A 222,287-nucleotide genomic window follows, 5' to 3' on the forward strand; every position below is an offset into this window, starting at 1 on the left:
GCGCCTCTAGCCCCTTGACCATCACCGATCGGATCATCTTGATCGCCGATGCGTCGCCGATCTTCGGCCCCGCAACCGCGACGCTAGTGAAGCCGAGCGCGGCAAGCGCATCGAGCGCAGCCGCCACATCGGGGCCCGATACGAGCAGCGGCACTGTCAGCCCCGCAGGCTCGACGGGCGCCATCACCGCGACATCGACATAGCGCGCGCGCTCGCCGATCGCGGCGGCAGCGGCGCGCTTGGTGTCGGGTGCCACCGAGTTCATGTCGAGCCACAGCGCACCGGGTTCGATCGCTGGCGCGGCCGTTCGGGCCGCCACGAGCGCATGATCGGCGGTGACGAGCGACAGGATCATGCGCGCACCGCGCAAGGCATCAGCGGGCGTATCGCATGCCGTCACGCCGGCTCGCGCGCAGTCGGCGCGCTTGCCCTCGCGCAACGACGCATCGTCGAACTTCAGGTCATAGCAGCGCCCGCCGGGCCGGGCGAATGCCATCGCCGCCTCGCCGAACCCGATAAAGGTCGCGCCACTCTCCATGCCGTGTCCGTAACGCGCACGTCTGCACCACGGCCAATCGGAATGCGCCCCGGCTATTCGATTTCCTGAACTGCCGTATCGGCGGCCGCTTCCTCGATCAGCGCGATCAAGCGCTGCTGCGCGGCGCTCGGCCGCCACGCCGCGCGGGTCGTCAGGCCGATGGTGCGCACACTGTCGGCCAGCGGCGCACCCACCGTGCAGAGCATTCCGGCGTCGATTTCGAGCGCGACCTGATCGGGCGACAACAGGCTCAACAGGTCGGTATCGCGGAGCAGTCCGCGGATCACCATCACCGATCCGCATTCGATCGGCGCCGGCGGCAGCGTGCGGCCGGCGAACAGACGGTGCCATTGCTGGCGCAGCGGCGTGGCGCGCGATCCGACGATCCACGGATAGGCGGCGAGCTGATCGAGCGTGGGATGCGCCACGCCGACAAGCGGATGCCCGGCGCGCGCGATCACCGCGAGGCGATCGGCGAACAGCGCGCGCTGCTCGAGCCCCGGCGGCGCGGTGTCGCGCAACGCCCCCACCAGCAGATCGAGCACCCCGTCGCGCAACGGATCGACGAGCTCGCGCCACGAGCCTTCGACGACATCGACGACGACGCCGGGCGCGGCACGCGTGAACGCCGCCAGCGCGCGCGGCAGCACCAGCGCGCGCGACAGCGGCATCGCGCCGATCGCGATGCGGCCCGAGCCGGCAGGATCGCCCGAGAGCGCGGCGATGCCTGCTGCGATCTCGCGCTCGGCGAGTCGCACGCCGCGCGCCACGCGCCGGCCATGCTCGGTCAGCATCGTGCCGCGCCCGCGCCGCTCGACCAGCGGCAGGCCCAGCAGCTGCTCGAGGTCACGCACCGCGCGATGCAACGCAGGCTGCGACAGCCCGGCGGCATCGGCGGCGGGCGCGAAGCCGCCGGCATCGGCGACACGGCGGAACGCCTCGAGCTGCGTCGCGGTCATCAGCCGTTCGGGCCGGGCAAAGCCGCGCATGCCGGCACCGCGCACCTTCGCCGCGGCCGCCAGAAACCCGAATGCGGTCTCGGCACGCTCGGCCATCGCGCGGCCGGCATCGGTCGGCACCAGGCCATCTGGACGGCGATCGAACAGCGGCGCGCCGAGCTGGCGCTCGAGCTTGGCAAGTCCTTGGGTGAGCGCAGGCTGCGACAGGCCGATCCGCGCAGCGGCAGCGCTCAGCGTGCCCTCGTCGACGAGTGCGGACAGGGCGCGCAGATGCCTGAGGTTGAGATCGAACGCAGCCAGCTTCACGCCGCGCAATTAGCGAAAACCTATCGCGCTGGCGAGATAGCCGCCGCGATCAGGCGGCCTGGCGCAACTCCAGCCGTTCCCATATCTCGCACAGCGCCTGCGTCAGCGCCTGCATCATCGCGGCATCGTGCGAAGGGCCGGGCGTGAAGCGCAGCCGCTCGGTGCCGCGCGGCACGGTGGGATAATTGATCGGCTGCACATAGACGCCATATTCGGCAAGCAGGATGTCGCTGATCCGCTTGGCCTTTACCGGATCGCCCACCATCAGCGGCACGATGTGCGTGGTCGAGGCCATTACCGGCAGCCCGGCCTCGGCGAACATCGCCTTCAATTGCGCCGCGGCGGCCTGCTGCCCGTTTCGCTCGTCGCGCGATGCCTTGAGGTGCCGCACGCTCGCCAGCGCGCCGGCTACCAGCACGGGCGACAGCGAGGTCGTGAAGATGAACCCCGGCGCGTAGCTGCGGATCACGTCGACGATCGTCTGGTCGGCGGCGATATAGCCGCCCATCACGCCGAACGCCTTGCCGAGCGTCCCCTCGATGATCGTCAGCCGGTGCGCCACGTCGTCGCGCTCGGAGATGCCGCCGCCACGCGTGCCGTACATGCCGACGGCGTGCACCTCGTCGAGATAGGTCAACGCATTGTAGCGATCGGCAAGGTCGCAGATCGCGGCGATCGGCGCGACGTCGCCGTCCATCGAATAGACGCTCTCGAACGCGATCAGCTTGGGGACCGATGCATCCTCGGCGGCGAGCAGTTCCTCCAGATGCGCAAGATCGTTGTGACGGAAGACGCGCTTCTCGCAGCCCGAATTGCGGATGCCCGCGATCATCGAGGCGTGATTGAGCTCGTCGGAGAAGATCACGCAGCCGGGCAGCAGCTTCGCCAGCGTCGACAGCGTCGCCTCGTTCGAGACATAGCCCGAGGTGAACAGCAAGGCCGCCTGCTTGCCGTGCAGATCGGCCAGCTCGGCCTCGAGATCGACATGATAATGCGTGTTGCCGCCGATGTTGCGCGTCCCGCCCGATCCGGCGCCCACATCGTGCAGCGCCTCCTCCATCGCGGCGATGACCGCGGGATGCTGGCCCATCGCCAGATAATCGTTCGAGCACCACACGGTGATCGGCTTGGGGCCGTTATGGCCGGCAAAACAGCGCGCATTGGGATAGGCGCCGCGGTTGCGCAGGATGTCGATGAATACGCGGTATCGACCCTCGGCATGCAGCCGGTCGATCGCCTTGGCGAACACGCGGCCGTAATCGACCGCGGCACCTGGCTGGCCCTGTCCAATCATGCGCGCCACATAGCGCGCTCTGCTGCGGCTTTCCACCCCGAAGCCCGAACGGCTCGCGCCAGGATGACGCTACGGCAAGGCCGATTCATCATCAGACTGCTTTGGATCAAGTCACGTCGTCGATCGATGTGATAGACAGAATCATCGCGCGGCGGACCATCAGGCATCCGCGCGAAAGCGAGACCGTGACGAGCTCCCGCTTGCCGTAGGAGCCGAGAAATGAACAAGCGACCCATCGATACCGATTATTGCGCGCTGCGCGAACGGCAGGAGCGGGCGATCGCCGAGCGTTGCTCCGATCCCACGGCCCGGTCGGCGCATATGCGCCTAGCCGCCGAATATCGTTCGCGAATCGACGCAGCAACGCCAATGCCATCGCCCGCCTTGCAGCAGGCTTGAACGACTAAAGTGTCTCGATCGCCGTAAGGCCGTGCCGCGCGAGCGCGCCGGCCAAGCGCGGATCGGCCGCGCCGGTGAAGACTGCCCTTCCCTCTACCGGGCGATCGGGCCACTCAGTCCGGGCAGTCAGCACCGCCACGCGACGCGCGATCCCGTCGCCGCCATCGACGAAGCGCAGCGCGCGCGGCGCGGCGGCTGCGAGCCGGTGCGTCACCAGCGGGAAGTGCGTGCAGGCATTGACGATGACGTCGATATGCTCGCCGCCCGGCTGGTCGAGCAGTCCGGCCAGCACGGCGGCGAACGCCGCGTCATCGCCCGGCGACCCGGCAAGCTCGGCCTCGGCGAGTGCCACGAGTGCCGCCGACCCATGCCGGATGACCGTGCAGTCGGCAGCGAATCGTTCGGCAAGATCGGTCACATAGGGCTGGCGTACCGTCGCCTCGGTGCCGAGCACGCCGATCGTGCGCGTTTCGCTGAGCAATGCCGCGGGGCGGATCGCCGGCACGGTGCCGACGATCGGCACGTCGAGCGCGGCGCGCACCGCCGCCAGTGCGATCGTCGAGGCAGTGTTGCACGCGATCACGATCAGCCGCGGGCGATAGCGTTCGGCAAGCCGGCCGAGCAGCGCCGGCACGCGCGCAGCGATCTCGCCCTCGCTGCGCGTGCCATAAGGAAAGCCCGCCGAATCGGCGACGTACACCAGCGGCGCTCGCGGCAGCAGCGCACGCGTGGGCGCCAGCACCGACAGACCGCCGACACCCGAATCGAAGAACAGGAGCGGCCGCACGTCATCCATTGCCGCCGCGCCTAAGCCATCGCGCCTTCGCTGCCAAATTGACGCAGATTGTTGCGCGTCGCGAACCATTTCCCTAGCGTCCGGTCGAAAGGGGACCGCGTGCAGACTGAAGTGCTTTGGATCGCGCCGACCCTGGCGCTGCTGCTCGGCTACGTCCTCGGAAGCATCCCCTTCGGGCTGCTGCTGACGCGCGCGGCCGGCGCTGGCGATCTGCGCGCGATCGGATCGGGCAATATTGGCGCCACCAACGTGTTGCGCACCGGCCGCAAGGGGCTTGCAGCGGCGACGCTGCTGCTCGACATGGCAAAGGGTGCGGCGGCTGTGTGGATCGTCGAGGCGATCTGGCCCGGCATGGCGCCGCTTGCCGCGGCTGCCGCGTTTCTCGGCCATTGCTACCCCATCTGGCTGCGCTTTCGCGGCGGCAAGGGCGTGGCGACGCTGCTCGGCGTGCTCATCGCGCTGGCATGGCCGGTGGCGCTGGTGTTCGCGGGCGTCTGGCTCGGCGCGATCGCGCTCACGCGCATCTCCTCGGTCGGCGGCATGCTCGCGGCGGTCAGCGCGCCGCTCACCGCCGCAGCGACGGGGCGGTTCGATCTGGTACTACTGCTGCTCGCGCTGGCGCTCATCGTGCTGTGGAAGCATCGCACCAATCTGACGCGCCTGCTCGACGGCACCGAACCGCGCGTGGGCGGGGGTTCGCGCAGCGAATGACGGGCGCGACGGCGCTCGATGCCGAGGGCCTGGCGCATCTGCGGCTGATCCGCTCGCCGCGCATCGGCCCCGTGAGCTTCCGCCAGCTCGTCGAGCGCTTCGGCAGCGCGACCGCCGCGATCGAGGCATTGCCGATGCTCGCCGCGCGCGGCGGCGGCAAGCCCGCGCTCGCCGATCCGCACCGCATCGTCACCGAGATCGACGCTGTGGTGCGCGCCGGCGCGCGATACGTGATGCTGGGGCGCGAGGGCTATCCGGCGCTGCTCGCGATGACCGAAAGTGCGCCGCCCGTGCTCATCGTGCGCGGCGATCTGGCGCTGCTCGATCGCACCGCCATCGCGATCGTCGGTGCGCGCAACGCCTCGGCAGCGGCGTGCCGCTTCGCGCGGATGCTGGCGCACGCGCTCGGCGAGGCTGGCGTCAGCGTCGTGTCGGGGCTGGCACGCGGCATCGACACGGCGGCGCATCAGGGATCGATCGAGCGCGGCACCGTCGGCGTGATCGCCAGCGGCATCGACATCGCCTTCCCGCCCGAGAACGCCGCCTTGCAGGAGCGCGTCGCCAGCGAAGGCCTGCTGCTCGCCGAACAGCCGCCGGGGACCGAGCCGCTCGCGCGCTTCTTCCCCTCGCGCAACCGCATCATCGCGGGCGCGACGCTGGGCACGGTGGTGGTGGAAGCCGCGCCGCGATCAGGGTCGCTCATCACGGCGAGGCTCGCGGGCGAGGCGGGGCGCGAGGTGATGGCAGTGCCCGGCAGCCCGGTCGATCCGCGGGCACAGGGCTGCAACCTGCTGATCCGCGAGGGCGCAACGCTGGTGCAGTCGGCCGACGACATCCTGGAAGCGGTCCGCCCGATCGATCCGCGCGCGCTCAGATCACCCGCCGTGCCGTTCGGTAGTGCCCCCCCCGGCGATGCCGATGCCGGGGAACGCGCGGCGCTGCACCGTCTGCTCGGGCCGGTGCCCGTCGCGGTTGACGAGCTGATCCGACAGTCGGGCGCGACGCCCGCCGCCGTCCAGCTCGTGTTGCTCGAGCTCGAACTGGCGGGCCGGCTCGAACGCCACGCCGGCGGGCGCGTCAGCCTTGCCGACTGAGCGCCCGCCGGCGCTGGATCAGCTTTTCACCTTCGACTGATCGTACGCGCCGAGCCCCGGCTTGTAGCTCTTCTCGTCGATGAACTGGCGGATCCCTTCCTTGCGGCCTTCGGTCTTGTCGTGGAAATTGGCGGCTTCCTGCATGCGCACCAGATAGTCCTCGGCCTCGTCATAGGTCATCGTGCCGACACGGCGCACGGCGTCCTTGGCGAACTTCAGGGCAACGGCGTTCTTCTTGAGCAGGTTCTCGGCCACTTCGCGCGTACGCGCTTCGAGCTGGTCGAGCGGCACGCTCTCGTTCACCAGCCGCATTGCGGACGCCTGCTTGCCGTCGATCAGGTCGCCGGTCAGCGTCAGCCACATCGCATCGCGCATCGGCAGCAGGTCGACCACCACCTTAGTCACGCCGCCGCCCGGCAGGATGCCCCAGTTGATCTCCGACAGGCCGTATTTCGCCTCGTCGGCGCTGATCGCCAGGTCGCAGGCGAACAGCGGGCCGAAGCCGCCGCCGAAGCACCAGCCATTGACCATCGCGATCGTCGGCTTCTGGAACCAGCGCAGCCGGCGGAACCAGCCATAGCTCTCGCGCTGCGACTTGCGCACGCCGCGCAGGCCCTGCGCCTCGGTCTCACGGAAATATTCCTTGAGGTCCATGCCCGCCGACCAGGCGGTGCCCTCGCCCGAGAGCACCAGCACGCCCACATCGTCGCGATGTTCGAGCTCGTCGAGCACTTCCATCATCCGCCGGTTGAGCGACGGGCTCATGGCGTTGCGCTTCTCGGGCCGGTTGAACTTCACCCACGCGATGCGATTTTCGACGTGGAACGCGACGGTATCCTGTTCTTCCAAGACGGTCTCCATTGATTGGTGCCGGGGGCGACGGTTCCGCCGCCCCCGAGCGGGTCAGAAAGCGAAACTTGCCGAAAGCCCCCATTCGCGCGGGCGGCCATAGGCAGCTTCGGCGAGGCCGAACGCGCCGCTGGCATTGCCCGATATCTTGTAGAGCGCATCGGTGAGGTTGGTGACGAAGGCCGCGAGCGTGATGGCGTTGCCCGGCAGCGTGTAGGCCAGCCGTGCATTGGCCAGCACATAGCCCGGCTCTGTAACGATCGGCGTGTTGGCAACGTCGTTGAAGATCTCGCTGTACATGCTCACATCGCCGCGCAGAACGATCTCGCTGCCATTGTCGAAATCGTGGCGGAACTCGACGCCCGAGGTGACGGTCCATTCGGGCGCCTTGACGAAGCCCGAATTGAGCGTGATCGGCAGGATCTGCGTCGGCCCCAGCCCCTCGCCGACTTCGGTGTAGCGCGCGTCGATATAGCCGACGCCGGCATTGAACGCGAACCAGCTTGCCGGCCGTGCGACGATCTCAAGCTCGATACCGTTGATCTCGCCCGCCGCCGCATTGGCGACGAAGTTGACCGGCGTTTCGTTCACCGTGAGCTGGATGTCCTTGTAGATCGAATGGAAGGCCGCGACGTTGAGCGTCAGCGCGCGGTCGAGCCATTGCGACTTCAGGCCGATCTCGTAGCTGTCGAGCGTTTCGGGCTCGTAGCGTGTGACTTCGGCGGCGCTCACCAGCGGCCGGCCGTTGAAGCCGCCCTGCTTGAAGCCCTGCGAATAACTCGCATAGAGCAGCACGTCGCGCGCGGCCTTGTAGTTGATGCCGAAGCGCGGCGTGAACTTCTCGAACGTCGCCTCGCGCGTCACGTCGATGAAGGTGAAATTGTCGCGCTGGCGGATGTTGAGCGAACGATAATTCTTGGTCTCGCGGCTGTAGCGCCCGCCCACCTCCACCGTCAGCTGGTCGGTCAGGTCATAGCCCACCTGCGCATAGCCGGCGAGGCTGGTGTTCTTGGTGAAGTTGTTGGGGAACACCGCCGGCGAGAAGGGCGGCGGCAGCGGCGGATCGAGTCCGATAGCCAAGTCGGCGCGCGCGATATCCTCGGCCTCCTCGCGGAAATAGAAGGCGCCGATCACATAGCTCAGCCGGTCATTGAGCCCACGCCCGGCGAGCTGCAGTTCCTGGCTGAACTGCCATTGCCGGTCGTCATTCTGCGTCTCGCGGAAGGTGAAGGGCGTATTGTCGCCGTCGCGCGTGAAGAACGCCTCCATGTCGCGATAGGCGGTGATCGACTTCAGCGTCGCGCCGCCGATCTCCCACGCGATCGTGCCTTGCACACCCCACAGGTCGAGGTCGTTGCGATTGGGTCCGCCCGCCCAGCTTTCGAACGGACTGTCGGTAATGAACGAGGGGTTGAGCGTCGGCTGGCCGTTGGGGGCGATGATGCCGCGAGTCGGCGCCACGAACTGGTTGTAGTTGCGCAGGAACGGGATACCGGTGATCCCCGGCGCGTTGCCCACCGCCAGCAGGTCGCTCGGCGCCGAATTCTCGCGGGCGCGGGTATAGTCGCCGCCGATGTCGATCGTCAGCGTGTCGGTCGGCTGCACGCGCAGCTTGATGCGCAGCATGTCGGCATTGCGGTTGCCCATCGTGCCGCCGTCGAACAGCCGGCGCACATAGCCGTCGCGGTTGAGCGTCGCGCCCGAGATGCGGATCGCGGCCTTGTCGCCGATCGGCAGATTGATCGCGCCGCGCACGTCGAGCCGGTCGTAACTGCCGGTGAAGATTTCGGCCTTGCCCGAGAATTCGCCAAGCTCGGGCTGCGCGGTGGTGATGAGCACCGCGCCGCCCACCGTGTTCTTGCCGAACAGCGTGCCCTGCGGCCCGCGCAGCACCTGCACGCTGTCGATGTCGATCGCGTCCATCACGCCGCCGATCGAGCGGGCATAATAGACGTCGTCGACATAGAAGCCGACGCCTGGATCGGAGAAGATCGCGAAGTCGTTCGATCCCACGCCGCGGATGAATACCGTGGCGTTATAGTTGCCGCCCGATAGCTGCGCGGCGCCGTCGAAGCGGATATTGGGCGCGTAGCGCGCGATCTCGTCGAGCGTGGCGACCGCGCGATCGTCGAGCGCGTCGCCGCCGAGCGCGGTGACCGCGACGGGCACGTCCTGTAACCGCTCGGCGGTGCGGCGCGCGGTGACCACGATGTCGTTGTCGGCCACGCCGGTCTGCGTGTCGGCAGCGGCGGGCGTATCGTCGGGCACCGGATCGAGCGTCTCCTGTGCCTGCGCGTGCAGCGGCGTTGCCGCCAGCGCGATGAATGCTACGCCGAGCGACAACCGCCGGGCGCTGATCTTCCTTTCGTTGTTGCGCATCCCCAGTCCTCCGATCGGACGGGTCTGTGATGCCCGTCTCGCCCGATCAGAGTGTATCCCAAGGCAACAATTTGCAAGCGCTTTTTCGCGGGTTCAGCCCCGCGCGGCGCGCCGGCGCTGGAGCTTGGCTAGGAGCGATTGCAGCACCTCCTGCTCGTGCGCGTCGAGCCGCGACGCCAGCCGCGTTTCCGATTCGGTCAGCCGCTCACGAACCGCCGCGATCGCCGCGACGCCTTCGTCAGTCAGGTGCAGTGCGTTGGTGCGCAGATCGCGCCCGGCGCGGCGCTCGACCAGCCCGGCCTGTTCGAGGCCGTTGACGAGCTTCATCGCGCTCGACCGGTTGACCGACAAGGCGCGTCCCAGCGCCGTCTGGTCGCACCCCGGATTGGCGTCGATCAGCAGCAGCGCGGTGAAGCGCACCGGCGTCAGGCCGAACGGAGCGAGCACGTCACGGGCGTTGGAATCGAAATCCAGATGCACCATCTGGATCTGGTAGCCGAGCAGCCGTTCGAGCTCGGCAGGGCGTTTCACGCGCATGGGCCGCCTTGTCTTGTTTGTATGCACTGGATACAGTGTGCCGGTATCCGAGCGGACACGAAACCCGCGCCGACGAGCGCCGGTCCGCCTCCCCGCCCTATCGATTAGGAGAGATTTGCATGGATCGCCAGTTCCACCTGACCATCAACGGCAAGCAGGTCGCGGGCGCGTCGAGCTTCGACGTCGTCAATCCCGCCACCGGCGAAGCATTCGCGCAGTGCCCCAAGGCCGACGAGGCGATGGTCGATCAGGCCGTCGCCGCCGCCAAGGCCGCGTTCCCGGCATGGGCGGCGCTTCCCGTCGAGGAGCGCGCCGCACTGGTCGAGAAGCTGGCCGACGCGCTGCACGCGCGCATCGGCGAATTCGCCAGCCTGCTGACCAGCGAGCAGGGCAAGCCGCTCGATCAGGCGCAGTATGAGATTATGGGCAGCGTGTTCACGCTGCGCGCCTTCGCGCAGATGCGCATCGAGCCGAAGACGCTGCGCGACGAGGGCGGCAACAAGGTGATCGAGCACCGCACGCCGCTGGGCGTGGTGGCGGCGATCACGCCGTGGAACTTCCCCGTCATCCTGGTGATGAACAAGCTCGGGCCGGCGCTGGTGACGGGCAACACGATGGTCATCAAGCCCGCGCCCACGACGCCGCTCACCACCTGCCTGTTCGGCGAGCTGTGCGCCGAGATCCTGCCCGCGGGCGTCGTCAACGTCATCTGCGACCAGAATGATCTGGGCGCCAAGCTTACCGGCCACCCCGATGTCGCCAAGGTGGCGTTCACCGGTTCGACCGCGACGGGCAAGAAGGTGATGGCATCGGCGGCCGAAGGCGTGAAGCGCGTGACGCTCGAGCTTGGCGGCAACGACGCCGCGATCGTGCTCGACGATGTCGATCCGCGCAAGGTGGCGCAGAAGGTCTATGGCGGCGCGATGGCCAATGCCGGCCAGATCTGCGTCGCGATCAAGCGCGCCTATGTGCCCGAGGCGATGTATGACGAGTTCTGCGACGAGCTGGCGACGCTCGCCAAGGCTGCGGTCGTCGACGACGGATCGAAGCAGGGCACCACGATCGGCCCGATCCAGAACAAAATGCAGTATGACAAGGTCAAGGCGCTGATCGAGGATGCCAAGACGCGCGGCACCGTGCTGGCGGGCGGCGACGCGATCGACCGGCCGGGCTATTTCATCCCGCCGACGATCGTGCGCGATCTCGACGATGACGCGCCCTTGGTGCGCGAGGAGCAGTTCGGCCCGGTGCTGCCGGTGCTCAAGTACAGCGATATCGACGACGTGATCGCCCGCGCCAACGACAGCGACATGGGCCTGGGCGGCACCGTGTGGGGCAAGGATCTCGCGCGCGCCACCGAAGTCGCGATGAAGATCGACACCGGCACGGTCTGGGTGAACCAGTATCTCGCGATCGACGCCAACATCCCGTTCCGCGGATCGAAGCAGTCGGGCCTCGGCGGCGAACTGGGCGAGGCCGGCCTGCACGAATATACGCAGCCGCACATCATCAACGCGGTCGCGCTCGAAGACGCCTGACGAGCACGGCGGGGTGGGAGCGAGCGTGCTCCCGCCCCGCCCCACCGGCATTCCCACTGCGATGGTCGACATAGGCAAACATTCGCGGCAATAGCGCGCGGATGGCACCCCGCTTCGCCTTCACCATCCACGCGACCGACGGCAAGGCGCGCGCCGGCACCATCGCGATGCGTCGCGGCGAGATCCGCACGCCCGCCTTTATGCCCGTCGGCACCGCCGCCACCGTCAAGGCGATGAAGCCCGCCGACGTTCGTGCGTCGGGCGCCGACATCCTGCTCGGCAACACCTACCACCTGATGCTGCGCCCCGGCGCCGAGCGCGTGGCGCGGCTGGGCGGGCTGCACAGCTTCATGGGCTGGGAACGCCCGATCCTGACCGATTCGGGGGGCTATCAGGTGATGAGCCTCGCCGAACTGACCAAGCGCAGCGAGGAAGGTGTCGCCTTCCGCAGCCATCTCGACGGATCGCGCCACCTCATCAGCCCCGAACGCTCGATGGAAATCCAGCGGCTGCTCGGCAGTGACATCGTGATGGCTTTCGACGAGCTCGTGCCCACCACCGCCACGCGCGAGGTGCAGGCCGCCGCGATGGAGCGATCGATGCGCTGGGCGCAGCGCAGCCGCGCGGGCTTCGATGCCGGCGGCGATCATGCCGAAGGCGCCGCTTTGTTCGGCATCCAGCAGGGCGCGCTCGACGAGGGGTTGCGACACGCCTCGGCCGATGCGCTGAAGGCGATCGGCTTCGATGGCTATGCCGTGGGCGGCCTTGCCGTGGGCGAGGGGCAGGAAGCGATGTTCGGCGTGCTCGACTATGCACCCGGCCAGCTCGATGCGGCCAAGCCACGCTATCTGATGGGTGTCGGCAAGCCCGACGACATCGTCGGCGCGGTCGAGCGCGGGATCGACATGTTCGACTGCGTGCTGCCGACGCGCAGCGGGCGGACGGGTCAGGCCTTCACGCGCCACGGCCCGATCAACATCCGCAACGCGCGCTTCGCCGAGGACCAGGCGCCCATCGAGGCCGATTGTGCATGCACCGCCTGCCGCGGCTTCAGCCGCGCCTATCTGCATCATCTGGTACGCGCCGGCGAGATACTGGGTGCGATGCTGATGACCGAGCACAACCTGTTCTTCTACCAGCGGCTGATGGCCGATCTGCGCGCTGCGATCGGCGAGGGGCGGCTCAAGACCTTCGCCGACAGCTTCCGCGCGCTTTATGCTGAACGCGACGCGAGCTGAGGCGTTCGAACCGATAATCATGGGAGTGGATGGCGTGGCCGAAGCCAGCAACAAGAACGAGATTCTCGCCGCAGCTGAAGAAGCGAAGGACCGCCGCTCGGCGACCGACGCCAATCCGCCGCTGCCCGCCGAGGCCGACGACAAGCGCTGGCCGATGGCGACGATCGGCTTGGGCATCGGCTCAGCCGCGCTGGCGGCGGCGCTGCTCTATGCGCGGAGTAACCGCACGAAGAAATAAGCGGCGCCGCACCCGCGAACGGGCTTGGCGCACGCCCGCGCGCCACCTATCGTCGTGGCCATGCGGAAGTTCCTGATCGGCCTCGCCGTCCTCATCGTGTTCGGCGGCATCTTCTATCTCTGGCTCGCGCGGCCCGACGAGGCGCGGCTGCCCGTCGAGGCGGTGATGGGCAAGTCGCCCGAGATCCTGCCGCCGCGCCGCCAGGTGATCCCGACGGTGCGCATCGCCGAGCCGGTGGGCTGGAACGGCGGCACGCCTGTTGCGGCACCGGGGCTGCGCGTCAACGCCTTCGCCAGCGGCCTCGATCATCCGCGGTGGATGTATCGCCTGTCGAACGGCGACGTGCTGGTGGCCGAGACCAATTCGCCGCCGCGCGAGGGCGGCGGCATCACCGGTTGGGTGATGAAGCTGCTGATGGGCCGTGCGGGCGCCGGCGTCCCCTCGGCCAACCGCATCACGCTGCTGCGCGACGCCAACCGCGACGGCGTGGCCGAAGCGCGCAGCGTGCTGCTCGACGGGCTCAACTCGCCCTTCGGCATGGCGGTGGTGGGCGACTGGCTCTATGTCGGCAACACCGATGCGCTGGTGCGCTACCCGTTCCGCACCGGCCAGACGCGGATCACCGCCGCGCCCGAGAAGATCGTCGATCTGCCCGGCGGCGAGAACCACTGGACGCGCAACATCGTCGCCAGCCCCGATGGCAGCCGCATCTTCGTGGCGGTGGGCTCGGCATCGAACATCGCCGAGAAGGGCCTCGAGATCGAGACCAACCGCGCCGCGATCCTCGAGGTCGATCCCGCGACCAAGCAGTTCCGCGTGTTCGCCGCGGGCTTGCGCAATCCGGTGGGCATGGACTGGAACCCCATCAGCGGCGCCCTGTGGACGGTGGTGAACGAGCGCGACATGCTCGGCTCGGACCTGCCGCCCGATTATCTGGCGCAGGTCGAGTTCGGCGGCTTCTATGGCTGGCCATACAGCTATTGGGGCGGTTACACCGATGCGCGCGTCGAGCCGCAGCGCCCCGATTTGCTCGAATATTCGCGCGGCCCCGATTATGCGCTGGGACCGCACACCGCCTCGCTCGGCCTCAATTTCTCCGACGACATCCGCCTGGGCGGGCGCTTCAACGTCGGCGCGTTCATCGGCCAGCACGGATCGTGGAACCGCGTGCCGCCTTCGGGCTACAAGGTGGTGTTCGTGCCCTTCGGCCCCAACGGCTATCCGCTGCCCGACAGCAAGCCGATCGACGTGCTGACGGGGTTCCTCGACGAGGACGGCGATGCACGCGGGCGCCCGGTTGGCGTCATCGGCGATGCGGGCGGCGCGATGCTCGTGGCCGACGATGTGAGCAACGTGATCTGGCGCGTCAGCCCGGCGGCTGCTCAGTAGCTGAAGCTGCTCGCGGCCTGCACGTAGCGGTCTTCGGGGCTGTAGGCGGTATCGGCGGGGCGGATCGCGTCGGCGGCCGATGCCGATGCAAGCTCGGCCCCGGCATCGGGCGGCATGTAGCCGGCGACGGTATAGGATGGCGCGGCATCGCCGGTCGCAAAGCCGCCGAGCGCAAAGCCGGCGGGTACGCCGAGCATCAGCGCCGGCAGCACGATGAGCATGGTGGTACGCAGCACGCGAAACATGGCGTGTCTCCCCTGTTCGACGCGACTCAATCGCGCGACGAACCGACAGGTTCCGCCGATGGATCGACGAGCAGCGCGCGCAGCCGCGCAAGATCGGCATGCCGCGTCTCCACATCGGAGCGCGGCGCCGCCGTGCGGAAATCGTGCAGCAGCTGGAGCGCGCGCAGCAACGCGTCGAGCGGCGGGCCGCTGGCGGTGATGCCTGCCATATGCGCGCGATCGAGCGTGGCGGCGGGTCCGGCGATGAAGCGATCGACGAGTAGCGCATGATGCTGGCGCGCCGTTTCGGCGAAGCGATCGATCACGCCGAGCAATCCGCCGAGCGCCGCCTGGAACCACGGCGCCGCCGCATGATCGTCGGCCAGCAGCAGCAATTCGTCGAGCAGGCTGCGATGGCGCATGCAGTCGCGCAGCCGAGCCTGATCTTCGGGCAGCATGTAGAGCATCTTGTCGACCAGCAGCTGCGCGTAATGCGGGTCCGAAGCGCGCGTCAGCCCCAGCAGCAGGTCGAGCTCGTTGATGCCTGCGAAATCGCCCGCATTGGCGCCGCGATACTCCTGCCGCCCGACGCGATAGGGTTTGTAATAGGGGCGCACGCTGAAGAAGAAGCGCTCGACGTCGAGCGCCGCGAACAGCCGCGCATTGATGGCGATCGCCTGGTCGAGCGCATGCGCGGCCGCTTCGAACTGTACGTCGGCGACGGGATTGCTCACGCCGAGCGGCACGATGCGGAACAGCGCATCGGCGGCGCGTTGCAGGCACAGGATGCCGCGCGCATTCTCGTCGATGAACAGAAATTCGTCGGCAAGAAAGGTGAAGCTCTTGCGCACGCCGGCCACCGCGCGGTTGCGATGCGCGAGATGCGCCGTGGCGAAGCGCGGGGCCATGCCGATCGACGCGCCCAGATGCAGCGACAGGCTCGAGGCCTCGGCAAAGGGCGAGCGATCCTCGCGCGCAGGATTGGTAAGCTCGTGGCGTCGGAGCGCCGCCATGTAGAGTCCGACATTGCCGAGCACGTCGAACGCGCTGTCGAAGCCCTCGCCGGTATTGCCCTCACGCCACAGGGCCACGATGTGGCCATGCCCCTCGTCCCGGATCGCCGCTTTCAGCGCATCGCCGATCCCCTGGGTGTTGGCGCGGTCGTCCTGCTCGAAATACAGGTTCTCGAGCGCCTCGTTCATCTGCGGAAAGGCGGTGCGAATCCATCGGTCAAAGGCTAGGGTCGCTTGGCTCATGGGGCGCATATGCTCGATACAAGGCGGGAAGAGGCGATGGACGATAGGATCAAGTCACGCTTTTTAATACCCGAGGGCACCTATCTGCTCAGCCATTCGGTCGGCTGCCAGCCGGTTGGCGCGCGCGCCGCGCTGGATGAGGCACTGTTCGCGCCCTGGGCCAATCGCGGCGGCGATGCATGGCCCGGCTGGCTCGCGACAATCGAGGGCTTCCGCTGCGAAGTCGCCGCGCTGATCGGCGCCGATCCGTCGGGCGTGTGCCCGCAGACCAACGTGTCGAGCGCCGTCGCCAAGATCATTCACGCGCTGCCGCAGCGCGAAGGGCGCCGCGTCCTGCTGCTGGGGCATGAGGATTTCCCCTCGATCGGCTTCGTGCTTGCCGAGGCGGCGCGCTATGGCTGGGAAACGCGGTTCCTGCCCGCCGACGCGGATCCTGCCGACCTTGCGACTTGGGAGACCGCGCTGGGCGACGACGTGCAGGCAGCGCTCGTCACCCATGCCTTTTCGAACCGCAGCGCGCTGCTGCCGGTACGGGACATCGCGCGCGCTGTCCGCGCGGCGGGCGCGACGAGCATCGTCGATTGCGTGCAGACGCTGGGCGTGCTGCCCGTCGACGTCGCCGATTGGGGCGCCGACTATGTCGTGGGGTCGAGCGTCAAGTTTCTGTGCGGCGGGCCGGGTGCGGCGTTCCTGTGGGGCAGTGCCGATGCGATCGCGGCGGCGCGCCCCGTCGACACCGGCTGGTTCAGCCACGAAAATCCCTTCGAGTTCGATATCCACCATTTCCGCATGGCCGGCGATGCGCTGCGCTTCTGGGGCGGCACGCCCTCGGTCGCGCCGTTCGCGCTTGCCGCGCATGCGATCGCGATGCTGCGCGAGATCGGCGTCGATGCCATCGCCGAGCATAACCAGGCGCTGATCGACCGGCTGCACGATCGCTGGGGCAGTGGGCATATCCGCTCGGCGACCGAGCGCGGGGCGCGCGGCAATGCGGTGCTGCTCGCCGTCCACGATCCCGCCGCCGCACTCGCGACGCTGCGCGCGCGGGCGATCTATGCCGATGCGCGACAGGGCGCGATCCGCGTTGCGCCACATCTCTACAACGATGATGCCGATATCGACGAGCTGTGCGAGGCGCTGGCGGCGCATCACCCGCGTTCGGCGCATGTCGCCGCCGCCGTCTGACGCGCCGGGCGTTGCATCGCTGCAACAGGATGCCGCAAGGTTATGGCCTGGCCAACACATGCTATGGCCGAATGTGTCATGACTGTTACTTAATGCCCCCAGCCGCGCGGGGACGCGGTCTCCAGGGGGTATTCGCACATGGCTCGACGGTCTCGCTTCGTCACGATTCTACGCACCGGCTGCGCCTTTGCGGGCGTTGCGCTTGCGTTGCCGGCGGCGGGGCAGGACATTGCGCAGGACACCCCGCCCGCAGTGACGCCCAGCGGCGCGGCGCTCCCGGTCTCGCCTGCCGACCAGTCGGCCGGCGAGGAAAGCGGCGAGATCGTCGTCACCGGATCGCTGCTGCGCCGCGACCCCAATGACAGTGCGTTGCCGCTCCAGATCATCACCACGCAGGAATTGCAGCGCAACGCGATCAGCAATCCCGAGCAGCTGATCGGCTTCCTGACCACCAACGGCACGGGATCGGACAACCTAGCCTCGAACGGCGACGTGGTCTCGGGCGCGCAGCGCGGCAACAACGGCGCGTCGTTCGCCAATCTGCGCGGCCAGGGCGCAGGATCGACGCTGATCCTGCTCAACGGCCGCCGCGTCGCCGCGCACGGGCTTTCGGGCGCCGCGGTCGACGTCAACCAGATCCCCTTCGCCGCGCTCGAACGTGTCGAGGTGCTCAAGGACGGCGCGTCGGCGATCTACGGCACCGATGCGATCGGCGGCGTCATCAACTTCATCACGCGCAAGGACTTCGTCGGCATCGGCGCCAACGGCTTCGTCGACATCACCGAGCGCGGCGATGCGCCAATCTACCGCGTGTCGGCGATGGCAGGCTATGGCGACCTGTCGAGCCAGGGCTTCAACATCATGGCCACCGTCAGCCGTGCGTGGAACGGCCAGCTCAACGGCGACCAGCGCGATTTCGTCAACACCTTCCAGCCCGAGCGCGGCCTGTCACCCGATACGCGCGGCACGCCCGTCGGCACGATCTTCCCGCTCAACGCCACGCCGCGGTTCCCGAACGGCACGCTGCTGGGCGGCACCACGGGTGCAGCGCTGGCGCCGTTCCTGCCGGGCAGCACCACGGTGCGCGCGGCAGGCGGCGTCAACATCCTCGATCTGCCCGGCGGCGAAGGCTGTGGATCGGTGCCGGGCCAGGGCCCCTACGCCGACGATCTTTGGGCTGCACCTTCGGCACGCTTCGCCTGCGCCTGGGATACCGGCCGCGCGGCGGTGCTCCAGCAGCCGCTCGATACCGTCACCTATCTGGCGCGCGGCGTCGCACGGCTCGGCGCGCACGAACTGTCGCTCGAGGTGACGGGATCGGACGCGACGGCCACCAAGAAATTCTCGAACGTCCAGCTCATCCCCAACACCACCACGCAGAACTACGCCTTCCCGCTCAACACCGTGAGCGCGCCCGTCTATAACGAGGTGTTCAACCGGCTGGTCGCGGTGTTCCCCACGCTTCAGGATCGTTACGGTCTGCCGATCGCCTATCGCTGGCGCTGCATCGAATGCGGCCAGCGCGAGATCACCACCGACACCGAGACGCTGCGCATCTCGGGCGGCGCCGAGGGGCCGATCACTGACGATTGGCGCTATGTCGCGGGCGCGACCTATTCGGAAAGCCAGTCGCAATCGGTGCTAGGCGGCGGCTATTATTATCGCGACGCGCTGGTCAACGCGCTCAACACCGGCGTCATCAACCCCTTCCTGCTGCCCGGCCAGACGCAGAGCCAGGCAGCGCTCGACCTGCTCGAGAGCACTTCGGCGCGCGGCGTCGTGCTCTATGGCGGCAAATACACGCTGACGCAGATCGATGGCGCGGTCTCGGGCGATCTGTTCCGGCTGCCCGGCGGCGCGGTGCAGCTTGCCGTCGGCCTCGACTATCGGCGCGAGACCTACAGCTTCAACGGCGACCAGCGCGAGGCCGCCGCACGGCCGATCATCATCGCCGCGCCGTTCGACGACGGCAACGCGCTCGATGGCGTCGATCGCGAGATCAAGGCCGCCTATGCCGAAGTGCTGATCCCCATCCTGCCCAGCCTCGAAATCTCGGGCGCGGTGCGCATCGACGACTATACGGGCTTCGGCAACACGACGAATCCCAAGATTTCGGCCAAGTTCCGCCCCATCGACGCGCTGATGTTCCGCGCATCCTATTCGACGGGCTTCCGCGTGCCGACCTTCAACCAGATCTTCAACGGCCGTGCCGAGCAGGTCTATGGCGGCGCCGACCTTGCCGATCCGCTCACCTGCCCCGGCGGCGTGCCCAACACCACCGATCCCAACTGCGTGTCGGTGCGGCCCGACATCATCACCGGCGGCAACCCCAATCTCGATCCCGAGACTGCCGATCTGCTATCGGCGGGCGTCGTGTTCCAGCCCAATGCGATATTCTCGGCGGCGGTCGACTGGTGGCGCATCCAGCGCGACAATACGATCCAGATCTTCCCGACGCGCGACCTCATCAACAATTTCGACCAGTTCCAGGACCGCTTCCTGCGTGGCCCCGCCAACGAGCTGACCGCGATCGACGCGACCTGGGCGAATGCCGGCACCACGGTGACGCAGGGCCTCGAAGTGGCGCTGCGCGGCGGCTTCGAGCTCGACAATGGCAGCCAGATCACCGCCGGGCTGGACGGCACGTGGCTGCTCGAGAAGAAGGAGAAGCTGACCGACGCCGGCGAGTTCATCGACCAGCTCGGCGTGTTCACCTTTGCCGGCGACCTCAACCTGCGCTGGAAGCACAATGCCTTCGTCGCCTATACGAGCGACGACTATGGCGTCACCTTCACGCAGATCTTCCGCAAGGGCTATACCAACCAGGTGCTGCCCGGCGTCGCCAACGGCACGGTAAGCCCGCCCGGCGTGGTCGAGACGACCGACGACTACATCATCTACAATCTGTCGGCCTATGTGAACGTCGCGCCCTATTTCCGGCTGACCGCGGGCGTGAAGAACCTGTTCGACACCGATCCGCCCTTCGCCATCAGCTATGACAGCAACACCGGCGGCGGCAGTTCGTGGGAGCCGCGCGTCGCCGATCCGCGCGGCCGCGCCTTCACGTTCCAGGTCGATTATCTGTTCGATTAAGGGGGCCGGGCGGGGTCGCGCAGCGCGCGGCCCCGTGCGTGCCGGAAACGCTCAGATCAGCCCGGCATGGGCCAGCGCCGCATCGACCGCGGCACGCGACGCCTCGCCCGGCGGCGTCATCGGCAGGCGCAGATCGGGCGCGAAATCGGGGCGCAGCTTCGCCAGCGCATATTTGACCGGGCCGGGCGATGCATCGCTGAACAATGCCAGATGCAATGCGAACAGCCGGTCGTGCAGCGCGAGCGCCTGCGTGTAGTCGCCTCTGGCGCACGCGTGCTGGAACGCGGCGCACAATGCCGGCGCGACATTGGCGGTGACCGACACGCACCCCGCCCCGCCCATCGCCATGAAGGCGAGCGCGGTATCGTCATTGCCCGACAACTGACAGAAACCGGCGCCGCATGCCGCACGCTGCATGGACACGCGCGCGAGTACGCCGGTCGCGTCCTTCACGCCCACGACGATCTTGGGAAACGCCGCGACCAGCCGCGCCATCGTCTCGACATGGATGTCGGTGACGGTGCGCGCCGGCACGTTGTAGAGGATGATCGGCAGTTCACCCTCGCGCGCCAGCAGCTCGAAATGCGCGTACACGCCGTCCTGATTGGGGCGGTTGTAATAAGGCGGCACCAGCAGCGCCGCCGCCGCGCCGGCGGCCTTCGCCGCGCGCATATGCTCGGCCGCCACCATCGTGTCGTTCGATCCGCAGCCCGCGATCACCGGCACGCGGCCGGCGGCCTGTTCGACGCAGACGCCCAGCACGTGGTTGTGTTCGGCGATTGACATCGTCGCCGCCTCGCCCGTGGTGCCGCACGGCACCAGCCCGCTCGATCCCTGCTCGATCTGCCAGTCGATCAGCGCGCGGTACGCGGCCTCGTCGAAGCGCCCGTCGCGGAACGGCGTCGCGAGCGCCGGTATCGAACCCGAGAACATGGAAAGAAATCTGCCCGTCAAGAGGATTTTCGGCGCTGACAGATAGGTCGGGGTCGCATAGTCTGTCCAGCATGCCGGGTATGTTTTCCAAGCTCGCTCTGGTGGTCGCCGGTGTATCGGGCGTCGCCGCTTCCGCTCACATGCTGGCGCCGAGTGCGTTTTCAGCGCAGACATCGCCGCAGCAGACCCGGCCGAGCTGGCCGCCGCCGGGGCTCGATCGCGTGCAGCCCAATGCGCAGGGCGAGGTCGTGCAGCAATTGCCCTCCTATGCCAGCGATCCGCTGGTCCGCGATATCGAGAGGTGGAAGCGTCTTCAGCAATCGGACAGTCTGCCCTTCGCCACCTATGCCGATTTCCTGCTCGCGCATCCGGGCTGGCCGGGCGAGGCATCGCGCCGCGCCACTGCCGAGACGGTGCTCGACAGCGGCGCAAGCAACCCCGCGCTCGTCCTGCGTTTCTTCGATCGCTTTCCGCCGCGCACGTCGGCGGGGCGCGTCCGCCATGCCGAGGCGCTCGCCGCCGCCGGCCGCGTCGCCGAAGCGCGAGAGGCAGCGCGCAAGGCGTGGCGTGCCGGGAGCCTGCGCACCGCCGACGAAGCGAAGCTGATGACGGGCTTCGCCGGCGCGATCCAGCCTGCCGATCACGATGCGCGGATGGATGCGCTGCTCTGGGCAGGCGCCACCAGCGCCGCACAACGGCAGCTCGGCTTCGTCTCGCCGGGCAAGCGCGCACTCTATGCCGCACGCCTTGCCTTCCGCACGCGCGCGCCCGACGCCGCGACGCTGGGCGCGGCGGTAAGCGAGGCCGATCGCAACGACGCAGGCTATATCGCCGACCGCGCGACGTGGCTGCGCGCGAGCAACCAGAGCCCCGCCGCCCGCGCCTATCTGGCGCAGCCGCGCCGGCTCACTGCGCTGCCCGGCGATGTCGAAGCGTGGTACGAGGTGTTGCTCACCCACGCGCGCGCCGCCGCCGCCGATCGGCAATATGCGCTGGCATACGACATCGCGCGTCAGGTCGACGACGCCTATCCGCAGGGCACCGACGTCTCGCAGCAGAGCTATGGCGAGCGCGACGACTATACCTCGCTCGTCTGGCTGGCGGGGCAGAGCGCGATGCGCGACCTTGGCCGCCCGCGCGACGCTACGGCCATGTATGCGCGCTATGCCGGCGGATCGCAGACGCCGCAGACGCAATCGAAGGGTTTCTACTGGGCCGGCCGCGCCGCCGAGGCAGCGGGTGATCGCACCGCCGCCAACGGCTATTACGAGCAGGCCGCGCGCTTCGCCGATTTCTATTACGGCCAGCTTGCCGCCGAGCGGCTGGGGCGCGGCATCCGCCCGCTGCCCGCCGCAACCACGCAGGTTGATCCGGCCGCGCGCGCATCGTTCCAGAATCGCGAGGTGGTTCGTGCCGCGCGGCTGCTGGGGCAGATGGGGCGCGCCGCCGATCAGGGACTGTTCGTCCGCCAGATCGCCGCCGACGCCAAGAGCGAGCAGGACCATGTGCTCGCCGCCGATTTCGCGCGTACGATCAACCGCCCCGACCTCAACGTGATGATCGGGCGCAGCGCCTCGCTCAACGGCCATTTCACGCAGGCGGCGCATGGCTATCCTTCAGTCTCGGTGCCGGGCAACCGCTCCGAGGCATGGACGATGATCCATGCGATCGCGCGGCAGGAGAGCCAGTTCGATCGTGCCGCCGTCAGCCACGCCGGCGCGCGCGGGCTGATGCAGCTGATGCCGGGCACCGCGCGCGAGCAGTCGGGCAAGCTCGGCCTCGGCTACAATCTCGCCGGGCTGACGAGCGATACCGGCTACAACATCCAGCTGGGATCGAGCTATTTCGACCGGATGCTGAGCTATTATGGCGGCAGCTATCCGCTCGCGGTCGCCGCGTACAATGCCGGGCCGGGCAACGTGAACAAGTGGCTGCGCGCCAATGGCGATCCGCGCCAGGGCGTCGACGTGCTCAACTGGGTCGAAGACATTCCGATCTTCGAAACGCGCAACTATGTGCAGCGCGTGCTCGAGAATGCTGTGGTCTATGATCTGCTCAACCCGTCGCGCAGCCGATCGAAAGGACCGAACAACCTCTCCTGGTATCTGGGCAAGCGCCAGCCGGGATGAGCACTGCCCCCGAACGCGCGAACTATATCTCGCCCGCAGGCTATGCCGCCCTCAAGGCCGAATATGACGCGCTGCTGGGCAGCGAGCGGCCCAAGCTGGTCGACGTGATCGCCTGGGCGGCGGGCAATGGCGACCGGTCGGAGAATGGCGACTATATTTATGGCCGCAAAAGGCTGCGCGAGATCGACCGGCGGCTGGGGTTCCTCGCGCGGCGGATGAAAGCGGCGCGCGTCATCGATCCCGCGCGCCAGCCCGACCGCGACCGCGTGTGGTTCGGCGCCACCGTCACCATCGCCGATGAGGACGACGCCACGCGCACCGTCACGCTGGTGGGCGACGACGAGACCGATGCCGCCGCCGGCCGCATCGGCTGGAACGCGCCGATCGCGCGCGCGCTGCGCGGCGCGGCGGTGGGCGATCTGCGCACCGTCCACCTGCCGGCGGGTCCGCGCGAATATGAAGTGGTCGCCATCGCCTATCCGCAGGCGTGATCCGCATGGCTGGAGCGCGAGTGCCTCAGCCCAGCGCCTCGACCTGTTCGGCGAGATCGAGCCAGCGCAGTTCGGCCTCGTCCTTCTCGGCACGCGCGCGGGCAATCGCCGCCATCAGCCGGTCGAACGTGGCCGGATCGCGCGCGTAGAGGTCGGGATCGGCAAGCGCCGCCTCGTCTCGCGCGATCGCGGCATCGAGTTCCTCGATCCGCCGGGGCAGCAGATCATAATCGCGCTGGTCCTTGTAGCTGAGCTTGGCCGCGCGTGGCGGTGGTGGCGCAGCGACGGCCGCGGCAGGCCGCGCCGCCTTCTTCGCCGTAACCCGCGGCCGGCGCTGCGCTTCCCACTCGGCATAGCCGCCCACCACCACATCGACGCTGCCCGATCCGTCGAGCCCCAGCGTCACGGTGACCGTCCGGTCGAGGAAATCGCGGTCGTGGCTGACGATCAGCACCGTGCCTTCGTAATCGGCGATCACCTCCTGCAACAGGTCGAGCGTCTCGAGATCGAGGTCGTTGGTCGGCTCGTCGAGCACCATCAGGTTCGACGGTCGCGCGAACTCGCGCGCCAGCAGCAGCCGCGATCGCTCGCCGCCTGAAAGCGTGCCCACCTTGGCGTCGATCATCTCGGGCGCGAACAGGAATTCCTTGAGATAGCCGTGCACATGCTTGCGCGCGCCCAGCACGTCGATCCACTCGCCGCCATCGGCGAGCACGTCGCGCACGCTCCTGTCGGGCGCCATGCGGCTGCGCTGCTGATCGATGACGACGGGTTCGAGCGCCTTGGCGAGCTTCACCTCGCCGGCATCGGGCGCGATCTGGCCGGTCAGCAGCTTGATGAGCGTCGACTTGCCCGCGCCATTGGGGCCGACGATGCCGATGCGATCGCGCCGCGTCACGCGTAGCGTGAGGTCGCCCAGGATGGTGCGCTCGCCATAGCTTTTGGAGACGCGCTTGGCGTCGATCACGACGCGCGTCTTGCTGTCGTCGGCGGCGGTGGCGAGGTTGGCGGCGCCCTGCATGCCCTGCATCGCCGCGCGTTCGGCGCGCATCTCGTACAGCTTGGTGAGCCGCCCCTGGTTGCGCTTGCGCCGCCCGGTAACGCCGCGCTGGAGCCAGTGCTCCTCGAGCTTGAGCCGCGCATCGAGCTTCTCGGCGGCGCGCTGCTCTTCGGCTGCGACCTGCTCGGTCCATGCCTCGAACCCGCCGAATCCCACTTCGGCGCGGCGGATGCCGCCGCGGTCGAGCCACAGCGTCTGCCGCGTCAGCCGCGTCAGGAACGTCCGGTCATGGCTGATGACGACGAAGGCGCCGCGATAGCGCGCCAGCCATTCCTCGATCCATTCGATCGCGTGGATATCGAGATGGTTGGTCGGCTCGTCGAGCAGCAGCACGTCGGGCGATTGCGCCAGCGCGCGCGCGATGCCCGCGCGTCGCCGCTCGCCGCCGCTCGCGGTCGCGGCCTCGCGCGTCAGGTCGATGCCGAGCTGATCGGCGATCGCCTCGGCCTCGTGGCGCTGCGGCGCGTCGTCGCCCGACAGCACATAGTCGAACAGCGTCTTGCAGCCTTCCATGCGCGGCTCCTGCTCGAGCAGCACCACGCGCGTGCCCGGCACGATCGTGCGGCGACCCTCGTCGGCGTCGATCTCGCCCGCCAGCAATTTCAGCAGCGTCGTCTTGCCCGCACCGTTGCGGCCGATCAGCGCCAGCCGGTCGCGCTCGCCGATATGGATGGTGAGGTCGCGGAACAGCCAGCCGGCCCCCTGGACCAGCCCCAGATTTTCGAACGACAGAACGGGTGCAGCCATGCCGCGCGGTTAGCCGCGCGCGCGCCGGCGGGCAACGCCCCCGGGGTCCAAAACAGGCTGAAGCCTCACAAAGCGGATTGTCGGCTATCGTCCAGAAGTGGACGTTAGCGAGCGACGGGCCGGTAAGTGATACGCACGCCGCCTACTAACTCGTTGCGGTCAAACACGCGAGCCTGCCCGTCGTAAGCGACGAGTAACTCGTTAGGCCCGGTCCACTTCATATCTACCCAAGGGCCGCCCCAAGGCCCGCGCGTGCCGCCATTGTAGCCATCCGCAACGAACGCATTGCCGATCCCCTGCCAGAACCACGGGTCAACAGATAATTGCGTCGTGAAGTCCGTCGTCGAGCCACATTCGCGCATGAACATACTGGCTTGATGCTCGCCAGTGGGCGAGCGAAGCGTTTTGATGGTCTCGCTGGTGCATAGCGCGCCGGAACAGCCTCCAACGCACAGAAGGAAAGGCGCTGCTATTACGAGCGTCCGCATCTAGCGATGCATACGGAATCGTGATCCCACGTCAACGTGCGCCTCCTTGCCTAAACCCGACGTTCGGCTCGTGAGCTGGAGCGGTAATTTACGGGTTCGTGACCTGGTTCAGGCGGCGAGTTCGAGCCGGTCGCGTCCCAGATGCTTGGCGCGGTACAGCGCCGCATCGACCGCGCGCATCATCGGCTCGCGCGCCACGCCGGGTTCGATCCGCGCCAGCCCGGCGCTCACCGTCGCCTGGATGATACCGGCGTTGGCCGGCGTCAGGTTGTTGGCGAAGGCGCGGCGCAGCCGCTCGCATACCTCGTCGGCATGCGCCGTGCCGGCGCCCGGAAGCAGCAGGCCGAATTCCTCGCCGCCCAGCCGCGCCACCAGATCGGTCGCGCGCGTCACCTCGCGGGCGATGCGCGCAAACGCTTCGAGCACGCGATCGCCCGCGTCGTGGCCGAAGCGATCGTTGATCGCCTTGAAATGGTCGATGTCGAAGATCGCCAGCGCGCCGGCCTCGGCGCCGTTGCGCGCCGCCGCCGCGCACAGCCGGTCGAGCGCGTCGTTGAAGGCGCGCCGGTTGGCAAGGCCGGTCAGCGGATCGGTCATCGCCGCGCGCTTCAGTTCGGCCTCGGCAGCCTTGCGCGCCGAGATGTCGATGATCGCACAGACCAGCTCGCCCTGCGATCCCTTGGTCGCGCGGATGCGCGATTCGAGCCAGATGCCGCCATCGATGCGCGGCAGCCCGCGATATTCGATGATGTGCGTCTCGCCCGGGCGCTCGAGCGCGTCGATGCAGGCGCGCCGCACCGCGCGCTTGTGATCGGGATGGATGAGTTCGATCGATTGCGTGCCGACCAGTTCGGCAGGGGTGTAACTGCCGCCGAACTTCTCGACCGATGGCGACAGATAGGTGATGGTGCCCGCCGGATCGATGCTCATGATGACGTCGGTGGCATTGTCGGCAAGCAGCCTGTAGCGCGCCTCGCTCACCGCCAGCCGGTCGAGCACCTCACCGCGCCTGCGCAGATCGGCGGCAGCGGGCAGTACCGCCAGCACCACCGTCGCCAGATAGAATTGCAGGAACTGCACCTTGAACGCCGGCGAGGCATCGACCAGCGCGATCGGTCCCTCGCCGCGCAGCGTCAGCGTCATCGCCATGCCGGCAAGCAGCACGATCGATACTGCGGCACCGATGCGGCCCGCGCGGAACGTGGCCATCATCACCGGCAAGACGGGAAGGAACAGCAAGGGCAGCGCGTGTTGCGAGAAGCAGCCGAACGCCGTGATCCCCACGACCGTCACGATGAATGCCGCCTCGATCCGCTCGCCGCGTGTCGAATGGTGCAACCAGTCGCGCACGTCGCCGCGCAGGGCGAGCATCACGACGGGCGCGAAGATGATGATGCCCAGCGCATGGCCCGCGATCCAATTCACCAGATTGGGGCCGTAATCGGTGCCGGTGACGGCCGAGGCCACCGCGGCGCCGGCCACGCCGGTAATGGTGCATACGCCCAGCCCGCCCAGCAGCAGCACCGCTACCTGATCGATCGAAGCAAGCGTGCTCTCGTCGGGGCGTCGCTCGCGTTGCAGGATCCAGGCGAGCATCGCCGCCTCGGCGACGTTGAGCGCCGCCAGCGGCAACGCGGCCGCTGGCCCGAGCCCCAGCATCGCCGTCACGGCGGCGCTGGCGATGCCCGCGGCGAGCAGCACGCCCGGCCAGTGGCGGCGCGGCATGTCGACCAGGAAAGGCGCGAGCACCGCCGTGGCGATCCACATGCACGCAACGCCGCCGCCATAGCGCGTGAACAGCACAGGGCCGATCGTCGCCGCGACATATCCGATGCCCGTTATCCAGAGGCGGCGCGACGGCAGAATGGAGCGCGGGAACGACGGCATCGCCGCGTCATAGCGCGGGCGCGGTTAACGAAATTCACCACGTCCGCGCGCGAAACGTCGCAAAATCAGCCGCGCGCGATGGTCCAGGCGTCGCGTTCGCGACGGCGCTCGCGAACCTGTTCGATCGGACCGGTGCACACGCCGCGCTCGAGGTCGACGTCGATCATCGCGTCGCGCTCGAACGTCGCGTTCCCGGTGATGACGATGCCGCCGTCGCGCGCCGCGCCGCGCACGAAGCCGCCGCGATTGCGCACCAGCACGTGGCTGCCTGTTGCAATACGGCCCGTCAGCGCGGCGGCGTGTATCGACGCGCCCATCGCGCTGCCGCAACTGTCGGTCAGCCCAACGCCGCGCTCATAGGTGCGCACGTACAGCCCCCGCGCATCGGCAGTGACGAAGCTGACGTTGCAGCGGCGCGGCACCAGCGCGGGTGCGGCCTCGCACCAGTCGCCCAGGGCCACGAGCTCGCCCTCGTCGATGGCGTCGACGAACGTCACCAGATGCGGGTTGGGCATCGCCACCGCGGTGAAGCGCCGCGCGCTCGGCAGACCGGGAACAATGGCGTCGATGATCTCGCCGGCGGGCAGCGCAAGCCCGACATCGCCGATCGCCGTCGATACCGCGCGCGTGAAGGTCGATACCGAAACGACGCTGGGCGCGATTGGATCGGCCAACGCCACTTCGGCCATGCTGGTGGGCAGCGAAGCGGTCGCCGCGCGCAGCCCCGTCGCCTCGAAGCCCAGTCGCGCCACGCAGCGCAGACCGTTGAGGCACGTCTCGGCCTCGCTGCCATCGGGATTGAGCATCCGCTGGCCGAACGCCGCGCCATTGCGCCCCGGCACCAGCAGCAGCAGCCCGTCGCCCCCCACCGGCCCCGCCCGGTCGGCCAGCGCGCGCGCCGCCATCGCCCACTGCGCGTCGGACAGCACGATCGCACGCGCGTCGATCAGCGGGAAGTCGTTGCCCGATCCCTGGCACTTGATGAAGGAGAAGCGCATCGCCGTCACCTAGGTCGCGCGGCGTCCGGCGACAATGCCCGCGATTGAAGCGCGCGGTCCGCGCGGCTAGGGTCGCGGGCGCTGCCACGGGGCAGTGCGTTGGCGGAGCGGCATGGACGGTATCCTATTCCTGCTCTTGCTGCTGCTCGGCGGCCTGCTCGCCAATATGCGCCGCCGCGTCGCCATGCTCGAACGCGAGCAGGCCGAGTTGCGCGGCGAGATCGCGCGCATGACTGGGCCATCGCCTCAGCCGCGAGCGATGCCGGCTACGACCGTCGCCGATCGCTCCGTCCGCACGCCCACCGTCACGCCGCCGCCCGTCGAGCAACCCGCTGCGCCGCCGGAACCATTGCCGACGACCGAATCCGAACTCACACGCTTCGATTTCGAAACGCTGGTGGGCGGGCGCCTGCCCATCTGGATCGGCGGCGCCGCGCTGGTGCTGGCGGGCTTCTTCCTGGTTCGCGTCGCGATCGACAGCGGGCTGATCGGCCCGGCGGTGCGTGCGACGCTTGCCGGCCTGTTCGCGCTGCTGCTCATCGCCGCGAGCGAGGTCGCACGGCGCCTGCCCGCCACGCGCGACGATCCGCGCGTCGGCCAGGTGCTCGCCGGCGCGGGCATCGCCAGCGCCTATGGCACCTTGTATCTGGTGGCGGCGATCTATCGCCTGGTCGCTCCGCTCCCCGCTTTCGTGATGATGCTGGCGATCACCGGCGCCGCGCTTGGCCTCGCCATCCGGCAGGGCCCGCCTACCGCGGTGATGGCGCTCTTGGGCGGCTTCGCAGCGCCCCTCGTGGCCGGCTATGATGCCGCCGGCCTCGGTGCGCTCCTCACCTATCTCGGCCTGTTCATCGCCGCGCTATTTGGGCTTGCGCGCAATCGCGGCTGGACGTGGCTGACGGTGGCGGCGGCGCTCGCGGGCTTCGGCTGGGTCAATTTCCTCGCGGTGGTCGAGGGTGGCGATGCCGTGTCGTCGACCGGCCTGTTCGTAGTCGCGCTCGCCATCGCGACTACGCTCGCGCTGCCTGCCACCGGCGCGCGCTGGCCGTGGCTGCGCGTCGCGCCGCTCGTTGCGGGGCTGGTGCAGCTCTTCGTGTTCGCGCCCGTACTTGCCTATGATGCGCTGGCATGGGGCTTCCACCTCGTGCTCGTCGGCGCCGCATTGCTGCTCGGCTGGCGCGACCGGACGCTGCTCCCCGCCGCGGTGGTTGCGGCCGCGCTCACCGTGGCGATGATCGCGCTGACCGGCGCGCAGCCGCAGCCGGGCATGACGCTGATAATTGCCGCCGTCGCCACGCTGATCCTCGCCGTGCCGGGCCTGCTGCTGTCGCGTAGCGCACGGCCCTGGGCGCTGATCGCCACGATCGGCCTCGCCGGCCCCGTGCTCGCCGCGCACGGCGCCTCACCGTCGCTGCTGCCGCTGGCGCTCTGGTCGCTGGTCGAGGCAGTCGCAGCCCTGCTGCTCGGATGGCTGAGCTGGCGCCATCGCGATCGTGCCGCCGGCGTCGATGCCGGGCTGCTCGGCGGTGCGCTCGGGGCCGTCGCGTGCGGCGTCACCGCGCTCGCCGGCTGGTTCGGCGTCGGCGCGCTCGGCAGCGCGCTCGCGCTCGCGATGCTCGGCCTCCACGCCTGGGCACGCCGCACCGGCGCGCCCGCACTGCTCCCGGCGCTTGCTGCCCCGTTCGCCGCCGCCGCGATCGCCGCGACGCTGCCGGCGCTGGCGCTCATTGGCGTCGCGATCGAGTCCTTGTTCGGCGATCGACTTTCCTTTGCCGGTCTGCCGCCGGCGGGCGACGTGCTGCGCTACATCACACCGCCCGCGGGCATGGCGCTGGCCATTGCGATCCTGTCCCCCGTCGCCTTCGGCCGTTTCCGCCGCATCGTCGTGCCGCTGGCGGTGATTGGCGTGGCGGCCACGCTCTACGTCCTCGCAAAGCAGCCGCTGGCGATCGACACGCCCGAGCGATTCCTCGACTGGGGTTTCATCGAGCGCGCGCTCATCACGCAGGCATTGCTGCTCGGAGCGTGGCTCCTCGCCCGCGCCGGCCGCGCGCGCCGCAGCGCCGACACGCTGCTCGTCATCGGTCTCGCGCGCATCGCATGGTTCGATCTGCTGCTGCTCAATCCCGTCGCGGTCGAACAGGCGGTCGGCAGTCTGCCGCTGCTCAACGCCGCGGTGCTGCACCCCGCCCTGGCCGCGCTGGTCTGCTGGCGCTGGCCCAATCCGGGGCGCCGCGTGCGCATCGCCGCGATGGTGCTGACGCTTGCGGCGGCGCTCGCGCTCGTGCGTCAGGTCGCGCACGGCACGCTGCTCACCGGCCCCGTAGGCGTCGCCGAGAATTGGGGCTATTCGGCCGCGATGCTGATCCTGTCGGCGCTCTGGCTGTGGCGCGGCATCGTCGGCGGCGCGCGCGAGCTGCGTTATGCGGGTCTTGGCCTCGCACTTATCGTCTCGCTCAAGGTGTTCACCATCGATGTAGCGTTCGAGGGATTGTTGCGCGTCGTGTCGTTCCTCGGCATCGGCGTCGCGCTCATCGCGATCAGCTGGGTCTATACGCGCTTCGTCACCCCCGCGAGCCGCCGGGCAGCCGATAGTGATCCGCCACCCGATCGAGCGCCAGCATGAGCACCACGCGCCCCGCGCGCGCCGGCCAGCCGAGCGCCTTTTCGGCCACCGGCATGCCCTCGCCCGCGCACACCACGCGCCACAATATGTCGGCCAGCCCCGGCCCCGCCGCGGCGATCGCGGCATCGAAGCGGCGCTTGGCCGATAGCTGCGCCAGTGTTGGGTCGAGCGCCTCGGGCGCCGCGCGTCGCCCACGTGCAGCGGGTGCTGCGTCCCACGCCATCGTCACGCGCGAGCCCAGGCTCGCCGTCTCGTAATCGGCGCGCAGCCGCTCGCCCGCCTCGAACCGCCGCGCATCGACCAGCCCGCGCGCGCGCAGCCAGCTGAGCGGCGATTCGGCGCGATTGACGCGCACCGATCGGCGCCCGCGCTCCGGCGGCCGCTCGCTCGCGCGCCCATCCTCGAAAGCCACGTCGGCCAGATCGCGCATCGCCGTTCCTCCATTCGATTCGCATGCCCGCTTGCCATTTAGGTGCTGATGTAGGAAAGTGATTTATCCTATCTGGTTTTTGGGGTCGGAATGATAACCGCCATTCGTGAAGTGCGCCGCGCACGCAATCTGACGCTCGAAGACGTCGCGCGGCGCTGCGATCCGCCCACCACCGCGCAGACGATCGGCCGGCTCGAAACGGGCATGCGCACCGTCTCGGTCGGCTGGCTCAATCGCATCGCCGCTGCCCTCGGCGTCGATGCGGCCGATCTGGTGCGCCTGCCCGAACGGCCCGACATCGCCGTTGCCGCGCTGCTAGACGGCAATGGCGCCACTGCCCCGCAACGCGCCGCCAGCGTGGTGCCGCCGCGCGCCGAGCCCGATATGGTCGCGGTGCTCGTGCGCGCCGCCGTTGCTGACTATCGCGCCGGCGATCAGCTATGGTGCCGCCGCCTCGCGCCCGACGCCTTTGCGAGCGCGCTCAATCGCGACGTGCTCGTGCCGGGCCGTGCCGGCCGCTACGGCTTCGGCCGGCTGGTGCAGCACGATGGCCTCGCGCTGCTCCCGCTCGATCGCGGCGCGCGCGCTGAGCCGCTTGGCGATCCGGCGTGGATCGCCGTCGCCACCCAGTTGGTCCGCGCGCTCTGACCCTTAGCCGGTTGCCAATCTGTTCCGCGCGGCCGATAAGCCGCCGATGCTGCGCTTTCCTGCTCTCCACGCCAGCCATGCCGGCGTCTGGATCGCCGATGACGAAGGTGTGCGCGGCCTGTCGCGCGGCGAGGCGATCCGCATCGCCGCCGACACGCCCGTCATCCTGCTCAACGCGCCGCTCGGCGGGCAGCGGCTCGGCTATGCCGATCTGTCGGGTCTCGATCTGCTCGAGCTGTTCGCCTTCCTGTTCCCTGCGCGCTTCGCGGTGCCGACGCCTGCCGGCCTCGCGCGCGCGCTCGGCATCGCGCCGCCTGCCGACGAGGCCGCCGTCGCGCCGTTCCTGCGTGACGCGACGCTGGCACTGCTCGCCACGCTCGACGGCGACTGGCCCGAGCGCGAAGGCGCATGGACGGCGGCACAGTCGCTCGCCCGCGCGCGCTGGCCCTGGGCGCCGTTGATCGCGCACCGCATCGCCAAGCCGAGGACCGCCGAACGCTGGCTGTTCGCGCGCCTGCCCGAATGGGAGGAAGCCGCGCCGCGCCCCGCGCCGCGCACGGTGACGATCGACGAGGATGCCGTGCTCACCCGCCTGCACGGCCTGACGGGCGCCGGCGCCGAGACGCGGCCCGGCCAGCGCAGCTTCGCCACTGCCGCCGCGCAGGCCTTCGCCCCGCGCGCGGTGCGCGATGCGCCCAATCTTGTGCTCGCCGAAGCGGGCACCGGCATCGGCAAGACCCTGGGCTATCTCGCCCCCGCCTCGCTCTGGGCCGAGCGCGCGGGCGGCGCCGTCTGGGTGTCGACCTTCACCAAGGCGCTGCAACGCCAGCTGGGGCATGAAGGCGCGCGGCTCATCGCCGACCCCGCCGAACGCCGCCGCCGCATCGTCACGCGCAAGGGCCGCGAGAATTATCTCTGCCTGCTCAATCTCGAGGATGCGTTGCAGGGCGGTTTCGCCGGCCGCGCCGCAATCCTCGCGCATCTGGTCGCGCGCTGGGCCGCCTACAGCGCCGATGGCGACATGGTGGGCGGCGACCTGCCCGGCTGGCTGCCGCAACTGTTCCGCCGCAACGGCTCGACCGCGCTCACCGATCGGCGCGGCGAGTGCGTCTATGCGGGTTGCCCGCATTATCGCAAATGCTTCATCGAACGCGCCGCGCGCGCCAGCGTCGAGGCCGATCTGGTGATCGCCAACCACGCACTGGTGATGGTCAACGCAGCGCGCGGGCGCGAGGCTGCCAGCCGCCCCACGCGCTATGTGTTCGACGAGGGGCATCACCTGTTCGAGGCCGCCGATTCGATGTTCGGCGTCGCGCTCTCGGGCAGCGAGACGATCGAACTGCGTCGCTGGGTGACCGGCCCCGAGGGCACTGCGCGCGGTCGCCGTCGCGGGCTTGCCGCGCGCCTCTCCGACGTTGCCAGCTATGACGAGGCCGGCGGCCGCGCGATCAACGACGCGGTCGAGGCCGCGCGCGCACTCGCGTCCGACGGCTGGATCGGCCGCATCGCCGAGGGGCAGCCCTTCGGCGCGATCGAGCGGCTGCTCGCCGCCGTGCGCGGCCTCGTCTATGCGCGCGCCACCGACGGCGCCGAAGATGCCGGCTACGGCCTCGAAACCGAACTCGCCGAGCCCGATGCCGCGCTGGTCGAAGCCGCCGCCGACGCTGCGCACGCGCTCGACGCGCTGCTGCGCCCGCTGGTCGCGCTCGGTCGCCGGCTCGAGGCGGTGCTTGCCGACGCGCCCGACTGGATGGACGCGCCGGCGCGCGCGCGCATCGAAGGCGCGATCGCCTCGCTCGGGTGGCGCGCCGATACCGTCGCGGCATGGAGCGCGCTCGCGCAGCGCATCGGCGGCCCCGCCGACCCCGATTTTGTCGACTGGCTTGCGGTCGATCGCGTCGAGGGCCGCGAATGGGACATCGGCGTGCATCGCCGCTGGCTCGATCCGATGCGCCCCTTCGCCGAAGCGGTGCTCAAGCCCGCGCACGGCGTGCTCGTTACCTCGGCCACGCTGCGCGCCGGCGGCGACTGGGACATGGCCGATGCGCGCGCCGGCGCACCGCATCTCGTGCGCCCGCCGACGCGCTTCGAGGCGCCCAGTCCCTTCGACTATGCGGCGCGCGCGCGCGTGTTGCTCGTCACCGATGTCAAGCGCGGCGACCTGCCCGGGCTCGCCAACGCCTATGCCCGGCTTATCGCGGCGGCGGGCGGCGGTACGCTGGGGCTGTTCACCGCGATCCGCCGGCTTCGCTTCGTCCATGCGCGCATTGCCGACCGGCTAGCGCGCGAGGGGCTGCCGCTGCTCGCCCAGCATGTCGACCCCATCGACACCGGCACGCTGGTCGACATCTTCCGCGACGATCCGCGCGCTTCGCTCATCGGCACCGACGCGCTGCGCGACGGCGTTGACGTACCCGGCCGCTCGCTTCGGCTGGTGGTGATGGAAGGCGTGCCCTGGCCCAAGCCCGGCGTGCTGCACGCCGCGCGCCGTCTCGCCGAAGGCGGACGCGAGCATGACGACCGCATCGTGCGTGCGCGGCTGGCACAGGCCTTCGGCCGCCTCATCCGCCGCGCCGACGACGCCGGCGCCTTCGTGCTGCTCTCCTCCGCCTGCCCCAGCCGTCTGCTTACGGCCTTTCCGCCGGGCACGCCGATCGACAAGGTGACGCTCGACGATGCCGTCGAGATGGCGCGCGGGCTGGCCAAGGGCCCCGGCATCGGGCAAGAGGCGACCGAACGCGCCTGACGGAGAGAACATGCCGACGCTGACGCTGCTGCGCCACGCCAAGTCGAGCTGGAACGATCCGGTATCGCGCGACTTCGACCGGCCATTGAACGCGCGCGGTCGCAAGGCCGCGGTCACGATGGGCCGCGAATTGCGCCGTGAGGGGCTGGCCTTCGATCACGTCATCGCCTCCCCCGCTACTCGCGTAACCGAGACGATCGACGGCTTCGCCCAAGGGTTCGGCGAGACGATGGCGCCTGCATGGGATCGCCGCATCTATCTGGCTTCCGCCGCAACGCTCATCGACGTGCTGCACGGCCTGCCGGCCGATGCCGCAAGCGCGCTGATGGTCGGCCACAATCCGGGGCTCGAGGATTTGGTGCTGCTGCTCGTGCCCGACACCGCCGGCGATGCGCTGCGCGCCGAGGTCGAGATCAAATATCCGACGGCGGCGGTCGCGACGCTCGAATGGGAGGGCGGCTGGGCCGATCTGCGCGAGGGCGGCGCGCGGCTGACGCGCTTCGTGCGTCCCCGCGATCTCGACGCGTCGCTCGGCCCCGACGGCGATTGAGCCGCCGCAGGCCGCCTTAGAAATCGATCGCGATACCCTTCAGCTCCCAGTCGCCATAGCGCACGGGGTTTTGCCCCAATGGATCGTCCTTCGATTCAGGCACGGGTTCGGGGGCCGGCACCGGCGGGCTTTTCGAAAGATATTCCGGGGGTTTCACATGCTCGGGACGCTTGCCCATCGCTCGCTCCGTCGAAATTGAAAATCGGCGTGGTTGCGCCCACATCGGTGCCCGAAGGAGCGAGTGCAAGTGAACCAGGTGAAGACGACGATGCTGCTGGCGGCGCTGACCGCGCTGTTCATGGGACTGGGTTTCATGATCGGCGGGCGCGCGGGCGCGATGCTCGCGCTGATCGTCGCGGCGGGCATGAACCTGTTCACCTTCTGGAACGCCGACAAGATCGTGCTCAGGATGCACGGCGCGCGTCAGGTGGATGACGCCTCGGCGCCCGAATTCGTCAGCATGGTGCGCGAACTGGCGCAGCGCGCGCAGCTGCCGATGCCCAAGGTCTACATCATCGATTCGCCGCACCCCAACGCCTTCGCCACCGGCCGCAATCCTGAGAACGCCGCAGTCGCAGCCACCACCGGCCTGATGCAGATCCTCGATCGCGAGGAAATCCGCGGCGTGATGGCGCACGAACTGGCGCATGTGAAGAACCGCGACACGCTCATCATGACGATGGTGGCGACGATCGCGGGTGCCATCTCGATGCTCGCCAATTTCGGACTGTTCTTCCGCTCGGGTGACGATCGCGGATCGATGTTCGCCACCATCGCGGCGGTGATCGTCGCGCCGTTCGCGGCGATGATCGTGCAGATGGCGATCAGCCGCACGCGCGAATATGGCGCCGATCGCGGTGGCGCCGAGATTTCGGGCAACCCGCAGGCGCTCGCCTCGGCACTCGCCAAGCTCGCGCAGGGTGCCGCGCGCACGCCCAATCCCGTGAGCGAGCGCAATCCTGCTGCCGCCCAGCTCTATATCGTGCCGACCGGCGTCGGCGAGCTGTTCTCGACGCACCCCGACACCGGCAAGCGCATCGCCGCATTGCAGGCGATCGCGGACGAGATCGGCAGCTCGCCGCCCGCTCCCGGCCGCTTCGAGGTGCCCGGCGCCCGCCGCGGGGCATCGGTGCCGCCCACCTCGCGCCGCCGTTCGAGCGCGCTCGACCCGCACGGCCGCTGACGCGTTGGCCCGTCCCGTCCTCACCAGCGAACCCGTCGGCGTGCCCGCGCGCCGCGCGGCGCTGCGCCTGCTCGATGGCGTGCTGCGCCGCGGCCTCGCGATCGAAGCGCAGCTCGATCGCGCCACGCAGGGCCTTGCCCCCAGCGATCGCGGGCTTGCCCATGCCATCGCCGCCGAGACGCTGCGCTGGCTCCCCGATCTCGACCTGCTGATCGATTCGGCAACGCGCAACCGCATCGCCGATGATGCCAAGGCGCGCATGGCGCTGCGCATCGCGCTGGTGCAGGCGCTGCGCCTCGGCACGCCGCAGCACGCCGCAATCGCCACCGTGCTGCCGCTGGTAGAAGGCGGCCCGCGCAAGCTGGTCCATGGCGTATTCGGCGCGCTGATGCGCGGGCAGGCGGCGTTGCCCGACATGCCCGGCCTGCCCGATCTGGTCGCCGCGCGCTGGGCGCACCAGCACGGCGACGCGATGGTCGAGGCCGCACGCGCGGCGATCGCGCAGCCGCCGCCGATCGACCTCAGCCTCGCCCGCGCCGATGTCGAGGCACCCGAAGGCATCACGCTCGCCGAGCGCCACGTCCGTTTGCCCGCCGGCGCCAGCGTGCCCGCGCTCGATGGCTTCGCCGAGGGCGGCTGGTGGGTGCAGGATATCGCCGCCTCGCTGCCCGCACGCCTGCTCGGCCCCGGTGCGGGCCATGTACTCGATCTGTGCGCCGCGCCGGGCGGCAAGACGCTGCAGCTCGCCGCCGCCGGCTGGGACGTGAGCGCAGTTGATTCGTCGCCCGCGCGCCTCGCGATGCTGGCGCAGAATCTCGAACGCACCGGCCTGACGGCGCGGACGATCACCGCCGATCTCCTGCAATGGTCGCCCGACGCGCCGGCTGACGCGGTGCTGCTCGATGCCCCGTGCAGCGCCACGGGCATCTTCCGCCGCCATCCCGACGTGCTGCACCGCGTCCGCCCGGCCATCGTCGCCGAGACCGCGGCGACGCAGGCTGCGATGCTCGCACGCGCTGCCGACTGGGTGCGACCCGGCGGCCGGCTCGTCTACGCCGTCTGCTCGCTCGAACGCGCCGAGGGCGAGGAACAGCTCGCCCGCTTCCTCGCCGCGCGCAGCGACTATGCGATCGTACCGGTCGAAGCAGACGAACTGCCCGACGGCATTACCCCCGCGCCCGATGGTACGGTGCGCACGCTCCCCGGCATGCTCGAGGATGCCGGCGGGCTCGACGGCTTCTTCATCGCGCGCATGCGGCGTCTCGGCTGAGATTTGGCGCCGCTAAGCGGTTGCCCCGCCTAGCCCGGCTGCTACAGGAACCGAATCATGCAGCAGCCCGTCCGCATCGCCCCTTCGATCCTCTCGGCCGATTTCGCGCGGCTGGGCGAGGAAGTCCGCGCGATCGACGCCGCTGGCGCCGACTGGGTGCATGTCGACGTGATGGACGGCCATTTCGTGCCCAACATCACCATCGGCCCCGCGGTGGTAAAGGCGCTGCGCCCGCACACCGCGCTGCCTTTCGACGTGCATCTGATGATATCGCCCGTCGACGCATATCTCGACGCATTCGCCGAGGCCGGCGCCGATACCATCACCGTCCATCCCGAAGCCGGGCCGCACCTGCATCGCACCATCCAGCGCATCAAGGCGTTGGGCAAGCGCGCGGGCGTGTCGCTCAATCCCGCGACGCCCGCCAAGATGCTCGATTACGTGCTCGAGGAGATCGACCTCGTGCTGGTGATGAGCGTCAATCCCGGTTTCGGCGGGCAGAGCTTCATCACCAGCCAGCTGCGCAAGATCGCCGCGATCCGCAACCAGATCGACAAGCTGGGCAAGCCCATCGACCTCGAGGTCGATGGCGGCGTCGACCAGGGCAACTGCGCCGAGGTGATTGCCGCCGGTGCCGATGCGCTCGTCGCGGGCACCGCCACCTTCCGCGGCGGCGCTGCGGCCTATGCCGCCAACATCGCTGCGCTGAGGGGCGGGTGAACGATCTGCCGTCGATCGATGCCGGCGCCGACGGAATCGAACAGGGCAAGCGGCTGATTCGCCAGGGCGGCGGCGAAGGCCTGTCGCTGTCCGATCGCATCGCCGAGCGTCTCCAGCGCCTCGCCTGGCGCACGCCGCTGCATCATCTGCGGCTGCGCGGCCGCCATCCGCTCAAGCTCATCACCGTCGCCGACGATCCGTTCTTCGGCGATGTCGAGCGCGGGCAGGCGCTACTCGAAGGCATGTTCAGCGTGCGCGGCGAGACGCGCAATCTGCACGACCTGGCACTCGCGCGCGCCAGCTTCTCGCGTGCATTCGGCGAGCATCTGCACAGCTTCGCCTGGTTGCGCGACCTGTCGAGCGTCACCACGCGCGCGCATGGCGCGCCGATCGCCGAGGCGCTGATGCGCCAGTGGATCGAGGCGCATGGCGCGCAGGTGAGTGACCCCGCATGGCGCGCCGATCTGTGGGGCCGCCGCATCCTGTTCTGGGTGGCGCACGCGCCGCTCATCCTGTCGTCGACCGATCTCGTCTATCGCTCGAACGTGCTGCACGCGCTGGCGCGCGGCGCGCGGCATCTCGAGGCGACGGCCGACAAGACGCCGCTCGGCACCGCGCGCATCGCTGCCTGGTGCGGCGTGGTGGCGGCAGGGCTGATGATCCCCGGCGGCGATCCGCGCGTCGCGATCGGCGAGGCGGGGCTGGCGCGTGCGTTACAGCAATCGGTGTTCGGCGATGGCGGCATCGTCGGCCGCGCGCCCGACGGACTGCTCGACGCGATCATGCTGCTCACCATGCTGCGCTCGACCTATTCGGCGCGGCGCAAGGACGCGCCCGAGATCGTCGGCGCGACGCTGACGCGCATGGTGGCGGCGCTGCTCGGCGTCTGTCATGGTGATCGCACGCTGTCGAGCTGGCAGGGCGGTGCGCCGATCCATCCCGATGCGCTCGCCGACATCATCGCCGCCACCGGCGTGCGCACGCGCCCGCTCAGGCAGTCGCGCGAATGGGGCTATCAGCGGCTGAGTGCCGGCAGCACCATCGCCATCCTCGACGCCGCGCCGCCGCCGCTCGCGCGCATCGTCGATACCGGCTGTGCGTCGACGCTCGCCTTCGAGCTGTCCGACGGCGCCAATCGTATCGTCGTCAATTGCGGCGGCGCGCGGCGCCTGATCGCCAGCGTGCCCGACATGCTCGCCGAAGGGCTGCGCACCACCGCCGCGCATTCGACGCTGACGCTGGGCGACAGCAATTCGACCGCGATCCTGCCCGACGGAACACTCGGCAAGGGCGTGACCGAGGTCGAGCTCAACCGCACCGAAACCGACGAGAGCAGCCGCATCGAAGCGAGCCATGACGGCTATGTGCGCCGCCTCGGGCTCAGCCATCGCCGCCAGCTCGTGCTTGCCGCCGGCGGGCGCGATCTGCGCGGCGAGGATGCGCTGCTCCCCGCCGGCCGCGCGCGCAAACGCGGCGGCAGCGGCTTCACCATCCGCTTTCACTTGTCACCCGATGTCGAGGTCGCCGCCACCAGCGACGGTCAGGCCGCGATCCTGCGTCTGCCCGGCGGCGCCTTGTGGCAGTTCCGCGCCCGCGGCGCCGCGCTCGCGATCGAGGACAGCGTGTGGGTCAACGCGCATGGCCGGCCCGTGAGCACCGAGCAGCTCGTGCTGACCGGCGAGGCGCCGGCGGGTGGCGCCACCGTCAGCTGGCTGTTCCACAAGGCCCGCTAACGCGCCGGCGTGGCACGGGGCCTTGCACCCCCGCCGCGCCCGGCCTAACCGCGCGACCATGACCAGCATCCCCATTCGCCGCGCGCTGCTTTCGGTTTCGGACAAGACGGGCATCGTCGAACTCGCCGAGGCGCTCGCACGCCACGGCGCCGAGCTCGTGTCGACGGGCGGCACCGCCCGCGCGCTGCGCGACGCCGGCCTTACGGTCCGCGACGTGTCCGAGTTGACGGGCTTCCCCGAGATGATGGACGGCCGCGTCAAGACGCTGCATCCGATGGTGCATGGCGGCCTGCTCGCGGTGCGCGACGATGCCGCGCATGTCGCCGCGATGGCCGAGCACGGCATCGGCGCGATCGATCTGGTCGTCGTCAACCTCTACCCCTTCGGCGCCACGGTGGCGAAGGGCGCCGGCCGTGACGAGGTGATCGAGAATATCGACATCGGCGGCCCGTCGATGGTGCGCTCGGCAGCGAAGAACCACGCGCATGTCGCCATCCTCACCGATCCCGCCGATTACGCCGCGGTGGGCGAAGCGGGGCAGACCAATCTCGAACAGCGCCGCCGCTTCGCCGCCAAGGCCTTCGCCGCGACTGCTGAATATGATGCCACCATCGCCGGCTGGTTCGCGCATGCCGATCAGGGCGAGGCGTTCCCCGAGCGGCTGAGCGTGCCGCTGCGCCGAGCGCAGACGCTGCGCTACGGCGAGAACCCGCATCAGTCGGCCGCGCTCTACGTCCCCGCCTTCGCGCCACAGGGATCGCTGGCCGATCACCGGCAGGTGCAGGGCAAGGAATTGTCGTACAACAACCTCGCCGACGCCGATGCCGCGCTGGAGCTGGTGAGCGAGTTCCGCGACGCCGACCCGACGGTGGTCATCGTCAAGCACGCCAACCCCTGCGGCGTCGCCACCGCTGCGACGCTGTCCGAAGCCTATGCCGCTGCCTTTGCATGCGACAGCGTGTCGGCGTTCGGCGGCATCATCGCCGTCAATCGCACGCTCGACGGCGCGACGGCGCAGGCGATCGCGGGCATCTTCACCGAGGTCGTCGCCGCCCCCGATGCCGATGACGATGCGCTCGCGGTGTTCGCCGCGAAGAAGAATCTCCGCCTCATCCTTACCGGCGCGCTGCCCGATCCGCGCCGCGCCGGGCTGATGCTGCGTACCGTCGCGGGCGGCGCGCTGGTCCAGTCGCGCGACGGCGGCAGCCTCGCCGATCGCGACCTCAAGGTGGTGACCAAGCGCCAGCCCAGCGAACAGGAACTCGCCGACTGCCGCTTCGCCTGGACCGTCGCCAAGCATGTGAAGTCGAACGCGATCGTCTATGCCAAGGGCGGCGCTACCGCCGGCATCGGCGCGGGGCAGATGAACCGGCTCGAAAGCGCACGCATCGCCGCGTGGAAGGCGCGCGACGCCGCCGAAAAGGCCGGCTGGAGCGAAGCGCGCACCATCGGCTCGGCAGTGGCATCGGATGCGTTCTTCCCCTTTGCCGACGGGCTGATGGCCGCGGTCGAGGCCGGCGCCACCGCCGTCATCCAGCCGGGCGGATCGATCCGCGACGACGAGGTGATCGCCGCCGCCGACGAAGCCGGCCTCGCGATGATCTTCACCGGCATGCGCCACTTCCGCCACTGAGCGAAAATACCTCCCCGTGCCGGGGAGGTGCTGACCGGCCTACCCCGCGCGCGGCTTTTCCCTGGGGAAGTCCGCCGCCACCTCGTCGAGCGCCGGCGCCTTGCGGAACAGCGCGCGATCCTCGTCCTTGAACGCCCAGCGCCACAGCACGAAGCAATAGACGAGCAGCATCACCGGAATACCGATCATCAGCTCGGCCCATTCGAGCTCGCGCGGCAGTTGCACGAAGGCCCAGCCAACGACGCTTGTCGCCAGCACTGCCCAGATGAACGGCCAGCGCCAGGCCGAGACGCGCGCGCCCAGCAGCCGCGCGAGCAGCCGCGCCTTCAGGATCGAACCCAGCCCCAGCGATGCCGCCAGCGCCACCGCAGGCATTGCTGCCTGCCATGCCGGCGGCCAGCCGATGTCGCGCGCCACGAAGATCAGCACGAAGCTCAGCGCCACCTGCACGCCGAGCAGCGCGATCGAGAGCATCAGGTTGCGGTGCCGCGCGACATAGACGAGCCCCGCCTCGCTCACCGCGCCGTTCGCGGCCAGAACCTCGGCCAGCAGCAGGAAGCACAAGGCGCCCGCACCCGCCACGAATTGCGGCCCCACCACGCCCATCACGCCTTCAGCGGGAATGCCGCCGATCAGCGCGAGCGCGGCCTGCGCCGCCATGATCCAGAATCCCACCTGTCGGATCTGCGCCGCCACCGCGGGCCGGTCGCCCTCGGCGAGCCGCTTGGTGATGACCGGCCCCAGGATCGGGTCGAAGCTCGTCTTCAGTTTCTGCGGCAGCGAGGCGACCTGCTGCGCCATGTAATAGATGCCCACCACCGCCGGCGCGAAGAACAGCCCCAGGATGAAGCGATCGACATTGCGGCTGCCCCATTCGAGCGCGTCGGCACCCGCGAGCGGCGCATTGCGCCGTGCGAGCGCGAACATCGGCGCCAGATGCGGCCGCCATCCGCGCGGCAGGCCGTAGCTCTTGAGGAACGGCACCATCGAGGCGACGAGCGCCGCGAGCATCGACAGCACATAGGCGAGGATGAGCCCGTCGCGCGACGAGATGTACGAAAGCGCCCAGGCGGCGATGCTGATCGTCCAGGGTTCGATGATCGCGCGCGCCGTCACCGTCGCCTTCACATTATGCCGATAGGCAAGCGCCGCCAGCGACACGTCGGACCAGGCGATCGCGAAGACGATGAACGGCAGCAGCCGCTCGAAGCCGATGACCTGGCTATTGGGATACATGACCTGCGGGAACGCGATCAGCACCGCCGATCCGATCAGCGCGGCGATCAGCGCGACGACCAGCGCATCCCAAACCACATGCGCGTGCGGACGATCGGTGGTCGAAAGCGCTTCGGCCAGCCCGCGCTTGAGGCCCAGCGTGGCGAGCAGCGCCGCCAGCTCGACCACCAGCACCGCGATGGCGAAGCGGCCGACGATCTCGGGACCATAGACGCGGCCCGCGATGAACAGGAACGGCAGGCGCGCCGCCAGCCGCAGTACGAAGCCGAAGATGTTGGTTCGCCCGCCCTTGGCGAGCGCGGCGATATCGTCGTCGGGCTGCGATGCGGCCGTGCTCATGCCGTGCCGCGCGCGCGATCGAGCCGGCGCATCATCGGCGTCACGGTGATGCCGTGCAGCAGGATCGATAGGACTATCACGAGACCTGCCGCCCCCCAGATGCGGTACGGTTCATCGAACGACGCATGGTTGAGGCCATAGGCGAGGTAATAGACCGAACCCAATCCACGAATGCCGAAAAAGGCGATGACGAATTTTTCTTGTGGCGCGCGTGTCACACCGGCAAGCGCGATCCAGCCTGCCAATGGCCGCACCACGAACAGCGCCAGCAGCGCGAACCACAGTTCGCGCCAGCTCACCAGCGCCAACAATCCGCCGGCGGTCAGCATCCCGCCGAAGAAGAACAGCATCACCATCATCAACAGCCGTTCGGTCTCGTCGGCGAAATCGTGCATGCGTTCGTTGAATTCGTGATCGCGTGAAGCGCGGCGCAGCATCAGACCGGCGAGAAAGACCGCGAGAAAGCCGTAACCGTGCAGCAACTCGCATACCGCATAGATGGTCAGCGTGACGCCCAGCGCGACGAAACCGTCCCCCGTCCTCGAAAGCGTGTTGCCGCGAAAGCCGTAGATCAGCTTGCCGAACGCCCAGCCGCCGGCAACACCGACCAGCGCACCCATCGTCAGGCGCAGGATCACGGGCTCGATCAGCCACTGCTGCCATACCGGCCAGCCCCAGCCGCCCGCTGCGGCAAGTATCGCCAGATGCACGAAGGGAAACGCCGCCGAATCGTTGAGACCGGCTTCGGAGGTGAGCGCGAAGCGCGCCTCGTCGTCTTGTTGCGAATCGGGTGACTCGATCTGCACGTCCGAGGCCAGCACCGGATCCGTCGGCGCGAGCGCAGCAGCCAACAGCAACAGCGACGCCGCGCCGAGCCCGAACAGCGCCTGCCCCAGCAGAAAGAACAAAGCGATACTGATCGGCATCGCGATCAGGATGAGCCGGGCCGTGAGCTGCCATTGCAACGGCTTGAAATGGCGATCGATCTTCAGTCCCGCCCCCATCAACGAGATGATGACGATCAGCTCGGTCGCATGTTCGACGAGGTCGGGCCCGTCGAGAGGATGCAGCGCGAACTGATCGAACTGCTCGAATGAGAAGACCACCGCACCCAGCGCAACGCAAAGGATCGGCAGCGATAGCGGCGCTCGCTTGAGCCCGAGCGGCGCCCATGCGACGAACAAGGTGAGCAGCCCGAAGCCGAGCAGCGCCGGCACGTACAGATCGAGCAGCCCCGGCGGCGCTGCCGGCAGCGTCAATGCGCAGCACCCCAGCTCGGGCCGACGCCGATCTCGACGCCGAGCGGCACGCTCAGCTGCACGAGCGGCTCGGCGGCGGTCGCCATCACGCGCTCGATCACCGGGCGCGCCGCCTCGACATCGCCTTCGGGCAACTCGAACACCAGTTCGTCATGCACCTGCATCAGCATCCGCACATTGGGCAGTCCGGCCTCGATCAGCACCGGTCGCATACGTGCCATCGCGCGCTTGATGATGTCGGCGCTGGTGCCCTGGATCGGCGCGTTGATCGCCGCGCGCTCGGCGCCCTGCCGTTCGTGCTGCACCTTGGAGGCGATGCGCGGGAAATGCGTCTTGCGGCCGAACAGCGTGGTGGTGAAGCCGCGCTCGCGCACGCCCTGCGTCGTTTCGGCGATATAGCGGTTGATGCCGGGAAACCGCTCGAAATAGCGGTCGATCATCGCCTGTGCCTCGTCGGCGCTGACGTCGAGCCGCCCGGCCAGCCCCCAGCGGCTGATGCCGTAGAGGATGGCGAAGTTGATCGTCTTGGCGCGCCCGCGCGTATCGCGCGTCACCTCGCCGAACAGCTCCTGCGCGGTCATCGAATGGATGTCGTCGCCGCGCGCGAAGGCCTCGCGCAGTTGCGGCACGTCGGCGATGTGCGCCGCCAGCCGCAGTTCGATCTGCGAATAGTCGGCCGCGAGGATGACGTTGCCCGGTTCGGCCACGAAGGCGTCGCGGATCTGGCGGCCTGTTTCCGTGCGGATGGGAATGTTCTGGAGGTTGGGATCGGTCGACGAAAGCCGCCCCGTCTGCGCGCCGGTCAGGCTGTAGCTGGTATGGACTCGGCCCGTCTCGGGATTGATCTGCGCTTGCAGCGCGTCAGTATAGGTCGATTTGAGCTTCGACAGCTGCCGCCAGTCGAGCACCATCCGCGCGATCTCGACGCCGTCGGCCGCCAGTCGCTCGAGCTCGTTGACGTCGGTCGAATAGACGCCCGACTTGCCCTTGCGGCCGCCCTTCAGCCCCATCCGGTCGAACAATACGTCGCCCAGCTGCTTGGGACTGCCGATCGTGAACGGCCCCCCGGCGGCGGCATGGATGCGCGTCTCGAGTTCGGCCATCTGTCCCGAGAACGTCTCGGACAATCTCGCGAGCGTCGGCGCATCGACCTTGACGCCCGCCATCTCCATGTCGGCCAGCACCGCCACCAGCGCGCGGTCGACGCGCTCGTACACCGTCGTCGCCTGCTCATAGGCGAGCCGCGGCTTCAATCGCCGCCACAGCCGGAGCGTCACATCGGCATCCTCGGCGGCATAGCGCGTCGCCGCCTTCAGATCGACTTCGTGGAAACCGAGCTGCTTCTTCCCCGTCCCCACCACGTCCTTGTACGCGATGCAGCTGTGCGACAGATGGGTCGCGGCGAGCTCGTCCATGCCGTGGCCGTGCAGGCCGGCATCGAGGTCGAAGCTCATCACGATCGTGTCGTCATAGGGCGCGACGTCGATGCCGGCGCGACGCAGCATGATAAGGTCGTATTTGAGATTGTGCCCGATCTTCAGGACGCTCGCGTCCCCGAGCAGCGGCTTCAGCTTCGCCAGCACCGTCTCGCGCGGCAGCTGCACGGGCTTCTCGGCGAACATGTCGCTGCCGCCATGGCCGATGGGGATATAGCAGGCCAGATTGGGATGCAGCGCCATGCTCACCCCCACCAGCTCGGCGCGCATGCAGTCGAGCCCCGTCGTCTCGGTATCGATCGCCACCCAGCCCTGATGCCGCGCGGCGACGATCCAGCGATCGAGCGCGTCCTCGTCGGTCACGGTCTCGTAGCCGTCATGGTCGCAGGGGGGATCGTCCTCCTGCGCGACGGGCGCCGCCGCGCTGGCTACCGGCGCGTCGGCCACTGCCGAGAGCTTGGCGAGCAGCGAGCGGAAGCCGTGATGTTCCAGAAAGGCGCGCAGCGGCGCGTCGGGAATCCCCTTCAGCTCGAGCTCGTCGAGCGGATCGGGCAGCGGCACGTCGCATGCCAGCGCCACGAGCTTGCGCGACAGCCGCGCCATGTCGGCGTGTTCGATCAGATTGTCGCGCAGCTTGCCCTTCTTCATGTCGGGCGCGGCGGCAAGCACGGCTTCCAGATCGCCATGCTCCAGGATCAGCTTGGCTGCGGTCTTGGGCCCCACGCCGGGAACGCCGGGCACATTGTCGACGCTGTCGCCCATCAGCGCCAGCACGTCGCCCAGCTTCTCGGGGCCGACGCCGAACTTCTCTTCGACATGCGCGCGGCCCAACCGGCGGTTGTTCATCGTGTCATAGAGGTCGAGGCTGCCGTCCTCGACGAGCTGCATCAGGTCCTTGTCCGACGATACGATCGTCACCTGCCACCCCTGCGCCAGCGCCGCCTTGGCATAGCTCGCGATCAGGTCGTCGGCTTCCCAGCCCTCCTCCTCGATGCACGGCAGGCTGAACGCGCGCGTCGCGTCGCGGATCATCGGGAATTGCGGGACCAGATCCTCGGGCGGCGGCGGGCGGTGCGCCTTGTACTGGTCGTACATGTCGTTGCGAAAGCTCTTGCTCGACTTGTCGAGAATCACCGCCATGTGCGTGGGGCCATCGGCCTTGTGCAGCTCGTCGGCGAGCTTCCACAGCATCGTGGTATAGCCATAGACCGCACCCACCGGCTCGCCATGCACGTTGGTGAGCGGCGGCAGCCGGTGATAGGCGCGAAAGATATAGCCCGAGCCGTCGACGAGATAGAGATGTGGCATCGCGGCGGATTAGCAGCGCGCACGGCAGCGCGCTACTTGATAGCGCGCCCAAAGGGTCAGGCGCTCAGCCGCGCAGCTGCTCGTGGTGGCGGATCACTTCCTCGATGATGAAGCGCAGGAACTTCTCGGAAAATTCGGGGTCGAGGTCGGCATCGCGCGCTAGCGCGCGCAGCCGCGCGATCTGCGCTTCCTCGCGGCCGGGGTCGGCGGGCGGCAGCCCGGCCTCGGCCTTGTGGCGGCCAACTGCCTGCGTCACCTTGAAGCGCTCGGCCAGCAGGCACACCAGCGCCATGTCGATATTGTCGATGCTCTGGCGATAGCGCGCCAGCGTCTCGTCGCTCATGCAAGGCCTCCGGTCCGCCGCCCGTCCTTTGGCGGTAGCATTGCCCAAGGGCAAGCGACTTGCGTTTGCGCTTGCGAGACGCCAAGTCGCGCCGTGATGACCGCAACCGTCCATCGCCTCGGCGGCGCCGCCTCGCCCCCCTCGCTCGATCCGATGATCGCGATCACGGCGCATGACATGAACTGCGTCAATGCGGTGATCCTCGATCGCATGCAGTCGGACATCCCGCTCATCCCCAAGCTGGCGGGCCACCTCATCGCCGGCGGCGGCAAGCGGATGCGGCCGATGCTGACGCTCGCGAGTGCTGCGGTGCTCGACTATGCCGGCACGCGGCACCATCGCCTCGCCGCCGCGGTCGAGTTCATTCACACCGCCACGCTGCTGCACGACGATGTGGTCGACGGGTCGGACCTGCGCCGCGGCAAGCGCACCGCCAACATCATCTGGGGCAATCCCGCCAGCGTGCTCGTGGGCGATTTCCTGTTCAGCCGCAGCTTCGAGCTGATGGTCGAGGACGGCAGCCTCAAGGTGCTGAAGATCCTCTCGAACGCCAGCGCCGTCATCGCCGAGGGCGAGGTCAACCAGCTCACCGCGATCCGCCGCATCGACGTGGGCGAGGAACGCTATCTCGAGATCATCGGCGCCAAGACCGCCGCGCTGTTCGCCGCGGCCTGCCGCATCGCCGCCGTGGTCGCCGAGCGCCCCGCCGCCGAGGAAGCCGCGCTCGATGCCTATGGCCGCAATCTCGGCATCGCGTTCCAGCTCGTCGACGACGCGATCGATTACGTCTCCGACGCCGACACGATGGGCAAGGACGCCGGCGACGATTTCCGCGAGGGCAAGATGACGCTCCCCGTCATCCTCGCCTATGCGCGCGGCGATGCCGAGGCGCGCGCCTTCTGGCAGCGCGCGATCCGCGAGGGCGAGGCCGGCGAGGCCGAGCTTGCCGAGGCGGTGGCGCGGATGCGCGAGACGCGCGCGGTCGACGATACGCTGGCGCGCGCGCGCCATTATGGCCAGCGCGCGATCGACGCGCTCGGCATGTTCGCGCCCTCGGCGGCGCGCGAGGCGATGGTCGAAGCCGTCGAGTTCGCGATCGCGCGCGCCTATTGATGCTCGAGATGCGGCCCGATTGCGAACGCTGCGGCACCGATCTGCCCGCCGATGCCGGCGGCGCGTTCATCTGCTCGTTCGAATGCACCTTCTGCGCCGCCTGCGCCGACGCACTCGACGAGACCTGCCCCAATTGCGGCGGCGAACTGCTCGACCGCCCGACGCGCACCGGCGACCGGCTCAGGCGTCACCCGGCTTCGACCGAACGGCGCCATCGCGGCTGAACGGCAGGCGTTTCGTGCGGGCGCGTCCTCTGGTAGCGAGGCCGCCATGACCGTTCCGCGCATCCTGATCGTCGCCGGCTCCGATTCGGGCGGCGGCGCCGGCATTCAGGCCGACATCAAGACCGCGACGATGCTCGGCTGCCATGCGATTACCGCGATCACCGCCGTCACCGCGCAGAACACGCAGGGCGTCGATGCGGTGCACCCCATCCCCACCGACATGGTGATGGCCCAGATCGATTGCGTGGTGCGCGACATCGGCGTCGATGCCGTCAAGATCGGCATGATCGGGTCGGCGCGCACCGCGCTCGCGCTTGCCGACCGGCTGGCCGAGATGCCCGGCCTGCCCGTCGTGTTCGATCCCGTGATGGTCGCCACCTCGGGCGCGACGCTCGCCGATGATGCCACGATCGCCGCGTTCGAACGGCTGATGCGCGTCGCCACACTCGCCACGCCCAACCTGCCCGAGCTAGCCGCGCTGGTCGCGGGCGGTGAGGCCGCGCAACTCGTCGCGCGATTCGGCTGCGCGGTGCTCGCCAAGGGCGGGCATGCCGAAGGCGCCGAAGTGACCGACCGGCTCTACCGCGCACCACGCGAGGGACAGGCGCCCGAGATCGCGTGGAGCGATCCGCGCATCGACACGCCCGCCACGCACGGCACCGGCTGCACGCTGTCGACCGCGATCGCGTGCGAGCTCGCCAAGGACTGGTCGCTGGCCGAGGCGATCGCACGCGCGCGCCGTTTCGTGCGGATCGCGATGCAGGACGCCGCAGGGCTGGGGCGAGGCCATGGGCCGATGGCGCAGCAGGCGGTGCGGCTTGATCTCAACCAGTCGCGCTGGTCGCCGATGCTCAACCACGTCACGCTGCCCGCGAGCGATCTTGCCGCCAGCGAGCATTTCTACCGCCGGCTCGGGCTCAGGCAGATCGTCCGCGCCGAACCGCGCTATGCCCGCTTCGAGACCGAAGGTGGCGCGACGCTGAGCCTCGAGGCCGAGGAAGCGCTCGCCGCGCCGATGCTGTTCCTCGAATGCGGCGACCTCGACGTGACGGTCGCCTATCTCAAGGCGCAGGGCATCGCGTTCACGCAGGAGCCGCGCGACGAAAGCTGGGGCTGGCGCGAAGCGCGAATCGCCGATCCGGCGGGCAACATCCTGTGCCTGTATCAGGCCGGCGAAATGCGCCGCTTTCCGCCATGGCGGCTTGCCGATGCCTGACTATCTGCTCGAGGCGCGCCACGCCGGCCCCGTCGCCGGGGTGGACGAGGCCGGGCGCGGGCCACTGGCGGGGCCGGTGGTGGCCGCCGCCGTCATCCTGGATCGCGCCTGCATTCCCGATGGCCTGAACGACTCGAAACAGCTCACCCCGGCCAAGCGTGCGGCGCTGCACCAGCGGCTGGCCGAATGCGCGACGATCGGCGTCGGCATCGCCAGCGTCGAGGAGATCGATGCGATCAACATCCTGTGGGCGACGATGCTGGCGATGACGCGCGCGGTCGAGGCGCTGTCCGTCGCACCCGCGATGGTGCTCGTCGACGGCAATCGCTGCCCCGGCTGGCAATGGCCAAGTGAGGCCGTGGTGGGCGGCGACGCGCGCTCGCTGTCGATCGCCGCCGCCTCGATCGTCGCCAAGGAAACGCGCGACGCCATGATGCGCGACTATGACGCGCAATATCCCGGCTATGGCTGGGCATCAAACAAGGGCTATGGCGGAAGTGCACACAAGGCGGCGTTGTGCACGCTTGGCCCCACGCCGCTGCACCGCCGCAGCTTCGCGCCCGTGCGCGAGGCCGAGCTGCTGCTGGCGATGCCCGCTCCCGCGCGCTGACCCGCGGACTCGGTTCGTCGCATCGGCGCCTGGTGAGTCCAGCGCGCCACACCGCTAGGGCTTGTGGATCGCCGCCCCAGTCAAGTCTCAAGATATGGTTGCGGACTCGCAATGTTCGCGGAAATTAACCAGTTCTCAAGCCTTATCGTTAACCATTGTTTCCTTGACGGTGCCCGCGCGATCCGCACGGATGTCGCCTCAAGGGGAATGGGGGAACGCATGGCCGTGGGGGTGATCGACAGGAAGCGCGTGGCCGCGCGCCGGGCAGTCACGCCTGCGCCGCTGCCGCTCGACACCATCCTGCGCGGCGACTGCATCGCCGCGATGAAGGCGCTGCCGGCGGCCTCGATCGACTGCATCTTCGCCGATCCGCCCTATAATCTGCAACTCGGCGGCGATCTCAACCGGCCCGATGGCAGCCATGTCGACGCCGTCACCAACGACTGGGACAAGTTCGACAGCTTTGCGACCTACGACCGGTTCACGCGTGCGTGGCTGAAGGAAGCGCGCCGCATCCTGAAGCCCGACGGCACGATCTGGGTGATCGGCAGCTATCACAACATCTTCCGCGTTGGCGCGGCGGTGCAGGATCTGGGCTTCTGGATCCTCAACGACATCGTCTGGCGCAAGGCCAATCCGATGCCCAATTTCCGCGGTACGCGCTTCACCAACGCGCACGAGACGCTGATCTGGGCGTCGATGGGCGAGAAGGCGCGCTACACCTTCAACTATCGCAGTCTCAAGACGCTTAACGACGAGTTGCAGATGCGCTCGGACTGGGAATTCCCGATCTGCGGCGGGCCCGAGCGGCTGAAGCAGGACGGCGTGAAAGTGCACCCCACGCAGAAGCCCGAGGCACTGCTCTACCGTATCCTGCTCGCATCGACGCAGCCGGGCGACGTGGTGCTCGATCCGTTCTTCGGCACCGGCACCACCGGCGCGGTCGCGCGGCGGCTGGGGCGCCGCTATATCGGCATCGAGCGCGAGGACGCCTATGTAGCCGCCGCTGAGGCGCGGATCGCAGCCGCGCTGCCGCTCGACGAATCGCTGCTGGTGACGATGCAGGCGCCGCGCAACGCCCCGCGCGTGTCGTTCGGCACGTTGGTCGAGAACAACATCGTCGCACCCGGCACGTTGCTGACCGACGCCAAGCGTCGCTGGCAGGCGGTGGTGCGCGCGGACGGGTCGCTCGCCTGCAACGGCAGCGAGGGTTCGATCCACAAGCTCGGCGCCACGCTCCAGGGCGCGCCTTCGTGCAACGGCTGGACCTTCTGGCATCACCAGCAGGGCGATGCGCTCAGCCCCATCGACACGCTGCGCCAGACCTGGCTGCTCGCCACCCAGCCCTGAACGCCCGGTCGGGCACGGTCAGGCGAAGCGCCGGCCGTGCTCGTCGTCCTGTCCTTCGCGCAGCAGCGCGGCCTGTTCGCGCCATTGCTGCTGCGCGATCCGCCCGCGCCCGAACCCCAGCCGCGCTTCGAGCGCCGCCTCCTCGTCGGGCGTCAGCGCCTCGATCGCGGCATAGGTCTTGATGCCGTCACGGCGCAGCGCCTGTTCGGTCGCTCCGTCGATGCCGCGGATCGCCGACAGATTGTCGCGCCCCCAGCCGAACCAGCCGCCATGCGTTCGCGAACCGGCGGTCGCGGCCGCAGCAGCCGTACCGGCCGCAGCCACGCCCGCGCCACCCGCGCGCTCCTGCTCCCAGCGCTCACGATCACGCTCGAGCTCGCGCAACCGCGCATCGCGCGTCGCGATTTCCTCACGCGTTGCCTTGTGCGCGGCTTCCTCGGCACGCAGCCTTTCTTTCCACTTGCGCCCGCCGGGTGCGCTCGCAAGACCGAACAGCCAGCCCGCGACGAGGCACAGCGCCAGCACCGCGAATTGCGTGGGGGTCGAAAAAAGCATCGCTGCGTCCCTCCTGTTTCGCAGCGATAACGATAGGCCCGCGCGCGCGTTCCTCAACCGCCCGAGAGCAGCGCGTCGTTGATGTCGCAGGCCGCCGGGCCGAGGATGACGACGAACAGCGTCGGCAGGATGAACAGGATGAGCGGCACCGTCATGATCGCGGGCAGCCGCGCGGCCTTTTCCTCGGCACGCATCATGCGCTCGTTGCGGAACTCGGCCGACAGCACGCGCAGCGCCGAGGCGAGCGGAGTGCCGTATTTCTCGGTCTGCACCATCGTCGTCACCACGCCCTTGATCGCATCGAGGTCGATGCGCGTGGCGAGGTTCTCGAAGGCCTGGCGGCGATCGGTAAGGAAACCCAGCTCGATCGCGGTGAGCGAGAATTCCTCGCCCAGCTCGGGATAGGCCTTGCCCAGTTCCTTGGCGACGCGGTGGAACGCCGCATCCACCGTCAGCCCCGCCTCGGCGCAGATGACGAGCAGGTCGAGCGCATCGGGCAGGCCCTTGCGGATCGCATCCGAGCGCTTCTGGATCTTGTTCTTGAGATAGAAATCGGGCGCCTTGTAGCTGAGCAGGAACGACGCCGCGACGAGGCCATAGGCCTTGAGCGGACTCCAGTCGGCGAACGCATCGGTGAAATAGACGAGGTAGAGCGTCGGCCCGCCGATGACGATCGGCAGCACCATCCGCCCGAAGATCACCGCGACCGCCCATTCCTTGGTGCGGATACCGGCCTGCAACAGCTTGACCTGCGCGGCCTTGAGCTGCTCGTCCTGCAACACCTTGAGCGACGACAGCAGCCCGCGCATCCGGTCGGCGGTCTCGTTCTTCGTCACCAGCTTGGCGCGGCGCTTGCTGGTCGAGGCGGTGATGCCCGCCTTCAGCTGTTCGCGCCGGTCCTGCAGCGCCTTGACGCGCTTGGCCATCGGATCGCGCACGCTGGTGGCGGCATAGATCGCCAGCAGCACCGCGAAGGCGGCGACCGCCGACAAGAAGGTCGCGACGGCGTAGACGTCGATGCCAAGCACCGTGGGGCCGCTCGAAGGTTCCATGCGTGCGTTCCCTAGATCTCGAAGCTGACCATCTTGGCCATGATGAACGCGCCGAGGCCCATCCACACCATGCCGCCCAGCCCCGCCACGATCAGGCGTTCGTCGATGAAGAACTCCTGCATGTAGCTGTCGTTGATCATCCAGATCAGCCCAAAGACGATGAACGGCAGCGAGCCCACGATATAGGCCGACGCTTTCGATTCGGACGACATCGCGCGAATCTTGAGCTTCATCTGCATGCGCTTGCGCAGCACATCGGCCAGGTTCGCCAGCGTCTCGGCCAGGTTGCCGCCGGTTTCGCGCTGGATGGCGATGGTGATGCAGAAGAACTGGAACTCAGGTGTGCCGAGCCGGTCGGCGGTTTCCTGCAACGCCACATCCATCGTGCGGCCGATCTTCATCTTGTCGCCGACCGCGCGAAACTCCTCGCCGACCGGGCCCTCGACCTCGTTGCCGACCACGGCGATCGTCTCGGTGATCGGCAGGCCAGAGCGCAGCCCGCGGACCAGGAGCTCGATCGCATCGGGGAACTTGGCGTTGAACTTCGCGATGCGCTTCTTGATGAACATGCCCACCACGAAGTGCGGCACCCAGAGCCCCACGAAAAGGCCGAAGCACAAGGCCAGCGCAAGCGGCATGCCGCGCGTCCACATCAGTAGCGATACGATGGCGAGCAGGCCGGCGGTAGCCATGCCATATTGCCCGACGGTCCAGCTCTTGCCGGTCATCGCCAGACGCTTCTTGAGCTGCGCGGGATTGGGCAGGACGCGCATCACCGCCAAGTCCATGCCCGAAGCGCGCGCATGCGAGATGCGGCGCATCTGCGCGTCCATCGCCGCATTGCTGGCGGCGGCGGCATGGCGATCTTTCACGGCGGTCAGCCGGCGCGCGCGCGCACGATCCGCCGATGGCCCCGACAGCGCGAACACGAGCAAAGCCAGCACCGCGAAGGCGCCCAGCGCGATCATCGCGACGGCGGTGAATTGCGGGTCGATGACAGCCTCCCTCGCTAGCAGGCCACCGCGCAAGCGCGGCGGCAAGCAGTCCTCATTTCTTCTTGCCGGGCATCCGTGCGGTAAGCTTGCCGAGCAGCGATCCGCCGGCTGCGGCAGCCTTGGGCTTGGCCTTGCCGCCAGCCTCGCCGGCATCGGCCGCGTCGGTCAGCGACTGGACATGCGCAGCCAGCTCGGCGATCGGCGCGACGGTCTTCGACCCGCGCCCCGCCTCGGCCAGCGGCTTGCCGAGCTTTGCGGCCTGCGCGCACAGCTTCTGGTCGAACGGCACGACGAAATCGACCTTGCGTTCGATCGACGTCTCGAAGTCCTTGCGGTTGATCTCGAGCGTGCCGCTCTGCACCCGGCTGGCGACGAGCAGCACCTGCGCCTGCGGCGCATTCGACTTGAACCACGAAAGGATGCGGATCGCGTCGCGCGCGGCGGCCAGCGTGAACTCGGTCACGATCACCGCGACCTGCACGTCGCTCACCAGATGCGGGAACTGCACCAGCATCGCGCGTGGCAGGTCAACGACGGTACATTCGAACGCCTGGCGGATTTCCTCCTGCAACTGGAAGAACGCCGCGCCGTCGGTCATCACCGGCGAATGGATCGGCGCCTCGGCCGAGAGCACTGCTAGTCGATCGGACGCACGTACCATCGCACGCTCGATGAACAGCCCGTCGATACGGCTGGGATTCTCGATCGCGTCGGTCAGTCCGCGGCCGGGTTCGAGGTCGAGCGCGAGTGCCCCGGTGCCGAAATGCACGTCGAGATCGAGCAGCGCGGTCGTGCGCCCGCCCTTGTCGCTCATCAGCCAGGCCAGCGACGTGGCGAGCGTGGAGGCGCCGACGCCGCCGCGCGTACCGACGACGCTTACGGCGCAATGCGGGCGCTCGACGCTCGGTTCGGCGACCTTGGGCGCGTTGAGCAGCGCATGCGCCTGCGCGAAGGCCTCGCGCAACGTGTCGGGATTGAGCGGCTTGAGCAGATAGTCCTGGATGCCGCTCGCCACGAGATCGCGGTACAGCCGCACATCGTTGACCTGCCCGCAGGCGATGACCACGGTGCCCGGCTCGCACACTTCGGCAAGCGCGTTGATGTCGTTGAGCGGATCGCCCGATTCGGACAGGTCGACGAACAGCACATGCGGGCTGGCCGATACCGACAGCGTCTGCACGGCGTTGCGCAGCCCGCCCTTGTTGACCTTTTCAGGCGCCCAGCCCTGCTCGACCGCGACCGAGCGCATCGTCTCGGTCGTATTGTCGTCGCATACGAAGGCGACAAAGGGCTCGCGCGTCGTGCCGGCGCGGGCGGGGTTCCATGGCGCGTTCATGCTCAGTTGTTCCCCACATTGCTGGTGCGCGGTGCCTGGAGCTGCGTATCGACCGCGGTCTTGCGCTCGCGCAGCGCCTGGATCGGCTTGCTCGCGGTCTGCGCATCGGTGACGTCGCCACCCGAGCGGCCGCGCACCAGATCCTCGGGCTGCGCGACCATCGCCGCCAGATTCGAATTGATGCCGCAACCGAAATTGGACGAGGTGTGCGCACCGAAATTGGGCTCGTACATGCGACTGTAATCGGGGCAGCCCGGCACCGTAGCGGCGCTGCGGCTGAGGATCACGCGCACCGTGCCGGGCGTGATCGGCCCGGCGGTGACAGGCGCGCCGTCTGCCAGCAAGAGCCCGTAGCGCGAGGCTTCGGCCGCGATCGCGGCGCGCGTCGCGCCGTCATAGCTGCCTGCATCGTCGACATAGAGGCGGTCGCCATAGCCGGTGCCGATCGAGGCCAGCCAACCGGCAAGCCGCTGCCGCTCGGAAGCGTCGAGCCCGCCGCCCGAGGCCTGCACGTCGAACACATAGTCGGTGCGCGTCACGACGGGCTGATGCACCGATTCGACGCTGCGGTTGAGCGTGCCGCCACAGCCGGCGAGCAACGTGGCGGGCAGCAGCACGGCGGCAAGGGGGATGCGCTTGGTCATGGTGGTCACTCCGAACGCGTCAGTTGAACGAGAAGCCGGGCGCGGCTTCGCTCGCGGCCTTCTTCGATCGCTTGGCATCGCGCGCATCGTCGCGCGGGGCGGGCGCGATCGCGGCGGGCGTCTCGGCACCCACCGGCAGGCCGGGGCCTGCAGGCAGCGCGGGCGCGACGGCGCCGATGCTGGGTGCCGCCTGCACCGGCGGCGCCATGCTCGGCTTGGGTCGCTCGCCGCCCGTCGTGCCGCCGCCCAGCTGGCCTAGCAGGATGCGCTCGACATCGGTGGGCGTCTTGTAGCCATCGGTCGGCAGCGCGATCGAATTGGCGTCGACGGGCTGCACCAGATAGGGAGTGACGACGATCACCAGCTCGGTCTCGTTGCGGCGAAAGCCGTTCGAGCGGAACAGCGCGCCGAGGATCGGCACGTCGCCGAGCCCCGGCGTCTTCTCGATCTGATTGTTGTGCGTGTTCTGCAACAGCCCGCCGATCATGAAGCTCTGGCCCGAGCCAAGCTCGATCGTCGTCTCGGCGCGGCGCGTGGTGAGGCCGGGAACCTGCACGCCACCGATGGTAACGGCGCCGGCGGCCGAAAGCTCGGACACTTCGGGGCGTACGCGCAGCGAGATGCGGCCATCGGCCAGCACCGTCGGCGTATAGGCAAGGCTCACGCCATATTGGCGAAACTGCACCGATACCGCGCCGAAACCTTGGCTGATCGGGATCGGGATTTCGCCGCCGGCGAGGAAGGTGGCGGTCTCGCCCGAAAGTGCCGTGAGATTGGGGTTGGCGAGCGTCGTCACCTGGCCGATCGTCTCGCCCAGATCGAGCGAGGCGAGCAGATCGGTGCCGAGGAAGCGGCCTGCGGCTCCCAGCAGCGTGCTGCCTTCCTGCGGTGCGGGGAACTGATAGAGCGTATCGCCGGGCCGCGCGCCATTGGCGTCGACGGGCGCGCCCGGAAGCCCCGGAACGCCCGGCACCGTGGAGATGCCACCGCCCTGCCGCCCGCGCGCGATGCCGAAGATAAACGGCCCGCCGTCACGATTGGTGATGTTGGTGCCGATATTCTTCAGGTAGCTGCGGCTCACCTCGGCGATGCGCACCTGAAGATTGACCTGCAGCGGCGTCGCGGTGCGCAGCCGCGAGACGACCTGCACGCCTTCGCCCACCATCGCCTGCACCAGCCGCTCGGCCTCGGCGCCATCGGCGGGGTTGGCGATCGTGCCTGTCAGCAGCACCAGCCCGTTCATCGGCGTGGCGGTGATCTTGGCATCGGGCATCGCCAGGTTGAGCATCGCGCCCAGCGAATCGATGTTGTTGCCCACGCGCAGCGACGACGAATAGGCCACCTTGCCCGCCTTGGTGACGGCATAGACCGTGGTCTCGCCCGCCGCCTTGCCGAACACCCAGAACTGCGTCGGCGAGCGCACCGTCACGTCGGCGATCGCATCGGACGCCACGAACACGTCGGTGATCGGCTCGCGCACCGTGACCAGCCGGCCGCGGCCGGTGCCCAGTTGCAGCGTCTCGTTCGGCGCGCTCACGCTCTGCGCGGCGATCGGCACGCTGGCGCCTCCCAGCGCCGCGGTGGCGACCGCGCAGGCAAGCGCCGTGCGCAGCATCGAAGAACGAATCCTCGCCATGTTACTTCTTCCCCCCAACTTCGACTTCGCTCACGGCACCGCCGCGTGCGACCCGAACCACCGGTCCCTTGACCACTGCCGGCGCGCCGCCGGGAAATGCTCCCGCCCCGGGTGCCGCCGCCATTGCCGGCGCGGCGCTTTCGGCCGCGCGTCCAGGCACCGTCGCGCGCTGGAAGCGCGATACGTCGGCGCCCGTCGAAAAGCTGGTGCGACCCTCGATCGGACGCGCCGCGACCTGCGCCAGCATCGCCTTTTCGGCCGCCGGATCATCGGTCTCGGGCACCTGCACCTCGCCATTGGCGATCGCTTCCTCGAGCTCGGCCGAATTATCGGCGATCGAGCGCAGCGACAGGCTGAGGCTGCCGACGGTCTGCGCGACGGCGATCTTCTCGGCGATGCGCGGCGTCACCTCGACCGTGACGGTCGAATAGGTGCTCACCACGGTGTTGCCATTCTCGTCGGTCTGCTTGTCGGCGCGCTGGTCGGTCGCGAGCACGCGGAGATTCTTGAGCACCGTTTCGGATGCGCGCAGCGGCGGGCCATCGCCGCCGCCCTGCACCGACTGGGTGAGGATCAGGTCGACGCGGTCGCCCGGGAACACGAAGCCCGCGACCGCGCTCTGCGCCGAAACGGGCACGGTGACGGCGCGCATCCCGGCGCCGAGTGCCGCCGCCAGGAAGCCGCGATCGCCGGGCTTCACCAGCGCACCCTGCGAAATGGGCTGGCCGGCGGGGATCGCGAAGCGCACGACAGTGCCCTGCAACGCCTTCAGATCGACCGCGCCTTCAAGATGATAGGCGTTCTCGATCAGCTCTTCGGGCCAGGGCTGGAAGCGCATCGATTCGGGATCGAGGATGGTGCCGACGGGCAGCGCGCGCGTGGCCACCAGCACCTTCTTCGAATTGACCGGCGGCGCCTCGGGCGCCACTGCGCCGGCGACAGGCGCCGCGGCACCCATCATCAGCGACCGCGCCATGAACGCCGTGATCGCCGCGACGATCAGCGCACCCACCAACAGAATGATTTTCCGTCCATCCATGACGCTTCGGGCCTTTCGGAGAGCTGGCCGGTTGTTCTGGCGTCAACCAGTCAACCAAAATGGTTAAGAAGTGGTTGGTGAAGTGAAAGAAGCGCCGCGCAGGCGATCGCGACGCCGTAGGGAATCTCGGGACTGCCCGGTTTTTGCGCGCGGCGATGCTCGATCAGCATCGCCAGCGTGATCGCGCCGCCCAGCACCGACATGAGCAGCAGCAGGTCGAAAAATGCGCCGAGCGGGAACCACAGCGCGAGCGCCGCGATCATCTTGACGTCGCCGCCGCCCATCATGCCCGCGGCGAAGGCAGCGGCGAACAGCGCGAACACGCCGATCGCCACGCCGATCTGGATAGCGGCCCCCGGCCACGCCTCGAGCCCGATCGCCCACCACCATAGTGGCGCGGCCAGCGCGATGGCGGCATTCTTCCAGTTGGCGATCTCGCGCTTGCGCACGTCCTCGATGCCTGCCGACAGCAGCAGCGCGGCCAATGCGACCGGCATCACGAAGCGCAAGACGTCCCCCATCGCATCAAGCCTAGACGCGATGGCTTGCCAAAACGTAACCACCGCAAATGGCCGAATCGCGCGCGCTTCAGCGCAGCTACCCCACCGACGCTCGCATGACGCGCTGGCATGCTCCCGATGGCTGGGACCATCGCCGCTTCGACTGGCCCGTGGCGCCGGGCACGCCGCCGCGCGGGCGCATCCTGTTCCAGGCCGGGCGCGGCGACATGTTCGAGAAATATCTCGAAAGCTTCGCCCACTGGCGCGCGTGCGGTTGGAGCGTCACCAGCTTCGACTGGCGCGGCCAGGGCGGATCGGGGCGCTGCTCGCCGCGCGCGCATTGCGGTCATGTCGAACGATTTGCCGACTATCACGCCGACCTCGCCGCCTTCTGGGCAATGTGGCGCGCCGAGGGCGATGGGCCTACGATCGCAATCGGCCATTCGATGGGCGGTTTCCTGCTGCTGCGCGGGCTGGTCGACGGCGCGGTGACGCCCGATGGTGCGGTGTTCGTCGCGCCGATGCTGGGATTGAAGGGCCCGCTTGGGCCGCGACTGGCGGCGCGGCTGGCCCGCTGGATGCGCGCGCTCGGCGATCCCGCGCGCCCGGCATGGAAGGGCAATGAACGCCCCGCCACCACCGAAACGCGCCAGTCGCTGCTCACACGCGACACCGATCGCTACGAGGACGAGCTGCACTGGCAGCAGGCCGATCGCACGCTGATGACCGGCCCGCCAAGCTGGAACTGGGTAGCCGAGGCCTTTGCCGGGACGCTGGCGCTCGCCGACGATCCGCGGCTCGACGCGATGCGCGTGCCGCTCCTGGCGCTGGTTGCCGAGGCCGATGGCCTTGTCGATGCACGCGCGGCGCTGGCGATCCTTTCGAAGCTGCCGGATGCGCGCATCGAACGGTTCGGGCGCGAAACGGCGCACGAGATCCTGCGCGAGGCCGATCCGGTGCGCGATCGCGCGCTGGCAGCGATCGATGGCTTTCTGGACGCGCGGACATGAGCACGGCGTTCGACATCGCCATCGTCGGCGGCGGCATCGCCGGCGCAAGCCTGGCGGGCGCGATCGGTCGCGATGCGCGCGTGCTGCTGCTCGAGGCCGAGGATCAGCCGGGCTATCACGCCACCGGGCGCTCGGCGGCCTTCTGGTCCGAGACCTATGGCGGCCCCGCGATCCAGCCGCTCACCACCGCTTCGGGGCCGATGCTGCGCGAGCCCCCCGACTGGCTTGGCGGCGAAACCTTCCTTGCGCCGCGCGGCGAACTATTCATCGCCGCCGACGACGATGCCGCCGCGCTCGACGCGTTCGTCGCCGAGTTCGCGGGCACCGGCGTCGCGCTCGAACGCGTCGATCCGCGCGTCATGCTGCCGGGGCTGCGGCCGCACTGGACGCTCGGCGTCTATGAGCCGACCTGCATGGATATCGACGTCGCGCGCCTGCACGCAGCCTATCTCGCGCTGGCACGCCGATCGGGCGCGCGGATCGAAACCGGCGCGGCACTGGTTGCGGCATGCCGGTCGGGCGAAATCTGGCAACTCGAGACGCGCGCGGGTGCTTTCGGGGCCGCGATCCTCGTCGACGCCGCCGGTGCCTGGGCCGATTCGGTCGCGGGGATGGCGGGCGTGGCGCCGCTCGGTATCGCGCCGCTGCGTCGCACGATGGTGCAACTGCGTGTCGATCCGCCGATGGCCGCCGACGCGCCGCTGGTGCGCGACGGGCGCGACCGTTTCTACTTCAAGCCCGAAAGCGGCCGTGTCTGGCTGTCACCGCATGACGAGGTGCCCGATGCCCCACGCGACGCGGCCCCCGAGGAGATCGACGTGGCGGTGGCGATCGACCGCTTCGAGAGCGCGGTTGACTGGCGGATCGAGGCAGTCGAGCGGCGCTGGGCGGGGCTGCGCAGCTTCGCGCCCGATCGCCTGCCTGTCTATGGTTTCGATCCCACGGCCGAGGGCTTCTTCTGGTTCGCCGGGCAAGGTGGCTTCGGCATCCAGACCGCTCCCGCAGCGGCGGCGCTCGCGGCCTCGCTGCTCACTGGCGCCGCACCGCCTGCATGGCTGGCAGGCGTCGATCCGACGATGTACGCGCCCGCGCGGCTGCGCTGACGCACGCTATTCGGCGGCGCGCAGCCCACCCGCCTCGGCGACGTCCTCGGGCAGCGCCCATACCAGATCGCCCTTGTCGAGCGCGCGGCCATCGTGACTCATCACCTGCACCGGGGCGATCGGCTTGCGGTCGCGCGTGTCTACCAGCACCGGCGTCGCGGGCGTGCCCGTTTCCCACCGCTCGCCCCATTGCCTAAGCGCCACCATCGTCGGCAGCAGCGCAAAGCCCTTGTCGGTCAGGCGATATTCGATCTTGCGGCGATCGTCGGCAACGGGCGTCCGCGCAAGGATGCCGTGGTCGACCAGCCGGCCCAGCCGGTTGGCGAGGATGTTGCGCGCAATGCCCAGCTCGGACTGGAACTCCTCGAAATGATGGAGGCCGTTGAAGCTGGCGCGCAGGATAAGGAACGACCAACGCTCGCCCATCGCCTCCAGCGCCGCCGGAAGGCTGCACTTGTTGGCGAGTTCGCGCAGTGGTTCGCGCAGTCCGTTACCCATATCAGTCTCTTATCGCCATTTGCGCGTCATGGAAACGCAACAGATATTTTGCTTCGCAGCATAGGTTTCTAGTTGCAACCGGAAACTGACCGGCGTAGGTGGCGAATCGCAACCGATCCTCAGGAGAACGCTCATGCGCAGCCTCGTCGTTACCGCCGCCGCCCTCGCCTTCGCGCTCCCCGCTACCGCCGCGCCCACCGGCCAGTATCGCGCGACCTTCGCCGAAGCGCCGGCAAAGGCCAGTTTCGTGACGCGCAACACCATCTGGAAGTGCACCGGCGCCACCTGCGTCGCGCCGCGCAACGGCGCGCGCGATGCGATCATGTGCGAGCTGGCCGCGCGTGAGGCCGGCACGTTGCAGAGCTTCGCCGTCGCCGACGCCGTGTTCGATGCCGATGCGCTTGCCAAGTGCAACGCCCGCGCGCGCTGAGCGCGGCGCCGTGACGTGAAAGCCACCCCGGCGGCAAAACACGCCGTCGGGGTGGCGCATTTGCAGCACGGTGTTGCAAAGCAGCACGGCACGGCCCCATGTTACGCGCGTGCTGCGCCAATATGAACTCGTCGATCGGGTGCTGAGCTACGATCCTACCGCCGACGAGGCGCTGCTCAATCGCGCCTATGTATTCTCGATGCATGCGCATGGCAGCCAGAAGCGCGCATCGGGCGATCCCTATTTCAGTCACCCGATCGAAGTCGCCGGCATCCTCACCGATCTTCGGCTCGACGACGAGACGATCGCCACCGCAATCCTGCACGACACGATCGAGGATACCGTCGCCACGCCCGAAGAGATATCGGCGCGCTTCGGCCCATCAGTCGCGCGGATGGTCGACGGCGTGACCAAATTGTCGAAGATCGAGGCGCAGACCGAAAGCCAGCGCGCGGCCGAGAATCTGCGCAAGTTCCTGTTGGCGATGTCCGACGACATCCGCGTGCTGCTGGTGAAGCTCGCTGACCGGCTGCACAACATGCGCACGCTGCACCACATCGCCAATCCCGAGAAGCGGCGGCGCATCGCCAAGGAGACGATGGACATCTACGCGCCGCTCGCCGAGCGGATCGGGATGTACGAGTTCATGAAGGAGATGCAGACGCTCGCCTTCCGCCAGCTCGAACCCGAGGCGTTCGAATCGATCAGCCGCCGCCTCGAATCGCTCAAGGACGGCGAGGACCGGATCGAGAAGATCGGCGGCGGACTGAAGCAGCTGTTGTCGCGCAGCGGCATCGAGGCGCAGGTCTCGGGGCGCGAGAAGCACCCCTATTCGATCTGGAAGAAGATGTCCGAGCGGCACGTCAGCCTCGAGCAGCTGTCCGACATCATGGCATTCCGCGCGATCGTGCCGACCGAGGAGGAATGCTATCGCGCGCTCGGCGTCATCCATCGCAAGTGGCCGATGGTCCCCGGACGCTTCAAGGATTACATCTCGACACCAAAGCGCAACGGCTATCGCAGTCTCCACACCAGCGTGTTCCACGCGGGCGACACGCGCATCGAGATCCAGATCCGCACCGAGGCGATGCACGCCCAGGCCGAATACGGCCTCGCGGCGCATTGGGCCTACAAGCAGGATGCCGTGCGCCCCGACACGCAGATCCGCTGGATCCAGGATCTGGTCGAGATCCTCGACAATGCCGACAGCCCCGAGGAGCTGCTCGAACATACCAAGATGGCGATGTACCAGGATCGCATCTTCGCGTTCACGCCGCGCGGCGAGCTCATCCAGCTGCCCAAGGGCGCGACGCCCATCGACTTCGCCTATGCCGTCCACACCGATCTCGGCGATCAGTCGGTCGGCGCCAAGATCAACGGCCGCGTCGTGCCGTTGCGCACCGAAATCCAGAATGGCGATCAGGTGCAGATCCTGCGGTCGAAGGCGCAGACGCCGCAGGCCAACTGGCTGAACTTCGCGATCACCGGCAAGGCGCGCGCCGCGATCCGCCGCCACATCCGCCACAAGGAGCGCGACGAGACGGTGGCGCTCGGCCACAAGCTCTATGACGATATCGTCGCCCGCCTGCCCGCCCCCGTCGGCCATGATGCGCTGGGCGATGCGCTCAAGCGGCTCAACCTAGCCGACGAGCCGGCGCTGATGGAAGCGATCGCGCGCCAGCAGGTGAGCGATTCCGATGTCATGGAAGCGCTGATGCCGGGCTCGGCCGAAGGCGCCGACACCGGCATGGCGCCGCAGCGCACCGCGATCTCGATCAAGGGGCTGACGCCGGGAATGGCGTTCACACTCGCCGATTGCTGCCGCCCCGTGCCCGGCGATCGCATCGTCGGCGTGCGGCGCCCCGGCCAGCCGATCGACGTGCACGTCATCAGCTGCCCGCGGCTCGAAGACGGCGAGGCGCTCGACTGGGTCGACATCGCCTGGGGCGACAGGGCCGAAGGCGGCACCGCGCGCATTGCCGTCACGCTGCGCAACGAGCCCGGCGCACTCGGCGCGGTCGCCACAATCATCGGCGGCCACAAGGCGAACATCCTCGGCGTGCAGCTCGACAATCGCGACACCACGTTCCACACCAACACGATCGATCTCGAAGTGCGCGACGCGGCGCATCTCATGAAGCTGCTGGCGGCACTGCGCGCAGCCGACGCCGTAAGCGCCGCGCAGCGGGCCTGATCGCTCACGCCGCTTGGCGCAGGCGCTCCACCCCGGCCAGCGAGTTCGGGCCGGCCTGCACCAGCGCGACCTCGACGATGTCGCCGATCGCCGCATCGGTCATCAGATGGACCGATTGCAGCCAGGGCGACTTGCCGAGCATCTGCCCCGCGAGCTTGCCGCGCCGCTCGATCAGCACCGCGCACTGCCGTCCGACGCTGGCGGCATTGAACGCCGCCTGATCGCGATTGAGCGCCGCCTGCAACCGCTGGAGCCGGTCGTCCATCACATCGGGCGGCACCTGCCCGGCCATGTCGGCGGCAGGCGTGCCGGGGCGCGGGCTGTACTTGAAGCTGAACGCCTGCGCATAACCCACCGCGTCGACCAGCCGCAGCGTCTCGTCGAACTCGGCGTCGCTTTCGCCCGGAAAGCCGACGATGAAATCGCCCGACAAGGCGATGTCGGGCCGCGCGGTGCGGATGCGCTCGATCAGGCGCAGATAGCTGTCGCGCGTGTGGCTGCGGTTCATCGCCTTGAGCACCCGGTCGCTGCCTGCCTGCACCGGCAGATGCAGGAACGGCATCAGCGTTTCGATGTCGGCGTGCGCGGCGATGAGCCCGTCGGTCATGTCGTTGGGATGGCTGGTGGTGTAGCGGATGCGGCGCAGCCCCTCGATGCGATCGAGCGCGGCGATGAGCAGCTCCAGCCCCCTGCCCTCGCCGTCGCGCCAGCCATTGACGTTCTGCCCGAGCAGCGTGATCTCGCGCGCGCCGGCGTCGACCAGCGCCTTCGCCTCGTCGACGATCGCCGCGAACGGCCGGCTCACTTCGGCGCCGCGCGTATAGGGCACCACGCAATAGGTGCAGAACTTGTCGCAGCCTTCCTGCACCGTAAGGAACGCCGACGGCGCGACGCGCCGGCGTGCGGGCAGCGCGCCGAACTTCGATTCCGCCGGCATGTCGGTATCGAGCGCTGCTTCGCCCACCGCTGCCTTTGCGACCAGCGCGGGCAGGTTGTGATAGGCCTGCGGCCCCACCACCACGTCGACGCCGGCACGCCGCACGATCTCGGCACCCTCGGCCTGCGCCACGCAGCCGGCGACGGCGATCATCGGCGAACGGCCTTCGGCCGCGGCGTTCTTGCGCAGGCGACCGATGTCCGAATAGACCTTTTCGGTGGCCTTTTCGCGGATATGACAGGTATTGAGCACGACCAGATCGGCGGCGGCGGCATCGTCGGTGGCGCTCAGGCCCTCGGCAGCCATCAGCTCGCCCATGCGCTCGCCGTCATAGACGTTCATCTGGCAGCCGAACGACTTGACGTGATAGGTCTTGGGAGGCGTCTTCATCGCCGCGCGCGTAGCATATCGATCGGCAGGCGTCAGCCCGCCGCCAAGCGGTCATGCCCCGCGAACTCGGCCAGCGGCGCGCCGTTCGCCGCCTCCAGCGCCTCGGCAATGCGGCGGCGGCTTTCGGCGGCGATCGCCTTGCGGCCGGGAAAGTCGCGCGGGTGGAACGGCTCGAGGAAATGCACGCGCAGCTCGAAGCTGCCTCGACGCGCCAGCACGCGCACCGCATTGTCGCGCCCGCTCTCGGAGCCGATCCAGGCGATGTCGGGGCCGGCGGCGCCGTAATCGAGCAGCACCGGCTGCACCAGCACGCCGGGCGGCGGCGGCTCGAGCACCTTCATCATCGACGACTTGAACGGCAACATCGATCGGCCGTCGGTCGTCGTGCCCTCAGGAAACACGGTGATCGCCCAATTGTCGGCCAGTGCGTCGCGCAGCTGATTGATCTGGTCGGCGACGCCCAGCCGGTCCTCGCGCTTCACGTAGACGGTGCGGTTGAGCCCCGCGAGCCAGCCGACGATCGGCGATGCACCGATTTCGGCCTTGGCGACGAACGCCGATCCGCTGGTGCCGCCGATCGCGAGAATGTCGATCCAGCTAAGATGATTGGCGATGTAGAACACATCACGGCGCAGCGGCGTGCCGACGCGCAGCACGCGCGCACCGGCGATTCGCCCCGCGGTGCCGAGGAACAGCCGCGGCCAGGGCGACGACAGGCGCAGCAGCCGCCACAGATAATGCAGCGGCACGAAGATCAGCACCGCGCCGACCAGCATCGCGACCCGCGCGACGAAGCGCAGGCGACCCGATAGCGAAAGCGGCGGAGGGCGCCCCGCGGCGGCATCGGCCCGTCGCGCGGCGTCGCTCATCGTTCAGCTCTTGCGGTCGAGCGTGACGCCATAGAGTTCCATGCGATGATCGACGAGACGGAAGCCCAGCCGCTCGGCGATCTGCTTTTGCAGCAGCTCGAGCTCGGGATCGACGAACTCGATCACGCGGCCTGATTCGACGTCGATCAGGTGATCGTGATGCGCCTCGGGTGCGGGCTCGTAGCGCGCGCGACCGTCGCCAAAGTCGTGACGGTCAAGGATGCCCGCCTCCTCGAACAGCCGCACCGTGCGATAGACCGTGGCGATCGAGATGCCGGGGTCGATCGCCGACGCGCGGGCGTAGACCTTCTCGACATCGGGATGGTCTTCCGCTTCGGATAGCACGCGCGCGATGACGCGACGCTGTTCGGTAATGCGCAGCCCCTTTTCGTGGCAAAGCGCTTCAAGATCGATCTTGCGAGCCATGGCGTCGCTGTAGTCGCAACCGGCGTGCTAGGGAAGGCCGCAGCTTCACCGCGCGTCGCCACGCTGCGCAACGCCCCGCGCCGGCAAATCCGGCGCGAGCGTCGGCAGGCTCAGCGCGTCTTGCGGCGCTTGGTGCCCAGGCCGATCTTCTTCGCGAGCGAGCGGCGCTGCTCGGCATAGTTCGGCGCGACCATCGGATAGTCGGCGGGCAGGTTCCACTTGGCGCGATACTGTTCGGGCGTCATCTGATAATGCGTCATCAGGTGGCGCTTGAGCATTTTGAGCTTCTTGCCGTCCTCAAGGCAGACGATGTAGTCGGGCTTGATCGACGAGCGGATCGAAACTGCCGGCTCCTGCTTCACTTCGGGTTCGGGCGCGGCATCGCCAAGGCCCGCAAGCGCACCGTGCACGTTCTGGATCAGCACCGGCAGGTCCGAAACCGCCACGCTGTTGTTGCTGACATGCGCGGCGACGATATCCGCCGTGAGCGTCACCAGAATTTCCTGCATATCGTTCTGCGCGTCCATTATATGTCCTTCCGACCCGGTCTTGGCACGTCCGCCTACATCGCGGCACGCGCGCCGCTATCGAACCATCGCAAAGAAAGCGCAACCATCATTTCGTAGGTGAATACGTTGCGTTCAAGGAAAGACTGAACGTCTCCGCGTCGAAACGCTCGCCCGCATTTCCCCTGTAATATGCACGTCGGGCGCCAACCTTAACAAAACCTTCCGCGCGATATAAACGGCATGCGGGATTGGCCGACCGCACCTCGAGATGGATCGCCTCGGCGCCGCGACGGCGCGCATCCTCGATCACCGAGCGCAGCAGGAGCGCCGCAATCCCCTGCCGTCGCCGCGTCGGCGCGGTAGCGAGCAGCAGCAGTTCGGCCTCGCCACCCGCGACGCGCGACAGGGCGAACGCCGCAGGCTCGCTGTCTCCATCGACTTCGGCAAGCGTCAGCCATACGCCGGGGAGCGACAGGATGCCGAGACATTGCGACGGCGTCCACGCTTCGCCGAATCGCGGATCGAACGCCGCGACCATGATCGCCGACACTGCCGCAAGATCCCCCGCTCCGCCTTCGCGCAGCGCGACGATGCGCGCGCGCGCGCTCAATCGCGTACCGGCGCGCGCGCCGCAGCGGGCCGGGCATCGGGCGCGCGACCGTAGATCGGGCGGACGGGCAGCGATGTCATGGCGGCGGGCAGCAGCAGCGCATCGGCCGCGCGTGGCGCAGCTTCGCGGGCATCGGTCGCAGGGTCGATCGCCAGCAGGTGCCGCACGCCATCCCCCATCGCGGGCAAGCCCCCCAGCCGCTCGAGCGCCGTCGCGGGACGCAGCGACGCGAAGGGTTCGAGCGCATCGAAGGGGGAGGCGGCAAAGGGCTGCATGAACACCTCACCGTGCCCGCCTTCCATTACCACCGCAAGCGCCTGCCACGCCGGCTCGCCCGCGAACGCCGCCGCCGCCACGAGCGCAAGCGCGCTGAACCCCCATGCAGGCACCCCCCAGCCCAAGGCCAGCCCGTGCGCGGCTGCAATGCCCACACGGATGCCGGTGAAGCTGCCCGGCCCGCAATCGACGAGGATGCGATCGGCGCGCCCGCCGCCCGCAAGCGTCGCGATCATCGGCAGCAACCGCTCGGCATGGCCGCGCCCGACGACATCGTGCCGCGCGTCGATGCATGCGCCGTCCTCGAACAGCGCGACCGAGCAGGCCGCGGTCGCGGTCTCGATGACGAGCGTGCGCAAGCGGCTCAGGCGATGCGGTTGAAGCGATCGAATTCGGGGCGCGGGCTGCGATCGAAGATCGTCGAGGCGTCGCCCTTGCCGATCGTCGAGATGAAGTTGACCTTCACCTTGGGCTGATCGCCGAAGAACGCCGCATCGACCTTGTCGGCATCGAAGCCCGACATCGGCCCCGTATCCCAGCCCAGCGCACGCGCGGCGATGATGAAATAGGCGCCCTGCAGGCTCGAATTGCGCAGCGCGCTCGTCCGGCGACCCTCGGGATCGCCCTCGAACCAGCTCTTGGCATCGGTATGCGGGAACAGCCAAGGCAGCTGCTCATGGAAATCCTCGTCCATGCCGATCACCAGCGCGGCGGGCGCCTTGCGAATCTTGTCGGCATTGCTGTCGCTCGCGCAATCGGCCAGCCGGTCCTTCGCTGCCTGATCGAGGCACCAGACCAGCCGCGCGGGGCTCTGGTTGGCCGAGGTCGGCCCCATCTTCATCAACTCGTACACCGCCTCGGCGTCGTCGCGCGTGAACGGCGTCTCGTGATAGCCATTATAGGTGCGCGCGGTGCGGAAGATGGTGTCGAGCGCGGCAGCATCGAGCGGATGGCCCATTGTTTTCCCTTTTCTGATTGGCGTGAAGAACGCTTGGCGGTCAGACCGCGCGGACCTCGGTCACTTCGGGCACATAATAGCGCAGCAGTTGCTCGATGCCGTTCTTGAGCGTCATCGTCGACGACGGGCAGCCCGAACACGCCCCCTGCATCTGCAGATACACCTTGCCCTTGTCGAAGCCGCGATAGACGATGTCGCCTCCGTCATTCGCCACCGCAGGGCGCACGCGCGTGTCGATCAGTTCGCGGATCTGCGCGACGATCTCGGCATCGGCGGGATCGTCGTCGATCGCGGGCTCGGCGGGCACCGCGATCCCCGCGGCCGATCCGGCGCGAAACAGCGGCATGTCGCCGGCGAAATGATCGAGCAGGATCGACAGCACATCGGGCTTGAGGCCCGCCCACGCCACGCCGGGCGCGGCGGTCACGCTGATGAAATCGGATCCGAAGAACACCCCCGTCACATCGCCGAGGCCAAACAGCGCATCGGCGAGCGGCGATGCCTCGGCCTCCTCGGGCGAGGCGAAGTCGCGCGTGCCGGCGGGCATCACCTGCCGGCCGGGCAAAAACTTGAGCGTGGCGGGGTTGGGCGTCGTTTCGGTCTCGATCAGCATGCCCGCCATGTGGCGGGCCGGACCCGCGCGATCAAGGGCGCTGGCGGATGCCGCGTTTCGTCCCTAGGTTGCCGGCCATGCACATCGTTTCGCGTTTCCGGTTCGCCGCGCTGCTCGCGCTCCCGCTGCTCGGCGCCCAGCCGCTCGTCGCCCAGCAAGCAGCACCCGCCGCGCCCGCCGCTGCCACGGCGCCGGCCCCGCAGACCGAGCCGTGGCTGTATCGCGGCAGCGACATCCCGCCCGATCCGGCATGGACCTTCGGCACGTTGCCCAATGGCGTGCGCTATGCGGTGCGGCGCAACGGCGTGCCGCCGGGGCAGGTGGCCATCCGCGTGCGCATCGATGCCGGATCGCTGATGGAGCGCGACAGCGAACGTGGCTATGCGCATCTGCTCGAGCATCTGGCGTTCCGCGGCTCCGAACATGTGCCTGATGGTGAATCGAAGCGGCTGTGGCAGCGTCTGGGCGTGACATTCGGGTCGGACAGCAACGCCAGCACCACCTTCACGCAGACGGTCTACAAACTCGACCTGCCCGCCGCGACGCCGCAGGGCCTCGACGAGAGCATGAAGGTGCTCGCCGGCATGATGGCCAATCCCACCATCACCGATGCCGCGATCGCCGCCGAACGCCCCGTGGTGCTCGCCGAGCAGCGCGAGCGCCTGAGCCCGCAGTCGCGCATTTCCGATGCATCGCGCGCCTTGTTCTTCGCCGGCCAGCCCATTGCCGATCGTTCGCCTATCGGCACGATCGAGACGCTCAACGCCGCCAACGCCGCCTCGGTCAGCGCTTTCCACGATCGCTGGTATCGCCCCGAGCGTACCGTCATCGTCATTGCCGGCGATGCCGATCCGGCGATCTTCGCACAGCTGATCGCGCGCCATTTCTCGGCCTGGCGCGGCGACGGGCCGGCAGTGCCCACGCCCGATTTCGGCGATCCCGCCACTGATGCGTCCGCAAGCGCCGTAACGGTCGAGCCGGCGATCCCGCCGATCGTCTCGATGGCGATCGTGCGGCCGTGGAGCATCGAGGCCGACACGATCCTGTTCAACCAGGAGCGCATGATCGACCAGGTCGCGATCCGCATCCTCAACCGCCGGCTCGAGAGCCGCGCGCGCGCGGGCGGCAGCTTCATCACCGCGGGGGCCAATCTCGAGGACGTGGCACGCTCGGCCAACGTCACCACGCTCACCATCCTGCCCGTCGGCGACGACTGGGAAGCCGCGGTGCGCGACGTGCGCGCGACGATCGCCGACGCCAGCACCACGCCGCCCACCCAGGCCGAGATCGACCGCGAAGTCGCCGAGGTACGCTCGGCGATGGAAAACGCCGTCGCCACCGCACGCGTCGAGGCCGGCGCGCTGCAGGCCGATGCGATCGTCGGCGCGGTCGATATCGGCGAGACGGTGACCGCACCCGAAGGCTCGCTCGCGATCCTGACCGGCGCGATCGAAAAGCGCTTCTTCACGCCGGCGCGCATCCTGGCTTCGACGCGCAAGGTGTTCGAGGGCGAGCGCCGCGCGCTGGTCAACAGCCGCACGCCCGATGCGACCACCGCCGCGCGGCTCGCCGCGGTCCTCGACGAGGATGTGTCGAAGCTCGCCGCCGCGCGTACCGCTGCCGGATCGGTGACGTTCGCCGACCTGCCGAAGCTCGGCACCGCCGGCAAGGTCGCAGCGCGACGCATGGTGATCGCCGATCCTGCGATCGAGCAGGTCGATTTCGCCAATGGCGCCAAGCTGCTGCTGTTTCCCAACGAATCGGAGACGGGCAAGGTCTATGTCCGCGTGCGCTTCGGCGGCGGACTGCGCGCGCTGCCTGCCGATCGCGAGACGCCGGCATGGGCAGGCGATCTCGCGCTGCTGCCCTCGGGCATCGGCAAGCTGGGACAGGAGGAGATCGACCGGCTGACGAGCGGCCGGCAGATCGGCTTCAGCTTCGCGACCGACGACGACGCCTTCGTGTTCGGCGCGGTGACGACGCCTGCCGATCTGGCCGATCAGCTGCGCCTGTTCGCCGCCAAGCTGGCGACCCCCGGCTGGGACCCCAACCCCGTCGCCCGCGCACGCGCGGTGACGATCGCAGGCTATCCGAGCTTCGAATCGTCGCCCGACGGCATATTGGCGCGCGATCTGGAGAAACTGCTGCACGGCGGCGATCCGCGCTGGGGCCTGCCGCCGCGCGAAGTGGTCGAACAGGTCGACGCAACGGCGTTCCGCGCATTCTGGGAGCCGCTGCTCGCCACCGGCCCGATCGAGGTGCAGGTGTTCGGTGACGTGACCGCCGACGCCGCGGTCAAGGCGGTCGCCGCGTCGATCGGCGCGCTGCCGCCGCGCAAGCCCGCGGCGATGACCGCGCCCGCGCCCGATTTCCCCGCGCACAACACGACGCCGCTCACGCGCACACATCGCGGCCAGCCCAACCAGGCCGCCGCGGTGATCGCGTGGCCCACCGCCGGCGGCAGCGACGCGATCAGCGAGAGCCGCCGGCTCGATGTGCTGGCCGCGGTGTTCCGCGACCGGCTGTTCGATCGGCTGCGCAGCCAGGAAGGTGCCAGCTACACCCCCAATGTGGTGAGCGACTGGCCGGTGGGGATGCCCGGTGGCGGCCGGCTGTTCGCGGTCGGCCAGATCGCGCCCGACAAGGCCGACGCCTTCTTCACCATCGCGCGCAAGATCGCCGCCGATCTGGTCGCACGCCCCATCGACGCCGACGAACTGCGCCGCGCGCTGCTGCCCGTCGCGCAGCTGATGATGCGCATGTCGAGCGGTAACACCTTCTGGCTCCAGCAGACGGGCGGCGGCACTACCGATCCGCGCCGGCTGGCCGCGGTCAACACGCTAGCCGAGGATATCGGCAAGGTGACCGCCGCCGACATTCAGGCGCTGGCGCAGAAATACCTCGCGCCGGGCCGCGACTGGTCGATGCTGGTGCTGCCCGAGGGGGAGAGATAGCGCGCTCGCCAGCTGTCGCCCCAGCGAAAGCTGGGGCCTCATGCGTCACATGATCCGGTCGAACAGGTCATCCCAGCCCGGATTGTCGCGCTCGATCAGCGCGATCTTCCATTCGCGCTTCCACGCCTTGATCGCCTTTTCGCGCGCGATAGCGAACACGATGTCGTCGAACGTCTCGACATGGACGAGCGTCCGGATGCCGTATCGACGGCAATAGGCTGATCCGCGATCGCTGCGATGCTGGTTGATGCGAGCGGCAAGATGGGCGGTCACGCCCACATAGGTCATGCCGCGTCGCTTGGCCGCCATTATATAGACGAAGCCGCCTCGCGCCAATTAGCTATCCGTCCTTGCGGCACGAGACCCCAGCTTTCGCTGGGGTGACGTATCTCGGCACGGGCGTTACCCCTTGTACAGCGCGTCGAGCCGTTCGCCGTACACGCCGCGCAGCACGTGCCGGCGGATCTTGAGGCTGGGGGTCAGCTGCTCGTTCTCGATCGTGAACGGTCCGTCGGCGACGATGAAGCGGCGGATGCGTTCGATCTGCGACAGGTCCTTGTTGACGCGCTCGACCGCCACGCCCAGCGCCGCCTTGAAGCCATGATCCTGCGAAAGCCGCGCGAAATCGCAGCCCGTCGCCGATTTGGCGCAATATTCCTGCACCCATTCGGGATCGGGCACGAGCACGGCGACCATATAGGGCTTGCGGTCGCCATGGATCATCGCCTGCACGATCTCGGGTTGCAGCGTCAGCATCCCCTCGATCTTCTGCGGCGCGACATTGTCGCCCTTGTCGTTGACGATGATGTCCTTCTTGCGATCGGTGATCTGTATGCGCCCCTTGGCGTCGATCAGTCCGATATCGCCGGTGTGCAGCCAGCCGTCCTTGAGCACGCGCGCGGTCTCTGCCTCGTTGCGCCAATAGCCGTGCATCACCAGCTCGCCGCGCACGAGGATCTCGCCGTCGTCGGCGATGCGCACCTCGGTGTTCTTGAGCGGCGGGCCGACGGTGTCCATCTTGAGCCCCGCCGACGGGCGGTTGCACGAGATGACGGGCGCCGCCTCGGTCTGGCCATAGCCTTGCAGGAAGGTGAGGCCCAGCGACTGGAAGAATTGGCCAACCTCGGGATTGAGCGGCGCGCCGCCCGATACCATCGCCTTCATGCGCCCGCCAAAGCGCTTCGCGATCTTGGGCTTGAGCGCGCGGTCGACGACGAACTGCATCGGCCGATCCCACAGCGGCACGCCGCCCGAAGCCTGCTTGGCGCCGATCGAAACCGCGCGATCGAGCATATAGGCGGGCACGCGGCCCTGCTTCTCGATCGCCTTCGAGATACGCTGGCGCAGCACCTCGAACAGACGTGGCACCACGACCATGATCGTGGGGCGCACTTCCTCAATGTTCGAGGCGAGCTTGTCGAGCCCTTCGCTGTAGTAGATCTCGCCACCCAGCCCGATGGGGAAATGCTGGCCGCCCGAATGCTCATAGGCGTGGCTCAGCGGCAGGAACGACAGGAACACCTCCTCGTCCCAGCCGAAATCCTCGCTGATGACGGCGCAGCATCCCTCGACATTGTGGAGGATCGCGCCGTGATGCTGCATCACGCCGCGCGGGCTGCCGCCGGTGCCGCTGGTGTAAATGATGCAGGCGAGGTCGCCACGCTGGAAAAAGGCCTGCGCGGCGACGATGTCGGGATCGGTGTCGTGCGCCGCGATCAGCGCGTCCCACTGGTGGAAGGCGATCGCGCCCGACTGGCTCTGGCGCAGATCGTCGATGCCGATCAGATGTTCGGCGCCCCCGGCGTGCAGCGCGGCGGGCAGCAGCGTGCGCGCCAGCTTGCCCGTCGACACGATGATCGCGCGGGCACCCGAATTCTCGATGATGTGCTGGTGGTCGCGTTCGGTGTTGGTCGTGTAGGTGGGCACGGTCACGCAGCCCGCCGCCATGATCGCCAAGTCGCTGATGCACCATTCGGGGCGGTTCTCGCTCACCAGCATCACGCGGTCGCCGGGCGAAAGGCCGATCGCCTTCAACGCGGTGGCGAGGCTCGCGACCTTGCGCGCCGCCTCGGCCCAGCTCGTCGACACCCATTTGCCGTCGCGCTTGGCCCACAGGAACGGCCGGTCGCCACGCTCGCGCGCACGCGCAAAGAACATCGTCACGAGATTGGGGAAATGTTCGAGCTGGCGTGCCACTGGTCTCTCCTCGCCCCTCGCGCCTCTAGCGGGCGCGATACGGCATGATTGTCATTGCGTGAGCGCGGTGCCGACGCTGCGTGGATCGGCGGCGCCCACCCAGCCCGAGGGCGTGCGCTGAAGCGCGGTGAGCTTCGATCCGAGATCGGCCGTCCGCGTCGCGCCGATCGCCGCCATGCCCGGTGCAAGCGCGCGGCCGGCGTCATTGTCCTCGATCATCAGGCCGGCGCGGTCGAAATAGAGGTTGGGCAGCGCCAGCGCGTCGCCCACGGGCAGGCCCCAGTCGAGCACGCCCACCAGCGTCTTGGCGACATGCATGATGATGCGCTTGCCGCCTGCCGAGCCCACCGCGAGGATCGGCTGGTCCTCGCCATCATAGACGATCGTCGGCGACATCGACGAGAGCGGCCGCTTGCCGGGCTCGACGCGATTGGCGACGGCCGCGCCGTCGCGCTCGGGTGCGAAGGTGAAGTCGGTCAGCTCGTTGTTGAGCACCAGTCCGTTCGCCACCACCTGGCTGCCGAACGCGCTTTCGACCGTCGAGGTCATGCTCACCATGTCGCCTTCGGCGTCGATCGCGACGAAATGCGTCGTGCCCGCCACCTCGTTCTGCACTGCGGCGGTCCGCGGCTGCGCACCCGGCGGCGTGCCGGCCGACCATGCGGTCGCCACGTCGCCGCGTGCGATCAGCTGTGAGCGGCGCGCGATATAGCCTGGGTCGATCAGCCCGGCGACGGGGACCGACACGAAATCGGGATCACCGAGATATTTCTCGCGATCGGCATAGGCCAGCCGCATCGATTCACCGAGCAGCACCCAGGCCTGCGGCGAGCCCGCGCCCATCGCCTTCATGTCGAAGCGTTCGAGCTGGCCGAGGATCTGGATCACCGTCGTCGCGCCCGACGAGGGCGGGCCCATGCCGCAGATCTTGTAGCTGCGATAGCGGCCGCAGACCGGCGGGCGCGCCTTGGCTTCATAGACGGCGAGATCGGCCGTCGTCATATCGCCCGGCGCACCGCGCGAGCCGTTGATGGCGGCGACCAGCGCCTCGGCATTGCCGCCGGTGTAGAATGCATCGGGGCCTTCGGCAGCGATGCGCTTGAGCAGCGCGGCAAGCTCAGGATTGCGCACCGTATCGCCTTCGCGCACGGCAGTACCGCCCGGCGCATAGAGCGCCCCGATCGCCGGAAAGTCCTTCCACGCCGGCGCCAGCCCCGCAGCGGCGCCAGCCAGCGGCGCGGTAACGGCGAAGCCCTGCTCGGCCAGCCGGATCGCGGGCGCGAACAGCGCCGACCATTCGAGCTTGCCCCATTTGCGATGCGCCATCGCCGCCAGCCGGATATTGCCCGGCACGCCGACCGAACGCCCGCTCATCCAGCCGTCGCGGAACGGCATCGGCTTGCCGTCGACGCCCATGAAGCGATCGGGACGTGCGGCGGCGGGTGCAGCCTCGCGGCCGTCGATCGACGAAAGCAGCCGCGTCTCAGCATCGTGATGCAGAAAGAAGCCGCCGCCGCCGAAGCCGCTCGACTGCGGTTCGACGACAGTGAGCGCGAGCATCATCGCAAGCGCCGCATCGGCAGCGCTGCCGCCCGCCGCCAGCATCTCGCGCCCCGCCTCGCTGGCGCGCGGATCGGCCGAGGCGACGACGCCCTGCGCCGCAAGCGGTGCGGGCGCGAGAGCAAGCAGCAATGCGACGACAAGTTTCTTCATGTCCGCAACGACTAGCGGGGAAAGATCGCCCCGCAAAGCCGCTACGTCACGGCGCTACAGGTCGACCGACGCCGAAAGGCGGAGCGTGCGCGGTGCACCCTGCAACAGATAGCCGCCGAACGACGACGACCAATAGGCGGCGTTGAACACGTTATCGACGCCGGCGCGCAGCGTGACCGGCGCATCGCCCGCGGCGATCACATAGCGCGCGCCGAGATCGACGCGCGTCCAGTCGTCGAGCGCGAGCGTGTTGGCGAGGTTCACCTGCTGCGGCCCGGTATGCACCAGCCGCGCGGTGAGCGTGGCGCCGCCCGCCAGATCCCATTCGGCCAGCGCATTGACCAGATAGTCGGGCACGCCGACGGCCTCGTTGCCGTCGTTCAGCCCGTCCTGCGTGCGTTGCAGCGTGGCGTCGTTGATCGAGAAGCCGCCGATCAGCCGCAGGCCCGGCGTCGGCTCGGCATCGATCGCGACCTCGATCCCGCGATTGCGCTGCTCGCCATCGACGACGAATTCGAGTCCGCCGGCCACGGGCACGGTGACGCCGCTCGGCTGCTCGGTCTGGTAGAGCGCGACGCTGGCATTGATGCCGGGCGCCGACCATTTGGCGCCGATCTCATATTGTACCGACCGGAAGGGCGGGAATATCTCGCCCGGATTGATGACCGTGGCGGGTGCCGTCGGCCCCTGTGCCAGCCCTTCGATCCGGTTGGCGTAGAGCGACAGCCCGGCGGCGGGCTTCACCGCCAGCCCGATCACCGGCGTCCATGCATCCTCGTCATAGTCGCTTTCGACCGAACCATCGGCATAGGCATAGGAGATAAGCCGCAGATGCTGGTAGCGCACGCCCGCCGTCAGCAGCACGCGGTCGTCGAGCGCGCCGAGCGTGTCCGACAAATAGACGCTTTCGAGTCGGCTGCGGCTGCGCGGGCCGGGATCGGCAAGGTTGCCGCCGACGAATACCGATGCGGGCTCGGGCACCTGTGGCGTATCGTACAGGTTGGTGGCGAAGCTCGCCTGGAAATCGAAGGCGTTACGATTGACCTGCCGGATCGCCGACGCGCCGAGATTGAGCTCGTGGCTGATGCCGCCCGTCAGGGCCCTGCCGCGGATGCCGACCTGCGCGGCCTCGTTATTGTCGGTGCGCGGCACGCGGAAACCGAAGGCGGTGCCGTCGCCCGTAGCCGAATCGGTGACGGTGACGGTTGAGTAGTTGCCGTCCTCGCTGCCGTCGCGCGCACCGATCGAGCCATAGAGCATCCAGTCGGGCGCCAGATCGACCTCGGCCGCCAGTACGCCGAAGATGTCGCGCAATTCGGTGAACGTGAAGGCTTGTGCGTAATTGGCGGCGGCGCGCGGCACGCGGGGAATGGCGGTGTCGGCCACCGTCACCGTCGGCCGCCCGCGATCGACCGTTACGCGCTGCCACGCCAGATCGAGCGAGACGCGCACCCCCTGCCCCCGCCAGTCGAACCCGCCGCCCAGCACCCAGGCGCTGCGGAACTCGTTCTCGACGCCGATATCACCCTCGCGCCCCGCGCCGTTGATGCGCACGCCCAAGGCGCCGCTGTCGCCCAGCCGGCGCGACACGTCGAAGCTGCCGCCCAGATGGCTGCGGCCAAGGAAATTGGCGGTGAGGCGCGTCAGCGGCTGCTCACCCGCGCGCTTGAGGCTGAGGTTCACGCCGCCGCCGATGCCCGATCCGCCGGGCGCCGCGCCGTTGAGGAACGCGTTGGCGCCGTTCAAGAGCTGCACGTCCTGATAGAGTTCGGGCGCGACGAGCTGGCGCGGCGCCAAGCCGTACAGCCCGTCGATGGCGATATCGTCGCTGAACAGCGGAAAGCCGCGCACCACGAACAGTTCGGCCGAATTGCCGAAGCCATAGGTGGTGCGCACCGACGGATCGTTCTCGAGCACCTGCCCCAGCGTCTGCGACTGCTGGTTGAGGATCAGCGTTTCGCTGTACGACTTGACCGCGAAAGGCACATCCTCGGCCGCCTTGTCGCCGAGCACGCCGACGCGGCCGCCCTGCTCCACCTGCGTGCGGTTCTCGGCCTGCGCGGTGACGACGATCTCTTCGTCGCCGGTCGCCTGCTGCGCCAGCGCGGCAGGTGCGAGCGCGGTGGTAGCGGCAAGCAGCGCAAGGCTGCGGCCAATGACATTCTGCATCGTTCAATTTTCCCCGTAGCGGACCGCCCTCCCCGGGGCGGCATATCCTGTCGTTCGGCTATTGGCGGCGCACGGCCTGCGCGACGACGACCGCGACGACGGGCAAGGCGAGCGCGATCCACGCCAGCACGTCGTGCAGGCCGTCGCCGATCAACGCGGCGATCAGGCCGATCATCGTCGCCGCCGCGAGCAGCCCCGGCCATGCGAAGATGGCCCATGCGCCCCGCGCCCGTCCGGCGCTCATTCGGCGGGCATCCATTGTTCGATCGCCGGCGCTGGCGGCGCGCGCGCCGGCGTCTGCGCATGGCGGCGCTTGGCAACCCAGAGATACACGCCCGAGCCCAGCACCAGAATCGTGAACAGCGTCATCGCCGCCCAGATCAGCTTGAGCGGCAGCCCGCCATAATCGCCGAAGTGCAGCGGGCGCGAGAGCTGGAGCGCCTTCATGTACCAGGGCATCGGACGCACTGCCGAGAGCTCGCCCGAAAGCGCATCGACCAGTACCGGCGTCAGGAGCCCCTTGGTCAGCGGCGTGTCGCCCTGCAGGAACACCGCATAATGATGCCGGCTCGAATAGGCGACGCCGGGAAAGGCGACGAACTGGACGCGGTTGCCGGGCATCGCCGCGCGCGCGGTATCGACGGCGCCTTGGATCGAGGCCAGCCGCGCGGGGTCGGGCGGCGGCAGGCGGCGTGCGTCATAGACCCGCGTCACGCCCGCCAGATCATGGTCGCGCCACTGCGTCACCAGCGGATCGGCGAGCGTGTGGATCACACCCGTCAGTCCCACCACCAGCGTCCATGCGAGCGTGACGATGCCGAGCAGATTGTGCCAGTCGAGCCACTGCACGCGCCGGCTGCGCGTGGCGCGTACCGTGCCGAAATCGAGCTTGCGCATGAACGGCGCGTAGAGAATGACGCCCGAGACGATCGCGATCGCGAACAGCACGCCCATCACGCCCAGGAACAACATGCCCGGCAGCCCGGCGAACATGTCGGTATGCAGTTGCAGGATGAAGTGCATCACGCCGTCCTCGGCGAGCACGCCCACGGGCTCGGCGGTGCGCTGGTCGAACGCGGTGATCGTCATGTCGCCGCCCGCGGCATCGGGCGCGGGGCCGGTGGTGATGTTGGCGACGGGCCGATCCTCGTCGAAGCTCATGTAGAGCCCCACTTCGCCCGGCCGCTCGGCGAGCGCGCGCGCGAGCAATTCGTCGAGTGGGCGCAGCGGCGCGTCGGCGGCAAGTTGCGCGAGCGGCGGCGCGTCGTCGGTCAGCGCGTCGATCTCGTCGTGGAAGATCAGCGGCAGGCCGGTAAGGCACAGCATCAGCAGGAACAGCGTGCACACCAGGCTCGACCAGCGATGCACGATCTGCCAGCCGCGAATCGTCGCGCGCGTCATGCGGCTGCACCGGCAAGGCTGGTATTGCGAGGCATTCTCATGGCAGCGCTACGCCGCTCGCGCTACCCGCGCAAGCGCTTTCTTGCGAGCGGCTCGCAGCCGGCGGGCGGTGCGCGGCGTTGCAATCGGTCGGGCCCTGCCCCTATGGCGGTGCCGGCCCAGTCTGGAGATCGCCGCATGAAGACCCGCGCCGCCGTTGCCTTCGAGGCCAAGAAGCCGCTCGAAATCGTTGAGCTCGATCTCGAAGGCCCCAAGGCGGGCGAAGTGCTGGTCGAGATCATGGCGACCGGCATCTGCCATACCGATGCCTACACGCTCGACGGCCTCGATTCGGAAGGCATCTTCCCGAGCGTGCTGGGGCATGAAGGCGCCGGCGTGGTGCGCGAGGTAGGCGCGGGCGTGACCAGCGTTGCACCGGGCGATCACGTCATCCCGCTCTACACCCCCGAATGTCGCCAGTGTAAGTCGTGCCTCTCGGGCAAGACCAACCTGTGCACCGCGATCCGCGCGACGCAAGGCAAGGGGCTGATGCCCGACGGCACCACGCGCTTCAGCTACAAGGGCCAGCCGATCTTTCATTACATGGGCTGCTCGACCTTCTCGAACTTCACCGTGCTGCCCGAGATCGCCGTCGCCAAGATCCGCGAGGACGCGCCGTTCAAGACGAGCTGCTATATCGGTTGCGGCGTGACGACTGGCGTCGGCGCGGTCATCAACACCGCCAAGGTGCAGGTGGGCGACAATGTCGTCGTGTTCGGGCTGGGCGGCATCGGCCTCAACGTGATCCAGGGCGCGAAACTGGCGGGCGCGAACAGGATCATCGGCGTCGACATCAATGCGACCCGCGAGGAATGGGGCCGCCGCTTCGGCATGACCGACTTCCTCAATTCGAGCGGCATGAGTCGCGAGGACATGGTGGCGCACATCGTCGCGATGACCGACGGCGGTGCCGACTATACCTTTGACGCGACGGGCAATACCGAGGTGATGCGCATCGCGCTCGAGGCGTGCCATCGCGGCTGGGGCACCAGCATCATCATCGGCGTGGCCGAGGCGGGCAAGGAAATCGCGACGCGGCCCTTCCAGCTCGTCACCGGCCGCAACTGGCGCGGCACCGCGTTCGGCGGCGCCAAGGGGCGGACCGACGTGCCCAAGATCGTCGACATGTACATGACCGGCAAGATCGAGATCGACCCGATGATTACCCACGTCATGGGGCTCGAGGACATCAACAAGGGGTTCGACCTGATGCATGCGGGCGAGTCGATCCGCAGCGTCGTCGTCTATTGACGCCACCAACAGGAGAGATGCGATGTTCAGCCATGTGATGCTCGGCGCCAACGATATCGAAGCCTCGAAGGCATTCTACGATGCGACGCTGGGCGCGCTGGGCATCCAGCCCGGCCGCACCGACGACAAGGGCCGCGTCATCTACATGCATCCGGGCGGGCTGTTCCTGCTAACCAAGCCGATCGACGGCGAGCCCGCCTGCCACGCGAACGGCGGCACCGTGGGCTTCGCCGCGTCGTCGACCGACGTCGCCGATGCATGGCACAAGGCCGGCGTCGAGGCGGGCGGCACCGCGATCGAGGATGCGCCGGGCTGGCGCTCGAACGCGTTCGGGCGGCTGTATCTGGCCTATCTACGCGATCCCGCCGGCAACAAGATCTGCGCGATGCACCGCGAGGGCTGATCGGCATGGCGATGGAGACGGTCTCGACCGCACGGGCATTCGGCGGCACGCAGGGCGTGTACCGCCACGCCTCGACGGCGACGGGCACGCCGATGACCTTCTCGGTGTTCGTGCCGCCGCACGACGAAGGCGCGAAACTGCCGGTGCTCTGGTATCTGTCGGGCCTGACCTGCACGCACGCCAACGTGACCGACAAGGGCGAGTATCGCCGTGCCTGCGTCGATCACGGTATCGTCTTCATCGCTCCCGACACCAGCCCGCGCGGCGATGGCGTGCCCGACGACGAAGCGTATGATTTCGGGCAGGGCGCGGGCTTCTACGTCGATGCCACGCAGGCGCCGTGGGACACGCATTTCAACATGCGCCGCTATGTCGAGGACGAACTGCCCGCGCTGATCGCCGCCGAGTTCCCCGTGGCCGATCTCACGCGGCAGGCGATCACCGGCCATTCGATGGGCGGGCATGGCGCGCTCACCATCGGCCTGCGCAATCCCGATCGGTTCAAGAGCGTCTCGGCCTTCGCGCCGATCGTGGCGCCGTGTCAGTGCCCGTGGGGCGAAAAGGCGCTCGGCGGCTATCTCGGCAGCGACCGCGCGGCGTGGCGCGCGTACGACGCAGTCGCGATGATCGAGGACGGCGCACGGCTGCCCGAACTGCTCGTCGATCAGGGCGAGGACGATGCGTTTCTCGCCGAACAGCTCAAGCCCGAGCTGCTCGAAGCCGCCTGCCGCGACGCGGGCATCGACCTCACGCTCCGGATGCGCGCCGGTTACGACCACAGCTATTATTTCATCTCGACCTTCATGCGCGATCACATCGCCTGGCATGCCGAGCGGCTGAAGGCGTGAGCGCCTACGACGTCTGCATCGTCGGCGGCGGGCATGGCGGCGCGCAGGCGGCGATCGCGCTTCGGCAGGCGAAGTTCGCCGGCAGCATCGCGATCATCGGCGACGAGCCCGATCTGCCGTACGAACGTCCGCCGCTTTCGAAGGAGTATCTGTCGGGCGAGAAGCCGTTCGAGCGGATGCTACTGCGCCCGCCCGCCTTCTGGGCCGAGCGCGACGTGACGATGCTGCTCGGCCGGCGCGTCACTGCGGTCGATCCCGCGGCGCACACGCTCGCGACCGAAGACGGCGCGACGATCGGCTATGGCGCGCTGATCTGGGCGACGGGCGGCAGCCCGCGCCGCCTGACCTGCGCGGGGCACGACCTTGCCGGCGTCCACACCGTGCGCACGCGCGCCGATGCCGACCGCATGATGGCTGAGCTCCCCCGCGTCGCGCGTGCGGTGGTGATCGGTGGGGGCTATATCGGCCTCGAAGCCGCCGCCGTGCTCGCCAAGGCAGGCAAGCGCGTGACGCTGCTCGAGGCGCTGCCGCGCGTGCTGGCACGCGTCGCGGGCGAGCCGCTGTCGCGCTTCTACGAGGCCGAGCACCGCGCGCACGGCGTCGATGTGCGACTGGGCGCCGCGGTCGACTGCATTCTCGGCGAGGAAGGCCGCGCCATCGGCGTGCGGCTGGCCGATGGCGAAGTCGTGCCGGCCGAGATGGTGATCGTCGGCATCGGCATCGTCCCCGCCGTCGAGCCGCTGCTGGCGGCGGGCGCCGCGGGGGGCAACGGCGTGGCCGTCGATGCGCAATGCCGCACCAGCCTGCCGCACGTCTTCGCGATCGGCGACTGCGCGCTGCACGCCAACGCCTTTGCCGACGGCGCCGAAATCCGCCTCGAATCGGTGCAGAACGCCAACGACCAGGCCAATGTTGTTGCGCGCATTCTGACGGGCGAGGAAGCCGCCTATCACGCGGTTCCTTGGTTCTGGTCGAACCAGTATGACCTAAAGCTCCAGACCGTCGGCCTGTCGGCGGGCCACGACGCCGCGATCGTGCGCGGCGACCCCGCCGCGCGCACCTTTTCGCTCGTCTATCTGAAGGCGGGGCGCGTCATCGCGCTCGATTGCGTCAACATGGTCAAGGACTATGTCCAGGGCCGTAAGCTGGTGGTCGAGGGCATTGCCGCCGACCCGGCGCAGCTTGCCGATCCGGCGATCCCGCTCAAGCAGCTGGCAGGCTGAGGCTCGACAGCCGGCGCGCAAGCTGGTTCAACGGCGCAACCGGTTTCAGGGGGGAAATGATGGTCCGTTCGATCGCCTGCGCGCTGCTGTGCGCCACCGCCGCGCCTGCCCTGTCGATCGCGCTCGCCGCACCCGCCGCCGCGCAGGCCGCCGATCGCGCACCGATCGACGTGCGTGCCGATGCCGAGGGGCGGCTGGTGGTGCGCGTGCCATCGGCCACGCCGCTGCGCATCATCCACGCGACCACGCTGCGCACCGGTCTAGGCTCGTCGCGCATCGGGCTCGACCGCGCGAGCTTCGGCCCCAGCAACATGCTCGTCATCCGCCGCATCGGACAAAAGGTGGCGATCCAGTTCGAGGATGCGCGCTTCCGCGCCACCGACGGCACGCCCGCCGAACAGGCCGCCGCGCGCGACAGCTTCGTCGGCTCGACGATCTGGGTCGGCGACGCGCTCGAGACGCGGCCCGATGGCGGCTACAGCTTCGATCTTGCGCCGTTCCTCAGGCTCGATACCGGCGCGGTCGGCGCCCAGCTCGAGCGCGGCGGCGCCGCCGGCTATGCGCTGGTGGGCGACATGAGCGCGATCGACACCGCGTCGCTCAAGCGCTTTCCCGACAATGTCGAAGTCGACGTGCTCCAGACCTTCCGCGCGGGCGACGGCAACGAGGTGATTGCCGGCATCGCGCCCGATGCGCGGCAGATCAGCTTCACCGTGCACCACAGCTTCGTGCGGCTGCCCGAGCCGGGCTATCGCCCGCGCCGCCTCGATCCGCGCGCGGGCGGCTTTTCGAGCCAGGCGATCGACTTCGCGGCGCCGCTCGGCAGCGACGTCGTCTACGACCTCGTCAACCGCTTCCGGCTCGAGAAGACCGATCCCGCCGCCGCAGCATCGCAGGTGAAGAACCCCATCGTCTTCTATGTCGACAACGCAGCGCCCGAGCCGATCCGCTCGGCGCTGCTCGACGGCACGCGCTGGTGGGCCGAGGCGTTCGACAAGGCGGGCTATCTCGGCGGCTTCCGCGCCGAGATCCTGCCCGACGACGTCGACCCGATGGACGTGCGCTATAACGTGGTGAACTGGGTCAACCGCGCCACGCGCGGCTGGTCGTACGGGCAGGTCATCACCGATCCGCGCACCGGCGAGATCATCAAGGGATCGGTGCTATTGGGCTCGCTGCGCGTGCGACAGGACATGCTGATCTACGAGGCACTGGTAGGCGCCGCGCAGACGGGAAGCGGCGGGCCGAACGACCCCGCACAGGTGGCGCTGGCGCGCCTCCGCCAGCTTGCCGCGCACGAGGTGGGCCACGCGCTCGGCCTCGCGCATAATTTCGCCGGCAGCACGCAGGATCGCGCATCGGTGATGGACTATCCCGCCCCCCGCATCGGCCTGGTCGATGGCCGTCCCGACCTCTCCGACGCCTATGGCGTCGGGCTCGGCGCGTGGGACGTCTATGCGATCGACTGGTCCTATGGCGACCCCGCGCCCGGCACCGATGCTGATGCGCATGCCCGCGCCAAGGCCGATCGCGCCGCCGCCGCGGGCCTGCGTTTCGTGAGCGATGCCGATGCACGCTCGGCGGGATCGCCGCATCCCTGGGGAAGCCTCTGGGACGATGGCGCCGATCCCGTTGCCGAGCTGCGCCGCATGATGGAGGTGCGCCGCGCCGCGATCGGCCAGTTCGGCGCGCAGGCGCTGCCGCCGGGCCGTTCGCTCGCCGATCTTCGGCGCAGCTTCGTGCCCGTATGGCTGCTGCATCGCTATCAGGTCGAGGCCGCTGCCAAGCTCGTCGGCGGCGTGAACTATGATTATGGCGTGGCCGGCGCCGCCGCGCCAAGCACCCGTGTGCCCGCCGACGCGCAGATGGCGGCGATCGACGCACTCGTCGCCGCGCTCGCTCCCGCCGCGCTCGCCACGCCCGAGCGGCTGGTGCCGCTGCTCTCGCATGCCGACAATGCGAGCAACGACCCGCAGATCGAGGGCGAGGTGATGCCGACGGCGGGTGGCGCGGTCTACGATCCGCTCGGCGCTGCCGATATCGGCGCGCAGGTGGTGCTCGACGCGCTTGTCGAGCCGAGCCGGTTGCAGCGCCTGCTCGTGCAGCATGCGGAAGATGCACGGTATCCCGGCGTCATCCAGTTGCTCGACCCGCTGCTCGCCGCGACCATGCGCAATCTCGACGACGCGCTGGGTCGCCGCATCGCCTATCGCACGCTGATGACGCTCGCCCGCCATGCGCGCGCCGAGAGCACCGATCCCGAGGTCGCCGCGCTGTTGCAGGCTCGCCTTGCGAGCGAGGCCGAGGCGCTGGCAGCAGGTGCGCGCGGCAGCGATGCCGAAGCGGCATGGCGCCGCGCCACCGCTGCGACGCTTGCCGATGACGAAGCGCTCGCCCGCGAACTCGAACGCCGCGGCCGCGCGCCGCGCGTGCCGCCGGGGATGCCGATCGGCGGCTAGCGCCCGGACCTAACGCCTAGCGCGCCGCCTCGTGCTTGTGGACGACGCCGTCGGCCATCACGAAGCCGACGCGCTCGAGCACGCGCACATCGTCGAGCGGGTTGCCGCTGACGGCGATGATGTCGGCTTCGCGCCCCGGCGTCAGCGCGCCGAGCGTGTCCTCGCGACCCAGCGCGTCGGCGGCGTCGAGCGTGGCGGCACGAATCGCTGCGGCGGGCGTCATCCCCGCTTCCACCATCAGCGCGAATTCCTGCGCGTTGATGCCGTGCTTCGACACGCCGCTGTCGGTCCCGAAGGCGATCTTGACGCCCGCCGCGATCGCGCGTGCGTGGCTGGCGGCGGCGGCGGCCCCGGCGGCTTCGGCCTTGGGAATGGTGGCGGGCGGCAACATGCCGGCGCGCGCCTGCTGCAACGCCGCGCGCGGCGCCAGCATGGTGGGCACCAGCCATGTGCCCTTTTCCTTCATCAGCCGGATCGTCGCGTCATCGAGGAAGCTGCCATGGTCGATCGTGTCGACGCCCGCTTCCACCGCTGCGCGCGTGCCCGCGGCGGCATGGCTGTGCGCGGCGACCTTGCGGCCCAGGCCGTGCGCGGTGTCGATCACCGCGCGCATCTCGTCGGGCTCCATCGCGCGGCCCAATCCGCCCGAGACGTTGGAGAGCACGCCCCCCGTCGCCATGAATTTGATGACCTCCGCGCCCAGTCCCACCTGCCGGCGCACCGCGCGGCGGCAATCTTCCGGCCCGTCGCAGGTGTTCATCACCTGATCGGCGATGCCGTGGGCGTAATGCTCGGCTAGGCCGTTGAGCGGATCGCCATGCCCGCCCGTCACCGAAATCGGCGCGCCGGCATTGACGATGGTCGGCCCCGCGACATCGCCGCGCGCGACCGCATCGCGCAGCGCGCGCAAGCTGCGCGGTTCGCCGCCCAGATCGCGTACCGTGGTGAACCCCGCCATCAGCGTCGCGCGCGCATTGCCCGCGCCGTAGAAGGCGTCGTCGACGATCTCGTTGTTGAGCGCCAGCAGCCGCGCGCGCATCGGGTCGCCGCCGATGCCGAGCAGATGGACGTGGAGATCGATCAGCCCCGGCAACACGAAGCGGTCCTTGAGGTCGATCAGCTCGGCACCCGTTTCGGGTGCTGCGAAGCCGTCGCGCACTTCGGCGACCTTGCCGTCGCGCACCACGATGGTGCTGGCGCCGCGCGGACGCTCGCCGGGGCGGTCGAGCAGCTGGCCGGCATGAATGTAGCTGACCTTCGGCAAGGGAGCGGGCGCGGGCGACGCCGTCTGCGCCCATGCCGATGTCGAAACCAGCAACGCCGCTGCAACCAATGCCTTGCGCATCTATCGTCCCTCCCCTCGATCGAGCGCACAGCCTAATGAGGCACGCTGGGAAGGAAAGCTTCAATCGGTCTGGTTCTTCGCCACGCTTTCGGCCATCCGCGCCAGTTGCTCGGGACTGGCCTCGCCCTGGTGCTGCGCCTTCCACTCGGCATAGGGCATGCCGTAAATCGCCTCGCGCGCGTCATCCTTCGTCAGCTCGCCCGCTTCGGCCACCCAGTCGCTCAGGCAGTTGCGGCAGAAGCCCGCCAGCCCCATCAGGTCGACATTCTGCGCGTCGGTGCGATGGCGCAGGTGACGCACCAGCCGGCGGAACGCCGCGGCGGCCACCTTGTCGTCGAGTTCGTCGAGTGCGGGCATCGTACAATCCTATGCATGGTTGATCGCCTGCCAATATTGGCTAGACCGCCCCGCTAACAACCCGCGGAGCGCAAGACCCCATGCACACGGCCATCGCCCCCCGGACGCGCAAGGTGCGCGTGCTCGCCACGCTCGGCCCCGCGAGCAACACGCCCGAGATGATCGGGCGGCTGTTCGAGGCCGGCGCCGATGCGTTCCGCATCAATATGAGCCATGGCGACCAGGCATCGAAACTGCCGGTGATCGCGGCGATCCGCAGTCTCGAGGCGCGCTATCGCCGGCCGACCACGATCCTTGCCGATCTCCAAGGCCCCAAGCTGCGCGTCGGCGCCTTCGCCGAGGGGCGCGTGATGCTCGAGGCCGGGCAGCGCTTCGTCCTCGATCGCGAAGCGACGCCGGGCGATGCGACGCGCGTGATGCTGCCGCATCGCGAAATCTTCGCGGCGATCGCGCGCGACGCGCGGCTGCTGCTCGACGATGGCAAGCTGGTGCTGCGCGTCACCGAGCATGACGACGACCGGATCGAGACGATCGTCGAGGTCGGCGGTGCGCTGTCGAACTCCAAGGGGCTGAACGTGCCCGACGTCGTGCTGCCGATGGCGGCACTGACCGACAAGGATCGTAGCGACCTCGCCTTCGCGGTCGATCAGGCGGTCGACTGGATCGCCTTGAGCTTCGTCCAGCGGCCCGAGGATCTGGCCGAGGCACGTCGCCTGATCGGCGGCCGCACCGCGCTGCTCGCCAAGATCGAGAAGCCGAGCGCGGTCGCCCGGCTCGAGGAGATCGTCGAGGCGTGCGACGGTGTGATGGTCGCGCGCGGCGATCTGGGCGTCGAGCTCCCGCCGCAATCGGTGCCGCCTTTGCAGAAGCGCATCGTCGAGACCGCGCGGCGCATGGGGCGCCCGGTGATCGTCGCCACGCAGATGCTCGAATCGATGATTACCGCCCCCACCCCCACGCGCGCCGAGGTGAGCGACGTCGCGACCGCGGTCTATGACGGCGCCGACGCGATCATGCTGTCGGCCGAGAGTGCGGCGGGCCAGTGGCCGGTCGAATCGGTGGCGATGATGGATGCCATCGCCAACGCCGTCGAGCGCGACCCCGCGCATGGCGACCGCGTGCACTTCACCGTGATGAAGCCCGATCCGACGACCGCCGACGCGCTCGCGGAAGCGGCCAAGTCGATTAGCGCGACGGTGAGTGCGGCGGCGATCATCTGCTTCACCACCTCGGGCTCGACCGCGCGGCGCATCGCGCGCGAGCGGCCTTCGGTGCCGATCATGGTGCTGACCCCACGCGCCGAGACGGCGCGGCGGCTGGGGCTGTTGTGGGGCGTCCACGCCGTCCACACCAAGGACGTCGCCTCGTTCGAGGAGATGATCGCCAAGTCGAAGCGCATGGCACTGCGGCACAATCTGGCGCGCGGCGGCGAGCGCGTGGTGGTGTGCGCGGGCGTTCCCTTCGGCACGCCCGGCTCGACCAACGTGCTGCACGTCACGCAGATCATCGGCGACGAATTGAAGAACTACGCGCGCGAGGCCTAAGGTCATCGCGGCGTTCGACATCCGCGAAGACGATCTGACCGGAGAGGCGACGCGCGCGCTGCTCGCGTTGCATCTCGCCGGGATGCGCGCCGATTCGCCGCCGGAGAGCGTGTTCGCGCTCGATCTGTCGGGGCTGCAAGCCGCCGACGTGACGGTGTGGAGCGCGTGGCGCGGGCGCGACATCGCCGCCGTCGGCGCATTGCGGCGCTTGCCCGATCGCAGCGGCGAAGTGAAATCGATGCGCACGCATCCCGATTGGCTGCGCCGGGGCGCCGCCGCCGCGATCCTCGAGATCATTATCGCGGCGGCGCGCCGGCAGGGCCTGCACCGGCTAAGTCTCGAAACGGGGAGCGGGCCGGCGTTCGAGCCGGCACTGGCGCTGTACCGGAAGCGCGGGTTCGCGAACGGTCCGGCTTTCGGCACCTATCGCGCGAGCGCGTTCAACCAGTTCCTGCACCTCGACGTGAGAGCCGAGCCGCGCTTCTGACCGCAGCGCGTCAGCTGTCGTGCTCGGCCAGCCATTCGCCCGTGTCGGCACGGTCGACGGCGAAGCGGTTGACCGGTGCGTGCGTATCGCGGCGGCCGATCGCAAGCCCGGTGAAGAGCATGCGGTCGGGCGGCAGCCTCAGGAAATCGCCGAGCGTACGCGGATACATCGCCCAGGCTTCCTGCGCGCAACTGTCGAGCCCCGCTTCGACCAGCAGCAGCATCAGCGATTGCAGGAACATGCCGCAATCGGCCCATTGCGGCGGGCCGTGATCGCGCTCGACGCTGATGAAGATCGCCATCGGCGCACCGAAGAAGCGGAAATTGTCGGCGAACACCGCCTGGCGCCGTGCGCGGTCGGCGCGGTCGATGCCGAGTGCGGCATACATCGCCTGCCCCACGCCGCGCCGGCGTTTATCGAATCGCGCAGCCATCTGCGGGGGATAGACGGCATATTCGGCGCCTTCGCCCATCGGCGCCTCGACGATGCGGCGCTCCATCAGCGCCTTGAGGCGCATCATCGCGCCCCCGTGCACAAGGTCGACATGCCAGGGCTGGAGGTTGCCGCCCGATGGCGACCGCCCCGCCAGCGCGACGAGCTCGCGCACCAGCGCGGGATCGACCCGATCGGGCAGGAATGCGCGAACCGAGCGGCGCTGCGCGATCGCCTCGCGCACGCCCGTCACGCCGGCAGCAGCCCGTGGCGCACCAGCCGCGCGCGGAACGTCGGCGCATCGACAAACAGCTCGCTGTCGATACCGAGCACGCGCGCGGCTTCGACATTGGCCGGATTGTCGTCGACGAATACCGCATCGCGGGCGTGCAGGCCGAAGCGATCGAGCGCGAGGTGGTAGATCGCGGGATCGGGCTTCACCAGCCGCTCGGTGCCCGAGACCACCACGTCGCCGAAGCGATCGAACAGCGCGGCGTGCTCCGCGCGGAATGGCGGCCAGAATTCGTGGCTGAAATTGGTGATCGCGAACAGCGGCACGCCGGCGTCGTCGAGCTCGGCGACGAGTTCGTGCATACCGGCTACCGCGCCGCCGATGCTCTCGTTGAAGCGCGGCGCCCACGCGGCGATCAGCTCGGCATGCTGCGGATGGCGCGCGATCAGCGCCGCCGAAGTATCGGCGAACGCCGCACCTTCGTCATGCTGATAATGCCATTCGGGCGAAACCACGTCGCGCACGAACGCATCGAGCGCCCGATCGTCCTCGATCAGGCGCTCGTAGAGGAACCGCGGATGCCAGTGGAACAGGACGTTGCCGATATCGAAGATAACGGCATGCGGAGCCCGTTCCGCCATCGGGCTGTTCAGCCCTGGCGCGCCTTGAAGCGGCGGTTGGTCTTGTTGATAACGTACACGCGGCCGCGGCGGCGGATCACGCGATTGTCACGGTGCCGCCCCTTGAGCGACTTGAGGGAATTGACGATCTTCATGACCGGCTCGCTTTATGAATTGGTCGGTGTCTGGAAAAGAGGCGCTCGCCTAGCGGCGGCCCATGCCCAAGTCAAGGCGTACCGCCGGGAAGCCAAAGCGTTGCCCGCGCGTTACAACGCCCTGTCCACGCCGATTCGGCGGCGGTGGACCAGGGGATGTCAGCCATGTTCGCTCGTATCGCTATCGTCTTGGTCGCAGGATTGACCAGCGCCTGTTCGACAACCGGTGCCGTGCGCGGGCCCGTCGACGTGATTCGCTACAATCTCGGCACCCCCATCCGCCCCGGCACCTTCGCCGTCGATCCGCTGCGATCGACCGAGCAGATCAGCGACGAATATGGCGCCTATGTGAATGCTGTGGCGCAGGGCTTGGGAGGCCTCGGCTTCTCGCGCGTGCCTGATGGCTCGCCGTCGGAATATCTTCTCGAAATATCGTTCGCGCGCGCCGCGGCGGGAACGGTGCGCACGGGCTCGCCGGTCTCGATCGGGCTTGGCGGCGTGAGCGGCGGCATGGGCGGCGCGGTCGGCGGCGGCCTCAGCACCGCGCTCGGCGGACGCACGCGTCAGCTCGTCACTTCCGAGCTCACCGCCAAGATCCGCCGGCGCGTCGACAATACGGTGACGTGGGAAGGCGCCGCGCGCACGCAGGGCACGCTGCCCGAAACGCCGGCCGCCTCGGCAGCGCAGGCCGCGCGCATGGCCGATGCCTTGTTCCGGGACTTTCCGGGCCAGTCGGGAATCACTACGACGGTGCCATGAATATCGACATCAACGCCGCGTTCGATAGCGGCAATATCGAGCTCGTCGGCATCGATGGCGACCGTGTGGACCTCGAAATCCGCCGCGATGCGCATTCGGACTTTTACCAGTGGTTCCACTTCCGCGTCGCCGGCGCGCGCGGGCGGCGGCTGGTGTTCCGCATCCTCAACGCCGGCGGCGCCGCCTATGCCTTTGGCTGGCCCGGCTACCGCACGCGCGTGAGCACCGACCGCCAGCACTGGCGCATGACCGAGACGCGCTATGCCGATGGCGTGCTCGAGTTCGCACACGAATTCGACACCGACATCGCCTGGTTCGCCTATTTCGCGCCCTATTCGCTCGAGCGGCAGCATGATCTGGTGTCGCGCATCGCGATGGCGCCCGGCGTGGCGCATCATACGCTCGGCCAGTCGATCGAGGGCCGGTCGATCGACTGCCTCGAACTGGGCGAGGGTCCGCTGCACGTCTGGCTTTATGGCCGCCAGCATCCCGGCGAATCGATGGCGGCGTGGTGGATGGAAGGCGCGCTCGAGAAGCTGACCGATCCCGGCGATGCCGCGGCACAGGCCATCCGCGCGAAGGCACGCGTGCATGTCGTCCCCAACATGAACCCCGATGGTGCGTTTCGCGGCCATCTGCGCACCAACGCCGCCGGCGTGAACCTCAATCGCGAATGGCACGCGCCCACCGCCGAACGCAGCCCCGAAGTGCTCGCGGTGAAGACGGCGATGGAAGCGACGGGCGTCGACTGGGCCATCGACGTCCATGGCGACGAGGCGATCCCCGCCAATTTCCTCGCCGGCTTCGAGGGCATCCCGCGCTGGACCGATACGCACGGCGCGCGCTTCTACGACTATGGCCAGCGCCTCGCCGCGCGCACGCCGCTGTTCCAGACCGAGCGCGGCTACGAGAAGGCGAAGCCCGGACAGGCCAATCTGTCGATGTCGACCAACCAGCTTGCCGAGCGCTTCGGCGCCGTCTCGATGACGCTCGAGATGCCGTTCAAGGACCACGACCCCGCGCCCGACCCGGTTGAAGGCTGGTCGCCCGATCGCTGCAAGGCGCTGGCACACGCCTGTCTCGACACGCTCGCCGAACTGATCTGAGCCTGACGCTGGAAGTGGCTTGGCGCGCCCGGAGGGATTCGAACCCCCGGCCAAGGAGGTAGAAGCTCCTTGCTCTATCCAGCTGAGCTACGGGCGCGCGCCGCGTTCGCTTAGCGTGGATTGCGTCGCCGCGAAATGCCGATCATAGCGCCGGGCGATGAGCGCGCCTCCCCCCGCCGAACCGCCGCGTGCGGTCGCTGCCGATGCGGTGGCGGCGCGGAGCCTGCGCTATTTCGATTTCGTCATGGCGGCGTTCGTCGTCGTGCTGGTGCTCTCGAACGTGATCGGCGCGGGCAAGGTGGCGGCGATCGGCGGGTTCGAGTTCGGCGCGGGCATCCTGTTCTTCCCGATCTCCTACGTCATCGGCGACGTGCTGACCGAGGTATATGGCTATGCGCGCGCGCGCCGCTGCATCTGGGCGGGCTTCGCGGCGTTGCTGTTCCTCGCCGCCATGTCGGCGATCGTCGTGGCGATGCCGCCGGCTGAAGGGTGGGAAGGTCAGGAAGCCTATCAGGCGGTGTTCGGCGCGGTGCCACGCATCGTCGCGGCATCGATCGCGGCGTTCTGGGCGGGCGAGTTCGTCAATTCCTATGTGCTCGCGCGGATGAAGCTGTGGACGGGCGGGCGGCATCTGTGGGCGCGCACGATTGGTTCGACCGCGGTGGGCCAGGCGGTCGACAGCCTTATCTTTTATCCGCTGGCGTTCCTCGGCGTATGGCCGCTCGAACTGGTGCTCAGCGTCATGGTGAGCAACTGGGCGCTCAAGGTCGCGTGGGAAGCCGCGCTGACGCCTGCCACCTATGCCGTGGTGGGCGCGCTCAAGCGCCGCGAAGGGATCGACGTGTTCGATCGCGCCACCGACTTCACGCCATTCCGCACGCGCGTCTGATCCGTCGATGACCGTAAGCAGGTTTCAGGACAGCAAGGCCTGGCTCGTCGACGCCGTGGGGCTGGGCCGCGATGCACTGCACGTGCATGTCGGGCTCGCGGTGATGCTGGCGACGGCACTTCTGCTACGCTGCGACCTGCGCAGCCGCTGGCCGGTCGTCGTGGTGCTGATAGTGGCGCTGGCGGGCGAGATATGGGACGCGATCGAGCTGTGGCGCGCCGGCGGCGGCATCGACCTGGCGGAAAATTGCAAGGATCTGGCGAGCACGGTCTTCTGGCCCGCCGCGATCATGCTGCTGGCCCGCCATACGCTGCTGTTCGGCACCGCGCCCGATCGGTTGGACGACAGCGAAGCTTCAGGCGACGGCGGCGAGCAGCCCCTCGAATAGCCGGCGCCCATCGGTGCCGCCATGCGCGGCTTCGATGCGCCGCTCGGGATGCGGCATCATGCCCAGCACGTTGCCGCCCTCGCTGACGATGCCCGCGATGTCGCGCGCCGATCCGTTGACCGGTTCGGCATAGCGGAACGCGACGCGTCCCTCGCCTTCGAGCCGGTCGAGCGTGTCGGCGTCGGCGACGTAATTGCCGTCATGATGCGCCACGGGAATCGTGATCGCCTCGTCCGCCGCATAGCCACGCGTGAAGCGCGTATCGGTGTTCGCCACCGTCAGCGCCGCGTCGCGGCACACGAAGTCGAGCCCGGTATTGCGCATCAACGCGCCCGGCAGCAGCCCCGTTTCGGTAAGGATCTGGAAGCCGTTGCAGATGCCGATCACCGGCACGCCGCGTGCCGCCGCTGCGTGCACCGCGGCGACGACGGGCGAGCGCGCGGCGATGGCACCGCAACGCAGATAGTCGCCATAGGAAAAGCCGCCCGGCACCGCGACGAGATCGAGATCGGCGGGAAGCTCAGTCTCGCGATGCCAAACCATCGCCGGGGCACTTCCCGAAACCTCGCGCAGCGCGACCGCGATGTCGCGATCGCAGTTCGAGCCCGGAAAGACGATGACCGCCGATTTCATGCCGCCTTCTCGACCCGGTACTTCTCGATGACCGTGTTCGCGAGCAGCTGACGGCACATCGCGTCGATCGCTTCGTCGCTCGTATCGTCGGCAACGTCGAGCTCGAACAGCTTGCCCGCGCGCACCGATTCGATGCCGGCGAAGCCCAGCGAACCGAGCGCGTGCTCGATCGCCTTGCCCTGGGGATCGAGGACGCCGGGCTTGAGCGTGACGATGATGCGGAGCTTCATGGCGCGGCGTTCCGGTACTGCTTGGGGTCGCGGGGGCTATGGCGCGCCCGCCGCCGCCCCGCAAGTTTCATCGCGCGTCCACGCGTCTGCGCGAGGCATCGCAGCAAGGATCACTCTAGCGGATAGGCCGGCGGACCATGCGCAGCGTAGGCCAGTCGCCCAGCGTCACGCGACCGGCGATACGAAAGCCGTGCCGGCGATAGGCCTGCGCGACGGCGGCGGCCTGGCGTTCGAGCAGGCCGGCGAGCACCACGGTGCCGCCGGGCGCGGTGGCGGCGGCGATGACGGGCGCCAGCTCTATCAGCGGTGCGGCGATGATGTTGGCGAGCACCAGGTCATAGGGCGCGCGCCGCTCGATATCGGCATGCGCCATGCCGGGCGCTACCGCTAACGCGAGGCGGCCAGGGCCGGCGCCCAGTCGCACGCCATTGGCGGCGGCATTGGCGCGCGTCACGTCGATCGAGATCGGATCGATGTCCGATGCCGTCGCGCGTGCGCGCGGCCACAGATGCATCGCGGCGAAGGCGAGCAGGCCGGTGCCGGTGCCCACGTCGATCAGGTTGCGTACCTGCATGCCGCGAGCGCGCATCGCCTCGAGCGTCAGCAGGCAGCCCGTCGTCGTCTCGTGGTGGCCGGTGCCGAAGGCCAGCCCGGCCTCGATATGGAAGGCGCGCGCACCCGCCGGCGGATCGCCGCGATTGGCGCTGGTGTGAACGTAGAAACGCCCCGCCTGCACCGGCTCGAGCCCCGCCTGGCTCAGCGTCACCCAGTCCTGCTCGGCGATCCGCTCGGGCTTCACCTTCACGCCGCCTGCACTCGGCACCAGCGCGCGCAGCAGCGCGATCTCGGTGCGACCGGGCTTGTCCTGGAAATAGGCGTCGAGCACCCAGTCCTCGACATCGTCTTCGGTCAGTTCGCGCGTCAGCAGCACCGGCGGTGCCGTCATCGCTGCGAAGGCCGGGCCCTCGGGGTCGATTGCCTCGGCCTCGGCGCGCGTGCACGGCAGCGTGATCTTCCAGCTGTCGCTCATCGCACATAGCTCGCGCCGTTGATGTCGAGCACCGCGCCCGTCATCGACGCCGGCGCCTCGATCGCGCAGAACCGTGCCATCACCGCCACTTCCGCCGGATCGGCGACGCGACCGAGCGGGATGTCGGCGAGCAGCTTGTCGCCGCCGCGGCTCTCCAGATAATCCTCGGCCATGCCCGTCATCGTGAAGCCGGGACAGATCGCGAAGGCGAGGATGTTTTCGCGCGCATACCCCCGCGCGATCGACTTGGTCATGCCTACCATGCCCGCCTTCGATGCCGCATAATGCCAGTGCGCGGGGCTGTCGCCGCGATAGGCGGCGCGGCTGGCGATGTTGACGATGCGCCCCCCACGCCCGCTTTCCTGCCAGTGACGCACCGCGAGCCGGCACAGCTCGGCCGATGCGGTGAGGTTGATGCGCAGCGTGCGCTCCCATGCCGCGACCCAATCGTCATGCGCGGCGTCGAGCGGCGATGCCTCGAACACGCCGGCATTGTTGACGAGCACGTCGATCCGCCCGTCCATCGCTTCCAATGCACGGCGCCACAGATCGGCGGGCGCCGCGGGATCGGCGAAATCGGCGGCGAAATCGCCGCGTGTCGACTGGCCCGCCACGCGGGCGCCGGGCACGGCGGCAAGCGTCTGGGCGATCGCGGCGCCGATGCCACGGCTCGCGCCGGTGAGGAGGATGTGCGTCATGCCCCGGCGATACGGCGCGCGGCGATGGCGGGCAACCGCCCGGCGCCTACATGCCCACCAGATTGTTGAGGTTGATGATCGGCAGCAGGATGGCGAGCACCATCAGCAGCACGAGGCCGCCCATCAGCAAGAGCACCAGCGGCTCGACCAGCGCCACCAGCGTCGCCACCAGCGCATCGAGCTCGCGTTCGAGTTCTCCCGACGCACGGCCCAGCGCCGGCGCCAGCCGCCCGCTCGATTCGCCCGAGGCGACGATCGCCACCAGCATCGAGGGGAACACGCCCGATTCGGCCATCGCCGCGCGCAGGCTCAGCCCCTCGCGCACGCGCTGCGCGATCGTCAGCGCCTTGGCACGCACGTGCAGGTTGGGCGTGACGGCGGCGGCGGCCTGCAACGCCTCGACCAGCGGCACCGCGCTTTCGACCAGCGTGGCGAGGCTGCCCGCGAAGCGCGCGGCGTTGAACTGGCGGCTGAACCGCGCGAACGGGCGCCGCTCGCTGAAGAAGCGGTGCACCGCCATCCGGTTGGCGGGCACGCGGCTCCATCGCCCGAACAGCAGGAACGCGACCGCCGAGGCGATCAGCAGATACAGCCCGTAATTCTGGAGGAACGCGCTCACCGCGATCAGTGCGCGCGTGAGGAAGGGCAGCTCGGCACCGCGCGACACGAACACGCGCACGATATCGGGCACCACATACACCATCAGCAACACCATCATGCCGAAGCTGACGGCCGCCAGCAGCGCGGGGTAGAGCAGTGCCAGCTGTATCTTCTGGCCATTGGCCTGCCGCGTCTCGACGAACTGCGCGAGATGATCGAGCACGCTCGCGAGCTTGCCCGACTGCTCGCCCGCCGCGACAGAGGCGCGGTAGAATTCGGGAAAGGCGCGCGGATGCTGGCCAAGCGCGGCGGCGAAGCTGCGCCCGTCGAGGATTGCGCCGCGCACGTCGGTCAGCACCGCGCGCACCGCCGGCACTTCGGACTGCTGGGCGACGAGGCGTACCGCTTCCTCGATCGGGATGTCCGAGCCCACTAGCGTCGAGATCTGGCGCGTCACCGTGGCGAGCTGGCGCGCACTCAGGCCGCGACGGCGCAAGCCGGGCAACCGCAAGCCGCCCAAGGCAGGTGCGGTGTCGTTGGCGGGCACCACCGACAGCGGCAGCAACGCCTGCTCGCGCAGCAGCGCGCGCGCCGCGGCGGGCGACGACGCCTCGATGATGCCCTTTTTCTGGCTGCCCGCGCGATCGGCGGCACGATAGGCGAAGGCGGTCATGCCCCCGTCTTAAGCACAGCTTGGCGCCGCCGGACAGAGGGGGGTCCGGCGGCGCCGCTCCGTTCTTCACACCGCGATCAGATCGCGGTGCTCGCAGAGATCAGCCAATCGGGTGAAATGCTCAGGATTTGCGCCTCGATCACGCGATCAAGGCCCGTACCGATGAACAGCGCCACCACCAGCAGCAGTGCGCCCAGCAGCCGCCGACCACCGGCGCCGGCCCGCATCATCCGCTGACGCACCCGCATCAGCAGCGGCCGTCCCATCGTGGCGATCGCCAGCATCACTGCGGCGATGCCAAGGCCGAAGGCCAGCATGACCACCGCGACGCCGGCAAGGCTTTCTCCCTGCGAGGCGAGTACCGTGGCGGCACCCAGCGTCGGCCCGACACAGGGGCTCCAGACGATGCCCAGCAACGCGCCGATCGCGGCCTGCCCCGCCAGCCCGTGGCGTTCGAGCCCCGCCTGGCGATCGCTCGCCCAGCGCGCGGCGGGCGCGGTGGCGCGTTCAAGCACCGCCTGTCCCTGCGGCAGCAACAGCGCCAGGCCGAACAGCCCCAGCATCGCCGCACCTGCCAGCCTTACCCATTCGGGATCGATCCCCGCCGCCACGCCCAGTGTCGCCACCGCGAAGCCGACAGTGGTGAACCCCGCCACCAGCCCGCCCGCCAGCGCCAGCGGGCCAAAGCGATTTTCCTGCGCCGCGCTGCCCAGCACGATCGGCACCAGCGGCAGCACGCACGGCGACAGGATAGTGAGCGCCCCCGCCGCGAAAGCGAGCGCGGGATTGAGCACGTCGCTCAACGCGGTGCGCGCGTGCCGGCGAGCAGCGCGGCGATCTTCGCCTCGTCAGTCTGGTACGCCAGCCGCCCCGTTTCGGTGCGACCGCGAAAGGCGATCAGCGTCGACTGCTTCTGCGCGCCGAACTTCTGCCAGAGCGGCTTCTGGCTGTCGTAGTCGATGCGAAAGATCATGAGGTCGGGATGCGCGCCACCGGCAGTGAGCTTCTGGATCGCTTTGCCCTGCGCGGCGCATACCGGGCACCACGGCGCATGTACCTCGATCAGGATGGGCTTGCCGGCCGCCTGTGCGGCGGCGAACGCGCGCGCATCGAAGGGGCGGATGTCGGCGGCTTGCGCGGGGGCGCTGATGGCGACCACGAGCGCGGCGGCAGCGAGCGTGCGATACATGTGCGTGTTCCTTCCTGACGCGCCGGGGCGGCGCTGCACGTGGTTCGCCGCTTGGTCTTTAGCGGTTACACCATGTGGACCGCGTAACTTTCGCGACCGATCGAGCGAACCCGTGCCATGTCCGTTGCAGCCAGCCCGCGATGATGTTCGGCGATCGACCGCTTGGCGAGCTGATGGCGCGTGCGCAGGCGGGCGATGCGCACGCCTATCGCACGCTGCTCGAGCAGAGCGGGCGCTGGCTGCGCCGCTATTTCGGCGGGCGGATCGCTCCGCACCTGATCGACGATCTGGTGCAGGACACGCTGGCATCGGTGCACGCCAAGCGTGCCACCTTCGATCCGGCGCGGCCCTATCTGCCGTGGCTGGCGGCGATCGCGCGCTATCGCTGGGTCGATCAGCTCCGGCGCGGCTACCGTGCCGACGAGACGCTGCTGCGCGACGATCTGGCGGCCGACCCGATCGACGCGGCCGAAACCGCGCGGATCAGCCTCGACGCGCTGCTGGCCTATCTGCCCGACCGGCAGGTCATGGTGATCCGACTGGTCAAGATCGACGGTCTTTCGGTGGCGGAGGCGTCGGCGCGCACCGGCCAGTCCGAAGCTTTGGTGAAAGTAAACGTCCATCGCGGCCTCAAGCGGCTTGCCGCGCTGGTGGAGAAAGCATGATGAACGAGGATTTTCGCATCGACGGACTGGTGGCGGATCTGCGACCCGTTCGCCGGCTGCGGCCCGCCCGTGGCTTCGCGCTGGTGACGGCCGCGACGCTGGGGGTAGTAGCAGTCGTCGCGGTCGCCGCCGGGCTGCGACCGGATGTGGCGGCGCTGGCGCCTGATCCGCTGGTAGTGCTGCGATCGGCGGCGCTGGTGCTGTTGGGCGTCGCGACGCTGCACGCCGCGACCGCCGCCGCGCGGCCTTCGATCGGCGAGCATCGCCACGGCTGGCGCTGGGCGCTCGCGGCGATCGGCCTCTTCCCGCTCACCGCGGCGATCCTGACGCTTGCAGGTGCACCGACCCCGCACGAGATGCTTTCGGCCCCGATGATAGCGTCGTGCCTCGTCATCAGCCTCTCAAGTGCGGCAGCCATCCTCGCCGTGCTGCTGGCGTGGCTGCGGAGCGGCGCCGTCACCGATCCGCACCGCGCCGGATGGTTGAGCGGGCTGGCGGCAGGCGGATTGGGCAGCTTCGCCTACAGCCTGCACTGCCCCTCTACGTCGATCGAGTATTTCGCGGTCTGGTACGGCCTTGCGATCGCGATCAGCGCCGGGCTGGGCAGGCTCGTCGCGCCGCCGCTGCTGCGCTGGTAGCGCCGGCGCGCCTATCCCGGCAGGTCGACATGGATGCGGCGGAAGCGCGCCTCGATCATGCTGTAGATGCCGAACAGGGCAAGGCCGATGCCCGTCGCCGCCAGCAGCCAGGGGCCGCCGGGCTGCTGCTTCAGGCTGGCAAGCGCATCGGCCATGCCGCCTGCTTCGCTCGCCTGCGCGCGCCATGCCGCCGCGATGAAGAAGATGCCGATGATCGCGAACACCACGCCGCGCGCGCCATAGCCGATGCGCCCCATGGTGCAGACATAATCGGGTGCGGGCGCATCGCCGCGCAGATCGTGGACGAAATCGCCTTCCCACGCGCGATGCCATTGCTGGCCGGCGGCCACCAGCAGCCCCAGCGCCACGGCGCCCACGAGCAGCGCGCCGAGCGGCTGCGCGAGCAGCCACGCCGTCCAGTCGCGCGCGGTCTCGTCGCCGGGTGACATGCCTGCACCCGATCCGGGTCGCATCGCCAGCCGCAGCGCCGTCCATGCCAGCACCAGATGCGCGATGCCGCTCACCAGATGGGCGGCACGCTTGATATTGCCCTTCATGTCGCCGCGCATCCGCTCGGGATCGGCGACCGCCTCGGTCAGTCGCCACAGCGCATAGCCGAACAGCCCCGCGGCGACGATCGCCAGCAGCAGCGCGCCCAGCGGCGCGCCCGCCAGCGATCCGATCGCGCCCTGATTGTCCGCCGCCTGCCCGCCATAGAGCGCCGCGTCGATCGCGAACCAGCCGACGAGCAGATAGACCAGCCCCCGCGCGGCAAATCCCAGACGCGCGAGCAGCGTGGCGTTGGCGTCGGTCAGCATCTTCACTCCGGCAAAGGTTCGTTGCGCAGCGCCAACGGTCGATCGGGGGCGGCGTTCCCCGCGCTGCCAGCCGCGATGAAATCAGGGGGAGCCAAAGCGTGCGTAACGGTGTAAGGGGCGCCGAAGCAATCGGCGCGCGCGACCGGCCGGGCAGGCGCCCCGCCACTTCCGCGCTGCCCGATCGGCGGCCGCCATTCCCATCCCTTCCCCGTCCGCAATCTGCGCGGGCGGGCAGCATGTTCGAGTCCGATGCCCTTTTCCTCGCTTCCCCCGATCCTTGGCGACGCGCTTGCCGAGCGCGGCTATGCCGCCCCCACCGCCGTGCAGGCCGCCGTCCTCGAGCCACAGGCGCAGGGCCGCGACCTCATCGTCTCGGCGCAGACCGGATCGGGCAAGACCGTCGCCTTCGGCCTCGCGATGGCGGGCGAATTGCTGGGCGACGATGGCCGCGCGGTGCCCGCGCGCACGCCGCTGGCGCTGGTGATCGCGCCCACCCGCGAGCTGGCGTTGCAGGTCAGCCGCGAGCTGATGTGGCTTTACGGCAAAGCCGGCGCGCGTATCGTCACCTGTGTCGGCGGCATGGATGCCTCAAAGGAGCGGCGCGCGCTCCAGGCCGGCGCGCAGATCGTCGTCGGCACGCCGGGGCGGCTGCGCGACCATCTCGAACGCGGCGCGCTCGACCTGTCGGCGTTGCGCGCGGCGGTGCTCGACGAGGCCGACGAGATGCTCGACATGGGCTTTCGCGAAGACCTCGAGGAAATCCTCGACGCGACACCCGACGGCCGCCGCACGCTGCTGTTCTCGGCGACGATGCCGCGCCCGATCGTGGCACTGGCGCAGCGCTACCAGCGCGACGCGCTGCGCATCGCCACCGTCGGCGACGAGCGCGGCCATGGCGACATTACCTATCAGGCGGTGACGGTGGCGCCCGCCGAGATCGAGGCGGCGGTCATCAACCTCCTGCGCTTCCACGAGGCCGAGACCGCGATCCTGTTCTGCGCGACGCGCGACAATGTGCGCCGGCTGCACGCCACGCTGATCGAGCGCGGGTTCGATGCCGTGGCCTTGTCGGGCGAGCATTCGCAGTCCGAACGCAACCATGCGTTGCAGGCGCTGCGCGACCGGCGTGCGCGCGTCTGCGTCGCGACCGACGTGGCCGCGCGCGGTATCGATCTGCCGAGCCTCAGCCTCGTCGTGCATGTCGAGATTCCGCGCGACGCCGAGGCGCTGCAACACCGCTCGGGCCGCACCGGCCGCGCGGGCAAGAAGGGCACCGCGGTGCTCATCGTCCCCTATCCGCGCCGCCGCCGCGTCGAATCGATGCTGCGCGGCGCGCGGATCGAGGCCGAATGGATCGATGCCCCGACCCCGGCGGCGATTCGCGCACAGGACCATGAGCGCCTGCTGGCGGCACTTCTGGCACCCGTCGAGATCGAGGACGAGGATCGCGTGCTCGCCACGCGCCTGCTTGCCGAGCGCAGTCCCGAGGACATCGCCGCCCTGCTGGCGCAGGCGCACCGCGCCAAGATGCCGGCGCCCGAGGAAATGATCGAGAACACGCCCGAGGCGCGCCGCGCCGCGCAGGTCGAGCGGCATCGGCCGGGCTTCGAGGACGTGCTGTGGTTCCGCATGGACATCGGCCGGCGCCAGAATGCCGATGCGCGCTGGATATTGCCGCTGCTGTGCCGCCGCGGCCACATCACCAAGAACGAAGTGGGCGCGATCCGCATCGCCGCGAACGAAACCTTCTTCCAGGTGCCCCGCGCGATCGCCGGCAAGTTCGCCGCCGCCGTCGCCCGGACGGCCGAGGATGAGCGCGAAGGCGGCGGCGAGAGCGTGCGCATCGAGCCCGCGCCGAACGGCCCCGGCGAGCATCAGCGCGGCCCCGGCCCCGCCTATCGACGCAGCAACGCCGCGCCCGCGCACCGCGCCCAGCCGCACCGCCCCGGCGGCGGCCCCGGCGGCAAACCCTTCCGCCCGCGCGCGGACCGCAAGCCGCATCGGGGGAAGGCGGGGAAGTAGAGCGAGGATTAGCCCCTCAGGCCTCCTCGCGCGTCACCCTTGCCACTTCCTCGACCGTCGTAATTCCGGCGCGCAGCTTGGCGATGCCGTCGTCGAGCAGGCTGGGATTGTCGCCGGCACGGGCGGCGCGTTCGAGTTCGGCTTCGCTGGCGCCGTCGTGGATCATCTTCTGGAAGCGGTCGTCGACGCCGACGACCTCGTACAGCCCGGCGCGGCCGCGATAGCCTTCGCCGTGGCATTCGTCGCAGCCCTCGGCGCGCCAGATCGGCTCGCCGGCGGCAAGCCCGCCGCCCACCAGCAGCGCGTCGGCCTCGCTCGCCACATCCTCGCGCCGGCAATGCGCGCACAGCCGGCGCACCAGCCGCTGCGCGCACAGCCCCACCACCATCGGCGCGAGCAGATAGCGCTCGACGCCCATGTCGATCAGCCGCGTCACCGAGCCCACCGCCGAATTGGTGTGCAGCGTCGACAGCACGAAATGCCCCGTCATCGCCGATCGCACCGCGACCTGCGCGGTTTCCTGGTCGCGGATCTCGCCCACCATGATGACGTCGGGGTCCTGGCGCAGGATGGCGCGCAAGCCGCGCGCGAAGGTCATGTCGGTGCGCGGATTGACCTGCGTCTGGGCGATGCCGGCCAGTTCATATTCGATCGGGTCCTCGACCGTCATCACGTTGCGACGGCGATCGTTGAGGCGCGTGAGCGCGGTATAGAGCGTCGTCGTCTTGCCCGAACCCGTCGGCCCGGTGACGAGCAGGATGCCGTGCGGCCGTTCGAGCAGGCGCGTGAAAACGCTGCGGTCGCGGTCGCTCATGCCGAGCGCGCTCAGATCGAGCGTCATCGCGCCGCGCTCGAGCAGGCGCATCACCACGCGCTCGCCATGCTGGGTAGGGATGGTCGATACGCGCGCATCGACATCGTGGCCGCCGATGCGCAGCGTCACGCGCCCGTCCTGCGGCACGCGCTTCTCGGCGATGTCGAGCTTGGCCATCACCTTGATGCGGCTGACGAGCAGCGGCGCCAGCGCGCGCTGCGGCTCGACCACGTCGCGCAGCACGCCGTCGATGCGGAAGCGCACGACCAGCCGCTTCTCGGTGGTCTCGACATGGACGTCGCTGGCGCCTTCCTTGATCGCCTCGAGCAGCAGCGCGTTGATGAGGCGGATGACGGGCGAATCGTCGCGCGTGTCGAGCAGATCGTCGACCGCGGCGGCCGAGTCGGCGAGCGCGGCCAGATCGGTTTCGGCGATGTCGAAATCGGCGGCCTGCTGCGCGCGATCGCCATAGACGGTGCCGAGCGCGGCGTCGAAGGCATCGTCGGCCACCGGCACCAGCGTTGCGCCCGGCGCGATGCGCGTCACTTCGATCAGCGCATCGAGCGGCATGTCGGCGCGGTGCACGCATTCGGTGGCGCCATTGGCCGCGACGCGCAGCAGCACGCCGTTGCGACGCGCAAAGCCGTAGGGCAGCCGCGCGGGTGGCGGTGCCTCGACCGTCTCGGTCACGATCAATGTGTCGCTCATGGCGCGAAATCCACCGTCGCGGCGACCATGCCCGGCGTCGGTCGGCGCACGATCTCGGCGCGCACGATGCCGAGCGCGCTCGACCGGCTCACCTCGGCCAGCCAGTTGACCACCGCATCATACTGCCCCTCGACCAGCGTGGCGCGCACGCCGGCGCCCTCGGGCGCGGTGGTGACGGCGAGGCCGAACTGCTGCGCGGCGCCCGCCACGATCTGGTCGGGCGTGCCCGTGCGGCGCGGTGCCTGCGCCCCGAGCGTGCCGGCGGCGCGCACGCGCGCGATCAGCGTTTCATAGGTGCGGATATCGGCGCGCGCCTCGCCGCGCGCATCCTGCACGGGACGCACGACGCCATAGACCAGCACGACCGCGAACAAGAGCGCCGAGAGCGTGCCGACAAGAATACGCTCGCGCCGGGTGAGGCCCGACCACCATGCGTCAAGCCGGGCAAGCGCGGCTTCGATCCGGTCGCGCTCGATGATGCGGATCACCCTCATGCGCCCTGCGCCACCAGCCTGAGCGATCCGTCGGCCGCCTCGACGACGCGACCGTCGACGCGCGCATCGGCCAGCGCCGCGGTCAGCCGGGCGGCCATGCCGGGTTGCAGCGCGTCCATGTCGAGCACCAGTTGCGCGCCCTCGAAACGCATCGCGCGCACCGCGAGCCCCGCCGAATGCGGCGCCAATGCGCCCGATACGCGCGTGACGAGCGGCAGGAACGGGCTGGCGCGCTGCGGCTCGGGGATCAGATCGGCGACCTGACCGGCGAAGTCATCTTCGGGCAGCGCGGTGCCGGGCGCGGTGAGCGCCACAAGCTCGCGCAGATCGTCGGCGCGGCGCTCGGCGATCGTGCGCAACATGATCGTATCGGCCACCGCGATGCCGGCATGGGCGAGCGCGCCCGCCGCGACGATCCATGCGATCCGCCGGCCATAGCCCATGCCCGCCGCGGCGCGGCGCCGCGCATAGGCGCCTTGGCGCAGATCGAGCGCGGGGCCGACGAGCCGCTGCACCAGCGGCGCGCCGGCAAGTTCGGCCGCTTGCGCGCCCATGTCGTCGGGCAAAGGCGCGCCATAGCCGTGGATCGCCGGTCGGCCGGCGGCATCCCACGCGGTGCGCAGCATCGGCGCGGCGAGCGCGAAGCCGGTGCCGTCGCCGGCGCGCACCAGCGCGCGTGTGTCGCCGAGCTCGACGGCCCATTCGCCCTCGCCCGGCCGTGGCAGCGCCAGCATGTCGGGGACGATGGCCGCATGACCCAACCCGGCCTCGTCGGCGGCCTCGACCCATGCGGCCATCACCGCGTGGCGCACCACGCCTACCAGATAGCGCTTTGGCGCGACTTCAACGCCCAATGCGATGTGTACGGCATCGAGCGGATCGGCGATCGCATCCTCGATCGCGAAGGGCAGCGCCTCCAACCTTTTGGCATGGCTCGACAAAGGCAGGTCGACCGCCAGCAGCCGCACCGCCTCGCCCGGCACGAGCAGCGTTGCGGGGCCGCCGGGTTCGGCTATGATGGGCGCGGCACCGTGCAGGCTCCAGATGCCCGACAGGCGGTGTTCGGGGGCAACAGGCGTGGACGGGGTCATGCCGGGGGCAACGCTCGCTTGTAACAATGCTTTCACGCACCGATTGGATAGGGCCGGAATGCACATCCGTTTGAAACAGTTTCATGACAGCCGCCGCGTGCGCGCGCAATCGGTGCCGGCGGACGAAGCGGGACTGACGCTCGTGGAGATGATCGTCGTCCTCGCGATCATCGCGCTCGTCGCCGCGCTCATCGTGCCCAACGTGATTGGCCGGCCCGACGAGGCGCGCGTCACCATCGCCAATACCGATATCCGCACCATCTCGGCCGCGCTCAAGATGTACCGGCTCGACAATGGCCGCTACCCGAGCACGCAGCAGGGATTGCAGGCGCTGGTCGAGCGGCCGACGACGCCGCCGGTGCCCACCAGTTGGTCGGCCGAAGGCTATCTGTCCGATCTGCCGCAGGACCCGTGGGGCAACCCCTATGCCTATACGTCGGAAGGATCGAGCTTCGAGCTGAAGTCGCTCGGGCGGGATGCGCAGCCCGGCGGCGAGGGCCTCGACGCGGACCTCACGGGCAAGCAGTAAATAGCCCGTGCGCGCGTGCGCATCCCGCCGCGAAGCCGGCATGACGCTGATCGAGATGCTGATCGTGCTCGCGATCATCGCGGTGGCGGCGGGCGCGGTGACGCTGGGCATCGGCGCCGCGACGCGCGCGCCATCGGTGGAAAGCGAGGCGCGGCGCCTCGCCGAACGGCTCCAGGCCGCTGCCGACGATGCGATGCTGGGCGATGCGATGCTGGCGTTCACTGCACAGGAAGGCGGCTATGGCTTCGCGCGCTTCGACGGCCGCACCTGGTTGCCGTTCGAGGGCGAGGCGCTCGCACCGCACAGCCTGCCCGGCGGCATGACGATGACGCTCTCGGCGCGCCCGCCCTTCGTGCTCGGCCCCGACGGATCGGGCAAGCCGATGACCGCGGTGATCGAGGGCGGCGACCAGCGCTGGAGCGTGGTGTATGACGGCCTGACCGCCACCGCGCGGCCGGCGGGCGCATGACGCGCGACGCGCGCCACAACAGCGAAGCGGGTTTCTCGCTGATCGAGGCGCTGGTCGCGCTCGCCATCCTCGCCATCGCCACCGTCGGCCTCGTCCGCTCGGTAGAGGCGCATATCGATTCGACGCGCGCGATGGAGCAGCGCGCGGTCGCGATGTGGGTGGCCGAGAATCACCTCGCCGAACTCGAGGCTGGCGTGGTGCCGGCACGCGAGGTAGCGATGCTCGGGCAACGCTGGCGCATCGCCGTCGACGAGCGCGGCACCGACGACCCCGAGATCGCCGCCCTCACCATCCGCGTATTCGCGTCCGATGGCGGACCCAGTGCATCGCCGCTTGCATCGCTCGACGCTTTCCTCGACGCAGGCGGGCAATGAACCGGCTGTTCGATCTCACCCCGTTGCAGACGCGCCGCACGCTCGACGTGGTGACGGGGCTGGTCGTGGCGTCGGTGGGCATCGCGCTCGCCGGGCTGACCTGGCGCATCGCGGGCCATGCGGGGCAAGGCGCGATCACCGTGCCGTCGGGCGCGCGCCCAGCGATGGCGGTGCCCGATACGGCGGCCGCGATCGCGCTGGCGCCGTTCGGCAAGGCCGCGATCGCCGACCAGGCGCAGCCAACGGCGCTCGCTGTCGTGCTGAAAGGCGTGGTGTTCGCGGTGCCCGCTACCTTGTCGACCGCGTTCGTCTCGGAAAACGGCGCGACACCGCGGCCCTATCGCATCGGCGAGGCGCTGGCAGGGGCCACGATCGAGGGCATCCAGCGCGACCGCGTGCTGCTCAACAATGGCGGCCGGATCGAGTTTCTGGCGTTCCCCGATCCCACGCTGGCGGCGAACAGCGGATCGACGGCACCGGGCGCCGGCCCCGCCGCGCCGGGTGCCACGCCTGTCGCGACGGCCACCCCGATCGCCGCTTCCGCTCCGCCTCCCACCGCCCCGGCAGCCTTGCTCGGCCGGCTCGACGCATCGCCCACCGAGGGCGGCTACGCGATCGGCGCCAATGCCCCGCCGGGATTGCAGCAGGGCGACGTCATCCAGTCGGTCAACGGCCAGCAGCTCGGTCAGGGGGCCGCCGACCAGGCCGCCTTCGCCGCCGCGCAGCGCAGCGGTTCCGCCCAGGTCCAGCTTCTTCGCGACGGCAAGGCGGTAACGCTCACCGTCCCCTTGCGCTAGAGAATCATCCCGTGCCCAGAAAGCCCCTGCTCCTTCTCGCGCTCGCCGCGACCGCGCTCCAGCCGCTCGGTGCGCAGGAGGCGCCGCCACAGGCGGGCGATATCGTCGTCAACATGCGCGGCGTCGAGATCGCCGATGTGGCCGATCAGATATCGCGCCTCACCGGCCGCACGCTGATCCTCGATCCCGCGGTGCGCGGCACCGTGACCGTCACCTCGTCGCAGCCCTTGAGCCAGAACGGCGTGTGGGAACTGTTCCAGTCGGTGCTGCGCGCCAACGGCTTTGCGGCGGTGCAATCGGGCCGCGCATGGCGTATCGTGCCGCAGGCCAATGCCGTGCGCGACGGCGGCGTGCGCCGTTCGGGATCGGGGCAGGAACTCGTCACGCGGATGATCCGCCTGTCGAACGTGCCGGCGGCCGAAGCCGCGCGCATCGCGCGGCCGCTGGTCGCGACCTTCGGTTCGGTCGAGCCGCTGGCGCAGCCCAATGCCATCGTCGTCACCGACTATGCCGACAATGTTCGCCGCATCGAAGGGCTGATGCGCAACCTCGACGGCGGCGGCGGCCAGACCTATGCGACTATTCCCCTGCGCAACGGCTCGGCGCCCGAAGTGGCGGCGGCGATCGCGCAGGTGCTGGGCGACGATGCCGGCGGCGCGCGCGTGGCGGCCGATCCGCGCAGCAACATCGTGGTGGTGCGCGGCACCCCCGCCAGCGTCGCCGAGGCGCGCCGCATCGCCATCTCGCTCGACGCGCCCGGCGGCGCCACGCCGATCACGCGCGTCTTCCGCCTCAACTTCGCCGACGCCGAAAGCGTGACCGAGGTGCTGCGCGGCGTGCTGGGGCAGGAAGGCGAAGCGACCAATCCGGTGGCGCGCAGCCTGCAGGCACGCGGGCGCAGCAGCGGCGGCCTTGGCACGCGCAATCCCAACCCCACCGCGACGCTTGCAGGTCTGGTGAACCAGAACAACGCAGCAGGCGCTGCCGGGGCGCTGGGCGGGCTGGCCGGCGGCGGTGGCGGCGGGACCGGCGGCGGCAGCATCTCGACGGTGGGCGACAACCAGAGCGAGGGTACACCGGTCGGCTTCACCACGCCCGACCTTACGGTCCAGCCCGCGCCCGACATCAACGCCATCGTCGTGCGCGGCACGCCGAGCGCCGTCGCGGGCATGGAAACGCTGGTGGCCGAACTCGACGTGCGTCGCCCGCAGGTGCTGCTCGAGGCCGCGATCGCCGAGATCACCGGCGACGAGGCAGAGGCGCTGGCGGTGCAGATCGGCACCTCGGGCGCGGTGCTGAACCAGGTCGAGGGTGCGGCAACATCGTTCGGTTCGAACCCCGTCTTCGCCAGTCTCGGCACGATCCTCAACGCGCTCGACGTACCGATCGGCGCGGTGCTGGGCGAAGGGCTCACCGCCAATGTCGCCATCGGCGACGAATTCTCGATCCTCGTGCAGGCGCTTGGCATCTCGGAACGCGCCAATCTGCTCTCGAAGCCTTCGCTCACCGTCATCGACAACAAGATCGGCGAGCTGGTGGTGGCGCAGGAAGTGCCGTTCATCACCGGATCGATCCTGACCGACACCGCCGGCGTCAATCCATACACGTCGGTCGAGCGTCGCGACGTGGGTATCACGCTGCGCGTGCTGCCGCGCGTCAATGCCGGCGACACGATCCGGCTCGAAATCGCGCAGGAAGCCTCGAACATCGCCCCCACGCAGGTGGCGCAGGCGACCGACCTCATCACCAATCGCCGCGCGGTGAACACGACGGTGCTCGCCGACAATGGCCGCACGATCGTGCTCGGCGGCCTCATCAGCGACGATTATCGCCGCCAGCGCAGCCAGGTGCCGATCCTCGGCGACATCCCGATCCTGGGCGAGCTGTTCAAGTCGCGCCGCGAATCGCAGCAGAAGCGCACGCTGTTCATTTTCCTCAAGCCCACGATCCTGCGGACCAGCGACGATGCCGCGGCGGTATCCGACGAACGCTATCAGCGGCTGCGCGGCGAGGAACTGCTCATCAACGAACGCCGCAGCCTGCTGTTGAAGCCCCCCGCCCCGCGACTGACGGTCGAGATCGACGGAATCTACTGAGCCGGTGCACCGTCACTGCCGGGCATCGCAACGCGGACCTGCCGCCCGCCGCGCGCGAAGCCGGCGGCGTCGATCGCCAGCGATTGCAGCCGCCAGCCATCGATACTTTCGCCGATCGCGAGCGTCCGCGTACTGCCGTCGGCGCTGCGCACCAGCGCCACCGCATCGACGTTGAGACGGCCGGCGATACCCACCAGTTCGGGCAGGTCAGGCATCGGCTCGGGCGCAGTGGCGCCAAATAACGGTCGCGCGAGCGCCGCGTCGATCGGCGGCGCGGCTATCGCAGCCGAGGCCGGCTGCGCGGCATCAGCGGCGGGCGGAAGCGGAGAAGGCGTCGGCGCGAGCAGGATTGCCGCGGGGAATGCCGCAATCCAGATCGCCACTATCGTCGCTGCGATCGCTTCGGCCCGGTTCAGCGCCATGCGAGCACCATTTCCCCGTCGAGCTGCAACGCACCGCCGGGCAGCGCCGTCAATCGCCAGCTTCGCCACTGTGCGCCGGGAACCCCTCGCACAATGCCATCGGCAAGCGAGAGCACAGCCTTTTCCGGCCCCGACAAGCGCATCGCAAGACGCGCGACATGCGGCGCTGCGGGTGTCGCGGGTGTCGCCCGCTCGACGAGCACGCCGGCCGCTGCCGCTGAACGGCGCGTAACGGCGAGCGTCGCCGCGACGGCAGCCTGCGCGCTGCCCGTCTCCTGTGCTTCGGCCAAGGGGGCAACGGGCGCGCGATCGAGCGCTTGTTCGAGCCGGGATTGCGCGGCGCCCGCCTGTGTGCGCCGATCGAGCGCGGGCGCCAGCACCACGACGCTCGCGGCGATCGCCAGGACGCCGCCCGCCAGCGCCCCGGCCATGACCGGCCGCGCGATCATCGTGCCGGCTCGCCGAGCGTCACCTCGATCGCACCCTCAACCTGCCGCTGGCCGCTGTCGCGCAGGCGCGCGGTCAGCGGATCGCGCCGCAACGCCGCGCGCAGCGTGTCGGGATCGACCGTCGCCACGGTCCCAAAGAGCCGGCCGTCGCCGTCGCGCGCCACTGCACGCAGCCGCGCCTCATCGGGCAGCGTGCGGGCCAGCGCGTCGAGCGTCGCCGCGAAACCCGGCACGCCTGAGGCGATCGCCGCACGATCGGCGCGGTTCACCGCATCGGCGGCCAGACGGTCGCGCCCCGAGTTGCGCAGCTCGGCCGTACGCGCATCGATCCTCTCGGCATCGATCATGGCCACTCCGGCACCGAGCAGCGGACCAAGCGGCAACCCCAGCGCGAGCAGCCATCCGATCCGTCGTGGCGGGACCGATATCGCTGGTCCGGCGGGCGCCGGGCGCTTGCCCTTCTCCCCGCCGCGTGGCCGTCGGAGCCGCGCGGCGGCAGCATCGAGCAGGCTCGGCGTCGAAGGCTCGGGCGCAGGATCGGCAGGCGGCAGCGACTTCACGCGTGCCGCCTACCCCGAAGCCGCGCGCGCGAACAGACCCGCCGGCCCTATGCCTTTCGCAATTCACCCGATATGCAGCGCGGCGCGCCCCCGACGCACGGATGTCATATCGCTGCACGAAGGGGCGTGCGTACGGACCCGCCGCTGGCGAGTCGGGGTAGGGAGACAGGTGATGAAGGACGTGAACGAAGCGACGCCGGGCTATAGCGACGGCGATATCGAGACCAATCCGAGCGCTGCGATCACCCTTTCCGCACTGGTCGAGCGCCGCTACTCGCGCCGTTCGACGATCCAGGGCGGTGCCGCGACGATGGCGCTGGCGGTGTTCGGCGGATCGATGCTCGCCGCCTGCGACGACACCGGCAACGATGTTGAGAACGATCAGCCACCCGTCGTCACCGCCGGATCGAGCGGCACCGCCTCGGCGGGCCGCCTCGTCACGCTCAATTCGACCGTCACCGACGATGGCGGCATCGTCACCTCGGCCTGGACGCAGGTTTCGGGACCGACCGTTACGCTGAACGGCGCCGGCACCGATACCGCGACGTTCGTGGCGCCGTCGGTTTCGGCCAACCAGCCGCTGGTGTTCCGCTACACCGCCACCGATCAGAGCGGCCAGTCGAGCTCGGCCGAGACGACGGTGACGATCTCGCCCGCGGTCCTCAGCTTCACCGCCGTCGCCAAGAACAAGAACGATCTGGTGACGGTACCTACCGGCTATGCCGTAGGCGTGCTCACCCGGCTGGGCGATCCGATCGCCGCCGATGTTGCCGCGTACAAGAACGACGGCACCGACACCAACTTCGCCAATCGCATCGGCGATCATGGCGATGCGCTGCGCTATTACGGCCTCAACAGCGCAGGCACGCGCGACGATGCTAGCAACACGCGCGGCCTGCTGGTGCAGAACCACGAGAATCTGAACGTCCAGTATCTGCACGCCAACGGCCCCACCAATCTGCCCGCCGGCCCCCGGCCGGAGGCCGAGGCGATCAAGGAGATCGAGGCGCACGGCGTCAGCGCGGTCGAAATCCAGCAGACGGGCGCCGGCTGGACCCCGATTCAGAACGGCGCGCTCAATCGTCGCATCACGCCCAACACCCCGGTCGCGTTCAACGGCCCGGTGCGCGGATCGGCGCTGTTGCAGACGGCGTTCTCGGCCGACGGCACTGCCGGGCGCGGCACGATCAACAACTGCGCCAATGGCGTCACCCCCTGGGCGACCAACCTCACCTGCGAGGAGAACTGGGCGTTCTACTTCCGCCGCCCCGCGGCTGCCGACAATGCGCGCCGTACCGCGAAGGAAGTGACCGCGCTGACGCGCTACGGCGTGACGAGTGCGAACGGCAACTATGCCTGGGCATCGGTGACGCCCGCCGACGGCGCAAGCACGATCTTCCGCCGCTGGGACGCGCAGGCGACCGGCAGCAGCGCCACCGCCGATTTCCGCAACGAACCCAACCAGTTCGGCTGGGTCGTCGAGATCGATCCGTACAATCGCACGAGCGTGCCGCGCAAGCGCACCGCGCTTGGCCGCATGAACCATGAAGGCGCATGGCCAGGCAATTTCGTCGCGGGCACGCGGCCTGCCTGGTACATGGGCGACGACGCGCAGAACGAGTATCTCTACAAGTTCGTCTCGGCGACGGCATGGGTCGCAGCCGATGCCAACGCTACCGATCGCCTCGCCATCGGCGACAAGTATCTCGACACCGGCACACTCTACGTCGCACGCTTCGATGCCGATGGCACCGGTGACTGGCTCCCGCTGGTCTTCGGCCAAGGGCCACTGACCCCCTCCAACGCTACATACCCCTTTGCCGACCAGGCCGATGTGCTGACCCATGCCCGTCTCGCGGCCGACGCGCTGGGCGCCACGCCGATGGACCGTCCCGAATGGACTGCGGTCAATCCTGCCAATGGCGAGATGTACCTGACGCTCACCAACAATTCGTCGCGCAGCGTCGACCGTGTCGATCCGGCCAATCCGCGTTCGTACCAGGACCCGCCCAGCACCGCGCGCGGCAACCGCAACGGCCACATCCTGCGCCTGCGCGAGGATGGCGACACGACCGAGGCGACGGGGTTCCGCTGGGACATCTACGTGTTCGCCGCGGGTTCCGATCTCGATCCCGCGAACATCAACATCTCAGGGCTGACGGCCGACAACGATCATTCGAGCCCCGACGGCCTGTGGTTCAGCCGGCCGACCAATGTCGCCGGGCAGGTCAGCCCGCTCTTGTGGGTGCAGACCGACGACGGCGCCTTCACCGATCAGACCAACAACCAGATGCTCGCCGCGCTGCCCGGCACCGTGGGCGATGGTGCGGCGCGTTCGGTGACGAGCACGGGTGCCGACGGCACGACGCGAACCGTGACGACCTATGTGGGCGCGGCGCCCGGTGCGCGGCTGAAACGGTTCCTGACCGGGCCGCTCGAATGCGAGATTACCGGCGTCGACACCACGCCCGATGGCCGCAACCTGTTCGTCGGCGTCCAGCATCCGGGCGAGAACGGCACGCCGGCCGCGCCGACGAGCAAGTGGCCCGACAGCCAGACCAACAGCAGTGCGCCGGCCACCACGCGGCCGCGCTCGGGCGTGGTAGTGATCGTGCGCGCCGATGGCGGCGTTGTAGGGCTGTAAGGGACATGCGTGCCGCCCGGCTTTGGCCGGGCGGCCGCTGCCTATCGCACGTCGGCGCCCGTCACTACGCGGGCGTTGCCATCGGCGCCGATCGTCACGAGGAAGTTGGTCCCGGCGTCGCAGGTCGCCAGATAGGTCATGCCTTCGCTTTCGGTGCGCCGGCTACTCGTGACTTCCTGGCAATTGAGCCCGGCGTCGCGGATCGCGCGGATCATCACCAGATTGCGGCGCTCATCGTCGAGCGCGGCGACCTGCGCCTGGAAATTGGTCGTTGCCGGCTCGGCCATGTCGTTCGCAGGCGGAACCGCCGGGGCGCTGCCGCCGCCACAGCCGGCCACCAGCATCATCGCGGCGAGCATACCCATCGGCAAGATCGGCTTCATCGCATCACTCCTCCTGTTGATGAGACGATTGGTACGCGCGCAGGAACAGCCGGGTTCCATGCGCGGCACGACGGCGGATCACTCCGGCATCGGGCGAGCGAACAAGCCCGAACTTGATCTCGACATCGCACAGCCCGCGCCACAGCGACATCAGATCCTCGGCGGCCTGTGAGGCATCGTCGAGCACGAGCTCGCCGCGCGCGGCAGCATCGGCCAGCACCCCGGCCAGCCGCTGCCGGCACAGCCCCGGTCCGGCGCGGAAGAAGCGTTCGCTGAGCGCAGGCACCTGCGCGATTTCGCTCGCGAGCAGCCGGTCGAACCCGAGCAGATCGGCGCTGAACAGATGCTGGAGCAGCCCCTCGCCGAACAGGTTGAGCCGGGCCTCGAGCGTGCTGTCGCAATCGGCCGAGAGATCGAATGCCGCGGTCATACGCTCGAGCTCGCCGCGCATCACGGCTTCGAACAGCGTCTCCTTGTCGCCGAAGCGATTGTAGAGCGTGACTTTGGAAACGCCGGCGCGCTGCGCGATATCCTCGATCGTCGAGGCGGCAAGGCCGCGCTCGAGAAACGCCTCGCGCGCGGCGGCAAGGATTGCGTTGCGCTTGGCCGGATCGCGCGGGCGCCCGGGTCGCGGCTTGCGATCGGGCGCGCATTTTCCGCCGCGCGGCACGCAAATGTCAGTGGTTTCGTTGATCGCCGGTCCTTCCCCGCTGCATCGGTCTGCCCATCAAGCGAACGCGCATACCGGCTTTGGGGTCCGGTGGGCGTGCGTGCAATAGCGGGCCGCGCGATCGGCGGCATGAGCCACGTGGGCGAAGAGGCGGCGCGCACCGCCTCCCCGCCGTATCGATCAATGCTGATAGGCCTTGGGAAGCCCGCCCTCCTTGGGATCGAGATAGCGCTGGCGCAGCCGCGTCTGGCGGTTCTCGAGCGGCTGTTCGACGCCGTCGATATAGACGGCGGTTGCAGCGGTGCCGACCTCGAGCGGATCGCCGTCCCAGATCACCACGTCGCCGCGGCGGCCGGGGCGCAACGAGCCCAGTTCCTCCCCCATGCCGATCGCCTCGGCAGGCTTCGAGCTGATCGCTGCGAACGCCTGCCCCCAGCTCAGCCCGCTCGCACCCGGCACGCGCGTGAGCGCCACCAGATTGCCGGCATATTGCTTGACCAGCCGTGCCTGTCGCGATTCATCGTCATTGATCTGCCCGATGCCGACGGTGACGCCAGCGGCTGCCAGCCGGCCGACGTTCGATTGCGTGGCGGCGAGCTGATCGAAGCTGGCGGGCAGGTCGACGAGCGCCGATGCGATCACGGGGATGCCGGCGGCAGCGATCTCGCGCGCCACCATCCAGCCTTCGCTGGCGCCGACCAGCACCGGGCGGATGCCAGCGAACTCGCGCTTCAATGCGATGATCGTCAGCATGTCGCTTGCACGCTCGACATGCACGAGCAGCGGCATCGCCCCACGTAGCACCGGCCCCAGCGCCTCGGCATCGGCGCGCGTAAGAAGCGCATCCTTGCCGCGATCGAGATAGGCGCCGGGATTGCGGCCATAGGCCTGCGCCTCGAACAGCGCGTTGCGCAGCAGCGCCATCGCTGCCGGACGGCTGCCGCCACCGCGCTGTGCGCCCGTCTCGCCCCATTCCATGAACTGGAACGCCTTGGCGCGCGTGACCGGGCTCATGTGGGCGGCGAGATCGATGACCGCCCCCTGTCCCGCGAAGATCGATCCACGCGCCGCCGGCGCCACAACCGCGCGAGTGATACCCTCGGCACGGTTGACCTGGATCGGCCCCGACAGCGGATTGACGGCCGACGCGACATCGAGCGCCGCGTTGAACGGCGAATTGTCGGCATAGGAATCGTTGGTTTCGCTGACGCCGTCGACCTCGATGATGCCCATGCGCGTGAAGCCCGCGAAGATGCCGGGCGACACCCAGCGTCCGCCGGCATCGACCGTCGCCATGCCGCCGGGCACCGCAACGCCGGCGCCGGCCGCCACGACGCGACCGCTACGGATGACGACGGTACCGCCGTCGACGGGCTGCGATCCGTCCCCCACCACCAGCTTGGCATTGGTGATCGCCACGTCCTGCGCCAATGCGGGCATCGCCGTCGCCGCGAGCAGCGCGGCGGTGAGAGTTGCCAGACCACGCATCACTTGACGTCTCCTTCACCGGGCTGGCCGAGCTCGAAGTCGGACACCGGCCGCATCTGCGGGTTGTTCATGTCGTACATCAAGGCGCCGTCGACCCAGACGCGCTCGGGCCGGGTGTAGACGCTGAACGGATCGCCGTTCCACAGCACCACATCTGCCATCTTGCCGGGCTTGAGGCTGCCCGTCACCTCGCCAACGCCGAGCGCCTGCGCCGGCCGGATGGCGAGCCACGTCCAGGCGCGCTCCTTCGAGATGTTCATACCTGCACGGCGCGCGGCGTGCCACACCTTGGCGACTTCCTGATTCAGCCGCTGGATGCCGTTGGCGTCGTCCGAATGGATCATCGCGCAGGCGCCCTCGTTCTCGAGGATCGCCAGGTTCTCGTTCACCGCGTCGTAGCTTTCCATCTTGAAGCCGTACCAATCGGCCCAGACGGCCGAGCAAGTCTGGTTCGCCTTCAACAGATCGGCGATCTTGTAGCTTTCGACGGCGTGGTGGAACGCGGTGACGCGGTATCCGAACTCCTTCGCCATATCCATGACGATCGCCATCTCGTCGGCGCGGTAGCAGTGGTTGTGGACAAGGATTTCGCCCGACAGCACGCCGCGTAGCGTGTCGAGCTGTATGTCGCGCGTCGGCGGATCGCCACCATCCTCCTCATATTTGTCCCATTTGCGCTTGTAGTCGGCAGCCTTCGCCCACGTCGCGCGGTTGACGGCCACGTTACCCATGCGGGTCGAGGGGATGCGACCCTTGCTGCCATAGACGCGCTTGGGATTCTCGCCGCACGCCATCTTGAAGCCATAGGGTGCGCCAGGGAACTTCATGCCCTGCATCGTGCGGGCATAGACATTCTTGAGCGTAACCGAGCGACCGCCCATCAGATTGGCCGATCCGGGCAGGATCTGAAGCGTCGTGACGCCGCCATTGGCCAGCGCGCGGCTGAAGCCGGGGTCCTGCGGCCAGACCGAATGTTCGGCCCATACCTCCGACGTGATTGGCGCGGTGGCCTCGTTGCCGTCCGAATGTGCGTCGACGCCGGGCGAGGGATAGTTGCCCAGATGGCTGTGCACGTCGATGACGCCCGGCGTCACCCATTTTCCCTGCCCGTCGATCACCTGCGCGCCGTCGGCCGAGAGGTTTTGCCCGACCGCGACGATCTTGCCGTCGCGGAACAGCACCGCGCCATTGTCGATCCGCGCGCCCTCGCCATCAAGCACCGTCACATTGGTGATGAGCGTCGGCTGTCCGCCATAGGGGCGGTAGGTCGAGGGAAAGGGGTTCCGGTCGAAAGGCTGCGGCGCGGCGCGGGTACCGGCACTTTGCGGCGCCTCGTCCGCCTGTGCCGCGCATGCGCCGAGCACTCCGGCGGCAAGGATGGTCAACAGTCTGGCTTGCAACGTCAGTCTCCCTGGTACGATCTTGTTTTCAGGCGAATACCTGTTCGAGCGCATCGCTGCCCAGCCCTTCTTTCTGGGTCCGCAGCGAATGATAGGTGGCCGCCACCAACGCCGGCGGAATGGTGCCAAGCAAGGCCGACAGCGCGGCATAGACGATCGTCGATGCGGTGGCGCCATCGGCCAGCGCCGCGATGCCGCCGATCATCGACTGGACGACGAGCCAGAACACTAGGCCGATGCACAGCAGCAGGAAGATGTGCCAGCGCACCCCGGCGGTCAGCGCGGCGCTGCGCGCGAATGCCGTGAAAATGCCCGTGCGTTCGGCGACCAGCACCGCACTGGGCACGAACCACAGGCAGCACAGGATGATGCCGGGCACGAAGAAGAACGAAAGACCGATGACAATCGCGATCCACCACAGGATCGCGAGCGCGATGCCGCGCGGCAGCAGCGGCAGCACGCGCGCAAGGATCAGGCGCGGGCGTATCGCGCGGTCATCGAGCGCGTCGAGGGTGGCCTGCACCAGCACCATATGTCCGAGCTGCTGGATCGCCACCATTATCAGGCTCGCGGCCGCCAATGCCGCGAGGGTGGGCCCGATATCGATGAGGCTCGCCACACCGCTGATGGTTGCCGCCACCTGCACGAGCGTGACCGGCGCCGCGCTCGTGGCGAGGACGACGCCCATGAATAGCAGAGGCGCCGCTCCGATCGCCTTGAACGTCTGTGCTGCCAGCCGCGCGAAATCGAGCCGCGCGCGACCCTCTTTGGGCGTGCGCAGCACCATTGCCATGGCGCCGACGATCGCGCCCGCAATCAGCAGCAACGACAGAACCAGCAATGTCGCCAACCCGGGCCAACCCCCTTTGTGTCGCGAAGGGTGGAGCGAAAGTCGTTGCGTGTAAACGGCCGATTTGCTCCTATCGCGATGTTCCGCGCCGCCGCGGCCTATCTTGGGAGCGACGCCTGACCACCCCCCTGCCGCCGATCGACCCGGAGCGCGTGGCAGCGGCGCATCGCGCGGTGCGCGGCGACGACAGCATCCAGTTCGACTTTCCCTGGATCGCGCCCGAACCCGACAATTCGATACCCTGGCTCGAAGCGGTGGGCCGCGCGATCAGCGCGTTCTTCCAGCGGCTCGGCCCCTTCTGGGAAGTCGTGTTCTGGGCGATGGCGGCGCTAGTGGTGGCGATGCTGGTACTGAGCTTGTGGCCGCCGGCGCGCGCATGGCTGGCCGGACTGCGCGTTCGTGAGCAAGCCGACCCCGAAGCGGCGCAATGGACGCCGCAAGCCAGCGCGGCACGCGCGCTGCTGCAAGAGGCCGAAACACTTGCCGAAGCGGGCCGCTATGACGAGGCGGTCCGCCTGCTGCTCCACCGCAGCATCGAGGATATCGAGCGCTGGCGCAGCGGGCTCGTGCACCGCTCGTCGACCGCGCGCGACATCGCCGGGTCGCAGGCGCTGCCCGGCGGCGCACGCGCGCTGTTCGGCCGGCTGGTATCGCTCACGGAGCGCGGGCTTTTCGCACGCCGGCCGCTTGCCGCCGCCGACTGGACCGAGGCGCGCGACGCCTATCGCGGCTTCACGCTATGAGCGCCACGGCCGAGAACCCCGCAGCGTTCGGCGCGCGCGCGGGGATCGCGCTTGCCATCGCTGGCGCGGCGCTACTCATCGCCTTTCTGCTGATGGCGGGGTTCGGCGACCTTGTAGAACAGCGACTCGCTCCCGCCCCCGGACCTGTCGCCGCAGGCGCCAGCGGTTTTCAGGCGTTGCATGACATTGCCGCGCGCACGCCGCCGCTCAGAGCCCGCATCGCGCGCGACCGCGCTGCGCTCGTCAGCGACGCGCTGCTCGTGCTGACGCCGACCCACACCACGCGGCCGATCGACATCGGCGAGATCGTGCGACTGCGCGACGGGCGCCCGACGCTCATCATCCTGCCCAAATGGAGCGTGCGCCGTATCGAGGGGGTGGCGACACGCGAGGAACGGCAGCGCATGGTCGATGCGGCGCGGTGGCAGGCAGGCGGCCTGCTCGAACAGGTGGCCGAGGTCGAGTTCCGCGTGCATGAAGCCGGCGCGTACCGCCCGACCGGCGAGGCATGGCTGCCCGATTTCGCGCCGATCGAGCAGCCCAGCACGATTGTCGGCGAGGCAATCGAGCCGCTGGCGGATATCGCGGGCAAGGGCGCGATCGTCGCGCAGGTGAAGGACAGTGCCACCTGGATCATCGCCGATCCCGACATCGCCAACAACCATGCGATGCGCGACGCGCGCAACGCACTGGCGATGATGGTGCTGCTCCGGCGCCTTTCGGCCGACGCCGGCGGCGCGGTGCTGTTCGACCTGACGCTGCATTACCGCCCCGGCGAGCGCAACCTCGTGCGCCTGCTGTTCACCCCGCCATTCGTCGCGGTCACGGTCGCGCTGCTTGCCGCCGCGCTGCTTGCCGGCTGGGCGAACGCCGCGCGCTTCGGCCCGGTGCGGCGCGAGGCGCGCGCGCTGCCGTTCGGCAAAGCGGCGCTTATTGACACCATCGCCGCGCTGACGCGCGCAGCGGGCAAGGCAGGCGCCGGCGGGCCGCGTGCCGCGATGGTTGCGACCGAACGCGTCGCGCGACGGCTGCGAGCGCCGGCGCATCTGAAGGACGCGGCACTCATCGCGTGGATCGACGCGCGGCGTCCGGGCTTTGCGGCATTGCGCGCGCGGCTTGCCGATGCGACGCATGAAACCGAGATGGTCGCCGCCGCGCGCGCGCTGCACGACTGGCGACAGGAGCACGCATGACGATCGACGATGTACGTACGCTGGGCGAAGCGATCGACCGCGAGGTAGCCAAGGCGGTGGTCGATGCCGGCGAAGTGGTGCGGCTGCTGCTCGTCGCGCTGTTCTCGCAGGGGCATGTGCTGCTCGAAGGGCCGCCGGGCACTGCCAAGACGCTGCTGGCGCAGAGCTTCGCGCATACGCTGGGCCTCGATTTCGGGCGCATCCAGTTCACACCCGATCTGATGCCCGGCGACATCGTCGGCGCCAATCTGTTCAACTTCCAGACTTCGAGCTTCGAGCTGACGCGCGGGCCGGTATTCTGCGAGCTGCTACTAGCCGACGAGATCAACCGCACGCCGCCAAAGACGCAGGCCGCGCTGCTCGAGGCGATGCAGGAGCGCGCGATCACGCTCGACGGGCGCACCGAGCGACTGTCCGACCGCTTCATGGTGCTGGCGACGCAGAATCCGATCGAGCAGCAGGGCGTGTATCCGCTGCCCGAAGCGCAGCTCGACCGCTTCCTGTTCAAGATAGCGATCCCCTATCCCGATGCCGCTGCGGAGCGCGCGATCGTGGCGCAATATGGCGCGCGCAGCGGCACGCCGCGCCCCGAACATTCGGGTGTGTCGCAGGTGGCCGAGGCCGGCATGATCGCCGCCGCGGTGGCGGCGGTGCGTGACGTGGGGCTGGTCGACGAGGTGATCGACTATATCGTCGCGCTGATCCGCGCGACACGCGACCACCCCGATTGCGCCAATGGCGCCAGCCCGCGTGCCGCCGCAGCCCTTGCCGGCGCCGCGCGCGCCGCCGCCGCGCTCGACGGGCGCGACTATGTGATCCCCGACGACGTGAAGGCGCTGGCGCCTGCGCTGTTGCGCCACCGCATCATCCTGTCGCCCGCTGCCGAGATCGACGGACGCCGGACCGACGATCTGGTGACCGAACTGATCGCCGCGATCGAGGCACCGCGGTGATCCTGCCGACGCAGCGCGCAGTGGTGCTGGCGGCGATCGCGGCACCCGTCGCGCTCGCGATGGGCGTGGCGGTGCCGGGCGGCTGGATGGCGGCGATCTGCTGGATCGCCGCGGTGCTGGCGCTCGTCGCGGTCGACGCTGCGCTGGCGCGGCCGATCGCAGGCGGTGTCACGCTCGCCGCGCCGGCAATGGTGCCGGTAGGTGCAGATATCTACCTGAAGGCCCGCCTCGATGATGGCGGGAAGGCCCGCTTCGCGCTCGATGTCGGGCCGCCGCTCGAACCGAATGGTAGTCGGTGGCGCGCCGGGCGGCGTGGGCTGGCGCGGATTGGCGGCATCTGGGCGCGGCGCGCGGGGCCGCTGGGCTTTGCGTGGCGCCAGCGCCGCTTCGCCAGCGATGCCGAGGTGCGCGTCGTCCCCGATCTGCGCCCGGTGCGCGAGCAGGGGATGCGGCAATATCTGGCGAGCGCGCAATTCGGCCAGCGCATGCGCATCGAGAGCGGCGAGGGGCAGGAGTTCCAGTCGCTCACCGAATATCAGCCGGGCATGCAGCGCCGCGCGATCGACTGGAAGGCGTCGGCACGCCATCTCGACCTGCTGGCGCGCGAGTACCGCACCGAGCGGGACAATCCGATCGTGCTGGCTATCGATGCCGGCCGCACGATGTGCGATCCCGTCGACGGCGTGCCACGCGTCGACCGTGCGGTGTCGGCGGCGTTGCTGGCGGCGTTCGTGGCGCTCAAGGCGGGCGACCGCGCGCGGCTGTTCGCATTCGACGACCGGCCGCGCGTCGACAGCGGCGGGCTGAGCGGCGCGCGCAGCTTCGCGCGGCTGCATCGCGACGCCGCCGCGATCGACTATGGACGCGGCGAGGCCAATTACACGCTGGCGCTGACCGAGCTCGACAGGCGGCTCGACCGGCGCAGCCTCGTCATCCTGTTCACCGAGTTCGGCGATCCGACCGCGGCCGAACTGCTGATCGCCGCGGGCCAGCGGCTGCTGCGGCGGCACCGGCTGCTGTTCGTGCTGTTTCACGATACCGAGCTCGAGCGCTTCGTCGATACGCGGCCCGAACGCGCCGAGGACGTGACCCGCGCTGGCGTGGCGCACATGCTGCTGCGCGAGCGGCGCATCGTGATCGAGCGCATCCGCCGGCTGGGGATCGACGTGCTTGAGGCCGACCCGCAAGCGATGCCGCTGGCGCTCGTCGAGGCATATCTGCGCGCACGCGAGCGCAGCTGATGGCGGACAAGCTCGCCTTTTCCGCCGCGCGGTTCCGCGCCGAGCGCGAGGGCGACTGGGTCGAACTGGAGGCACTGCTCGACCGTGTCGAGAAGAAGGGGCCGAAGCGCCTGAGCGAAGCCGAACTGATCGCGCTGCCGCGGCTGTACCGCGCGACCCTGTCCTCGCTGTCGATCGCACGCGAAACCTCGCTCGACGCGAGCCTCGTCGCCTATCTCGAGGGCCTTTCGACGCGTGCCTATTTCATCCTCTATGCGTGGCGCGAGGCGTGGGGGCGCAAGCTCGCCGGCTTCTTCGCTGCCGGCTGGCCGCGGGCAGTGCGCGGTATGGCGGGCGAGATCGTGCTGGCGTTCGCGCTGTTCGTCGCCGCAGGCATTGCCGGCTATGCGCTGGTGACGAGCGATCCGGCATGGTTTGCCGGCATCGTCGACGACGGCATGGCCAATGGCCGCGACATGCAGGCGACGCCCCAATTCCTGCGTGAATCGCTCTACGGCGCGCAGGATGTGAGCGGGCTGGAGGTGTTCGCCACGCAGCTCTTCACGCACAACTCGCAGGTATCGATCCTGGCGTTCGCGCTGGGCTTCGCGTTCGGCGTGCCGACGATGCTGCTGATTGCCGCGAACGGCGCGCTGGGGGGCGCGTTCTTTGCCGTTTATGTGCCGCACGGCCTCGGCTGGGGCCTGCTCGGCTGGCTTTCGATCCACGGCACGACCGAGATTTTCGCGATCGTCATCGCCGGCGGCGCGGGGCTGCATATCGGCCGCGCGGTGGCGTTTCCGGGTGAGCGATCGCGGCTGGCGGCGGGCGCCGAGGCGGGGCGGCGCGCGGCGCTGGCGATGATCGGCGTCGTCGTGATGCTGCTGGTCGCCGGGCTGCTCGAGGGGTTTGCCCGCCAGATCGTGCGCACCGATGCCGGGCGCTATGCCATCGCGGCGACGATGCTGGCGCTGTGGCTCGCCTATTTCACGCTTGCCGGGCGGGGGCGGCATGGCACGCGATAGGCCGAAGCTGGCGCGCACGCTGACGACGCCCGAGGGGGTGACCTTGAACCTCAGGCTGGCGAGTGCGGGGGCGCGGGCGGGGGCGTTCATCCTCGATTGCCTGCTGCTGATGGGCATCCTTATCGGCGCGACGCTGCTGGCGGGTGCCTTCCACATGCGGCTGGGCACGCAGATGGGCGGGATCATCCAGATCATCTGGCTGCTCGGCGCCTTTGCCCTTCGCAACTTCTTCTTCATCCTGGGCGAGGCGGGGGCGCGATCGGCGACGCTCGGCAAGCGCGTCGTCGGCCTGCGCGTGGTGGCGCGCGACGGCGGGCGGCTGACGGGCGGCGCGATCGTGGCGCGCAACCTGATGCGCGAGATCGAGGTGTTCCTGCCGCTGATGTTCACCGCCTATTCGGCGGCCGAGGGCGTGGCGAGCAAGTGGACGGCGGTGCTGGGCCTCCTTTGGGCGGGTATCTTCCTGTTCTTCCCGCTGTTCAACCGCGACCGGCTGCGTGCGGGCGACCTGATTGCGGGCACCTGGGTGATCGAGACCGAGCGCCGCCGCATCGGTGCCGACCTGCTTGCCGCCGAGCCCGCCGCCGCCGCACCGCCCGCCTTCGACCGCGCCGCGCTCGACGCCTATGGCGAATATGAGCTGCACCGGCTGGAAGAAGTGCTGCGCCGCGACGATGCCGATGCGATCACCACCGTGGCGGCGACGATCCGCGCCAAGATCGGCCATGCCGCGGCGGGCACGGGCAGCGCCGGCGACGACCGCGCGTTCCTGAACGCCTATTACCGCGCGCTGCGCCAGCACCTCGAGCGGCGGATGCTGATGGGCACGCGCAAGGCCGACAAGTTCGCGGGGTAAGCGCCGCGACCGCGCGACGGCCGGCCCGCACGGCGCGGAAGTTCACACAAGTTCACGCGCTAGAGTCGTTTTCAGCTGCGCTGAAGCGGCACCTGCCCGCTCCCCCACCCGGCCACCCAGCCAAGCTATTCTCATGGGTGGCCGGGTGGGGGAGCGGGCAGGTGCCGCGCTGTTTCAGCCTTGCTGAAACCAACCCTATCGCCGGCGTCGGCGTCGCTCGCCGGCGTCGTTCTCTTCGCTGACGGGCGCGCGGCGGCGGGGAAAGTATTGCGCGGCCTCCTGCTTGGCGGCAGCGAGCGCCGCTTCGAAGGCGTCCCCCAGCACGCTGGCAGCGGGATCGGGATCGGGATCGGCGATGCCCTCGCCTTCGTCGTCCAGGAAATCGGCATCGGACGCGTCGGGGGAGTCGCTGCCCAGCCGCCGCAGCATGTCGGCGACGGGCGGCGGCTGTGGGGCTGTGGCCGACAGCGCGGGCGCGGCGCGATCGCGGTGGAGATCGCCGTAGCGATCGGGGAAATGCTTGCGCAGCAGGAACATCATCATCGCATCGCTCTGGCGGAAGCGACGACCGATGACGCGGCCCTCGCGATCCCAGACGGGTTCTTCCGACCCGTGGATCGCGCGTTCGAACGCCGCATCGACCAGCGCATGCGCGGCCTGCTGGATCGCGGCATCCCACGCGGCGGCGAAGGCGGCGCCATCGGGCGAGCGGCGCAGCCGGTAGAAGGCCGAGGGCGAGTTGCCGGCAGTCTCGGCGGCGGTGCGCACGCTGCCGGTATCGGCGAGATAGCCGATGAACGCGCGCTGCACCTCGGGCGAGAGGCCGTCGACGCGGGCGCGGCGGGGCACGGGCACCCAGTCATCGGGATCATGCGCGGGCGCGTCGGCGAGCGACGCGGCCGGTGGCGGCGCAGCGACGACGTGCGTGGCGGCGGCATGAACGGGCGGAGCGAGTGCCTTTGCGGCGGCAGGCCGGGTTCGGGTGCGCATCGACGAGAATAAGACAGAAAAGCCGCGTGTAGGACAGCGGAAATGTTGGGGGGTTGGCGGTGTACGATAGCGGCGATGGGTGGCCGGCGATGCAGGTGGCGCGCGGGCGTGGAGTTAAACGACATCCAACGCGCTTGGATTGACATTGGACAAATCATTGGCCAAATAGCGTGCATGCAGGCAGTCAGCTATTCCGAAGCGCGCGAGAACCTCAAGGCGATGATCGACATGGTCGTCGCCGACCGCGCGCCGCTGGCCATCACGCGCCAGCGTGGCGAGGGGGCGGTGCTGATCTCGGCGAGCGAATGGGCTTCGATCGAGGAAACGCTGTATCTGCTGCGTTCGCCGAAGAATGCCGAGCGGCTGCTGGATGCGGTGCGCGGGTTCGACGCCGGGGGCGAGGGCGTGCCCTTCCCGTGAAGGTGGCGTTCTGGCCAACGGCGTGGGACGACTATCGCCACTGGCAGGAACACGACGCGAAGATCGCGGACAAGATCAACACGCTGATCGAGGAATGCCGCCGCCACCCGTTCAAGGGCACCGGCAAACCCGAGCCGCTGGGCGGAAACCTGTCAGGCTGGTGGTCGCGGCGGATCAGCCATGAACATCGGCTGGTGTATCGCGTGGCAGGGAGCGGGGCGGAGCAGGTGTTGCAGGTGGCGCAGTGTCGGTATCATTATTGAGTGATTTTTTGGCTAGCGTTGTTATTCGCTCTATTTCGACTTCGCACCTTACTTGACGAACGTTGCTTGTTTCCCCCAGTATCTTCTGAGGAGGGACCTATGGCATATCCTTACATTCCTAGTGGCGGATTGATACAGACGGCCTTTCAGCAATTCCGAAAATCATTTCCAGCCAAAGTCGACTCCGAGACTCTCAAAAAGCTAGGCATCGCGCCGAGCAATGAGGGTTCGATGATAAATATCATCAAATTTCTCAAATTTACTGATAAAGATAATCAAAGAACTCAAGAGGGCAGCCAGCTTTTCAATACGCATGATGACCAAAAGTTTGGTCAAGCGCTCGAAAATAGCGTAAGATCTTCATACTCTGAGCTATTTGAACTGCATAACGATGGCGCTTGGACGCTTGACCGCGACGCTTTGATATCTTTCTTTCGCAACTCTGACCAAACAAGTGCCGTGACGGGAGCTCGGCAGGCCCTAACATTTCAAACGTTAGCTAGTCTTGCAGGCAAACGGGCTGAACAGGTTTCTAGTCGCACTCCGAACGCGCGTGGAGGAAATATAGAAAAAAAGACATCACCCAAAAACAAAACATCTAACGTAGAGCCAAAAAATTTGAGTTCTTCATCGTTGGATGAAAACAATAAATCCCCTGTCGGACTTACGGTTCGTATCGAAATTAATCTTCCAGCAAACGGCAGCCAAGCTACGTACGATAACATCTTTCAGAGCATTCGAAAGAATCTGCTGAATGATCCAGCTTGATACCCTTGAGCGCATTGCGCGATCGGCCTCACTCTTCACGGAAGAAGCACTAGATGAGACCGATCAAACTCACCCCTTTGACCGCAGAAACATACATGCGAAGATACCTGCGAAGGTGCGCCGCCTATTTGACGACGCGCATTACGCACAGTCTACGTTTGAAGCCTCTAAATTCCTAGACAAGCATATCGCGCGAATGTCTGGCCTAAAAAAATCTGGCGCGGCCCTTATGCAGGAGGCTTTCAAAGAAATATCGCCCACGATTCAGCTAACAGAACTTTCAAACATCAGCCAAATTGATGAGCAAAAAGGCTATCAGTGGTTATTTACTGGATCTGTCTGGGCAATACGAAATCCTCGAGGGCACGAATTTGATGTTCAGGACGACATGGAGAAGTGCTTAGATCACTTAGGCTTTATATCGATGCTAATGCGGCGGCTTGAGGAGGCGGACCAGGCATTTTAGATCATTTGTTAGTCATGCTCGCGCCCACCCGATCCCAGATACAGCTCGCGGCCCATTTTATCATACACGCGGCTCATTTGCGCCATGCCCTCTTCAGCTTCTTCGCTGGTCACAGGCCCCGCCCCTCCCGCGAGCGGGACGGGGGAAGACGCTAGGAAGCTCTCCACCCCCGCATTCTGCTTCGCCGCAAAATCCCTCACCTCTTGGGTGATCTTCATCGAGCAGAATTTCGGGCCGCACATCGAGCAGAAATGCGCGGTCTTGGCGCCCTCCGCCGGCAGCGTCTGGTCGTGATACTGCTCCGCCGTGTCGGGGTCGAGCGACAGGTTGAACTGGTCGCGCCAGCGGAACTCGAAGCGGGCGCGGCTCAGCGCGTCGTCGCGCATTTTCGCCGCCGGATGGCCCTTGGCGAGATCGGCGGCGTGGGCGGCGAGCTTGTAGGTGACGACGCCGACCTTCACGTCGTCGCGGTCGGGCAGGCCCAGATGTTCCTTGGGCGTGACGTAGCAGAGCATCGCGGTGCCGTACCAGCCGATCATCGCGGCACCGATGCCGCTGGTGATATGGTCGTATCCCGGCGCGATATCGGTGGTGAGCGGCCCGAGCGTATAGAAGGGCGCCTCGCCGCACGCCTCGAGCTGCTTGTCCATGTTCGCCTTGATCTTGTGCATCGGCACATGGCCGGGGCCTTCGATCATCACCTGCACGTCGTGCGCCCAGGCGCGCTTGGTCAGCTCGCCGAGCGTATAGAGCTCGGCGAACTGCGCTTCGTCATTGGCGTCGGCGATGCTGCCGGGGCGCAGGCCATCGCCCAGCGAATAGGCGATGTCATAGGCCTTCATGATCTCGGTGATCTCGTCGAACCGCTCGTAGAGGAAGCTCTCCTTGTGGTGCGCGAGGCACCATTTGGCCATGATCGATCCGCCGCGCGACACGATGCCCGTCACGCGCTTCGCCGTCATCGGGATATAGGGCAGGCGGACGCCGGCATGGATGGTGAAATAGTCGACGCCCTGCTCGGCCTGCTCGATCAGCGTGTCGCGGAAGATCTCCCAGGTCAGCTCCTCGGCGATGCCGCCGACCTTTTCGAGCGCCTGATAGATGGGCACGGTGCCGATCGGGACGGGCGAGTTGCGCAGGATCCATTCGCGCGTGTCGTGGATGTTGCGGCCGGTGGAGAGGTCCATCACGGTATCGGCGCCCCAGCGGATCGCCCAGACGAGCTTGTCGACTTCGGCGGCGACGTTGGAGGCGACGGCCGAGTTGCCGATATTGGCGTTGATCTTGACGAGGAAGTTGCGGCCGATCGCCATCGGCTCGGTTTCGGGGTGGTTGATGTTGTTGGGGATGATCGCGCGGCCGCGCGCGACTTCGTCGCGGACGAATTCGGGGGTGACGTAATCGGGGATGGCGGCGCCGAAGTCCTCGCCGTCGCGCGTGTATTCGGCGAGCATCTCGCGGCCGAGATTCTCGCGCGTGGCGACATATTCCATCTCGGGCGTGATGATGCCGCGGCGGGCATAGTGCATCTGGCTGACGTTCGCGCCGGCACGCGCGCGCAGTACGCGGCGGCGGACATTGGGGAAGGGCTGGACGCCGCCCGACCGGTCAGGGCCGAGCTGGCCATTGTCCTCGGGGCGCAGTTCGCGCTGGTTCACTTCCTCGACATCGCCGCGCGCGCGGATCCAGTCGCGGCGCAGCTCGGGCAGGCCAGCCATGATGTCGATGCGCGCCTGCGGATCGGTATAGGGACCGGAGGGGTCGTAGACGCGCAGCGGCGGCTCGCCCGACGAGGGTTCGAGCACGACCTCGCGCATCGCCACATTGAGCGGGCCGACATGCACCTTGCGGCTGCCGCGAATGGGGCCGGTAGTGACCTTGAGTTCAGTGCGCGCGGGAATATCGGCCATGTTCGTCCACTCCATTCGGAGGGATGCGGGGAACCGGGTGCGGCGCCGCTCCCTCCCTACGCCGGTGTAAGCCGGATCAGGTTCAGCGGGTCGCGGCCGGTCAGCCACCTCTCAACCGCTCGTGCGGTGCCCCGGGGATGCAGGCGTTCTAGGCGTCGGCGGCGGCGCTGTCGAGGGCGGCGTACCAAACGGCATAGGCGGTGTTGCGCGCCATGCGGCGCGTGAGGTCGGGCGTGCCGTCTTCCCACCACACCGGACCACGCTCGCCCAGCGCCCGCTTGGCGGCGTCGACACGCGCGCGTGCCGCCTTGCGCGCGGCATCGTCGGGTGCATCACGGACGGCGCGGCGCGCGTCCATCAGCGCGTCGACATGGCGCTGGCGTTCGACGGGCGACAGGCGCGGGTCGCTGCGCCGCCACAGCCGCCCACGCACCACGATGTAGCGGCCATCGGGCGTGACGGGCGGTTTAGCGCTTGGTCGAGATTTCGGCACCGGCCCGCTCCCCCACCCGGCCACCCACAAGCATATCCTGACGGGTGGCCGGGTGGGGGAGCGGGCCGGTGCCGCCGGGATGCGCCGCCGGCGCATCCGCAAACGGGCTCTTAGAAGCTGTAGGCAAGTCCGAGCGCGCCGAGCCACTGGTCGCGCGAGCCGAGCTGCGTGACGGGGGAATCGCCGAAGTCGCCGCCGAGCCGGCGATAGACGACACCGCCGACGAGTTGCAGACCGCCGGTCAGGTCGCCCGTCAGCGAGCGCGTGGCGGCCATGCCGAGCGTCCAGTTCTTGAAGCCGCCGCCCGCGGTGAACACGGGCAGGCCGCTGCGCGCGGCCTCGGCCGGGGTGACGCTGAAATAGGTGCGGCCATAGCCGCGCTCGACGATCTCGGCCGAGGCGAACAGCCCGACCAGCGCCTTGGTCGACAAGGGCGTGGTGTAGCTGACGGTAGGCGCCCAGATGCCGCTGCTGTGCACGCCCGACACGTCGTGCCGGTAGCTGATCGTCGCCGAGAAGCGATCATAATCGCTGGTGATGACGCCGGTCTTGCCGATGCCGACATAGCCGCCGAGCTCGATAGCGGTGCCGCGCTCGTCGAGCAGCGCCACCTGCGGCTCGTCGATCGCATCGCGGCTGGTGCGGTTGAGATTGACGACGCCGATCGGCCCAGCCTGGATATCCCAGGTCGGCCCGAAGCCATCGCGGATCAGATCGACGCTGAGGCGGTTGCCCGCGAGCAGGAAGCGATAGCCCGACACCTGCCCGATCGCGCCGGGCGCGGGCGTGAAGCCGTAATCGTTCGATCCTTCATAATCGGGGAGCACCGCAAGTGCCGCGCCGACGATGACGAAATCGCCGCGCGGATCGCTCGACACCACCTCCTCGGCGGGGGCGGGCGGCAGCGCGGTCTGCTCCTGCGCGAATGCGGGCGACGCGCCCAGAAGGGCGATAGTGCAAAGGGCGATGCGCAAGGTGATGGAACTCCGAGGGTTTCAGGTGCGAAACGTCGGCGTTCAGTTTTTGCTCCCGCGGCGCATCAAAGCATGTAGCGCATGCGTACGCTTTCGGCCCCCTGCGCGGCATCGAGCGCAAAGCGCGCGGCGGTGAAGCGCGGCGGGCCGAAACCGATGCGCGGGTTGCGCGAGAAGCCGAACCCCTCGCGCGGGATGCCGGCGAAGGTATCAAGCTTCTGGTTGCTGTTCTCGTCGTGGATCACCGCGAGCGCATAGGTGCCGCGCGGCAGGCCCTCATAGGTCACGCGGTGCTGGCCGGCGGGCACGTTACGGCTGATCGCGCGCGCATCGTCGACGCAGGTCGGAAAATTGTCGGGATCGGCAGTCAGGCACAGGCGCAGCGTGCCGCGTGCGTTACGAAGCTGCTCGACCTCGATGCGCAGCTGGCTGACCGGCGTCGCGCCCCCCAGCGCGAGCCCCGCGATCACCAGCGCCGCCGGCCGGCGCAAAGCTGCCCAGCCCCTTGTCGGTGCCGCAGACGCGATCCCAGAAACGGAAATACAACCCATAATTACACCCGTACCGCTCATGATGCCGTTGATGGTGGCTTGCCGTAATCAGCCAGCCCCCCAATGGCCCCCTCACCATGAACCGGGGGAAAACCTCCCACCCCATATGGTTGGTGACACCCATAATGGTCATGATCGCAAGCACAATGCCGAGTGCCGCCACATGGATCGGAATGACGAACACCAGTAGCGGAATTACCACAGCGCCGGTGAGCGCCTCGACCGGGTGGAACGCCATCGCCGCCCAGGCCGTGGGCGGGCGGCTCTGGTGGTGGACGGCATGCGCGATGCGGAACCAGCGCGGCCGGTGCATCCAGCGATGCGTCCAGTAGAACCACGTATCGTGCGCGGCCATGTAAAGCAGCACCGAGACGGGCAGATACCAGAGCGGATATTGCGCGACGTCGGAATAGATGCGCGTCCAGCCAAGGTTCGACCAGCCCCAGGCGACGATGCCCGCGGGCACGCCGTAGATGGCGGCCGACGCCAGACTCCACTTGATCTCGCGCACGATCTGCGCGTCGAGCCCCTTGTACAGCCCCGGCCGCGTGACGCGCGTGGCGAGCGCGAACGCCCCCGAAGTAGCGAGATAGCGCACGCCGACGATCAGCGTCATCGCGAGCGCGGACAGGAGAATGGCAAGCGCGGCGGACATGCGCGCCTTCTATGCGCACGACAGGTTGCTTGCCAGTGAATAGCGCAGGAGCCGGTTGCATGGCGCGCCGCCGTCGGCCAGTCTGCGCCGGGGGGATAAGCCGTTGAACGACAAGGCGACGGGCCGATGGCTGCGAATGCCCGAGCGGCTGCCGCCGCTCAAGGGGCGCTGGCTGCGCGCGTACGAAGTGGTGTTCGCACTGTCGCTGATCGCGGCGCTGGCGGTTGCGGCGATGGGGCTCGGGGAGGCATTCCAGCCGCGCTTCACCTGGCTGAACTACGGGCTGACGGTCAATGTCGCGACCGGCGAGGTCATGGACGCATCGAACGGCGCAGCCGGGCGGACGGCGATCGATCGCGGCGATCGCGTGCTCGCGGTATCGGGCGTTCGCCTCGATCGGCTTTTCGACGACCGGGAGTTGGCATACCGGTTGCTGGACCGGCCGGCGGGCGAGACCGTGGTGTTCACCCTCGCCAAGCGTGACGGCCGCATCGTCCGCTATCGCGCGACAAGCAATCCCGCGGCGACTGCCGCTCGCGCCGAGCAGTGGCGCATGTCGGCAGCAGTGACGCTCATCATGCAGATCGGTTCGCTGATCGCGGCGATATTGCTGTTCCGGCGTCGGCGCGAACCGGTAGCGGCGATCCTCGCGCTCGCTTTCGGCACGATATTGGGCGTGAGCGGCGGGAGCGGCGCATCGCTGCTGTTCGGCTTGAGCCTCGGCCTGCTGCTGTTCGGCTTGAGCCTCGGCCTGCTGCTGTTCGGCGTGCTCGTCTTTCCCGACGGGGCGCTACCGTCGCGGACCAGTCGCATCCTTGCGGTGCTTATCGCGCCCTATTCGCTATTGCCTATAATTCCAGCGCTTGGCGATTACACCGCGCCGGGGTTCGTCGTGCTGGGAAGCGCCGTACTCGTCGTGCAGGCGATGCGCTACCGCCGGATGCGCCAGGGAATCGAGCGACAGCAGATCGGCTGGGCGCTGGGCGCTGGGCGGTTTCGTGCTGGGCACATTGCTGCTTATCGTATCGGCGCTGAGCCACATGGTCGGCCGGGCCATACCCGGCTGGTACCTTTACGCATCACTGATGTCCCCGTTTGCCGGCGCACTCGGCACGCTCACGATCATCGCCGGGCTCACCGTCTCGCTGCTGCGCTACCGCCTGTACGACGCCGAGGCGATGATCGGGCGATCGGCGGTGTATGGCGTGCTGACCTTGGGCTTCGTCGGGCTGTTTGCGGGCGGCGAGAAGCTGATCGAGGCGATGGGCGAAGCCTATTTCGGCCGGCAGCTGGGCGCGCTTTCGGGCGGGCTGGCGGCGGCGGCGGCGGCGGTGCTGATCGTGCCGATGCATCGCCGCGTGAGGGACTGGGCCGAGCGGCGCTTCCAGAAGGATCTGCTGCGGCTGCGCCACGGCCTGCCGCAACTGGTGGGCGACCTGCGCGAGACGGCACCGGTCGAGCGCATCGCCGAGGCGCTGGCCGATGCGGCGATGCAGGGGGTGCGCTCGACACACGCCGCGGTGCTGATCGAAGGCGGGCCGGTTGCGGCACGCGCGATCGCGCCCGAGACCGTAGCGGCGTGGCGCGAGGGCTGCGATCCCGCATGCGAGGATGCCGATACCGCACGGCGCGATACGCTGTTCCCGCTGCGGCTGGCGCTCGGGACGGAGGACACGGGGCATGTCGGCTGGCTGCTGCTGGGGCCGCGCCCCGACGGCAGCAAGCCGGGCAAGGACGAGCGGCAGGTGCTCAGCGAGATTGTCGGGCCGGCGGCGCGCGCACTGTCGATCGCGCGGCAGCGCACCGCGCGAGAGGGCGCGCTGCTGCGGGCGATGCATGCGATCGAGGCGCGGCTGGGCGCGCTCGAGGCGAAGGCGGCGTCGCGAAACGAGGTGCCCTCGCCGGCCTGACCGGCGCCGCGCTATCGCCGCGAGCGGCCGCGCGTCATCGGATCGGGTTTGGGCGGCGGTTTCCAGCCGGGCGGGCGTTCGATGCGGCTGCGGCTCGACCCCAGCCCCATGCCGCCGGGCTGCTGGCGCGCGAGGCCGCTGGTATCGGCGGCAGCGGCATCATTGGCGCTGGCGCCGCCGCGCAGCAGCGCGATGCGGTCGCGCAGCGCGCGCGCCGTTTCGAAATCGAGCGCGGCGGCGGCTTCCTCCATCGCGCGGTGCAGGTCCTCGATGCTCTCGGCCATGCAGCACCAACGCGCCGACGTTCGGCAAGTGCCCTTCCCTCCCCCCGCCTGCCCGCCTAGGGCGGCGCGATGGAGCGATATGACGCTATCGTGCTGGGGGCAGGCGCTGCGGGGATGTGGTGCGCCGCCGTCGCCGGGCAGCGCGGCGCGCGCGTGCTGCTCGTCGATCACAATGCCGAGGCCGGGCGCAAGATCCTTATCTCGGGCGGCGGACGCTGCAACTTCACCAATATCCACACCGCGCCCGATCGCTTCCTTTCGGCCAATCCGCATTTCGCCAAATCGGCGCTGGCGCGCTACACGCCCGCCGATTTCGTCGCGCTCGTCGATGCGCACGGCATCGCGTGGCACGAGAAAACGCTGGGGCAATTGTTCTGCGATGGATCGGCGCGGCAGGTGGTGGCGATGCTGCTCGCCGAATGCGAGCGCGGGGGCGTGACGTTGCGGCTGGGGCAGACGTTGGGCGAGGTGGCGCATCGCGACGGCGCGTTCGTCGTGACGCTGCCCGGCGGAGACGCGCTGGCGCCGGCACTGGTGATCGCAACGGGCGGGCCGTCGATCCCCAAGATCGGCGCAACGGGCTTCGCCTATGATCTGGCACGGCGCTTCGGGCTCAAGGTCGTCGAGCCGCGGCCCGCGCTGGTGCCGCTGACGTTGGGCGGCGACGAGACGCTGTTTCGCGAATTGTCGGGCGTGGCGGCGCCCGTGGAGGCCCGCGCCGGCAAGGCGGCGTTCCGCGAGGCGGCGCTGTTCACGCATCGCGGGCTTTCGGGGCCGGCGATCCTCCAGGCGTCATCCTACTGGCGGCACGGCGAGGCGGTGGGCATCGACTTCCTGCCCGAGCGCGGCGATGGCTGGCTGATCGAGGCCAAGGCGCGCCAGCCGCGCGCGACGCTACGTCGCACGCTGGGCGAGGCGCTGCCCGAGCGACTGGCGGGCGTGCTCGCCGACCGGCTCGAGGCGCCCGAGGGGCCGCTTGCCGGCTGCACCGACCGCGCGCTGGCGGCGATCGAGGCGCGGCTGGCCGACTGGCGCTTCCACCCCAATGGCAGCGAGGGCTTCGCCAAGGCCGAAGTCACCGCCGGCGGCATCGCCACCGCGGGGCTATCGTCGCGCAGCATGGAAGCGACGCGCGTGCCGGGCCTGTATGCCATCGGCGAGGCGGTGGACGTGACGGGGTGGCTGGGCGGCTATAATTTTCAGTGGGCATGGGCGAGCGGCCATGCGGCGGGCGTGGCGATCGCCGAGCGCGGCTGACGAACCGCCTCGCTGGCATTCTATCGCTCCGAGGGCTGTCCGCTTTTGACGATCGTCAATGCGCGGGCATGCGGCGCGCGCGATGACGGCGACAGCCAAGGAGGTCGTCGTCATGCCGCATTCCGTTCCCGCCCGCCCCGCCATGCGCCGCAACCGCGACGAGCGCAGCTTCGGGCTGCATCCGGCGCTCTTCGTGGCGACGATCGCGGCCTATCTGATCTTCCTCGCGATCATGGGGGCGGCGTTCATGAACGGCGAGCTGGTGATCCCGTTCGCCATCTTCGTCATCTATATCGCCATGGCGTTCGGCACGCCGCAGCTCTGGGCCCGGATGACCGAGCCGCGCGGCGGCCGCTTCGCGACCTGGGGCGAGTTTCTGGACGAGGGCATCGAGACGGGCTCGGGCAAGCTGTCGGGCATGGCGGCGGTTGCGCAGGTGATGACGCTTCCGGTGCTGATCGTGGCGTGGGGGGCCATCGTGGCGGGCATCGCCGCGTCGGTCTGACGCGGGTACGAATGCCGCCGCGCCGCGTCAGGCGGTCAGCGAACGGAGCCGCGCGGGGTCGACCAGCTCGATCCCGCGCGCGCCGATGCGACGGACCAGGCCGGCAGCCTCGAGCGCCGAGAACTGCCGGCTGACGGTTTCGATCGTCAGCCCGGTCAGCCCCGCGATCTCGCCACGCGACAAGGGCAGGTCGAAGCACACGAGCGGGTGACAGCCGGGCCCTGCGGCGCGCGCGAAGGCCAGCAGCAGCCCCGCGACGCGGCCCCTGGCCTCGCGCCGGCCGATCAGATCGGCCAGCTCGCGCGCCGCGTCCAGATCGGCGAGCGTGCGGTCGAGCACGGCGCGGACGAGCGCGGGCTCGTCTGCCATCAGAGTTTCGAATTCGGCACGCGCGAACACGCACAGCCGGCTGTCGGTAAGCGCGACGGCGTCGTAGCGCATCTGCGGCGCGAACAGCCGCCCGAGCATCCCCGCGGGATGCACCAGCGCGACGATGCGCTCGATACCCGCCGCATCGGTGAGCGAAAGCTTGGCCGCGCCTTCGACGAGCGTGGCGCAGACGATGCTGTCGTCGCCGGCGGCGAAGATCGTCTCGCCGCGCGCGACCCGGCGATGCCGCCCCGCACGCGCCAGCCTGTCGAGCGCCGCCGGATCGAGCACCGCGCAGATCGCCTCGTCACGCACCGGACATTCGGCGCACGCGGCGGGAACGGCACTGGTGGCGGCAGGCTCGGCGGACATGGCGCCATCCTAGCGCAACGGCGGACCGCAGGCGACCATCGGTGAACCAATCGCCCGTTCGCCGGTTCAGACGCGTTCGATGCCTTTATCTGGATCAAGCGCATGCTGAGGATGAACGACGGCCGCGACATTCCGGCGCTTGGCTATGGCACCTACCAGATTCCCGATGCGCAGGCGGGGATCATCGTGCGCCGCGCGATCGACGCAGGCTATGCGCTGGTCGATACCGCCGCGATCTATGGCAACGAGCGCGGCGTGGGCGACGCGGTGAAGGGCGAGGACGTGTTCGTCACCACCAAGCTGTGGAACGACCGGCACGGCGATGCCGCCGCCGCGCTCGACGAGAGCCTGGCGCTGCTCGGCCTCGATGCCGTCGACCTCTATCTGATCCACTGGCCAGTGCCCGAGGCGGGCGGCTTCGTCGATGCGTGGAACGCGCTGATCGATCTGCGCGCAGCGGGCAAGGCGCGCTCGATCGGCGTGTCGAACTTCCTGCCCGAGCATATCGAGGCGATCGTCGAGGCGACGGGCGTGACGCCGGCGGTCAACCAGATCGAGCTGCATCCGCACTTCCAGCAGCGCGAAGCGCGCGCCTTTCACGCCGAACACGGCATCGTCACGCAGAGCTGGAGCCCGCTCGGCCAGGGCGACCTGCTTGCCGACCCGGCAATCGTCGCTATCGCCGAGCGGCATCATGCCTCGGCGGCGCAGGTGGTGCTGGCGTGGCATCTAGCGCACGACCTCTCGGCCATCCCCAAGGCCGCCGACGAGGCGCATATGCGCGACAATCGCCGCGCGACCGACGTGGCGCTCGAGGCGCACGACATCGAGGCGATCGATGCGCTTGATCGAGAGGATGGAAGGATCGGACCCAATCCCCGGACGTTCGGGATGTGAAGTGCGGGCGCCGGTCTGGCGCGCGACCTCCCCGAAGGAATTACCATGCAAGACCGCAACCCCGGCAACGGCGGCGAAACGCATCAGCAGGCGACGGGCGACGCCCCCGTGCTCACCACCAACCACGGCGTGCCGATCAGCGACAACCAGAACAGCCTGAAATCGGGCGCGCGCGGGCCGACGCTGCTCGAGGACTTCGTCCTTCGCGAGAAGATCTTCCACTTCGATCACGAGCGTATCCCCGAGCGCATCGTTCATGCGCGCGGATCGGGCGCGCATGGCGTGTTCGAGGCGACCGACGACGTTAGCGACCTGAGCAAGGCGGCGGTGTTCACCAAGGGCGAGAAGACCGAGGTGTTCGTGCGCTTCTCGACGGTGGCAGGCGGCGCCGGATCGGTCGACACGCCGCGCGACGTGCGCGGCTTCGCGGTGAAATTCTACACCCGCGAGGGCAATTGGGACCTGGTGGGCAACAACATCCCGGTGTTCTTCATCCAGGACGCGATCAAGTTTCCCGATCTGGTTCATGCGGTGAAGATGGAGGCCGATCGCGCCTATCCGCAGGCAGGCAGCGCGCACGACACCTTCTGGGACTGGGCGAGCCTGATGCCCGAGACGACGCACATGCTGATGTGGGCGATGAGCGACCGCACGCTGCCGCGCAGCCTGCGCACGATGGAAGGCTTCGGCGTCCACACCTTCAAGCTGGTGAACGATGGCGGCAAGGCCAGTTTCGTCAAGTTTCACTGGAAGCCCGTGCTCGGTCTGCAATCGACGATCTGGGACGAGGCGCTGAAGCTGCAGGCCGCCGACAACGACTATCATCGCCGCGACCTGTGGGAAGCGATCGACAGCGGCGACTTTCCCGAATGGGAGCTCGGCATCCAGGTGTTCGACGAGGAATTCGCGCGCGCGCAGCCCTATGACGTGCTCGACGCGACCAAGCTGATCCCCGAGGACGACGTGCCCGTGCGGATCATCGGCAAGCTGACGCTCAACCGCAATCCAGACAATTTCTTCGCCGAGACCGAGCAGGTGGCGTTCCTGCCAACCAATGTGGTGCCGGGCATCGACTTCTCGAACGATCCGCTGCTGCAGGGCCGGCTGTTCAGCTATCTCGACACGCAGAATTCGCGGCTGGGAACGACCAATTTCCACCAGATCCCGATCAACGCGCCGCGCTGCCCGTTCGGCAATTTCCAGCGCGACGGCAAGATGCAGACGCATGTCCCCAAGGGCCGCGCCAATTACGAGCCCAACAGCCTGGCCGAGTTCGGCGAGGATGGCGGGCCGCGCGAAAGTCCGAAGCGCGGCTTCGCGACGGTGAATGCCGCGACGGGCGACGACGAGCAGGGCGACAAGCTGCGTGTGCGCGCCGAACTGTTCGCCGACCATTACAGCCAGGCGCGGCTGTTCTACCGCTCGCAGGACGCGCACGAGCAGGCGCATATCGCATCGTCGTTCGTGTTCGAGCTGTCGAAGGTCGGGCTAGAAGCGGTGCGGCCGCGCATGGTGGCCAATCTGCGCAACGTCGACGAGGAGCTGGCGCAGCGCGTCGCCGACGGGCTGGCGATCGACCTGCCCGAAAAGGCCGAGGCGGCGCGCGCGCCCGTCGACATGGCGCCTTCGGACGCGCTGTCGATCCACAAGAACATGAAGGCCACGCTCAAGGGCCGCGCGGTGGGCATCCTGATCGCCGACGGCACCGATGCAGGCGACTTGGCCAAGGTAAAGGATGCGGTCGAGGCGGCCGGCGCCAAGGCAGTGATCGTCGCGCCCAAGGTGGGCGGCGCCAAGCTCTCCGACGGCAAGACGCAGAAGGCCGACGGCCAGCTTGCCGGATCGCCCAGCCAGATCTTCGATGCGGTTGCGATCGTGCTATCGGAAGAAGGCTGCAAGACGCTGTGCAGGGAAGGTGCGGCGGTGCAGTTCGCGATGGATGCGTTCGGGCATCTGAAGGCGATCGGCGCGAACGAAGCCGCGCAGCCGCTGCTCGACAAGGCCGGCGTCGAAGCCGATGACGGCGTGACGGGGCTCGGCGAGGACTTCATCGAAGCCGCCAAGCACCGGTTCTACGATCGCGAGCCCAAGGTGCGCATGCTCGCCTGAGACGCGTGCTCCGTGCGGCGGCGCGATCCGTCGCACGGGGACCGTCCTTCGTCCCCTTTCGCACGCCCGCGATCCCGGCTAGGCGAGGACGATGCCGTCCACCATCCGCTGCAATGTCGCCATCGTGGGTGCGGGCCTGGCCGGCGCATTGATCGCGCTCGCGCTGCGCGAGACGCGCCCCGGCCTCGACGTGCGGCTGATCGACGGCGCCAATCGCGTCGGCGGCAACCACATCTGGTCGTTCTTCGCCGCCGACATCGCCGATGCCGATCGCTGGATCGTCGCGCCGCTCGTCACCTGGGGCTGGGATCGCTATGCGATCGCCTTCCCCGCGCATGGTCGCAGCATCGAGGCGCCCTATTTCAGCATCGATTCGCAGCGGCTCGACCGCGTGGTACGCGAGAAGCTGCCGGCGCAGGCGCTGATGCTCGGCCGGCGCGTGCTGGCGGCGAGCGCAAGCGCAGTGGTGATGGCCGATGGCGACCGCATCGAGGCCGATGGCGTGATCGATTGCCGCGGCGCGGGCGACCTTTCGTTCTTCGAGATGGGCTGGCAGAAATTCGTCGGCGAGGAACTGGCGCTCGCGGCACCGCATGACGCGTCCGATCCGATGGTGATGGACGCGACGGTCGAGCAGCATGACGGCTATCGCTTCGTCTATTGCCTGCCCTTCGCCGAACGGCGGATGTTCGTCGAGGACACCTATTACAGCGACACGCCCGAGATCGCACATGGCACCAACAGCTCGCGCATCGCCGACTATGCGGCCGCGCGCGGCTGGCAGGTCGAGCGCGTCGTGCGCCAGGAAGCCGGCGCGCTGCCGGTGGTGTGGGCGGGCGATTTCGACGGATATTGGCAGTCAGGCGGCAAGGGCGTGGCCAAGGCGGGGATGCGCGGCGGGCTGTTCCACCCGCTGACGGGCTATTCGCTGCCCGATGCGGTGCGCACCGCCGCGATGCTGGCGCGGCTGACCGACTATACTGGCACCGGCCTGCACGCGGCGACGCACGCGGCGGCGGCGCGTACGTGGCGCGAGCGCGGCTTCTACCGGATGCTGACGGCGATGCTGTTCAAGGCCGCCGAGCCCGAGGAACGCTGGCGCGTGCTCGAGCGCTTCTACCGCCTCGACGCCCGTCTGGTCAGCCGTTTCTATGCCGGGCGTTCGACCATGTTCGACAAGATGCGCGTGCTGACCGGCAAGCCGCCGGTGCCGATCGGCCGCGCGATTGCCGCCATCCGGGAGTCAAGACAGTGAAGACCGCAGCAGTGATCGGCGCAGGGTTCGGCGGGCTGGCGCTCGCCATCCGCCTGCAATCGGCGGGCATCCAGACGACGATCCTCGAAAGCCGCGACAAGCCCGGCGGGCGCGCCTATTATTGGGAGCGCGACGGCTTCGTCTTCGATGCCGGCCCCACCGTCATCACCGCGCCCGAGGCGTTGCAGGAACTCTGGGCATTGTCGGGCCACGACATGGCCGCCGATGTCGAGCTACTGCCGGTCAACCCCTTCTACCGGCTCAACTGGCCCGACGGCACCAATTTCGACTATACCAACGACGATGCGGTGCTGCGCCAGGAGATCGGCAAGCTCGATCCCGCCGACATCGCGGGCTATGCGCGCTTCCTCGAATATTCGCGCGGCGTGTACGAGGAGGGCTATGTCAAGCTCGGCTCGAAGGCGTTCCTCGACTTCGGATCGATGCTGAAGGCAGCACCCGCGCTGGCCAAATACCAGGCGTGGCGATCGGTCTATTCGATCGTCGCAGGGTTCGTGAAGAACGAGAAGCTGCGGCAGGCCCTGAGCTTCCATACGCTGCTGGTGGGCGGCGACCCGATGAAGACGTCGAGCATCTATGCGCTGATCCACAAGCTGGAGCGCGATGGCGGCGTGTGGTTCGCCAAGGGCGGCACCAACAAGCTGGTAGCGGGGATGGTGCGCCATTTCGAGCGGCTGGGCGGCGAGCTGCGGCTGGGCGACCCGGTGGCGAGCATCGAGACGCTGGGCGACCGCGTGACGGGCGTGACGACGAGGAGCGGTTTCCATGTCGATGTCGACGCCGCGGCATCGAATGCCGACCTGATGCACAGCTACCGCGAATTGCTGTCGGGCTCGCGCAGCGCCAAGCGCACCGCCGCGAGCCTCGAGCGCAAGCGCTTCTCGCCGTCGCTGTTCGTCGTCCATTTCGGCATCAAGGGAACGTGGCCGGGCATTCCGCACCACATGATCCTGTTCGGCCCGCGCTATCAGGGGCTGCTCGCCGACATCTACGACCATGGCGTGCTGAGCGAGGATTTCAGCCTCTATCTGCACCACCCCACCGTCACCGATCCGGCGATGGCGCGCGAGGGACATTCGACCTTCTATGCGCTGGCCCCCGTGCCCCATCAGGGCAAGTTCCCGGCGAACTGGGACGAGATCGCGCCGATGTACGAAAAGCGCATCCTCGACGAGGTGGGGCGCCGGCTGATTCCCGACATCCACGAGCGGATCGTCACCAAGTTCAGCTACACGCCCGCCGACTTCACGCGCGACCTCAACGCGCATCAGGGCAGCGCCTTCAGCCTCGAACCGCTGCTGACGCAGAGCGCCTATTTCCGCGCGCACAACCGCGACGACCATATTCCCAACCTGTATTTCGTCGGCGCGGGCACGCATCCGGGGGCGGGCATTCCGGGCGTAGTGGGAAGCGCCAAGGCGACGGCACAGCTGATGCTCGAGGACCGGCGGTGAAGCGCGTTGCCGTCTATTGCGGATCGGCGACGCCCGCCGATCCCGTCTATATCGAAACTGCGCGCGCCGTGGGGCAGCGGCTGGCCGAGCGCGGCATCGGCGTCGTCTATGGCGGCGGTCGGCTGGGGCTGATGGGCGCGGTGGCCGATGCTGCGCTGGCGGCGGGCGGCGAGGTGATCGGCATCATCCCGCAGGCGCTGGTCGATGCCGAGGTCGCGCATCGCGGCCTCACCGCACTCGAGACCGTCGGCACGATGCACGAGCGCAAGCAGCGCTTCACCGATCTGTCCGACGGGTTTCTGACGATCCCCGGCGGCACCGGCACGATGGACGAACTGTGGGAAGCGATGAGCTGGTCGCAGCTCGGCTATCACGGCGATCCGGTGGGGCTGCTCAACGCGGCGGGCTATTACGACCACCTCGTCGCCTTCGTCGATCACATGGCGGCGGTGGGCTTCCTGCGCCCGCAGCATCGCGACATCCTGATCGTCGACGACGAGCTCGACCGCTTGCTCGACCGGATGGCGGCGTACGAACCGCACACGCCGATCTTCCGCATGGCGCGCGAGGAGCTGTGAGGCGCGATCGCATGCCTTCGCCGTTCGCCGGCTGAGGAAGAACAGTGCATCGACAGGCTCAGCGCGAACGGGGAAACCGGGCGGCGTGACGCATCCCCTGCCCCAGCGTGCCGCCATCGTCGCCACCGCGCGCGAATCGATCGAGCGCGGCAGTCGCAGCTTTGCGGCGGCATCGAAGCTGTTCGATCCGGTCACGCGCGAGCGCGCCTGGCTGCTCTATGCCTGGTGCCGCGCATGCGACGACGTGGCCGACGGGCAGGATCACGGCCATGGCATGACGCTGGTGGCCGACGCGCCCGAGCGCGTCGCGGCGCTGCGCGCGGCGACGGCACGCGCCTTTGCCGGCGAACAGGTGGGCGATCCCGCGTTCGACGCGCTGCGCATCGTCGCCGCCGAAACCCGCCTGCCGCGCGCCTTTGCCGACGACATGATCGACGGCTTCCAGCTCGACGCCGACGACTGGCGCCCGCGCAGCGAGGCCGATCTGTATCGCTATTGCTATCACGTCGCCGGCGTCGTCGGCTGCATGATGGCGGTGGTGATGGGCGTCGATCCTTCCGACGACGCGACGCTCGATCGTGCGTGCGACCTGGGGCTCGCGTTCCAGCTCGCCAATATCGCACGCGATATCGAGGAGGATGACCGCGTCGGGCGCTGCTACCTGCCCGTCGAATGGCTGGTGGAGATGGACATTCCGCCCGGCCAGCACATGAAGCCGCCGTTCCGCAGCCGGCTCGCAGTGCTGGCGCGCCGCCTTGCCGATCGCGCAGAGGCGCATGCCGAGAGCGCGCGCGCGGGCACGCCGGCGCTGCCGTTCCGCTCGGCATGGGCGGTGCTGGCGGCGGCCGGCATCTATGGCGACATCGCGCGCAAGGTGGCCGCCGCCGGCGAGCATGGCTGGAACCATCGCGCGACGACTTCGGCCGCCGAGAAGCTCGGCTGGATCGCACGCTCGCTGGGACAGGCGGCGCGGCGCGCGACGCTCTATCCGCCGACGCCGCGCGATCCGGCGCTGTGGACGCGGCCGCGTGGTGAACGCCCGGCTAACCCCACCGGGTAAGCTACGCGCAACCCGGCCCGTGCGATGGTCGCGTCTCGCAGTAAGCAGAGTATCGCCGCTTGACCCGCCTGTCGTTCCGCTTCTCGCGCGCTCTAGAACAGGGACGCGCCGCGCGTGCGCCCGCGACGCGCGCCGAACTGCTGCACCGGCTGCTGCGCAAGCGCGCTGCCGCGCACCATGCCGGCGCCGACGATCTGGAGAAGATGCTGCGCGACCAGATCCGCTGGGCGCTGCCGATCGTGCGCGATTAGGAGTGGTTTGCGAATGCGGTCCCGGCGCCGCTCTCGTTTCAGCCACGCTGAAACGCACGAAAGAGGTCCGGGGGATTCTGTTGCTCGGCTCCCCCGGCGGCCGCCGTAACGCTTCTGTTGCCCGGTGCGTCCAACCGCGCTTTCGTCAATCTAACCTAGACCGTGAGGTCTTGGGTTAGGCTGCAATCGCGAGCGCCTCGTTATCGTTGGCACTTGTGAGATGGGCCGTTGCGGTGGTCCCATTCCGGGCGAAAGCAGCGCTTTTCAACACACGTCGATCCTGGTTCGGCCCCGTCAGAAACGGTGTCCAGTATCACCACCATTTCTGGTGGAGCCGCCGGGTACTGCCCCCGGGTCCGCTGCGTCTATGACACGCTACATTTTATCGCCATAGCCGGGCGAACCCGGCACCGGCCGATATAGGCGATGCGCGCGGCGGCGAAAAGGGGGCCTTTGCGCACGCCGCGCAATTCCCAGCGGTACGGCGGGGATTCGGCCTTTCCCCTGCCATAAAGCCGTGGCATGGGCAGTGGCATCATGTTGACGCAGCGTTCCCGATACGCGCTCCGCGCGATGATCTTCCTGTCGGCCCAGCCCGTAAGCGGCGCACCCACGCCGATGAACCGCATCGCCGCCGAGGCCAATGTACCGCGCAAGTTCCTCGAGCTGATCCTCGCCGATCTTCGCGAGGCGGGCTTCCTCGTCTCGACGCGCGGCAAGGCGGGCGGCTACCGCCTGTCGCGGCCGGCGCACCTCATCTCCTTGGGCGAGATCATCCGGGTGATCGAGGGGCCGCTGGCGCTGGTGCCGTGTGTCAGCCGCACCGCCTATCGGCCCTGCACCGACTGCCGCGACGAGGCGACCTGCGCGATCCGCCATGCGATGGCGCGCGTGCGCGACGAGACCGCGCGCATCCTCGACGGCACCAGCCTGGCCGACACGCACGCGCGCGATCTGGCGGCTGCCTAGAGCGAGGTGGGCCGGATCGTCGCCGCTTCGGGGGCCGGCCGGTTCTTCAGCTCGTCGCGGATTTCGCGCAGCAGCACGACTTCGGCGGCCTCGGCGGCCGGCCGCGCCGTGCCTTCGGCCTTTTCCTTCTCCATGCGCGCGAGCATGCGGTTGACCGAGCGCACGAGCAGGAAGACGATGAAGGCGAGGATCAGGAAGTTGATGACGACGGTGACGAACGCGCCATAGCCGAACAGCGGCACGCCGGCGGCCTTCAATGCCGTATAATCGGTGAGCGACCCGGCATAGCCTTCGGGCACCGGCCCGAGGCGCACGAAATAGCTGGTGAAGTCGAACCCGCCGAAGATCGCGCCGATCACCGGCATGATGACATCGTCGGTCAGCGATTTGGTGATCGTGCCGAAGGCGGCGCCGATGATGACGCCGACCGCAAGATCGAGCACGTTGCCGCGGGCGATGAAGGTCTTGAACTCGTCGAGCATGGCGCAGTCCCCCGTTCGTTTCGTGCGCACGCTAACCCGAAATATGGCGCCCGCGAAAGCGCCGATTTCAGGCCGCCGCGCGGGCAAGCAGGCCGCCCAGCCGGTCGCGCGCGGCGAGCAGATCGGCGGCACGGTCGCGCAGCAGATCGCGGTCGAGGAAATGGCGGGTGATCGCGAGGGCCGCGAACAAGGCGGGCCAGTCGGGCGCCTCACCGCCATCGCGCAGGAATGCGGGCAGCGGCAACAAGCGCGGCTCGTGTCCGTACGCCGCCGCACGGCTGACGGCGCCGCCGCTGCGCGGGCTGACCCAAGCGAGATCGTCGGTCACGCCCGTCGCCACGCAGGCATCGAGCGCGAGGCCGAAGCCCAGCTCGGCGAGCAGCAGCAATTCGTAGCGCGCGACCAGCGTCGCCCAGCGCCGCGCGACGGGCGCCGCTTCGATCGCGTCGAGCGCGGCCGCCAGCCCGGCATGCAGCCGCGGATAGGGTTGCGCCTCGGGCAGCGTCGAGACCGTGAGCGTGGTGAGCCAGGCGATCGCGGCGGCGGGCAACGGCTCGGCGAATAACGGCGCGCGACTGTGCGTCAGTTCAATCGTGAGCGCGGGCAGTTGCGCATCGGTGCGCGCGCGCCAGTTGCCCTGCACCAGATTGCCCGGTTGCAACACCGGCCGCAGCGCGCGCGAACGGCCGCCGCGCACATAGCCGGGCTGCACGCCGTCGTCGGGCGTCAGCGCACGCACGATCGCGCCATGCTCGCCATGCTGGCGCATCGACAGGATGATCGCGGGAGCCGAGAGATGCACGCCTTGCCTTAGCGCGCGGCTCTACGGTTGGAAAACCTAGCGCGCGAGGCGCGCGCGGACCTTCTTGGCACGCGCGACCGCGCCGTCCCAGGCGCCGAGCGCGGCGAGAGCGCTGCGGTTGGCGATGCCGGGGCGCAGCAGCAGCAGATCGGCGCACTCGACGTGATGCGTCGCGAACTGACGCTTCAATTGCCCCTCGCCCTCGGTGAAGTCGAACCAGCGCGGGCCGCCGGCTTCGTCGAGCAGGTCGCCCAGCGCCTCGGCCATCAGCAATGTGCCGGGCGACAGCGCGTCGAAGCTCTCTGCATGGCCGACATATTCGTAGAGCACGCAATCGCCCTCGACGGGGCAGTAGAGATAGGCCGCGGGCACGCCGCCTATGAACAGCAGCCAGGCGCGCACGCTGCCCGCCGCCGCGCGGCGCAGCATCGCCTCGATGAAGGCGGGGTCGCCGGGCAGGCCCATCGCGAGCAGCTTTTCCTGATAGGTCTCGGCCGCGAGCGGGCGCGCGATGGCGTGGAAGGCGGCGAGCTCCTCGGGGGTGCGATAGCGGCGGATGTCGATCGCGCCGCCCGACGCATCGGCCAGCTTGCGGCGCTTGCGCTTGAGGCTCGAGCGCAAATTGCCCGACAGCCCGGCAAGCCACGCATCGCGCCCGATCGACAGATCGGTGCAGTAGCGGCGATAGCGCTGGCGCTCGTGCGCGAGCATCGGCCCCGCGATCCAGCGCAGTGCCGGCAGCGCAGGCAGCGGCACCGAGAGCAGCGAATATCCGTCGGCGCCGGCGGGGAGCGGCGGCAGCGCGGGCACCTCGCCCGCCATCGCGGCATCGAGCGGGAGGGCGACGCGCACCAGCCGCCGCCTGAGGCGCAGCAGCGTCCGTGCGCCGATGCGGAACGACAGCGGCAGCTCGATCGCAGCACTCATGCCGCGCGCTCGGCGACGAGGTTCGACCAGAGCTGCTCGGCCTCGCGCAGCCGCGTGCGCAGCAGGCTGGGGCCGAGCGGCGCATCACCCTGCCCGAGCGGTAGCGCGGGGCGATCGCGATACCAGGCGGTGGGCAGCGCGTCGGCACGGTCGGACAGCATCTGGCACAGCGCGACGAAGCGGCGGACATGCACGGCATTGGCGCGCGTGCCGGCGCGGTTGGCAAGCTCGAAGCCGTGACCAACGATGGTGACGGCGGCATGATCGCGGCGGATCGCATGGTCGAGCGCGGCGCGCATCTCGGCCGCCGAGAGCGCGCAGATCTGGAAATGGCGCAGCCGGCCGGGCAGCGCCTCGATCAGCGTGACGGGGCATTCGATGAGCCCGCCGCGCACCACGGGCGCGATGGCGCGCGCGGGCAGGCCGATGCCGCTCGGCCAAGGCGCCTCGGAACCGTTGTGGCTGCTGTCGTACACGAAGCCCAGGCTGGTGAGCGCCGCCAGCGTATCGTCGTTGGCCGCATAGCTGCCGCTGCGAAACGCGATGGGCTGCGGCACGCCGGCGGCCGTAAGGAGATCGGCGGCGCCCTCGATCAGATCGCGCTGCTCGGCGGCGCCGTAATCACACAGTTCGAATCGGGCATGGCCAGCACCCCCATCGCCCGCGCGCGCGCCTGCCCAGTTGGGATGGAGGTGGAGCTGCACTTCCTGCCCTGCATCGAGGATCGGCGCGACGATGCGCTTGACCACATCGAGGCCGTAGGCGAGCGCGGGCATCGGATCGACGAAGAAGCAGGCCTTGAGGCCATGCTCGGCGAGCAGCCCGAGCTGGAAGGCGACCCCCACCCCCGCCGGATCGATCGACCGCGCGATCTGCTCGGCGGGCGGCAGACCGGCTGCGTGGTGGCGCCACATCAGCTCGGTATCGATGGTGACGAAGGCATGGGGCATGGCCGCGGGCCTAGCGCGGCGGCGGTGAAGATTTCGCCAATGCGGGGGGCCGGGGTCGCCAGCGCTAGGGCTTTATCCCCCAGCGCGTGTAATCGTCGGCGATGCGTGGCGCCATCGCGACCGCATCGGCAATATCGGCGGCGCCGCCCTTCGCGTCGCCCGACTTGTGACGCACGATGCCGCGCAGATAGCGCGCGGCCTGCATCTCGGGCGCGATCGTAAGCGCTTCGTCGAGATCGGCACGCGCTTCTGCAAGCCGGCCCGCACGCAGATGGATCAGCGCGCGACTGTCGAGCGCCGAGGCGGGATTGCTGCCCATCGCTATCGCACGATCGCAATCGGCCTGTGCGGCATCGAGACCGATACCGAGCTGACCGCGCAACCAGCAGCGGTTGTTGAGCATGTGCGCATCGCGTGGATCGACCTCGACCGCCGAGTCGATCGCGGTGATCGCCGCGTCAGCCTCGCCCATCATCGCGAGCAGCGATGCCTTGTGCGAAAGCGCGGCAGCCTTCTCCTCGCCGCCTGCTGCCACGCGCGCTTCGATAAGTTCGAGCGCCTCGTCATGGCGGCCGGCATCGGAAAGACGATTGGTATAATAGGCAAGTGTGTCGAAATCGGCGGGCTCGGTTTCATGCGCGCGGGCGATGGTTTCGAGAGATTGGGCGTCGCGTCGCAGGACATAGAGCAGATAGGCGCGGTAGTGCAGGCTCGATCGACTCGCGTCGATCGCGATCGCACGGTCGATATCGGCGAGCGAGCCTTCGAAATCGCCCAGCAGCTCGCGATAGCGCGCACGATTCTCGAACGCGCTCGCGTCATCGTCCTCGCTGCCGTCGGCGACGATCCGCGCATAGGCCGCATCGAGCCGCTTGAGCTTGCCGGTGTCGCGCGCTTTTGCCCGTTCGACATGCCTGAGCGGTAGGTCCGCCGGCGCCTTGACCGTAAGCAGTCGGCCCTCGGCGGCGGCGAGCGTCGCACGCTCGGCAGCGATTTCGCCCGGCGCGATCTCGATGCCCGTCGCGACGATGCGATCCTCCACCGTCGCCACACCCTGATCGAGCGCGACGCTGCGCGACACCTTCATGCCGCCCAGCCGCTCGGGCAGCGTGCGGTCGCCCTCGATCACATAGCCCCGGCCATTGTCGGGCAACAGCGTGCGCGCGCGAAACGCGAACGAGGTGGGGCCGGCGGTAGCGACGGGAATCGCCTTCCACGAGGAGCGCGTCCGATCGGGCGCGAACGCCGCCTTGCCGACCGCAAAGTCGAGCGTGCGCTGATGCCTGCCTGCCTCGCGCGACCAGTCTACCTGCGCAATGCCCTCGATTTCGAGCGTGCCGGTAGTGGCGGCGTCGTCGAAGCTGATGCCATGCGAGACGACGCGAGCGCGCGGCAGATACTGGCCGACGATCTCCTGCGCCATCGCTTCGCGCTGATCCTCGGTGCCCTGCGTATTTGCCATGCGCAGCATCTCGGCGCCCTGCCCGCGTGCCGTCATGCGCAGCGTGTAGACCGCGGGAAGCGACAGCGCCGCCGACTGATCGAGCTCGAGGTCGATCGCGATATCGGGTCGCGCCGGCGCGCGGATCGGCAGCGGCATCAGCGCCGCGCCCGCGCTGCGCAGCGGCAGGACGTGGCGAAAGGGTGGCGTGTCCTCGATATCGGCCAGCCGTGCGCCCTGCCCCGTCCCGTCGAGCCACAGGTCGGTGCCGTCGATCGACGCGCGCACGAGCACATGATCGAACGCGCCCGCACCGGGAAGCCGCTTGGGGACCAGATCGCCGCCTTCGATGCTTGCAAGCACCGGCTCGGCCTCGATCTCGAGCGCGTGGAGCATCGCGAGCAGCAGCAAGGTCTTGGCCTTGCAGTCACCGTAGCGCACTTCCCAGGTACGCGCCGGCGCCTGCGGCGTGTAGTTTCCGCCGGCCATGCCCCGGAACAGATAGCGGATTTCAGCCTGCACCGATTGCAGCGCGAGTGCGGCACGTTCGCGCGGTGTCGTGGCGGCGGCGCGGATGCGCGCCACTTCGGCGGCGAGCGGGCTGCCGGCCGCGATGAGTCCCTGCGTGGCATATAGCGGCGCGAAAGTGCGCGAGACCGTCGCCCAGTCGCCGAAGTTGCTCACCTCGATCATCGGCAGCGGCCGGAAACGCGGCGGCGCATCACCGGGTATCTCGGCGGGCTTGGGCGCCGGACCGACGAACTCGACTTCGCTGAACGAACCGCTCTGCCGCGGCGTGAGCGTCACCCCGTCGAGATGGCTGCGGAGCGCCACGCCATCGGCGCTCGACCACAGGATGCGGTTGCGCGCCAGCCCCGCCGTTACGGGCCTGGCAATCACCGGCATCGCGCTGTGCACGCGACCGCCCAGCGCCGGATCGCGATTGGTGACGGTGAAGGCGATGTCGAGCACGTCGTTCACGCGCAGTCCTTCGATCTCCATCGTCGCGGTGAGGATGCCCGTCAGCATCCGCTGTTCGAGGCCGAGTTCGCGCTTGAGGACGTTCAGCCTTTCGCCCTTGGCAAGCAGATCGATCGTATCGCCTGCGCGCAGGATGCGGGCATGGTGCACGATCACGTCGCCATGATCGGGCAGCCAGTCGACGCTGAAGGTGCCCGCCTCGTTGAGCATCGCGGCGTTGGCGATCTGCACCGCCGAACGCACATAACTGGCGACGCCGCCATCCTCGATACGCTGCTGCTGGTCGAGGATCAGGAATTGCGGGCGCGGGCTGGGCAGATTGGCCGGATCGGGCGTCGGCGCCTGCTTCACCCATTCGGGCGCCGGCCGGTACAGCGGCACGTCGGACGCACTGACAGGCGCCGTGCCAGCGAGAAGGCACGCAACGAAAGTGATCGAACGCAACATCTTGGCCCCGCCCCGAAACCCTTATCCCCTGTGTGCCACCTTATGCACGCGATGGGCGTGTGACTAGGGTGCGGAACCGCGCGCCTGCGTGCAGGTTGGCGGCAGAATCAATTGCCAGCGGAACGCCCTCCCCATGCCCGATATCCCTGCTCTCCTCTGGTTCCGCCGCGACCTGCGGCTTGCCGATCAGGCGGCGCTGCTTGCCGCGGCCGAGGAGGGGCCGGTGGTGCCCGTCTATGTGCTCGATGACGAGGGTGCGAAGCATCGGGCGATGGGAGGTGCCTCGCGCTGGTGGCTGCATCACAGCCTTGCGAGCCTCGACGCCGATCTGCGCGAGCGCGGCTCGCGGCTGATCCTGCGGCGTGGGCGCGCCGACGCGGAACTGGCGGCGGTCGCCGAAGCGTGCGGTGCGAGCCGCGTGCATTGCATCCGCCATTACGAGCCGTGGTGGCGCAATGCCGAGCGCGCGGTGGCCAAGCGGCTCGATCTGGTGTGCCACGACGGCAATTACCTCGCGCCGCCGGGGTCGCTGACGACCGGCAGCGGCACGCCGTTCAAGATCTACACCCCGTTCTGGCGCGCGCTGAAGGAGCATATGCCGCCGCCCTGGCCCACCAACCGGCCGAGCACGGTGCCGGCGCCGAAGACATGGCCCGCCTCGGACAAGCTCGACGACTGGGACCTGCTGCCGACCAAGCCCGACTGGGCCAAGGGCTTCGGCAAGGAATGGACACCGGGCGAAGCGGGGGCGCGGCGGCGCGTCGATGCGTTCGTCAAGCGCGCGGGCGACTATGACGAGACACGCAACCTGCCCTCGATCGAGGGCAGCAGCCGACTTTCGCCACATCTCCATTTCGGCGAGGTGTCGCCCGCCTATGTGTGGCACCGGGTCGCCGATGCGGGCGGGTCGGTCGACATATTTCTGAGCGAGCTCGGCTGGCGCGACTATGCGCAGAACGTCATCGCCGAATATCCCGACTATCCCTCGAAGAACGCGCGCGACAAGTTCGACAAGCTGCCGTGGCGCGACCTGCGCGAAGCGGGCAGCGACTTCGACGCCTGGACCAAGGGGCAGACGGGCTATCCGATCGTCGATGCCGGGATGCGGCAATTATGGACGACGGGGTGGATGCACAATCGCGTGCGGATGATCGCGGCGAGCTTCTGCATCAAGCACCTGCTAATCGACTGGCGCAAGGGCGAGCAGTGGTATTGGGATTGCCTGGTCGATGCCGATTACGGATCGAACGGCGTCAACTGGCAATGGGTGGCGGGCACCGGGCTCGATTCGAACATGTTCAGCCGGATCATGGCGCCGCTGTCGCAATCGGAGAAGTTCGCGGCGGGCGACTATATCCGCCAGTGGGTGCCCGAGCTGGCGAAGCTTTCGGACGCGGTGATCCACGATCCCGAAGAGCATGGCTGCCGGCCGAAGGACTATCCCGCCAAGATCATCGGCCATCGCGAGGCGCGCGAGCGCGCGCTGAAAGCCGGCAAACACGCGAAATAGTTGCAACGCGCGGCGGCGATGGCATGGGTGGCCGCGATGCATGGCATGACGCGCAACCGCGGGCGGAGGATCGGGCAGGCGCGCGCGCTGGCGCTGCCGGGCGTCGACCGGCTGTTCGCGCCGCTGCTCGACCGGATCGACCGGGGGCTGCCCGAAGGTTCGATCGACGCGACGCTGCCGGGTGGCGGGCGGCGGCTGCTCGGCGGACGCGCGCCGGGGCCGGCGGCGGTGGTCGACCTCAGGTCATGGCGCGCGCTCTATCGTCTCGCGACAGGCGGGTCGGCCGGCTGGTACGAGGCATGGGCGGCGGGCGAATGGGCGAGCCCCGATCCGGTCGCGCTGTTCGAACTGTTCGTGCGCAACCGCGCGGCGCTGGGCGATACCGCGCGGGCGCGGCCATGGTCGCGCATCGGGCGGCGGCTGGCGCATCTCGCGCGGCGCAACGATGCGGCGGGCGCACGCGCCAATGTCGCCTATCATTACGATCTGGGGAACGACTTCTACGCGCCGTGGCTCGATGCGAGCATGACCTATTCGAGCGCGATGTTCGCCGAGGCGGACGAGCCGCTCGAGGCCGCGCAGGCGCGCAAGCTGGCGGCGATCCTCGACCGCACCGCGACCAGGCCGGGCGACGCGATCCTCGAGATCGGTTGCGGCTGGGGCTCGTTCGCCGCCGTCGCCGCTGCGGGCGGACGGCGCGTGCACGGCCTGACGCTGTCGGCCGAGCAGAAGGCGCATGTCGAGGCGCGGGGGCTTCCCGGCGTATCGGTGGCGCTCACCGACTATCGCGACGCCACCGGCCAGTATGATGCGATCGCGAGCATCGAGATGGTCGAGGCGGTGGGGCAGGATTTCTGGCCCGCCTATTGCGCCGCCATCGCACGGCTGCTGCGCCCCGGCGGGCGCGCCGCGATCCAGTATATCGCGATCGACGATGCGGTGTTCGAGAACTACGCGCGCAATGTCGACTTCATCCAGGCCTATGTGTTTCCCGGCGGCATGCTGCTGTCCGAAGCGCGCTTTCGCGCCATCGCCGAGCGGTACGGGCTGCGCTGGACCGACCGGCGGGGCTTCGGCATGGACTATGCCGAAACGCTCCGGCGCTGGCGCATGGCGTTCGACGCCGCCGATGCCGCAGGCCGGCTGCCCGCCGATCTCGACGCGCAATTCCGCGCGCTATGGCGCTATTATCTGATGTATTGCGAAGGCGGCTTTCGCGGCGGCGGGATCGACGTGGCGCAGGTGACGCTGGTGAAGGAGGGGACATGAAGCTCTGGACGATGCTGGGCGCGCTTGCGCTCGCGGGCTGTGCCGCAACCACGGCACCGGTGGCGAGCGATGCACCCGCCAATGCGCCGGTGGTATCGCAGGCCGTCCGCCTCGACAGCGTACCCGAGGCGCGGCTGCGCGCCGCCGGCGCCGAAGTGCTGTTCTGGTCGCAGGAACAGCGCGAGGCCAATTTCCGCGCCATGGAGACGATCTTTCCCGGCCATGTCGTGAAGGCCGGCGCGCGGCCGCGCGCGCTGCCCGCGGGCACGCCGCTGGCCATTTCGCCCGCCGAGGTCGACGGCTTCATGGCGGCGCAGAAGATTGCCGGGCTGATCGTGCTTAAGGACGGGCAGGTCGTGCTCGAACGCTATGGCCTGGGGTTCACGCCCCAAGGCCGCTGGACGAGCTTTTCGGTGGCCAAGTCGTTCACCTCGACGCTGGTGGGTGCCGCGATCCGCGACGGTGCGATTCGCTCGGTCGACGATCCGGTCACGCGCTACATCCCCGAGCTGGCCGGCAGCGGCTATGACGGGGTGAGCGTGGCGCAGTTGCTCACCATGACCTCGGGCGTGCGCTGGAACGAGGACTACACCGATCCCAATTCCGACGTCGCGCGGATGCTGACGGTGCCCGTGCCGCCGGGCATGGACCCGACGGTCGCCTATATGCGCACGCTGCCGCGCGAGACCGCGCCGGGCGAGAAGTTCGTCTACAAGACCGGCGAGACCAACCTGATCGGCGTGCTGGTGAGCAAGGCGACGGGCAAGCCGCTCGCCAATTATCTGAGCGAAAAGGTGTGGCGGCCCTATGGCATGGAGGCCGATGCCTTCTGGATGATCGATCAGTCGGGCCAGGAGATCGGCGGCTGCTGCCTGTCGGTCAGCCTGCGCGACTATGCGCGCATGGGGCAGCTGGTGCTCGACGGCGGTGAGGGGCTGGTGCCCGCGGGCTGGTTCGCCGAGGCGACCAAGGCGCAGGTGGCCTTCCCGCGCGCGGGCTTCGGCTATGGCTATCAATGGTGGGCCTATCCCGAAGGCCGCTTCGGCGCGCAGGGCATCTTCGGCCAGTCGATCCTGATCGACCCCGCCGCACGCGTAGTGGTGGCGATGGTGAGCGCATGGCCCAAGGCGACCGACAGCGCGCTTTCGGCCGAGCGCATGGCGTTCCAGGCGAAGCTGCTGGCGGCGGCGCGGTAAACGCGTCAATCCCGTTCGTCCCGAGCGAAGTCGAGGGACATGGCCGAGCGAAGTCGAGGCGTAGATCCGCGCAGCCTCGACTACGCTCGGTGAAGTGTCTCGACTTCGCTCGACACGAACGGGGAATATTTGGCTTATGCTTGGCGCCGCGCGATCGTCAGCAGCGAGAGGCCCATCGGCATCGGCACGCGGCCGATGAGGTGGCGCTCCAGCCCGAATACCGCCTCGAACAGGCGGTTGACGGGCGCGGGGGGCGGAGAATCGTCGCTGTCGTCGCGGCCCGTCAGCCGGCCGGCCAGCCGCGCGCCGACCGCGAGCGGGAACAGCAGCGAATTGCACCAGCGCAGCCCCTGATGCGTGAGGCCGGCGGCGCGGATCGCGGCATCGAGGCTCGCCTTCGAATAGCGGCGGTGGTGATGGTTCACCACGTCGTGCGCCGACCACATCCAGCGATGCGCGGGCACCGCGATGAGGATGCAGCCGCCGGGCTTCAGCGTCTCGGCGATGCCGCGCAGCGCCGCCACATCGTCGCCCACATGCTCGATCACGTCGAGCACGGCGACCATGTCGTAGGCACCGCGCGCGACGCCGGGCAGCTCGGGCAAGGGCGCGTCGCCTACCGGCTGGCCCAGCCGCTCGGCGGCGATGGCGCGCGCCGCCGCGTCGATCTCGATCGCCTCGACGTTGCCGAAGCGCGCGAGCATCGGCAGGTTGTGGCCGGTGCCGCAGCCGATCTCGAGGATACGCGCATCGGCGGATAGCCCGGCCTCGCGCGCGACATAGTCGCTCAGGATCTCGCGGCGCGCGCGATACCACCAGTGCGTGCTGTCGTGCGCGGCCATGCGGTCATAGACGATCCTGTCCATCGGTCAGCGAAACACCCATTGGCGGTTGAGGAGGAAGGTAACGGCGGGAACGATGAGCAGGCCAGGCACCAGCGGCACCCAGGCGGGCTGCGCGAGCAGATTGGTCGCCACCCAGGTGATGAGCGCGTGCAGCCCGAGCCCCAGCCCCTGCACCGCGACGAACCGCGCCTGCTGGCCGGCACCCGTGCGGCTGCCATGCCCGCGAAAGCTGAAGCGGCTGTGCAGCACGAACCCCGCCGCCACCGCGACGGCGAAGGCGAAGGGCACCGCCAGCACCGCGCGCTCGTTGCCGAAGATGCGCCAGGTCAGCGTCAGATACACCGCGCTGTAGAGCAGCGTGGTGATGCCGCCGGCGACGAGAAAGCGCAGGATCTGCCCCAGCACCGGATGCCGCCCTGCCATCTGCCCAATCATCGTCGTCACTGCGGCCTTGTCCTTTGCGTTCCGCGCGATAGGGAAACGCCAGTCCCAGTGGCCCCTAGCCCCGTCACGCGCCTTCGGAAAGTCCGCTCATGTTCGCCCGCATCGACATCGGCCGCCAGCTCGACCGGCACTGGCTGCGCTGGACGCTGATCGCGTGGGTCGCGGTGGCGGCATGGTATGTTTGGCAGCGCTGGGGCGGCATCTACTGGCTCGCGCTGTCGGACACCGACGACAATATGCGGCTGATGCAGGTGCGCGCGTGGCTTGGCGGACAGGGCTGGTACGACCTGCGCCAGTACCGTCTCAATCCGCCGGGCGGCCTCGACATCCACTGGTCGCGCATTCCGGACCTGCCGATCGCCGCGCTGATCCTGGCGTTCAAGCCCTTCACCACGCAGTTCTGGGCCGAGCGGCTGGCCGCGGGCGTCGCCCCCCTGCTGCCGCTCGGCATCGCGATGACCGCGGTGGCGCTCACCGCGCGGCGGCTGGTGGCGCCGCGCGCATGGCCGCTGGCGCTGGTGTTCCTGATGGGCTGCACCGCGACGATGCTGATGTTCATGCCGCTGCGCATCGACCATCATGGCTGGCAGCTCGCGGCGCTGGCGGTGACGGTGGCGGGGCTGGCCGATCCGCGCCACGCGCGCGGCGGCGCCATTGTCGGCGCGGCGAGCGCGTTCAGCCTGGGCATCGGGCTCGAGATGCTGCCCTATGCCGCGACCGCCGGCGCCGCCATCACGCTGCGCTGGGTATGGGAGCGCGCCGAGGCGCCGCGCATCGCCGCCTACGGCTGCACGCTGGCGGGCGGCACCGCGATCGCCTTCGCGGCCTTCGCATCTGAGGCCAATCAGGCGATGCGCTGCGACGCGCTGACGCCGGTATGGCTGAGCGTGACGGTGGTGGCGGGCGCGCTGTTGTTCGCGCTCGCGCGGCTCAACCCCGAGGCGCGCGCGCTGCGGCTGGGCGTGGCGGTGCTGGCGGGCGCGGTGATCGCCGGCGGCTTCGCGCTCCTGTTCCCGCAATGCCTGGGACGGCCCGAAGGCGTGTCCGACGAGCTGGCGCGCAGCTGGCTCAACAATGTGCGCGAGGCCAAGCCGATCTACGAGCATCCGCTGCGCACCGCGCTGCCGATCGCGGCGCTGCCCGTCATCGGCCTGATCGGCGCGATGCTGGCGACATGGCGCGCGCGTGGTACGCCGCGCTTCGCCGCGTGGCTGCCCGTTGCGCTGTTCACCGGCTCTGCCTGCCTCTTGCTGCTGTGGCAGGTGCGCGCGGGGCCGGCCGCGCAGCTGCTGGCGGTGCCCGGCGCGACGGCGCTCGGCTGGTGGCTGTTCCCCTGGCTGCTCGACCACCGGCTGATGCCGGTGCGCGTGTTCGGCACGATCGCGGCGTTCCTGATGGTATCGGGCCTATTCGCCGGCCTCGCGATCCGCTGGCTGCCGATCGACCGGCCCGATGCGCGCACGCGCACGGTGGCGCGCGCGGGCCAGCGCTGCGGCAGCATCCCCTCGCTGGTACAGCTCAACCGGCTGCCGCCGGCGACGATGTTCACGCATGTCGATCTGGGTCCGCGACTGGTGACGATCACGCACCACAACGGCATCACCGGGCCCTATCACCGCAACGGCGACGCGATCCTCGACGTGCATCGCGCCTTCCAGCGCGACGACGCCTTCTTCCGCCGCACCGCCTATGCGCATGGCGCGCGCTATCTGCTCACCTGCCCCAACATGGCCGAGACGACCAACTATCGCGCACGCGCGCCGCAGGGCTTCTATGCGCGGCTGGCGCGCGGCGAGGTGCCCGATTTCCTCACGCGCGTGCCGCTGCCGGCAAACTCGCCCTTCGCGCTTTGGCGCATCGATTACGAGCGGCCGCTGGCGCCGCAACCCGTTCGTCCTGAGTAGCCGCCGAATACCTGCGACAACTTACGGCGCTTCTCAGCACGAACGGCAGGGTGTGATCGAAACCTGTCCTAAAGCACCGTCGCTTCGAGGCCGTCGAGGATGAACTGCGTGGCGAGCGCGGCGAGCAGCACGCCGAGCAGGCGCGTGATGACCGCTTCGATCTTGGCGCCGAGCACGCGCATCAGCGGGCCGGCGGCGAGCAGCGCGACGAGCGTCGCCAAGAGGATCGTCGCCAGCGCACCGAGCACGACGAGCGCCGAGGGCAGCCCCTCGTTCTGCGAGGTGAGCAGCATGACCGACGCGATCGATCCCGGCCCGGCGATCATCGGCATCGCCATCGGGAAAGCGGCGACATCGTCGACCTCGGGATCGTCGATCACCTGCTGCGCGCGATCCTCGCGGCGCTGGGTGCGCTTTTCGAACACCATTTCGAGCGCGATCAGGAACAGCATCACGCCGCCGGCGATGCGGAACGCATCGAGGCTGACATGGAGCGCGCGCAGCAAATCCTCGCCGAACAGCGCGAAGCCGATGAGGATGGCGCCCGCGATCAGCACCGCGCGCACCGCCATCGATCGGCGCTGCACCGGCGATGCGTCCTTGGTCAGCCCGGCATAGATCGGCGCGCACCCCGGCGGATCGATCACCACGAAGAAGGTGATGAGCGCCGATACATAGAGTTCGAGCATGTCAGATCGCGTCGGCGGCGAGCGCCACGCCGGCGCGGCGATGTGCTGCGACCAGCGTGTTGCGCAGCAGGCAGGCGATGGTCATCGGCCCGACGCCGCCGGGCACCGGCGTGATCGCGCCGGCGACCGAGGCGGCACTGGCGAAATCGACGTCGCCCACCAGCCCGTCGTCGGTACGGTTGATGCCGACGTCGATCACGCAGGCGCCGGGCTTGATCCAGTCGCCCGACACGAAGTTCGCGCGGCCGACGGCGGCGACGACGATGTCGGCGCCCGCCAGATGATGCGCTAGGTTGCGCGTGCGCGAATGCGCGACGGTGACGGTGCAGCTTGCCTGCGTCAGCAGCGCCGCCATCGGCTTGCCGACGATGTTCGAGCGGCCGATGACCACCGCGTTCAGCCCCGAAAGATCGCCCAGCCGCTCCTTGAGCAGCATCAGACAGCCGAGCGGCGTGCAGGGGACGAAGCCGTTGAGGCCGGTGGCGAGGCGCCCGGCATTGACGGGGTGGAAGCCGTCGACGTCCTTGTCGGGATCGATGCGCTGGAGCACGGCATCGGCATCGAGCCCCTCGGGCAGCGGCAGCTGGACGAGGATGCCGTCAACCGCATCATCGGCATTGAGGCGATCGACGAGTGCTAGCAGGTCTTCCTGCGCGGTGTCGGCGGGCAGGCGATGCTCGAAGCTCGCCATGCCCGCGGCGACCGTCGCCTTGCCCTTCGAGCGGACATAGACCGCCGAGGCGGCATCCTCGCCGACGAGCACCACGGCGAGGCCGGGCTTGCGCCCCGTATCGGCGGCGAAACCCGCGGCCAGTTCGCCCACGCGCGCGCGCAGCGTGGCTGCGGCGGCCTTCCCATCGATGATCTCGGCGCTCATGGCGCCGGCTCATAGAGCCAAGCGGCGGGCATCGCCAGCCTGCAACTCGACCGTCATGCCAGCGAAAGCTGGCATCTGGTGGTTACGCAAAGACCCCAGCTTCCGCTGGCGTGACGATCATGGCCGTTACAGCGGCACCGCGCCGCCCGTCGCGATATTGGCGGCCAGGCGGTTGAGCACGATGTCGATGATCGCGATCAGCACCAGCACGACGATCGGCGACACGTCGAGCGCGCCGAAATCGGGGAGGATGCGGCGGATGGGGCGGTAGATCGGCTCGGTGACGACCTGAAGCCCCTGCCAGATCGAGCGGACGAACTCGTTGCCGGTGTTGATGACGTTGAAGGCGAACAGCCACGACAGCACCGCCTGGATGATGATGATCCACCATGCCAGGTCGAGCAGCACCTGCAGGATTTGAATGATCGTAAGCAAGCCGGCCCTCCGCGTCGGTGTGTTGCCCCGCCATATCGGAACGATCGCGCGGCGGGCAAGACCGCGCGATGCCTCAGCGGTGGACGAGCGTGCCCGCGCCCTGCTGGGTGAAGATCTCGAGCAGCATCGCATGCGGCACGCGCCCGTCGAGGATGACGGCGGCGTCGACGCCGGCATCGACTGCCGCCACGCAGGTCTCGACCTTGGGAATCATGCCGCCCGAGATCGTGCCGTCGGCCTTCAAGGCGGCGATGCCGGCCGGATCGAGATCGGTGAGCAGGTTGCCCGCCTTGTCGAGCACGCCCGCCACGTCGGTAAGCAGGAAGAAGCGTGCCGCGCCGAGCGCCCCGGCGATCGCGCCGGCCATCGTGTCGGCATTGATGTTGTAGGTGTGGCCGTCGGCGCCGAGCGCGACGGGCGCGACGACGGGGATGACGTTGTCGCGCGCGAGCAGCTGGAGGATAGCGGGATCGACCGCCACGGGCTCGCCGACGAAACCCAGATCGACATGGCGCTCGATGCCCGAATTGGGATCGGGCTGGGTGCGCCGCACCTGCTCGGCGGTGACGAGGCGCGCGTCCTTGCCCGAGATGCCCACCGCGCGGCCGCCGGCATCGGCGATCCAGGCGACGATTTCCTTGTTGATTTTGCCCGCGAGCACCATCTCGGCGACCTCGGCGGTGGCGGCATCGGTGACGCGCAAGCCCCCGACGAACCGCGATTCGACGCCCAGCCGCTTGAGCATCGCGCCGATCTGCGGGCCGCCGCCATGCACCACCACGGGGTTGATGCCTACTGCCTTCAGCAGCACGATATCCTCGGCGAAATCGCGCGCCAGCTCGGGATCGCCCATCGCATGGCCGCCATATTTCACCACGAAGGTCTTGCCGGCATAGCGCTGCAGATAGGGCAGCGCCTCGGTAAGCGTCTCGGCCTTGGCGAGCATCGCGGGATCGGGGGCGTGGCTGGTCACATCGGCATCCGTTTGGCGAAATGGGGTCAGGCAGGCGCGCGGTCGAGCCGGCGGCCGAGGCCGACGAACACATAGATGAGCGCGGGCACCAGCACGATCGACAGCACTACCTTGGCGATCATCTGCCCCACCAGCAGCTCGCCGATCGGGAACACGCCGTAGAAGGCGACGGTGACGAAGATCAGCGTGTCGAGGATCTGGCTCAGCACGCTGGCGATGCCGGCGCGGAGCCACAACAGGCTGCCGCCCTCGCGCTTCAGCGCGGCGAAGATCGACACGTTGAGGATCTGCGAGATGCCATAGGCGGCGATGCCGCCCGCCCAGATGCGCCAGGTAGCACCTAGGATCGTCTGGATGGCCTCGCGATTCTCGGGCTGCATCTCGGCCGAGGCAGGCAGCGCCCACACCACCCAGCTCAGCGCCATCGACGCGAGCAGCGGCACGAAGCCCACCACCACCAGCCGGTTGGCCACGGTACGGCCGTGCAGCTCGGCCACGGCCGACGACACGACGACGAGCAGCAGGAAGGCGAAGATGCCGGCCTCGACCGCGAGCGGGCCGAGTGCCACCTGCTTGTTGCCGAGCACGCCGGCAATGCACACCATGCCGCCATAGAAGATCGCGAAGGCGAACAGCGACGGCGAGATCGGCGCGGGCGAAGGAGTCTGCATCGGCGGCGCCTAGCGAAAACTGCCGCCCGCCGGAAGTGGCTGCGATGCATCGCGCGCCAGCGCCGCCGCCACCGCGCGCAGTACCTGCGGATCGAACTGCACCCACAGATGCCCGCTCGCCACCTCGATCGCGTGGCAATCGGCATCGCGGCAGATCGCGCCGCCCACCAGCCCGTCGCGCGCGCTCCAGATCGCGGTGGCGGGCACCGGCAGCGGTCGCGCGGCTTCGCCACTCCATGCGCGGACCGCCGGATCGTCGATGCGTGCGCCCGACAGCCATTGATAGGCACGCCAGACATTGGTCGCCTCGGGCGGGCCGGCGAAGGGCGCGCTGACGGTCACGACCGCGCGGACCCGGCCCGGCAGGCGGTGCGCGGCGATGCGCGCCATCACCCCGCCGAGGCTGACGCCCACCAGCGTGACAGGCGCGCCGGCGCGCTGCGCGAAATCGTCGATCCGCGCGAACAGGCGCGCGCCATCGCCGCCGATCGCGCGCTGGCCGAGATTGCGCCCAAGCCCCCATCCTTCGACCCGGTAGCCGAGCCGCCGCAGCAGCGCCGCCATTGCGAGGTTCGAGCGATCGCCGTTGAACAGGCCGGGCAGCAGCATCACCGCCCGCCCGTCGCCGCGCGGCAAGCGCCCGAGCGCCCGCCAGTCGCGTGCCAGCCTGAGCGGCGCCAGCGGCGCGCGCAGCGGCTCGGCAAGCAGCAGCGCGAGCGCGGGCGGGCGATGGCCGCTCATCGGCGCGGCGTCACAGCCAGCGCATCACGTGCATCGACATCGGCGTCCAGGAGCCCATCGGCACGCCGGCCTGGCGCAAGCCACGCGCGGTCCATTCGTTGCAGGTCACGCGCGCATTATAATGACCGCGAGCGGGATAGAAGGCGTCATGCGCGCCATAGCCGCGCGCCGCCGGTCCTTCGGCAAGCGACGCCTCTAGATAGGCCGTCAGCCGCGCAAGCTCGTCGGGCGCCAGCACGATGCGGCGTACGCGCGCATCGGCGACGGGGGGTGCCACATGCTCGACGTGCAGCACCGTATCGTCGCTGCCGATCGCGGCGCGCACCACGGTCGCCGGGCGCAGATCGGCCCAGCGCGGCGTTTCGAGGAAGAAGGCGCGGTCGCCCCAGCTGAACGCCAGCGACGGATGATCGGCGAAGCGCGGATCGGCGAGATCCGATGCCGCGAAGCGCGCGCGCCAATCGGGGTCGAGCGCCGCCTTGGGCACGACGATGCTGGTATGGATGCCATTGTCCTCGACGAAGATCGCGGTGCCGCGCACCGGCGGAGTGCGCGCCTCGTTGACGCCGATGCGCGCGCCGATCGCGCCCGCGACGACATAGGCATAGACGGTGAGCGCCACGATGAGCGCGGCGAGCAGCAGCCAGTCGCGCCACCGCCGCGCGACGATCGATTCGATGCGCTTTCTCGTCATCATGCGCACATGCTAGAGCGTTGGGCATGGCCGATGAAACCCATGTACTCGATGCGCCGCCCGAAGGCGCCGCCGCCGACTGGACGATCCCGCAGGGCTGGGACGCCTATACCCCCGAGGAACATCGCGTGTGGGACACGCTTTACGAACGCCAGATCCGGCTGCTGCCGGGCCGCGCGTCGAAGGCGTATCTGAAGGGGCTCGATGCGCTGCGCCTGTCCGAATCGGGCATCCCCAATTTCGAGGAACTGTCCGAGCGGCTGATGAAGCTCACCGGCTGGCAGGTGGTGGCGGTGCCGGGGCTGGTGCCCGACGACGTGTTCTTCGATCATATGGCCAATCGCCGTTTCGTTTCGGGCAACTTCATCCGTCGCCCCGATCAGCTCGATTACCTCCAGGAACCCGATGTGTTCCACGACGTGTTCGGCCATGTGCCGATGCTCGCCGATCCGGTGTTCGCCGACTATCTCGAGGCCTATGGCCGCGGCGGGCTGCGCGCGCTTGAACTGGGTGCGCTCAAGCAGCTGGCGCGGCTTTACTGGTACACGGTCGAATTCGGGCTGGTCGAGGAGGACGAAGGCCTGCGCATCTATGGCGCCGGCATTGTCTCGTCCTCGGCCGAAAGCGTGTTCGCACTCGACGATCCGAGCCCGCACCGCATCGGCTTCGATCTCGAGCGCGTGATGCGCACCGAATACCGGATCGACGATTTCCAGCAGAATTATTTCGTCGTGCCGAGCTTCGACGAATTGCTGCGCGTGACGGTCGAGACCGATTTCGCGCCGCTGTACGAGCGCATCGTGCCGCTGCCGCCACTCCCCGTCGCGGCGCTGACGGCCGAGGACAAGGTGCTGCATCACGGCACGCAGGCCTATGCGCGCGGAAAGGCGGGCGGCGCGGGCTGATCGCCCGCCCGCAAACGCGCCGCTGCGCGCACGACGGCTTGTCCGATCGCGGCGGCGCCCGCCGGCCGGGTTGCATTGCCCGCCTGCGCACCCGACACTCGCATTCGTCCTTCCCCAACGAGAGAGATGCCATGGCTTCCGCAACCTTCGACCGGCTGAACCCGCTGACCGGCGACGTCGCCTCGACCGCGCCGGCCATGACCGCCGACGAGGCGGGCGCCGCCGTCGAGCGTGCGGCCGCCGCGTTCCCCGCATGGTCGGCGATGGGGCCGAACGCGCGGCGCGCGACGCTCAACAAGGCGGCCGACGCGCTGGCGGGCAAGGCTGATGCGTTCGTCGAGGCGATGATGGGCGAGATCGGCGCGACCGAGGGCTGGGCGCGCTTCAACCTGATGCTCGCCGTCGGCATGGTGCGCGAGGCCGCCGCGCTGACGACGCAGATCAGCGGCGAGGTGATCCCGAGCGACAAGCCCGGCTGCATCGCCATGGCGATCCGCGAGCCGGTGGGCGTGCTGCTCGGCATCGCGCCCTGGAACGCGCCGATCATCCTCGGCGTGCGCGCGATCGCGGTGCCGCTGGCGTGCGGCAACACCGTGGTGCTCAAGGCCAGCGAGCAATGCCCGCGCACGCACATGCTGATCGCCGAGGCGTTCGGCGAGGCCGGACTGCCCGAGGGTGCCGTCACCATCGTCACCAACGCGCCCGCCGATGCGGCCGAAGTGGTGGGCGCGCTGATCGACCACCCGCATATCCGCCGCATCAACTTCACCGGATCGACCGCGGTGGGGCGCATCATCGCCAAGCGCGCGGCCGAGCATCTGAAGCCGGTGCTGCTCGAACTGGGCGGCAAGGCGCCGCTGATCGTGCTCGACGATGCCGATCTCGACGAAGCGGTGAAGGCCGCGGCGTTCGGCGCGTTCATGAACCAGGGCCAGATCTGCATGTCGACCGAGCGGATCATCGTCGTCGACGCGGTGGCCGACGCGTTCGTGGCGAAGTTCAAGGCCAAGGTGGGCGGCATGGCGGTGGGTGATCCGCGCCAGGGCAACACGCCGCTGGGCGCCGTCGTCGACCAGAAGGCGGTCGATCATTGCCGCGCGCTGATCGAGGATGCGCTGGCCGCGGGCGCCGAGCAGGTGACGGGCGGCGATGCCGATGGCGTGCTGATGCCCGCGCATGTGATCGACCGCGTGACGCCCGACATGAAGCTGTTCCGCGACGAGAGCTTCGGCCCCGTCGTTGGCGTGATCCGCGCGCGCGACGAGGACCATGCGATCGAGCTGGCGAACGACACCGAATATGGCCTTTCAGCCGCGGTGTTCACGCGCGACACCGCGCGCGGCCTGCGCGTCGCGCGGCGGATCAAGTCGGGCATCTGCCACGTCAACGGCCCCACGGTGCACGATGAGGCGCAGATGCCCTTCGGCGGCGTCAAGGCATCGGGCTATGGCCGCTTCGGCGGCAAGGCGGGGATCGACGCCTTCACCGAGCTGCGCTGGATCACGATCGAGACCGAGCCGGGGCATTTCCCGATCTGATCGACCGGGGCTGGCCCCCGCTTCAGAACCAGGCGCGGATGCCGGCGACCAGCGTGGTAGCCGACGCATCCTCGCCGACAGCGCGCGCGTAGTCGGCGGTGCGGCCGAACTTGCTGCCGTGCGACACGCCGACATAGGGCGCGAATTCGCGCACGATCTCGTAGCGCAGGCGCAGGTCGAACTCGCCATCGGACAGGCCTGCGCCGATGCCGCTTTCGGGCACGTCCTGCGCTGCCAAGTTGAACTCGACGCGCGGTTGCAGGATCAGCCGCTGGGTGATGCGCTGGTCGTAGCTGGCGGCGAGGCGGCCGAGCACATCGCCCTCGGTCGAGACGAAGGCATGCGCCTCGACCTCGAACCAATAGGGCGCGAGGCCCTCGACGCCGAAGGCCGCGTAGGTGCGATCGACGGGTGCAAAATCCTGCCGCACGCCCGCCTGGAGGTTGAAATAGGGGCCGATCGCGCGCGAATAGAGCGCCTGTGCCTCGGCATCGTCGGCCGCGTCGCCGAATTCGCCTTCGCCCTCGGTCTTGACGACGAGGCGGTTGATATCGCCGCCGAACCAGCCCTCGCCTTCCCAGCGATAGCCCTCGCGCCCGCGCCGGAACTGCACCTCGGCGATGTCGATCATCACCTGGCTGAAACTGCCGCCGCCATGCTCGCGCCGCAGCGCCGCGCGCGATGCCGCCATCGCCTGCGCGCCCCAGATGCGATCGGCATAGTCGGCACGCGGCGCCGGCGGCGGGGGCGCATTGCCGGCGGGTGCGGATGCGGCAGGCGCGAGCGTGCAATGGCCCATCGCGGCGTGTTCGGGCGTGCAGGCGGGCGGCGGGGGCGGAGCCGGAGCGACGGGTAGCGTGCAGTGCCCCATCGCCGCGTGCTCGGGGGTGCACGCAGGCGCCGAGGGCGGTGCCGGGGCGGCCGGCAGCGTGCAGTGCCCCATCGCCACGTGCTCGGGGGTGCACGCAGGCGCCGAGGGCGGTGCCGGGGCGGCCGGCAGCGCGCAGTGCCCCATCGCGGCATGCTCGGGCGTGCACGCAGGCGGCGGGGGCGGTGGGGGAGCGGCGGGCAAGGTGCAATGCCCCATCGCCGCGTGCTCAGGCGTGCAGGTCGAAGCCTGTGGCGGCGGCGCGGCGTGGCCGGCGTGCTGCGGCGTGGCGAGTGCCAGCGCAGCGATCAGCAGCGCGCTCATGCGGCTTCACCTGCCGGGCGCACGCTCACCACCTGCATCATGCCGGCATGCATGTGGTAGAGCATGTGGCAGTGGAACGCCCAGTCGCCCACGGCATCGGCCGTGAAATCGAACTCGACGATGCCGCCGGGCTGGACGTTGACGGTATGCTTGCGCGGCGCGTGGTCGCCATGCCCCGTCACCAGCTCGAAGAAATGACCGTGCAGATGGATGGGATGGCCCATCATCGTGTCGTTGACCAGCCGCACGCGCACACGCTCGCCCAGCCCGAAGGGAATGGGATCGGTGATCTCGGAGAATTTCCGCCCGTCGAACGCCCACATATAGCGTTCCATGTTGCCCGTCAGGTGCAGCTCGAGCGTGCGTTCGGGCGCACGGACATCGGGATTGCGCGCGGTGGCGACCAGATCGCGGTAGGTGAGCACGCGGTGGCCGGCGCCTTCGAGCCCCTGCCCCGGTTCGCCGGTGCGATCGACGGGCATCGGCGAGATGCTCTGGACGGTCGGCGACTTCGCGACGCTGTCGGGCACCACCGAGAAGTCGCGCATCGAATGGTCCATGCCGCCATGGTCCATGCTACCGCCATGCGCGGCATGATCGGCGGCGCCCGGCGTGGCTCGGCAATGGCCCATCGCGGCATGCTCGGGCGTGCAGGCATCGCCCGCCGGCATCGCAGTGCCGCCCATGCCGCCCATCCCCATGTCCTTCATCGTCGCGAGCGGGCGCGGGCGGAGCGGCGGTACGGGAGCGACCATGCCGGCGCGCGGTGCCAGCGTCGCGACCGCCATGCCCGATCGATCGACGCTTTCGGCCACCAGCGCATAGGCGCGGTCACCCGCCGGCTCGACGATCGCGTCATAGGTTTCGGCCACCGCGATCTGGAACTCGTCGACTGCAACGGGGCGCACGGGCAGGCCATCGGCCTCGACGATCGTCAGCTTCAGCCCCGGCATCCGCACGTTGAAGGTCGTCATCGCCGAGGCGTTGACGAAGCGCAGCCGCACGCGCTCGCCGGGCGCGAACAGCGCGGTCCATTTGTCGCGCGGGCCATGGCCGTTGACGAGATAGGTATAGGTCGATCCCGTCACGTCGGCGACGTCGCTGGGATCCATGCGCATCGCGCCCCATTCGGCGCGTTCGGCCGCCGACTGGCCACGGCCGGCAAGCTGGTCGGCCAGCGTCTGCTTCTGGAAATTGAAATAGCCGCCCATCTGCTTCAGCTTCCTGAAGATCGTGTGCGGGTGCAGCGGGCTGTGGTCCGACAGCACGATCACATGCTCGCGATCGGCGGGCTGGGCATGCGGCGCAGCGGGATCGATGACGATCGGGCCGTAATGCCCCATCTGCTCCTGCAAACCCGAATGGCTGTGATACCAATAGGTGCCCGCCTGGCGGATCGGAAAATCGTAGGTGAAGGTCGAGCGCGGCGCGATACCGGGGAAGCTGACGCCGGGCACGCCGTCCATGTGGAAGGGCAGGATCAGCCCGTGCCAGTGGATCGAGCTTTCTTCGCCCAGCCGGTTCTCGACATGCAGGCGCACATTCTGCCCTTCCTTGAGGCGGATGAGCAGGCCGGGCACGGTGCCGTTGATGCCGATGCCGTGGCTGCGCCGCCCGTCGACATCGCGCATCACATGATCGATGACGAGGCGGATATCCTCGCCCGCCACTTCGGGCAAGGCGCGCGCCAGTCCGGCGGTGCCGCTCTGCGCCCAGGCGGGAAGCCACGGCGCCAGTGCCAGTCCCGCCCCGCCGGCGGCCGCGCCGCGCAGCAGCGCACGGCGGTCGAGATTGCTACGCATCCGATACTCTCTATGGGTATTTGCACCTATATAGGCGATCGCGCGGTTTCGTCACCTATGGTCGATGGAACGCCTTCGGCCCATGCGGTGTTGAGCGCCGGGATTGTCCAGTCCGGGCAGGGGGATAGCCAGACCGATGCAGCCAGCCGATATCGCAGGATGGATCGCGCCCGCCGCGACGATGATCGCCGCGATGATGACCGCCGCCAATCTGGGCGCGCGCATCACCGGATCGGGCTTCATCGTCTTCACGATCGGATCGGTCGCATGGTGCGTCGTCGGCATGACGAGCGGGCAGACCAATCTGGTCGTCACCAACGGCTTCCTCACATTGGTCAACGCCGTCGGCATCTGGCGCTGGCTGGGGCGGCAGGCGCGCTACGACAAGGGCGGCGAACGCGCGGCGAAGGACAGCACGCGCCCCGAGGTCGACAGCCTGTTCGCGGGCGGCACGATCGCGGGCGCGAAGCTCGTCGATGGCGAGGGCAAGGCGATCGGCGAGGTGGTCGACGCGATGCTGCGCTGCCATGACCATGCGATCGAATATTTGGTGGTGAGCCTCGGCGGCGTGGCGGGCGTGGGCGAGCATCTCCACGCGCTCGACCCCGCGCGCGTGACGTTCGCGCGCGAGCATATCCGCTTCGAAGGCGGCGCCGACGATGCCCGCGGCCTGCCGCGCATCGCCGCCGACGACTGGCCCGACCGGCTTCCGCGCGACGCCGCCTGAAGCTAGAGCGCAAGGAAGCAGCAGGAGAGAAAGCACGTGACCAAGCGCAAGGGCGGCCGCATCCTTGTCGACAATCTGGTGGCGCAGGGTTGCGACCGGCTGTTCCAGGTGCCGGGCGAGAGCTTCCTCGCGGTGCTCGACGCGCTGACCGAAACGCCCGAGATCGACGTGGTGACGTGCCGGCAGGAAGGCGGCGTCACCTTCATGGCATCGGCCGACGGCAAGATGACGGGGCGGCCCGGCATCGCCTTCGTCACGCGCGGGCCGGGCGCCACCAATGCGTCGATCGGCGTGCATGTGGCCTGCCAGGATTCGCTGCCGATGATCCTGTTCATCGGCGATATCGATCGCGGCACGCGCCACCGCGAGGCATTTCAGGAAATCGACTTCGAGGCGATGTTCGCGCCCGTCGCCAAATGGGCGGCGCGCATCGATGATGCCGCGCGCATCCCCGAATATGTCGCGCGCGCCTATGCCACCGCGATGAACGGCCGCCCCGGCCCGGTGGTGCTCGCACTGCCCGAGGACATGCTGCTTGACGAGGTCGAGGTCGAGGATCGCCCGCGCGTCGAGAAGCTGCGCCAGGCGCCCGATGCCGGGGCGATGGCGCGGCTGGTCGAGCTGCTCGGCAAGGCCGAGCGGCCGGTGGCGATCGTCGGCGGCGCGGGATGGTGCGGCGGCACGGCCGAGGCATTCGGTGCTGCCGCCACGCGCATCGGCCTGCCCGTGGCCGCCGCGTTCCGCCAGCAGGATTCGCTGGCGAACACATTGCCCGTCTATGCCGGCAATCTGGGCTACGGCCCCTGCCCGCTGCTGCCGCAGCGCATCCGCGAGGCCGATCTGCTGCTGCTCGTCGGCACGCGGCTGGGCGAGGCTACGACCGATGGCTACACGCTCGTCACCCCCGATCATCCGGGGCAGACGCTGGTGCACGTCCATCCCGATCCGGGCGAGCTGCACCGCGTCTATCGCACCGACCTGTCGGTGTGCGCCGATATGCGCAGCTTCGCGCAGGCGCTCGATGCCATCGCCGATCTGCCGCGCTTCGACAGCGGCGCCACGGCCAATGCCGAATGGCGCGACTGGGCGACGCCGCGCGCGCGCGACGGCGTGGCGCTCGACCTGGGGCTGTGCGTCGAGGCGATGCAGGCCGCGCTCCCCGCCGACACGATGATCTGCAATGGCGCAGGCAATTTTTCGGGCTGGTGGCATCGCTACTGGCGCTATGCCGGGCCATGCTCGCAACTGGCGCCGACCTGCGGAGCGATGGGCTTTGGCACGCCCGCCGCCGTCGCCGCCGCATTGCGCTATCCCGGCCGGGCGGTCGCGGCGATCGCGGGTGACGGCGATTTCCTGATGAACGGGCAGGAACTGGCGACTGCGGTGCAGCACGGCGCCGACATGCTGGTGCTGGTGGTCGACAATAGCGGCTACGGCACGATCCGCATGCACCAGGAACGCGAGTTTCCCGGCCGCGTCTCGGCCACCGCGCTGCACAACCCCGATTTCGCAGCACTTGCGCGCGCCTATGGCTGCTGGGCCGAAACCGTCGAGCGCACCGCCGATTTCGCCCCCGCGCTCGACCGCGCGATGCGCGAGCGCGGCGTGCGGCTGCTGCATCTCAAGACCGATATCGAAGTCATCAACAGCGTGACGACGATCACCGCGATCCGCGCGCGCTGATCCTATCAACCGCGCGCCGGCGCGCCATATTCGTGCATCTTCGACCAGATGGCGTTGGCGTCATGCTCCTGGATCGGATCGGTGATGCCGTGCCGCGCACGATAGTCCTCCACCGCCTGCCGGCAGCCCGGAAGATGCCAATCGTCGATGATGACGAGGCCGCCCTTCGATACCAGCGGGTAGAGATATTCGAGCGAGGTCTCGACCGAATCATAGCTGTCCGAGTCGAGGCGGATCAGCGCGAAGCGCTGCTGCCCCATCGCCGGCAGGCTCTGCTCGAAGAAGCCCGGCACGAACACCACGCGCTCGTCGAGCAGCCCGAATCGCGCGATATTGGCGCGCACTTCGGCTTCGGAGGCGACCCAGCGATCGCTCCACCGATCGACGGGATCGTTGGTGGCGCGCGTGTTGGCGGGGATGCCGGCGAACGAATCGGCGGCGAACACGCGTCGGCCGCCGATCTCATAGGCTTCGAGCAGCGCGCGCATGAACAGCACCGCGCCGCCGCGCCAGATGCCCGCTTCCAGAAAATCGCCGGGAACATTCAGCTCGTCCATCAGCAGCACGGCTTCCTCGATCAGGTCGAGCTGGCCCTTGCGCAGCAGCGTGATCGGGCGCGACAGCGGATCGATCCGCCACTGCCCTGCATCGACGTCGTAATGATCGACGCAGCGGAAATCCTCGAACGTCGCCTCGCCGCCCAGATAGGCGTAGTTGGTGATCGAGCGCTTGAGCAGGTCGAGATAGGCGGTGCGCAGCGCGACGGCGGATGGGTCGGGCATCGGTCGATCGGTCCTTGCGGGATTGGCAGCGTACTGCACGGGGTCGGGCGCCGGCGGCGCCCGCGCGCATGCTCTACCGGCTGACGGGAGGCGCCGCTAGGGCCGTGCGGCTTGCCCCGGTCGCCGCGCGACCCTAACAGCCGCCGCGAACCCTGCATGCTGGAGCCGCTCATGTCCGATTCCGTCAACCGCGTCGTCCTGGCCTATTCGGGCGGCCTCGACACCAGCGTGATCCTCAAATGGCTTCAGCAGACCTATGGCTGCGAGGTCGTGACCTTCACTGCCGATCTGGGTCAGGGCGAGGAGCTCGAGCCCGCGCGCGCCAAGGCCGAGCTGATGGGCGTGAAGGCCGAGCACATCTTCATCGACGATCTGCGCGAGGAATTCGTCGCCGATTACGTCTTCCCGATGATGCGCGCCAATGCGCTGTACGAGGGGCTGTATCTGCTCGGCACCTCGATCGCGCGGCCGCTGATCGCCAAGCGCCAGATCGAGATCGCGCGGGCAGTGGGCGCCGACGCCGTGAGCCATGGCGCCACCGGCAAGGGCAACGATCAGGTACGCTTCGAGCTCGGCTATTACGCGCTCGCCCCCGACATCAAGGTCATCGCGCCGTGGCGCGAATGGGATCTGACGAGCCGCACCGCGCTCATCGCCTTTGCCGAGCAGCACCAGATCCCCGTGCCCAAGGACAAGCGCGGTGAAGCGCCGTTCTCGACCGATGCCAACCTGCTGCACACATCGTCCGAGGGATTGGTGCTCGAGGATCCGTGGGAGGAAGTGCCCGATTACGTCTATTCGCGCACCGTCAATCCCGAGGACGCGCCCGAGACGCCCGAGACGATCACCATCGATTTCGAACGCGGCGACGGCGTGGCGCTCAACGGCGAGGGCATGTCGCCCGCCACGCTGCTGGCAGCACTCAACGAACTGGGGCGGCGCCACGGAATCGGCCGGCTCGATCTGGTCGAGAACCGCTTCGTCGGCATGAAGTCGCGCGGCATGTACGAGACGCCGGGCGGCACCATCTACCACCTCGCACATCGCGGCATCGAGCAGATCACGCTCGATCGTGGTGCGGCGCATCTGAAGGACGAGCTGGCGCCGCGCTATGCCGAGCTCATCTACAACGGCTTCTGGTTCAGCCCCGAGCGCGAGATGCTGCAGGCCGCGATCGACCACAGCCAGGCCAAGGTGACGGGCACGGTGCGCCTGAAGCTCTACAAGGGCGCCGCGCACATCGTCGGCCGCAAGTCGCCGCACAGCCTCTATTCGGAAAAGGTCGTGACGTTCGAGGACGATCAGGGCGCCTATGACCAGCGCGACGCGGCGGGCTTCATCAAGCTCAACGCGCTGCGGCTGCGGCTGCTTGGGCGGCGCGACCGCTAAGCCCCCCCCGCGCACGGCGGCGATGCGCGAAGGATTAACGCCTCGCCGCTAGAGCGGGCGCGATGCACTCGCCGTCTGCCGCCCGCGCCGATATGCGCCTGTTCGTCGCCGCGCTCGGCCTGTGCGCGGTGCTGACGGGCGGCTGGACGCTCGCCGGCTGGCCCGATCTCGTGCGGCTGCGCCTGCCCGATACCGACGACATGATGCGGCTGGTGCAGCTGCGTGACTGGATCGGCGGCCAGCACTGGCGCGACCTGACGCAGCACCGCATGGGCGCCGATGGCGTCGCGATGCACTGGTCGCGGCTGGGCGATCTCGGCCCGCTGGCGCTGCTGCTGGCATTCGGGCCGTGGCTGGGGCAGGCCGGCGCCGAGCGCGCGATGGTGATCGCGTGGCCGGCGCTGCTGCTCCTCGCCTATCTGCTGCTGTCGGCACGCATCGCCATGCGGCTGGGTGCGCCCGCCGGCATCGCGATGGTGCTCGCGGCGCTGGCATGGCCGGCGACCTGGGTGTTCATGCCCGGCCGCATCGATCATCACGGCCTCCAGATCGTGCTGCTGCTGACGATGCTGGCAGCGACGCTTGCCCCGGCGGGCGTTGCCGCGGGCGCGATCGCCGGGGCGGCGGCGGGCGCATCGCTGATCCTCGGCGTCGAGACGGCACCCCTGCTTGCCCTGCTGCTTGCGACGGCGCTGTTCGCCGCGTGGCGCGATCCCGCGCACGAGCGTGCAAGGCTGCTGGGAACCGGCGGTGCGTTGCTCGCGGTCACGGCGCTCGGCGCATGGGCACGGCCCTTCGCATGGAGTGAGGGGCTTTGCGACGGTTTCACTGCCGACGCCGCGCGCGCGGCGACGGTGGGGGCCGGTGCGCTGTTGGGTTGCGCGCTGGTGCCGGTGCGGCTTTCGGCAGGCCACCGGCTTGCGGCGTTCGGCGCGATCGGCGTGGTGTCGCTTGCGATGCTGACGAGTACCGCGCCGGCGTGTCTCGCCGATCCCTATGCCGCGCTCGCCCCCGAATTGCGGCTGCGCTGGCTGTCGCAGGTGGGCGAGGCGCAGAGCGTGTTCGCGGCACCGCTTTCCACCACGCTCGCCTATCTGGGCGTCGGCATGGCCGGGCTGGTCGCGGCATGTGCCGCCGCGCAGGCCGATCGCAGCGCACGCTGGCCGATCCTCGCGCTGCTGATCGGCGCGGCGCTGTTGCTTGCCTGTCACCAGTTGCGCGCGGCGCATCTGGCAGCCGCGCTCGCACCGCCGGCGCTTGCCCACATGGTCGCGCGCGCAAGGGCGGCAGGCACGCCGCGCACCGTTGCCGCGTGGCTCGCTTCGGTCGGCATCGTCTATGCCGGCGTCGGCAGCGCGACCGCAGCGCGCAGCGATGCGGGGAGCGGCGGCGCCTGCGCGATCGAGGCGGGGATCGCGACGCTCGCCGCGCTGCCGCCCGGACTGGTGCTGGCACCGATCGATCTCGGCCCGGCGATCCTTGCCGAGACGCCGCATCGCGTGCTCGCCGCGCCCTATCATCGCAACGAGGTGGGCAACCTTGCTGCGCTGCGCGCGCTGGCGGGCGAACGTCCCGCCACCGCCACGGGTGCCGATTATCGCCTCGATTGCAGCGGCGTCAGGGCGTTGCGCGACGAGCCGCGCCGCGAGCCGCTTGCCGTGACCAGCACGCCCGATTAGGGCGCACCGATGGACCGGGGGGCTGAGGCGGCACACGAACAGGCGCTGCGCTGGTGGCAGACGCGGTGTTTCGTCGCGGCGGCAGCGATCGTCGCGGCGGTGCCGCTGCTGCTGCCCGACGTGCCGCCGCTCGTCGATCTGCCGGGACATCTGGGCCGCTGGCGGGTGCAGCAATCGTCGGGCACCGCGCCGTGGCTTGCCGACTGGTACGCCTTCGAATGGCAGCTGATCGGCAATCTGGGCATCGACCTGCTCGTCGTGCTGCTCGAACCCCTGCTGGGACTCGAGCCGGCGGTGAAGCTGGTGGTGCTGGCGACGCCGGTGCTCACCGCGATCGGCCTGTTGTGGATCGCGCGCGAGGTGCATGGCCGCATCCCGCCCACCGCGCTGTTCGCGCTGCCGATCGTCTACAGCTTCCCCTTCCATTTCGGCTTCGTCAACTTCGCGCTGGCGATGGCGCTGGCACTCAACGCCTTCGCGCTGTGGCTACGGCTGGCGCGGCAGGAGCGGCTGCGGCTGCGCGCCGTACTGTTCGTGCCGATCGGCCTTGTGCTGTGGATATGCCACACCTATGGCTGGGGATTGCTGGGGGTGCTCGCCTTCTCGGCCGAGCTGATCCGCCAGCATGATCGCGGCCGCGCCTGGCCGCTCGCGGCGTTCCATGCCGGGCTGCACTGCATTCCCCTTGCGCCGCCGGCGCTGTTGATGGTGGCGTGGCGATCGGGCGGGCATGTGACGGGACAGACCGCCGACTGGTTCAACTGGCGCGCCAAGGTGATGTGGCTGACGATGGTGTTGCGCGACCGGTGGGAGATGTTCGACATCGCCTGCGTCGCGGTGCTGTACCTCGTGCTGTTCAAGGGCTTCCGCGATCCGGCGATCGAATATTCGCGCAATCTTGGCATCTCGGCGCTGTTCCTGCTGGCGGTGTTCGTGCTGCTGCCGCGCATCGTGTTCGGGTCGGCCTATGCCGACATGCGGCTGGCGCCCTATATGCTGGGCATCGCGCTCATCGCGCTGCGCCCGCGCCCCGGCCTCACGCAGCGCGGCGCCGCGACGCTGGCGCTTGCCGGCCTCGCCTTCTTCCTGGTGCGGATCGGCGGCACCACCGCGAGCTTCTGGCAATATGACCGCACCTACGACCGCGAGCTCGCCGCGCTCGACCGGGTGCCCGTGGGCGCGCGGCTGGTGAGCTTCGTCGGCGAGACCTGCTACAATGAGTGGATGATGTCGCGGCTCGAACATGCGCCGGGCATGGCGCTGACGCGGCGGCTGGCCTTTTCGAACGATCAATGGTCGATGGCGGGCGCGCAGCTGCTGACGGTGCGCTATGCGGCGGCGCGCGGCTTCAACCACGACCCCTCGCAGATCGTCACCGACGTGCGCTGCCCGCGCGAATGGTGGCGGCCGATCGCCGTCAGCCTGGCGACCTTCCCGCGCGAGGCGTTCGACTATGTCTGGATCGTCCAGCCGCCCGCCTATGACAAACGGCTCGAGGCCGGGATGACGCCGATCTGGCGCTCGGGCAGCAGCGTCCTGTTCCGCATCGACGAGCCGCGCCGCCCGCCAGAATTGCTGATGCGCGACCTGGGGCCGCTCGGCCCTGCCTATTTCGAGCGGATCAGGCGGACCCGCCCTTCCTGAAAGGCGTCATCTCGCCGAGGAACGCCTGCTCGTGCGCCACGGCGGCGCGCTCGCGCACCAGATAGTCGGCCACCGCGCGGCGGAAGCCCGGATCGGGCAGATAATGCGCCGACCAGGTGGCGACGGGTACATAGCCGCGCGCGAGCTTGTGCTCGCCCTGCGCGCCGGCTTCGACGCGCGCCAGACGCCGCGCGATCGCCGCGTCGATCGCCTGATAATAGCACAGCTCGAAATGGAGGAAGGGCACGTCCTCGATACAGCCCCAGTATCGGCCATAGAGCGCATCGTCGCCGATGAGGTTGAGCGCGCCGGCGATCGGCTGGCCGTCACGCTCGGCGAGGATCAGCAGCACGCGGTCGGCCATCGCCTCGCCGAGCAGCGAGAAGAAGCGGCGCGTGAGATAGGGCTGCCCCCATTTGCGGCTGCCGGTATCCTGGTAGAATATCCAGAAGGCGTCCCAATGCGCTTCGGTAAGCGCGGCGCCGGTCAGGTGGCGGATCGTCAGGCCTTCGACCGCCGCGGCGCGCTCCTTGCGCAGATTCTTGCGCTTGCGGCTGGCGAGGCGGCCGAGGAAGTCGTCGAAATCGGCATAGCCGTCATTCGCCCAGTGGAACTGCGTACCCTGCCGCACCAGCCAGCCCGCCGCCTCGAACAGCGGCAGCTGCTCGGGCGTGACGAAGCTGGCATGGCCCGAGGAGAGGCCGTTCTGGTCGACCACCGCCTCGATCGCGGCGATGAGCGCGGGGGCCATTTCAGGCTCGCGGAGCAGCAGCCGCGGGCCGGGCACCGGCGTGAAGGGAGCCGCGACCTGTAGCTTGGGGTAGTAGCTGCCGCCCGCGCGCTCCCACGCATCGGCCCAGGCATGGTCGAACACATATTCGCCCTGGCTGTGCGCCTTGGCATAAGCGGGCGCGATCGCGGCGGGCGCGCCATCGGCACCGTCGATGACAATGGGGAGCGGCTGCCATCCCGACCGCCCGCCGACCGATCCCGATGCTTCGAGAATCGATAGAAAGGCGTGGCTGAGAAACGGGTTGCCGCCGCCCGCGCATGCATCCCACTCGGCGGCGGGAATGGCGGAGACGCTTTCGGCGATGCGGGCAGTGAGCGGGGGCGAATGCACGCCGCCGATGTAGGGCGCGCGCGCCACGGGGCAATGTCAGGCGGGGCGGTCTGCCGCCGCCTCGGGCCATGCCTTGATCGTCACTTCGCGCTGGGGGAACGGGATTTCGATCTCGTGTTCCTTGAACAGCTTCCAGATGCGCATCAGCACGTCGGACTGCATGTTGCCGACGCCGCTTTCGGGATCGTTGATCCAGGCGCGGATCTCGAAATCGACCGAGCTGTCGCCGAAGCCCGTCAGCCACACCTTGGGCTCGGGCGATGCGAGCACGCGCGGGCTTTCGACGGTAGCGCGCATCATCAGCTCCTGCGCGAGGTCGAGATCGGTCGAATAGGCGACGCCCACGGGAATGCGGATGCGCACGTTGCGATCGGAGAAGGACCAGTTCTCGACCTCGTTGGTCATCAGATTCTCGTTGGGGATCAGATGCTCCTTGCCGTCGCGCGTGATGACGCTGACGGCGCGCACGCCGATCTTGTTGACGCGCCCGAAGCTGTCGCCGACGACGATGACGTCGCCGGGCTTGATCGACCGGTCGAACAACAGGATGATGCCCGCGATCAGGTTGCCGATCGTCTTCTGCATCCCGAAGCCGATCGCGAGGCCGAAGGCGCCGCCGAACACCGCGAAGGTGGTAAGGTCGATGCCCAGCATGTCGACGCCGATGAAGAAGGCGACGACGATCACGCCGATGCCGGCGAGCTTCTGGAACAGGAGCTTCTGCGTGGCATCGAAGCCGCGCGCATTGCCGATGGCGTGATTGATGACACGGTTGGCGAGCCGCGCGACGGCGTAGATCACCACCGATGCGATGACGATCGTAACGACCGACAACAGGCTGACGCGCGTGTCGCCGATATCGACGCCGATACGGTCGAGCACCGTCGTTACCGGCGTGAAGCCGCCGACGGCATAGCTGAACAGCGACACGAACACGAAGGCCGCGATTCCCCAGGCGAGCCAGCGCGCGACATTGGCGCCGCGCAGCACCGCCACCGCGGTCATCGCCGCCGCCGCGCTGCCGGCAAGCCCGATCGGCAGCGTGGCATAGGGGCGCCACGGCCAGCTCGAAAAGAGGAGCGCGAGCAGCAGCGCGGCGCTGGCGTGACGCAATATCTCGCAGATGCGCGCCTGGAGCGGGCCGTCCTTCAGCCCGGCGCGCCGCCCGAGCAGATCGGCCAGACGCGGGCCGAAGCGGCGCGAGGCGAACCAGCCGATGGCAAGCGCCGCCAGCGTCAGCGCGCCGGCGACCGCGGCCTCGATCAGCTCACCCTGGCTCGGCACGGCGAAGCCGTTGACCGCGAGCCAGCCGGTGACGGGGCCGATCATGCCGCCGCCCGGAAGCGCGCCAGCCCCGCGTCGAGATCGGCGATCAGATCGGCCTCGTCCTCGAGCCCGATCTGGAGCCGCACCACCGGCCCTTCGGCCTCCCAGCGTGTGACGCTGCGGTGGCGCGTGGGATCGACGGGGAGCGCCAGGCTCTCATAGCCGCCCCAGCTATAGCCGATGCCGAAATGCTGAAGGCCGTCGATCAGCGCGGCGCGTGCGGCATCGGTGCCGCCCGCCAGCACGAACGAGAACAGCCCCGATCCGCCGGCGAAATCGCGTGCGAACACCTCGTGGCCGGGGCAATCGGGCAGCGCCGGGTGCAGCACGCGCGCGACCTCGGGGCGCGTGCGCAGCCATTGCGCGACGGCGAGCGCGGCGGCGCCCTGTTCCTTCAGCCGCAGCGCCATCGTGCGCAGGCCGCGGCTGCCGAGCCACGCATCGTCGGGGCTGACATATTGGCCGAGCTGATAGGCCGCATCACGCAGCGACGCATAGCGACCCTCGGCCGCCGTCACCGAGCCGAGCATCACGTCCGAATGGCCGACGACATATTTGGTGCAGGCGAGGATGGTGTAATCGACGCCGCGCGCGATGGCGGGGAACAGCAGCGGCGTCGCCCAGGTATTGTCGAGCAACGTCACCAGGCCGTGCGCGTTGGCCACGCCGACGATGGCGGGCACGTCCTGCACCTCGAACGTCAGGCTGCCGGGGCTTTCCATGAAGATCGCGCGCGTCGCAGGACCGATCATCGCGGCGATGTCGGCGCCGATCAGTGGATCGTAGAAGCGCGTGGTGATCCCCATGCGCGCGAGCAGGCCGCCGGCAAGGCTGCGCGTGGGGTCATAGGCGCTGTCGGGCAGCAGCAGCTCGTCGCCGGGCGAGAGCACCGCGAGCAGCGCGCCGGCGATGGCGGCGACGCCCGAGGGATAGAGCATCGTCGCCTCGGCGCCGGGTTCGAGCGCGGTCAGCGCGTCGGCAAGGCTCCACTGCGTCGGCGTACCGCGGCGGCCGTAGAACAGGCGGTGATGCGTGTCGCGCCCGGCGGCGGCGCGCAGATCGGCGACGCTGTCATAGAGGATCGTCGAGGCGCGCCAGACCGGCGGGTTGACGATCCCGCCGGTCCATTCGCTGCGCCGCCCGGCCTGGACGATGCGCGTACGCTCGCCCAGCCGCGGGCGTTCGTCGCTCACGCCGGGCCCATCGCCTTCGGCGTCGAGCGATCGGCACCCCATTCGGACCAGCTGCCGTCGTAGAGCGCGGCCTTGTTGCCGATGCGCGAGAGCCCGAAGGCGAGCACCGCGGCGGTCACGCCCGATCCACAGGTCGTGACGACGGGCTTTTCGGGATCGATGCCCGCCGCCTCGAACTCGGCGCGGATGGCGTCTTCGGACTTGTAGGTGCCGTCGTCGTTGAACAGCCGGCCGATCGGCAGGTTGCGGCTGCCGGGGATGTGGCCGGCATGCGTCGACGGGCGCGGATCGGGCTCCTCGCCGGTGAAGCGCGCTTCGCTGCGCGCATCGACCACCTGTTCGGCACCGCTTTCGACATTGGCCTTCATCGCATCGATGTCACGCACGTCCTTGCGGTCTTCCCAGACGGTGAAGTGGCGGTGGCGCAGCGTCTCCTTGCCACTGGCGGTGTCGCGCCCCTCGGCCTGCCATTTGGCGAAGCCGCCATCGAGGATCGCGACGTCGTGCGCGCCGAAGGTCTTGAGCATGAACCAGGCGCGCGCGGCGGTTTTGTAGGGCGAATTGTCGTAGAGCACGATGCGGCTGCCGTCGCCCAGGCCCAGCGATTGCATGCGGCTGGCGAACTTCTCGGCCGGCGGCAGCATCATCGGCAGATCGGTGGAGGTATCACGCAGCTCGCCGAGATCCATGAACACCGCGCCGGGGATATGCGCCTTCTCATAGTCGCCCGCCGGATCGCCGTCGCCGGGCATCACCCAAGTCGCGTCGACCACGCGCAGGTCGCTGGCGCCGAGTTCGTTGGCAAGCCATTCGGTCGAAACGAGCGAGTCCATGCGGTATCCTCCCTTGGTGTTCGGCACAGGATTAGTGCCTGATGCGCGGCGTGCAACCGCGCGTTCACAGTTTCGCCAGGAACGCGGTGGCCTGGGCGCGCAGGGCCTTTTGCGCCTTGGCGTCCATCCGCGCCCAGTTGCGGTAGGGCATGGCGAGCCGCTGGTTGTCGCCGAGCTTCGGCTCGTTGCGCGCGAGGAAATCCCAGTAAAGCGCGTTGAAAGGGCAGGCATCGTCGCCCACCCGCTGCTTCACGTCGTAGCGGCAATGGCCGCAATAATCGGACATGCGATCGATATAGGCGCCCGAGGAGGCATAGGGCTTCGACGCCAGCAGGCCCCCGTCGCCGAACTGGCTCATGCCGAGCGTGTTGGGCGCCTCGACCCATTCATAGGCATCGGCATAGACTTCCAGATACCAGCGCTGGACCTGTTCGGGATCGGCGCCGATCAGCAGCGCGAAATTGCCCGTTATCATCAGCCGCTGGATATGGTGCGCGTACGCGTGGTCGATCGTCGCGCCGATCGCCTCCTTCAGGCAATGCATGTCGGTGTCGCCCGTCCAGTAGAAGCCGGGCAGCTCGCGGCGCGCATCAAGGAAGTTGCGGCTGGTGTAGTCGGGGCCTTCGCGCCAGTAGATGCCGCGCACGAACTCGCGCCAGCCGATGATCTGGCGGATGAACCCCTCGGCGGCATTGAGCGGCACGCGGCCGTCGCGATACTGTTTCTCTACCGCACGGCACAGCTCGAGCGGATCGAGCAGCCCGGCGTTGAGATAGGGTGAGAGTACCGCGTGCCACAGATAGGGCTCGCCCGTCACCATCGCGTCCTGATAGTCGCCGAAGCTCGGCAGCGCATAGCGCAGGAAATGGCCGCGCTGGCGCATCGCATCGGCGGCGGTGACGGCGAAATCGAACCCCTCGATCCGCCCGACATGATTGCCGAAGCGCCCCGCCACGAGAGCGAGCACGTCCTGCGTGCAGTCGTCGGGCGCGAACGACAGCGGCCTGGGGATCGTCAGGTCACGCGCCGGCGGCGGCTTGCGGTTCTCGGCATCGTAATTCCACTTGCCGCCGGCCGGCTTGTCGCCGTCCATTAACAGACCGGTCTTGCGGCGCATCTCGCGGTAGAAATATTCCATGCGAAGCTGCTTGCGCCCCTCGGCCCACGCCTCGAACTCGGCATGGGTGGCGACGAAACGGTCGTCGGCGCGGATCTCGACGGGCAGGTCGAAGCGGTCGGCCCAGCTTTCGAGCATCGCCTGCACGCGCCACTCGCCCGTTTCGGTCACGACGATGCGCTTGGGCGAATGCCGCTCGACGGCGCGGGCGACTTCGCCCGGAAAGCTGCCCTGATTGTCGGGATCGTCGAGCGTGACGTAATCGACGTGCCAGCCGGCCTCGCGCAGCGCATCGGCATGATGGCGCATCGCCGCGAACAGGAAGGCGATCTTCTTGATGTGATGGCGCACATAGGTCGCCTCGTCATGTACCTCCATCATCAGGATGCGCGTATCGGCCTTGTCGAGCCCGCGCAGCGAGGCGAGGTTCATCGAGAGCTGATCGCCGAGCACGGGCACCAGGATCGTCATCGTGCCGCTTCCATGCCGGCCCCTGCCTTCCTACATCCGCGCGCATGACGCCCAAGCACCTCGGCCAGACCAGCGCGTTCCCCGCATCGCCAGACGAAGCGGTGCTCGACTATGTTCCCAACCCGCGCCCCGGGGCTTTATACTGTGTGCGCTTCGCGGCGCCCGAGTTCACCTCGCTCTGCCCCGTCACCGCGCAGCCCGATTTCGCGCATCTGGTGATCGACTATGCGCCGGCGGCGACGATCGTCGAATCGAAGTCGCTCAAGCTGTTCCTCGGCAGCTTCCGCAACCATGCCGCATTCCACGAGGACTGCACCGTCGGCATCGGCCAGCGGCTGTTCGACGAGATGGCGCCGCAATGGCTGCGGATCGGCGGCTACTGGTATCCGCGCGGCGGCATCCCCATCGATATATTCTGGCAATCGGGTGCGCCGCCCGCCGGGCTGTGGCTGCCCGATCAGGGCGTGGCGGGCTATCGCGGGCGCGGTTGATCGCGAATCCTGCCGCAACTGCGGCACGACTCATGTTGCAATGCACAATCATTGCAACCATATTGCGCAGACGACGTTCAGGAGGATCGTAAGCGGCTGGTATCCGGCCATTTGCATTTGCGAAAGGAAAGCCATGTCGGCAAGCCTCAAGGCGGCTGCGCGTATCGATCATGTCGCGCTCATCGGCAATTTCCTGCCGCGCAAATGCGGCCTCGCGACCTTCACGACGCATACCTACGAGGCGATGGTCGACCGGTTCGGCGACCTCATCGTCGACGTCTATGCGATGGACGATCATCCGGGCCGTTACGCCTATCCGCCCGAAGTCACGCGCGCGATCCCGCAGCACGAACTCGGCGCCTATATCGACGCCGGCCGCGCGATCGAGACGTCGGGCGCCAAGGCGATCTGGGTGCAGCACGAATACGGCATCTATGGCGGTGCGGCGGGCGACCATCTGCTGGCGCTGCTCGACCGCACGTCGCTGCCCGTCATCGTCACGCTGCACACGATCCTCGAAGCGCCGAGCGCCGACGAGCGCCGCGTGATGGAGGCACTGCTGCGCCGTGCGTCGCGCGTCATCGTCATGGCCGATCTCGGCCGCGACATCCTGCGCCGCGTCTATGGCGCCAGCCCGCGCATGATCGCGATGATCCCGCACGGCGTGCCCGATCGCGCGATGCTCGATCCCGATGCGCTCAAGCCGCGCTTCGGCTGGGAGGGCCGCAAGGTGCTGTTCACCTTCGGGCTGCTCGCGCCGAACAAGGGCATCGAGACGGTGATCGAGGCGATGCCAGCGATCCGTGCCGCAGCACCCGATGCGCTATATGTCGTGCTCGGCGCGACGCACCCCAATCTGGTGGCGCATGAGGGCGAGGCCTATCGCGAGCGGCTGGTCGCGCTTGCCGAACGGCTGGGGGTCGCCGAGCATGTGCGCTTCATCGATGCGTTCATCGAGGAACCCGAGCTTCTCGAATATCTCCAGGCTGCCGACGTTTATGTGACGCCGTATCTCAATCCGGCGCAGATCACTTCGGGCACGCTTTCCTATGCGGTGGGCATGGGCAAGCCGGTGGTCTCGACGCCGTATGTGCATGCAACCGAAATCCTTGCCGACGGGCACGGCGTGCTCGTCGACTTCGGCGACGTAGCGGCGACCGCCGATGCCGTGTCCACGCTGCTGACCGACGATGCGCGTCGTCAGGCGATCGCGGCGCGCGCCTATGCGCGCGGGCGCACGATGCTGTGGACGCGATCGGCCGAAGCGGCGATGGAAGCGCTCGATGCCGCGGTCGCAGCCCAGCCCGCGCGCCTGGCGGGCGTGACGCCCGGACAGACGCCGCTGGTGCCCGACCTCACCGCCGTCGAGCGGATGAGCGACGCGACGGGGATGCTCCAGCATTCGATCTATTCGATTCCCGATCGCCGCCACGGCTATTGCATCGACGACAATGCCCGCGCGCTGATCCTGATGTGCCGCATCGATCCGCTCGCCGCCGATCTTCGCGACAAGTGGACGAGCGTCTATGCCAGCTTCGTCCAGTTCGCGTGGAACGACGAGCAGCGGCGGTTCCGCAACTTCATGAACTTCGACCGCAGCTGGTGCGAGGACGCCGGCTCCGAGGATTCGAACGGCCGTGCGCTGTGGGCGCTGGGCGTCTGCGCGAGCGAGGCGCGCGAGCAGAAGCACCGCGACTGGGCGGCGATGATGTTCGACCGCACCGCGAGCCTCGCCTTTGAGCTCGGCAGCCCGCGTGCGCAGGCCTTCGCCATGCTGGGCGCCGCGGCGATGCGCGAGGCGCATCCGGGTCACGCCCTCGCCACCGACATCCTGACGCGCTTCGGCGAGCAGCTGATCGCGCTGTGCGACGCCGCGCGGCGGCCCGAGTGGAAATGGTTCGAGATCGTGCTCGCCTACGACAATGCACGCTTGCCCGAGGCGCTGATCCGCGCGGGCCATGCGCTTGGGCGCGCCGACTTCATCGCCTGCGGCATCGAGACGCTCGACTGGATCGTCGCGCGCCAGACCTCGCCCGCCGGGCGCTTCCGCGCCGTCGGCACCGAGAGCTTCGGGCGCAAATTTGCCGATCCGATGCCGTTCGACCAGCAGCCGCTCGAGGCGCAGGCGACGGTCGATGCGTGCGCGGCGGCGTATCTGGCGACGGGCGATGCGCGCTGGCGCGACGAGGCGATGCGCGCCTATCGCTGGTATCTGGGCGCCAACGATCTTGGCCTGCCGCTTGCCACTGCGCAGGATGGCGGATGCTATGACGGGCTGCATCCCTCGGGAGTGAACCGCAATCAGGGTGCCGAGTCGATTTTGGCGCTGCAACTCGCCAATTGCGCCATTTCTGCCCTTTCAAACGCGGCGCCGTTGGGGAAAGAAGCTCCCGATATCGTAGCAGCCTGATACAGACGGGCTGCGCCAAGGGGACGCGCACATGCTCGATCTGGTTCACGACGCGTTGCGGCTGCATGCCGATCCTTCCCGTGTCGTGGTGCGCCCGTTCCACATCGCGTGGCAGTCGAACGGACAGGCGCCGAGCCGCACCGAGCGGCTGGTACGCGAAGTGCTCGAGATGTCGCCGGGCGAGGCGCGGCGGCAGCTGCAATCGGTGCTCAAGGATTTCGAGGCGCGCCACTGGCAGACGCGGCGCGTGTTCATGTCGCGCTACGACGATATCGCGCGGCTGCTCTCGCTCGACGACGCCAATATCTCCGACGAGAAGCGCCAGCTGATCGGCGCCTATTTCTGCCACGAATACAGCTATGCCGCCGCCGCGCTGATGAACCCGAGCGCGGTGCCGCATTTCGACCAGTCGGGCATGCCCGACGGATCGCTGCGCATCCTGATGTCGCTGCGCGCGGTCGGCGAAGGGCATATCTCGTCGGTCGCGTTCCGCGAGGGCATCATCACCGATGACAACGAGCTGTATCTCGCACCCGAGCCGCCCTTCGCCACCGCGGTCGACACGCATGGCGACGAGACGACGATTCCCGAAGGCCCCGTAACGGTGCACAGGCACCGCGATTCGACGCTGTCGGGCACCGTCATCTTCCCGATCACGCGCGCGCAGTCGAACGGGCTCGAGGACATGCGGCTGGTGCAGTTCACGCACGACGACGGCAGCGTCGAATGGCTGGGCACCTACACCGCCTATAACGGATCGCAGATCCAGTCCGAGCTGCTGCGCACGCGCGACTTCCGCAGCCTCGATCTGGTGCCGATGACCGGATCGGCGGCGCGCAACAAGGGAATGGGGCTGTTCCCCCGCAAGGTGGGCGGCAAGTATATGATGATCGGCCGGCAGGACGGCGAGAACCTGTTTCTCATCCAGTCCGACACGATCACGCACTGGGACGAGGGCGAATTGCTGCTGCGCCCCGAATATCCGTGGGAGCTGGTGCAGATCGGCAATTGCGGCCCACCGATCGAGCTCGACGAGGGCTGGCTGCTGCTGACGCATGGCGTGGGCGCGATGCGCAAATATTCGATCGGCGCGGTGCTCCTCGACAAGGACGACCCCAGCCAGGTCATCGGCCGCACGACGCGCCCGATCCTCGCCGCCGCCAACGAGGATCGCGAGGGCTATGTGCCCAACGTCGTCTATTCGTGCGGCGCGCTGCGGCACGGCGACCGGCTGTTCATTCCCTATGGCGTAGCCGACAGCTCGGTGGCGTTCGCGTTCGTCAGCATCGGCTCGCTGCTCGGCGTGATGTAGGCGCCCGGCTTGCCGAGGCGCGCCGCGCGCGCGACACTGCGCCGCACCGATGCGCCGGAGCCGAGTCGCCATGGCCGAGAACAAGACCAAGCCTACGCCTGAGGATGTGAACGGCTTCATCGCGGCGGTGCCCGATGCGGCGCGGCGCACCGATGCCGAGCGGCTGGCGGCGCTGTTCGCGCGCGTCACCGGCGAGCCGGCGACGATGTGGGGCGGCTCGATCATCGGCTATGGGCGCTATCGCTACCGCTACGACAGCGGGCGCGAGGGCGAATCGTGCCGCGTCGGGTTCAGCCCGCGCAAGGCCGAATGCGTGCTCTATGTCGGCGCCGGCCGGCCCGAACAGGCCGACAATCTGGCGCGGCTCGGCAAGCACCGGCTGGGCAAGGGCTGCCTGTATCTCAAGCGCGTGACCGACGCCGATCTGCCCGCGCTCGAGGCGATCGTGGCGACGGCCTATAGCGCGAAGGCCGAGGGCGAGGTCGAGGGCTGACCATCCGCGCCGCGCAGGCGCCGCTCGCCCGCCAGCATATAGTCGCGCGTGATCGGCAGCGTGTGGCGGTCGCGTGCGAACTGGAGCTGGTAGTTGACGAGGCCGCCGTGGCGGAAGCTCACCTCGCTGCCCGCCAGATAATAGGTCCACATCCGATAGAAGCGCTCGTCGTACATCGCGACGATCGCCTCGCGCGCGGCGACGACGCGGTCATACCATGCCGCCAGCGTGTGCGCGTAATGGAGGCGCAGCACCTCGATATCGGTGACGAACATGCGCAGGCCTTCGTTGGCGCGCACGATTTCGGACAGCGCGGGGATATAGCCGCCGGGGAAGATATATTTGGCGGTGAACGCGTCGGTCACGCCCGGCCCGCCGGCGCGGCCGATGGTGTGGAGCAGCATCACCCCCTCGGGCGTCAGCAACTCGCGGCACTTTCGCATGAACGTGCGGTAATGCGCCGGCCCGACATGCTCGAACATGCCGACCGAGACGATGCGGTCGAACTGGCCGGTCATGTGGCGATAGTCGATCAGTTCGAAGCGGACATGGCGGTCGACGCCCGCCATCTCGGCCCGACAGCGCGCGACCTTGAGCTGTTCTTCGCTGAGCGTGATGCCGCAGACATCGGCGCCCGTTTTGGCGTGCAGGTAAAGCGCCATGCCGCCCCAGCCGCAACCTATATCGAGCACGCGCATGCCGGGCTCGATCGCGAGCTTGGCGGCGATATGCGCCTTCTTGGCGTCCTGCGCGGACTCGAGGCTCTGGGTTGCGGTGCCGTCATCAAAATACGCGCAGCTGTACTGGCGGTCGGCGTCGAGAAACAGGTCATAGAGCCGGTCGGACAGGTCGTAATGATGCGCGACGTTGCGCTTCGACCGGCGCGCCATGTTGATGCGATCGATGCGGAAGCGGACATTGTCGACCGCGCGGCGCAGGCGGCTGGCGTCGAGCGTGCCGCGCCCTTCCTCCCAGCGGTTGTTGGCGGTGGCGAGGTTGAGGAAATCGCGAATGTCGCCGCGTTCGATGATAAGCCGGCCGTCCATATAGGCCTCGGCCGCGCCGAGGCTCGGATCGGCGAGCAGCTGCCGCAATGCGCGCGCATCGGCGAAGCGGATGGCGACATCGGCCAGTTCGGCATCGGGCGTGCCGTAGCTTGCGGTGCGCCCGCCGGGAAAGGTGACGGTGAGCCGTCCGCGCCGGATGGCACGCTCGAGGAAGCGATCGATCAGCGACATGGACTGTCCGCTAGCGGACGAACCGGGGCGGAAAAAGGGCAAGGCGACAATTTTCGTGGTCAGGCCTGCGGGGCCAGGCGGTTGCGCTGTGCCAAACGCCTGTTAGGCTCGGGCAATGCGCGCGCATCCCTATCGCCGGCTGCTCGACCGGGTGACCCGCTCGGGGCGCGGCGAGGCGCGGCTGTGGCTGCTGCTGCCCGTGATTGCCGGCTTCGCTGGCTGGATCGCGATCAAAGCATTAGGCGGTGCGCTCGCCCCCGCCCATGCACCCCTGTTCGCTCGCGCCGGCGACATCGTCCTCGTCGGCCTGCCCGCCAGCTGGGGGCTGTATCTGGCGTGGCGCGGGCTGATCGGCCTGACGCTCGGCCTGGCGGCATTGCGACGGCACCTGCGCGGCGCGCGGATCGGCGCAAGCTGGGCGAGCGGCTGGCGCAGCGCCGGCAACACCCTCGCCCGCCTCGCGCGCCGCGGCTAGCGCAGAGTGGCGCGCTTGACGTCTATCAGGTTACTCATAAGCTGATGTGATGGCCGGCAATCCGTATCGCCAACTCTGGGACCTTACTTGGCGAGATGCTCTGTCGCGCGATAGCGTGGCGTTTCTCTTTACACCCTATCTGGCGGCAGCTGCCTTCGATTGGCTTTTCAAACTTGTTATTGTCGGGCTGTTCCCCAATGCGACGATGTTTCTCGTCATTGGCAGCTGGCTGATCTGGATCCTGATCGCCGGTAGCTGGACTGCCTATATTGTCTGGCGGGTCGGTATTCTGATTGCGCTGGGCATGACGCAGTTCCACAGGAATTATTGGCCGGTCATCAAATCCGAATTCCGCATCGCAGGCCGTTCCTTGCGGGATATGCTTCGCGGCCGTTGAATGACGATGCCAGAACGCCGCGGCTAGCGCGAAGCGGCGTTTTCGCCTATATGGCGGCCATGCTGACACCTCCGGCCGCCGCCATGCCCGTTCCCGGGCACATCGATCCCGTGCCCGTGCCGCGCGCGCTGCCGATGCGCGCCGACGGGCGTGTCGACCTGCTGGGCCTTTCGAAAGCCGACCTGCGCATGGCGCTGGAGACCGCACAGCTCGAGCCGAAGCAGGCCAAGCTGCGCGCCAAGCAGTTGTGGCACTGGATCTACAATCGCGGCGTCACCGACTTTTCGCTGATGACCGACATCTCGAAGACGATGCAGCCCTGGCTGGCGCAGCGCTTCGTCATCTCGCGGCCTGAAGTGGTCGAGGCGCAGGTATCGACCGACGGGACGCGCAAATGGCTGCTGCGCTCCGATGACGGGCAGGATTACGAGGCAGTGTTCATCCCCGACGCCGATCGCGGCACGCTGTGCGTGTCGAGCCAGGTCGGCTGCACGCTCAACTGCCGTTTCTGCCACACGGGCACGATGCGGCTGGTGCGCAACCTGACCGCGGGCGAGATCGTGGGGCAGGTGATGCTCGCGCGCGACGCGCTGGGCGAATGGCCGAGCCAGCCCGAGGGCCGGATGCTCACCAACATCGTGATGATGGGCATGGGCGAGCCGCTCTACAATTTCGATGCCGTGCGCGACGCGCTGCACGTGGTGATGGACGGCGATGGGCTGGCGCTTTCCAAGCGGCGGATCACGCTGTCGACCTCGGGCGTGGTGCCGATGATGGCACGCGCGGGCGACGAGATCGGCGTCAATCTGGCGGTGTCGCTCCATGCCGTGACCAAGGACGTGCGCGACGAGATCGTGCCGCTCAATCGCAAATACGGCATCGAGGAGCTGTTGCAGGCGTGCGCCGACTATCCCGGCGCCAACAATGCGCGGCGCATCACCTTCGAATATGTGATGCTCAAGGACAGGAACGACAGCGACGCCGACGCGCACGAGCTGGTGCGGCTGCTGCGCAAGTACCGCCTGCCCGCCAAGGTGAACCTCATTCCGTTCAACCCCTGGCCCGGCGCGCCCTATGAATGCTCGACGCCCGAGCGCATCAGGCGGTTCAGCGACATCGTGTTCGAGGCCGGCATCTCGGCCCCCACGCGCACGCCGCGCGGCCGCGACATCGATGCGGCCTGCGGGCAATTGAAGACCGCTGCCGAGAAGAAATCGCGGGCCGAGCTCGACCGGCTGGCGGCCGAGAAGCAGGCGGCGCTGGGTTAGGCTGCTCCGGCAAGATCGTCGGCGTCGAGCGAGCCGCCCGGATCGAGGTCGGTCGTCGCCTTGCGGCCGGCGAGGATGGTATCGAGATCGGCGGCGGTAAGGCCGGTCTCGGTGTCGATCGTCGCATTGCCGGCATGACGCTCGCGAAACGCCCTGAGGCGCGCGAGCGCGGCGTCGAATTGCTGGCTCATCGATATTCTCCGTTGCTGTCCAAGGCGAACGGGCAGGCGATCGCACCGTTCCCGCCATCGACGTGTCGGCGATATGGCGCTACCGCCGCGCGCGATGCTCGAACCCACCACGCTTGCGCTTGCCGCCGCCGCCGGAATGCTGGGCGGCGCGATGAATGCGCTGGCGGGGGGCGGTACCTTCGCCACCATGCCCGCGCTGATCGCGATTGGCCTGCCCTCGCCCATCGCCAACGCCACGTCGAACGTCGCGTTGCAGCCCGGCGCCATCGCAAGCGCATGGACGTTCCGCGACGGGCTGGCGCCGGTGGGCGGCATCAATATCCGCCCGCTTGCCGCGATCACTTTCGTCGCGGCGCTGGCGGGCAGCCTGTTGCTGGTGGTGACGCCTACCAGCACTTTCGACGTCATCATTCCCTGGCTGCTGCTGATCGCTACGCTGGCGATCGCGTTCGGCAAGCAGGCCGCCGCCGCGCTGGCGCGCCATGCCGCGCCCGGCCCCGCCGCTATGATCGTCGCGCAGGTGCTGCTCGGCGTCTATGGCGGCTATTTCGGCGGCGGCGTTGGGCTGATGTTCACTGCCGCCTGGGGCCTGCTGGCGGGCGAGCCGCCCGAGCGGCTGATGGCGCCGCGCACGCTGATGCTCGCCGCCGCCAATGCCGCCGCCACCATCGTCTTCATCGGCTTCGGCATGGTGCGCTGGGAAGCCTGCGTGCCGATGCTGCTGGGCGCCATATTGGGCGGCTGGCTGGGCGCGCGGCTGGGCCGCGTGCTGCCGCCGCGCGTGATCCGCATCTGGACCTTGCTCGTCACCGTCGTCACGACCATCATCTTCTTCGTTCGCGCTTACGCATAGGAGCATCGTGCGATGCAGGTCCGCACCGACGCAACGCCTGTAACCGACGCAGCCCCTGCGCCGAATGGCGGCAGCATGATCCGCAAGCACGCACTCGCCACCCGGCTGTGGCACTGGACCAATGCCGTGGCGATCATCGTCATGCTGGGCAGCGGATTCATGATCCTCAACGCCCACCCGCATCTTTACTGGGGTGATTATGGCGCCAATTTCGAGCAGCCCTGGTTTCGCGTGGCGTGGGTGTTCGAAGGCGGGCGCATTCCGGGGTGGCTCACCATCCCCTCGACCTACAACCTCGCGCTGGCGCGGCGCTGGCACCTGTTCTTCGCGCTGGTCCTCGCCTTCGCGCTCACGGCCTACATGATCGCCGGCCTCGTCAACCGCCATTTCCAGCGCGATCTGGCGATCCGCCGCGCCGAACTGGCGCCCGCGCATCTGGCGCATGACGTACGCGAGCATCTGGCGTTGCGCTTCCATGATCCCGCGCGGCCGGGCGCCTACAACATCCTCCAGAAGCTGAGCTATGTGGGCGTGATCTTCGTCGCCCTGCCACTCGCGATCCTGACCGGCCTCACCATGTCGCCGGGGATCAATGCCGCAGCACCCTGGATGCTCGATCTGTTCGGCGGGCGCCAATCGGCGCGCTCGCTGCACTTCATCGCCTCGATCGCGATCGCCGCGTTCCTTGTCGTTCATCTGGCGCTGGTGATCCTTGCCGGGCCGGTCAATGAGGTTCGATCGATGATAACGGGCCGCTGGCGCGTGCCGCAGGAGAAGCAGCCATGACGATCCTCACACGCCGCGCGCTGCTGGGCGGCCTCGTTGCCGGCGCCGGCGGGCTCGTTTCGGGCTGCGATGCGCTGGGGCAGGACGAGACGTTCCGCTCGATCCTGTTCAAGGGCGCCGACTGGCACCAGTGGACGCAGCGCGCGCTGACCGATCGCAATGCGCTCGCGCGCGAATTCCGACCCGAGCAGATGTCGCCGGTGTTCCGCACCAACGGCACGCGCAATCCGAACACGCCGACCTACAACGCACAGGCCGCGACGGGCTTCGTCGACTGGCGCGTGCAGGTCGACGGGCTGGTGGCGCGCCCGCAGAGCTTCTCGATCGCGCAATTGCTGTCGATGCCGCAACGCGCGCAGATCACGCGGCACGATTGCGTCGAGGGGTGGAGCGCGATCGGCAAGTGGCAGGGGCCGCGGCTGGCGACACTGCTCGACGCGGCGGGCCTTAGCGACCGCGCGCGCTACATCGTGTTCCATTGTGCCGATCGCTATGCGGGCGGGCGGCCCTATTACGAGTCGATCGACCTCGTTGATGCCTTCCACCCGCAGACGATCCTGGCGCTGGGCCTGAACGACCAGCGGCTGGGTGTGGGACATGGCGCGCCGGTGCGGCTTCGCGTCGAGCGGCAACTCGGCTACAAGCACGCCAAATATGTCGAACGGATCGAGGCGGTCGCCGATCTGGCGCCGATCCACGGCGGCAAGGGCGGCCTGTGGGAGGATATCGCCGATTATGAATGGTATGCCGGCATCTGACCCGCGGCGCATCCGGTGGCGCGGCGCGCTCGACCGGGCCGAACATCGCGTGCGCTTCGCGCTTGGCGGCATCGCGATCGGGGTGGTCGCGGGGCTGGCGATCATCGCGGCATGCAACAGCATCTGGGCGCTCGCCAACGGCATGGGACTCGGCGCGCTGTGGGACGATACCTCGCCGGCGCAGGCCGCGCTGGCGGGCGCCCCCTATGCGATGCTCGGCATCGTCGGCATCCGCACGCCGCGTGCGTGGCAGGTCGCGGCGGTGCTGACGGCGGCTTTCTGGGGATATTATCTCTACGCGATCCTACGGCCCTATGACGGCGTGGGCGCCAATATTGGCCTCGGCATCCTGATGCTTGCCTCGCCCGTCATCATCGTTGCGGCAGCATTGCTCACGGCGGCGATCGATCGCGTCAGGCAGCCCCCCGCCTGACGCGACCGCCGGCGCGTCAATCGGTGTGTTCGTGAACCAGCATGCGATCGTTGGTTTCGATCAGGCCGTTATACTCGTCGATCAGCGCCATCGCCTTGTCCTGACCACCCAGCGACTTGGACATCGCGGCGAGCCATTTGGCATCGCTCGGCGTCATGCTGTATTCGAGCTCGGAAATGCCATCGGCCATCGGGAAGATGGCGATCACGTCCCACTCGCCGGTCTGCGGATGATAGGTCGACGGCATAGGAATGCCCGCCGCCTTGGCCGAGGGCATGAACGTCTTGCTGATGGTTTCATTGGCGCGTCTTGCCGCGCCCGGCTTGAACTTGGTCATATTGACCATCGCATAGCGCACATTGGTTTGCTTGGTCGCGGTCATCTGCTGCGCCGCCGCCGGCGACGCAGCCAAGGCAAACGCGATACCGAGCGGGACTAGCGCCCGTTTTCCCCTGTTCATAGTAATTCCCCATCATTATTTGCCGAGTCGGCGGACAAGGCTAGGCGCAATGGCGATCAGCCGCCATGCAATGTTTGCAACAGGCTCACAGCGCACGATACCGGCCAATGCAGGTATCGTCGGGCGTTGCTGCCACCCCATCTTGAATAGCAGGATGTCGTGCCGGCTCCGGATGGCCCGATCGTGACGATCCCCTCCGTTGCCCGATCAATCTGTCATCACGCACGTGACGCCGGTGCGGCATCCGCTCTCCTGCATCGACGGTTGAGGTGACTGGCGGCATCGCCCATAAGTCGGCGATGCTGCGTATCCTCGTCCTGTGCCCGCCCGTCCTGATCCTCGCCGCGTGCGTCGCGCCGTCGCAGCCCGCGCCTGCGCCATCGCCCAGCCCGGCACCGCTGCCGCGCCCCGCTCCCGCACCCTCCCCGGCGGCGCCCGTGGTCGACTGGCCCGATCGCGAATGGAGCCCCGGCACATGGGCGTATGCGCAGGACGCGCGCGGATCGATCGCGCGCTATGGCGTGCCCGGCAGCGATGCCGAGCTGACGCTGCGCTGCGACCGTGCGGCGCGCGCGCTCTATCTCGCCCGGCGCGGCAGCGCGCCTGCGGGTGCCGCGATGACGGTCCGCACGACGAGCACCGCGCGCACGCTGGCGATGCAGCCGACGGGCGAAGGCTATATGGCGGCGCGCCTGACGCCTTCGGACGGCGTGATCGACGCGATGGGGTTCAGTCGCGGGCGCTTCATGGTGCAGCTGCCGCCGCTCGCGCCGCTGATCCTCCCTTCCTGGGCCGAGCCGCTTCGCGTCGCCGAGGATTGTCGCGGATGATGCGCGGCGCGCTGTTCGCCGCGACTCTCGCGCTCGCGAGCTGCGGCGACGCGCCCGAACCACCGCCGCCCGCACCCGAAGCCGAACCGGCGGCACCGCCGCTCGAAGTCGCATTGCCGACGCGCCCGCCGCCGCCTGCCGCCAGCGCCGCCGATGCGCTGCCATCGCCCGAGCTCGACGGCACGGGAAGCGCGATCGGCGCATGGCGGATCGAGGCCGGCGCCGCGATCTTCGGCGGCGACGCCGAGGACATGCGCATTCGCCTGGCGTGCGACCGGCCTTCGCGCAGCATCGCGATCACGCGCAGCGCAGCGCCCGCCGATGCAGCCAATCTGCGGCTTGTGACGCAGAGTGCAGCGGTGACGCTGCCGGTGACAGTCAGCGACCAGATGGCCGAAGCGCGGATCGGCAGCGACGACAGCTTCATCCGCGCGCTGGCCGACGAGCGCGGGCGGCTGGGCATCCGCATCGATGAGGGAGAAACGCTCGCGGTCGAGGTCGAGCCGGCGTTGCGCACGATGCTGGATAGGTGCCGCCGGCCCGGCTGAGTAGGGGCCGGGAGAATCGTGCAGAACGCGACCGAAAACAAGTCTTGTTTAGCGCCCGCACATGACTCACATATCGTCGTGCACCGGGCACGGTGCATTGTTCTTCAACCAGCGAAAGGAGGTGATCCGATGTCTCATGGTTCAGCAAAGGGGTCGGTTCAGTTCGTTCGGGAGACGCGCCGCTAAGCGTTCATCGGCGCCGGTGCTGACGGGCCAGATGCCCGCAAAGCCCGGATGCCGCGAATGCGCGGCCCGCATGGTCTCCCGCGCTGGAACTTCCGGCCGCTGACCATGTCGGAGGCTGTCGGGCCGCAGGCGCGGCTCGGCAGCCTCTTTCATATTCAGCCTTTTTCGTTTTCAAGGCGATACCGCTTCGCCCGCCGCCTCCACCGCGCCCGATCCGCGCCGCGGCCACCAGCGCATCTTCGGCCCCGCCGATTGCAGCACGCCGCGCCGGAACAGCCGCGCGCCGATGCCCACGGTGATCGCCACCCACAAGAGCTGCCACGCGATCGCGAGCGCATGGCGCCACAATTCGGGCGAATTGGCCGCGCGCGCGCCCATCGCGAAGGGCGAGCTGAACGGAAACACCTCGGCAAAGGTCGCGACCCAGCTCCCCGGATTGGCGGCGGCGGCCGAGGACAGGCCGAACATGCCGACCTGCACGATCGTGATCGGCAGGCTGAGCATCTGGATTTCGCGCGGCGTCGAGGCTTGCGCGCCGATGCCGAGGAACACGGCACCCAGCAGCATATAGGCCATGGTGAAATAGGCGAGGAACAGCAGCACGAAGGCGGGCATCCCAACGGCCGGGCCAATGCTGGCGAAGCCGCGCGCCAGCTCGGGCGGTACCAGCGAGCCGATGTTGAACGCCACCCCCGCCCAGAAGCTCAGGAACAGCAGCGCCACGCCGAACATGCCGATGAGCTTGCCGAGGAACACGCTTTCGAGCGGGACGGCGGCAGCAAGCACCTCGATCACCTTGTTCGATCGCTCCTCGGCCATCGTGCCTACCGCCTGGCCCGCGAGCAGCAGCGTGAGGAAGAACAGCCCGAACACGGTGAAGAACGCGGCCTGCCCCTGCCCGCCGATCGACGCGGTTTCGCGTGCGACGGCGATGCGCGTGGCGCGCGCGACGGGCTCGGCACCCGCCGCGCTGTCGATCCGCAGCGCCTGATCGGCGAGCTCGACCAGATAGCTGGCGGTGCGCGCGCCCTGCGCGCCGTACAGCACCGTCGGCGCTTCGAGCGGGCCGTAGAGCACTGCCGAGATGTCGATATCGCTCGAATCGATCAATGCGCGCGCCTGTGCCGCCACGTCGGCGCGCGGCGTCGTCACGCGCAGCGGCGGCGGCGCGTCGCGTTCGCGGAACACGCCGCGCAGCCGCTTGTCGACGGCGACGAGGCGCGCTCCGTCCTCGGGTGCGGCCAGCGCCACGATCTGGACGCGGCGATCGCGGCTGTCGGCCATCGTCGCGGCACCCAGCCCGCCGATCGCGCCGAAGCCCGCCATGATGAGCGGCGCCAGCAGGAACAGCAGGAAAGTGGGCGTGAACACCGTGGCGACGAAATCGCGCCGCGCGACGGTCATCGTCTGGCGGATGATCCTGCGCGTGCCGCTCATGCCGGCTGCTCCGCGGCTTCGCGCCCGACGATGCGCACGAAGGCGTCGTGCAGGCCGGGGCGTTCGATCGACAGGCCCGAAATACCGTGCCCCGCCTCGATCAGCTTGGCGAGCAGCGGCTCGATCCCCGTATCGGGCATGACGAAGCGCCAGCCATCGGAAGCGCGCGCGGCATCGGCCGGAAGCAGCGCAGCCAATCCTTCATGCTCGTGATGCGGCACATAATGGACGCGCCACGGCAACGTCGCGCGCGCATCGGCGACGGTGCCCTCGAAGCGCGCCTTGCCGCCGGCGATGATCGTGAGGCGATCGCACAGCCGCTCGGCATGCGCCATGACGTGTGTCGAGAAAAGGATCGTCGCCCCGCGATCGCGCTCGGCGAGGATCAGCGCCTCGAGCCGCTCCTGATTGACCGGATCGAGGCCGGAGAACGGTTCGTCGAGCACGAGGAACTCGGGTTCGTGGACGACCGACCCCAACAGCTGCACCAGCTGCGCCATGCCCTTGGACAATTTGCGGATCTTCTGGTCGACGGCGTGGCCGAGGCCGGCGGCTTCCATCATCGTTTCGGCACGCTTGCGGCCGGTGCGCCATTCGAGCCCGCGCAACGCGCCGAGAAACGCGATCGCCTCGCGCGCCTTCATGCCGGGATAGAGACCGCGCTCCTCGGGCAGATAGCCAACCCTGTCACTCGCCTCGCGCGGCGAATCATGGCCCAGCAGCCGGCGCCGCCCTTCGTCGGGCTCGATGATGCCGAGCAGCATGCGCAGCGTCGTCGTCTTGCCGGCACCATTGGGGCCGAGCACGCCGTAGACCGCGCCGCGCGGCACCGCGATGTCGATCCCGTCGACCACGCGCCGACCGCCGAACCGCTTGACCAATCCGCTCGCCCACAATGCCAGATCGTCGTCGCCCAAGAACCTGGCCCCTCGCCTTATGTCGGCGGCGACGGTAGCGGTGGGCCATGCCGGCGCACAAGGGCCTAGAGGAGCGTATCCGCGCGAAGGCGGCCGAGCTGGGCTTCGCCGCTTGCGGCTTCGCCGCGGCCGACGCGGCCCCGCGCACCGCCGAGCGGCTGCGGCAATGGCTTGCCGAGGGCATGCACGGCGACATGATCTGGATGGAGGCGCGCGCGCATCAGCGCGAAAGCCCCGCCGCGCTGTGGCCTGAGGTGCGCAGCGTCATCGCGCTCGGCATGAGCTATGCGCCCGCCGCCGATCCGCTGGCGCTTGCCGGGCGCGGCGATGTGGGGCGCATATCGGTCTATGCGCAGGGCGGCGACTATCACGATGTCGTCAAGAAGGCGCTGAAGGCGCTGGGCCGCTGGCTGGCGGCCGAGACCGGCCACGACCTCAAGGTCTTCGTCGATACCGCGCCGGTGATGGAGAAGCCGCTTGCCGAAGCCGCGGGGCTCGGCTGGCAGGGCAAGCACAGCAATCTGGTGAGCCGCGCGCATGGCAGCTGGCTGTTCCTGGGGGCGATCTACACCACGCTCGACCTCGCGGGCGATGCGTCGGGCGCCGATGCCTGCGGATCGTGCGATGCCTGCCAGCGCGCCTGCCCGACCGATGCCTTTCCGGCGCCCTACCGGCTCGATGCGCGGCGCTGCATCTCGTATCTCACGATCGAGCATGCCGGGCCGATCCCGCACGCGTTCCGCGCCGCGATCGGCAACCGCATCTATGGCTGCGACGATTGCCTGGCGGTATGCCCCTGGAACAAGTTCGCCGCGACCGCCGCCGCGCACCGCGCCTTCGCGGCGCGTGCCGAACTCGCCGCGCCGCGCCTTGCCGACCTGCTGCCGATGGACGACGCGGCGTTCCGCCAGATCTTCGCCGGATCGCCGATCAAGCGCATCGGCCGCAACCGGATGGTGCGCAACTGCCTGATCGCAGCGGGTAACAGCGGCGACGCGGCGCTGGTGCCGGCGGTTGAAGCGCTGCTGGACGATGGCGATGCGGTGGTGCGCGACGCGGCGGAGTGGGCGATGGAAAGGCTTACGTGCGCCGCTAGAGATGCAAAGTGAGCGTGCGCACCAGCGCGCGCGCGATCGGCGCATCGAAGCGGCAGCCGATCCGGGCATTTTCGTGCCAGACGATCGTCGCGGCAACGGGCATGCCGCCTTCGAAACGCAGCCAGATGCGCTCGCCCGCCAGATGCGGCGCGTCGGTCGCCAGACGGCAGCCGTAGATCGACAGATCGAGTAGCTCGGCGACGGCGGACTGGTCACCGTGCCGGCGCACCGTGGCGCCGCTCAGCGCCACGCGGTGGCGCGGCTCGACACGGCGATCGTGATGCGCCGCGGCGACCGGCCGAAACTGCGTAGCGCGTGCTGCCATACGGACCCCTCCCGGCCTGCATGGCGTAACGGCCGCGCCTTTACAGCGCGTTAAGCGACCGGATGGCGCAGGCGCGCGGTCAACGCCCGCCGCTGCGCCGGGTAAGCGCGGCGAGGCAGCTCGCCCGATCGATCGCGCCACCGTCACGCTGGCGCGCATCGACATGGCGCACAACGGGCACGCCGCCGCCCTCGGGCGGATAGAGATACGCATCGAGCACGCAGATGCCGCTGCCGAACTGCATGCGCCGCCCGGTGCCTTCGGTCACATCGGCATCGGGCTTGCCGAGCAGCGCGGTGACGGCGCCGGCATTCTGCCCGAGCACGCGCTCGAGCCCGACCGCGCTATAGGTGATGCGCGGCGGCGGCGGTGCGGTACCCGCCACCGGCGCTGGCGTGGCCGAGCAGCCTGCCAGAGTGAATGCGCCGAGTATCGCCACCGCCAGCCTGTTGCTCACATGGATTCCCTTCGATGATACCAATGCGTCGCCATCGCCGCCGCGATGACGGGGGCGAGCAGATTGGCGACGGGTATCAAAAGCAGCGCGGTGCCGACCAGCCCCAGCGCGAGCCGTCCGATGCCCGTCGTCGCACGCCAGTCGCGCATCGCCGCCGCCGGGCGGTGACGGGCAGCCACCATGTCGCCCAGATCGCGCCCGAGCAGCCAGCCATTGACGAGGAAGAACGCCGCCGCCGTGCCGATGCCGGTGACGAGCAGCGCGACATAGACGGGCGCGAGCGCCGCATTGACGAGGATCGCCCTCAATGCCGACCCGGCACCCATGCGCAGCCCGCGTGCGAACGATACGGGCCGCGCGGTGCCGAGCGCCGCGGGATAGTGGCGCCGCTCGACTGCCTCGACCACATCGTCGGCGAAGATGCCGATCACCGCGATCGCGACGACGCGGAACAGCAGCCATGCGGCACCGATCGCGACCAGCGCCGCGAGCGCGCCGGCGAGCGCCTGCCACCCCTCGCCGGCGCCGAGCAGCGTGACGCCGGCATCGGCGCCCCACCATGCCGCGCCCGCCAGCAGCGCGAACAGCAACAGCGTGAGCGCGAGCGTCTTGGCGAGCACGCGCAGCACCGGCGGATCGCGCAATTGCGCAAGCGAAAGGGCGAAGGCGCGGAGCATCTGCGGCGTGCTGCCACATCGCGCGCGGTTGCGCGAGTGCGGCGCGGACGATAGGCGCGGCGCAACCTTTTTTCCCGGAGACACCAGTGACCGCACCCAACCTCGACGTCGTGGCGATCGGCAACGCCATCGTCGATATCCTGTCGCAAGCCGATGACGCCTTCATCGCCGAACAGGGCATGGCCAAGGGTTCGATGCAGCTGATGTTCTCGCCTGCCGAGGCCGATGCGCTCTATGCCAAGATGGGGCCGGGCCGCGAGGTATCGGGCGGATCGGCTGCGAACACCGTGGCCGGCGTCGCGGCGCTTGGCGGCGCCTGCGGGTTCATCGGCCAGGTCGCCGACGACCAGCTGGGCGAGGTGTTCGCGCACGACATCCGCGCGGCGGGCATCCGCTTCGACACGCCCGCGCGTGCCGGCGACCCGACGACGGCGCGTTGCCTGATTTTCGTGACGCCCGACGGGCAGCGCACGATGAACACCTTTCTGGGCGCGTCGCAGTTCCTGCCCGAAGCCGCGCTCGACCGCGGGCTGATCGAGGCGGGGGCGATCCTCTATCTCGAAGGCTATCTGTGGGATCCCGAGGAGCCGCGCCAGGCGATGCGCGCGGCGATCGACATCGCCCGCGCAGCGGGGCGCCGCGTGGCGTTCACGCTCAGCGACGTGTTCTGCATCTCGCGCCACGGCGACGATTTCCGCGCGCTGATGGCCGATGGCCTGATCGACATCCTGTTCGCCAACGAGAACGAGCTGCTGGCGCTGTGCGGCACTGACGATTTCGAGGCGGCGGTCGCAAAGGCGGCGCGCGACGTGGCGCTGCTGGTGGTGACGCGCAGCGAGCAGGGCGCAATCGCGGTGAAGGACGGCGTACGCAGCGCCGTGGCGGCCGAGCCGATCGACAAGGTGGTCGACACCACGGGTGCCGGCGATCTGTTCGCGGCGGGGTTCCTGCACGGCCAGGCGCAGGGTCACGACGTCGAAACGTCGCTGCGGATCGGTGCGATCTGCGCCGCCGAGATCATCTCGCATTATGGCGCGCGGCCCGAAGTCGACCTGCGCGCGCTGGTGGCGGCGAAGTTGAAGGGCTAAGCGGCCCGCGCGTGTGGTTTCACGCGCCTCGGCGACCCTCTTTATCGTTTGTGCTGGGCCCCTCGACGCTCTCTGGAAGGCTCTGTCGAAGCGCAGTTCTCATTCTCGGCATCGAGAAAGAACAGCACTTCGACAGGCTCAGTGCGAACGGGCCGGGGGAGGTGTTTTAGGGCAATTAGCGTCTAGCGAACTGTCGGCGACGGTCGGGGAGCGTAAGCTCAGGTGGCGCGCCTAGCGAAGGGTGAGTGTGCTCACTCCTTAGGAGCCGCAAAGTCGCCGCCATGCTCGCCAAACAAAAAAGAGGCGGCCGAAGCCGCCTCTTGCATCAGAGCGAGCCGCGCTGGCGGATCAGAACTGGCGATACTGCTCGTTGCCGATGAAGCCGAGCTTGCTGACGTTGGCGCGCTTCACGATCGCGAGCACCTCGTCGACGCGCGCGTAGCGGGCCTCGGCGTCGGGCTGGAAGTGCAGCTCGGGCTCGGGATCGAGCGCCACCGACTGTTCGAGATACTGGTTCAGCGTCACCTCGTTCACCGGGCTCGCGTTCCAGGTGATGTTGCCCTGCGGATCGATGACGATCTTGTTCTTCACCGGATCAACGATCGGCTGGTTCTGGTTCTGCGAATCCTGCGGCAGGTCGACCTTCACCGCGTGCGTCTGAATGGGGATGGTGATGATGAACATGATGAGGAGCACGAGCATGACGTCGATCAGCGGCGTCGTGTTCATCTCCATCATCGGCTGGCCATCGTCCTTGCCGCCGCTCATTGCCATATCGATTACTCCTTCACGACCGCGGCGCCATCAGGCGCGGCGGCCACCCGTTCCTGCTGGCGGTTCGGAAATGAACCCGACCTTGACGAAGCCTGCCGACTGCATGGTGTACACCGCGCCGCCGATGCAGCGATACGGCGTGTTGACGTCGCCGCGGATGTGCACCTCGGGAATGTCCTCGGGCGTCAGCGCATCGCCGAAGCGCGCCACCACCGCCTCGAGATTGGCGACGCCGCGCTGGAGAAGCTCGTCCGAATTGACGCGCGTCTGGTTCCAGTAGACTTCGCACTCGCCACCGGCACCGGGGCGCACGGCAAGGCTGATATTCTCGGGCTTGGTCGTCGTCGGCTCGAACTGCACCTTGGGCAATTCGACGTCGACCGACTGGATCACGACGGGAATCGCGATCAGGAAGATGATGAGGAGCACCAGCATCACGTCCACGAGGGGCGTGGTGTTGATGTCCGACATCGGGGTTTCGGTAGCGCTGTCGCCACCTACGCTCATCGCCATTGCGCGCTATCCTATCCTTCTACTCGTCGCCGGCGCGGGCCGGCATCCCGGCCGGGATACGCAAGGGTGCGCATCCCGGCCGGATCTGGCGTCAGGCGCGGGTCTGCGCGCCGCCGGCGGTGCCGGCAGTCGTCGTCGGCGCCGGCTTAGCGGGGGTGCCGGTCGCGGCGGCCTTGGGGGCCGGCTTGGCGGCGGCGGCGCTGCCGACCGAGGGCTTCACCGCGCCGTTCGAGGCGAGATAGCCGAGCACGTCGTTCGAGAAGGCGCTCAGATCCTCGGCGATCGCCTTGTTGCGGCGCTGCAGCCAGTTGTAGGCAAGCACCGCGGGAACGGCGACGGCGAGACCGAGCGCGGTCATGATGAGCGCCTCACCCACCGGGCCGGCGACCGCGTCGATCGAAGCCTGACCGGCGGCGCCGATCTTGATGAGCGCGCGGTAGATGCCGATCACGGTGCCGAACAGGCCGATGAACGGTGCCGTCGCGCCGACCGTCGCGAGGAAGGCGAGACCGCCACCCAGCTTCGAGTTGATCGCGGCTTCCGAGCGCGCGAGCGAGCCGTGCAGCCAGTCATGCGCCTCGACCGGATCGGTCAGCTTGGTGTGCTGCTCCTGCGCCTCGATGCCGTCATCGACGATCTGGCGATAGGCCGAGTTCTTCTCGAGCTTGGCCGCGCCTTCGCGCAGGCTGTTCGAACGCCAGAAGTCGGCGCGCATGCGCTTGCCCTGGTTCATGATCTTCTGCTGCTCGAACAGCTTGGTGAACATGATGTAGAACGAGAAGATCGACATGCCGACGAGGATGATGAACGTCGCCCAGGCGATGGCGCCGCCCTGCTCGAGGGCTTCGAGAAGGCCGTAGGGGTTTTCGCCGGCAGGTGCCGCGGCAAGGATGGTGGTGAGCATTTCGGGTCTATTCCTTACAGATAGTCATGGCGGTGGCGTGCCGGCCCGCGAAAGGCCGGCGACGAGGACGACATCAATTCTCTGGCAAGCGCCACGTCACGCGACGCGACTGCGTCGAGGCGATTGGGTTGCCCGCTTGATCGAGCGCCGGCGAATAGCGCCCGCGGCGCGTGATCGCGCGGCATGCCGCATCATCTAGCGCGCGCGAGCCACTCGACGAGGTGACGCGGCAATTCTCGACGCGACCCGACGTGTTGATCGTCCAGGTGATGCCGGTCGTGCCTTCCTCCTCGGCGCGGATCGCGCTCGGGGGATAGTCGTCGGTCGTCACCCAGTCGGCCGGGTTGCCCTTGGCGCCGGCGGCCTTGTTGACCACCGGGGGAGCGGGCGGCGGCGGCGCAGGAGGCGCCGGCGGCGCGGGCGGCGCCGCGATCGGCACGGGCACGTACACCGGCGGCGGCGTGCGGACCGACTGCACCACGACGGGCGGCGGCGTGTTGGTGCGCACGATCGGCGGCGGCGTCACCACCGGCGGCGGCTGCGTCGGCTGCTCGGGCGGCGGGGGCGGCGGCTCCTCCTCGGGCGGAGGCGGCGGCTCGTCCACGTCGAACGTGGTCATCTTTTCCTGCACCTGCTTCACGTACTGATACGCAAGGCCGGTCACGAACGCATATCCCAGCACCGCGTGGATCGCCGCAACGATGACGATCGCTACGATCCGGCTGCTGCTCGCCTTTTGGTCAGCATAGGCCATTCAGTAACGACACTCCTTAAGAATCCTGTCAGGCGCGCATTGTGCCACAAATAAGGCACAATGCCAGCCCGCCATTCCCGCTACGGCACGCGGTCCGCTCGGGGAGCCGGCTGTCTATCGCCCCACCCGACGTGACGCAAACGGTTTGTCGGACGCAACAAACGTATAAGCGCAGCGTGGCAGAATTATTTCTGTATCAACCAAGCCCGATCGCGTATCGATCGTGCCCATGTTTAAGCTTACCCTGAAAGCCGCTGCCGGCGCCTTCGCGCTCTCGATCACTGCGGCCAATCTGGCATGCGCGACGCCCGCAAGCGACCAGATCATGGCCGAAAACGGGCAGGCGCTTCCCCCTGTGCCCTACGCCAGCATCGTCGATCAGGTGGTGCAAGCCCCGCTCGTCGTCGATGCGACGATCCGAAGCGCTGCCAGGATAAAGGGAGCCGAGGCGGGAGGCCTCGCGCCGGGCTATACGCGCTTCTATGTCGAGGCCGATGTGCTCGCGCTGATTCGTGGCGACACGCCCGTACCGCCGCGCGTGGGCTGGCTTGTCGACGCGCCCAACGACGCGCGCGGACGCCCGCCCAGGCTGCGGCGGCTGCGCGTCATCGCGTTCGCGCGCCCCGTGCCCGGCCGGCCCGCGCAGTTGCAGCTGGTGACGCCGCAATCGCAGTTCGACTGGACGCCGCAGACCGTCGAGCGCGTCCGCCAGGTGGTGCGCGACACGCTGGCGCCCGGTGCGCCGCCGGCGATCACGGGCATCGGCAACGCCTTCCACGTACCCGGATCGCTGCCCGGCGAAGGCGAGACGCAGATCTTCCTGCTCACCGCGAACAACGACCCCGTATCGCTCTCGATCCTGCGGCGGCCGGGCGAGGAGCGGCGCTGGGCCGTGGCGCTGGGCGAGATCGTCGACGATGCCGCCGGCCCGCCGCAGCGCGACACGCTCTTATGGTATCGCCTGGCGTGCGGGCTGCCGCGCGACCTGCCCGCCACGAGCACCGCCAACGAGGAGCCGGCGCGCGCCGCGATCGCGCGCGAGGACTATCGCTTCGTGCTCGATCAGCTCGGCCCGTGCCGCGAGACGCCGGGCGATGCGCCGCTGGTGATGCGCTGAACGCAACGAACTGCGCGTTCGCGCACGGCTATCCGCGCGCGAGATGGACGAAATCGCGCGCATAGCTCTGCTGCGCCGCGCCGCCATCGACATAGAGCGTCTGTCCGGTGCACGCCGGCGCCTGCGCCAGATGCACCACGGCGGCGGCGATGTCCGCAGGCTGTGACAGGCGCCCGAGCGGCATCATCGCGGCGAGGCGGACGAGCTGCTCGGGCGTGTAATCGTCGGTCGCGATCGTCAGGCCTGGCGCCACGGCATTGACGCGGCAACGCGGCGCCAGCGCCACCGCCAGCGTGCGCGTCGCCTCGGCCAGTGCCTGCTTCGAAAGCGTATAGGCGATCTGATCGCGATGCGGACGCGCGATGCGCTGGTCGAGGATGTTGACGACGCTGCGCACTTCATCGCCCGGCTGGCGCGCAACCGCCATGGCGAGCGCCATCGGCGCGGCGCTGTTGGTGCGGAAATGCGCGACCAGCGCGGCGGCCGAGGGCAAGCCGCTCTCGCCACCATCGAAGCGCGAGGCGTTGTTGACGAGCAGCGCCACGGGCCGCGCGAATGCCTGCGCCACACGATCGACAAGCGCCTCGGCGGCGTCGAGATCGTCGAGGTCGCAGGCGAAGCCCTGCCATTCGCGACCGGCGGCGGCGATGCGATCGACGAGCCACGCCTCGGGTTCGACCGAGCGCGAACCGTGCACGGCGATGTCGTAGCCCGCCTCGGCAAGAGCGGCGGCGATGTGCGCGCCCAGCCGGCGGCGGCTGCCCGTGACCAGCGCGAGCGGCGCGACGCTCACGGGCGGTGCCGTACCATCGAGATGCCGATCGATTCGCCCGCTTCGGCGATCGCGAGCTTGACGATGTCGATCCGCACGCGGCGCACGCGTGCGTCGCCCACGAACAGCGTCTCGGCGATGTGATCGGCGACCGCTTCGATCAGCGTGAAATGTACGCCCTGCGGCAGCGCGGTCGCGGCGTGCTTGAGGTCGATATAGCTTTTGGACGCCGCCAGCGGCGTGTCGGGAGCGAACCGCTCGGCACAATCGATCGTCACGAACAAAGAGATGCGCAGCGGCTGCGGCAGATGCGTCTCTTCGGAATAGATGCCCGTGAGGACATTCACTTCGAGATCGCGGACCTGAAGTTCGAGCGTGTCGTTCAAGGCGGGTTCCCGGCGGCTGGATCGACCCGCGCCCTATAAGCCCGCGGCGTGACGCACAATAAGGCCGGTGGTCCCGGCCGGGGAATCCTCAGCTCGGCAAGGGGCCGAGGATTCCCGTGGCGAGGATCAGCACCGCGGTGGTGGCGAACGCCGCGATGCCGATCGACAATGCATGCTTCATATGCGGTCTCCCGCCTGTCGTGGTCGCGGCGATCAGGCGATCGGCAGGCCGGGTGCCGATGCGGCGACGAGCACGAGCGTGAAGGCGACTGCGCCGATGAACGAGAGCGCGGAACGCTGAAGCGATTCGATGCGAAAGGTCATGTCGGTAACTCCCTGATGCGGCGTGTCCGGACCATCCGTCCGCCGATGCCAAGGAGTTTGCAGCTAGCGTGCCAGTTTCAGAACCCAGCGGATTTGCTAGATTTTGGACTATGGCCGAGCTCACGTTGGTGAATTGCGCCAATAGTCATCAGCGCAAATTACCAATCAGTCGCCAAAAGCGCCATCTTGCACGACGCGGTTACGGCCGTCGGCCTTTGCCGCGTAAAGTAGTCGATCGGCGCGCTGGAACGCCGCGTCGAGCGGATCGGCAGGCGCGGCCTCGGTGACGCCAGCGGAGAAGGTGATCTCGCCGAGCGGCGCGTCGGTTTCGCGGACGCGGTAGCGCTTGCCCGCGACCTGGCTGCGCGCCGCCTCCATCACGGCGGCGGCGTCGCCCGGCGCGGCGTAGAACAGGACCGCGAACTCCTCGCCGCCATAGCGTGCGACGAAGTGGCCTTCGCACGCCTCGGTCAGCGTGAGCGCGATCGAGCGTAGCACGCGGTCGCCCACGGCGTGGCCGAACTCGTCGTTGACGCGCTTGAAGTGATCGACGTCGCAGACCGCGAGGCACATTGCTCGCCCCTCGTCGACGCCGGCGGCATAGGCCTGCTCGAACGCGCGGCGGTTGGGCAGGCCGGTGAGCGGATCGCGCAGCGCATCCCCCCGCGCCTCCTCGAGCTTGCGGCGCAGCATCTGCGTTTCGTGCGTCGCCTGCTCGAGCCGGCGCTCGGCATCGGTGACGCGACCAACCATCGCCTGCGTGATGCGCGCGACGCGATCGAGAAACTCGGGCGCGCTGCCGATCGCGTCGCCGCCGCGTTCGAGCGCGTCGGCGCTGGCGATCAGGTCGCGTCCGAAGTCGCGCGTTTCAGCCTGCATCGACGACATCATGTCGACGAACTGTTCGACCTGCATCTGCGTTTCGGCCACAAGCAGATCGGCGGCGCGCGCTGGCGTTTCGCGGGCGACGCCGGCGCGTTCGCGATCGATGGTGACGCCCAGATCGGCGATGTCGCGCTGGGTCAGCCGGACGCCGCCATCGATACGCGCCTCGACCTCGGTCGCGAGCGCGCCGGTGGGGTCGGCGATCACGTGATAGGCAAAGGCGTAATTGACGGGATTGGGTTCGAGATGCTGATCGGCGAGAAACTGGCCGATCCGCTGGTACAGGTCGTCGACCTGCGCAGCTCCCGCCGTCGTTCGCAAAGACTGTGCCGATGGCATGGTATCACGTTCCCCCACGCCGCCCGCTGTCGCGGGTGTGCGCCGTAGTCCCCGCCCGTATAAGGCGAATTGACTAATAACGAATGAGCGATGTTTTCGCGACTGCGAAAGATTACGATATTGCCGGGACTTGGCGTTACCCGCGCATTTTACTGCGCGCCGGCCTTGAGCTTGCGCACAGCGTCGAGCGTGTTGCGTACGTGCGCCACGGGGCTCATGTCCGAATGCGCATAGGCGATCCGCCCGCTCGGCGCGATGACGTAACTGGTACGGTCACTCATCGCGCGCGGCAGGTTGGGGCGGTCGAGCAGCACATCATATTGCTTCATCAAGGCAGGCGTGGCGCTCGCCACCGCGAACTTGCCGGCGCAATGCTCGCTCGAGAATTTCTCAAGCTGCGCCTGATCGTCGGCCGACATGCCGATCACCGTCGCGCCCGCCGCGCGGAACTGCGGCACCGCATCGGCGAAGGCCTTGGCCTCGGCATTGCAGCCCGAGGTAAAGGCGGCGGGAAAGAAATAGAGCACGACCGGCCCGCGCCGCAGCGCCTGCGACAGGCTGAAGCGGACCGGCTTGCCGGCCATCGCGCCGGGGGCGGTGAAATCGGGCGCGCGGGCGCCTGGCGCGAGTGCAGCCGAAGCGGGCAGTGCTGCCGCAACGAACGCGGCGATCAACGGAATGGCGGCATAGGTGCGCATCGGCTTCTCTCCCTTTGCCCCCGCGCTTGGAACGCTGCGCGATACCCGGGCAATATGGCCGTTAGCCTAGCAGATTCCGCCGCCAAGTCACGGTGCCGCATTTAGCGCGTAAGCGCGATGCCCAGCCGCAGATGTGTGTCGCGCACACGATAGCGGTCGAGCGCCTCGCCCTGCCCGGTAAAGCCCTGTGCGAATCCATAGAACCCCAGGCCGCCGCCGATCCGCGCGAGCGGATAGGAGGCGAAGAGCTCGACCGCGCCCTTCCCCGTTCCCGGATTGCCGCGCGCTATTGCCTGCAGCTTGATGCCGTCGACCTGCGCGACGGCGGCGGCAAGCGCGGTATAACCCCAGTATCGGTCGAGATCGAGGGCGGCGCCCTGCCGGCCGAAATAGAGCCATGCCTGGGGCGTCACTTCGGCGTACCAGTCCTCACCCAGCGCGAAGCGGCGGGTGACGCGCGCGTAGATGCGGTTGACGTCGATCGAGCCTGCCGGCCCGCGCCCGTTCGAATCATGCGCATAGCCGATGGCGCCGACCGTTCGCTCGTCCAGCGATTGCTCGAACCACAATTCGGGGCTGTAGTTGGTCGCGGTGAACGGCCCCGAATCGAGATCGATGCGCCAGAACATCGTCTGCGTGTATCCGAAGCGCAGGCCGGCGAGCGCGCTCTCGGGCGCAAAGGGCTGGAAGGCGAAACTCACCTGGAGCTTGGCGCCCGAATCACCCGCGCCCACCACGCCATAGACGGGGCGGTAGGGCGCGAAGCGATCGAGCACGGCGCTGGCGGTGCCGGCGGCGGCAAGGGTCTCGGTTTCGGAAGGCAAGGGTGGCGGCGGGGTGGCGGCCGCGATGATGGTCACGGGGCGATACAGGAGACGCGCGAAGCCGCCGGGCGCGATCGGGCCGGGCGGCGCATCGACACGCACCAGATCGAGCGGTGTCCCGTCGGCGGCGAGCGCGCGCAGCGTTGCGGGCGGTTGCGCGTCACGCGGCGTGTCGCTCTCGTTGGGGAAATAGACGACCACGCCGTCGGCGGCGGCCTTGGCGTCGGCTGGCGCTTGCGGCACCGGCGCGATCTGGGCGGCGGCGGGCAGCGCGGCGGCGAGCGGCGGCAGGGCGAGGATCAGGCGCATCGCCGCCTGCCATGACAGCGCGATGTGACGGTTGCGAGCGCAAAGGCGTGACCGCCGCACATTGGCACGATAGAGCGCGCCGATGCCCGTATCCGCTGCCGACATCGCCCTCGCCCACCGCCTTGCCGCCGCCGCCGGCGCGGTGATCCGCCCCTATTTCCGCCGCGAGCACGGCGCCGAGGTGAAGGACGACGCCTCGCCCGTCACCGCCGCCGATCGCGAGGCCGAGGCCGCGATGCGCCGGCTGCTCGATGCCGAACGCTCGGGCGACGGCGTGATCGGCGAGGAATATGGCGAGAAGCCCGGCGTCACCGGCCGGCAATGGGTGCTCGACCCGATCGACGGTACGCGCAGCTTCACCGTGGGGCGCGCGATCTTCGGCACGCTGATCGCGCTTCTGGAAGATGGCTGGCCGGTGCTCGGCATCATCGACCAGCCGGTGCAGCGCGAACGCTGGCTGGGCGTGGCGGGGCACCCGACGTTGTTCAACGGCACGCCTGCCCGCACGCGCGCCTGCGTCGCGGTCGAGGGCGCGATCGTCGCGACGACGAGCCCGCATCTGTTCGCGGCGGGCGACGTGGCGCATTACATGGCGCTGATCGCCGCCGCGTCGAAAGGCGCGCCCGCGCAGGGCCCGGTCTATGGCGGCGACTGCTACAATTACGGGCTGCTCGCGAGCGGGCATCTCGACATCGTGTGCGAATCGGGGCTGAAGCTGCACGACTTCGCGGCGCTGGTGCCCGTGGTGGAGGGTGCCGGCGGGCGGATGTGCGACTGGAACGGCGATCCGCTCACCGCCGCCAGCGAGGGCCATGTGCTGGCGATCGGCGATCCCGCGCGCACCGACGACGTGCTCGAGGCGCTGCGCGACGTGCCCCACGACCACTGATCCCGCCACCGATCTTGCCCCACCCCCATCTTGCCTTTGCGCGCGCGCTCGGCTATCGGCGCCGGCTTCCACGATCATTTCAAGGAACGGCCTGGCCAGTGTGGGCTGCCATGGCGGTTCGCGATCGTCGACTTCGAGGAGACGAAAATGCCCAAGATGAAGACCAAGAGCGGTGTGAAGAAGCGCTTCAAATTCACCGCGACGGGCAAGGTGAAGCACGGCGTGGCCGGCAAGCGCCACCGCCTGATCTCGCACAATTCCAAGTATATCCGTCAGAATCGCGGCACGTCGGTGCTTTCCGATGCTGATGCCGGTCACGTGCGCCTGTGGGCGCCGTACGGCCTGAAGTAAGGAGGGCTGACAGATGGCACGAGTGAAGCGTGGTGTAACCACCAAGGCCAAGCACAAGCGGATTCTGGATCAGGCGAAGGGCTATTATGGCCGTCGCAAGAACACCATCCGCATCGCGCGGCAGGCGGTCGAGAAGGCCGGCCAGTACGCCTATCGCGACCGCAAGGTTAAGAAGCGCACGTTCCGCGGCCTGTGGATCCAGCGCATCAACGCCGGCGTGCGCGCCGAGGGCCTGACCTATTCGCAGTTCATGCACGGGCTGAAGCTCGCGGGCGTCGAACTCGATCGCAAGGTGCTGGCCGACATCGCGATGCATGAGGGCGATGCCTTCGGCGCGATCATCGCACAGGCCAAGCAGGCGCTGGAGAAGCAGGCGGCGTAAGCCACTGCTGCTTCGCGCGCGAAAACAAGGCGCCGGTCCCTTCGCGGGATCGGCGCCTTTTTCGTGTCAGTTCTCGGGCTCGCCCCAGAAGGGGAGCGTGCGGCTCACCGTGGGATCGAGCACCGCCATCACGAAATACGCCGCGGCCTGACTGATCCGCCGCCACGGCGTCGTCCGCGCACGATGCACGCCCTCGGTCACCTGCTGCGAAGCGGCGACCTCGCCATCGAGATAGGCGCGCACATGCGCGGCGAACGCCGCATCGTCGATGCGCAACATCATCTCGAGATTGAGAAACAGGCTGCGCATGTCGAAATTGGCCGAGCCGATGTGCACGACATCGTCGATGACCGCGAGCTTGGTGTGGAGCTTGGTCGGCTGATACTCGTAAATCGCCGCGCCGCGCCGAAGCAGCCCCGCATAGGTGAAGCGCGCCGCCCAGATCGACATATAGTTGTCGGTGATCGAAGGCAGCACGATGCGCACGCGCCCGCCGCGCCGTGCCGCACGGCTCAAGCGCCGCAGCATCGCCGGGCCGGGGGCGAAATAGGCGGCGATGAGGCCGACGTCGCGTGCGCGCTTTAATTCGTAGCGCACGACGCGCGCCCAGGGCGACAGCCGGCGCGTGGGTCCGCCGAGCAGCCAGCGCACCCTGCCCTCATGCTCGCTCCAGCTGCGCAGCAGCCGGTTGAGCGCGCGCACCCTCGCCTTGGGCCGGCGCGTCCACCGTTCGAGCGCGTCGTAATAGCCCGCCAGCCGCGCCGCCGCCGGCCCCTCGACGAGCAGCCCCAGATCGCGCCACGCTTCGCCATCCTCACCCGGCGTGCCGAAGTAATCGGCCTTGATATTGAAGCCGCCGATGATGACGCGCACCTCGTCGGCCAGCGCCAGCTTCTGATGGTTGCGCAACAGATATTTGCGCCCGAAGCGCGGCACGAAGCGGCAGATGCGCACGCCCTGCTCGCCCAGCCGATCGAAGAAGCCGCCGCGCGCAGCCGCCTCGCTGCCGAGTCCGTCGACGATCAGCGACACCACCACGCCGCGTGCTGCCGCGCGCACCAGCGCATCGCCCACCGTGCGCCCGGCGGCATCGTCCTCGTAGATGTAATAGAGCAGCCGGAGCGAGCGCTCGGCACCGTCGATCAGCTCGATCAACGCGCGCAGGCGTCGTCGGCCGGTGTCGAGCAGCGTCAGCGCGTTGCCCGCCACCACGAAACGGGGTTGTTCGGGCGGCTCTGCCATGCCCGCCTCATGCGGTCGCGTGGCCCAAGGGGCAACCGCAAAAAGGCGCTTTTCCTTGACTCTGGCAGGCGTGCGGCCTAGTTGCGCACCCTCTCCGATCTATTCGTGTTGCAAAGGAAGCGTTGATGGCGCGCGTCACAGTCGAGGATTGCGTCGACAAGATCCCGAACCGGTTCGACCTGGTGCTGCTCGCGGCCCAGCGCGCGCGGCAGATTTCGGGTGGTGCCGAGCTGACGCTCGAGCGCGACCGTGACAAGAATCCCGTGGTCGCGCTGCGCGAGATCGCCGAGGAGACGGTGCGCCCCGATCATCTGCAGGAAGCCGCGGTCAGCAGCCTCCAGCGCGTGCAGATCGACGACGAGGAAGCGCCCGACGAGATCGGTTCGCTCTCGGCATCGGCCGAGGCGCTGCGCCTCACGGCTGCAGCACCGCCGCGCAACCAGAATCTGGGCGCCGACTACGAGGGCTGATCGCCTTCGACATTGACGAGACAATGCGGGCGCAAAACGATGCGGGGCGGGCCAGCGATGGTCCGCCCTTCGCACGTGCAGCGCTTGCCACGCCTCCGCCCCATCCCTAGGCCCGAGCGATGCCGACCGACCGCATCATGACCGGCCTGGTGCTGCGGCTGGTGGCCGTATTGCTGCTTGCCAGCATGGGGGCGCTGGTCAAGCTCGCCGAGACGCGCGGCGCATCGCTGGTCGAGACGATGTTCTGGCGGCAGGCCTGTGCGATCCCCGTGGTGCTCGGCTGGCTGGCGCTGGGCGCTGGCGTCGGCACGATCCGCACGCAGCGTTTCGGCGCGCATGTCGGCCGTACCGCGATGGGCCTGATCGGCATGACCGCCACCTTCGCCGCGCTGATGCTGCTGCCGCTCGCCGAGGCGACGACGTTGCAGTTCACCGCCCCGATCTTCGCCACGCTGCTCGGCGCGCTGGTGTTGCGCGAGCCGACGGGCGTGCATCGCTGGGGCGCGGTGCTGGCGGGCTTCGTCGGCATCGTCATCGTCGCGCAGCCCGGCAGCGGCGCCATCCCGCTCGCCGGCGCGGCGGTGGGGCTGGCATCGGGTTTCCTCATCGCGGTGATATCGATCCTGCTGCGCCAGATCGGACGGACCGAAAGCGCGGGCACCACGGTGTTCTGGTTCTCGGCCTTGTCGATGCTGCCGCTAGGCGCACTCTATGCCTTCCGGCTGCAACCGCATGACGCCGCGACCTGGGCGGTACTGGGCGGCATCGGGCTGTTCGGCGGCGCCGGCCAGATCGCGCTGACGGCGGCGCTGCGCTACGCGCCGGTCTCGGTCGCGGCGCCGATGGATTATTCGAGCCTGGTGTGGGCAAGTCTCTGGGGCTGGCTGCTGTTCGGCACGCTGCCGAGCGATGCCACCTGGGTGGGCGCGCCGATCATCATCGCCAGCGGCCTCTACATCGCCTTCCGCGAGCACCGGCTCGCGCGGCTGCGCGCGGTTCAGTCGAGCGGGTAGAGCGCGGCGGCGACGTTGCGCAGCTCGGCGCGCAGCACGCCCCATGCGCGCGCGGCGGCGCGGCTGTCCATCGGCTCGATGCCGACGCCCCTCGCCTCGAGCGCGGCGACCAGCGTGCGCGGGGGGCGAGCCATGCGGCTGCCGGTGCCGAGGATGACGAACTCGGGAAGCGTCGCGCCGTCCAAGAGCGGCGCCAGATCGTCGATCGTCAGCGCGTCGAGCGGCGGCGGTGCCCAGCCCTGCGCGCGCTCGGGCGTGATCGCCAGCCCTTCGTACACGCCGTCATCGACGCGGAAGCCGCGCCCGACGATGCCGCTGATCCGCGGCCCCTCGCCGCTCGGATCGCGCTTGATCTCCACGCGTCAGCGGCGCTCGCGCGGGGCGGTACGCTCGGCGCCGGCGGGGCCGACATCCTTCTTGGCGAAGCTCTCGGGCCCCACCTTGAACTGGATGAGCACGCCGTTGCCGACGAACATCGACGAATAGGTGCCGATACCGATGCCGAGCAGCATCGCCAGCGAGAAGCCGAAGATCACGTCGGGGCCCAGGAACACCAGCGCCGCCAGCGCGAGGATGAGCGACAGCGAGGTCATCACGGTGCGCGCCAGCGTTTCGTTGATCGAGAGGTTGAGCAGCTCGACGATCTCCATCTTGCGGTATTTGCGCAGATTCTCGCGTACGCGATCGAAGATGACGATCTTGTCGTTGAGCGAATAGCCGATGATCGTGAGCAGCGCGGCAATGGTGTTGAGGTTGAACTCGAGCTGGGTGAGCGCGAAGAACCCCAATGTCACCAGCATGTCCTGCGCGAGCGCCAGCAGCGCGCCGACGCCGAACTGCCATTCGAACCGGAACCAAATATAGATGGCGATCGCGATCATCGCGAAGCCGAGCGCGAGCGCGCCCTTCTGGAACAGCTCGCCCGACACCTTGCCCGACACCGCCTCGACCGAGCCGACGCTGGCGCCGGGATAGTTGGTCTCGATCAGCTGGCGCAGCCGCGTGGCCGACTGGCTGGCGGCGTTGTCGGCGCCTTCGGGCACCGGCAGGCGGATGGCGATGTCGCGCGGGCTGCCGAACTGCTGGATCGTCGATTCGCCGAGGCCCAGCGTATCGACGCGGGCGCGCAGCTCGTCGACCTCGGGCGCCTGCTCGAAGCTGACGCGCACGACCTGCCCGCCGACGAAATCGATGCCGAAATTGAGGCCTTTTACCGCAAGCAGCGCGATCGACGCGATCACCATCGCCACCGACAGTGCGGTCGCCCAGTGGCGCCAGCGCAGCCAGTCGATATTGACGTTGTCGGGGACGAGTTTGAGCGGACGCATCAGATCACCAGTTCCTTGGGCCGCTTCTTGAGCCAGTCCGACACCATCAGGCGCGTGAAAGTGACGGCGGTGAACACCGAAGTGACGATGCCGATCGTCAGCACCACGGCGAACCCGCGCACGGGCCCCGCGCCAAAGATGAACATGATGACCGCGGCGATCACGTTGGTGAGGTTGGCGTCGAAGATCGCGCGGCTCGCTTCCTTGTAGCCGAACTCGATCGCGGCGTTGACCGTGCGGCCCTTGCGCTGCTCCTCGCGGATGCGCTCGTTGATGAGCACGTTGGCGTCGACCGCGGCGCCGATGGTGAGCACGAAGCCGGCGATGCCCGGCAGCGTCAGCGTGGCGTTGAACAGCGCCATCACGCCGATAATCATGAACACGTTCACGACCAGCGCGATATTGGCGTAGATGCCGAAGCGCAGATAGGCGAGCAGGATGAGGATCACGACGGCGAGCGTGCCGACGATGCCCGCGACGATGCCGCGCTCGATCGAATCGGCGCCGAGCTCGGGACTGATCGTCGATTCCTCGATCACCGCGAGATCGACGGGCAGCTTGCCCGACCTGAGCGCGATCGCCAGTTCGTTGGCGCTTTCGACGGTGAAGCCGCCCGAGATGCTCGCGGCGCCGCCCAGGATCTGCTCGTTGATGTTGGGCGCCGAGATGACGGTATCATCGACGATGATGGCGAAGGGCCGCCCGACATTCTCCTGCGTCGTGCGCGCGAAGCGGCGGCCGCCCTCGGCGTTGAAGCGGATGCCGACGATCGGCGCGCCCGTCTGCGGGTCATATTCCTGCCGCGCATCGGCGATCTGGTCGCCCGAGATGATCGTCGAGCGCTGCACCGCGATCGGCGCGCCCGCCGAGGGATAGGGCAGGATCTCGCTGCCGATCGGCGCCTGCCCGCGTGCGATCGCCTGCGGATCGGCACGCGTGTCGACCAGCTTGAACTCGAGCACGGCGGTGCGGCCGAGCAGCGCCTTCAACTGCTGCGGGTCCTGCAGGCCCGGCACCTGCACGACGATGCGGTTGGTGCCCTGGCGGATGATCGTCGGCTCGCGCGTGCCGAGCTCGTCGACGCGGCGGCGCACCACTTCGGTCGCGTCGACCATCGCCTGCTCGGTCGCCTGCGCCAGCCCCGCCTGCGTGGGGGTGAGCACGAAGCGGCTCGAATCGCGCACCTCGATGTTCCAGTCGCGCTGGCCGGTAAGGCCGGCGCCCGCGGTCATCGGCAGCAGCCGCTCGCGCACCGCATCGACCTGCTGGACGTCGCGCACCATGAAGCTGACGCGCCCGTCGCGCGTCGAGATGTCGCCGATCTGGATGCGGGGGCTGCGGCGCATTTCGGCGAGCACGCTGTCGCGCATCGTCTCGAGCCGCTGCGTTGCGACGTCGTTCACATCGGCTTCGAGCAGGATGTAGCTGCCGCCCGCCAAGTCGAGACCCAGATTGACCTTGGTGTCGCGGATGAAGCCCGGCAGCATCTGCGTCGCCGCCGGCGGCAGCAGCGACGGCAGCGCCACCAGCACGCCCAGAATGACCGTCGCCCAGGTCGCCCAGTATTTCCAGCGCGGAAAGTCGAGCATCAGTCGTTCGCGGGCTTGCCGCCGAGCGGCGTCACTTCGGCGATCGTCGCCTTGACCACACGGACGCGGACATTCTGCGCAATCTCGACTTCGAGATGCCGGTCCTCGACCTTGGTCACCTTGCCGACGAGGCCGCCGGCGGTGACGACGGTATCGCCCTTCTTGGTCGCGCCGATCGCCGCGGCCAGCGCCTTCATGCGGCGCTGCTGCGGGCGGATCATCAGGAAATAGAAAGCGACGAAGATGAGGAGCAGCGGCGCGATGCCAATGATCTGGCCGGCAATGCCGGGATCGCCTGCGCCCGCCGTCTGGGCATGTGCGGTGGAAAGGAACATGGGAGGGTTCACGCCTGCATGCGGAGGGGACGAAGCGCCCCGTTCAAGCGGCGCGCGCTATCATGCACGCCGCGCGGTGGCAACTGGCGCGAACGGCGCCCGCAGTCTCGCCACCGCGCGCGGCGCTTGCTATCGCTGGGGCAATGGCCACCGACCTGACCGATCCGCCCGATCCCTTCGATGCGATTGTCGACGCGCCGTTCGACAGTGCGCTGAGCGAGCGGTATCTCGTCTATGCGCTTTCCACCATAACCGCGCGGTCGCTGCCCGACGTGCGCGACGGGCTGAAGCCGGTGCATCGCCGGCTGCTCTGGGCGATGCGGCTGCTGCGGCTCGATCCCGCCAGCGGCTACAAGAAATGCGCGCGCGTCGTCGGCGATGTGATCGGCAAATATCATCCGCATGGCGACCAGTCGGTCTATGACGCCATGGTGCGGCTCGCGCAGACCTTCGCGCTGCGCTACCCGCTGGTCGACGGGCAGGGCAATTTCGGCAATATCGACGGCGATAACGCCGCTGCCTATCGCTACACCGAAGCCCGGCTAACACAGGTCGCGATCGACCTGATGGCCGGGCTCGACGAGGACGCGGTCGAGTTCCGCCCCACCTATAACGGCGAGGAGCAGGAGCCCGAGCTGTTTCCGGGACTGTTCCCCAATCTGCTCGCCAACGGCGCCAGTGGCATCGCGGTGGGCATGGCCACCAGCATCCCGCCGCACAATGCCGCCGAGCTCATCGACGCGGCGATCATGCTGATCGACCGGCCGGAGGCAGACGATGCGGCGGTGCTTGCGCA

At 68.8% G+C, this 222,287-nt stretch carries 223 protein-coding genes, 1 tRNA gene, 1 other RNA gene and 1 riboswitch (2 of these 226 only partly in view); of the genes, 104 read left to right on the plus strand and 121 right to left on the minus strand.

What is annotated here, in order from left to right:
- The 3 genes in view from FBR43_RS01385 to hemA are tightly spaced (at most 53 nt apart) and all read right to left on the minus strand, a layout consistent with a single transcriptional unit that may run on beyond the window.
- On the minus strand, positions 1-538 hold the 5' portion of the coding sequence (locus FBR43_RS01385) for an NAD(P)-dependent oxidoreductase (protein ID WP_136941445.1). Its footprint begins 329 nt before the window's first position; only the first 538 of its 867 coding nucleotides appear in the window; it begins with the start codon at positions 536-538; its stop codon lies beyond the left edge, outside the window.
- 53 nt (positions 539-591) lie between these two features.
- Positions 592-1,803, minus strand: a complete 1,212-nt coding sequence (locus tag FBR43_RS01390; RefSeq protein WP_136941446.1) for a LysR family transcriptional regulator — start codon at positions 1,801-1,803, stop codon at positions 592-594.
- Between the two features lie 49 nt (positions 1,804-1,852).
- Complete coding sequence (gene hemA / locus FBR43_RS01395; RefSeq protein ID WP_136941777.1) at positions 1,853-3,097, minus strand: 5-aminolevulinate synthase; 1,245 nt, start codon at positions 3,095-3,097, stop codon at positions 1,853-1,855.
- Between the two features lie 219 nt (positions 3,098-3,316).
- Between hemA and FBR43_RS01400 the strand changes: the two genes are divergently transcribed.
- A complete protein-coding gene (locus tag FBR43_RS01400; protein ID WP_136941447.1) occupies positions 3,317-3,496 on the plus strand; it encodes a hypothetical protein in 180 nt (59 codons plus the stop codon).
- 4 nt (positions 3,497-3,500) lie between these two features.
- Here the strand turns inward: FBR43_RS01400 and murI are convergent, their stop codons facing one another.
- On the minus strand, positions 3,501-4,292 hold the full coding sequence (gene murI / locus FBR43_RS01405; RefSeq protein ID WP_136941448.1) for a glutamate racemase: 792 nt from the start codon (positions 4,290-4,292) through the stop codon (positions 3,501-3,503).
- A 99-nt stretch (positions 4,293-4,391) separates the two neighbouring features.
- Here murI and plsY point away from each other — a divergent pair, with 99 nt between their 5' ends.
- Together plsY and dprA are read left to right on the plus strand one after the other, a co-directional pair.
- Entirely contained in the window at positions 4,392-5,003 is a 612-nt protein-coding gene (gene plsY / locus FBR43_RS01410) for a glycerol-3-phosphate 1-O-acyltransferase PlsY (protein WP_169542429.1), read from the plus strand.
- The gene (gene dprA, locus FBR43_RS01415; protein ID WP_136941449.1) at positions 5,000-6,097 is read left to right on the plus strand and encodes a DNA-processing protein DprA; all 1,098 of its coding nucleotides are present in this window, start codon (positions 5,000-5,002) and stop codon (positions 6,095-6,097) included. The genes plsY and dprA overlap by 4 nt, the downstream gene beginning before the upstream one ends.
- An 18-nt stretch (positions 6,098-6,115) precedes the next feature.
- Here dprA and FBR43_RS01420 read toward each other — a convergent pair whose 3' ends face one another.
- From FBR43_RS01420 to FBR43_RS01430, 3 genes are all read right to left on the minus strand, one after another.
- Positions 6,116-6,958 (minus strand): p-hydroxycinnamoyl CoA hydratase/lyase, encoded by an 843-nt coding sequence (locus tag FBR43_RS01420; RefSeq protein ID WP_212611866.1) that lies wholly within the window; start codon positions 6,956-6,958, stop codon positions 6,116-6,118.
- 42 nt (positions 6,959-7,000) lie between these two features.
- Complete coding sequence (locus FBR43_RS01425) at positions 7,001-9,325, minus strand: TonB-dependent receptor (protein ID WP_136941451.1); 2,325 nt, start codon at positions 9,323-9,325, stop codon at positions 7,001-7,003.
- A 93-nt stretch (positions 9,326-9,418) separates the two neighbouring features.
- Positions 9,419-9,862 (minus strand): MarR family winged helix-turn-helix transcriptional regulator, encoded by a 444-nt coding sequence (locus FBR43_RS01430; protein WP_249276391.1) that lies wholly within the window; start codon positions 9,860-9,862, stop codon positions 9,419-9,421.
- Between the two features lie 119 nt (positions 9,863-9,981).
- On the opposite strand from FBR43_RS01430, the gene FBR43_RS01435 reads away from it, so the two are divergent.
- The 4 genes from FBR43_RS01435 (at position 9,982) to FBR43_RS01450 (ending at position 14,265) form a co-directional block, all read left to right on the plus strand.
- Complete coding sequence (locus FBR43_RS01435) at positions 9,982-11,400, plus strand: aldehyde dehydrogenase family protein (protein ID WP_136941453.1); 1,419 nt, start codon at positions 9,982-9,984, stop codon at positions 11,398-11,400.
- 101 nt (positions 11,401-11,501) lie between these two features.
- Complete coding sequence (tgt, locus tag FBR43_RS01440; RefSeq protein ID WP_136941454.1) at positions 11,502-12,638, plus strand: tRNA guanosine(34) transglycosylase Tgt; 1,137 nt, start codon at positions 11,502-11,504, stop codon at positions 12,636-12,638.
- Positions 12,616-12,876, plus strand: coding sequence for a hypothetical protein (locus FBR43_RS01445; protein WP_249276392.1), 261 nt, complete (start codon positions 12,616-12,618; stop codon positions 12,874-12,876). The genes tgt and FBR43_RS01445 overlap by 23 nt, the downstream gene beginning before the upstream one ends.
- Before the next feature lie 60 nt (positions 12,877-12,936).
- A complete protein-coding gene (locus FBR43_RS01450; protein ID WP_136941455.1) occupies positions 12,937-14,265 on the plus strand; it encodes a PQQ-dependent sugar dehydrogenase in 1,329 nt (442 codons plus the stop codon).
- On the opposite strand, the gene FBR43_RS01455 is transcribed toward FBR43_RS01450, so the two are convergent.
- Both FBR43_RS01455 and FBR43_RS01460 read right to left on the minus strand, forming a co-directional pair.
- The gene (locus FBR43_RS01455) at positions 14,259-14,510 is read right to left on the minus strand and encodes a hypothetical protein (RefSeq protein ID WP_136941456.1); all 252 of its coding nucleotides are present in this window, start codon (positions 14,508-14,510) and stop codon (positions 14,259-14,261) included. The genes FBR43_RS01450 and FBR43_RS01455 overlap by 7 nt on opposite strands.
- 26 nt (positions 14,511-14,536) lie before the next feature.
- The gene (locus FBR43_RS01460; RefSeq protein WP_212611867.1) at positions 14,537-15,745 is read right to left on the minus strand and encodes a PrnB family protein; all 1,209 of its coding nucleotides are present in this window, start codon (positions 15,743-15,745) and stop codon (positions 14,537-14,539) included.
- Positions 15,746-15,781: 36 nt separating this feature from the next.
- Here FBR43_RS01460 and FBR43_RS01465 point away from each other — a divergent pair, with 36 nt between their 5' ends.
- Positions 15,782-16,930, plus strand: a complete 1,149-nt coding sequence (locus FBR43_RS01465) for an aminotransferase class V-fold PLP-dependent enzyme (protein ID WP_169542430.1) — start codon at positions 15,782-15,784, stop codon at positions 16,928-16,930.
- Between the two features lie 138 nt (positions 16,931-17,068).
- Complete coding sequence (locus FBR43_RS01470; RefSeq protein WP_136941459.1) at positions 17,069-20,023, plus strand: TonB-dependent receptor domain-containing protein; 2,955 nt, start codon at positions 17,069-17,071, stop codon at positions 20,021-20,023.
- Positions 20,024-20,074: 51 nt separating this feature from the next.
- On the opposite strand, the gene dapA is transcribed toward FBR43_RS01470, so the two are convergent.
- On the minus strand, positions 20,075-20,956 hold the full coding sequence (gene dapA / locus FBR43_RS01475) for a 4-hydroxy-tetrahydrodipicolinate synthase (protein ID WP_136941460.1): 882 nt from the start codon (positions 20,954-20,956) through the stop codon (positions 20,075-20,077).
- An 80-nt stretch (positions 20,957-21,036) separates the two neighbouring features.
- On the opposite strand from dapA, the gene FBR43_RS01480 reads away from it, so the two are divergent.
- Both FBR43_RS01480 and greB read left to right on the plus strand, forming a co-directional pair.
- Entirely contained in the window at positions 21,037-23,085 is a 2,049-nt protein-coding gene (locus FBR43_RS01480) for a lytic transglycosylase domain-containing protein (RefSeq protein ID WP_394344005.1), read from the plus strand.
- Positions 23,082-23,576 (plus strand): transcription elongation factor GreB, encoded by a 495-nt coding sequence (gene greB, locus FBR43_RS01485; protein ID WP_136941462.1) that lies wholly within the window; start codon positions 23,082-23,084, stop codon positions 23,574-23,576. Before FBR43_RS01480 ends, greB begins: the two co-directional genes overlap by 4 nt.
- 25 nt (positions 23,577-23,601) lie before the next feature.
- Here the strand turns inward: greB and FBR43_RS01490 are convergent, their stop codons facing one another.
- The 3 genes from FBR43_RS01490 to dapF all read right to left on the minus strand — a co-directional run bounded on the left by FBR43_RS01490 (position 23,602) and on the right by dapF (position 28,756).
- On the minus strand, positions 23,602-25,383 hold the full coding sequence (locus tag FBR43_RS01490; protein ID WP_136941463.1) for an ABC-F family ATP-binding cassette domain-containing protein: 1,782 nt from the start codon (positions 25,381-25,383) through the stop codon (positions 23,602-23,604).
- 596 nt (positions 25,384-25,979) lie between these two features.
- Positions 25,980-27,758 carry a sensor domain-containing diguanylate cyclase gene (locus FBR43_RS01500; RefSeq protein ID WP_136941465.1) on the minus strand — a complete coding sequence of 593 codons (1,779 nt, stop codon included), beginning with the start codon at positions 27,756-27,758 and terminating at the stop codon, positions 25,980-25,982.
- Between the two features lie 65 nt (positions 27,759-27,823).
- On the minus strand, positions 27,824-28,756 hold the full coding sequence (gene dapF, locus FBR43_RS01505) for a diaminopimelate epimerase (protein ID WP_169542431.1): 933 nt from the start codon (positions 28,754-28,756) through the stop codon (positions 27,824-27,826).
- Positions 28,757-28,868: 112 nt separating this feature from the next.
- Between dapF and FBR43_RS01510 the strand changes: the two genes are divergently transcribed.
- The gene (locus tag FBR43_RS01510; RefSeq protein ID WP_136941467.1) at positions 28,869-31,382 is read left to right on the plus strand and encodes a DUF2339 domain-containing protein; all 2,514 of its coding nucleotides are present in this window, start codon (positions 28,869-28,871) and stop codon (positions 31,380-31,382) included.
- On the opposite strand, the gene FBR43_RS01515 is transcribed toward FBR43_RS01510, so the two are convergent.
- A complete protein-coding gene (locus FBR43_RS01515) occupies positions 31,321-31,812 on the minus strand; it encodes a DUF6456 domain-containing protein (RefSeq protein WP_136941468.1) in 492 nt (163 codons plus the stop codon). The two genes, FBR43_RS01510 and FBR43_RS01515, sit on opposite strands and share 62 nt — an antisense overlap.
- A 90-nt stretch (positions 31,813-31,902) precedes the next feature.
- Between FBR43_RS01515 and FBR43_RS01520 the strand changes: the two genes are divergently transcribed.
- The 3 genes from FBR43_RS01520 to FBR43_RS01530 are packed head-to-tail and all read left to right on the plus strand — an operon-like array spanning position 31,903 to position 35,756.
- Complete coding sequence (locus FBR43_RS01520) at positions 31,903-32,460, plus strand: helix-turn-helix domain-containing protein (RefSeq protein ID WP_136941469.1); 558 nt, start codon at positions 31,903-31,905, stop codon at positions 32,458-32,460.
- Between the two features lie 46 nt (positions 32,461-32,506).
- Positions 32,507-35,206: an ATP-dependent DNA helicase gene (locus FBR43_RS01525; RefSeq protein ID WP_136941470.1), complete on the plus strand. Its 2,700-nt coding sequence runs from the start codon at positions 32,507-32,509 to the stop codon at positions 35,204-35,206.
- A 10-nt stretch (positions 35,207-35,216) separates the two neighbouring features.
- Complete coding sequence (locus FBR43_RS01530; protein WP_136941471.1) at positions 35,217-35,756, plus strand: SixA phosphatase family protein; 540 nt, start codon at positions 35,217-35,219, stop codon at positions 35,754-35,756.
- Positions 35,757-35,772: 16 nt separating this feature from the next.
- On the opposite strand, the gene FBR43_RS01535 is transcribed toward FBR43_RS01530, so the two are convergent.
- A complete protein-coding gene (locus tag FBR43_RS01535; protein ID WP_136941472.1) occupies positions 35,773-35,934 on the minus strand; it encodes a DUF1674 domain-containing protein in 162 nt (53 codons plus the stop codon).
- 69 nt (positions 35,935-36,003) lie between these two features.
- On the opposite strand from FBR43_RS01535, the gene htpX reads away from it, so the two are divergent.
- The 5 genes from htpX to purH are packed head-to-tail and all read left to right on the plus strand — an operon-like array spanning position 36,004 to position 42,295.
- Positions 36,004-36,939: a zinc metalloprotease HtpX gene (gene htpX / locus FBR43_RS01540; RefSeq protein WP_136941473.1), complete on the plus strand. Its 936-nt coding sequence runs from the start codon at positions 36,004-36,006 to the stop codon at positions 36,937-36,939.
- Positions 36,940-36,943: 4 nt separating this feature from the next.
- On the plus strand, positions 36,944-38,209 hold the full coding sequence (locus tag FBR43_RS01545; protein ID WP_249276394.1) for an RsmB/NOP family class I SAM-dependent RNA methyltransferase: 1,266 nt from the start codon (positions 36,944-36,946) through the stop codon (positions 38,207-38,209).
- A 57-nt stretch (positions 38,210-38,266) separates the two neighbouring features.
- Positions 38,267-38,929, plus strand: a complete 663-nt coding sequence (gene rpe, locus FBR43_RS01550) for a ribulose-phosphate 3-epimerase (RefSeq protein ID WP_136941474.1) — start codon at positions 38,267-38,269, stop codon at positions 38,927-38,929.
- Positions 38,926-40,662 carry a heparinase II/III family protein gene (locus FBR43_RS01555; RefSeq protein ID WP_136941475.1) on the plus strand — a complete coding sequence of 579 codons (1,737 nt, stop codon included), beginning with the start codon at positions 38,926-38,928 and terminating at the stop codon, positions 40,660-40,662. The genes rpe and FBR43_RS01555 overlap by 4 nt, the downstream gene beginning before the upstream one ends.
- Before the next feature lie 58 nt (positions 40,663-40,720).
- Positions 40,721-42,295: a bifunctional phosphoribosylaminoimidazolecarboxamide formyltransferase/IMP cyclohydrolase gene (purH, locus tag FBR43_RS01560; RefSeq protein ID WP_136941476.1), complete on the plus strand. Its 1,575-nt coding sequence runs from the start codon at positions 40,721-40,723 to the stop codon at positions 42,293-42,295.
- A gap of 39 nt (positions 42,296-42,334) precedes the next feature.
- Here the strand turns inward: purH and FBR43_RS01565 are convergent, their stop codons facing one another.
- The 4 genes from FBR43_RS01565 to FBR43_RS01580 form a co-directional block, all read right to left on the minus strand.
- Positions 42,335-43,870, minus strand: a complete 1,536-nt coding sequence (locus FBR43_RS01565) for a lipopolysaccharide biosynthesis protein (RefSeq protein ID WP_136941477.1) — start codon at positions 43,868-43,870, stop codon at positions 42,335-42,337.
- Entirely contained in the window at positions 43,867-45,129 is a 1,263-nt protein-coding gene (locus tag FBR43_RS01570; RefSeq protein WP_249276395.1) for a cation:proton antiporter, read from the minus strand. The genes FBR43_RS01565 and FBR43_RS01570 overlap by 4 nt, the downstream gene beginning before the upstream one ends.
- Complete coding sequence (polA, locus tag FBR43_RS01575; protein ID WP_136941478.1) at positions 45,126-47,873, minus strand: DNA polymerase I; 2,748 nt, start codon at positions 47,871-47,873, stop codon at positions 45,126-45,128. Before polA ends, FBR43_RS01570 begins: the two co-directional genes overlap by 4 nt.
- 64 nt (positions 47,874-47,937) lie before the next feature.
- Positions 47,938-48,216 (minus strand): chorismate mutase, encoded by a 279-nt coding sequence (locus FBR43_RS01580; RefSeq protein ID WP_136941479.1) that lies wholly within the window; start codon positions 48,214-48,216, stop codon positions 47,938-47,940.
- Positions 48,217-48,312: 96 nt separating this feature from the next.
- Between FBR43_RS01580 and FBR43_RS01585 the strand changes: the two genes are divergently transcribed.
- The 5 genes from FBR43_RS01585 to FBR43_RS01605 all read left to right on the plus strand — a co-directional run bounded on the left by FBR43_RS01585 (position 48,313) and on the right by FBR43_RS01605 (position 52,729).
- Positions 48,313-49,329 carry a polyprenyl synthetase family protein gene (locus tag FBR43_RS01585; protein WP_136941480.1) on the plus strand — a complete coding sequence of 339 codons (1,017 nt, stop codon included), beginning with the start codon at positions 48,313-48,315 and terminating at the stop codon, positions 49,327-49,329.
- Entirely contained in the window at positions 49,329-49,553 is a 225-nt protein-coding gene (locus FBR43_RS01590) for a DUF1272 domain-containing protein (RefSeq protein ID WP_136941481.1), read from the plus strand. The genes FBR43_RS01585 and FBR43_RS01590 overlap by 1 nt, the downstream gene beginning before the upstream one ends.
- A gap of 46 nt (positions 49,554-49,599) precedes the next feature.
- Entirely contained in the window at positions 49,600-50,769 is a 1,170-nt protein-coding gene (gene thiD, locus FBR43_RS01595; RefSeq protein ID WP_136941482.1) for a bifunctional hydroxymethylpyrimidine kinase/phosphomethylpyrimidine kinase, read from the plus strand.
- Positions 50,762-51,379: a ribonuclease HII gene (locus tag FBR43_RS01600; RefSeq protein ID WP_136941483.1), complete on the plus strand. Its 618-nt coding sequence runs from the start codon at positions 50,762-50,764 to the stop codon at positions 51,377-51,379. Before thiD ends, FBR43_RS01600 begins: the two co-directional genes overlap by 8 nt.
- Before the next feature lie 219 nt (positions 51,380-51,598).
- Positions 51,599-52,729, plus strand: a complete 1,131-nt coding sequence (locus FBR43_RS01605) for a site-specific DNA-methyltransferase (protein WP_169542432.1) — start codon at positions 51,599-51,601, stop codon at positions 52,727-52,729.
- A gap of 18 nt (positions 52,730-52,747) precedes the next feature.
- Here the strand turns inward: FBR43_RS01605 and FBR43_RS01610 are convergent, their stop codons facing one another.
- The 8 genes from FBR43_RS01610 to FBR43_RS01645 all read right to left on the minus strand — a co-directional run bounded on the left by FBR43_RS01610 (position 52,748) and on the right by FBR43_RS01645 (position 60,507).
- Entirely contained in the window at positions 52,748-53,284 is a 537-nt protein-coding gene (locus FBR43_RS01610; protein WP_136941484.1) for a hypothetical protein, read from the minus strand.
- 53 nt (positions 53,285-53,337) lie between these two features.
- Positions 53,338-54,336, minus strand: coding sequence for a type II secretion system F family protein (locus tag FBR43_RS01615; RefSeq protein ID WP_136941485.1), 999 nt, complete (start codon positions 54,334-54,336; stop codon positions 53,338-53,340).
- Positions 54,337-54,347: 11 nt separating this feature from the next.
- On the minus strand, positions 54,348-55,304 hold the full coding sequence (locus FBR43_RS01620) for a type II secretion system F family protein (RefSeq protein ID WP_136941783.1): 957 nt from the start codon (positions 55,302-55,304) through the stop codon (positions 54,348-54,350).
- A gap of 79 nt (positions 55,305-55,383) precedes the next feature.
- Positions 55,384-56,667: a P-loop NTPase family protein gene (locus FBR43_RS01625; protein ID WP_136941486.1), complete on the minus strand. Its 1,284-nt coding sequence runs from the start codon at positions 56,665-56,667 to the stop codon at positions 55,384-55,386.
- A 2-nt stretch (positions 56,668-56,669) separates the two neighbouring features.
- Positions 56,670-57,311 (minus strand): CpaD family pilus assembly protein, encoded by a 642-nt coding sequence (locus tag FBR43_RS01630; protein ID WP_136941487.1) that lies wholly within the window; start codon positions 57,309-57,311, stop codon positions 56,670-56,672.
- A gap of 19 nt (positions 57,312-57,330) precedes the next feature.
- The gene (locus tag FBR43_RS01635) at positions 57,331-58,926 is read right to left on the minus strand and encodes a type II and III secretion system protein family protein (RefSeq protein WP_249276396.1); all 1,596 of its coding nucleotides are present in this window, start codon (positions 58,924-58,926) and stop codon (positions 57,331-57,333) included.
- Between the two features lie 22 nt (positions 58,927-58,948).
- Positions 58,949-59,986: a Flp pilus assembly protein CpaB gene (gene cpaB / locus FBR43_RS01640; protein WP_136941489.1), complete on the minus strand. Its 1,038-nt coding sequence runs from the start codon at positions 59,984-59,986 to the stop codon at positions 58,949-58,951.
- Between the two features lie 50 nt (positions 59,987-60,036).
- Positions 60,037-60,507 carry an A24 family peptidase gene (locus tag FBR43_RS01645; protein WP_136941490.1) on the minus strand — a complete coding sequence of 157 codons (471 nt, stop codon included), beginning with the start codon at positions 60,505-60,507 and terminating at the stop codon, positions 60,037-60,039.
- Between the two features lie 47 nt (positions 60,508-60,554).
- On the opposite strand from FBR43_RS01645, the gene FBR43_RS01650 reads away from it, so the two are divergent.
- Entirely contained in the window at positions 60,555-61,496 is a 942-nt protein-coding gene (locus FBR43_RS01650) for an alpha/beta fold hydrolase (RefSeq protein ID WP_136941491.1), read from the plus strand.
- Positions 61,493-62,599, plus strand: coding sequence for an NAD(P)/FAD-dependent oxidoreductase (locus FBR43_RS01655; RefSeq protein ID WP_136941492.1), 1,107 nt, complete (start codon positions 61,493-61,495; stop codon positions 62,597-62,599). The genes FBR43_RS01650 and FBR43_RS01655 overlap by 4 nt, the downstream gene beginning before the upstream one ends.
- Positions 62,600-62,605: 6 nt before the next feature.
- Here FBR43_RS01655 and FBR43_RS01660 read toward each other — a convergent pair whose 3' ends face one another.
- On the minus strand, positions 62,606-63,097 hold the full coding sequence (locus tag FBR43_RS01660) for a winged helix-turn-helix transcriptional regulator (RefSeq protein ID WP_136941493.1): 492 nt from the start codon (positions 63,095-63,097) through the stop codon (positions 62,606-62,608).
- Between the two features lie 133 nt (positions 63,098-63,230).
- On the opposite strand from FBR43_RS01660, the gene FBR43_RS01665 reads away from it, so the two are divergent.
- Positions 63,231-63,527, plus strand: coding sequence for a CC_3452 family protein (locus FBR43_RS01665; protein WP_136941494.1), 297 nt, complete (start codon positions 63,231-63,233; stop codon positions 63,525-63,527).
- A gap of 109 nt (positions 63,528-63,636) precedes the next feature.
- Positions 63,637-65,721, plus strand: a complete 2,085-nt coding sequence (locus FBR43_RS01670) for a RelA/SpoT family protein (RefSeq protein ID WP_136941495.1) — start codon at positions 63,637-63,639, stop codon at positions 65,719-65,721.
- Between the two features lie 4 nt (positions 65,722-65,725).
- On the opposite strand, the gene miaB is transcribed toward FBR43_RS01670, so the two are convergent.
- The 8 genes from miaB to FBR43_RS01710 all read right to left on the minus strand — a co-directional run bounded on the left by miaB (position 65,726) and on the right by FBR43_RS01710 (position 71,309).
- Positions 65,726-67,048 carry a tRNA (N6-isopentenyl adenosine(37)-C2)-methylthiotransferase MiaB gene (miaB, locus tag FBR43_RS01675; RefSeq protein ID WP_136941496.1) on the minus strand — a complete coding sequence of 441 codons (1,323 nt, stop codon included), beginning with the start codon at positions 67,046-67,048 and terminating at the stop codon, positions 65,726-65,728.
- A 32-nt stretch (positions 67,049-67,080) separates the two neighbouring features.
- Positions 67,081-67,917 (minus strand): lysophospholipid acyltransferase family protein, encoded by an 837-nt coding sequence (locus FBR43_RS01680; RefSeq protein ID WP_136941497.1) that lies wholly within the window; start codon positions 67,915-67,917, stop codon positions 67,081-67,083.
- A gap of 3 nt (positions 67,918-67,920) precedes the next feature.
- On the minus strand, positions 67,921-68,343 hold the full coding sequence (locus tag FBR43_RS01685) for a Fur family transcriptional regulator (protein WP_136941498.1): 423 nt from the start codon (positions 68,341-68,343) through the stop codon (positions 67,921-67,923).
- Positions 68,344-68,453: 110 nt separating this feature from the next.
- On the minus strand, positions 68,454-68,870 hold the full coding sequence (locus FBR43_RS01690) for a MucR family transcriptional regulator (RefSeq protein WP_136941499.1): 417 nt from the start codon (positions 68,868-68,870) through the stop codon (positions 68,454-68,456).
- 88 nt (positions 68,871-68,958) lie between these two features.
- On the minus strand, positions 68,959-69,390 hold the full coding sequence (locus tag FBR43_RS01695; protein WP_136941500.1) for a GNAT family N-acetyltransferase: 432 nt from the start codon (positions 69,388-69,390) through the stop codon (positions 68,959-68,961).
- Between the two features lie 68 nt (positions 69,391-69,458).
- Positions 69,459-70,097: a tRNA (adenosine(37)-N6)-threonylcarbamoyltransferase complex dimerization subunit type 1 TsaB gene (gene tsaB / locus FBR43_RS01700; RefSeq protein WP_136941501.1), complete on the minus strand. Its 639-nt coding sequence runs from the start codon at positions 70,095-70,097 to the stop codon at positions 69,459-69,461.
- A gap of 5 nt (positions 70,098-70,102) precedes the next feature.
- Positions 70,103-70,696, minus strand: coding sequence for a malonic semialdehyde reductase (locus FBR43_RS01705; RefSeq protein WP_136941502.1), 594 nt, complete (start codon positions 70,694-70,696; stop codon positions 70,103-70,105).
- 40 nt (positions 70,697-70,736) lie between these two features.
- Positions 70,737-71,309, minus strand: a complete 573-nt coding sequence (locus tag FBR43_RS01710; RefSeq protein WP_136941503.1) for a NifU family protein — start codon at positions 71,307-71,309, stop codon at positions 70,737-70,739.
- Between the two features lie 77 nt (positions 71,310-71,386).
- Between FBR43_RS01710 and FBR43_RS01715 the strand changes: the two genes are divergently transcribed.
- Positions 71,387-74,263: a M16 family metallopeptidase gene (locus FBR43_RS01715; RefSeq protein ID WP_136941504.1), complete on the plus strand. Its 2,877-nt coding sequence runs from the start codon at positions 71,387-71,389 to the stop codon at positions 74,261-74,263.
- A 45-nt stretch (positions 74,264-74,308) separates the two neighbouring features.
- Here the strand turns inward: FBR43_RS01715 and FBR43_RS01720 are convergent, their stop codons facing one another.
- The 6 genes from FBR43_RS01720 to FBR43_RS01745 all read right to left on the minus strand — a co-directional run bounded on the left by FBR43_RS01720 (position 74,309) and on the right by FBR43_RS01745 (position 81,742).
- Positions 74,309-74,572: a GIY-YIG nuclease family protein gene (locus FBR43_RS01720; protein ID WP_136941505.1), complete on the minus strand. Its 264-nt coding sequence runs from the start codon at positions 74,570-74,572 to the stop codon at positions 74,309-74,311.
- Between the two features lie 93 nt (positions 74,573-74,665).
- Positions 74,666-76,420, minus strand: a complete 1,755-nt coding sequence (locus FBR43_RS01725; RefSeq protein WP_136941784.1) for an AMP-dependent synthetase/ligase — start codon at positions 76,418-76,420, stop codon at positions 74,666-74,668.
- A 90-nt stretch (positions 76,421-76,510) separates the two neighbouring features.
- Complete coding sequence (gene ggt, locus FBR43_RS01730; protein WP_136941506.1) at positions 76,511-78,172, minus strand: gamma-glutamyltransferase; 1,662 nt, start codon at positions 78,170-78,172, stop codon at positions 76,511-76,513.
- A gap of 54 nt (positions 78,173-78,226) precedes the next feature.
- Positions 78,227-80,341: a TonB-dependent receptor gene (locus FBR43_RS01735; RefSeq protein WP_136941507.1), complete on the minus strand. Its 2,115-nt coding sequence runs from the start codon at positions 80,339-80,341 to the stop codon at positions 78,227-78,229.
- Positions 80,342-80,399: 58 nt separating this feature from the next.
- The gene (locus FBR43_RS01740) at positions 80,400-80,585 is read right to left on the minus strand and encodes a hypothetical protein (protein ID WP_136941508.1); all 186 of its coding nucleotides are present in this window, start codon (positions 80,583-80,585) and stop codon (positions 80,400-80,402) included.
- A complete protein-coding gene (locus FBR43_RS01745; protein WP_136941509.1) occupies positions 80,582-81,742 on the minus strand; it encodes a PepSY-associated TM helix domain-containing protein in 1,161 nt (386 codons plus the stop codon). The genes FBR43_RS01740 and FBR43_RS01745 overlap by 4 nt, the downstream gene beginning before the upstream one ends.
- Positions 81,743-81,919: 177 nt before the next feature.
- Between FBR43_RS01745 and FBR43_RS01750 the strand changes: the two genes are divergently transcribed.
- From FBR43_RS01750 to FBR43_RS01770, 5 genes are read left to right on the plus strand one after another with little or no spacing between them, the layout of a single operon-like run.
- Positions 81,920-83,032, plus strand: coding sequence for an S-(hydroxymethyl)glutathione dehydrogenase/class III alcohol dehydrogenase (locus FBR43_RS01750; RefSeq protein WP_136941510.1), 1,113 nt, complete (start codon positions 81,920-81,922; stop codon positions 83,030-83,032).
- Positions 83,033-83,054: 22 nt separating this feature from the next.
- Complete coding sequence (locus FBR43_RS01755; protein ID WP_136941511.1) at positions 83,055-83,435, plus strand: VOC family protein; 381 nt, start codon at positions 83,055-83,057, stop codon at positions 83,433-83,435.
- A gap of 5 nt (positions 83,436-83,440) precedes the next feature.
- Complete coding sequence (gene fghA, locus FBR43_RS01760; RefSeq protein WP_136941512.1) at positions 83,441-84,283, plus strand: S-formylglutathione hydrolase; 843 nt, start codon at positions 83,441-83,443, stop codon at positions 84,281-84,283.
- Positions 84,280-85,506, plus strand: coding sequence for an NAD(P)/FAD-dependent oxidoreductase (locus FBR43_RS01765; protein WP_136941513.1), 1,227 nt, complete (start codon positions 84,280-84,282; stop codon positions 85,504-85,506). The genes fghA and FBR43_RS01765 overlap by 4 nt, the downstream gene beginning before the upstream one ends.
- A gap of 56 nt (positions 85,507-85,562) precedes the next feature.
- Positions 85,563-87,965, plus strand: coding sequence for a zinc-dependent metalloprotease (locus tag FBR43_RS01770; RefSeq protein WP_249276397.1), 2,403 nt, complete (start codon positions 85,563-85,565; stop codon positions 87,963-87,965).
- Between the two features lie 16 nt (positions 87,966-87,981).
- Here FBR43_RS01770 and FBR43_RS01775 read toward each other — a convergent pair whose 3' ends face one another.
- Both FBR43_RS01775 and FBR43_RS01780 read right to left on the minus strand, forming a co-directional pair.
- Positions 87,982-89,310 carry a metal-dependent hydrolase family protein gene (locus FBR43_RS01775; RefSeq protein WP_136941514.1) on the minus strand — a complete coding sequence of 443 codons (1,329 nt, stop codon included), beginning with the start codon at positions 89,308-89,310 and terminating at the stop codon, positions 87,982-87,984.
- Between the two features lie 60 nt (positions 89,311-89,370).
- Positions 89,371-89,667 (minus strand): DUF1244 domain-containing protein, encoded by a 297-nt coding sequence (locus FBR43_RS01780; protein WP_136941515.1) that lies wholly within the window; start codon positions 89,665-89,667, stop codon positions 89,371-89,373.
- An 80-nt stretch (positions 89,668-89,747) separates the two neighbouring features.
- Here FBR43_RS01780 and pyk point away from each other — a divergent pair, with 80 nt between their 5' ends.
- Together pyk and FBR43_RS01790 are read left to right on the plus strand one after the other, a co-directional pair.
- The gene (pyk, locus tag FBR43_RS01785; protein WP_136941516.1) at positions 89,748-91,211 is read left to right on the plus strand and encodes a pyruvate kinase; all 1,464 of its coding nucleotides are present in this window, start codon (positions 89,748-89,750) and stop codon (positions 91,209-91,211) included.
- A gap of 82 nt (positions 91,212-91,293) precedes the next feature.
- Positions 91,294-91,698, plus strand: coding sequence for a GNAT family N-acetyltransferase (locus FBR43_RS01790; protein WP_136941517.1), 405 nt, complete (start codon positions 91,294-91,296; stop codon positions 91,696-91,698).
- Positions 91,699-91,708: 10 nt separating this feature from the next.
- Here the strand turns inward: FBR43_RS01790 and FBR43_RS01795 are convergent, their stop codons facing one another.
- From FBR43_RS01795 to ykgO, 3 genes are read right to left on the minus strand one after another with little or no spacing between them, the layout of a single operon-like run.
- A complete protein-coding gene (locus FBR43_RS01795) occupies positions 91,709-92,383 on the minus strand; it encodes a nitroreductase (RefSeq protein ID WP_212611868.1) in 675 nt (224 codons plus the stop codon).
- A complete protein-coding gene (locus FBR43_RS01800) occupies positions 92,380-93,003 on the minus strand; it encodes an HAD family hydrolase (protein ID WP_136941518.1) in 624 nt (207 codons plus the stop codon). The genes FBR43_RS01795 and FBR43_RS01800 overlap by 4 nt, the downstream gene beginning before the upstream one ends.
- A gap of 8 nt (positions 93,004-93,011) precedes the next feature.
- Entirely contained in the window at positions 93,012-93,137 is a 126-nt protein-coding gene (ykgO, locus tag FBR43_RS01805) for a type B 50S ribosomal protein L36 (protein ID WP_033920696.1), read from the minus strand.
- 231 nt (positions 93,138-93,368) lie between these two features.
- Between ykgO and FBR43_RS01810 the strand changes: the two genes are divergently transcribed.
- Together FBR43_RS01810 and FBR43_RS01815 are read left to right on the plus strand one after the other, a co-directional pair.
- The gene (locus FBR43_RS01810) at positions 93,369-93,896 is read left to right on the plus strand and encodes a DUF4136 domain-containing protein (protein WP_212611869.1); all 528 of its coding nucleotides are present in this window, start codon (positions 93,369-93,371) and stop codon (positions 93,894-93,896) included.
- Complete coding sequence (locus FBR43_RS01815; RefSeq protein ID WP_136941520.1) at positions 93,893-95,002, plus strand: M14 family metallopeptidase; 1,110 nt, start codon at positions 93,893-93,895, stop codon at positions 95,000-95,002. Before FBR43_RS01810 ends, FBR43_RS01815 begins: the two co-directional genes overlap by 4 nt.
- Before the next feature lie 20 nt (positions 95,003-95,022).
- On the opposite strand, the gene FBR43_RS01820 is transcribed toward FBR43_RS01815, so the two are convergent.
- Positions 95,023-95,099 (minus strand) — tRNA-Arg (locus FBR43_RS01820).
- Positions 95,100-95,159: 60 nt separating this feature from the next.
- On the opposite strand from FBR43_RS01820, the gene FBR43_RS01825 reads away from it, so the two are divergent.
- Complete coding sequence (locus FBR43_RS01825) at positions 95,160-95,891, plus strand: queuosine precursor transporter (protein WP_136941521.1); 732 nt, start codon at positions 95,160-95,162, stop codon at positions 95,889-95,891.
- A gap of 7 nt (positions 95,892-95,898) precedes the next feature.
- Positions 95,899-96,279 carry a hypothetical protein gene (locus FBR43_RS01830; protein ID WP_136941522.1) on the plus strand — a complete coding sequence of 127 codons (381 nt, stop codon included), beginning with the start codon at positions 95,899-95,901 and terminating at the stop codon, positions 96,277-96,279.
- On the opposite strand, the gene purQ is transcribed toward FBR43_RS01830, so the two are convergent.
- The 7 genes from purQ to FBR43_RS01865 form a co-directional block, all read right to left on the minus strand.
- Positions 96,247-96,912: a phosphoribosylformylglycinamidine synthase subunit PurQ gene (gene purQ / locus FBR43_RS01835; protein WP_136941523.1), complete on the minus strand. Its 666-nt coding sequence runs from the start codon at positions 96,910-96,912 to the stop codon at positions 96,247-96,249. The two genes, FBR43_RS01830 and purQ, sit on opposite strands and share 33 nt — an antisense overlap.
- Positions 96,909-97,142 (minus strand): phosphoribosylformylglycinamidine synthase subunit PurS, encoded by a 234-nt coding sequence (purS, locus tag FBR43_RS01840; RefSeq protein WP_136941524.1) that lies wholly within the window; start codon positions 97,140-97,142, stop codon positions 96,909-96,911. The genes purQ and purS overlap by 4 nt, the downstream gene beginning before the upstream one ends.
- A 115-nt stretch (positions 97,143-97,257) precedes the next feature.
- Positions 97,258-98,172 (minus strand): 50S ribosomal protein L11 methyltransferase, encoded by a 915-nt coding sequence (locus FBR43_RS01845; protein ID WP_136941525.1) that lies wholly within the window; start codon positions 98,170-98,172, stop codon positions 97,258-97,260.
- Positions 98,169-98,870, minus strand: a complete 702-nt coding sequence (locus tag FBR43_RS01850; protein WP_136941526.1) for an SDR family NAD(P)-dependent oxidoreductase — start codon at positions 98,868-98,870, stop codon at positions 98,169-98,171. The genes FBR43_RS01845 and FBR43_RS01850 overlap by 4 nt, the downstream gene beginning before the upstream one ends.
- Positions 98,871-98,916: 46 nt before the next feature.
- The gene (locus FBR43_RS01855) at positions 98,917-100,143 is read right to left on the minus strand and encodes a type II secretion system F family protein (protein WP_136941527.1); all 1,227 of its coding nucleotides are present in this window, start codon (positions 100,141-100,143) and stop codon (positions 98,917-98,919) included.
- Between the two features lie 77 nt (positions 100,144-100,220).
- Positions 100,221-100,937 (minus strand): cytochrome c biogenesis CcdA family protein, encoded by a 717-nt coding sequence (locus FBR43_RS01860; protein ID WP_249276427.1) that lies wholly within the window; start codon positions 100,935-100,937, stop codon positions 100,221-100,223.
- Positions 100,938-100,942: 5 nt separating this feature from the next.
- Positions 100,943-101,332 carry a thioredoxin family protein gene (locus FBR43_RS01865; protein WP_136941529.1) on the minus strand — a complete coding sequence of 130 codons (390 nt, stop codon included), beginning with the start codon at positions 101,330-101,332 and terminating at the stop codon, positions 100,943-100,945.
- Positions 101,333-101,472: 140 nt separating this feature from the next.
- Between FBR43_RS01865 and FBR43_RS01870 the strand changes: the two genes are divergently transcribed.
- Together FBR43_RS01870 and FBR43_RS01875 are read left to right on the plus strand one after the other, a co-directional pair.
- Entirely contained in the window at positions 101,473-101,997 is a 525-nt protein-coding gene (locus FBR43_RS01870) for a sigma-70 family RNA polymerase sigma factor (protein WP_317128302.1), read from the plus strand.
- Positions 101,994-102,635: an NrsF family protein gene (locus FBR43_RS01875; protein ID WP_136941530.1), complete on the plus strand. Its 642-nt coding sequence runs from the start codon at positions 101,994-101,996 to the stop codon at positions 102,633-102,635. Before FBR43_RS01870 ends, FBR43_RS01875 begins: the two co-directional genes overlap by 4 nt.
- An 11-nt stretch (positions 102,636-102,646) precedes the next feature.
- On the opposite strand, the gene FBR43_RS01880 is transcribed toward FBR43_RS01875, so the two are convergent.
- Positions 102,647-103,453, minus strand: coding sequence for a DUF1206 domain-containing protein (locus FBR43_RS01880; protein WP_169542434.1), 807 nt, complete (start codon positions 103,451-103,453; stop codon positions 102,647-102,649).
- 249 nt (positions 103,454-103,702) lie between these two features.
- On the opposite strand from FBR43_RS01880, the gene FBR43_RS01885 reads away from it, so the two are divergent.
- On the plus strand, positions 103,703-105,475 hold the full coding sequence (locus FBR43_RS01885) for a DEAD/DEAH box helicase (RefSeq protein WP_136941532.1): 1,773 nt from the start codon (positions 103,703-103,705) through the stop codon (positions 105,473-105,475).
- 16 nt (positions 105,476-105,491) lie between these two features.
- Here FBR43_RS01885 and gspE read toward each other — a convergent pair whose 3' ends face one another.
- Genes gspE through gspL form a run of 3 tightly spaced genes read right to left on the minus strand, consistent with a single transcriptional unit; the run spans position 105,492 to position 108,582 of the window.
- Positions 105,492-106,997 (minus strand): type II secretion system ATPase GspE, encoded by a 1,506-nt coding sequence (gene gspE, locus FBR43_RS01890; RefSeq protein ID WP_136941533.1) that lies wholly within the window; start codon positions 106,995-106,997, stop codon positions 105,492-105,494.
- Complete coding sequence (gspM, locus tag FBR43_RS01895) at positions 106,994-107,491, minus strand: type II secretion system protein GspM (protein ID WP_136941534.1); 498 nt, start codon at positions 107,489-107,491, stop codon at positions 106,994-106,996. Before gspM ends, gspE begins: the two co-directional genes overlap by 4 nt.
- Complete coding sequence (gene gspL / locus FBR43_RS01900; protein WP_249276398.1) at positions 107,488-108,582, minus strand: type II secretion system protein GspL; 1,095 nt, start codon at positions 108,580-108,582, stop codon at positions 107,488-107,490. Before gspL ends, gspM begins: the two co-directional genes overlap by 4 nt.
- Before the next feature lie 58 nt (positions 108,583-108,640).
- Here gspL and gspG point away from each other — a divergent pair, with 58 nt between their 5' ends.
- The 5 genes from gspG to gspD are packed head-to-tail and all read left to right on the plus strand — an operon-like array spanning position 108,641 to position 112,847.
- Positions 108,641-109,111, plus strand: a complete 471-nt coding sequence (gene gspG, locus FBR43_RS01905) for a type II secretion system major pseudopilin GspG (protein WP_136941535.1) — start codon at positions 108,641-108,643, stop codon at positions 109,109-109,111.
- 7 nt (positions 109,112-109,118) lie between these two features.
- Complete coding sequence (locus tag FBR43_RS01910) at positions 109,119-109,580, plus strand: prepilin-type N-terminal cleavage/methylation domain-containing protein (RefSeq protein ID WP_262708667.1); 462 nt, start codon at positions 109,119-109,121, stop codon at positions 109,578-109,580.
- A complete protein-coding gene (gene gspI, locus FBR43_RS01915; protein WP_136941537.1) occupies positions 109,577-109,954 on the plus strand; it encodes a type II secretion system minor pseudopilin GspI in 378 nt (125 codons plus the stop codon). The genes FBR43_RS01910 and gspI overlap by 4 nt, the downstream gene beginning before the upstream one ends.
- Positions 109,951-110,751: a type II secretion system protein N gene (locus FBR43_RS01920; RefSeq protein WP_136941538.1), complete on the plus strand. Its 801-nt coding sequence runs from the start codon at positions 109,951-109,953 to the stop codon at positions 110,749-110,751. The genes gspI and FBR43_RS01920 overlap by 4 nt, the downstream gene beginning before the upstream one ends.
- Before the next feature lie 11 nt (positions 110,752-110,762).
- On the plus strand, positions 110,763-112,847 hold the full coding sequence (gspD, locus tag FBR43_RS01925; RefSeq protein ID WP_249276399.1) for a type II secretion system secretin GspD: 2,085 nt from the start codon (positions 110,763-110,765) through the stop codon (positions 112,845-112,847).
- Here gspD and FBR43_RS01930 read toward each other — a convergent pair.
- From FBR43_RS01930 to FBR43_RS01940, 3 genes are read right to left on the minus strand one after another with little or no spacing between them, the layout of a single operon-like run.
- On the minus strand, positions 112,841-113,269 hold the full coding sequence (locus tag FBR43_RS01930) for a hypothetical protein (protein ID WP_136941539.1): 429 nt from the start codon (positions 113,267-113,269) through the stop codon (positions 112,841-112,843). The genes gspD and FBR43_RS01930 overlap by 7 nt on opposite strands.
- A complete protein-coding gene (locus tag FBR43_RS01935; RefSeq protein ID WP_169542435.1) occupies positions 113,260-113,718 on the minus strand; it encodes a hypothetical protein in 459 nt (152 codons plus the stop codon). Before FBR43_RS01935 ends, FBR43_RS01930 begins: the two co-directional genes overlap by 10 nt.
- Positions 113,715-114,278, minus strand: a complete 564-nt coding sequence (locus FBR43_RS01940; protein WP_136941541.1) for a hypothetical protein — start codon at positions 114,276-114,278, stop codon at positions 113,715-113,717. Before FBR43_RS01940 ends, FBR43_RS01935 begins: the two co-directional genes overlap by 4 nt.
- Positions 114,279-114,450: 172 nt before the next feature.
- On the opposite strand from FBR43_RS01940, the gene FBR43_RS01945 reads away from it, so the two are divergent.
- Positions 114,451-116,922, plus strand: a complete 2,472-nt coding sequence (locus FBR43_RS01945) for a PhoX family protein (RefSeq protein WP_136941542.1) — start codon at positions 114,451-114,453, stop codon at positions 116,920-116,922.
- Between the two features lie 41 nt (positions 116,923-116,963).
- On the opposite strand, the gene FBR43_RS01950 is transcribed toward FBR43_RS01945, so the two are convergent.
- The 5 genes from FBR43_RS01950 to FBR43_RS01970 form a co-directional block, all read right to left on the minus strand.
- Positions 116,964-117,305: a hypothetical protein gene (locus FBR43_RS01950; RefSeq protein WP_136941543.1), complete on the minus strand. Its 342-nt coding sequence runs from the start codon at positions 117,303-117,305 to the stop codon at positions 116,964-116,966.
- A gap of 4 nt (positions 117,306-117,309) precedes the next feature.
- Positions 117,310-117,975 carry a TetR/AcrR family transcriptional regulator gene (locus FBR43_RS01955; RefSeq protein WP_136941544.1) on the minus strand — a complete coding sequence of 222 codons (666 nt, stop codon included), beginning with the start codon at positions 117,973-117,975 and terminating at the stop codon, positions 117,310-117,312.
- 180 nt (positions 117,976-118,155) lie between these two features.
- Positions 118,156-119,463 (minus strand): amidohydrolase family protein, encoded by a 1,308-nt coding sequence (locus FBR43_RS01960; RefSeq protein WP_136941545.1) that lies wholly within the window; start codon positions 119,461-119,463, stop codon positions 118,156-118,158.
- A complete protein-coding gene (locus FBR43_RS01965) occupies positions 119,463-120,869 on the minus strand; it encodes an amidohydrolase (RefSeq protein WP_394344006.1) in 1,407 nt (468 codons plus the stop codon). The genes FBR43_RS01960 and FBR43_RS01965 overlap by 1 nt, the downstream gene beginning before the upstream one ends.
- Positions 120,870-120,891: 22 nt before the next feature.
- A complete protein-coding gene (locus FBR43_RS01970; RefSeq protein WP_136941547.1) occupies positions 120,892-121,704 on the minus strand; it encodes a hypothetical protein in 813 nt (270 codons plus the stop codon).
- A gap of 161 nt (positions 121,705-121,865) precedes the next feature.
- Between FBR43_RS01970 and FBR43_RS01975 the strand changes: the two genes are divergently transcribed.
- From FBR43_RS01975 to FBR43_RS02000, 6 genes are read left to right on the plus strand one after another with little or no spacing between them, the layout of a single operon-like run.
- A complete protein-coding gene (locus FBR43_RS01975; protein WP_249276400.1) occupies positions 121,866-122,456 on the plus strand; it encodes a hypothetical protein in 591 nt (196 codons plus the stop codon).
- Entirely contained in the window at positions 122,453-123,649 is a 1,197-nt protein-coding gene (locus FBR43_RS01980) for a hypothetical protein (RefSeq protein ID WP_136941548.1), read from the plus strand. The genes FBR43_RS01975 and FBR43_RS01980 overlap by 4 nt, the downstream gene beginning before the upstream one ends.
- Entirely contained in the window at positions 123,646-124,602 is a 957-nt protein-coding gene (locus tag FBR43_RS01985) for an AAA family ATPase (protein ID WP_136941549.1), read from the plus strand. Before FBR43_RS01980 ends, FBR43_RS01985 begins: the two co-directional genes overlap by 4 nt.
- Positions 124,599-125,843, plus strand: a complete 1,245-nt coding sequence (locus FBR43_RS01990) for a DUF58 domain-containing protein (RefSeq protein WP_136941550.1) — start codon at positions 124,599-124,601, stop codon at positions 125,841-125,843. Before FBR43_RS01985 ends, FBR43_RS01990 begins: the two co-directional genes overlap by 4 nt.
- The gene (locus FBR43_RS01995; RefSeq protein WP_136941551.1) at positions 125,843-126,847 is read left to right on the plus strand and encodes a stage II sporulation protein M; all 1,005 of its coding nucleotides are present in this window, start codon (positions 125,843-125,845) and stop codon (positions 126,845-126,847) included. The genes FBR43_RS01990 and FBR43_RS01995 overlap by 1 nt, the downstream gene beginning before the upstream one ends.
- The gene (locus tag FBR43_RS02000; RefSeq protein WP_136941552.1) at positions 126,834-127,703 is read left to right on the plus strand and encodes an RDD family protein; all 870 of its coding nucleotides are present in this window, start codon (positions 126,834-126,836) and stop codon (positions 127,701-127,703) included. Before FBR43_RS01995 ends, FBR43_RS02000 begins: the two co-directional genes overlap by 14 nt.
- A gap of 195 nt (positions 127,704-127,898) precedes the next feature.
- On the opposite strand, the gene FBR43_RS02005 is transcribed toward FBR43_RS02000, so the two are convergent.
- Positions 127,899-128,693, minus strand: coding sequence for a hypothetical protein (locus tag FBR43_RS02005; RefSeq protein WP_136941553.1), 795 nt, complete (start codon positions 128,691-128,693; stop codon positions 127,899-127,901).
- A gap of 174 nt (positions 128,694-128,867) precedes the next feature.
- On the opposite strand from FBR43_RS02005, the gene FBR43_RS02010 reads away from it, so the two are divergent.
- From FBR43_RS02010 to FBR43_RS02025, 4 genes are all read left to right on the plus strand, one after another.
- Positions 128,868-129,113, plus strand: a complete 246-nt coding sequence (locus tag FBR43_RS02010; protein WP_136941554.1) for a type II toxin-antitoxin system Phd/YefM family antitoxin — start codon at positions 128,868-128,870, stop codon at positions 129,111-129,113.
- Positions 129,110-129,376 (plus strand): Txe/YoeB family addiction module toxin, encoded by a 267-nt coding sequence (locus tag FBR43_RS02015; RefSeq protein ID WP_136941555.1) that lies wholly within the window; start codon positions 129,110-129,112, stop codon positions 129,374-129,376. Before FBR43_RS02010 ends, FBR43_RS02015 begins: the two co-directional genes overlap by 4 nt.
- 99 nt (positions 129,377-129,475) lie before the next feature.
- Positions 129,476-130,144 carry a DUF5343 domain-containing protein gene (locus FBR43_RS02020; RefSeq protein ID WP_136941556.1) on the plus strand — a complete coding sequence of 223 codons (669 nt, stop codon included), beginning with the start codon at positions 129,476-129,478 and terminating at the stop codon, positions 130,142-130,144.
- Positions 130,131-130,610: a TIGR02391 family protein gene (locus FBR43_RS02025; RefSeq protein WP_136941557.1), complete on the plus strand. Its 480-nt coding sequence runs from the start codon at positions 130,131-130,133 to the stop codon at positions 130,608-130,610. Before FBR43_RS02020 ends, FBR43_RS02025 begins: the two co-directional genes overlap by 14 nt.
- Before the next feature lie 8 nt (positions 130,611-130,618).
- On the opposite strand, the gene thiC is transcribed toward FBR43_RS02025, so the two are convergent.
- The 6 genes from thiC to FBR43_RS16020 all read right to left on the minus strand — a co-directional run bounded on the left by thiC (position 130,619) and on the right by FBR43_RS16020 (position 136,006).
- Positions 130,619-132,520, minus strand: a complete 1,902-nt coding sequence (gene thiC, locus FBR43_RS02030) for a phosphomethylpyrimidine synthase ThiC (RefSeq protein WP_136941558.1) — start codon at positions 132,518-132,520, stop codon at positions 130,619-130,621.
- A 36-nt stretch (positions 132,521-132,556) separates the two neighbouring features.
- A riboswitch (TPP riboswitch) is annotated at positions 132,557-132,664 on the minus strand.
- Between the two features lie 4 nt (positions 132,665-132,668).
- Positions 132,669-133,013, minus strand: coding sequence for a hypothetical protein (locus FBR43_RS02035; protein WP_136941559.1), 345 nt, complete (start codon positions 133,011-133,013; stop codon positions 132,669-132,671).
- A gap of 110 nt (positions 133,014-133,123) precedes the next feature.
- Positions 133,124-133,987 (minus strand): MipA/OmpV family protein, encoded by an 864-nt coding sequence (locus tag FBR43_RS02040; RefSeq protein WP_249276401.1) that lies wholly within the window; start codon positions 133,985-133,987, stop codon positions 133,124-133,126.
- A 65-nt stretch (positions 133,988-134,052) separates the two neighbouring features.
- Positions 134,053-134,457 (minus strand): DUF2141 domain-containing protein, encoded by a 405-nt coding sequence (locus FBR43_RS02045; protein ID WP_249276402.1) that lies wholly within the window; start codon positions 134,455-134,457, stop codon positions 134,053-134,055.
- A complete protein-coding gene (locus FBR43_RS02050) occupies positions 134,384-135,193 on the minus strand; it encodes a sterol desaturase family protein (protein ID WP_136941560.1) in 810 nt (269 codons plus the stop codon). The genes FBR43_RS02045 and FBR43_RS02050 overlap by 74 nt, the downstream gene beginning before the upstream one ends.
- Before the next feature lie 498 nt (positions 135,194-135,691).
- Positions 135,692-136,006 (minus strand): hypothetical protein, encoded by a 315-nt coding sequence (locus tag FBR43_RS16020; protein WP_169542438.1) that lies wholly within the window; start codon positions 136,004-136,006, stop codon positions 135,692-135,694.
- A gap of 272 nt (positions 136,007-136,278) precedes the next feature.
- Between FBR43_RS16020 and FBR43_RS02055 the strand changes: the two genes are divergently transcribed.
- Positions 136,279-137,103, plus strand: coding sequence for a hypothetical protein (locus tag FBR43_RS02055; protein ID WP_136941561.1), 825 nt, complete (start codon positions 136,279-136,281; stop codon positions 137,101-137,103).
- Positions 137,104-137,114: 11 nt separating this feature from the next.
- On the opposite strand, the gene FBR43_RS02060 is transcribed toward FBR43_RS02055, so the two are convergent.
- A complete protein-coding gene (locus FBR43_RS02060) occupies positions 137,115-137,387 on the minus strand; it encodes a UvrB/UvrC motif-containing protein (protein ID WP_136941562.1) in 273 nt (90 codons plus the stop codon).
- Between the two features lie 69 nt (positions 137,388-137,456).
- Between FBR43_RS02060 and FBR43_RS02065 the strand changes: the two genes are divergently transcribed.
- Positions 137,457-138,644, plus strand: a complete 1,188-nt coding sequence (locus tag FBR43_RS02065; RefSeq protein ID WP_136941563.1) for a BaiN/RdsA family NAD(P)/FAD-dependent oxidoreductase — start codon at positions 137,457-137,459, stop codon at positions 138,642-138,644.
- A 112-nt stretch (positions 138,645-138,756) separates the two neighbouring features.
- Positions 138,757-139,149, plus strand: a complete 393-nt coding sequence (locus FBR43_RS02070) for a hypothetical protein (protein ID WP_136941564.1) — start codon at positions 138,757-138,759, stop codon at positions 139,147-139,149.
- A 27-nt stretch (positions 139,150-139,176) separates the two neighbouring features.
- Here the strand turns inward: FBR43_RS02070 and FBR43_RS02075 are convergent, their stop codons facing one another.
- Positions 139,177-139,890 carry a Crp/Fnr family transcriptional regulator gene (locus FBR43_RS02075; protein ID WP_136941565.1) on the minus strand — a complete coding sequence of 238 codons (714 nt, stop codon included), beginning with the start codon at positions 139,888-139,890 and terminating at the stop codon, positions 139,177-139,179.
- A 102-nt stretch (positions 139,891-139,992) separates the two neighbouring features.
- On the opposite strand from FBR43_RS02075, the gene FBR43_RS02080 reads away from it, so the two are divergent.
- The 7 genes from FBR43_RS02080 to FBR43_RS02110 all read left to right on the plus strand — a co-directional run bounded on the left by FBR43_RS02080 (position 139,993) and on the right by FBR43_RS02110 (position 147,515).
- On the plus strand, positions 139,993-140,787 hold the full coding sequence (locus tag FBR43_RS02080; RefSeq protein WP_136941566.1) for an aldo/keto reductase: 795 nt from the start codon (positions 139,993-139,995) through the stop codon (positions 140,785-140,787).
- A 45-nt stretch (positions 140,788-140,832) separates the two neighbouring features.
- Positions 140,833-142,896: a catalase gene (locus tag FBR43_RS02085; protein WP_136941567.1), complete on the plus strand. Its 2,064-nt coding sequence runs from the start codon at positions 140,833-140,835 to the stop codon at positions 142,894-142,896.
- 91 nt (positions 142,897-142,987) lie between these two features.
- Entirely contained in the window at positions 142,988-144,151 is a 1,164-nt protein-coding gene (gene crtY, locus FBR43_RS02090) for a lycopene beta-cyclase CrtY (RefSeq protein ID WP_136941568.1), read from the plus strand.
- The gene (locus tag FBR43_RS02095) at positions 144,148-145,626 is read left to right on the plus strand and encodes a phytoene desaturase (protein WP_136941569.1); all 1,479 of its coding nucleotides are present in this window, start codon (positions 144,148-144,150) and stop codon (positions 145,624-145,626) included. Before crtY ends, FBR43_RS02095 begins: the two co-directional genes overlap by 4 nt.
- Positions 145,623-146,204 (plus strand): LOG family protein, encoded by a 582-nt coding sequence (locus FBR43_RS02100; protein ID WP_136941570.1) that lies wholly within the window; start codon positions 145,623-145,625, stop codon positions 146,202-146,204. Before FBR43_RS02095 ends, FBR43_RS02100 begins: the two co-directional genes overlap by 4 nt.
- Positions 146,205-146,289: 85 nt before the next feature.
- On the plus strand, positions 146,290-147,264 hold the full coding sequence (locus FBR43_RS02105; protein WP_136941571.1) for a phytoene/squalene synthase family protein: 975 nt from the start codon (positions 146,290-146,292) through the stop codon (positions 147,262-147,264).
- A 59-nt stretch (positions 147,265-147,323) separates the two neighbouring features.
- Positions 147,324-147,515 (plus strand): hypothetical protein, encoded by a 192-nt coding sequence (locus FBR43_RS02110; RefSeq protein ID WP_136941572.1) that lies wholly within the window; start codon positions 147,324-147,326, stop codon positions 147,513-147,515.
- Between the two features lie 104 nt (positions 147,516-147,619).
- Here the strand turns inward: FBR43_RS02110 and ssrA are convergent.
- Positions 147,620-147,964, minus strand: a transfer-messenger RNA (tmRNA) gene (gene ssrA, locus FBR43_RS02115).
- An 88-nt stretch (positions 147,965-148,052) separates the two neighbouring features.
- Between ssrA and FBR43_RS02120 the strand changes: the two genes are divergently transcribed.
- Positions 148,053-148,484 carry an RrF2 family transcriptional regulator gene (locus tag FBR43_RS02120; RefSeq protein WP_136941573.1) on the plus strand — a complete coding sequence of 144 codons (432 nt, stop codon included), beginning with the start codon at positions 148,053-148,055 and terminating at the stop codon, positions 148,482-148,484.
- On the opposite strand, the gene mscL is transcribed toward FBR43_RS02120, so the two are convergent.
- The 5 genes from mscL to FBR43_RS02145 all read right to left on the minus strand — a co-directional run bounded on the left by mscL (position 148,481) and on the right by FBR43_RS02145 (position 154,514).
- Entirely contained in the window at positions 148,481-148,966 is a 486-nt protein-coding gene (gene mscL / locus FBR43_RS02125; RefSeq protein ID WP_136941574.1) for a large conductance mechanosensitive channel protein MscL, read from the minus strand. The two genes, FBR43_RS02120 and mscL, sit on opposite strands and share 4 nt — an antisense overlap.
- A 67-nt stretch (positions 148,967-149,033) precedes the next feature.
- The gene (gene recO / locus FBR43_RS02130; protein WP_136941575.1) at positions 149,034-149,768 is read right to left on the minus strand and encodes a DNA repair protein RecO; all 735 of its coding nucleotides are present in this window, start codon (positions 149,766-149,768) and stop codon (positions 149,034-149,036) included.
- 36 nt (positions 149,769-149,804) lie between these two features.
- Positions 149,805-150,695: a GNAT family N-acetyltransferase gene (locus FBR43_RS02135; RefSeq protein WP_136941576.1), complete on the minus strand. Its 891-nt coding sequence runs from the start codon at positions 150,693-150,695 to the stop codon at positions 149,805-149,807.
- Entirely contained in the window at positions 150,692-151,645 is a 954-nt protein-coding gene (locus FBR43_RS02140) for a polysaccharide deacetylase family protein (protein ID WP_136941577.1), read from the minus strand. Before FBR43_RS02140 ends, FBR43_RS02135 begins: the two co-directional genes overlap by 4 nt.
- A gap of 64 nt (positions 151,646-151,709) precedes the next feature.
- A complete protein-coding gene (locus tag FBR43_RS02145) occupies positions 151,710-154,514 on the minus strand; it encodes a DUF3857 domain-containing protein (protein WP_136941578.1) in 2,805 nt (934 codons plus the stop codon).
- A 133-nt stretch (positions 154,515-154,647) separates the two neighbouring features.
- On the opposite strand from FBR43_RS02145, the gene FBR43_RS02150 reads away from it, so the two are divergent.
- Genes FBR43_RS02150 through FBR43_RS02160 form a run of 3 tightly spaced genes read left to right on the plus strand, consistent with a single transcriptional unit; the run spans position 154,648 to position 158,489 of the window.
- Positions 154,648-156,024 (plus strand): cryptochrome/photolyase family protein, encoded by a 1,377-nt coding sequence (locus FBR43_RS02150; RefSeq protein WP_136941579.1) that lies wholly within the window; start codon positions 154,648-154,650, stop codon positions 156,022-156,024.
- 18 nt (positions 156,025-156,042) lie between these two features.
- Positions 156,043-157,293 (plus strand): SAM-dependent methyltransferase, encoded by a 1,251-nt coding sequence (locus FBR43_RS02155; RefSeq protein WP_249276403.1) that lies wholly within the window; start codon positions 156,043-156,045, stop codon positions 157,291-157,293.
- Positions 157,290-158,489, plus strand: coding sequence for a serine hydrolase domain-containing protein (locus tag FBR43_RS02160; RefSeq protein ID WP_212611870.1), 1,200 nt, complete (start codon positions 157,290-157,292; stop codon positions 158,487-158,489). The genes FBR43_RS02155 and FBR43_RS02160 overlap by 4 nt, the downstream gene beginning before the upstream one ends.
- Before the next feature lie 134 nt (positions 158,490-158,623).
- Here the strand turns inward: FBR43_RS02160 and FBR43_RS02165 are convergent, their stop codons facing one another.
- A complete protein-coding gene (locus FBR43_RS02165; RefSeq protein WP_136941580.1) occupies positions 158,624-159,355 on the minus strand; it encodes a class I SAM-dependent methyltransferase in 732 nt (243 codons plus the stop codon).
- A 3-nt stretch (positions 159,356-159,358) separates the two neighbouring features.
- Entirely contained in the window at positions 159,359-159,769 is a 411-nt protein-coding gene (locus FBR43_RS02170; protein WP_169542454.1) for a GtrA family protein, read from the minus strand.
- A gap of 98 nt (positions 159,770-159,867) precedes the next feature.
- Here FBR43_RS02170 and FBR43_RS02175 point away from each other — a divergent pair, with 98 nt between their 5' ends.
- Positions 159,868-161,682 (plus strand): DUF2339 domain-containing protein, encoded by a 1,815-nt coding sequence (locus FBR43_RS02175; protein ID WP_136941581.1) that lies wholly within the window; start codon positions 159,868-159,870, stop codon positions 161,680-161,682.
- A 68-nt stretch (positions 161,683-161,750) separates the two neighbouring features.
- Here FBR43_RS02175 and FBR43_RS02180 read toward each other — a convergent pair whose 3' ends face one another.
- The 7 genes from FBR43_RS02180 to FBR43_RS02210 all read right to left on the minus strand — a co-directional run bounded on the left by FBR43_RS02180 (position 161,751) and on the right by FBR43_RS02210 (position 166,765).
- Positions 161,751-162,371, minus strand: a complete 621-nt coding sequence (locus FBR43_RS02180) for a MarC family protein (RefSeq protein ID WP_136941582.1) — start codon at positions 162,369-162,371, stop codon at positions 161,751-161,753.
- A 1-nt stretch (position 162,372) separates the two neighbouring features.
- Positions 162,373-163,248: a bifunctional methylenetetrahydrofolate dehydrogenase/methenyltetrahydrofolate cyclohydrolase FolD gene (folD, locus tag FBR43_RS02185; protein ID WP_136941583.1), complete on the minus strand. Its 876-nt coding sequence runs from the start codon at positions 163,246-163,248 to the stop codon at positions 162,373-162,375.
- Positions 163,249-163,374: 126 nt separating this feature from the next.
- Positions 163,375-163,683, minus strand: a complete 309-nt coding sequence (locus FBR43_RS02190; RefSeq protein WP_249276404.1) for a YggT family protein — start codon at positions 163,681-163,683, stop codon at positions 163,375-163,377.
- A 73-nt stretch (positions 163,684-163,756) separates the two neighbouring features.
- Entirely contained in the window at positions 163,757-164,656 is a 900-nt protein-coding gene (gene argB / locus FBR43_RS02195; RefSeq protein ID WP_136941585.1) for an acetylglutamate kinase, read from the minus strand.
- A gap of 26 nt (positions 164,657-164,682) precedes the next feature.
- On the minus strand, positions 164,683-165,327 hold the full coding sequence (locus tag FBR43_RS02200; protein WP_136941586.1) for a queuosine precursor transporter: 645 nt from the start codon (positions 165,325-165,327) through the stop codon (positions 164,683-164,685).
- 9 nt (positions 165,328-165,336) lie between these two features.
- On the minus strand, positions 165,337-166,068 hold the full coding sequence (locus FBR43_RS02205; RefSeq protein ID WP_136941587.1) for an esterase/lipase family protein: 732 nt from the start codon (positions 166,066-166,068) through the stop codon (positions 165,337-165,339).
- 10 nt (positions 166,069-166,078) lie between these two features.
- Positions 166,079-166,765, minus strand: a complete 687-nt coding sequence (locus tag FBR43_RS02210; protein ID WP_249276405.1) for a TIGR02117 family protein — start codon at positions 166,763-166,765, stop codon at positions 166,079-166,081.
- A 23-nt stretch (positions 166,766-166,788) separates the two neighbouring features.
- Between FBR43_RS02210 and phhA the strand changes: the two genes are divergently transcribed.
- A complete protein-coding gene (gene phhA / locus FBR43_RS02215) occupies positions 166,789-167,667 on the plus strand; it encodes a phenylalanine 4-monooxygenase (RefSeq protein ID WP_136941588.1) in 879 nt (292 codons plus the stop codon).
- A gap of 131 nt (positions 167,668-167,798) precedes the next feature.
- On the plus strand, positions 167,799-169,205 hold the full coding sequence (locus FBR43_RS02220) for an aldehyde dehydrogenase (RefSeq protein ID WP_136941589.1): 1,407 nt from the start codon (positions 167,799-167,801) through the stop codon (positions 169,203-169,205).
- Between the two features lie 22 nt (positions 169,206-169,227).
- On the opposite strand, the gene FBR43_RS02225 is transcribed toward FBR43_RS02220, so the two are convergent.
- A complete protein-coding gene (locus FBR43_RS02225; RefSeq protein WP_136941590.1) occupies positions 169,228-170,397 on the minus strand; it encodes a copper resistance protein B in 1,170 nt (389 codons plus the stop codon).
- On the minus strand, positions 170,394-172,199 hold the full coding sequence (locus FBR43_RS02230; RefSeq protein WP_136941591.1) for a copper resistance system multicopper oxidase: 1,806 nt from the start codon (positions 172,197-172,199) through the stop codon (positions 170,394-170,396). The genes FBR43_RS02225 and FBR43_RS02230 overlap by 4 nt, the downstream gene beginning before the upstream one ends.
- Positions 172,200-172,335: 136 nt before the next feature.
- Here FBR43_RS02230 and FBR43_RS02235 point away from each other — a divergent pair, with 136 nt between their 5' ends.
- A complete protein-coding gene (locus FBR43_RS02235; protein ID WP_249276406.1) occupies positions 172,336-172,926 on the plus strand; it encodes a PRC-barrel domain-containing protein in 591 nt (196 codons plus the stop codon).
- A gap of 36 nt (positions 172,927-172,962) precedes the next feature.
- A complete protein-coding gene (locus FBR43_RS02240; RefSeq protein WP_136941592.1) occupies positions 172,963-174,609 on the plus strand; it encodes a thiamine pyrophosphate-binding protein in 1,647 nt (548 codons plus the stop codon).
- Between the two features lie 5 nt (positions 174,610-174,614).
- Here the strand turns inward: FBR43_RS02240 and FBR43_RS02245 are convergent, their stop codons facing one another.
- Positions 174,615-175,391, minus strand: a complete 777-nt coding sequence (locus FBR43_RS02245) for a TylF/MycF/NovP-related O-methyltransferase (protein WP_136941593.1) — start codon at positions 175,389-175,391, stop codon at positions 174,615-174,617.
- 171 nt (positions 175,392-175,562) lie between these two features.
- Here FBR43_RS02245 and FBR43_RS02250 point away from each other — a divergent pair, with 171 nt between their 5' ends.
- The 3 genes from FBR43_RS02250 to FBR43_RS02260 all read left to right on the plus strand — a co-directional run bounded on the left by FBR43_RS02250 (position 175,563) and on the right by FBR43_RS02260 (position 180,103).
- Positions 175,563-176,780 carry an argininosuccinate synthase gene (locus FBR43_RS02250; protein WP_136941594.1) on the plus strand — a complete coding sequence of 406 codons (1,218 nt, stop codon included), beginning with the start codon at positions 175,563-175,565 and terminating at the stop codon, positions 176,778-176,780.
- 62 nt (positions 176,781-176,842) lie between these two features.
- The gene (locus tag FBR43_RS02255; protein WP_169542439.1) at positions 176,843-178,459 is read left to right on the plus strand and encodes a hypothetical protein; all 1,617 of its coding nucleotides are present in this window, start codon (positions 176,843-176,845) and stop codon (positions 178,457-178,459) included.
- A 9-nt stretch (positions 178,460-178,468) separates the two neighbouring features.
- Entirely contained in the window at positions 178,469-180,103 is a 1,635-nt protein-coding gene (locus tag FBR43_RS02260) for a hypothetical protein (RefSeq protein WP_249276407.1), read from the plus strand.
- Here the strand turns inward: FBR43_RS02260 and FBR43_RS02265 are convergent.
- The 5 genes from FBR43_RS02265 to FBR43_RS02285 form a co-directional block, all read right to left on the minus strand.
- Entirely contained in the window at positions 180,081-181,226 is a 1,146-nt protein-coding gene (locus FBR43_RS02265; protein ID WP_136941596.1) for a GNAT family N-acetyltransferase, read from the minus strand. The two genes, FBR43_RS02260 and FBR43_RS02265, sit on opposite strands and share 23 nt — an antisense overlap.
- Positions 181,227-181,262: 36 nt before the next feature.
- Positions 181,263-182,555 carry a mechanosensitive ion channel family protein gene (locus tag FBR43_RS02270; protein ID WP_136941597.1) on the minus strand — a complete coding sequence of 431 codons (1,293 nt, stop codon included), beginning with the start codon at positions 182,553-182,555 and terminating at the stop codon, positions 181,263-181,265.
- Entirely contained in the window at positions 182,552-183,787 is a 1,236-nt protein-coding gene (gene metC, locus FBR43_RS02275; RefSeq protein WP_136941598.1) for a cystathionine beta-lyase, read from the minus strand. Before metC ends, FBR43_RS02270 begins: the two co-directional genes overlap by 4 nt.
- Entirely contained in the window at positions 183,742-184,578 is an 837-nt protein-coding gene (locus FBR43_RS02280; RefSeq protein WP_136941599.1) for a sulfurtransferase, read from the minus strand. The genes metC and FBR43_RS02280 overlap by 46 nt, the downstream gene beginning before the upstream one ends.
- A gap of 64 nt (positions 184,579-184,642) precedes the next feature.
- Entirely contained in the window at positions 184,643-186,166 is a 1,524-nt protein-coding gene (locus tag FBR43_RS02285) for a cryptochrome/photolyase family protein (protein ID WP_136941600.1), read from the minus strand.
- A gap of 44 nt (positions 186,167-186,210) precedes the next feature.
- On the opposite strand from FBR43_RS02285, the gene queF reads away from it, so the two are divergent.
- From queF to FBR43_RS02305, 4 genes are all read left to right on the plus strand, one after another.
- Positions 186,211-186,657, plus strand: coding sequence for a preQ(1) synthase (gene queF / locus FBR43_RS02290; RefSeq protein WP_136941601.1), 447 nt, complete (start codon positions 186,211-186,213; stop codon positions 186,655-186,657).
- A gap of 133 nt (positions 186,658-186,790) precedes the next feature.
- Positions 186,791-189,067, plus strand: a complete 2,277-nt coding sequence (locus tag FBR43_RS02295) for a glycosyltransferase family 4 protein (protein WP_136941602.1) — start codon at positions 186,791-186,793, stop codon at positions 189,065-189,067.
- Between the two features lie 31 nt (positions 189,068-189,098).
- Positions 189,099-190,379, plus strand: coding sequence for a glycoside hydrolase family 130 protein (locus FBR43_RS02300; protein ID WP_136941603.1), 1,281 nt, complete (start codon positions 189,099-189,101; stop codon positions 190,377-190,379).
- Positions 190,380-190,449: 70 nt separating this feature from the next.
- Positions 190,450-190,872 (plus strand): DUF1801 domain-containing protein, encoded by a 423-nt coding sequence (locus FBR43_RS02305; RefSeq protein WP_136941604.1) that lies wholly within the window; start codon positions 190,450-190,452, stop codon positions 190,870-190,872.
- Here FBR43_RS02305 and FBR43_RS02310 read toward each other — a convergent pair.
- Positions 190,836-192,110: an SAM-dependent methyltransferase gene (locus FBR43_RS02310; RefSeq protein WP_136941605.1), complete on the minus strand. Its 1,275-nt coding sequence runs from the start codon at positions 192,108-192,110 to the stop codon at positions 190,836-190,838. The two genes, FBR43_RS02305 and FBR43_RS02310, sit on opposite strands and share 37 nt — an antisense overlap.
- Positions 192,111-192,225: 115 nt before the next feature.
- Between FBR43_RS02310 and FBR43_RS02315 the strand changes: the two genes are divergently transcribed.
- The 3 genes from FBR43_RS02315 to rlmN are packed head-to-tail and all read left to right on the plus strand — an operon-like array spanning position 192,226 to position 194,250.
- Positions 192,226-192,585 carry a hypothetical protein gene (locus FBR43_RS02315; RefSeq protein WP_136941606.1) on the plus strand — a complete coding sequence of 120 codons (360 nt, stop codon included), beginning with the start codon at positions 192,226-192,228 and terminating at the stop codon, positions 192,583-192,585.
- Positions 192,586-192,634: 49 nt separating this feature from the next.
- Positions 192,635-192,982, plus strand: coding sequence for a hypothetical protein (locus FBR43_RS02320; RefSeq protein WP_136941607.1), 348 nt, complete (start codon positions 192,635-192,637; stop codon positions 192,980-192,982).
- Positions 192,983-193,041: 59 nt separating this feature from the next.
- Positions 193,042-194,250, plus strand: coding sequence for a 23S rRNA (adenine(2503)-C(2))-methyltransferase RlmN (rlmN, locus tag FBR43_RS02325; RefSeq protein WP_249276408.1), 1,209 nt, complete (start codon positions 193,042-193,044; stop codon positions 194,248-194,250).
- Here the strand turns inward: rlmN and FBR43_RS02330 are convergent.
- Positions 194,247-194,441, minus strand: a complete 195-nt coding sequence (locus tag FBR43_RS02330; protein ID WP_136941608.1) for a hypothetical protein — start codon at positions 194,439-194,441, stop codon at positions 194,247-194,249. The two genes, rlmN and FBR43_RS02330, sit on opposite strands and share 4 nt — an antisense overlap.
- Positions 194,442-194,514: 73 nt before the next feature.
- Between FBR43_RS02330 and FBR43_RS02335 the strand changes: the two genes are divergently transcribed.
- From FBR43_RS02335 to FBR43_RS02350, 4 genes are all read left to right on the plus strand, one after another.
- On the plus strand, positions 194,515-195,294 hold the full coding sequence (locus FBR43_RS02335) for a sulfite exporter TauE/SafE family protein (protein ID WP_249276409.1): 780 nt from the start codon (positions 194,515-194,517) through the stop codon (positions 195,292-195,294).
- A 75-nt stretch (positions 195,295-195,369) separates the two neighbouring features.
- Positions 195,370-196,080, plus strand: coding sequence for a cytochrome b/b6 domain-containing protein (locus FBR43_RS02340; RefSeq protein WP_249276410.1), 711 nt, complete (start codon positions 195,370-195,372; stop codon positions 196,078-196,080).
- Positions 196,077-196,838 carry a molybdopterin-dependent oxidoreductase gene (locus FBR43_RS02345; protein WP_136941610.1) on the plus strand — a complete coding sequence of 254 codons (762 nt, stop codon included), beginning with the start codon at positions 196,077-196,079 and terminating at the stop codon, positions 196,836-196,838. The genes FBR43_RS02340 and FBR43_RS02345 overlap by 4 nt, the downstream gene beginning before the upstream one ends.
- Entirely contained in the window at positions 196,825-197,271 is a 447-nt protein-coding gene (locus tag FBR43_RS02350) for a hypothetical protein (RefSeq protein ID WP_136941611.1), read from the plus strand. Before FBR43_RS02345 ends, FBR43_RS02350 begins: the two co-directional genes overlap by 14 nt.
- 16 nt (positions 197,272-197,287) lie before the next feature.
- On the opposite strand, the gene FBR43_RS02355 is transcribed toward FBR43_RS02350, so the two are convergent.
- On the minus strand, positions 197,288-197,653 hold the full coding sequence (locus tag FBR43_RS02355; RefSeq protein WP_136941612.1) for a hypothetical protein: 366 nt from the start codon (positions 197,651-197,653) through the stop codon (positions 197,288-197,290).
- A 377-nt stretch (positions 197,654-198,030) separates the two neighbouring features.
- Here FBR43_RS02355 and FBR43_RS02360 point away from each other — a divergent pair, with 377 nt between their 5' ends.
- Complete coding sequence (locus FBR43_RS02360) at positions 198,031-198,561, plus strand: hypothetical protein (protein ID WP_136941613.1); 531 nt, start codon at positions 198,031-198,033, stop codon at positions 198,559-198,561.
- Entirely contained in the window at positions 198,558-199,109 is a 552-nt protein-coding gene (locus tag FBR43_RS02365; protein WP_136941614.1) for a hypothetical protein, read from the plus strand. Before FBR43_RS02360 ends, FBR43_RS02365 begins: the two co-directional genes overlap by 4 nt.
- Before the next feature lie 357 nt (positions 199,110-199,466).
- Here the strand turns inward: FBR43_RS02365 and FBR43_RS02370 are convergent, their stop codons facing one another.
- Together FBR43_RS02370 and FBR43_RS02375 are read right to left on the minus strand one after the other, a co-directional pair.
- Positions 199,467-200,732: an ABC transporter permease gene (locus FBR43_RS02370; protein ID WP_136941615.1), complete on the minus strand. Its 1,266-nt coding sequence runs from the start codon at positions 200,730-200,732 to the stop codon at positions 199,467-199,469.
- Positions 200,729-201,649, minus strand: coding sequence for an ABC transporter ATP-binding protein (locus FBR43_RS02375; RefSeq protein ID WP_136941616.1), 921 nt, complete (start codon positions 201,647-201,649; stop codon positions 200,729-200,731). Before FBR43_RS02375 ends, FBR43_RS02370 begins: the two co-directional genes overlap by 4 nt.
- A gap of 47 nt (positions 201,650-201,696) precedes the next feature.
- Between FBR43_RS02375 and queG the strand changes: the two genes are divergently transcribed.
- Positions 201,697-202,758: a tRNA epoxyqueuosine(34) reductase QueG gene (queG, locus tag FBR43_RS02380; RefSeq protein WP_136941617.1), complete on the plus strand. Its 1,062-nt coding sequence runs from the start codon at positions 201,697-201,699 to the stop codon at positions 202,756-202,758.
- On the opposite strand, the gene FBR43_RS02385 is transcribed toward queG, so the two are convergent.
- The 3 genes from FBR43_RS02385 to FBR43_RS02395 form a co-directional block, all read right to left on the minus strand.
- Positions 202,742-203,071 carry a PilZ domain-containing protein gene (locus FBR43_RS02385; protein WP_169542441.1) on the minus strand — a complete coding sequence of 110 codons (330 nt, stop codon included), beginning with the start codon at positions 203,069-203,071 and terminating at the stop codon, positions 202,742-202,744. The two genes, queG and FBR43_RS02385, sit on opposite strands and share 17 nt — an antisense overlap.
- 79 nt (positions 203,072-203,150) lie before the next feature.
- Positions 203,151-203,528 carry a hypothetical protein gene (locus FBR43_RS02390; RefSeq protein WP_249276411.1) on the minus strand — a complete coding sequence of 126 codons (378 nt, stop codon included), beginning with the start codon at positions 203,526-203,528 and terminating at the stop codon, positions 203,151-203,153.
- Entirely contained in the window at positions 203,525-204,205 is a 681-nt protein-coding gene (locus FBR43_RS02395; protein WP_136941619.1) for an EI24 domain-containing protein, read from the minus strand. Before FBR43_RS02395 ends, FBR43_RS02390 begins: the two co-directional genes overlap by 4 nt.
- An 86-nt stretch (positions 204,206-204,291) precedes the next feature.
- On the opposite strand from FBR43_RS02395, the gene FBR43_RS02400 reads away from it, so the two are divergent.
- The gene (locus FBR43_RS02400; RefSeq protein ID WP_136941620.1) at positions 204,292-205,293 is read left to right on the plus strand and encodes an adenosine kinase; all 1,002 of its coding nucleotides are present in this window, start codon (positions 204,292-204,294) and stop codon (positions 205,291-205,293) included.
- Positions 205,294-205,641: 348 nt separating this feature from the next.
- Here the strand turns inward: FBR43_RS02400 and FBR43_RS02405 are convergent, their stop codons facing one another.
- From FBR43_RS02405 to FBR43_RS02420, 4 genes are all read right to left on the minus strand, one after another.
- On the minus strand, positions 205,642-206,067 hold the full coding sequence (locus FBR43_RS02405) for an ExbD/TolR family protein (protein ID WP_136941621.1): 426 nt from the start codon (positions 206,065-206,067) through the stop codon (positions 205,642-205,644).
- Positions 206,068-206,097: 30 nt separating this feature from the next.
- A complete protein-coding gene (locus tag FBR43_RS02410; RefSeq protein ID WP_136941622.1) occupies positions 206,098-206,580 on the minus strand; it encodes an ExbD/TolR family protein in 483 nt (160 codons plus the stop codon).
- Between the two features lie 91 nt (positions 206,581-206,671).
- Positions 206,672-207,484 (minus strand): MotA/TolQ/ExbB proton channel family protein, encoded by an 813-nt coding sequence (locus FBR43_RS02415; protein WP_136941623.1) that lies wholly within the window; start codon positions 207,482-207,484, stop codon positions 206,672-206,674.
- A gap of 73 nt (positions 207,485-207,557) precedes the next feature.
- Positions 207,558-208,238: an energy transducer TonB gene (locus FBR43_RS02420; RefSeq protein WP_136941624.1), complete on the minus strand. Its 681-nt coding sequence runs from the start codon at positions 208,236-208,238 to the stop codon at positions 207,558-207,560.
- 229 nt (positions 208,239-208,467) lie between these two features.
- On the opposite strand from FBR43_RS02420, the gene FBR43_RS02425 reads away from it, so the two are divergent.
- Entirely contained in the window at positions 208,468-209,355 is an 888-nt protein-coding gene (locus FBR43_RS02425; protein WP_249276412.1) for a hypothetical protein, read from the plus strand.
- A 28-nt stretch (positions 209,356-209,383) separates the two neighbouring features.
- Here the strand turns inward: FBR43_RS02425 and FBR43_RS02430 are convergent, their stop codons facing one another.
- From FBR43_RS02430 to FBR43_RS02450, 5 genes are all read right to left on the minus strand, one after another.
- A complete protein-coding gene (locus FBR43_RS02430) occupies positions 209,384-210,148 on the minus strand; it encodes an SDR family oxidoreductase (RefSeq protein ID WP_136941625.1) in 765 nt (254 codons plus the stop codon).
- A complete protein-coding gene (locus FBR43_RS02435) occupies positions 210,145-210,513 on the minus strand; it encodes a dihydroneopterin aldolase (protein WP_136941626.1) in 369 nt (122 codons plus the stop codon). Before FBR43_RS02435 ends, FBR43_RS02430 begins: the two co-directional genes overlap by 4 nt.
- A 489-nt stretch (positions 210,514-211,002) precedes the next feature.
- Entirely contained in the window at positions 211,003-212,061 is a 1,059-nt protein-coding gene (locus tag FBR43_RS02440; RefSeq protein WP_136941627.1) for a GGDEF domain-containing protein, read from the minus strand.
- A gap of 149 nt (positions 212,062-212,210) precedes the next feature.
- Positions 212,211-212,759 carry a peroxiredoxin gene (locus FBR43_RS02445; RefSeq protein WP_136941628.1) on the minus strand — a complete coding sequence of 183 codons (549 nt, stop codon included), beginning with the start codon at positions 212,757-212,759 and terminating at the stop codon, positions 212,211-212,213.
- Between the two features lie 101 nt (positions 212,760-212,860).
- Positions 212,861-213,997, minus strand: coding sequence for a phospholipase A (locus tag FBR43_RS02450; RefSeq protein WP_249276413.1), 1,137 nt, complete (start codon positions 213,995-213,997; stop codon positions 212,861-212,863).
- Here FBR43_RS02450 and FBR43_RS02455 point away from each other — a divergent pair.
- From FBR43_RS02455 to rplT, 3 genes are all read left to right on the plus strand, one after another.
- A complete protein-coding gene (locus FBR43_RS02455) occupies positions 213,975-214,781 on the plus strand; it encodes an inositol monophosphatase family protein (RefSeq protein WP_136941629.1) in 807 nt (268 codons plus the stop codon). The genes FBR43_RS02450 and FBR43_RS02455 overlap by 23 nt on opposite strands.
- A gap of 147 nt (positions 214,782-214,928) precedes the next feature.
- On the plus strand, positions 214,929-215,132 hold the full coding sequence (rpmI, locus tag FBR43_RS02460) for a 50S ribosomal protein L35 (RefSeq protein ID WP_096343033.1): 204 nt from the start codon (positions 214,929-214,931) through the stop codon (positions 215,130-215,132).
- A 13-nt stretch (positions 215,133-215,145) separates the two neighbouring features.
- On the plus strand, positions 215,146-215,514 hold the full coding sequence (gene rplT / locus FBR43_RS02465) for a 50S ribosomal protein L20 (protein WP_136941630.1): 369 nt from the start codon (positions 215,146-215,148) through the stop codon (positions 215,512-215,514).
- A 66-nt stretch (positions 215,515-215,580) separates the two neighbouring features.
- Here the strand turns inward: rplT and FBR43_RS02470 are convergent, their stop codons facing one another.
- Positions 215,581-216,756 (minus strand): phospholipase D-like domain-containing protein, encoded by a 1,176-nt coding sequence (locus FBR43_RS02470; RefSeq protein WP_136941631.1) that lies wholly within the window; start codon positions 216,754-216,756, stop codon positions 215,581-215,583.
- 125 nt (positions 216,757-216,881) lie between these two features.
- Between FBR43_RS02470 and rpoZ the strand changes: the two genes are divergently transcribed.
- Complete coding sequence (rpoZ, locus tag FBR43_RS02475; protein WP_136941632.1) at positions 216,882-217,226, plus strand: DNA-directed RNA polymerase subunit omega; 345 nt, start codon at positions 216,882-216,884, stop codon at positions 217,224-217,226.
- Between the two features lie 119 nt (positions 217,227-217,345).
- Positions 217,346-218,239 carry a DMT family transporter gene (locus FBR43_RS02480; protein WP_136941633.1) on the plus strand — a complete coding sequence of 298 codons (894 nt, stop codon included), beginning with the start codon at positions 217,346-217,348 and terminating at the stop codon, positions 218,237-218,239.
- On the opposite strand, the gene FBR43_RS02485 is transcribed toward FBR43_RS02480, so the two are convergent.
- From FBR43_RS02485 to yajC, 4 genes are read right to left on the minus strand one after another with little or no spacing between them, the layout of a single operon-like run.
- Complete coding sequence (locus FBR43_RS02485; RefSeq protein WP_136941634.1) at positions 218,224-218,598, minus strand: Mth938-like domain-containing protein; 375 nt, start codon at positions 218,596-218,598, stop codon at positions 218,224-218,226. The genes FBR43_RS02480 and FBR43_RS02485 overlap by 16 nt on opposite strands.
- 3 nt (positions 218,599-218,601) lie before the next feature.
- Entirely contained in the window at positions 218,602-219,567 is a 966-nt protein-coding gene (gene secF / locus FBR43_RS02490; protein WP_136941635.1) for a protein translocase subunit SecF, read from the minus strand.
- The gene (gene secD / locus FBR43_RS02495; protein WP_136941636.1) at positions 219,567-221,156 is read right to left on the minus strand and encodes a protein translocase subunit SecD; all 1,590 of its coding nucleotides are present in this window, start codon (positions 221,154-221,156) and stop codon (positions 219,567-219,569) included. The genes secF and secD overlap by 1 nt, the downstream gene beginning before the upstream one ends.
- Complete coding sequence (yajC, locus tag FBR43_RS02500; protein ID WP_136941803.1) at positions 221,156-221,491, minus strand: preprotein translocase subunit YajC; 336 nt, start codon at positions 221,489-221,491, stop codon at positions 221,156-221,158. Before yajC ends, secD begins: the two co-directional genes overlap by 1 nt.
- A gap of 143 nt (positions 221,492-221,634) precedes the next feature.
- On the opposite strand from yajC, the gene parC reads away from it, so the two are divergent.
- Positions 221,635-222,287: the 5' end (the start) of a DNA topoisomerase IV subunit A gene (gene parC, locus FBR43_RS02505; RefSeq protein ID WP_136941637.1), read on the plus strand. Its footprint extends 1,609 nt past the window's final position; only the first 653 of its 2,262 coding nucleotides appear in the window; it begins with the start codon at positions 221,635-221,637; the stop codon falls past the right edge of the window.

It is taken from the genome of Sphingomonas baiyangensis (assembly GCF_005144715.1).
In the GTDB taxonomy this organism is placed as follows: Bacteria; Pseudomonadota; Alphaproteobacteria; order Sphingomonadales; family Sphingomonadaceae; genus Sphingomonas; species Sphingomonas baiyangensis.

Bases quoted from the DNA above. Each gene is read 5' to 3' on its own strand.
- hemA (WP_136941777.1), bottom strand. From the start codon at position 3,097: ATGATTGGACAGGGCCAGCCAGGTGCCGCGGTCGATTACGGCCGCGTG.
- FBR43_RS01400 (WP_136941447.1), top strand. From the start codon at position 3,317: ATGAACAAGCGACCCATCGATACCGATTATTGCGCGCTGCGCGAACGG.
- murI (WP_136941448.1), bottom strand. From the start codon at position 4,292: ATGGATGACGTGCGGCCGCTCCTGTTCTTCGATTCGGGTGTCGGCGGT.
- dprA (WP_136941449.1), top strand. From the start codon at position 5,000: ATGACGGGCGCGACGGCGCTCGATGCCGAGGGCCTGGCGCATCTGCGG.
- FBR43_RS01420 (WP_212611866.1), bottom strand. From the start codon at position 6,958: ATGGAGACCGTCTTGGAAGAACAGGATACCGTCGCGTTCCACGTCGAA.
- FBR43_RS01425 (WP_136941451.1), bottom strand. From the start codon at position 9,325: ATGCGCAACAACGAAAGGAAGATCAGCGCCCGGCGGTTGTCGCTCGGC.
- FBR43_RS01430 (WP_249276391.1), bottom strand. From the start codon at position 9,862: ATGCGCGTGAAACGCCCTGCCGAGCTCGAACGGCTGCTCGGCTACCAG.
- FBR43_RS01435 (WP_136941453.1), top strand. From the start codon at position 9,982: ATGGATCGCCAGTTCCACCTGACCATCAACGGCAAGCAGGTCGCGGGC.
- tgt (WP_136941454.1), top strand. From the start codon at position 11,502: ATGGCACCCCGCTTCGCCTTCACCATCCACGCGACCGACGGCAAGGCG.
- FBR43_RS01445 (WP_249276392.1), top strand. From the start codon at position 12,616: ATGCTGAACGCGACGCGAGCTGAGGCGTTCGAACCGATAATCATGGGA.
- FBR43_RS01450 (WP_136941455.1), top strand. From the start codon at position 12,937: ATGCGGAAGTTCCTGATCGGCCTCGCCGTCCTCATCGTGTTCGGCGGC.
- FBR43_RS01455 (WP_136941456.1), bottom strand. From the start codon at position 14,510: ATGTTTCGCGTGCTGCGTACCACCATGCTCATCGTGCTGCCGGCGCTG.
- FBR43_RS01460 (WP_212611867.1), bottom strand. From the start codon at position 15,745: ATGAGCCAAGCGACCCTAGCCTTTGACCGATGGATTCGCACCGCCTTT.
- FBR43_RS01465 (WP_169542430.1), top strand. From the start codon at position 15,782: ATGGACGATAGGATCAAGTCACGCTTTTTAATACCCGAGGGCACCTAT.
- FBR43_RS01470 (WP_136941459.1), top strand. From the start codon at position 17,069: ATGGCTCGACGGTCTCGCTTCGTCACGATTCTACGCACCGGCTGCGCC.
- dapA (WP_136941460.1), bottom strand. From the start codon at position 20,956: ATGTTCTCGGGTTCGATACCGGCGCTCGCGACGCCGTTCCGCGACGGG.
- FBR43_RS01480 (WP_394344005.1), top strand. From the start codon at position 21,037: ATGTTTTCCAAGCTCGCTCTGGTGGTCGCCGGTGTATCGGGCGTCGCC.
- greB (WP_136941462.1), top strand. From the start codon at position 23,082: ATGAGCACTGCCCCCGAACGCGCGAACTATATCTCGCCCGCAGGCTAT.
- FBR43_RS01490 (WP_136941463.1), bottom strand. From the start codon at position 25,383: ATGGCTGCACCCGTTCTGTCGTTCGAAAATCTGGGGCTGGTCCAGGGG.
- FBR43_RS01500 (WP_136941465.1), bottom strand. From the start codon at position 27,758: ATGCCGTCGTTCCCGCGCTCCATTCTGCCGTCGCGCCGCCTCTGGATA.
- dapF (WP_169542431.1), bottom strand. From the start codon at position 28,756: ATGCGCTTCTCCTTCATCAAGTGCCAGGGATCGGGCAACGACTTCCCG.
- FBR43_RS01510 (WP_136941467.1), top strand. From the start codon at position 28,869: ATGGACGGTATCCTATTCCTGCTCTTGCTGCTGCTCGGCGGCCTGCTC.
- FBR43_RS01515 (WP_136941468.1), bottom strand. From the start codon at position 31,812: ATGCGCGATCTGGCCGACGTGGCTTTCGAGGATGGGCGCGCGAGCGAG.
- FBR43_RS01520 (WP_136941469.1), top strand. From the start codon at position 31,903: ATGATAACCGCCATTCGTGAAGTGCGCCGCGCACGCAATCTGACGCTC.
- FBR43_RS01525 (WP_136941470.1), top strand. From the start codon at position 32,507: ATGCTGCGCTTTCCTGCTCTCCACGCCAGCCATGCCGGCGTCTGGATC.
- FBR43_RS01530 (WP_136941471.1), top strand. From the start codon at position 35,217: ATGCCGACGCTGACGCTGCTGCGCCACGCCAAGTCGAGCTGGAACGAT.
- FBR43_RS01535 (WP_136941472.1), bottom strand. From the start codon at position 35,934: ATGGGCAAGCGTCCCGAGCATGTGAAACCCCCGGAATATCTTTCGAAA.
- rpe (WP_136941474.1), top strand. From the start codon at position 38,267: ATGCAGCAGCCCGTCCGCATCGCCCCTTCGATCCTCTCGGCCGATTTC.
- purH (WP_136941476.1), top strand. From the start codon at position 40,721: ATGACCAGCATCCCCATTCGCCGCGCGCTGCTTTCGGTTTCGGACAAG.
- FBR43_RS01565 (WP_136941477.1), bottom strand. From the start codon at position 43,870: ATGAGCACGGCCGCATCGCAGCCCGACGACGATATCGCCGCGCTCGCC.
- polA (WP_136941478.1), bottom strand. From the start codon at position 47,873: ATGCCACATCTCTATCTCGTCGACGGCTCGGGCTATATCTTTCGCGCC.
- FBR43_RS01580 (WP_136941479.1), bottom strand. From the start codon at position 48,216: ATGAGCGACGAGACGCTGGCGCGCTATCGCCAGAGCATCGACAATATC.
- FBR43_RS01585 (WP_136941480.1), top strand. From the start codon at position 48,313: ATGACCGCAACCGTCCATCGCCTCGGCGGCGCCGCCTCGCCCCCCTCG.
- FBR43_RS01590 (WP_136941481.1), top strand. From the start codon at position 49,329: ATGCTCGAGATGCGGCCCGATTGCGAACGCTGCGGCACCGATCTGCCC.
- thiD (WP_136941482.1), top strand. From the start codon at position 49,600: ATGACCGTTCCGCGCATCCTGATCGTCGCCGGCTCCGATTCGGGCGGC.
- FBR43_RS01600 (WP_136941483.1), top strand. From the start codon at position 50,762: ATGCCTGACTATCTGCTCGAGGCGCGCCACGCCGGCCCCGTCGCCGGG.
- FBR43_RS01605 (WP_169542432.1), top strand. From the start codon at position 51,599: ATGGCCGTGGGGGTGATCGACAGGAAGCGCGTGGCCGCGCGCCGGGCA.
- FBR43_RS01610 (WP_136941484.1), bottom strand. From the start codon at position 53,284: ATGCTTTTTTCGACCCCCACGCAATTCGCGGTGCTGGCGCTGTGCCTC.
- FBR43_RS01615 (WP_136941485.1), bottom strand. From the start codon at position 54,336: ATGGAACCTTCGAGCGGCCCCACGGTGCTTGGCATCGACGTCTACGCC.
- FBR43_RS01620 (WP_136941783.1), bottom strand. From the start codon at position 55,304: ATGATCGCGCTGGGCGCCTTCGCGGTGCTGGCTTTGCTCGTGTTCGCG.
- FBR43_RS01625 (WP_136941486.1), bottom strand. From the start codon at position 56,667: ATGAACGCGCCATGGAACCCCGCCCGCGCCGGCACGACGCGCGAGCCC.
- FBR43_RS01630 (WP_136941487.1), bottom strand. From the start codon at position 57,311: ATGACCAAGCGCATCCCCCTTGCCGCCGTGCTGCTGCCCGCCACGTTG.
- FBR43_RS01635 (WP_249276396.1), bottom strand. From the start codon at position 58,926: ATGCTGCGCACGGCGCTTGCCTGCGCGGTCGCCACCGCGGCGCTGGGA.
- cpaB (WP_136941489.1), bottom strand. From the start codon at position 59,986: ATGGATGGACGGAAAATCATTCTGTTGGTGGGTGCGCTGATCGTCGCG.
- FBR43_RS01645 (WP_136941490.1), bottom strand. From the start codon at position 60,507: ATGGGGGACGTCTTGCGCTTCGTGATGCCGGTCGCATTGGCCGCGCTG.
- FBR43_RS01650 (WP_136941491.1), top strand. From the start codon at position 60,555: ATGGCCGAATCGCGCGCGCTTCAGCGCAGCTACCCCACCGACGCTCGC.
- FBR43_RS01655 (WP_136941492.1), top strand. From the start codon at position 61,493: ATGAGCACGGCGTTCGACATCGCCATCGTCGGCGGCGGCATCGCCGGC.
- FBR43_RS01660 (WP_136941493.1), bottom strand. From the start codon at position 63,097: ATGGGTAACGGACTGCGCGAACCACTGCGCGAACTCGCCAACAAGTGC.
- FBR43_RS01665 (WP_136941494.1), top strand. From the start codon at position 63,231: ATGCGCAGCCTCGTCGTTACCGCCGCCGCCCTCGCCTTCGCGCTCCCC.
- miaB (WP_136941496.1), bottom strand. From the start codon at position 67,048: ATGAAGACGCCTCCCAAGACCTATCACGTCAAGTCGTTCGGCTGCCAG.
- FBR43_RS01680 (WP_136941497.1), bottom strand. From the start codon at position 67,917: ATGAGCGACGCCGCGCGACGGGCCGATGCCGCCGCGGGGCGCCCTCCG.
- FBR43_RS01685 (WP_136941498.1), bottom strand. From the start codon at position 68,343: ATGGCTCGCAAGATCGATCTTGAAGCGCTTTGCCACGAAAAGGGGCTG.
- FBR43_RS01690 (WP_136941499.1), bottom strand. From the start codon at position 68,870: ATGGACGCGCAGAACGATATGCAGGAAATTCTGGTGACGCTCACGGCG.
- FBR43_RS01695 (WP_136941500.1), bottom strand. From the start codon at position 69,390: ATGGTCGCGGCGTTCGATCCGCGATTCGGCGAAGCGTGGACGCCGTCG.
- FBR43_RS01705 (WP_136941502.1), bottom strand. From the start codon at position 70,696: ATGGGCCATCCGCTCGATGCTGCCGCGCTCGACACCATCTTCCGCACC.
- FBR43_RS01710 (WP_136941503.1), bottom strand. From the start codon at position 71,309: ATGCTGATCGAGACCGAAACGACGCCCAACCCCGCCACGCTCAAGTTT.
- FBR43_RS01715 (WP_136941504.1), top strand. From the start codon at position 71,387: ATGCACATCGTTTCGCGTTTCCGGTTCGCCGCGCTGCTCGCGCTCCCG.
- FBR43_RS01720 (WP_136941505.1), bottom strand. From the start codon at position 74,572: ATGGCGGCCAAGCGACGCGGCATGACCTATGTGGGCGTGACCGCCCAT.
- FBR43_RS01725 (WP_136941784.1), bottom strand. From the start codon at position 76,420: ATGTTCTTTGCGCGTGCGCGCGAGCGTGGCGACCGGCCGTTCCTGTGG.
- ggt (WP_136941506.1), bottom strand. From the start codon at position 78,172: ATGAAGAAACTTGTCGTCGCATTGCTGCTTGCTCTCGCGCCCGCACCG.
- FBR43_RS01735 (WP_136941507.1), bottom strand. From the start codon at position 80,341: ATGCAGAATGTCATTGGCCGCAGCCTTGCGCTGCTTGCCGCTACCACC.
- FBR43_RS01740 (WP_136941508.1), bottom strand. From the start codon at position 80,585: ATGAGCGCCGGACGGGCGCGGGGCGCATGGGCCATCTTCGCATGGCCG.
- FBR43_RS01745 (WP_136941509.1), bottom strand. From the start codon at position 81,742: ATGACGCGCGCGACGATTCGCGGCTGGCAGATCGTGCATCGCTGGTCG.
- FBR43_RS01750 (WP_136941510.1), top strand. From the start codon at position 81,920: ATGAAGACCCGCGCCGCCGTTGCCTTCGAGGCCAAGAAGCCGCTCGAA.
- FBR43_RS01755 (WP_136941511.1), top strand. From the start codon at position 83,055: ATGTTCAGCCATGTGATGCTCGGCGCCAACGATATCGAAGCCTCGAAG.
- fghA (WP_136941512.1), top strand. From the start codon at position 83,441: ATGGCGATGGAGACGGTCTCGACCGCACGGGCATTCGGCGGCACGCAG.
- FBR43_RS01770 (WP_249276397.1), top strand. From the start codon at position 85,563: ATGATGGTCCGTTCGATCGCCTGCGCGCTGCTGTGCGCCACCGCCGCG.
- FBR43_RS01775 (WP_136941514.1), bottom strand. From the start codon at position 89,310: ATGCGCAAGGCATTGGTTGCAGCGGCGTTGCTGGTTTCGACATCGGCA.
- FBR43_RS01780 (WP_136941515.1), bottom strand. From the start codon at position 89,667: ATGCCCGCACTCGACGAACTCGACGACAAGGTGGCCGCCGCGGCGTTC.
- pyk (WP_136941516.1), top strand. From the start codon at position 89,748: ATGCACACGGCCATCGCCCCCCGGACGCGCAAGGTGCGCGTGCTCGCC.
- FBR43_RS01790 (WP_136941517.1), top strand. From the start codon at position 91,294: ATGCGCGCCGATTCGCCGCCGGAGAGCGTGTTCGCGCTCGATCTGTCG.
- FBR43_RS01800 (WP_136941518.1), bottom strand. From the start codon at position 93,003: ATGGCGGAACGGGCTCCGCATGCCGTTATCTTCGATATCGGCAACGTC.
- ykgO (WP_033920696.1), bottom strand. From the start codon at position 93,137: ATGAAGATCGTCAATTCCCTCAAGTCGCTCAAGGGGCGGCACCGTGAC.
- FBR43_RS01815 (WP_136941520.1), top strand. From the start codon at position 93,893: ATGAATATCGACATCAACGCCGCGTTCGATAGCGGCAATATCGAGCTC.
- FBR43_RS01825 (WP_136941521.1), top strand. From the start codon at position 95,160: ATGAGCGCGCCTCCCCCCGCCGAACCGCCGCGTGCGGTCGCTGCCGAT.
- FBR43_RS01830 (WP_136941522.1), top strand. From the start codon at position 95,899: ATGACCGTAAGCAGGTTTCAGGACAGCAAGGCCTGGCTCGTCGACGCC.
- purQ (WP_136941523.1), bottom strand. From the start codon at position 96,912: ATGAAATCGGCGGTCATCGTCTTTCCGGGCTCGAACTGCGATCGCGAC.
- purS (WP_136941524.1), bottom strand. From the start codon at position 97,142: ATGAAGCTCCGCATCATCGTCACGCTCAAGCCCGGCGTCCTCGATCCC.
- FBR43_RS01845 (WP_136941525.1), bottom strand. From the start codon at position 98,172: ATGAGCGACAGCTGGAAGATCACGCTGCCGTGCACGCGCGCCGAGGCC.
- FBR43_RS01850 (WP_136941526.1), bottom strand. From the start codon at position 98,870: ATGACGCACATCCTCCTCACCGGCGCGAGCCGTGGCATCGGCGCCGCG.
- FBR43_RS01855 (WP_136941527.1), bottom strand. From the start codon at position 100,143: ATGACCGCCTTCGCCTATCGTGCCGCCGATCGCGCGGGCAGCCAGAAA.
- FBR43_RS01865 (WP_136941529.1), bottom strand. From the start codon at position 101,332: ATGTATCGCACGCTCGCTGCCGCCGCGCTCGTGGTCGCCATCAGCGCC.
- FBR43_RS01870 (WP_317128302.1), top strand. From the start codon at position 101,473: ATGATGTTCGGCGATCGACCGCTTGGCGAGCTGATGGCGCGTGCGCAG.
- FBR43_RS01875 (WP_136941530.1), top strand. From the start codon at position 101,994: ATGATGAACGAGGATTTTCGCATCGACGGACTGGTGGCGGATCTGCGA.
- FBR43_RS01880 (WP_169542434.1), bottom strand. From the start codon at position 103,453: ATGCTGACCGACGCCAACGCCACGCTGCTCGCGCGTCTGGGATTTGCC.
- FBR43_RS01885 (WP_136941532.1), top strand. From the start codon at position 103,703: ATGCCCTTTTCCTCGCTTCCCCCGATCCTTGGCGACGCGCTTGCCGAG.
- gspE (WP_136941533.1), bottom strand. From the start codon at position 106,997: ATGAGCGACACATTGATCGTGACCGAGACGGTCGAGGCACCGCCACCC.
- gspM (WP_136941534.1), bottom strand. From the start codon at position 107,491: ATGAGGGTGATCCGCATCATCGAGCGCGACCGGATCGAAGCCGCGCTT.
- gspL (WP_249276398.1), bottom strand. From the start codon at position 108,582: ATGACCCCGTCCACGCCTGTTGCCCCCGAACACCGCCTGTCGGGCATC.
- gspG (WP_136941535.1), top strand. From the start codon at position 108,641: ATGCACATCCGTTTGAAACAGTTTCATGACAGCCGCCGCGTGCGCGCG.
- gspI (WP_136941537.1), top strand. From the start codon at position 109,577: ATGACGCGCGACGCGCGCCACAACAGCGAAGCGGGTTTCTCGCTGATC.
- FBR43_RS01920 (WP_136941538.1), top strand. From the start codon at position 109,951: ATGAACCGGCTGTTCGATCTCACCCCGTTGCAGACGCGCCGCACGCTC.
- FBR43_RS01930 (WP_136941539.1), bottom strand. From the start codon at position 113,269: ATGGCGCTGAACCGGGCCGAAGCGATCGCAGCGACGATAGTGGCGATC.
- FBR43_RS01935 (WP_169542435.1), bottom strand. From the start codon at position 113,718: ATGATCGCGCGGCCGGTCATGGCCGGGGCGCTGGCGGGCGGCGTCCTG.
- FBR43_RS01945 (WP_136941542.1), top strand. From the start codon at position 114,451: ATGAAGGACGTGAACGAAGCGACGCCGGGCTATAGCGACGGCGATATC.
- FBR43_RS01950 (WP_136941543.1), bottom strand. From the start codon at position 117,305: ATGAAGCCGATCTTGCCGATGGGTATGCTCGCCGCGATGATGCTGGTG.
- FBR43_RS01960 (WP_136941545.1), bottom strand. From the start codon at position 119,463: ATGCGTGGTCTGGCAACTCTCACCGCCGCGCTGCTCGCGGCGACGGCG.
- FBR43_RS01980 (WP_136941548.1), top strand. From the start codon at position 122,453: ATGAGCGCCACGGCCGAGAACCCCGCAGCGTTCGGCGCGCGCGCGGGG.
- FBR43_RS01985 (WP_136941549.1), top strand. From the start codon at position 123,646: ATGACGATCGACGATGTACGTACGCTGGGCGAAGCGATCGACCGCGAG.
- FBR43_RS01995 (WP_136941551.1), top strand. From the start codon at position 125,843: ATGGCGGACAAGCTCGCCTTTTCCGCCGCGCGGTTCCGCGCCGAGCGC.
- FBR43_RS02000 (WP_136941552.1), top strand. From the start codon at position 126,834: ATGGCACGCGATAGGCCGAAGCTGGCGCGCACGCTGACGACGCCCGAG.
- FBR43_RS02005 (WP_136941553.1), bottom strand. From the start codon at position 128,693: ATGCGCACCCGAACCCGGCCTGCCGCCGCAAAGGCACTCGCTCCGCCC.
- FBR43_RS02010 (WP_136941554.1), top strand. From the start codon at position 128,868: ATGCAGGCAGTCAGCTATTCCGAAGCGCGCGAGAACCTCAAGGCGATG.
- FBR43_RS02020 (WP_136941556.1), top strand. From the start codon at position 129,476: ATGGCATATCCTTACATTCCTAGTGGCGGATTGATACAGACGGCCTTT.
- FBR43_RS02025 (WP_136941557.1), top strand. From the start codon at position 130,131: ATGATCCAGCTTGATACCCTTGAGCGCATTGCGCGATCGGCCTCACTC.
- thiC (WP_136941558.1), bottom strand. From the start codon at position 132,520: ATGGCCGATATTCCCGCGCGCACTGAACTCAAGGTCACTACCGGCCCC.
- FBR43_RS02050 (WP_136941560.1), bottom strand. From the start codon at position 135,193: ATGTCCGCCGCGCTTGCCATTCTCCTGTCCGCGCTCGCGATGACGCTG.
- FBR43_RS16020 (WP_169542438.1), bottom strand. From the start codon at position 136,006: ATGCGACTGGTCCGCGACGGTAGCGCCCCGTCGGGAAAGACGAGCACG.
- FBR43_RS02055 (WP_136941561.1), top strand. From the start codon at position 136,279: ATGTCCCCGTTTGCCGGCGCACTCGGCACGCTCACGATCATCGCCGGG.
- FBR43_RS02060 (WP_136941562.1), bottom strand. From the start codon at position 137,387: ATGGCCGAGAGCATCGAGGACCTGCACCGCGCGATGGAGGAAGCCGCC.
- FBR43_RS02065 (WP_136941563.1), top strand. From the start codon at position 137,457: ATGGAGCGATATGACGCTATCGTGCTGGGGGCAGGCGCTGCGGGGATG.
- FBR43_RS02070 (WP_136941564.1), top strand. From the start codon at position 138,757: ATGCCGCATTCCGTTCCCGCCCGCCCCGCCATGCGCCGCAACCGCGAC.
- FBR43_RS02075 (WP_136941565.1), bottom strand. From the start codon at position 139,890: ATGTCCGCCGAGCCTGCCGCCACCAGTGCCGTTCCCGCCGCGTGCGCC.
- FBR43_RS02080 (WP_136941566.1), top strand. From the start codon at position 139,993: ATGCTGAGGATGAACGACGGCCGCGACATTCCGGCGCTTGGCTATGGC.
- FBR43_RS02085 (WP_136941567.1), top strand. From the start codon at position 140,833: ATGCAAGACCGCAACCCCGGCAACGGCGGCGAAACGCATCAGCAGGCG.
- crtY (WP_136941568.1), top strand. From the start codon at position 142,988: ATGCCGTCCACCATCCGCTGCAATGTCGCCATCGTGGGTGCGGGCCTG.
- FBR43_RS02120 (WP_136941573.1), top strand. From the start codon at position 148,053: ATGTTGACGCAGCGTTCCCGATACGCGCTCCGCGCGATGATCTTCCTG.
- mscL (WP_136941574.1), bottom strand. From the start codon at position 148,966: ATGCTCGACGAGTTCAAGACCTTCATCGCCCGCGGCAACGTGCTCGAT.
- FBR43_RS02135 (WP_136941576.1), bottom strand. From the start codon at position 150,695: ATGAGTGCTGCGATCGAGCTGCCGCTGTCGTTCCGCATCGGCGCACGG.
- FBR43_RS02140 (WP_136941577.1), bottom strand. From the start codon at position 151,645: ATGCCCCATGCCTTCGTCACCATCGATACCGAGCTGATGTGGCGCCAC.
- FBR43_RS02145 (WP_136941578.1), bottom strand. From the start codon at position 154,514: ATGTTGCGTTCGATCACTTTCGTTGCGTGCCTTCTCGCTGGCACGGCG.
- FBR43_RS02150 (WP_136941579.1), top strand. From the start codon at position 154,648: ATGCCCGATATCCCTGCTCTCCTCTGGTTCCGCCGCGACCTGCGGCTT.
- FBR43_RS02155 (WP_249276403.1), top strand. From the start codon at position 156,043: ATGGCATGGGTGGCCGCGATGCATGGCATGACGCGCAACCGCGGGCGG.
- FBR43_RS02160 (WP_212611870.1), top strand. From the start codon at position 157,290: ATGAAGCTCTGGACGATGCTGGGCGCGCTTGCGCTCGCGGGCTGTGCC.
- FBR43_RS02165 (WP_136941580.1), bottom strand. From the start codon at position 159,355: ATGGACAGGATCGTCTATGACCGCATGGCCGCGCACGACAGCACGCAC.
- FBR43_RS02170 (WP_169542454.1), bottom strand. From the start codon at position 159,769: ATGATTGGGCAGATGGCAGGGCGGCATCCGGTGCTGGGGCAGATCCTG.
- FBR43_RS02175 (WP_136941581.1), top strand. From the start codon at position 159,868: ATGTTCGCCCGCATCGACATCGGCCGCCAGCTCGACCGGCACTGGCTG.
- FBR43_RS02180 (WP_136941582.1), bottom strand. From the start codon at position 162,371: ATGCTCGAACTCTATGTATCGGCGCTCATCACCTTCTTCGTGGTGATC.
- folD (WP_136941583.1), bottom strand. From the start codon at position 163,248: ATGAGCGCCGAGATCATCGATGGGAAGGCCGCCGCAGCCACGCTGCGC.
- FBR43_RS02200 (WP_136941586.1), bottom strand. From the start codon at position 165,327: ATGCAGACTCCTTCGCCCGCGCCGATCTCGCCGTCGCTGTTCGCCTTC.
- FBR43_RS02205 (WP_136941587.1), bottom strand. From the start codon at position 166,068: ATGAGCGGCCATCGCCCGCCCGCGCTCGCGCTGCTGCTTGCCGAGCCG.
- FBR43_RS02210 (WP_249276405.1), bottom strand. From the start codon at position 166,765: ATGATGACGAGAAAGCGCATCGAATCGATCGTCGCGCGGCGGTGGCGC.
- phhA (WP_136941588.1), top strand. From the start codon at position 166,789: ATGGCCGATGAAACCCATGTACTCGATGCGCCGCCCGAAGGCGCCGCC.
- FBR43_RS02220 (WP_136941589.1), top strand. From the start codon at position 167,799: ATGGCTTCCGCAACCTTCGACCGGCTGAACCCGCTGACCGGCGACGTC.
- FBR43_RS02225 (WP_136941590.1), bottom strand. From the start codon at position 170,397: ATGAGCGCGCTGCTGATCGCTGCGCTGGCACTCGCCACGCCGCAGCAC.
- FBR43_RS02230 (WP_136941591.1), bottom strand. From the start codon at position 172,199: ATGCGTAGCAATCTCGACCGCCGTGCGCTGCTGCGCGGCGCGGCCGCC.
- FBR43_RS02235 (WP_249276406.1), top strand. From the start codon at position 172,336: ATGCAGCCAGCCGATATCGCAGGATGGATCGCGCCCGCCGCGACGATG.
- FBR43_RS02245 (WP_136941593.1), bottom strand. From the start codon at position 175,391: ATGCCCGACCCATCCGCCGTCGCGCTGCGCACCGCCTATCTCGACCTG.
- FBR43_RS02250 (WP_136941594.1), top strand. From the start codon at position 175,563: ATGTCCGATTCCGTCAACCGCGTCGTCCTGGCCTATTCGGGCGGCCTC.
- FBR43_RS02255 (WP_169542439.1), top strand. From the start codon at position 176,843: ATGCACTCGCCGTCTGCCGCCCGCGCCGATATGCGCCTGTTCGTCGCC.
- FBR43_RS02260 (WP_249276407.1), top strand. From the start codon at position 178,469: ATGGACCGGGGGGCTGAGGCGGCACACGAACAGGCGCTGCGCTGGTGG.
- FBR43_RS02270 (WP_136941597.1), bottom strand. From the start codon at position 182,555: ATGATCGGCCCCGTCACCGGCTGGCTCGCGGTCAACGGCTTCGCCGTG.
- metC (WP_136941598.1), bottom strand. From the start codon at position 183,787: ATGGGGTGCCGATCGCTCGACGCCGAAGGCGATGGGCCCGGCGTGAGC.
- FBR43_RS02280 (WP_136941599.1), bottom strand. From the start codon at position 184,578: ATGGACTCGCTCGTTTCGACCGAATGGCTTGCCAACGAACTCGGCGCC.
- FBR43_RS02285 (WP_136941600.1), bottom strand. From the start codon at position 186,166: ATGACGATCCTGGTGCCCGTGCTCGGCGATCAGCTCTCGATGAACCTC.
- queF (WP_136941601.1), top strand. From the start codon at position 186,211: ATGACGCCCAAGCACCTCGGCCAGACCAGCGCGTTCCCCGCATCGCCA.
- FBR43_RS02295 (WP_136941602.1), top strand. From the start codon at position 186,791: ATGTCGGCAAGCCTCAAGGCGGCTGCGCGTATCGATCATGTCGCGCTC.
- FBR43_RS02300 (WP_136941603.1), top strand. From the start codon at position 189,099: ATGCTCGATCTGGTTCACGACGCGTTGCGGCTGCATGCCGATCCTTCC.
- FBR43_RS02305 (WP_136941604.1), top strand. From the start codon at position 190,450: ATGGCCGAGAACAAGACCAAGCCTACGCCTGAGGATGTGAACGGCTTC.
- FBR43_RS02310 (WP_136941605.1), bottom strand. From the start codon at position 192,110: ATGTCGCTGATCGATCGCTTCCTCGAGCGTGCCATCCGGCGCGGACGG.
- FBR43_RS02315 (WP_136941606.1), top strand. From the start codon at position 192,226: ATGCGCGCGCATCCCTATCGCCGGCTGCTCGACCGGGTGACCCGCTCG.
- FBR43_RS02320 (WP_136941607.1), top strand. From the start codon at position 192,635: ATGGCCGGCAATCCGTATCGCCAACTCTGGGACCTTACTTGGCGAGAT.
- rlmN (WP_249276408.1), top strand. From the start codon at position 193,042: ATGCTGACACCTCCGGCCGCCGCCATGCCCGTTCCCGGGCACATCGAT.
- FBR43_RS02330 (WP_136941608.1), bottom strand. From the start codon at position 194,441: ATGAGCCAGCAATTCGACGCCGCGCTCGCGCGCCTCAGGGCGTTTCGC.
- FBR43_RS02335 (WP_249276409.1), top strand. From the start codon at position 194,515: ATGGCGCTACCGCCGCGCGCGATGCTCGAACCCACCACGCTTGCGCTT.
- FBR43_RS02340 (WP_249276410.1), top strand. From the start codon at position 195,370: ATGATCCGCAAGCACGCACTCGCCACCCGGCTGTGGCACTGGACCAAT.
- FBR43_RS02345 (WP_136941610.1), top strand. From the start codon at position 196,077: ATGACGATCCTCACACGCCGCGCGCTGCTGGGCGGCCTCGTTGCCGGC.
- FBR43_RS02350 (WP_136941611.1), top strand. From the start codon at position 196,825: ATGCCGGCATCTGACCCGCGGCGCATCCGGTGGCGCGGCGCGCTCGAC.
- FBR43_RS02355 (WP_136941612.1), bottom strand. From the start codon at position 197,653: ATGACCGCGACCAAGCAAACCAATGTGCGCTATGCGATGGTCAATATG.
- FBR43_RS02360 (WP_136941613.1), top strand. From the start codon at position 198,031: ATGCTGCGTATCCTCGTCCTGTGCCCGCCCGTCCTGATCCTCGCCGCG.
- FBR43_RS02365 (WP_136941614.1), top strand. From the start codon at position 198,558: ATGATGCGCGGCGCGCTGTTCGCCGCGACTCTCGCGCTCGCGAGCTGC.
- FBR43_RS02370 (WP_136941615.1), bottom strand. From the start codon at position 200,732: ATGAGCGGCACGCGCAGGATCATCCGCCAGACGATGACCGTCGCGCGG.
- queG (WP_136941617.1), top strand. From the start codon at position 201,697: ATGCCGGCGCACAAGGGCCTAGAGGAGCGTATCCGCGCGAAGGCGGCC.
- FBR43_RS02385 (WP_169542441.1), bottom strand. From the start codon at position 203,071: ATGGCAGCACGCGCTACGCAGTTTCGGCCGGTCGCCGCGGCGCATCAC.
- FBR43_RS02395 (WP_136941619.1), bottom strand. From the start codon at position 204,205: ATGCTCCGCGCCTTCGCCCTTTCGCTTGCGCAATTGCGCGATCCGCCG.
- FBR43_RS02405 (WP_136941621.1), bottom strand. From the start codon at position 206,067: ATGGCAATGAGCGGCGGCAAGGACGATGGCCAGCCGATGATGGAGATG.
- FBR43_RS02410 (WP_136941622.1), bottom strand. From the start codon at position 206,580: ATGGCGATGAGCGTAGGTGGCGACAGCGCTACCGAAACCCCGATGTCG.
- FBR43_RS02415 (WP_136941623.1), bottom strand. From the start codon at position 207,484: ATGCTCACCACCATCCTTGCCGCGGCACCTGCCGGCGAAAACCCCTAC.
- FBR43_RS02420 (WP_136941624.1), bottom strand. From the start codon at position 208,238: ATGGCCTATGCTGACCAAAAGGCGAGCAGCAGCCGGATCGTAGCGATC.
- FBR43_RS02425 (WP_249276412.1), top strand. From the start codon at position 208,468: ATGTTTAAGCTTACCCTGAAAGCCGCTGCCGGCGCCTTCGCGCTCTCG.
- FBR43_RS02440 (WP_136941627.1), bottom strand. From the start codon at position 212,061: ATGCCATCGGCACAGTCTTTGCGAACGACGGCGGGAGCTGCGCAGGTC.
- FBR43_RS02445 (WP_136941628.1), bottom strand. From the start codon at position 212,759: ATGCGCACCTATGCCGCCATTCCGTTGATCGCCGCGTTCGTTGCGGCA.
- FBR43_RS02455 (WP_136941629.1), top strand. From the start codon at position 213,975: ATGCCCGTATCCGCTGCCGACATCGCCCTCGCCCACCGCCTTGCCGCC.
- FBR43_RS02450 (WP_249276413.1), bottom strand. From the start codon at position 213,997: ATGTCGGCAGCGGATACGGGCATCGGCGCGCTCTATCGTGCCAATGTG.
- rpmI (WP_096343033.1), top strand. From the start codon at position 214,929: ATGCCCAAGATGAAGACCAAGAGCGGTGTGAAGAAGCGCTTCAAATTC.
- rplT (WP_136941630.1), top strand. From the start codon at position 215,146: ATGGCACGAGTGAAGCGTGGTGTAACCACCAAGGCCAAGCACAAGCGG.
- FBR43_RS02470 (WP_136941631.1), bottom strand. From the start codon at position 216,756: ATGGCAGAGCCGCCCGAACAACCCCGTTTCGTGGTGGCGGGCAACGCG.
- rpoZ (WP_136941632.1), top strand. From the start codon at position 216,882: ATGGCGCGCGTCACAGTCGAGGATTGCGTCGACAAGATCCCGAACCGG.
- FBR43_RS02480 (WP_136941633.1), top strand. From the start codon at position 217,346: ATGCCGACCGACCGCATCATGACCGGCCTGGTGCTGCGGCTGGTGGCC.
- secF (WP_136941635.1), bottom strand. From the start codon at position 219,567: ATGCGTCCGCTCAAACTCGTCCCCGACAACGTCAATATCGACTGGCTG.
- secD (WP_136941636.1), bottom strand. From the start codon at position 221,156: ATGCTCGACTTTCCGCGCTGGAAATACTGGGCGACCTGGGCGACGGTC.
- yajC (WP_136941803.1), bottom strand. From the start codon at position 221,491: ATGTTCCTTTCCACCGCACATGCCCAGACGGCGGGCGCAGGCGATCCC.